This is a genomic window from Pseudomonas sp. NyZ201 (genome assembly GCF_049860765.1).
GTDB classification, from domain to species: Bacteria; Pseudomonadota; Gammaproteobacteria; order Pseudomonadales; family Pseudomonadaceae; genus Aquipseudomonas; species Aquipseudomonas bharatica.
Genome location: NZ_CP187557.1, coordinates 5,692,953 through 5,923,638 on the forward strand (window position 1 = coordinate 5,692,953; position 230,686 = coordinate 5,923,638).

192 protein-coding genes, 2 tRNA genes and 2 riboswitches (2 of these 196 only partly in view) are annotated in these 230,686 nt (G+C 64.3%); of the genes, 89 read left to right on the plus strand and 105 right to left on the minus strand.

Translation table 11 applies throughout. The features are described from left to right. The 4 genes from speA to ACPFMA_RS25650 form a co-directional block, all read right to left on the minus strand. Positions 1–878, minus strand: the 5' end (the start) of a protein-coding gene (speA, locus tag ACPFMA_RS25635; protein ID WP_009398734.1) for an arginine decarboxylase. 1,036 nt of this gene lie to the left of the window's left edge; only the first 878 of its 1,914 coding nucleotides appear in the window; its start codon is at positions 876–878; its stop codon lies off the left edge, out of view. Positions 879–1,014: 136 nt separating this feature from the next. Further along, positions 1,015–1,386 (minus strand): translation initiation factor Sui1, encoded by a 372-nt coding sequence (locus ACPFMA_RS25640; protein ID WP_009398733.1) that lies wholly within the window; start codon positions 1,384–1,386, stop codon positions 1,015–1,017. A 196-nt stretch (positions 1,387–1,582) separates the two neighbouring features. Beyond that, positions 1,583–2,119, minus strand: coding sequence for an NUDIX hydrolase (locus ACPFMA_RS25645; protein WP_064301583.1), 537 nt, complete (start codon positions 2,117–2,119; stop codon positions 1,583–1,585). A gap of 1 nt (position 2,120) precedes the next feature. Then, positions 2,121–3,191, minus strand: a complete 1,071-nt coding sequence (locus ACPFMA_RS25650) for a DUF2333 family protein (protein ID WP_009398731.1) — start codon at positions 3,189–3,191, stop codon at positions 2,121–2,123. Between the two features lie 287 nt (positions 3,192–3,478). Here ACPFMA_RS25650 and ACPFMA_RS25655 point away from each other — a divergent pair, with 287 nt between their 5' ends. The 7 genes from ACPFMA_RS25655 (at position 3,479) to accC (ending at position 13,108) form a co-directional block, all read left to right on the plus strand. Continuing rightward, on the plus strand, positions 3,479–5,095 hold the full coding sequence (locus tag ACPFMA_RS25655; RefSeq protein ID WP_425929054.1) for a diguanylate cyclase: 1,617 nt from the start codon (positions 3,479–3,481) through the stop codon (positions 5,093–5,095). Between the two features lie 681 nt (positions 5,096–5,776). Further along, positions 5,777–7,165: a methyl-accepting chemotaxis protein gene (locus ACPFMA_RS25660; protein ID WP_425930630.1), complete on the plus strand. Its 1,389-nt coding sequence runs from the start codon at positions 5,777–5,779 to the stop codon at positions 7,163–7,165. 148 nt (positions 7,166–7,313) lie between these two features. Then, a protein-coding gene (locus ACPFMA_RS25665; RefSeq protein WP_425929056.1) for an IS3 family transposase occupies positions 7,314–8,680 on the plus strand; the annotation gives its coding sequence in 2 pieces (ribosomal slippage) (positions 7,314–7,779 and positions 7,779–8,680; 1,368 coding nt in all). 121 nt (positions 8,681–8,801) lie between these two features. Further along, positions 8,802–10,574: a protein-disulfide reductase DsbD gene (locus ACPFMA_RS25670; RefSeq protein ID WP_425929058.1), complete on the plus strand. Its 1,773-nt coding sequence runs from the start codon at positions 8,802–8,804 to the stop codon at positions 10,572–10,574. 177 nt (positions 10,575–10,751) lie between these two features. Next, on the plus strand, positions 10,752–11,201 hold the full coding sequence (gene aroQ, locus ACPFMA_RS25675) for a type II 3-dehydroquinate dehydratase (RefSeq protein ID WP_009398724.1): 450 nt from the start codon (positions 10,752–10,754) through the stop codon (positions 11,199–11,201). An 84-nt stretch (positions 11,202–11,285) separates the two neighbouring features. Next, complete coding sequence (gene accB / locus ACPFMA_RS25680; RefSeq protein ID WP_420058200.1) at positions 11,286–11,747, plus strand: acetyl-CoA carboxylase biotin carboxyl carrier protein; 462 nt, start codon at positions 11,286–11,288, stop codon at positions 11,745–11,747. Positions 11,748–11,764: 17 nt separating this feature from the next. After that, complete coding sequence (gene accC, locus ACPFMA_RS25685) at positions 11,765–13,108, plus strand: acetyl-CoA carboxylase biotin carboxylase subunit (protein ID WP_009398719.1); 1,344 nt, start codon at positions 11,765–11,767, stop codon at positions 13,106–13,108. 194 nt (positions 13,109–13,302) lie between these two features. Here accC and ACPFMA_RS25690 read toward each other — a convergent pair whose 3' ends face one another. Then, entirely contained in the window at positions 13,303–17,259 is a 3,957-nt protein-coding gene (locus tag ACPFMA_RS25690; protein WP_425929061.1) for a hypothetical protein, read from the minus strand. Positions 17,260–17,419: 160 nt separating this feature from the next. Between ACPFMA_RS25690 and prmA the strand changes: the two genes are divergently transcribed. The 8 genes from prmA to ACPFMA_RS25730 all read left to right on the plus strand — a co-directional run bounded on the left by prmA (position 17,420) and on the right by ACPFMA_RS25730 (position 27,851). Next, complete coding sequence (prmA, locus tag ACPFMA_RS25695) at positions 17,420–18,298, plus strand: 50S ribosomal protein L11 methyltransferase (RefSeq protein WP_064301578.1); 879 nt, start codon at positions 17,420–17,422, stop codon at positions 18,296–18,298. Between the two features lie 40 nt (positions 18,299–18,338). Further along, positions 18,339–19,616 (plus strand): DUF3426 domain-containing protein, encoded by a 1,278-nt coding sequence (locus ACPFMA_RS25700; protein WP_425929063.1) that lies wholly within the window; start codon positions 18,339–18,341, stop codon positions 19,614–19,616. Positions 19,617–19,791: 175 nt separating this feature from the next. After that, positions 19,792–20,805: a tRNA dihydrouridine synthase DusB gene (gene dusB / locus ACPFMA_RS25705; RefSeq protein ID WP_009398710.1), complete on the plus strand. Its 1,014-nt coding sequence runs from the start codon at positions 19,792–19,794 to the stop codon at positions 20,803–20,805. Next, positions 20,802–21,122: a DNA-binding transcriptional regulator Fis gene (fis, locus tag ACPFMA_RS25710; protein WP_003186237.1), complete on the plus strand. Its 321-nt coding sequence runs from the start codon at positions 20,802–20,804 to the stop codon at positions 21,120–21,122. Before dusB ends, fis begins: the two co-directional genes overlap by 4 nt. Positions 21,123–21,200: 78 nt before the next feature. Continuing rightward, a complete protein-coding gene (gene purH / locus ACPFMA_RS25715) occupies positions 21,201–22,802 on the plus strand; it encodes a bifunctional phosphoribosylaminoimidazolecarboxamide formyltransferase/IMP cyclohydrolase (protein WP_009398706.1) in 1,602 nt (533 codons plus the stop codon). A gap of 205 nt (positions 22,803–23,007) precedes the next feature. Next, the gene (purD, locus tag ACPFMA_RS25720) at positions 23,008–24,303 is read left to right on the plus strand and encodes a phosphoribosylamine--glycine ligase (protein ID WP_009398704.1); all 1,296 of its coding nucleotides are present in this window, start codon (positions 23,008–23,010) and stop codon (positions 24,301–24,303) included. A gap of 135 nt (positions 24,304–24,438) precedes the next feature. Beyond that, positions 24,439–27,216, plus strand: coding sequence for a response regulator (locus ACPFMA_RS25725; RefSeq protein ID WP_425929067.1), 2,778 nt, complete (start codon positions 24,439–24,441; stop codon positions 27,214–27,216). Between the two features lie 38 nt (positions 27,217–27,254). Next, the gene (locus ACPFMA_RS25730; protein WP_064301573.1) at positions 27,255–27,851 is read left to right on the plus strand and encodes a MarC family protein; all 597 of its coding nucleotides are present in this window, start codon (positions 27,255–27,257) and stop codon (positions 27,849–27,851) included. Here ACPFMA_RS25730 and ACPFMA_RS25735 read toward each other — a convergent pair whose 3' ends face one another. From ACPFMA_RS25735 to ACPFMA_RS25750, 4 genes are all read right to left on the minus strand, one after another. After that, the gene (locus ACPFMA_RS25735; RefSeq protein WP_420058195.1) at positions 27,852–28,472 is read right to left on the minus strand and encodes a hypothetical protein; all 621 of its coding nucleotides are present in this window, start codon (positions 28,470–28,472) and stop codon (positions 27,852–27,854) included. A gap of 11 nt (positions 28,473–28,483) precedes the next feature. After that, on the minus strand, positions 28,484–29,125 hold the full coding sequence (locus ACPFMA_RS25740; RefSeq protein ID WP_425929070.1) for a hypothetical protein: 642 nt from the start codon (positions 29,123–29,125) through the stop codon (positions 28,484–28,486). 42 nt (positions 29,126–29,167) lie between these two features. After that, positions 29,168–29,863: a hypothetical protein gene (locus ACPFMA_RS25745; protein WP_064301570.1), complete on the minus strand. Its 696-nt coding sequence runs from the start codon at positions 29,861–29,863 to the stop codon at positions 29,168–29,170. A gap of 109 nt (positions 29,864–29,972) precedes the next feature. Continuing rightward, complete coding sequence (locus ACPFMA_RS25750; RefSeq protein WP_009398693.1) at positions 29,973–30,287, minus strand: helix-turn-helix domain-containing protein; 315 nt, start codon at positions 30,285–30,287, stop codon at positions 29,973–29,975. Positions 30,288–30,661: 374 nt separating this feature from the next. On the opposite strand from ACPFMA_RS25750, the gene ycaC (ACPFMA_RS25755) reads away from it, so the two are divergent. Continuing rightward, positions 30,662–31,288 carry an isochorismate family cysteine hydrolase YcaC gene (gene ycaC, locus ACPFMA_RS25755; protein WP_425929072.1) on the plus strand — a complete coding sequence of 209 codons (627 nt, stop codon included), beginning with the start codon at positions 30,662–30,664 and terminating at the stop codon, positions 31,286–31,288. A 62-nt stretch (positions 31,289–31,350) separates the two neighbouring features. Here the strand turns inward: ycaC (ACPFMA_RS25755) and ACPFMA_RS25760 are convergent, their stop codons facing one another. Genes ACPFMA_RS25760 through ACPFMA_RS25770 form a run of 3 tightly spaced genes read right to left on the minus strand, consistent with a single transcriptional unit; the run spans position 31,351 to position 36,262 of the window. Next, entirely contained in the window at positions 31,351–32,121 is a 771-nt protein-coding gene (locus ACPFMA_RS25760) for a DUF6708 domain-containing protein (RefSeq protein ID WP_425929074.1), read from the minus strand. Beyond that, on the minus strand, positions 32,118–35,318 hold the full coding sequence (locus tag ACPFMA_RS25765; protein ID WP_425929076.1) for a T6SS effector BTH_I2691 family protein: 3,201 nt from the start codon (positions 35,316–35,318) through the stop codon (positions 32,118–32,120). Before ACPFMA_RS25765 ends, ACPFMA_RS25760 begins: the two co-directional genes overlap by 4 nt. Continuing rightward, complete coding sequence (locus ACPFMA_RS25770) at positions 35,315–36,262, minus strand: hypothetical protein (protein WP_425929078.1); 948 nt, start codon at positions 36,260–36,262, stop codon at positions 35,315–35,317. The genes ACPFMA_RS25765 and ACPFMA_RS25770 overlap by 4 nt, the downstream gene beginning before the upstream one ends. Before the next feature lie 264 nt (positions 36,263–36,526). On the opposite strand from ACPFMA_RS25770, the gene ycaC (ACPFMA_RS25775) reads away from it, so the two are divergent. After that, positions 36,527–37,153 (plus strand): isochorismate family cysteine hydrolase YcaC, encoded by a 627-nt coding sequence (gene ycaC / locus ACPFMA_RS25775; RefSeq protein ID WP_425929080.1) that lies wholly within the window; start codon positions 36,527–36,529, stop codon positions 37,151–37,153. A 112-nt stretch (positions 37,154–37,265) separates the two neighbouring features. Here the strand turns inward: ycaC (ACPFMA_RS25775) and cobJ are convergent, their stop codons facing one another. From cobJ to cobG, 4 genes are read right to left on the minus strand one after another with little or no spacing between them, the layout of a single operon-like run. Beyond that, positions 37,266–38,954 (minus strand): precorrin-3B C(17)-methyltransferase, encoded by a 1,689-nt coding sequence (gene cobJ, locus ACPFMA_RS25780; protein WP_425929082.1) that lies wholly within the window; start codon positions 38,952–38,954, stop codon positions 37,266–37,268. Then, positions 38,954–39,685 carry a precorrin-2 C(20)-methyltransferase gene (locus ACPFMA_RS25785; protein WP_064301567.1) on the minus strand — a complete coding sequence of 244 codons (732 nt, stop codon included), beginning with the start codon at positions 39,683–39,685 and terminating at the stop codon, positions 38,954–38,956. The genes cobJ and ACPFMA_RS25785 overlap by 1 nt, the downstream gene beginning before the upstream one ends. Further along, positions 39,685–40,311 (minus strand): precorrin-8X methylmutase, encoded by a 627-nt coding sequence (locus tag ACPFMA_RS25790; protein ID WP_425929084.1) that lies wholly within the window; start codon positions 40,309–40,311, stop codon positions 39,685–39,687. The genes ACPFMA_RS25785 and ACPFMA_RS25790 overlap by 1 nt, the downstream gene beginning before the upstream one ends. Further along, positions 40,304–41,647 (minus strand): precorrin-3B synthase, encoded by a 1,344-nt coding sequence (cobG, locus tag ACPFMA_RS25795; RefSeq protein WP_425929086.1) that lies wholly within the window; start codon positions 41,645–41,647, stop codon positions 40,304–40,306. The genes ACPFMA_RS25790 and cobG overlap by 8 nt, the downstream gene beginning before the upstream one ends. Before the next feature lie 103 nt (positions 41,648–41,750). On the opposite strand from cobG, the gene cbiE reads away from it, so the two are divergent. From cbiE to ACPFMA_RS25880, 17 genes are all read left to right on the plus strand, one after another. Beyond that, positions 41,751–42,956, plus strand: coding sequence for a precorrin-6y C5,15-methyltransferase (decarboxylating) subunit CbiE (gene cbiE / locus ACPFMA_RS25800; protein ID WP_425929088.1), 1,206 nt, complete (start codon positions 41,751–41,753; stop codon positions 42,954–42,956). Continuing rightward, entirely contained in the window at positions 42,949–44,043 is a 1,095-nt protein-coding gene (locus ACPFMA_RS25805; RefSeq protein ID WP_425929090.1) for a cobalt-precorrin-5B (C(1))-methyltransferase, read from the plus strand. The genes cbiE and ACPFMA_RS25805 overlap by 8 nt, the downstream gene beginning before the upstream one ends. Beyond that, positions 44,040–44,771, plus strand: a complete 732-nt coding sequence (locus ACPFMA_RS25810) for a cobalt-precorrin-6A reductase (protein WP_425929092.1) — start codon at positions 44,040–44,042, stop codon at positions 44,769–44,771. The genes ACPFMA_RS25805 and ACPFMA_RS25810 overlap by 4 nt, the downstream gene beginning before the upstream one ends. 73 nt (positions 44,772–44,844) lie before the next feature. Continuing rightward, complete coding sequence (locus ACPFMA_RS25815) at positions 44,845–45,282, plus strand: NfeD family protein (protein WP_064301562.1); 438 nt, start codon at positions 44,845–44,847, stop codon at positions 45,280–45,282. Positions 45,283–45,319: 37 nt separating this feature from the next. Next, on the plus strand, positions 45,320–46,174 hold the full coding sequence (locus ACPFMA_RS25820) for an SPFH domain-containing protein (protein WP_009394300.1): 855 nt from the start codon (positions 45,320–45,322) through the stop codon (positions 46,172–46,174). Positions 46,175–46,383: 209 nt separating this feature from the next. Beyond that, entirely contained in the window at positions 46,384–46,770 is a 387-nt protein-coding gene (locus ACPFMA_RS25825) for a DUF2946 domain-containing protein (protein ID WP_425929094.1), read from the plus strand. Positions 46,771–46,819: 49 nt separating this feature from the next. Next, complete coding sequence (locus ACPFMA_RS25830) at positions 46,820–47,293, plus strand: copper chaperone PCu(A)C (protein WP_425929096.1); 474 nt, start codon at positions 46,820–46,822, stop codon at positions 47,291–47,293. Positions 47,294–47,312: 19 nt separating this feature from the next. Continuing rightward, a complete protein-coding gene (locus ACPFMA_RS25835; protein WP_425929098.1) occupies positions 47,313–47,738 on the plus strand; it encodes a DUF2946 domain-containing protein in 426 nt (141 codons plus the stop codon). Positions 47,739–47,819: 81 nt separating this feature from the next. After that, positions 47,820–49,898 carry a TonB-dependent copper receptor gene (locus ACPFMA_RS25840; RefSeq protein WP_425929100.1) on the plus strand — a complete coding sequence of 693 codons (2,079 nt, stop codon included), beginning with the start codon at positions 47,820–47,822 and terminating at the stop codon, positions 49,896–49,898. A 49-nt stretch (positions 49,899–49,947) separates the two neighbouring features. Beyond that, positions 49,948–51,315: a PepSY-associated TM helix domain-containing protein gene (locus ACPFMA_RS25845; RefSeq protein ID WP_425929101.1), complete on the plus strand. Its 1,368-nt coding sequence runs from the start codon at positions 49,948–49,950 to the stop codon at positions 51,313–51,315. A 297-nt stretch (positions 51,316–51,612) separates the two neighbouring features. Continuing rightward, complete coding sequence (gene cycA, locus ACPFMA_RS25850) at positions 51,613–53,025, plus strand: D-serine/D-alanine/glycine transporter (RefSeq protein ID WP_064301556.1); 1,413 nt, start codon at positions 51,613–51,615, stop codon at positions 53,023–53,025. 213 nt (positions 53,026–53,238) lie between these two features. Continuing rightward, positions 53,239–54,504 (plus strand): urea ABC transporter substrate-binding protein, encoded by a 1,266-nt coding sequence (gene urtA / locus ACPFMA_RS25855; RefSeq protein WP_064301555.1) that lies wholly within the window; start codon positions 53,239–53,241, stop codon positions 54,502–54,504. A 135-nt stretch (positions 54,505–54,639) separates the two neighbouring features. Continuing rightward, on the plus strand, positions 54,640–56,139 hold the full coding sequence (gene urtB / locus ACPFMA_RS25860; RefSeq protein ID WP_279896477.1) for an urea ABC transporter permease subunit UrtB: 1,500 nt from the start codon (positions 54,640–54,642) through the stop codon (positions 56,137–56,139). Beyond that, the gene (gene urtC, locus ACPFMA_RS25865) at positions 56,139–57,218 is read left to right on the plus strand and encodes an urea ABC transporter permease subunit UrtC (protein ID WP_279896479.1); all 1,080 of its coding nucleotides are present in this window, start codon (positions 56,139–56,141) and stop codon (positions 57,216–57,218) included. Before urtB ends, urtC begins: the two co-directional genes overlap by 1 nt. Continuing rightward, positions 57,215–58,066 carry an urea ABC transporter ATP-binding protein UrtD gene (gene urtD / locus ACPFMA_RS25870; protein WP_425929103.1) on the plus strand — a complete coding sequence of 284 codons (852 nt, stop codon included), beginning with the start codon at positions 57,215–57,217 and terminating at the stop codon, positions 58,064–58,066. The genes urtC and urtD overlap by 4 nt, the downstream gene beginning before the upstream one ends. A 109-nt stretch (positions 58,067–58,175) precedes the next feature. Next, a complete protein-coding gene (gene urtE / locus ACPFMA_RS25875) occupies positions 58,176–58,874 on the plus strand; it encodes an urea ABC transporter ATP-binding subunit UrtE (protein WP_009394316.1) in 699 nt (232 codons plus the stop codon). A 34-nt stretch (positions 58,875–58,908) separates the two neighbouring features. After that, a complete protein-coding gene (locus ACPFMA_RS25880) occupies positions 58,909–59,430 on the plus strand; it encodes a GNAT family N-acetyltransferase (RefSeq protein ID WP_425929105.1) in 522 nt (173 codons plus the stop codon). Positions 59,431–59,543: 113 nt separating this feature from the next. Here ACPFMA_RS25880 and ACPFMA_RS25885 read toward each other — a convergent pair whose 3' ends face one another. Then, complete coding sequence (locus tag ACPFMA_RS25885; RefSeq protein ID WP_009394319.1) at positions 59,544–59,846, minus strand: chaperone modulator CbpM; 303 nt, start codon at positions 59,844–59,846, stop codon at positions 59,544–59,546. 2 nt (positions 59,847–59,848) lie between these two features. After that, positions 59,849–60,814: a curved DNA-binding protein gene (gene cbpA, locus ACPFMA_RS25890; RefSeq protein ID WP_425929107.1), complete on the minus strand. Its 966-nt coding sequence runs from the start codon at positions 60,812–60,814 to the stop codon at positions 59,849–59,851. A gap of 160 nt (positions 60,815–60,974) precedes the next feature. Here cbpA and ACPFMA_RS25895 point away from each other — a divergent pair, with 160 nt between their 5' ends. Further along, positions 60,975–62,240: an Hsp70 family protein gene (locus tag ACPFMA_RS25895; RefSeq protein WP_425929109.1), complete on the plus strand. Its 1,266-nt coding sequence runs from the start codon at positions 60,975–60,977 to the stop codon at positions 62,238–62,240. A gap of 120 nt (positions 62,241–62,360) precedes the next feature. On the opposite strand, the gene ACPFMA_RS25900 is transcribed toward ACPFMA_RS25895, so the two are convergent. From ACPFMA_RS25900 to ACPFMA_RS25910, 3 genes are all read right to left on the minus strand, one after another. Further along, complete coding sequence (locus ACPFMA_RS25900; protein WP_009394322.1) at positions 62,361–63,368, minus strand: AI-2E family transporter; 1,008 nt, start codon at positions 63,366–63,368, stop codon at positions 62,361–62,363. A gap of 126 nt (positions 63,369–63,494) precedes the next feature. Continuing rightward, positions 63,495–63,779: a PsiF family protein gene (locus tag ACPFMA_RS25905; RefSeq protein ID WP_009394323.1), complete on the minus strand. Its 285-nt coding sequence runs from the start codon at positions 63,777–63,779 to the stop codon at positions 63,495–63,497. Between the two features lie 78 nt (positions 63,780–63,857). Further along, entirely contained in the window at positions 63,858–64,748 is an 891-nt protein-coding gene (locus ACPFMA_RS25910) for an esterase/lipase family protein (RefSeq protein ID WP_425929112.1), read from the minus strand. A gap of 134 nt (positions 64,749–64,882) precedes the next feature. Between ACPFMA_RS25910 and osmE the strand changes: the two genes are divergently transcribed. Together osmE and ACPFMA_RS25920 are read left to right on the plus strand one after the other, a co-directional pair. Beyond that, positions 64,883–65,221: an osmotically-inducible lipoprotein OsmE gene (gene osmE / locus ACPFMA_RS25915; protein WP_009394326.1), complete on the plus strand. Its 339-nt coding sequence runs from the start codon at positions 64,883–64,885 to the stop codon at positions 65,219–65,221. Positions 65,222–65,312: 91 nt separating this feature from the next. After that, positions 65,313–65,843 (plus strand): ferritin-like domain-containing protein, encoded by a 531-nt coding sequence (locus ACPFMA_RS25920; protein ID WP_009394328.1) that lies wholly within the window; start codon positions 65,313–65,315, stop codon positions 65,841–65,843. Positions 65,844–65,957: 114 nt separating this feature from the next. Here ACPFMA_RS25920 and ACPFMA_RS25925 read toward each other — a convergent pair whose 3' ends face one another. Beyond that, the gene (locus tag ACPFMA_RS25925) at positions 65,958–68,027 is read right to left on the minus strand and encodes an AsmA family protein (protein WP_064301549.1); all 2,070 of its coding nucleotides are present in this window, start codon (positions 68,025–68,027) and stop codon (positions 65,958–65,960) included. 263 nt (positions 68,028–68,290) lie between these two features. On the opposite strand from ACPFMA_RS25925, the gene ACPFMA_RS25930 reads away from it, so the two are divergent. From ACPFMA_RS25930 to ACPFMA_RS25940, 3 genes are all read left to right on the plus strand, one after another. Beyond that, positions 68,291–68,659: a hypothetical protein gene (locus tag ACPFMA_RS25930; protein WP_009395319.1), complete on the plus strand. Its 369-nt coding sequence runs from the start codon at positions 68,291–68,293 to the stop codon at positions 68,657–68,659. A gap of 132 nt (positions 68,660–68,791) precedes the next feature. Next, positions 68,792–69,424 (plus strand): TetR family transcriptional regulator, encoded by a 633-nt coding sequence (locus ACPFMA_RS25935; RefSeq protein ID WP_009395320.1) that lies wholly within the window; start codon positions 68,792–68,794, stop codon positions 69,422–69,424. A gap of 68 nt (positions 69,425–69,492) precedes the next feature. Continuing rightward, positions 69,493–70,590, plus strand: coding sequence for an AGE family epimerase/isomerase (locus ACPFMA_RS25940; protein WP_425929115.1), 1,098 nt, complete (start codon positions 69,493–69,495; stop codon positions 70,588–70,590). A 106-nt stretch (positions 70,591–70,696) separates the two neighbouring features. Here ACPFMA_RS25940 and ACPFMA_RS25945 read toward each other — a convergent pair whose 3' ends face one another. The 7 genes from ACPFMA_RS25945 to ACPFMA_RS25975 all read right to left on the minus strand — a co-directional run bounded on the left by ACPFMA_RS25945 (position 70,697) and on the right by ACPFMA_RS25975 (position 77,640). Beyond that, positions 70,697–71,458, minus strand: a complete 762-nt coding sequence (locus ACPFMA_RS25945) for an SDR family oxidoreductase (RefSeq protein WP_064301547.1) — start codon at positions 71,456–71,458, stop codon at positions 70,697–70,699. 572 nt (positions 71,459–72,030) lie between these two features. Further along, complete coding sequence (locus tag ACPFMA_RS25950; protein ID WP_009395328.1) at positions 72,031–72,360, minus strand: hypothetical protein; 330 nt, start codon at positions 72,358–72,360, stop codon at positions 72,031–72,033. Positions 72,361–72,548: 188 nt separating this feature from the next. After that, a complete protein-coding gene (locus tag ACPFMA_RS25955; protein ID WP_009398629.1) occupies positions 72,549–73,265 on the minus strand; it encodes an ABC transporter ATP-binding protein in 717 nt (238 codons plus the stop codon). Beyond that, on the minus strand, positions 73,262–74,137 hold the full coding sequence (locus ACPFMA_RS25960) for an ABC transporter ATP-binding protein (RefSeq protein ID WP_064301546.1): 876 nt from the start codon (positions 74,135–74,137) through the stop codon (positions 73,262–73,264). Before ACPFMA_RS25960 ends, ACPFMA_RS25955 begins: the two co-directional genes overlap by 4 nt. Continuing rightward, complete coding sequence (gene livM / locus ACPFMA_RS25965; protein WP_009398627.1) at positions 74,134–75,423, minus strand: high-affinity branched-chain amino acid ABC transporter permease LivM; 1,290 nt, start codon at positions 75,421–75,423, stop codon at positions 74,134–74,136. Before livM ends, ACPFMA_RS25960 begins: the two co-directional genes overlap by 4 nt. A gap of 2 nt (positions 75,424–75,425) precedes the next feature. Next, the gene (locus tag ACPFMA_RS25970; protein WP_042120264.1) at positions 75,426–76,340 is read right to left on the minus strand and encodes an ABC transporter permease subunit; all 915 of its coding nucleotides are present in this window, start codon (positions 76,338–76,340) and stop codon (positions 75,426–75,428) included. A 163-nt stretch (positions 76,341–76,503) separates the two neighbouring features. After that, positions 76,504–77,640 carry a branched-chain amino acid ABC transporter substrate-binding protein gene (locus ACPFMA_RS25975; protein ID WP_009398624.1) on the minus strand — a complete coding sequence of 379 codons (1,137 nt, stop codon included), beginning with the start codon at positions 77,638–77,640 and terminating at the stop codon, positions 76,504–76,506. Positions 77,641–78,102: 462 nt separating this feature from the next. On the opposite strand from ACPFMA_RS25975, the gene pncB reads away from it, so the two are divergent. Both pncB and nadE read left to right on the plus strand, forming a co-directional pair. Then, positions 78,103–79,308: a nicotinate phosphoribosyltransferase gene (gene pncB, locus ACPFMA_RS25980; protein ID WP_420058173.1), complete on the plus strand. Its 1,206-nt coding sequence runs from the start codon at positions 78,103–78,105 to the stop codon at positions 79,306–79,308. Between the two features lie 3 nt (positions 79,309–79,311). Further along, complete coding sequence (nadE, locus tag ACPFMA_RS25985; RefSeq protein ID WP_279896508.1) at positions 79,312–80,139, plus strand: ammonia-dependent NAD(+) synthetase; 828 nt, start codon at positions 79,312–79,314, stop codon at positions 80,137–80,139. A 108-nt stretch (positions 80,140–80,247) separates the two neighbouring features. Here the strand turns inward: nadE and azu are convergent, their stop codons facing one another. Continuing rightward, positions 80,248–80,694, minus strand: coding sequence for an azurin (gene azu / locus ACPFMA_RS25990; RefSeq protein WP_064301543.1), 447 nt, complete (start codon positions 80,692–80,694; stop codon positions 80,248–80,250). Between the two features lie 350 nt (positions 80,695–81,044). Here azu and ACPFMA_RS25995 point away from each other — a divergent pair, with 350 nt between their 5' ends. Next, complete coding sequence (locus ACPFMA_RS25995; protein WP_425929121.1) at positions 81,045–81,632, plus strand: TIGR00730 family Rossman fold protein; 588 nt, start codon at positions 81,045–81,047, stop codon at positions 81,630–81,632. Here the strand turns inward: ACPFMA_RS25995 and ACPFMA_RS26000 are convergent. The 10 genes from ACPFMA_RS26000 to rnr form a co-directional block, all read right to left on the minus strand. Continuing rightward, the gene (locus ACPFMA_RS26000; RefSeq protein ID WP_425929123.1) at positions 81,617–82,522 is read right to left on the minus strand and encodes a transglutaminase family protein; all 906 of its coding nucleotides are present in this window, start codon (positions 82,520–82,522) and stop codon (positions 81,617–81,619) included. The two genes, ACPFMA_RS25995 and ACPFMA_RS26000, sit on opposite strands and share 16 nt — an antisense overlap. After that, entirely contained in the window at positions 82,522–84,987 is a 2,466-nt protein-coding gene (locus ACPFMA_RS26005; RefSeq protein WP_425929125.1) for a circularly permuted type 2 ATP-grasp protein, read from the minus strand. The genes ACPFMA_RS26000 and ACPFMA_RS26005 overlap by 1 nt, the downstream gene beginning before the upstream one ends. A 243-nt stretch (positions 84,988–85,230) precedes the next feature. Continuing rightward, positions 85,231–87,534: a YgiQ family radical SAM protein gene (locus tag ACPFMA_RS26010; protein WP_064301540.1), complete on the minus strand. Its 2,304-nt coding sequence runs from the start codon at positions 87,532–87,534 to the stop codon at positions 85,231–85,233. Positions 87,535–87,639: 105 nt separating this feature from the next. Further along, positions 87,640–89,037 carry a replicative DNA helicase gene (gene dnaB / locus ACPFMA_RS26015; protein ID WP_009403885.1) on the minus strand — a complete coding sequence of 466 codons (1,398 nt, stop codon included), beginning with the start codon at positions 89,035–89,037 and terminating at the stop codon, positions 87,640–87,642. A gap of 111 nt (positions 89,038–89,148) precedes the next feature. Then, on the minus strand, positions 89,149–89,595 hold the full coding sequence (rplI, locus tag ACPFMA_RS26020) for a 50S ribosomal protein L9 (protein WP_003249568.1): 447 nt from the start codon (positions 89,593–89,595) through the stop codon (positions 89,149–89,151). Positions 89,596–89,616: 21 nt separating this feature from the next. Beyond that, positions 89,617–90,513: a hypothetical protein gene (locus ACPFMA_RS26025; protein ID WP_009403886.1), complete on the minus strand. Its 897-nt coding sequence runs from the start codon at positions 90,511–90,513 to the stop codon at positions 89,617–89,619. Positions 90,514–90,549: 36 nt separating this feature from the next. After that, entirely contained in the window at positions 90,550–90,780 is a 231-nt protein-coding gene (rpsR, locus tag ACPFMA_RS26030) for a 30S ribosomal protein S18 (protein ID WP_009403887.1), read from the minus strand. 28 nt (positions 90,781–90,808) lie between these two features. Then, on the minus strand, positions 90,809–91,234 hold the full coding sequence (rpsF, locus tag ACPFMA_RS26035) for a 30S ribosomal protein S6 (RefSeq protein WP_009403888.1): 426 nt from the start codon (positions 91,232–91,234) through the stop codon (positions 90,809–90,811). A 246-nt stretch (positions 91,235–91,480) separates the two neighbouring features. Beyond that, on the minus strand, positions 91,481–92,227 hold the full coding sequence (gene rlmB / locus ACPFMA_RS26040) for a 23S rRNA (guanosine(2251)-2'-O)-methyltransferase RlmB (RefSeq protein ID WP_009403891.1): 747 nt from the start codon (positions 92,225–92,227) through the stop codon (positions 91,481–91,483). Then, the gene (rnr, locus tag ACPFMA_RS26045) at positions 92,224–94,848 is read right to left on the minus strand and encodes a ribonuclease R (protein WP_425929130.1); all 2,625 of its coding nucleotides are present in this window, start codon (positions 94,846–94,848) and stop codon (positions 92,224–92,226) included. The genes rlmB and rnr overlap by 4 nt, the downstream gene beginning before the upstream one ends. A gap of 274 nt (positions 94,849–95,122) precedes the next feature. Here rnr and ACPFMA_RS26050 point away from each other — a divergent pair. The 4 genes from ACPFMA_RS26050 (at position 95,123) to ACPFMA_RS26065 (ending at position 98,143) form a co-directional block, all read left to right on the plus strand. Continuing rightward, positions 95,123–95,209, plus strand: a tRNA-Leu gene (locus tag ACPFMA_RS26050). Between the two features lie 83 nt (positions 95,210–95,292). Next, positions 95,293–95,379, plus strand: a tRNA-Leu gene (locus ACPFMA_RS26055). A gap of 185 nt (positions 95,380–95,564) precedes the next feature. After that, a complete protein-coding gene (locus ACPFMA_RS26060; RefSeq protein ID WP_064301523.1) occupies positions 95,565–96,578 on the plus strand; it encodes an extracellular solute-binding protein in 1,014 nt (337 codons plus the stop codon). After that, complete coding sequence (locus tag ACPFMA_RS26065; RefSeq protein ID WP_420058161.1) at positions 96,578–98,143, plus strand: ABC transporter permease; 1,566 nt, start codon at positions 96,578–96,580, stop codon at positions 98,141–98,143. The genes ACPFMA_RS26060 and ACPFMA_RS26065 overlap by 1 nt, the downstream gene beginning before the upstream one ends. Here the strand turns inward: ACPFMA_RS26065 and ACPFMA_RS26070 are convergent, their stop codons facing one another. The 12 genes from ACPFMA_RS26070 to ACPFMA_RS26125 form a co-directional block, all read right to left on the minus strand. Beyond that, positions 98,144–100,078: a methyl-accepting chemotaxis protein gene (locus ACPFMA_RS26070; protein WP_064301521.1), complete on the minus strand. Its 1,935-nt coding sequence runs from the start codon at positions 100,076–100,078 to the stop codon at positions 98,144–98,146. A gap of 141 nt (positions 100,079–100,219) precedes the next feature. Continuing rightward, the gene (locus ACPFMA_RS26075; RefSeq protein WP_009399554.1) at positions 100,220–101,512 is read right to left on the minus strand and encodes an adenylosuccinate synthase; all 1,293 of its coding nucleotides are present in this window, start codon (positions 101,510–101,512) and stop codon (positions 100,220–100,222) included. Between the two features lie 56 nt (positions 101,513–101,568). Beyond that, positions 101,569–102,756: an ATP phosphoribosyltransferase regulatory subunit gene (locus ACPFMA_RS26080; RefSeq protein ID WP_009399553.1), complete on the minus strand. Its 1,188-nt coding sequence runs from the start codon at positions 102,754–102,756 to the stop codon at positions 101,569–101,571. Between the two features lie 278 nt (positions 102,757–103,034). Then, positions 103,035–103,904, minus strand: coding sequence for a protease modulator HflC (gene hflC, locus ACPFMA_RS26085; protein ID WP_009399552.1), 870 nt, complete (start codon positions 103,902–103,904; stop codon positions 103,035–103,037). Next, entirely contained in the window at positions 103,904–105,079 is a 1,176-nt protein-coding gene (gene hflK / locus ACPFMA_RS26090; RefSeq protein ID WP_064301519.1) for an FtsH protease activity modulator HflK, read from the minus strand. Before hflK ends, hflC begins: the two co-directional genes overlap by 1 nt. 97 nt (positions 105,080–105,176) lie before the next feature. Further along, a complete protein-coding gene (hflX, locus tag ACPFMA_RS26095) occupies positions 105,177–106,478 on the minus strand; it encodes a ribosome rescue GTPase HflX (RefSeq protein WP_064301518.1) in 1,302 nt (433 codons plus the stop codon). A gap of 12 nt (positions 106,479–106,490) precedes the next feature. Further along, entirely contained in the window at positions 106,491–106,751 is a 261-nt protein-coding gene (hfq, locus tag ACPFMA_RS26100) for an RNA chaperone Hfq (protein WP_009399549.1), read from the minus strand. A 94-nt stretch (positions 106,752–106,845) separates the two neighbouring features. Next, complete coding sequence (gene miaA, locus ACPFMA_RS26105; RefSeq protein ID WP_064301517.1) at positions 106,846–107,820, minus strand: tRNA (adenosine(37)-N6)-dimethylallyltransferase MiaA; 975 nt, start codon at positions 107,818–107,820, stop codon at positions 106,846–106,848. Positions 107,821–107,824: 4 nt separating this feature from the next. Then, positions 107,825–109,708, minus strand: a complete 1,884-nt coding sequence (gene mutL, locus ACPFMA_RS26110; RefSeq protein ID WP_425929135.1) for a DNA mismatch repair endonuclease MutL — start codon at positions 109,706–109,708, stop codon at positions 107,825–107,827. Continuing rightward, positions 109,705–111,150, minus strand: a complete 1,446-nt coding sequence (locus ACPFMA_RS26115; RefSeq protein ID WP_279896555.1) for an N-acetylmuramoyl-L-alanine amidase — start codon at positions 111,148–111,150, stop codon at positions 109,705–109,707. The genes mutL and ACPFMA_RS26115 overlap by 4 nt, the downstream gene beginning before the upstream one ends. 2 nt (positions 111,151–111,152) lie before the next feature. Further along, positions 111,153–111,623, minus strand: coding sequence for a tRNA (adenosine(37)-N6)-threonylcarbamoyltransferase complex ATPase subunit type 1 TsaE (gene tsaE, locus ACPFMA_RS26120; protein WP_064301515.1), 471 nt, complete (start codon positions 111,621–111,623; stop codon positions 111,153–111,155). Beyond that, positions 111,611–112,471 carry an NAD(P)H-hydrate dehydratase gene (locus tag ACPFMA_RS26125; protein ID WP_425929138.1) on the minus strand — a complete coding sequence of 287 codons (861 nt, stop codon included), beginning with the start codon at positions 112,469–112,471 and terminating at the stop codon, positions 111,611–111,613. The genes tsaE and ACPFMA_RS26125 overlap by 13 nt, the downstream gene beginning before the upstream one ends. Positions 112,472–112,535: 64 nt before the next feature. Here ACPFMA_RS26125 and queG point away from each other — a divergent pair, with 64 nt between their 5' ends. After that, on the plus strand, positions 112,536–113,615 hold the full coding sequence (gene queG, locus ACPFMA_RS26130) for a tRNA epoxyqueuosine(34) reductase QueG (protein ID WP_064301513.1): 1,080 nt from the start codon (positions 112,536–112,538) through the stop codon (positions 113,613–113,615). Here the strand turns inward: queG and ACPFMA_RS26135 are convergent. Continuing rightward, the gene (locus tag ACPFMA_RS26135; protein ID WP_009399542.1) at positions 113,597–114,208 is read right to left on the minus strand and encodes a trimeric intracellular cation channel family protein; all 612 of its coding nucleotides are present in this window, start codon (positions 114,206–114,208) and stop codon (positions 113,597–113,599) included. The two genes, queG and ACPFMA_RS26135, sit on opposite strands and share 19 nt — an antisense overlap. A gap of 196 nt (positions 114,209–114,404) precedes the next feature. Further along, positions 114,405–114,947, minus strand: coding sequence for an oligoribonuclease (gene orn, locus ACPFMA_RS26140; RefSeq protein WP_420058930.1), 543 nt, complete (start codon positions 114,945–114,947; stop codon positions 114,405–114,407). A 96-nt stretch (positions 114,948–115,043) separates the two neighbouring features. On the opposite strand from orn, the gene rsgA reads away from it, so the two are divergent. After that, complete coding sequence (gene rsgA, locus ACPFMA_RS26145; protein WP_420058929.1) at positions 115,044–116,075, plus strand: small ribosomal subunit biogenesis GTPase RsgA; 1,032 nt, start codon at positions 115,044–115,046, stop codon at positions 116,073–116,075. A gap of 139 nt (positions 116,076–116,214) precedes the next feature. After that, on the plus strand, positions 116,215–116,685 hold the full coding sequence (locus ACPFMA_RS26150; protein WP_009399539.1) for a TIR domain-containing protein: 471 nt from the start codon (positions 116,215–116,217) through the stop codon (positions 116,683–116,685). A 280-nt stretch (positions 116,686–116,965) separates the two neighbouring features. On the opposite strand, the gene motB is transcribed toward ACPFMA_RS26150, so the two are convergent. Together motB and motA are read right to left on the minus strand one after the other, a co-directional pair. Continuing rightward, positions 116,966–117,985: a flagellar motor protein MotB gene (gene motB / locus ACPFMA_RS26155; RefSeq protein WP_420058927.1), complete on the minus strand. Its 1,020-nt coding sequence runs from the start codon at positions 117,983–117,985 to the stop codon at positions 116,966–116,968. Positions 117,986–117,988: 3 nt separating this feature from the next. Then, complete coding sequence (gene motA, locus ACPFMA_RS26160) at positions 117,989–118,840, minus strand: flagellar motor stator protein MotA (RefSeq protein ID WP_009399537.1); 852 nt, start codon at positions 118,838–118,840, stop codon at positions 117,989–117,991. Between the two features lie 131 nt (positions 118,841–118,971). On the opposite strand from motA, the gene ACPFMA_RS26165 reads away from it, so the two are divergent. The 3 genes from ACPFMA_RS26165 to asd are packed head-to-tail and all read left to right on the plus strand — an operon-like array spanning position 118,972 to position 122,245. After that, positions 118,972–120,510 carry an HDOD domain-containing protein gene (locus ACPFMA_RS26165; RefSeq protein WP_420058926.1) on the plus strand — a complete coding sequence of 513 codons (1,539 nt, stop codon included), beginning with the start codon at positions 118,972–118,974 and terminating at the stop codon, positions 120,508–120,510. 46 nt (positions 120,511–120,556) lie between these two features. Continuing rightward, complete coding sequence (locus ACPFMA_RS26170; RefSeq protein ID WP_064301509.1) at positions 120,557–121,366, plus strand: rhodanese-like domain-containing protein; 810 nt, start codon at positions 120,557–120,559, stop codon at positions 121,364–121,366. A 3-nt stretch (positions 121,367–121,369) separates the two neighbouring features. Then, on the plus strand, positions 121,370–122,245 hold the full coding sequence (asd, locus tag ACPFMA_RS26175) for an archaetidylserine decarboxylase (RefSeq protein WP_167654024.1): 876 nt from the start codon (positions 121,370–121,372) through the stop codon (positions 122,243–122,245). Between the two features lie 76 nt (positions 122,246–122,321). On the opposite strand, the gene serB is transcribed toward asd, so the two are convergent. After that, entirely contained in the window at positions 122,322–123,533 is a 1,212-nt protein-coding gene (gene serB, locus ACPFMA_RS26180; protein WP_064301507.1) for a phosphoserine phosphatase SerB, read from the minus strand. Positions 123,534–123,668: 135 nt separating this feature from the next. Here serB and ACPFMA_RS26185 point away from each other — a divergent pair, with 135 nt between their 5' ends. After that, a complete protein-coding gene (locus tag ACPFMA_RS26185; protein ID WP_425929144.1) occupies positions 123,669–125,177 on the plus strand; it encodes a histidine kinase in 1,509 nt (502 codons plus the stop codon). Between the two features lie 25 nt (positions 125,178–125,202). Here the strand turns inward: ACPFMA_RS26185 and ACPFMA_RS26190 are convergent, their stop codons facing one another. Further along, positions 125,203–126,543 carry an aryl-sulfate sulfotransferase gene (locus ACPFMA_RS26190; RefSeq protein ID WP_064301505.1) on the minus strand — a complete coding sequence of 447 codons (1,341 nt, stop codon included), beginning with the start codon at positions 126,541–126,543 and terminating at the stop codon, positions 125,203–125,205. A gap of 66 nt (positions 126,544–126,609) precedes the next feature. Then, on the minus strand, positions 126,610–128,982 hold the full coding sequence (locus ACPFMA_RS26195; protein WP_425929146.1) for a TonB-dependent receptor: 2,373 nt from the start codon (positions 128,980–128,982) through the stop codon (positions 126,610–126,612). Positions 128,983–129,136: 154 nt separating this feature from the next. Between ACPFMA_RS26195 and ACPFMA_RS26200 the strand changes: the two genes are divergently transcribed. Both ACPFMA_RS26200 and ACPFMA_RS26205 read left to right on the plus strand, forming a co-directional pair. Beyond that, positions 129,137–130,081, plus strand: a complete 945-nt coding sequence (locus tag ACPFMA_RS26200; protein ID WP_009399529.1) for a LysR family transcriptional regulator — start codon at positions 129,137–129,139, stop codon at positions 130,079–130,081. A 142-nt stretch (positions 130,082–130,223) separates the two neighbouring features. Then, a complete protein-coding gene (locus ACPFMA_RS26205; protein WP_425929149.1) occupies positions 130,224–131,840 on the plus strand; it encodes an alkaline phosphatase family protein in 1,617 nt (538 codons plus the stop codon). Between the two features lie 122 nt (positions 131,841–131,962). On the opposite strand, the gene ACPFMA_RS26210 is transcribed toward ACPFMA_RS26205, so the two are convergent. After that, positions 131,963–132,868, minus strand: a complete 906-nt coding sequence (locus tag ACPFMA_RS26210; RefSeq protein WP_009399527.1) for a TauD/TfdA dioxygenase family protein — start codon at positions 132,866–132,868, stop codon at positions 131,963–131,965. 209 nt (positions 132,869–133,077) lie between these two features. After that, complete coding sequence (locus ACPFMA_RS26215) at positions 133,078–134,100, minus strand: ABC transporter substrate-binding protein (protein ID WP_425929151.1); 1,023 nt, start codon at positions 134,098–134,100, stop codon at positions 133,078–133,080. A gap of 352 nt (positions 134,101–134,452) precedes the next feature. Here ACPFMA_RS26215 and ACPFMA_RS26220 point away from each other — a divergent pair, with 352 nt between their 5' ends. The 3 genes from ACPFMA_RS26220 to ACPFMA_RS26230 are packed head-to-tail and all read left to right on the plus strand — an operon-like array spanning position 134,453 to position 138,485. Then, positions 134,453–136,048, plus strand: coding sequence for an ABC transporter permease (locus ACPFMA_RS26220; protein WP_425929153.1), 1,596 nt, complete (start codon positions 134,453–134,455; stop codon positions 136,046–136,048). Continuing rightward, a complete protein-coding gene (locus tag ACPFMA_RS26225) occupies positions 136,045–136,860 on the plus strand; it encodes an ABC transporter ATP-binding protein (protein WP_279896583.1) in 816 nt (271 codons plus the stop codon). The genes ACPFMA_RS26220 and ACPFMA_RS26225 overlap by 4 nt, the downstream gene beginning before the upstream one ends. A 14-nt stretch (positions 136,861–136,874) precedes the next feature. Then, positions 136,875–138,485, plus strand: coding sequence for an arylsulfatase (locus ACPFMA_RS26230; RefSeq protein ID WP_420058921.1), 1,611 nt, complete (start codon positions 136,875–136,877; stop codon positions 138,483–138,485). A gap of 25 nt (positions 138,486–138,510) precedes the next feature. Here the strand turns inward: ACPFMA_RS26230 and ACPFMA_RS26235 are convergent, their stop codons facing one another. From ACPFMA_RS26235 to ACPFMA_RS26275, 9 genes are all read right to left on the minus strand, one after another. Further along, positions 138,511–139,224: a PqiC family protein gene (locus ACPFMA_RS26235; protein ID WP_425929156.1), complete on the minus strand. Its 714-nt coding sequence runs from the start codon at positions 139,222–139,224 to the stop codon at positions 138,511–138,513. A gap of 171 nt (positions 139,225–139,395) precedes the next feature. Beyond that, a complete protein-coding gene (parC, locus tag ACPFMA_RS26240; protein ID WP_420058919.1) occupies positions 139,396–141,654 on the minus strand; it encodes a DNA topoisomerase IV subunit A in 2,259 nt (752 codons plus the stop codon). 10 nt (positions 141,655–141,664) lie between these two features. Next, positions 141,665–142,183, minus strand: coding sequence for a retropepsin-like aspartic protease family protein (locus tag ACPFMA_RS26245; RefSeq protein WP_425929158.1), 519 nt, complete (start codon positions 142,181–142,183; stop codon positions 141,665–141,667). After that, positions 142,180–143,166: an esterase-like activity of phytase family protein gene (locus tag ACPFMA_RS26250; RefSeq protein WP_425929160.1), complete on the minus strand. Its 987-nt coding sequence runs from the start codon at positions 143,164–143,166 to the stop codon at positions 142,180–142,182. The genes ACPFMA_RS26245 and ACPFMA_RS26250 overlap by 4 nt, the downstream gene beginning before the upstream one ends. Continuing rightward, positions 143,163–145,067, minus strand: coding sequence for a DNA topoisomerase IV subunit B (gene parE / locus ACPFMA_RS26255; RefSeq protein WP_420058917.1), 1,905 nt, complete (start codon positions 145,065–145,067; stop codon positions 143,163–143,165). Before parE ends, ACPFMA_RS26250 begins: the two co-directional genes overlap by 4 nt. Positions 145,068–145,103: 36 nt before the next feature. Beyond that, positions 145,104–145,712 carry a YqiA/YcfP family alpha/beta fold hydrolase gene (locus tag ACPFMA_RS26260; protein WP_425929162.1) on the minus strand — a complete coding sequence of 203 codons (609 nt, stop codon included), beginning with the start codon at positions 145,710–145,712 and terminating at the stop codon, positions 145,104–145,106. Between the two features lie 104 nt (positions 145,713–145,816). Continuing rightward, complete coding sequence (gene cpdA / locus ACPFMA_RS26265) at positions 145,817–146,629, minus strand: 3',5'-cyclic-AMP phosphodiesterase (protein WP_425929164.1); 813 nt, start codon at positions 146,627–146,629, stop codon at positions 145,817–145,819. Positions 146,630–146,713: 84 nt separating this feature from the next. After that, positions 146,714–147,166 carry a DUF1249 domain-containing protein gene (locus ACPFMA_RS26270; RefSeq protein WP_009399515.1) on the minus strand — a complete coding sequence of 151 codons (453 nt, stop codon included), beginning with the start codon at positions 147,164–147,166 and terminating at the stop codon, positions 146,714–146,716. Further along, a complete protein-coding gene (locus tag ACPFMA_RS26275) occupies positions 147,157–147,774 on the minus strand; it encodes an NUDIX domain-containing protein (protein ID WP_064301492.1) in 618 nt (205 codons plus the stop codon). Before ACPFMA_RS26275 ends, ACPFMA_RS26270 begins: the two co-directional genes overlap by 10 nt. 213 nt (positions 147,775–147,987) lie before the next feature. Here ACPFMA_RS26275 and ACPFMA_RS26280 point away from each other — a divergent pair, with 213 nt between their 5' ends. Further along, positions 147,988–148,728, plus strand: a complete 741-nt coding sequence (locus ACPFMA_RS26280; protein WP_279896598.1) for an RsiV family protein — start codon at positions 147,988–147,990, stop codon at positions 148,726–148,728. Here the strand turns inward: ACPFMA_RS26280 and cytX are convergent. Further along, entirely contained in the window at positions 148,697–150,025 is a 1,329-nt protein-coding gene (gene cytX, locus ACPFMA_RS26285; protein WP_420058914.1) for a putative hydroxymethylpyrimidine transporter CytX, read from the minus strand. The two genes, ACPFMA_RS26280 and cytX, sit on opposite strands and share 32 nt — an antisense overlap. A 64-nt stretch (positions 150,026–150,089) precedes the next feature. After that, on the minus strand, positions 150,090–151,979 hold the full coding sequence (gene thiC, locus ACPFMA_RS26290; protein ID WP_064301489.1) for a phosphomethylpyrimidine synthase ThiC: 1,890 nt from the start codon (positions 151,977–151,979) through the stop codon (positions 150,090–150,092). 151 nt (positions 151,980–152,130) lie between these two features. Continuing rightward, a riboswitch (TPP riboswitch) is annotated at positions 152,131–152,235 on the minus strand. A 143-nt stretch (positions 152,236–152,378) separates the two neighbouring features. Here thiC and ACPFMA_RS26295 point away from each other — a divergent pair. Continuing rightward, the gene (locus tag ACPFMA_RS26295) at positions 152,379–153,812 is read left to right on the plus strand and encodes a TolC family outer membrane protein (RefSeq protein WP_009399510.1); all 1,434 of its coding nucleotides are present in this window, start codon (positions 152,379–152,381) and stop codon (positions 153,810–153,812) included. A gap of 92 nt (positions 153,813–153,904) precedes the next feature. On the opposite strand, the gene waaA is transcribed toward ACPFMA_RS26295, so the two are convergent. Continuing rightward, a complete protein-coding gene (gene waaA / locus ACPFMA_RS26300; protein ID WP_425929168.1) occupies positions 153,905–155,176 on the minus strand; it encodes a lipid IV(A) 3-deoxy-D-manno-octulosonic acid transferase in 1,272 nt (423 codons plus the stop codon). A gap of 144 nt (positions 155,177–155,320) precedes the next feature. After that, positions 155,321–156,211 (minus strand): LysR family transcriptional regulator, encoded by an 891-nt coding sequence (locus ACPFMA_RS26305; RefSeq protein WP_420058934.1) that lies wholly within the window; start codon positions 156,209–156,211, stop codon positions 155,321–155,323. Between the two features lie 91 nt (positions 156,212–156,302). On the opposite strand from ACPFMA_RS26305, the gene ACPFMA_RS26310 reads away from it, so the two are divergent. From ACPFMA_RS26310 to ACPFMA_RS26325, 4 genes are all read left to right on the plus strand, one after another. Next, on the plus strand, positions 156,303–156,635 hold the full coding sequence (locus ACPFMA_RS26310) for a DMT family transporter (protein ID WP_009399408.1): 333 nt from the start codon (positions 156,303–156,305) through the stop codon (positions 156,633–156,635). A 62-nt stretch (positions 156,636–156,697) separates the two neighbouring features. Beyond that, a complete protein-coding gene (locus ACPFMA_RS26315) occupies positions 156,698–157,873 on the plus strand; it encodes an NAD(P)/FAD-dependent oxidoreductase (protein WP_425929171.1) in 1,176 nt (391 codons plus the stop codon). Next, positions 157,870–158,682, plus strand: coding sequence for an aldo/keto reductase (locus tag ACPFMA_RS26320; RefSeq protein WP_064301485.1), 813 nt, complete (start codon positions 157,870–157,872; stop codon positions 158,680–158,682). The genes ACPFMA_RS26315 and ACPFMA_RS26320 overlap by 4 nt, the downstream gene beginning before the upstream one ends. Positions 158,683–158,722: 40 nt before the next feature. Next, positions 158,723–159,682, plus strand: a complete 960-nt coding sequence (locus tag ACPFMA_RS26325; protein WP_425929173.1) for a metal ABC transporter ATPase — start codon at positions 158,723–158,725, stop codon at positions 159,680–159,682. 64 nt (positions 159,683–159,746) lie between these two features. Here ACPFMA_RS26325 and hldE read toward each other — a convergent pair whose 3' ends face one another. Next, complete coding sequence (hldE, locus tag ACPFMA_RS26330; RefSeq protein ID WP_064301483.1) at positions 159,747–161,168, minus strand: bifunctional D-glycero-beta-D-manno-heptose-7-phosphate kinase/D-glycero-beta-D-manno-heptose 1-phosphate adenylyltransferase HldE; 1,422 nt, start codon at positions 161,166–161,168, stop codon at positions 159,747–159,749. A 130-nt stretch (positions 161,169–161,298) separates the two neighbouring features. Next, a complete protein-coding gene (gene msbA, locus ACPFMA_RS26335; RefSeq protein WP_009399397.1) occupies positions 161,299–163,104 on the minus strand; it encodes a lipid A export permease/ATP-binding protein MsbA in 1,806 nt (601 codons plus the stop codon). A gap of 155 nt (positions 163,105–163,259) precedes the next feature. On the opposite strand from msbA, the gene ACPFMA_RS26340 reads away from it, so the two are divergent. Continuing rightward, the gene (locus tag ACPFMA_RS26340) at positions 163,260–165,101 is read left to right on the plus strand and encodes an O-antigen ligase family protein (RefSeq protein ID WP_425929176.1); all 1,842 of its coding nucleotides are present in this window, start codon (positions 163,260–163,262) and stop codon (positions 165,099–165,101) included. A 2-nt stretch (positions 165,102–165,103) separates the two neighbouring features. Next, positions 165,104–166,309, plus strand: a complete 1,206-nt coding sequence (locus ACPFMA_RS26345; RefSeq protein WP_064301481.1) for an acyltransferase family protein — start codon at positions 165,104–165,106, stop codon at positions 166,307–166,309. A gap of 5 nt (positions 166,310–166,314) precedes the next feature. Here ACPFMA_RS26345 and ACPFMA_RS26350 read toward each other — a convergent pair whose 3' ends face one another. From ACPFMA_RS26350 to putP, 10 genes are all read right to left on the minus strand, one after another. Beyond that, the gene (locus ACPFMA_RS26350) at positions 166,315–166,929 is read right to left on the minus strand and encodes a CatB-related O-acetyltransferase (RefSeq protein ID WP_425929178.1); all 615 of its coding nucleotides are present in this window, start codon (positions 166,927–166,929) and stop codon (positions 166,315–166,317) included. 6 nt (positions 166,930–166,935) lie between these two features. Beyond that, positions 166,936–167,820 (minus strand): glycosyltransferase, encoded by an 885-nt coding sequence (locus ACPFMA_RS26355; RefSeq protein WP_425929180.1) that lies wholly within the window; start codon positions 167,818–167,820, stop codon positions 166,936–166,938. Then, entirely contained in the window at positions 167,817–168,971 is a 1,155-nt protein-coding gene (locus tag ACPFMA_RS26360; RefSeq protein ID WP_425929182.1) for a glycosyltransferase, read from the minus strand. Before ACPFMA_RS26360 ends, ACPFMA_RS26355 begins: the two co-directional genes overlap by 4 nt. Next, positions 168,968–169,852 (minus strand): DUF6625 family protein, encoded by an 885-nt coding sequence (locus tag ACPFMA_RS26365; protein ID WP_425929184.1) that lies wholly within the window; start codon positions 169,850–169,852, stop codon positions 168,968–168,970. Before ACPFMA_RS26365 ends, ACPFMA_RS26360 begins: the two co-directional genes overlap by 4 nt. A 52-nt stretch (positions 169,853–169,904) precedes the next feature. Continuing rightward, positions 169,905–171,341, minus strand: coding sequence for a PIG-L deacetylase family protein (locus ACPFMA_RS26370; RefSeq protein ID WP_425929186.1), 1,437 nt, complete (start codon positions 171,339–171,341; stop codon positions 169,905–169,907). After that, complete coding sequence (locus ACPFMA_RS26375) at positions 171,308–172,204, minus strand: antimicrobial resistance protein Mig-14 (RefSeq protein WP_425929188.1); 897 nt, start codon at positions 172,202–172,204, stop codon at positions 171,308–171,310. Before ACPFMA_RS26375 ends, ACPFMA_RS26370 begins: the two co-directional genes overlap by 34 nt. After that, positions 172,204–173,334: a glycosyltransferase gene (locus ACPFMA_RS26380; RefSeq protein WP_425929190.1), complete on the minus strand. Its 1,131-nt coding sequence runs from the start codon at positions 173,332–173,334 to the stop codon at positions 172,204–172,206. Before ACPFMA_RS26380 ends, ACPFMA_RS26375 begins: the two co-directional genes overlap by 1 nt. Then, positions 173,318–175,075, minus strand: coding sequence for a carbamoyltransferase family protein (locus ACPFMA_RS26385; protein WP_420058901.1), 1,758 nt, complete (start codon positions 175,073–175,075; stop codon positions 173,318–173,320). The genes ACPFMA_RS26380 and ACPFMA_RS26385 overlap by 17 nt, the downstream gene beginning before the upstream one ends. Before the next feature lie 234 nt (positions 175,076–175,309). After that, positions 175,310–176,146 (minus strand): 23S rRNA (adenine(2030)-N(6))-methyltransferase RlmJ, encoded by an 837-nt coding sequence (locus ACPFMA_RS26390; protein WP_420058900.1) that lies wholly within the window; start codon positions 176,144–176,146, stop codon positions 175,310–175,312. Between the two features lie 124 nt (positions 176,147–176,270). After that, complete coding sequence (putP, locus tag ACPFMA_RS26395) at positions 176,271–177,755, minus strand: sodium/proline symporter PutP (RefSeq protein WP_064301471.1); 1,485 nt, start codon at positions 177,753–177,755, stop codon at positions 176,271–176,273. 354 nt (positions 177,756–178,109) lie between these two features. Here putP and putA point away from each other — a divergent pair, with 354 nt between their 5' ends. The 8 genes from putA (at position 178,110) to yccS (ending at position 193,778) form a co-directional block, all read left to right on the plus strand. Continuing rightward, complete coding sequence (gene putA, locus ACPFMA_RS26400; protein WP_064301470.1) at positions 178,110–182,063, plus strand: trifunctional transcriptional regulator/proline dehydrogenase/L-glutamate gamma-semialdehyde dehydrogenase; 3,954 nt, start codon at positions 178,110–178,112, stop codon at positions 182,061–182,063. Positions 182,064–182,591: 528 nt separating this feature from the next. Continuing rightward, the gene (locus ACPFMA_RS26405; protein WP_425929193.1) at positions 182,592–184,394 is read left to right on the plus strand and encodes an acyl-CoA dehydrogenase; all 1,803 of its coding nucleotides are present in this window, start codon (positions 182,592–182,594) and stop codon (positions 184,392–184,394) included. A 33-nt stretch (positions 184,395–184,427) separates the two neighbouring features. Further along, positions 184,428–185,870: a TldD/PmbA family protein gene (locus ACPFMA_RS26410; RefSeq protein WP_425929195.1), complete on the plus strand. Its 1,443-nt coding sequence runs from the start codon at positions 184,428–184,430 to the stop codon at positions 185,868–185,870. After that, entirely contained in the window at positions 185,870–187,201 is a 1,332-nt protein-coding gene (locus ACPFMA_RS26415) for a TldD/PmbA family protein (RefSeq protein WP_064304408.1), read from the plus strand. The genes ACPFMA_RS26410 and ACPFMA_RS26415 overlap by 1 nt, the downstream gene beginning before the upstream one ends. Positions 187,202–187,322: 121 nt before the next feature. Beyond that, positions 187,323–188,750, plus strand: a complete 1,428-nt coding sequence (gene mdtD / locus ACPFMA_RS26420; protein ID WP_064304407.1) for a multidrug transporter subunit MdtD — start codon at positions 187,323–187,325, stop codon at positions 188,748–188,750. A 105-nt stretch (positions 188,751–188,855) separates the two neighbouring features. Further along, a complete protein-coding gene (gene dbpA, locus ACPFMA_RS26425) occupies positions 188,856–190,193 on the plus strand; it encodes an ATP-dependent RNA helicase DbpA (protein ID WP_240500666.1) in 1,338 nt (445 codons plus the stop codon). Positions 190,194–190,309: 116 nt separating this feature from the next. Beyond that, positions 190,310–191,488, plus strand: a complete 1,179-nt coding sequence (locus tag ACPFMA_RS26430) for an NAD(P)/FAD-dependent oxidoreductase (protein WP_064304406.1) — start codon at positions 190,310–190,312, stop codon at positions 191,486–191,488. A 109-nt stretch (positions 191,489–191,597) separates the two neighbouring features. After that, positions 191,598–193,778, plus strand: coding sequence for a YccS family putative transporter (gene yccS, locus ACPFMA_RS26435; RefSeq protein WP_420058895.1), 2,181 nt, complete (start codon positions 191,598–191,600; stop codon positions 193,776–193,778). Here the strand turns inward: yccS and ACPFMA_RS26440 are convergent. Continuing rightward, positions 193,759–194,505 carry a substrate-binding periplasmic protein gene (locus ACPFMA_RS26440; RefSeq protein ID WP_064304404.1) on the minus strand — a complete coding sequence of 249 codons (747 nt, stop codon included), beginning with the start codon at positions 194,503–194,505 and terminating at the stop codon, positions 193,759–193,761. The two genes, yccS and ACPFMA_RS26440, sit on opposite strands and share 20 nt — an antisense overlap. Positions 194,506–194,711: 206 nt before the next feature. Here ACPFMA_RS26440 and ACPFMA_RS26445 point away from each other — a divergent pair, with 206 nt between their 5' ends. Then, a complete protein-coding gene (locus ACPFMA_RS26445; protein ID WP_009399351.1) occupies positions 194,712–195,164 on the plus strand; it encodes a GNAT family N-acetyltransferase in 453 nt (150 codons plus the stop codon). A 112-nt stretch (positions 195,165–195,276) separates the two neighbouring features. Here ACPFMA_RS26445 and ACPFMA_RS26450 read toward each other — a convergent pair whose 3' ends face one another. The 9 genes from ACPFMA_RS26450 to tkt all read right to left on the minus strand — a co-directional run bounded on the left by ACPFMA_RS26450 (position 195,277) and on the right by tkt (position 204,678). Then, positions 195,277–195,573 (minus strand): winged helix-turn-helix domain-containing protein, encoded by a 297-nt coding sequence (locus ACPFMA_RS26450; protein ID WP_064304402.1) that lies wholly within the window; start codon positions 195,571–195,573, stop codon positions 195,277–195,279. A 17-nt stretch (positions 195,574–195,590) separates the two neighbouring features. Continuing rightward, complete coding sequence (locus ACPFMA_RS26455; protein WP_009399347.1) at positions 195,591–196,091, minus strand: M48 metallopeptidase family protein; 501 nt, start codon at positions 196,089–196,091, stop codon at positions 195,591–195,593. A 41-nt stretch (positions 196,092–196,132) separates the two neighbouring features. Beyond that, positions 196,133–198,253, minus strand: a complete 2,121-nt coding sequence (locus ACPFMA_RS26460; RefSeq protein ID WP_425929200.1) for a putative bifunctional diguanylate cyclase/phosphodiesterase — start codon at positions 198,251–198,253, stop codon at positions 196,133–196,135. 245 nt (positions 198,254–198,498) lie between these two features. Continuing rightward, positions 198,499–199,563, minus strand: a complete 1,065-nt coding sequence (fba, locus tag ACPFMA_RS26465; RefSeq protein ID WP_009399343.1) for a class II fructose-bisphosphate aldolase — start codon at positions 199,561–199,563, stop codon at positions 198,499–198,501. A 104-nt stretch (positions 199,564–199,667) separates the two neighbouring features. Then, positions 199,668–199,985, minus strand: a complete 318-nt coding sequence (locus ACPFMA_RS26470; RefSeq protein ID WP_064304399.1) for an MliC family protein — start codon at positions 199,983–199,985, stop codon at positions 199,668–199,670. A 50-nt stretch (positions 199,986–200,035) separates the two neighbouring features. After that, complete coding sequence (locus ACPFMA_RS26475; RefSeq protein WP_009399340.1) at positions 200,036–200,254, minus strand: hypothetical protein; 219 nt, start codon at positions 200,252–200,254, stop codon at positions 200,036–200,038. 32 nt (positions 200,255–200,286) lie between these two features. Then, positions 200,287–201,450 (minus strand): phosphoglycerate kinase, encoded by a 1,164-nt coding sequence (locus ACPFMA_RS26480; RefSeq protein ID WP_420058891.1) that lies wholly within the window; start codon positions 201,448–201,450, stop codon positions 200,287–200,289. A gap of 12 nt (positions 201,451–201,462) precedes the next feature. Beyond that, a complete protein-coding gene (gene epd / locus ACPFMA_RS26485) occupies positions 201,463–202,533 on the minus strand; it encodes an erythrose-4-phosphate dehydrogenase (protein ID WP_009399337.1) in 1,071 nt (356 codons plus the stop codon). A gap of 147 nt (positions 202,534–202,680) precedes the next feature. After that, positions 202,681–204,678 carry a transketolase gene (gene tkt / locus ACPFMA_RS26490; protein ID WP_064304397.1) on the minus strand — a complete coding sequence of 666 codons (1,998 nt, stop codon included), beginning with the start codon at positions 204,676–204,678 and terminating at the stop codon, positions 202,681–202,683. Between the two features lie 259 nt (positions 204,679–204,937). Between tkt and ACPFMA_RS26495 the strand changes: the two genes are divergently transcribed. From ACPFMA_RS26495 to ACPFMA_RS26510, 4 genes are all read left to right on the plus strand, one after another. Beyond that, on the plus strand, positions 204,938–205,933 hold the full coding sequence (locus ACPFMA_RS26495; protein WP_009399335.1) for an ArsR/SmtB family transcription factor: 996 nt from the start codon (positions 204,938–204,940) through the stop codon (positions 205,931–205,933). An 18-nt stretch (positions 205,934–205,951) separates the two neighbouring features. Then, on the plus strand, positions 205,952–207,142 hold the full coding sequence (gene metK / locus ACPFMA_RS26500; RefSeq protein ID WP_009399333.1) for a methionine adenosyltransferase: 1,191 nt from the start codon (positions 205,952–205,954) through the stop codon (positions 207,140–207,142). A 151-nt stretch (positions 207,143–207,293) separates the two neighbouring features. Then, positions 207,294–208,967 carry an NAD-dependent DNA ligase LigB gene (gene ligB, locus ACPFMA_RS26505; RefSeq protein WP_425929205.1) on the plus strand — a complete coding sequence of 558 codons (1,674 nt, stop codon included), beginning with the start codon at positions 207,294–207,296 and terminating at the stop codon, positions 208,965–208,967. A gap of 56 nt (positions 208,968–209,023) precedes the next feature. After that, positions 209,024–209,419, plus strand: coding sequence for a DUF1090 domain-containing protein (locus tag ACPFMA_RS26510; RefSeq protein ID WP_009399324.1), 396 nt, complete (start codon positions 209,024–209,026; stop codon positions 209,417–209,419). 102 nt (positions 209,420–209,521) lie between these two features. On the opposite strand, the gene ACPFMA_RS26515 is transcribed toward ACPFMA_RS26510, so the two are convergent. After that, positions 209,522–209,971, minus strand: coding sequence for a c-type cytochrome (locus ACPFMA_RS26515; protein ID WP_425929207.1), 450 nt, complete (start codon positions 209,969–209,971; stop codon positions 209,522–209,524). 126 nt (positions 209,972–210,097) lie between these two features. On the opposite strand from ACPFMA_RS26515, the gene mltA reads away from it, so the two are divergent. After that, a complete protein-coding gene (gene mltA / locus ACPFMA_RS26520) occupies positions 210,098–211,255 on the plus strand; it encodes a murein transglycosylase A (protein ID WP_425929209.1) in 1,158 nt (385 codons plus the stop codon). A 107-nt stretch (positions 211,256–211,362) separates the two neighbouring features. Here the strand turns inward: mltA and ACPFMA_RS26525 are convergent, their stop codons facing one another. Further along, a complete protein-coding gene (locus tag ACPFMA_RS26525) occupies positions 211,363–211,746 on the minus strand; it encodes an MAPEG family protein (protein ID WP_425929211.1) in 384 nt (127 codons plus the stop codon). A 35-nt stretch (positions 211,747–211,781) separates the two neighbouring features. Continuing rightward, complete coding sequence (locus ACPFMA_RS26530) at positions 211,782–212,615, minus strand: EamA family transporter (RefSeq protein ID WP_279896660.1); 834 nt, start codon at positions 212,613–212,615, stop codon at positions 211,782–211,784. A gap of 195 nt (positions 212,616–212,810) precedes the next feature. Between ACPFMA_RS26530 and ACPFMA_RS26535 the strand changes: the two genes are divergently transcribed. Further along, positions 212,811–214,052: a cation:proton antiporter gene (locus ACPFMA_RS26535; RefSeq protein WP_425929214.1), complete on the plus strand. Its 1,242-nt coding sequence runs from the start codon at positions 212,811–212,813 to the stop codon at positions 214,050–214,052. 92 nt (positions 214,053–214,144) lie between these two features. Here ACPFMA_RS26535 and ACPFMA_RS26540 read toward each other — a convergent pair whose 3' ends face one another. Next, positions 214,145–214,546, minus strand: a complete 402-nt coding sequence (locus ACPFMA_RS26540; RefSeq protein ID WP_009399312.1) for an acyl-CoA thioesterase — start codon at positions 214,544–214,546, stop codon at positions 214,145–214,147. Positions 214,547–214,765: 219 nt separating this feature from the next. After that, positions 214,766–214,869, plus strand: a riboswitch (S-adenosyl-L-homocysteine riboswitch). A 21-nt stretch (positions 214,870–214,890) separates the two neighbouring features. On the opposite strand from ACPFMA_RS26540, the gene ahcY reads away from it, so the two are divergent. The 4 genes from ahcY (at position 214,891) to ACPFMA_RS26560 (ending at position 220,190) form a co-directional block, all read left to right on the plus strand. Next, positions 214,891–216,300 (plus strand): adenosylhomocysteinase, encoded by a 1,410-nt coding sequence (gene ahcY / locus ACPFMA_RS26545; protein WP_425929216.1) that lies wholly within the window; start codon positions 214,891–214,893, stop codon positions 216,298–216,300. Positions 216,301–216,408: 108 nt separating this feature from the next. Continuing rightward, positions 216,409–217,254 carry a methylenetetrahydrofolate reductase [NAD(P)H] gene (gene metF, locus ACPFMA_RS26550; RefSeq protein ID WP_064302583.1) on the plus strand — a complete coding sequence of 282 codons (846 nt, stop codon included), beginning with the start codon at positions 216,409–216,411 and terminating at the stop codon, positions 217,252–217,254. Positions 217,255–217,324: 70 nt separating this feature from the next. Next, complete coding sequence (locus tag ACPFMA_RS26555; protein WP_420058888.1) at positions 217,325–218,110, plus strand: substrate-binding periplasmic protein; 786 nt, start codon at positions 217,325–217,327, stop codon at positions 218,108–218,110. 187 nt (positions 218,111–218,297) lie between these two features. Further along, positions 218,298–220,190, plus strand: coding sequence for a DEAD/DEAH box helicase (locus ACPFMA_RS26560; protein WP_064302585.1), 1,893 nt, complete (start codon positions 218,298–218,300; stop codon positions 220,188–220,190). 123 nt (positions 220,191–220,313) lie between these two features. Here the strand turns inward: ACPFMA_RS26560 and ACPFMA_RS26565 are convergent, their stop codons facing one another. The 3 genes from ACPFMA_RS26565 to ACPFMA_RS26575 form a co-directional block, all read right to left on the minus strand. Next, positions 220,314–220,892, minus strand: coding sequence for a YceI family protein (locus tag ACPFMA_RS26565; RefSeq protein ID WP_064302586.1), 579 nt, complete (start codon positions 220,890–220,892; stop codon positions 220,314–220,316). 31 nt (positions 220,893–220,923) lie between these two features. Continuing rightward, the gene (locus ACPFMA_RS26570; RefSeq protein ID WP_064302587.1) at positions 220,924–221,475 is read right to left on the minus strand and encodes a cytochrome b; all 552 of its coding nucleotides are present in this window, start codon (positions 221,473–221,475) and stop codon (positions 220,924–220,926) included. 286 nt (positions 221,476–221,761) lie between these two features. Next, a complete protein-coding gene (locus ACPFMA_RS26575) occupies positions 221,762–223,555 on the minus strand; it encodes a flavin monoamine oxidase family protein (RefSeq protein ID WP_420058887.1) in 1,794 nt (597 codons plus the stop codon). A gap of 227 nt (positions 223,556–223,782) precedes the next feature. Between ACPFMA_RS26575 and ACPFMA_RS26580 the strand changes: the two genes are divergently transcribed. The 3 genes from ACPFMA_RS26580 (at position 223,783) to ACPFMA_RS26590 (ending at position 226,737) form a co-directional block, all read left to right on the plus strand. Continuing rightward, positions 223,783–224,307: a hypothetical protein gene (locus tag ACPFMA_RS26580; RefSeq protein ID WP_425929220.1), complete on the plus strand. Its 525-nt coding sequence runs from the start codon at positions 223,783–223,785 to the stop codon at positions 224,305–224,307. A gap of 156 nt (positions 224,308–224,463) precedes the next feature. Continuing rightward, positions 224,464–225,870, plus strand: a complete 1,407-nt coding sequence (locus ACPFMA_RS26585; protein WP_420058885.1) for an adenosylmethionine--8-amino-7-oxononanoate transaminase — start codon at positions 224,464–224,466, stop codon at positions 225,868–225,870. 147 nt (positions 225,871–226,017) lie between these two features. Beyond that, a complete protein-coding gene (locus ACPFMA_RS26590) occupies positions 226,018–226,737 on the plus strand; it encodes a 16S rRNA (uracil(1498)-N(3))-methyltransferase (protein WP_425929222.1) in 720 nt (239 codons plus the stop codon). On the opposite strand, the gene ACPFMA_RS26595 is transcribed toward ACPFMA_RS26590, so the two are convergent. Further along, the gene (locus tag ACPFMA_RS26595; RefSeq protein WP_064302591.1) at positions 226,734–227,192 is read right to left on the minus strand and encodes a chemotaxis protein CheW; all 459 of its coding nucleotides are present in this window, start codon (positions 227,190–227,192) and stop codon (positions 226,734–226,736) included. The two genes, ACPFMA_RS26590 and ACPFMA_RS26595, sit on opposite strands and share 4 nt — an antisense overlap. After that, a protein-coding gene (locus tag ACPFMA_RS26600) for an Hpt domain-containing protein (RefSeq protein ID WP_425929225.1) crosses the window boundary here: on the minus strand, positions 227,185–230,686 show its 3' portion. 1,748 nt of this gene lie beyond the right edge of the window; the window shows 3,502 of its 5,250 coding nt (coding positions 1,749–5,250); its start codon lies off the right edge, out of view; the stop codon is at positions 227,185–227,187. Before ACPFMA_RS26600 ends, ACPFMA_RS26595 begins: the two co-directional genes overlap by 8 nt.

Sequence of the window (230,686 nt, forward strand, 5' to 3'; positions counted from 1 at the left end):
CCGACATCGATGTGGTCCACCGGCAGGCCAAGGGCGCGCAGCTCGCCGTAGTAGCGGATGGCTTCCTTGAAGCCGTGCTGGTAGTCGGCCAGGTTGGCGATCTGCGAGCCCATGTGGAAGTGCAGCAGGCGGATGCCCTGGTCGAGACCGGCATCACGGAAGCGCTGGACCACCGAGATCAGTTGCGCTGCCGACAGGCCGAACTTGGATTTCTCGCCACCGGTATCCGCCCACTTGCTCGATGCCAGCGACGACAGGCGCACGCGCAGGCCAACCTGCGGCTTGACCTTGAGTTCAGCGGCTTCCTCGATCACCAGGGCCACTTCCGACTCTTTCTCGATGACGATGAAGACGTTGTGGCCAAGCTTCTGGCCCATCAGCGCCAGGCGGATGAACTCGCGGTCCTTGTAGCCGTTGCAGACGATGGTGCCGCCTTTCGGCGCCAGCGCCAGCACCGCCAGCAGCTCCGGCTTGGAGCCGGCTTCCAGGCCGATGGAGACGTTCTGCGTGGCGATGATGTTCTCGACCACCGCTTCCTGCTGGTTGACCTTGATCGGGTAGAGGGCGGTGTACTGGTTCTGGTATTCCAGGCGCGCAATGTTGGCATCGAAGGCGCCGGTCAACTGGCGCACGCGGTCCTGCAGGATGTCGGGGAAGCGCACCAGCAGCGGCAGCGACAGGCCGCTCTTGCGCAGTTCGTCGACCTGCTCGTACAGGTCGATCGGCGCGCTGCCCGGACCGTTCGGGCGTACTTCGACACGCCCGGCTTCATTGATCGCGAAATAACCCGCGCCCCAATGGCGAATCCCGTAAACACTGCGGCTGTCGGCCACGGTCCATTGGCTGCCATCGTCTTTGCGTGTGCGTCGTACGGACATCGAAGTCCCCTATAAAGAAAGTCGGATAACACCGGCCATGCGGGATGGCGCAGTGTAGAAAATGAAAATGACGATTTTCCCTGTTCGGGTTTGGACCCTTCCCAAGGCAACGAGTTTAGACGCTGGGTGCAGGCGATCAGCCGCCGGATTTCTTCGCCTTGAAGCCCTGCTTGACCAGTTCGCCGAGCAACAGCTCGACATGGTCGCCCTGGATCTCGATGACGCCGTCTTTCAGCGCGCCGCCGGTACCGCAGCGCCGTTTCAGGGTGCTGGCCAGTTCCTTGAGCTGTTCCAGGGGTAGCGGGACGCCGCTGATGGTGGTCACCGTCTTGCCGCCGCGACCTTTGCTTTCACGGCGCACGCGGGCGATGCCATCACCTTCGGGGATGACCGTCTGCTTGCAGGTGCAGGCATCGATGGGTTGGCTGCAGTCCGGACAGTGCCGACCTGCATCGGTGGAAAACACCAGGCCGCCGAGGGCGGAGAATGACGAGGCTTTCTTGGCCACTTTTGATCCTCACGTTTGAGGACAAAAAACTGGTCGCCGACCCGGGCGGGCCACGACCGCGAAGCCCCACTCTGGCAGGGGCAGCGCACCTGCCGGGAAGGACGTCCCCGGCAGGGTAAAAAGGCCGCGCAGTGTAACGGCAAATGTGCCGCTTGCTAAGTACAGAACTGCGCCAATTTGGACAAATTTCGCGACGTCAGGATTGGCGGTCGAGCGCCCTGGCGAGCGCGGCCAGCGAGTCAGGACAATACGGCAGCCTCAGCGACTCTTCCCAGACCACTTCCGGGTTGACGAAACGGGCTTCGCTGACCTCTTCGGGCTGCAGCTGCAAGGGGCCGTCCCACACCGCCGAGAACACTGCGCACCATAGGCGGTTGCCCGGTACATCGAAGAAGAAACGGTCGTGCGCACGCAGTGCAACGCCGCTGACGCCCAATTCCTCCGCGAGCTCCCGCGCCGCCGATTCGGCGTACTCCTCACCGGCCGCGACCATGCCACCCGCGGCGACGTCCCAGTGGCCGGGATACAGCGCCTTGCTCAGGGTGCGCTTGTGGATGCACAACTGCCCGGCGCTGTTGAACAGGAGGATGAAGGTGCAGCGCCCGATCAGGCCGCGCTCGCGCAGCTCGGCGCGCGGCAAGGCGCCGAGCAGGGTGTCGTCGGCATCGACCCAGGCGACCTGTTCCCGGTCGGAGGCCGCGCGATGCGCCGCCTCCTTCGCGCTGATGGTCATATCAGCCCTGCGACAGCAACTGGCGCAGGTCGATGACCGCCGCGTTGGCCCGGGAGATGTAGTTGGCCATGACCAGCGAGTGGTTGGCCCACATGCCGAAGCCGCTGCCGTTCAGCACCATCGGGCTCCACAGCGGCTCCTGGGAGGCTTCCAGTTCGCGAATGATCTGGCGCACGCTGACGGTGGCGTTCTTTTTCGCCAGCACGTCGGCGAAGTCCACCTCGATGGCGCGCAGCAGGTGCGACAGGGCCCAGGCCTGGCCACGGGCTTCATAGAAGACGTTGTCGATCTGCAGCCATGGGGTTTCCACCAGTTCCTCGTCGACCTGCGGCGCCTGGCCCGGTACCACCACTTCGGTCTTCAGGTTGCTGTTCAGCTTGACCCGGCCAACGCTGGCCGACAGCCGCTGCGACAACGAACCCAGGCGGGTGGCGACGTCGCCCAGCCAGTTGTTCAGGTTGTCGGCACGGGTGTAGAAAATGGCGCCCGAGTCGCCGGCGGCCAGGCGGGTCTGGTAGCGGTTGAGCGACTTGATGCCTTCCTCGAACTCGGATTCGCTCGATGGCAGGATCCAGCTCTTGTTGTCGAAGTTGAAGCGCGGCTCGGCCTTGGCCAGGTCGGCATCCTCGGTGGACTGCGACTGGGAACGGGCGAAGTCCTTGCGCAAGGCGCGGGACAGGTCACGGACCTGGACCAGCACGCCGTATTCCCAGCTCGGCATGTTGTCCATCCACAGGCCCGGCGGGAAACGGTCGTTGGAAATGTAGCCACCCGGCTTGTTGAGCAGGGTACCGGCGACGGTCTTGAGGGTTTCGATAGTGGTGTAGCCGACCACCATCTGCTGGCCGTTGCGCTCGGCCGCGGACTGGGCGTTCTGCTGGACCGGGAACAGGTCCGGCTCCTCGCTCCAGTACCAGCCCAGGGCGATGGTGACCACCAGGTAAAGGCCGACCAGCGCGCCCAGCGAACGGCTGAGCAGGCCACGGAAGTAACTGCCGCTCGCCGATTCGCGCCTGGCGCTGCGTTCCTCGCGCGCCTCGGCGCCACCTTTACGGTTTTTCCAGTCCAGCATGGCGTTGTCCTTATTCAGTCAGGGCATGTGCAGGGTTCGACCGCAGCGGCCGGGCATTGGTGCCAGCGCATCGCGAAACTCGGCGGATGCACTGCTGCCAGGGGCGGTCCGGGTGTCGGCCACTATAAAGCAAGGGCGCAGGATCGCATAAGCGACCATAGGGTCACGAACTGAATGAATCTCCGGCGTCAAAAAATTGATGCAGGGCACTCGATTGCTTCGAAAGTGGTGCTAGCATAGAGCCATCACTCGAACTGCCTCACCTTTTAATAAGAAGTAGTCAGGACATGACCGAGCCAGAAGACCCCAATCGTGAGCGACTGAAGCAACACTTTGCCCAGCGGGTCATCCACCAGGCCCGGCAGATCCTGGAAATCTGGCAACGCCTGCAGCGTAGCGAGTGGTCCACCGGCGACCTGGGCGAACTGTGCGAGGCCAACCTGCGCCTGCAGCGTTACGCCGAGCGCTTCGAGCAACCGGAACACACGCAACTGGCCGAAGCCATCGGCCAGACCCTGGACGCGGTCGAGGCCAACAGCGCGCGCCTGAGCAGCAACCTGATCAGCGAACTCAACCGCTTGATGCAGCGCCTGTCGCGCACCGGCCTGCGTAATGGCGACCGCCTGGAACAGACCACCCTGCCGCCGTTGCGCAAACCGGTCTACATCATGCTCCAGGACCACGACCGCGCCGAACGCCTGGCCAAGCAACTGGAGTTCTTCGGCCTGGGTGTCGAAGCGCTGCACACCGCCGATGCCTTCCGCGCCTCGATGGGCGAGCGCCTGCCGTCGGCCATCGTCATGGACGTGGACTTTGGCGGCCAGGGCCAGGGCCTGCTGCTGGCCGGACAGGCGCAACAGGGCCTGGAGCAACGGGTCCCGCTGCTGTTCTTCAGCCTCCATGAAACCGACACCCCGACCCGCCTGGCCGCCGTGCGCGCCGGCGGTCAGGAATTCCTCACCGGAACCCTGGAAGCCTCGAGCCTGCTGGAAAAGGTCGAACTGCTGACCAGCGTCACCCAGTACGAGCCCTTTCGCGTACTGATCATCGACGACTCCCGGGCCCAGGCACTGCACACCGAGCGCCTGCTGAACAATGCCGGGATCGTCACCCGCACCCTTACCGACCCGATCCAGACCATGGTCGAGCTGGCGGATTTCCAGCCCGACCTGATCATCCTCGACATGTACATGCCGGCTTGCACCGGCACCGAACTGGCCAAGGTGATCCGCCACAACGACCGCTATGTCAGCGTGCCGATCATCTACCTGTCCGCCGAGGACGACCTGAACAAGCAACTGGACGCCATGAGCGAAGGCGGCGACGACTTCCTGACCAAGCCGATCCGCTCGCGCCATCTCATCACCACGGTGCGCAATCGCGCCGCCAGGGCGCGCAACCTCAAGGCACGGATGGTCCGCGACAGCCTGACCGGGCTGTACAACCACACCCATATCCTTCAGTTGCTCGAGGATTGCAGCTTTCGCGCCCGCCGCGAGAACCGGCCGCTGAGCTTCGCCATGCTCGATATCGACCATTTCAAGAAGGTCAACGACAGCCACGGCCACCCCATGGGCGACCGGGTGATCAAGAGCCTGGCGCTGTTTCTCAAGCAGCGCCTGCGCAAGACCGACTTCATCGGGCGCTACGGCGGCGAGGAGTTCGCCATCGTCATGCCCAACACCGATCTGGACGCCGCGCACAAGGTCCTCGACGAGATCCGCAAGCGCTTTGCCGAAATACACTATCCGGCCCAGCCGCAGGACCTGTTCTGCACCTTCAGCGCCGGGGTCGTGGCCCTTAGCGAGGCGCTCGACGCCCTGAGCATGGCCACCGCTGCCGACGAAGCGCTGTACCGCGCAAAAGGTGCCGGACGCAATCGGGTGGTGCGGGTCGAGCTGTGAAGTCAAATGGCCACTTTTTTTTGACCTGACCGACCGCGTCGTCATAACCGCGTCATAAAATCGCAATAACTTCAGTGCCTTGCCTTCCAGCCGTCGGTAGTCAAGCACATGCGCCTGAAGCTGCTCACCAATCTCAATACCCTGTTACTGGTCCTGGTCTGCCTGGCCCTCGGCGCCACCCTCTGGTGGTCGCAACAGGCCCTGGAGCGCCCCTACCTATTGATGGAGCGCTACCTGGGCCTGTCCCAGCAGTTCCAGAACCAGGTGGCACGCAACATCCAGACCTACCTCGGCAGTGGCGATGCCCTGCAGCACGCTACCGCGCTGCAGGCCACCCAGGCTCTTCAGGAAGAGCTCAAGCACATGCCGGAAGACCTGGCCCAGCGCGTACGCCCGAGCCTGGACAGCCTGGTCTCCTTCACCAGCAACGAATTGCTGGCCGCCGGCAAACTGGCGGGCGACCCGCAGGCCCTGCTGCTACAGGCCGAGCGCGAGCTGGGCGCCAACCTGGAGCAATGGCTGCGCTACGCGCAGAACGGCAACAACCCGGAAGGGGCGCGCTACACCACCCCGCTGTTCGAAGCCGGGCTGCACCTGAGCCGGTTGTCCCTGGCCCGCGACAAGCTGGTCAGCAGCGGTCGTGCGGAACTGGCCGAGGAAGTCGAGCGCGAGCTGAACCTCATGGCCGAACAGGCCAGGATCCTCGATGCCCTGCCGTTGCTGGGGGTCAAACAGGCCAGCGCCTCCGGCTCCGATGATTTCGCCGCGATGATGGGCCTGGAAAGCCAAACCAAGAGCGAGGCCGAAGACACCGCCATCGGCCTGCGCCGCGAACTTAACAGCCTGATCGGCCGCTACCCGGCCGAGCTGCAACGCACCCGTGAACTGATCCAGCGTCGCGGCGAACTGGCGGCGACCACCAGTTCGCGCATTGCCGCCGTACAGCAGGCCATCGCCGACCTTGAGCCCGGCGTGCGCAGCCAGCATGGCCAGATCCAGAGCGAGGTGCGCCTGATGCAGGGGGTAATGATTGCCTTGATCCTGCTGATCGCGCTGCTGATCGATCGCCTGCAACGACGTCTGGCGCGGGTCCTTACGGCCCTCGACCCGGCGCTGTCGGCCTGGGCGGGCGGTGACTTCAGCAGCGCGATCGACCTGCCGCCGAGCAACCGCGAAATGCACGATATCCAAAACTCGCTCAACCGCCTGCGCGATTACCTGGTGGAACTGGTCGGGACCATCCGCCACAACGCCGAGCAGGTTGCCGGCAGCAGCCACGCCCTGGCCGGCATGAGCAGTGCCCTGCACGATGGTGCCGAGCGCCAGGCCGGGGATACCGCGCAGATCCGCGATGCCCTTGGCGAACTGGAGGCCACCATCGTCCAGGTCGCCGGCGACGCCAGCCAGGCCGCCGACGCCAGCCGCCAGGCCGGTGAAGCGGTGCAACAAGGCCAGGCGGTGATCGGCCAAAGCCTGACCGGGCTGCGCAAGCTGGTGGACGAGGTACAGGGCAACGCCCAGGTGGTCGAGGAACTGGCCCGGGAGTCGGCGACCATTGGCGGGGTACTGACGGTGATCCGCGCGATTGCCGAGCAGACCAACCTGCTGGCCCTCAACGCGGCGATCGAGGCCGCGCGAGCAGGGGAAATGGGCCGCGGCTTCGCCGTGGTGGCCGAGGAAGTGCGCTCCCTCGCGCAACGCACCACCGGCGCCACGGGCGAGATCCAGACCCTGATCAGCCGCCTGCAACAAGCCGCCCAGGAGTCGGTGGAAGGCATGCGCGCCCAGCTGGAGCACGCCGAAGCCACGGCCAGCCAGGCCCAGGCAGCGGATGGCGCGCTGGATGAAATCGTCATGGCGATCCAGACCATCGCCGACACGGCGGAGCGCATCGCCGATGTCACGGCGCAGCAGAGCGGCGCGGTCAGCGAGATTCGCGACCACAGCGAACGGATTCATGGCCTGGGCGAGGACAACCTGCAGCGCATCGGCGAAGGGCGCGACCAGGGCGAACAGTTGTTGCGCTTGGGTGGGGAACTGAATACAGCGGTTCGGGCTTTCCGTTTGTAATCAGGCGCACCACATACCCTGTGGGAGCGGGTTCACCCGCGATTGCGGTAGTGAATCCACCGACGTCATCGCGGGTGAACCCGCTCCCACAGGGTTCTGAGCTGCGCCCCGGATGTTGGACAAAAAATCCAACATCGGGGTGTTTTGCATGACCAAGTATTCAAAGCAGTTCAAGTTGTCCGCCATCGAAGCCTTCCTCAAGCGAGGCCGAGGTTTCCGTCATGTGGCGAACCAGTTCCAGATAGATCCCACCTTGCTTCGCCGTTGGGTCGTGGCCTATCAGCAACACGGCAGGTCCAGCCTTGAGCATCGCCATCAGCGCCACAGCGCCGAATTCAAGATTACGGTGCTTCACCGCATGCTAAATGACCGTCTTTCTCAGCGCGCCGCCGCAGCGTTGTTCAACCTAGGTAACTCTAGTCAGCTGGGCAGATGGCTGCGCCAGTATTACAGTGACGGGCTCGCAAACCAGCTTTCTGTAGAAAAGAGTTCAACCCGCACCATGCCCAAGCCTTCCGCCAAGTCCTCCAAGCCTGCAGCCGTGCGTAACGAGGACCTCTCGCCCAAAGAGTTACTAGAGAAAGTTCGCATGCTTGAAGCGGAGAACGCCTACCTAAAAAAGCTCGAGGAGTTAGAGGAGGCGAAGCTCAGGCAGACCCGGGCAGTAAGGAAAAAGCCCAGCTGATTACCGCGCTGCGCCGACAGTTCAGGCTGAAATACCTGCTGATCGCTGCTGGTTTGCCTCGTAGCACTTACTACACCTACTTCGGGGACGAGGGCGCCGAGGATAAGTACGCTCCACTGAAACAGGCGATGCGGGGCATTCAGGAGCACCACAGGGGCCGGTATGGTTATCGTCGCATGACCGCTGCGCTGCGCCAGAAAGGGCACGTGATCAACGGCAAGAAAGTGCGCCGCCTCATGGGCGAGTTGGACCTCAAGTGCACGGTACGACCGAAGAAATACAAGTCGTACAGAGTGCTGATGGACGAAGCATCGCCGAACACCATGAACCGGGAGTTCGCTGCTGATCAGCCGAATCAGAAATGGGTGACAGACGTTACCGAGTTCAAGGTGGCTGGAGAAAAGCTTTATCTGTCGCCAGTTCTGGACTTGTACAACGGGGAGATCGTGGCCTATCAAACGGATACTCGGCCGCGTTACACCCTGGTGGGAACGATGCTTGAACGAGCGCTGGAGAAGCTGCCGGCTGACAGTAAGCCGATGCTGCACTCAGATCAGGGATGGCATTATCGCTATCCGGATTACCGCCAGCGCTTGAAAGAAGCGGGCTTGGAACAGAGCATGTCGCGCAAGGGCAACTGCCTGGACAATGCGGCGATGGAAAGCTTTTTCGGCACGCTGAAGTCCGAGTATTTCTACCGCGAGAAATTTGAGAGCATCGAGCAATTACGCGCTGGGATTGATGATTACATCCGCTACTACAACCACGAACGTATCAAGATGAAGCTCGGCGGCCTGAGCCCTGTAGCGTACAGAGCACAAGCCGCATAGCTTTAGACAAAAGTGTCCAACATCCGGGGCGCAGCTCATTCGCGCAATCCAACGGGCTTCTGCGTATCCCCCAAGACTCCGCTATGATGCGGGAATTTCCGCCCCACCCCGCGAGCCCACCATGCGTCGTCTGCTTTGCCTCCTGCTGCTGGCCCTTGCCCTGCCCGCCATGGGCGCCGGCCTGTTCGACAGCCGCCCCAGCGCCACTCTCGGCGCACCGTCCCTGAACAACAGCGCCGATTTCCTGCCGGTGCGCGAAGCCTTCAAGCTCAACCTGATCGACGGCGACAGCAAGACCATCAAGCTGCGCTTCGTCCCCGCCGAAGGCTATTACCTCTACCGCCACCGCTTCCAGTTCCGCACCGAACCGGCCGATATCGCCCTGGGCGCACCGCAGTTGCCGCCCGGCGAAGCCAAGCACGACGAGTTCTTCGGTGATGTCGAGGTGTACCACGGCATCCTCGATATCGACCTGCCACGTACCGACGATCAACGCCCCTTCACCCTGGTGGTGACCTACCAGGGCTGCGCCGACAAGGGCCTTTGCTACCCACCGGAAACCGAACGGCTGAGCATTGCCGGCAGCGAAACCGCAAGCCCGCCGGCAGCGACAACCAAGCAAGCCTGGACCTGGAACAGCCTGCTGCTGTTCTTCCTTGCCGGGGTTGGCCTGACCTTCACGCCCTGCGTGCTGCCGATGCTGCCGATTCTCTCCGGGGTGGTCCTGCGTGGTCAGGTCGGTGGCCTGCGCGGCCTCGCCCTGTCGCTGGCCTACGTGCTGCCGATGGCTGCCTGCTTCGCCCTGCTCGGTGCATTGATGGGCCTGTTCGGCGCCAGCCTCAACCTGCAGGCACGCTTGCAGTCGGCCTGGGTGCTGGTGCCGTTTTCACTGTTCTTCGTGCTGTTCGCCCTGGCCATGTTCGGCCTGTTCGAACTGAAACTGCCGCGCGCCGTTAACGACCGCCTGGACCGCGTTGCCGGTAACACCAAGGGCGGCTCGCTGCTCGGCGCCGCGATCCTCGGCGTGGTGTCCAGCCTGCTGGTTTCGCCTTGCGTGTCCGCGCCGCTGGCCGGGGCCCTGCTGTATATCAGCGCCAGCGGCGATGCCCTGGGCGGCGCGTTGAAGCTGTTCGCCCTGGGCCTGGGCATGGGCGCACCGTTGCTGCTGGTGGCAACGGGCGGCGCAGCCTGGCTGCCGAAAAGCGGGCCATGGCTGGTAACGGTGAAGAACGCCATCGGCGTTTTGCTCCTGGGCCTGGCCATCGGCCTGCTCAGCCGGGTGCTGCCGGGGCAGGTCACCCTGCTGCTGGTCGGCTTGCTGGCCGCCGGGGTGGCGCTGTTCCTCGGCGCCCTGGAATTCGGGTACAAGGCGCCGCGCCAGCGCCTGGCCCAGTTGCTCGGTCTGTTCCTGCTGGTCTACGCCGTGGCCTGCTGGTATGGCGCGCTGAGCGGGCAAAGCGATCCGCTGCGTCCCTTGCCCGCTGCGGGCAATGCCGGGGTCGCCAGCCAGGTGAAGAGCGACACCTGGCAAACCATCGACAGCCCTGCCGACCTCGACCGCGTCCTTGCCGAAGCCAAGGCTGCCGGCCAACCGCTGGTGCTCGACTGGTATGCCGACTGGTGCATCAGTTGCAAGGTGATCGAACGCGAGGTGCTTAATGCACCGAACGTGCTGCCATTGCTCGGGGAATACCGGCTGGTACGCTTCGATATCACCCGCAGCAGCGCCGAACAGCGTGCCCTGCTGGACCGCTACCAGCTGTTCGGCCCGCCGGCGCTGCTGTTCTTTGCCGCGAACGGCAGCGAAAACACTGCCGCGCGCGTGGTAGGCGAGACCAACGCCGGCGAATTCGCCGAACATCTCCAGCGCATCCGTGCCGATCTGCGTCTATAACTTCCCGGGGCCGCGCAAACATGCGGCCGGATGACCGGGATTAACAAAATAGTCACATATTTCGCGCGAATCTCGGTCATCGTGCTGGCTATTGCAGTTAACTGGACAGTGCTCCGCTCTTTGCGGCATAGTCGCCGCGCTTGTATTCATGTCCTACAAAAATCAAAGGATGCGCAGATGGCGACCCTACTGGTGCTGCACGGCCCCAACCTGAACTTGCTCGGCACGCGCGAGCCCGGCGTCTACGGCGCCGTGACCCTGGCGCAGATCAACCAGGACCTGGAGCAGCGTGCCCGCGCCGCCGGCCACCATCTGCAGTACCTGCAAAGCAATGCCGAGTACGAACTGATCGACCGGATCCACGCCGCGCGCAACGAAGGCGTGGACTTCATCCTGATCAATCCGGCGGCTTTCACCCATACCAGCGTCGCATTACGTGACGCATTGCTGGCGGTGAGCATCCCATTCATCGAAGTGCACCTGTCCAACGTGCACAAGCGCGAGCCGTTCCGTCACCACTCCTACTTTTCCGATGTCGCGGTAGGAGTGATCTGCGGCCTGGGCGCCAGCGGTTATCGCCTGGCCCTGGAGTCCGCCCTGGAACACCTGGCCGCCAAATCCGAATAACGCGAGCCCGGCCATCGCCGGGCTTACCGGAACGTTTGAATCACGTTCATACGACCCTGACCAAATATTGGGAGTTGATGATTAATGGATATTCGTAAAGTCAAGAAACTGATCGAACTGCTGGAAGAGTCCGGCATCGACGAGTTGGAGATCAAGGAAGGCGAAGAGTCGGTGCGCATCAGCCGCCACAGCAAGACTCCAGCCCAGCAGTACTACGCGCCGGCCCCGGCGCCGGTTGCCGCCGCCGTCGCTCCAGCTGCCGCACCGGCTCCAGCCGCTGCTCCGGCTGCCGCCGCTGCTCCTGCGCTGAAGGGCACCGTGATCCGTTCGCCAATGGTCGGTACCTTCTACCGCAAGGCTTCGCCAACCTCGCCAGCCTTCGTCGAAGTCGGCCAGGCGGTGAAGAAGGGCGACACCCTGTGCATCGTCGAAGCCATGAAGATGATGAACCACATCGAAGCCGATATCGGCGGCGTCATCGACGCCATCCTGGTGGAAGACGGTCAGCCGGTTGAGTTCGACCAGCCGCTGTTCACCATCGTTTGAACCGCGGAGAGCCTGCGATGTTGGAAAAAGTTCTGATCGCCAACCGCGGCGAAATTGCCCTGCGTATCCTGCGTGCCTGCAAGGAACTGGGTATCAAGACCGTCGCCGTACACTCCACGGCCGACCGCGAGCTGATGCACCTGGGCCTGGCTGACGAGTCCGTGTGCATCGGCCCGGCCTCGTCGAAGGATTCCTACCTGCACATCCCGGCGATCATCGCCGCTGCCGAAGTCACCGGCGCCACGGCCATTCACCCTGGCTACGGCTTCCTCGCGGAAAACGCCGACTTCGCCGAGCAGGTCGAGAAATCCGGCTTCGCCTTCATCGGCCCGAACGCCGACACCATCCGCCTGATGGGCGACAAGGTGTCGGCCAAGGACGCCATGATCAAGGCCGGCGTACCGACCGTACCGGGCTCCGACGGCCCGCTGCCGGAAGACGAGGAAACCGCGCTGGCCATCGCCCGCGAGGTGGGTTACCCGGTGATCATCAAGGCCGCCGGTGGCGGTGGTGGTCGCGGCATGCGCGTGGTGCACAAGGAAGAGGACCTGATTTCCTCGGCCAAGCTGACCCGTACCGAAGCCGGTGCTGCATTCGGCAACCCGATGGTGTACCTGGAGAAGTTCCTGACCAACCCACGCCACGTGGAAGTCCAGGTGCTTTCCGATGGCCAGGGCAACGCCGTGCACCTGGGCGACCGTGACTGCTCGCTGCAGCGCCGTCACCAGAAAGTGCTGGAAGAAGCCCCGGCCCCGGGCATCGATGAGAAGGCCCGCCAGGAAGTCTTCGCCCGTTGCGTCCAGGCGTGCGTGGAAATCGGCTACCGTGGCGCCGGTACCTTCGAGTTCCTTTACGAGAACGGTCGTTTCTACTTCATCGAGATGAACACTCGCGTGCAGGTAGAGCACCCGGTTTCGGAAATGGTCACCGGTATCGACATCGTCAAGGAGATGCTCAGCATCGCCGCTGGCAACAAGCTGTCGTTCACCCAGGACGACGTGGTGATCCGCGGTCACTCCCTGGAATGCCGGATCAACGCCGAGGATCCGAAGAAGTTCATTCCGAGCCCTGGCACGGTCAAGCACTTCCATGCTCCGGGCGGCAACGGCGTTCGCGTCGATTCGCACCTGTACAGCGGCTACGCGGTTCCACCGAACTACGACTCGCTGATCGGCAAGCTGATCACCTACGGCAAGGATCGCGACGAAGCCATGGCACGCATGCGCAATGCCCTGGATGAAATCGTCGTCGACGGGATCAAGACCAACATCCCGCTGCACCGCGAGCTGGTCCGTGACGAAGCCTTCTGCAAGGGCGGCGTCAACATTCACTACCTGGAGCACAAACTGGCCTCGGAGTAATCCGGACGGTTTTGCTTCACGGTGAATGCGAAAAGCCCCGAACCCAGGTTCGGGGCTTTTTATTTTCCGAAACGTGATGGCGCTCTTGCGAACCTCATCGCTGGCAACGCCAGCTTCCACAAGGACCGCATGCACCACCAATCCTGTGGGAGCCGGCGTTGCCGGCGATGAGGCCAGCAGGTTCACTGATGCTGTCAGGCCATGTTCTGGAGGGTGGTCAGTTGCAGAGCCTGCGCCTCGATCTGCTGCGCTGTCGCCGGCCGGCCACCCAGGGTGGTGACCTGCCCGTCACGCCGCTGCACCAGCACCTCCTGGCGGAACCGCTGCATGAAGCGCCGGGCACGCACGGCGATATCGCTGCTGCCGCCCAGCGAAGCCTCCAGCAGGATCGGATCGAGCACCTTCTGCACACTGGACCGGGTCGAGGTGAACACGCTGGTCGCGCCGTCCGCCAGGTCGAACCGCACGCCGTAGATATTGCCCAGGCACGACGAGTACGACCAATGATCCCACTGCGCCTGGATCCCCCGGCGCGCCAGGGCCGAACGCAGCGGTCCGCCGATATCCGCCGCCGTGGACAACCAGTCACCGCCCACCAGCACCGCACTGATCCGCCCTTCTTCCCCGCCACGACGAATGCCGTGCAAGGCGGTATCCAGTGCGTCCTCCACCAGCCGGCCGATATTGTGGTCGACATGGATGAGTGCCCCGCCTCGGGTCGCCGGGTTGTACAGGCAGACCGCGACGCAGGATTCGATATTCAGCGAGTACAGATAATTGTCGCTGCCCGCCGGATTGAACCGCGCGATCAGCCCTTCGCCCTGCAGGACACCACGTTGCGGCAGTGGATTGGTCCGCGCGGCAAAGGCATCCGCCACGTCCCAGACTCGCCCGAGATACTGGCTCGGCGCCCCGCCGAGCAGCCCGACCCGCTCGTTGAACTGCCAGCGGTTGCCCGGCCCGAGGCGGATCGGCACCCGGTACTGGGCCCGCGGGTAGCGGGGATCGAGCAAACGCAAGGTGTCCAGGTCGGGGTCGTGGATCACCTGGAAGTAGCGTCCGCGATCATTGACGTAGAACGCTTCCCGTCCATCTTCGCCGACCCGGCTGTAGACTCCTCGCCAGATGCCGCCCCGCTCCATGCTGCGCAGGTTGTCCGGGACCTTCCTCAAGGCTCGTTGCTCGTCCATGACACTGACCGCCGCCCGTTCGCCCTGGCGGATACCCGGCCGGGCCTGGTCGGTCAACTGGCTCCAGCGGCTAGCCTCGCTGGCCTTGCGCAGCCCCGCCCGCGAGGCATGGGTCAGCGCCCCCCAGGCTCCCGGCAAGGCAATGCCCCACAACGCGATCGCCACACCCAGCCAATGGTTCAGCGCCGCGGAATCGTCATCGGCGACATGACTGGCGATCGCCTTGTAGCTGCCGATGGCGATGAATACGGCATCGAGGGCGAAGCCCAGCGGCGGAAAAGCCAGGCTCAGGGGAAAGGCCGCGTATAGCAGGCCCTTGGTCACCTGTTCGACGATCACCTCGTGGCGACTACGGGTCACCGCCGCGATATCGCTGGCATGACTCTCCAGGAACGCGTCGTACTCGGCCATGAAATCGACGATCCGGTTGCCCTCGCGCAGGGTGTCGCGGGGCCGCTCGCCCTTCGCCAACTGCATCAGCCATTCGGAAACCTTTGGCCGGTCGACGAAGCGCACATGCTGCAGGTACCAGTCGTGCAAAGCGCCGCGGCCGGCACCGACGAAGCCCTGGTACTTGCGCAAGGTCAGGCCGTCGGGTGCCTGCGGCGTATACAGCCAGTCCTGGGCCACGCCACCGACGATACGCCGGAACACATACAGCCCGGTGCTATTGCGCCCGTTAAGCGTGAAGCGGAACAGCCCGCTGCCAGCGATATTGTCCGCCGACTCGCCCTGGGGCTCGCGCACCTCGCCCAGTTTATCGACGACCTCGAGCAACCAGTCACGCTCGCCGTCACTGATCATCCGCTTGCCGTGGGTGGCATGCACATCGCGCCGCAAGGTGGTCTGCGCCAGGGCGAAATGCAGGGCCCGCCTCTTGGCATATTCAGGATCGGCAGGGTCGAGGAACCGCGCGCGAATCGAGTCTGCATACGCCTGGCCGATGTAGGCGCTGCGCACATAGGTCACCAGCTCGGCGGCGCGCACCCTGCCCAGGTCCTGGCCGACGGACGAGCGCACCGGCATCCGCGGATTGTCCAGGCCCCAATTGTCGTCATAGCCATAAATGGCCAGGTCGAGCAGGGTGCGTGTGGTCTTTCCCGAAGAAATGAGCCCCGGGAAGAAATCGAAGAGGATGGTTTCCGGGTCGACCTCGTCGGTTACCCCGCATTCTCGAAGATAATCGGCGATCGCCGCCTTGACCGTGCGCCGGGAAAACGCCAACAGGCTTTCCTGCTCGGAAACCTGGTGCTGCATCGCCAGGTCGAGCAGGCGCAGATTCTCGTTGAGCCCGGCGATTACCCTGCCCTCGTCCAGCGTCAGTTCGGCGAACCAGCGCGGCGCATCGTACCAGGCGACCTGCTCCAGATGGTTGTCCCGCCCCAGCTCGACCAGGTAGCGGCAGCATTGGGCATAGCCATGCTGCGGGCCACGATGGTCGCGCGACAGGTCCCAGGCATCCGGTCGTTCACGCACAGCGGCATAGAACTGCTCGGCCTTGTACTGCCCGCGCACGTTGATCCGGTCCAGCAGGTAGCGGGTTCCGGCCTCGCCTGCCAGCCATTGCCCCAACTCAACGGCCAGGGCACGCAGCGAGGCCAGTTCTATCCATTCCTGGCCATCGGGCTTGCCGGGCGCATACAACACCAGCCCGGACAACAGGCCAGCGTCGTCCTGGTGATAGAACAGCATCAGTTGCGCCAGCGGCTCATCGGGAAACTGGGATACCCCGGTAACCTTGTCGCCGGGCTCGTCCCGCCCCACGCCGTTTCCGGCACGCACCCGCAGCACCCGCGCATAGCTTTCGGCCCCCAGATGGCCCTTGCACCGCGCGATGAAGGCGCTCTGCTGGAGGCGCATATCGTTAAGATCGAGCAGGGCCGAGAACACGTCCGGATTGGCATAACGCTCGGCCAATGCCTGGTGATAACCGGCGCGCGGATCGACATTCAGCAGCAACTCGTCGAGGAAACCGGCTGGCAGTACCTGGTTGAGCGCGCCAGGATCGCGCAGCAGGGTGCGAACCTTGTCCGGGCTGGCGGCGAAGGGACCTTCCGCCACCAGTGCGGCGAGCCGCAGGGTGCGTGCCACCGGGTACCGGGGGTGCTCCACGCGGGTGCGGACCTGCATTTCGTCGGGGTCGATATCCAGGCCGAGGGCAAGCCGGCAGTAGTCGATGATCGCCAGGCGGGCATGGGCTTCCAGGGAGTCGACTCCGTACAGCAACAACCTGAGCTGCTCGCGCAGTAGCCCATGGCGGTGCTGGAAATGCCGCAGCACCTCCAGTTCTTCGCTGTCCAGGGCGCTGAACCAGTCGCCCAGCGCCCCGCGCACCAAGGCGTCGATCTGCTGCCGCTCGGCGTCGGGCAGGCTGCCGGTGCCGTCGAACAGCGAGCGCCAGCGGGCGTCCAGGTCCTGGATGTACTGCAGCAGGCTGTCGCCATCGAAGCGCTTGAGGGTTTCGGCACAGAACAACGTCTTCAGCGCCGAGCAATGCGCTTCCAGTTGCTCCAGGAAACGCTCGCCCACCGCACTGGCGCCGTCCAGTCCGGCGGGGCGCTGCGTCCATTGCCGGCGCAATGCCTGGCAATAATCCTCCAGCACACCGGTCGCCGCACCTTCGATGATCTGCGCCACGGTCTGCTGGCGTTCGTTCCAGCCCTTCTGCGCGTCCTCAGGGTCCGCTTGCGCGAGCCAGCGCAAGGGACCGTGCAGGTCGGCGTCGAAATCCGGCAACTGCCCGTCGATCAGGCGCTGCAACAAGGCATGCAGCAGCGCCTGGGGGAAGCCGGGCGCGACGTCGCCTTCCGGGTAATAAGTGCGCAGGTGAACCATCAGCTGCTCAAGGGCGAAGTCTGCGAAATACGGCCGCCGCTCGAAAAAACCGTCGATCCATAGTTCCCAGCGTGTCAGTTGCAGCAGCGACAGGCGTGCCGCGCCATCCTCCAGCTTCATGCTCATCATCTGACTCCTTGTTGAATGAGGCAGCTCAGGTTGCGCGAGCCTTGGCACGACGGGGTGATAGATAGTTAGCGGGGTTGTTATCCACTTTGCCGTGCGCCTGGCGTAAACTGGCGGGCTTTCGCAGCACTGCGCTGAATCCCCTGGTGGAAGGTACCCCATGCCCTGGTTACAAGTTCGTCTGGCCATCACTCCGGAACAGGCCGAAACCTATGAAGACGCCCTGCTGGAAGTGGGCGCGGTTTCCGTGACCTTCATGGACGCCGAAGACCAGCCGATCTTCGAGCCGGACCTGAACACCACGCCGTTGTGGTCCAATACCCACCTGCTGGCCCTGTTCGAGGCCGATGCCGAGCCCGAGGCGGTGTTCGCCCACCTGCAACTGCTGACCGGCGCCGAGCTGCCCGAGCACCATGCAGAAGTGATCGCCGACCAGGACTGGGAGCGCAGCTGGATGGACAACTTCCAGCCCATGCGCTTCGGCCAGCGCCTGTGGATCGTGCCGAGCTGGCACGCGGCGCCGGAGCCGGACGCCGTCAACCTGCTGCTCGACCCGGGCCTGGCCTTCGGTACCGGCACCCACCCGACCACCGCCCTGTGCCTGGAGTGGCTGGACGGCCAGGACCTGAAGGGCGTCAACCTGCTGGACTTCGGCTGCGGCTCGGGCATCCTCGCCATCGCCGCCCTGCTGCTGGGCGCGCGCCGCGCCACCGGCACCGACATCGATGTCCAGGCCCTCGAAGCCTCACGCGACAACGCCGGACGCAATGGCATCGCCGAGGCTGACTTCGACCTGTACCTGCCGGAGCAGATGCCGGCGATGCAGGCCGACGTGCTGGTCGCCAATATCCTCGCCGGCCCGCTGGTCTCGCTGGCACCGCAACTCAGCGGCCTGGTCCGCCCGGGCGGCCTGCTGGCGCTCTCGGGCATCCTTGCCGAGCAGGGCGAGGAAGTGGCTGCGGCCTACGCGGCGGACTTCGACCTGGACCCGATCGTCGTGCGCGATGGCTGGGTTCGCATCAGTGGTCGCCGCCGTTAACAGCACCTAGACTTCACCTCAGCCCACCCCGGATCGCCGCATGACCGACAGTTTCGTCACCCAGTGCCCGCATTGCCAGACCAGCTTTCGCGTCAGCCACAACCAGTTGAGCGTGGCCCGCGGGGTCGTGCGCTGCGGCAATTGCCTGCAGGTCTTCAATGCCGCCAAGCAATTGCTGGAGCAGAACGCGTCGCTGCAATCGGTGCTGATGCCGCCTGCCGGGGCAGCACCGGCCGCGCCGCCCATCGAGACACCCGCGAGCGATCCCGTCCCCGCTGAAAAAGGCCCGGCCCTGCCGGCCTGGGGCGAGGTCGACCTGGACCAGCTTGACCTGGACAGCGAACTGGCCCGCCTGGAACAGCGCGAGATCCAGCCGAGCCTGTCGTTCAACGCCTCCCCGCGTCGTGACGACAGCCTCAGCGCCAAGCGCGACGAAGCCGACCCCGACGAGCGCCTGGAAGATGGCCTGTCCACCACCGAGGAACACGATCCGCTGGCGCCGACGCTCGACGAACCGCCGCTGGAAGCGGAGGGTGACGATGTCGAGGAGCGGCAGGCCCGCACCGAACCTTCGCTGTCCCTGGACCTGCCGGAGCCCGATGACACCCCGCCGGTGCGCTCGCTGGCGATCGAAGAAGAGCACGACGAGCCTCTCGACAGCGGCGCCGGCCTGTCGGCTCGCGACGACGAGCCGGAAGAGGCAGGCCAGGACAGCAGCGACCGTCGCGAGCCGGAACTGGGCGCCCTGCCCCCGGCTGGCAGTACGCCACGCAAGGAATCCCTGGTCGACCTGGTCGACGACCCGATCCAGCTCGACTGGCAGAAACCGCAGGGCACCCTGGGCCGCAAACTGCTGTGGAGCCTGTTGATCCTGCTGGCTGCCGCAGGCCTGGCAGGCCAGTACATCTGGTATCACTTCGACGAACTGGCCCGCCAGGACCAATACCGTCCGTGGTTCCAGCAGTTGTGCCCGAGCCTCGGATGCGAGGTGCCGTCCAAGGTGGATATCGCCCGGATCAAGAGCAGCAACCTGGTGGTGCGCAGCCATCCAGACTTCAAGGGCGCGCTGGTAGTTGACGCGATCATCTACAATCGTGCGCCGTTCTCCCAGCCTTTCCCGCTGCTGGAACTGCGCTTCGCCGACCTCAACGGCCAGTTGATCGCCAGCCGGCGCTTCAAGCCCGCCGAGTATCTCGGCGGCGAACTGGCGGGCAAGGACGAAATGCCCAGCCAGACGCCGATCCACATCGCCCTGGACATCCTCGATCCGGGCCCGAAAGCGGTCAACTACAGCCTGAGCTTCCGCTCTCCCGAGTGATTCCCGGCCTTCGGCGCCAGTGTTCTGGCGTCGGCGGCGGGTTGCCCGCGTCCCGTCCTCGCGTCGTAACTGTTCAGATTTTATCCAGATTCATCTTTATCCGGTCATCGAGAGCGGGTATCATGCCCACCCTTTTTCGAACTCTAATGATCCGGCCCCACAACAGGGAACTCCTATGTCGGCGGTACGCATCGGCCCTTACGAACTGCAGAACAACCTGATCCTGGCCCCCATGGCCGGCGTCACGGACCAGCCTTTTCGCCAGCTTTGCCGACGAATGGGCGCTGGCCTGGTGGTGTCCGAGATGGTCAGCAGCGACATGAGCCTGTGGAACAGTCGCAAGTCGCGCCTGCGCATGATCCACGCAGGCGATCCCGAGCCACGCTCGGTACAGATCGCCGGCGGCGACGCGCAGATGCTCGCGGCGGCGGCACGTGCCAACGTCGAGCTGGGCGCCCAGATCATCGACATCAACATGGGCTGCCCGGCAAAAAAAGTCTGCAACAAGGCCGCAGGCTCTGCTTTATTGAAAGATGAAGCGCTGGTGAGTGAAATCCTCCACGCGGTGGTCGCCGCGGTGGAGGTGCCGGTGACCCTGAAGATCCGTACCGGCTGGGACCGGGACAACAAGAACGGCCTGACCGTGGCGAAGATCGCCGAGCAGGCCGGGATCCAGGCGCTGGCCGTGCATGGCCGGACCCGCGCTGACCTGTACACCGGCGAAGCCGAGTACGAAACCATCGCGATGATCAAGCAGGCGGTGTCGATCCCGGTGTTCGCCAACGGTGACATCACTTCGCCGCAGAAGGCCCGCCAGGTACTCGACAGCACCGGCGCCGACGGCCTGCTGATCGGTCGGGCCGCCCAGGGGCGACCCTGGATCTTTCGCGAGATCGAGCATTACCTGCGCACCGGCGAAACCTTGCCGGCGCCACAGCTGGGCGAAGTGGAAGGGATTCTGCTGCAACACCTGGCAGCGCTGCATGCCTTCTACGGCGATGTAATGGGCGTGCGAATCGCCCGCAAGCACGTTGGCTGGTACCTGGCAACGTTACCGGGAGCCCGTGAATTCCGTGCCCGGTTCAATCGTTTGGAAGACACGCACGCGCAATGCGCCGACGTTCGCCAGTTCTTCCGCGAACGCGAACAGAGCCTTGAGACAGAGGACGGACAAGGGGTGGCCGCATGACGATGATGACCGAGACTTTAGTGAGTGGAACAACGCCCGTGAGCGACAACGTCAACCTGAAACAGCACCTCAATACCCCGAGCGAAGAGGGCCAGACCCTTCGCGGAAGCGTGGAGAAGGCGCTGCACAACTACTTCGCCCACCTCGAGGGCGCGGCCGTCACGGACGTGTACAACCTGGTGCTCTCGGAAGTCGAGGCGCCCCTGCTCGAAAGCGTGATGAACTACGTCAAGGGCAACCAGACCAAGGCCAGCGAGCTGCTTGGACTGAACCGCGGCACCTTGCGCAAGAAACTCAAGCAGTACGACCTGTTGTAAGCATGAACCCCAACCAGAAAAGGCGACTCCTCGTGAGGTCGCCTTTTTTGCTGACTCCACCGCGTTATGGAATCTGAAATGACCGACCAGACTACCCGCCTGCCGATCCGCCGTGCCTTGATCAGCGTTTCCGACAAGACCGGGATCATCGAATTCGCCCGTGAGCTGCAAGGCCTGGGCGTCGAGATCCTGTCTACCGGCGGCACCTTCAAGCTGCTCCAGGACAACGGCATCGCCGCGGTCGAAGTCGCCGACTACACCGGCTTCGCGGAAATGATGGACGGCCGGGTCAAGACCCTGCACCCGAAAATCCACGGTGGCATCCTCGGCCGTCGCGGCACCGACGACGCCATCATGCAGGAGCACGGGATCAAGCCGATCGACCTGGTCGCCGTCAACCTGTACCCGTTCGAAGCCACCATCTCCAAGCCGGGCTGCGACCTGCCGACCGCCATCGAGAACATCGACATCGGCGGCCCGACCATGGTCCGTTCCGCTGCGAAGAACCACAAGGACGTGGCCATCGTGGTCAACGCCAGCGACTACGCCAGCGTCCTGGAAAACCTCAAGGCCGGTGGCCTGACCTACGCCCAGCGCTTCGACCTGATGCTCAAGGCATTCGAGCACACCGCAGCCTACGACGGCATGATCGCCAACTACATGGGCACCGTGAACCAGGCCGCCGAAACCCTGAGTACCGAAGGCCGCAGCGAATTCCCGCGCACCTTCAACAGCCAGTTCATCAAGGCCCAGGAAATGCGCTACGGCGAAAACCCGCACCAGAGCGCGGCGTTCTATGTCGAGGCCAAGCCGTCGGAAGCCGGCATCGCCACCGCCGTGCAACTGCAAGGCAAGGAACTGTCGTATAACAACGTGGCCGACACCGACGCGGCGCTGGAATGCGTGAAGAGCTTCGTCAAGCCGGCCTGCGTCATCGTCAAGCATGCCAACCCGTGCGGCGTTGCGGTCAGCCCTGAAGGCGGCATCCGCCAGGCTTACGAACTGGCCTACGCCACCGACACCGAATCGGCCTTCGGCGGCATCATCGCCTTCAACCGCGAGCTGGACGGCGAAACCGCCCGCGCCATCGTCGAGCGCCAGTTCGTCGAGGTCATCATCGCTCCGAGCGTGAGCGAGGAAGCCCGTGCCGTGGTCGCGGCCAAGGCCAACGTGCGCCTGCTGGCCTGCGGCGAATGGTCGGCCGAACGTGCCGCTGCCTGGGACTACAAGCGCGTTACCGGCGGCCTGCTGGTACAGAGCCGCGATATCGGCATGATCACCGAGGGCGACCTCAAGGTCGTGACCCGCCGCGCCCCGAGCGAGCAGGAAATCAACGACCTGATCTTCGCCTGGAAAGTGGCCAAGTTCGTCAAGTCCAACGCCATCGTCTACGCCAAGAACCGCCAGACCATCGGCGTCGGCGCCGGCCAGATGAGCCGCGTCAACTCTGCCCGCATCGCCGCGATCAAGGCCGAGCACGCCGGCCTGCAGGTGCAGGGTGCGGTCATGGCCTCGGATGCGTTCTTCCCGTTCCGTGACGGCATCGACAATGCCGCAAAAGTGGGCATTACCGCTGTGATCCAGCCAGGCGGCTCGATGCGCGACGCCGAAGTGATCGCAGCAGCCGACGAAGCCGGCATCGCCATGGTCTTCACCGGAATGCGCCATTTCCGCCATTGATTTCAGCTTTCAAGCTTGACGCGGACCCTGTGGGAGCGGGTTCACCCGCGATTACGGTAGTGAATTCACCGACGTAATCGCGGGTAAACCCGCTCCCACACGGCCCCTGCAAAGCCCAAGAGTCATGTTTTGTTCTGTGGGAACGGGCTTGCCCTCCGGCCTTTCCCATGAAAGCCAACAGCATTAGCGTCATCGAGGTTTGCACATGAACGTTTTGATCATCGGCAGCGGCGGCCGTGAGCACGCCCTGGCCTGGAAAGTCGCCCAGGACCAACGGGTCGAGAAAGTCTTCGTCGCCCCCGGCAACGCCGGCACCGCCACCGAAGCCAAGTGCGAGAACGTCGCTATCGACGTGCTGGCCCTGGAGCAACTGGCCGACTTCGCCGAGAAGAACGTCGCGCTGACCATCGTCGGCCCCGAGGCACCGCTGGTTGCCGGTGTCGTCGACCTGTTCCGCAAGCGTGGCCTGGACTGCTTCGGCCCGACCGCCGGCGCCGCCCAGCTGGAAGGCTCGAAGGCCTTTACCAAGGACTTCCTGGCCCGCCACAGGATTCCGACCGCCGACTACCAGAACTTCACCGAGATCGAGCCGGCCCTGGCCTACCTGCGCGAAAAAGGCGCACCGATCGTGATCAAGGCCGACGGCCTGGCCGCCGGCAAAGGCGTGATCGTCGCCATGACCCTGGCCGAAGCCGAAGACGCCGTGCGCGACATGCTCGCCGGCAATGCCTTCGGTGAAGCCGGCTCGCGCGTGGTCATCGAGGAATTCCTCGACGGCGAGGAAGCCAGCTTCATCGTCATGGTCGACGGCGCCAACGTGCTGCCGATGGCCACCAGCCAGGACCACAAGCGTGTCGGCGACGCCGATACCGGCCCGAACACCGGCGGCATGGGTGCCTACTCCCCTGCGCCAGTGGTCACCGCCGAGGTGCACCAGCGCGTCATGGACCAGGTGATCTACCCGACCGTGCGCGGCATGGCTGCCGAAGGCAACGTCTACACTGGCTTCCTTTATGCAGGCCTGATGATCGACAAGGCCGGCAACCCGAAGGTCATCGAGTTCAACTGCCGCTTCGGCGACCCGGAAACCCAACCGGTGATGCTGCGCCTGGAGTCGAGCCTGGTGCTGCTGGTCGAGGCCGCGCTGGCCAAGGCCCTGGACAAGGTCGAAGCGGTCTGGGATCCGCGTCCGAGCCTGGGCATCGTCCTGGCGGCCGGCGGCTATCCTGGCGATTACGCCAAGGGCGCGCCGATCAAGGGCCTGGGTGCCGCGGCCGCGCTGCAAGGCAAAGTGTTCCATGCCGGTACCGCCCTGAAGGACGGCCAGGTCGTCACCAGCGGCGGCCGCGTGCTCTGCGCTACCGCCCTGGGTGATACCGTCGAGGCCGCCCAGCAACAGGCTTATCGCCTGGCTGCGGAACTCGACTGGGAAGGCGCTTTCTACCGCAAGGACATTGGCTACCGTGCCATTGCCCGCGAGCGGGGCGAGCATCAGGAGTAATCCGTCGGCACGCAGGCGCAGCGCCTCTCTGGCGCGCCTTGCGGCCGGTCGGCAGGGCCCCGCCGGGGGCCTTGCCTTGGACTTGGCACGCCGCGCATAGTTGTGCACCGGCATCACGCTAGGAAGGGATATTTCGTGCGTTGGCTCAGGACTGCCATTGGAATCGTCGTCAGCTTGCTGACCCTGCTCTGCCTGCCACCGGCGTCCGCCGATTCCGGCAGCGGCTGGGCCGTTCTGCTCGATACCCAAGGCAACCTGCAACTTGGCGATATCCGCTCCGAGCGCTACCGCAACCAGTTCAGCCCCATCGAACCCGCCCAGCTCAACGCCGCCGCGCCCAACCAGGCCCTGTGGCTGCACCTGCGCCTGCCCCCCGGGCACCAGGAACAGGTCATTCGTATCTTCGCCCCCGATCTTTCCCGTCTGGATCTCTATGTCCTGGACGGCAACAACCTGCTCCAGCAAAGCCATGACGGCCGGCGCAGCGACAGCGGCCTGCTGACCCTGGGCAGCAGCGACCACCTGCTGTCCCTGCCCGCCAGCCCGGTGGCCCTGGACGTCTACCTGCGGCTGGTTTCCGAACACCAGTTGCGCCCTGGCATCACCCTGCTGCCTGCCGTCGAAGCCGCCGCCGACCAGCGCCGGCCGCTACTGTTCGGCCTGCTGATCGGCTGCCTGGGCATGCTGGTCCTGCACAACCTGGCCCGCTTTGCCTATTCGCGCTCGGCCACCAGCCTGTGGCTGGCCGGCTACCATCTGCTGATGCTGCTCAGCGCCCTGATCCTGCTCAACCTGAGCGGCCCGTGGAGTCTCTGGCACAGCGCGCGGACCCCGGCGGCCTACCTTACGGTGATGCTCGCCACCCTCTGCGGCCTGGCCTTTACCCAGCGCTTCTTCGCCCCGCTGGGGCCATCACCGGTCAATCGCCTGCTGCACGGCCAGATGTTGCTGGTGGTGTTCTGCGGCCTGTTGCTGCTGTTCGTCGATACCCTGCCGCTGAACCTGATGACCTACGTCCTGGTCGCCCTTGGCTGCCTGAGCATGCTGGTCATCGCCGCGTGGCATTGGTACAAGGGCTTTGCCCCGGCACGGCTGTTCGCCCTGGCCATGCTGATCTTCAACCTTGGCTGCCTGGTGGTGCTGCCGGCCCTGCTCGGCCTGACCCGCACACCGACCCAATGGTTGATGTTCATCCTCCTGGGCCTGAACGTGGTCAGCGGCCTGCTGCTCAACCTGTCGGTCAGCGAGCGCCTGCGCAGCATCAACGAGCAACGGGTCAGCGCGAGCCGCGAACAGGCGGCGAGCAACGCCGAGATCAACGCCAAGGCCGAGTTCCTGGCCAAGATCAGCCATGAAATCCGTACCCCGATGAACGGCGTGCTGGGCATGACCGAACTGCTCCTGGGCACGCCGTTGTCGGTCAAGCAGCGCGACTACGTGCAAACCATCCACAGCGCCGGCAACGAGCTGCTGACCTTGATCAACGAGATCCTCGACATCTCCAAGCTGGAGTCCGGGCAGATCGAGCTGGACGACGTGCAGTTCGATCTCAATGCGCTGATCGAGGACTGCCTGGGCATCTTCCGGGCCAAGGCCGAACAGCAGAACATCGAACTGATCAGCTTCACCCAGCCCCAGGTGCCGCGGGTCATCAGCGGCGACCCGACGCGCCTGCGCCAGGCCATGCTCAGCCTGCTGGACAACGCCCTGAAGAAGACCGACCACGGCGAGATCCTTCTGGTGGTGGCCCTCGACCAGCGCGGCGACAGCCCGCGCCTGCGCATTGCCGTACAGGATAACGGCGAAGCCATGCAGGCCGCCGAGCGCGATGCCCTGCTGCAGGCCGAGTTGCACAGCAAGCATTTCCTTTCCAGCAACAAGCTCGGCGGTCACCTCGGCCTGGTCATCGCCAAGCAACTGGTCAACCTGATGCACGGCGAATTCGGCATCAAGACCAGCCACAACCAGGGCAACACCCTGTGGCTGACCCTGCCCCTCGACGCCCAGCGCCTGGAACAGCCGGCCACCGACCTGGACGCCTCGCTGCGTGGCGCGCGGGTGCTGGTAGTGGACGACAACGACACCTGCCGCAAGGTCCTGGTCCAGCAATGCGGCGCCTGGGGCATGAACGTCAGCGCCGTGCCCTCGGGCAAGGAAGCCCTGGCCCTGCTGCGCACCAAGGCGCACCTGCGCGACTACTTCGACGCGGTCCTGCTCGACCAGAACATGCCGGGCATGACCGGCATGCAACTGGCGGCGAAGATCAAGGAAGACCCGAGCCTGAACCACGACATCCTGCTGGTGATGCTCACCGGCATCAGCAACGCGCCGAGCAAGATCATCGCGCGCAATGCCGGGGTCAAGCGGATCCTCGCCAAGCCGGTGGCCGGCTACACCCTCAAGACCACCCTGGCCGAAGAACTGGCCCAGCGCAGCCTGGCCCCGCCGCCAAGCCTGGCGCCGCCGCCCAAGCCAATGCCGATCGAATTGCCGGCGGATTTCCGCATCCTTGTCGCCGAGGACAACAGCATCTCCACCAAGGTCATCCGCGGCATGCTCGGCAAGCTCAGCATCGAACCGGACACCGCCAGCAACGGTGAGGAAGCGCTGAAAGCAATGAAGGCTCGCCAATACGACCTGGTGCTGATGGATTGCGAAATGCCGATACTCGACGGTTTCTCGGCGACCCAGCAACTGCGGGCCTGGGAAGCCGCGAGCGGCCGCCCGCACACGCCGGTGGTAGCCCTGACCGCCCACATCCTTGCCGAACACAAGGAGCGTGCACGCCAGGCGGGAATGGACGGGCACATGTCCAAGCCGGTGGAATTGTCGCAACTGCGCGAGCAGATCGAGTACTGGGTGGCCCGTCGCGAACAGACACACCCACCGGCGGATGCGCCGCTGTCACACTGATACACTTGCCCGCCTCTGCCCTTTCGCGAGCCCCGACCATGCTCCATGAGTTGTTCAGCGTTTATCTGAAGATGCTCGTGCTCTACAGCCCGTTCTTCGTGCTGTCCTGCTTCATCAGCCTGACCCGCGGGTACTCCAGCAAGGAGCGCAAGCACCTGGCCTGGAAAGTGGCGATGGGCGTGCTGATCGCCAGCGTGTTGCTGTACCTGTTCGGGCGGGTGATCTTCGGCGTGTTCGGCATCACCCCGGACGCCTTCCGCATCGGCGCCGGCAGCGTGCTGTTCATTTCGGCGCTGGGCATGGCCCAGGGCAAGTCGGCGGTGCAGACCGACAACGTGCAGCAGGATGTGACCATCGTGCCGCTGACCATTCCCCTGACCGTCGGCCCCGGCACCATCGGGGCCCTGTTGGTGATGGGGGTCGGCCAGCCGCACTGGGATGACAAGGCGCTGGCCATCGTCAGTATCGCCCTGGCCAGTGCCACCGTCGGCCTGGTGCTGTACCTCTCCAACCGCATCGAGAAGATCCTCGGCGACCAGGGCCTGCAGATCGTCAGCCGGCTGATGGGCCTGTTCGTCTGCGCCCTTGCGGCCCAGATCATCTTTACCGGGATCAAGGGTTACCTGTTGTCCTGATCACAACTCGTAGATGTCTTCCAGCAGGGCCTTGAGCAGGCGTTGCCGGACCTTGTCGCCGAACTGTTGCTCGAAGAGCCTGGCATTGAAGCGTACCAGCTCGGCACGTACCCGGCGGCTGGTGCGCTCGCGATAGAGAAAGCCGTTGCCCAGTTCCTCGCGGTCGAGGTCCTCGTGATACAGGACCATGTCGACGTATCCCGGCCGGTTCACCCGGCACGGCAGCAACTGGAACGAGGTCGCCTCCAGCGAGCGTTGCTCGAAGCGAAACAGCGCCGGCTGGACCAGCCCCAGGGTATCGATGGACCAGCGGGTAATGTGCGAGTACTCGGGGCCGGCCGCCGCCCCGATGCGTTCGAGCATGGCCTCGCGTACCGAGCGCCGCTCCAGGTCGGGGTCGAACGGCTCGCGCGGCGAGGTCGCGTCCCAACCCAGGAATTTCAGTTGCTGGCGATAGTAGTCATAGCCATCGCTGACCTGCCCGCTGTCGACCACCTCCCGGGTTGCCCGCTGGGCGAACAGCATGGCGGTCTGCACACGTTCGCGCATGTCTTTGTCGATACCCGGGAAAAAGGACATCAGGGCATTGCCGACCACGGCCGCCCGAAGTTGCTCTGTCATGCTTGGTTTCCTCAATGAAGGGTAAGGCCGGCCGGCAACCGGGCGAAACCGTCGCGCTCGCTATCGCGCATCTCGGGTGCAGGCTCGGCCAGCAGGCTTTGGAAATACAGGTCGCCGCGCAGGGTCGCGCCGGCCAGCGGCGCCTTCAGCCACTGCTGGTCGAGGATGGCGCTGGTCTCCAGGGCGATGCTGCACAGGCTGAGCTGCGAGCCGGGACTCAGCACGCCCAGCTCCAGCACCAGCCGGGTGATGCCGCCACGGGCCTGCAAGGCGCTGCGAGAAAGCTGTGCCAGCCCCGGCGGGTTCAGCAGCAGCGAGTCGATGCCCAGTTCCAGCAACTCGCCCAATTCGCCGTGCTGGCTGCCCAGCCACAGCAACAAGGGTTGGGTCGGCGACAGCAGGGTGCGGCCGCCGGCGGTTTCAACGCTCTGGCAACTGTGCGTAACCCGCCAGCCGCGTCGCCCGAAAGCATTGCGATAGGCGCGGTACCAGCGCCGGTACTGGTCGAAACGCGATGCCATGACTCCGTCGGCAAGGAGTTGCGCGTGATGCAATGAGCCAAGCGCATGATTGCGCTCCAGCTCACTGACCTGCGGGGCGACCAAAACCAGGCTGCCCCCGGTGATCCACATCGTATAGCCGTCGACATCCATGTCCGTTCACTCCATAAAATCGCCGGGGGCAAGCCGGCCAGGTCAGATGTCGTAGTCCATGATCCGCGACACCGCCCGCTCACCCAGGCGCTGCTCCACCAGGTCCCGTGCCTTGGCGTAGATCTGGGTGTTGAACGACAGGGCCGCCGTGCTGCGGTAGGTTGCCGAGGTGTTGCTGTCCCAGTCGAACAGCACGGTATCGAGGTCTTCCTTGCGCACGGTGCGCTGGATCGCACCCAGGGCCATGACTACCTCGCCATCCTTGGTCTCGATGCACGAGGCCACACCGACCATCACGTTGGATTGACGGTACAGGCTGCGCTTGAACAGGGTCAGCGCCTCTTCGTTCTTGTTCAGGCCGCCGATGGCCTTCTCCGCGAAGGCACCCAGCGCCTGGACCAGCGGACCGCCGCTCAGCAGGCTGGAAGCAGCCACCTGCACGGCCTGGACCGCCACGTTGGCAAGTTTCAAGGACTGGGCGGTATCGCTGGCCTTTTCATGGGTGCGCCGGGCTACGGCCCAGCCGCAGTCGGTCATGGCTTCGAGGAAATAATCGAACCAGGCTTCGCTCAGGGTGAGCTGGTTGTGTCGTTTATTGGCGACCAGGGAGGCGAACAGGTAACTGTTCTTCACGTCCTGGCGGTTCTGCGCAGTCATGCCGGCGCCGAAGGCCAGCAGCGAACTCTCCACCACGGCGGCGGAGCTGAGATCGAGGGGTTGGTTGGTGTCTTGGGTCATTGCAAAGTCCTTCTTGGCTGTGCCCTCTAGGTGGAGGGAAGGCCAAGGTACGTTGCAACGGGCGGGGGGTCAGGAACGAAGTTTTTCCCCTAAAGGCCTGGTCGCCGGGTCAATGAGCCAGCTCGTGCGACAGCTCGGGGTGCCTGACGATAAGACGCATCAAGCAAAGCACTCCACCTGGCGGAACATGGCGCCCTTGCTCCCAGTCACGGAGCGTCGCTACCGGCGTAGCGATGCGCTTGGCGAACATAGCCTGCGTCAAGCCAGAACGCTCTCGCGCCTGACGCACCAGCATCTGTTCAGGAGTCGTGACTCGCCCTGCTCCGGCCTTGGCTTCCTGAAGGGCTTGGCGAAGGTCTGGAATGAGCTCGCCAGCATCGGCCTCGATGGCCTTGGCAACCGCCTCGATATCAATGTCACGCATATCACACCACCTTGCCGATTTCAGCGGGGATCTGCTCCGGGAACGACATCACCAGCTAATGGATTCAGTGCTATCCAGTCGATGAATGCCACCCGCTCATCGTCAGACCACAGCTTGGCGGCATTTTTCTGAAACGTGGGTGTTTCTATGACTGTTCGCATCGCTGGAGAGTACGGGAGTCCCGTACTTTGCGGGAGTATGGCTGGCCCGGTCGTTCGCTTCAAGATGCGTCTGACCGGCACTCTTAATTGTCCACCGTAAGCAGACAGTCATACCGTTTCCACGTGATTTATCCCTTTTCGAGAAACCCCTAATCTGGCCACACCTAGCGGCAACCACCCAAAACACACTTCTCGAACAAAAGGATTTCCACCATGGCCAACGCCACCTACAACCGCCTGAACAAAGACGACGCCGTAGTCCTGCTGGTCGATCACCAGACCGGCCTGATTTCCCTGGTGCAGGACTTCTCGCCGAACGAGTTCAAGAACAACGTGCTGGCGCTGGCCGACCTGGCGAAATTCTTCGAGCTGCCGACCATCCTCACCACCAGTTTCGAGCAGGGCCCGAACGGTCCGCTGGTGCCAGAGCTGAAAGAAATGTTCCCGGACGCCCCGTACATCCCGCGCCCAGGCCAGATCAACGCCTGGGACAACGAAGACTTCGTCAAGGCGATCAAGGCCACCGGCCGCAAGCAGCTGATCATCGCCGGCGTGGTAACCGATGTGTGCGTGGCTTTCCCGACCCTGTCGGCGCTGGCCGAAGGCTTCGACGTGTTCGTGGTGACCGACGCTTCCGGCACCTTCAACACCACCGTGCAGCAGGCCGCGTGGAACCGCATGACCCAGGCCGGCGCGCAGATGATGAACTGGTTCTCGGTGGCCTGTGAGCTGCACCGCGACTGGCGCAACGATATCGAAGGGCTGGGCAACCTGCTGTCGCAGCGGATTCCCAACTATCGCAACCTGATGAACAGCTACGCGGCATTGACTGCCAAGTAATAGTTAAATGAAAGAAGCCCGCTCGGTAAGAGCGGGCTTCTTCGTTTTTAGAGCAATTACGGTCAAGGAGCTGTTCTCGATTCCAGATCCATATCGGCAGGCCACTCGACCTTCGGGGCCAGCCGCATGGCGATGTTGCACCACAGCACATCGTTGTGATCCCAAGGCGGGCCGGGGGGCGGCAGCGCCTCGGGACCTTGTTGCATGTAGGTGCAGACGTAGGCCCAGGCATGGGCGTCGGCGCCCATGGCGGTAAGGGGAAAACGGTCGATGACTTCGTTGGTGCCGGGCTTGACGATGGAAAGCTCGACGCCCCATTGGAAGATGATGCCGCCTTGGGCGGTGGCATGACGCCTGCTCCAGCGCTCGGCGCGGACTTGGGACCAATCGTAGGCTACTGGGGTTACTTGCCAGCGTTCGAAGGGATTCCACCAGCGGTATTTGAAGTTGTAGGCGTAGAGGCGTTGGCGGGGGCGGTTGAAGCGAAGAGGCAAGTCACGGGGTGGAGCGACATCAGACTTCCAGAAATACAAGGTTGACCAAGTACCGATGAACAATATTGATACAAACATTACCCATATCTCGGTGCTACGCGCCCGATCAATTGTCAGAAATGGCCACGTGAAAAAGATAAGGGCAACAATGGTGACCGGCACGAACCAGATCACCACTCCCCTAACAAGAGCCGCCGAGCGTGGCAACTCCAGAAAAACCTCATCTTGATGATTCGGGGTATCAAGCCCTAGCGCCGGGGCCAAGACCGGTACGTCGTGAGGGCCGGGCAGATCCTCCTGCCACCCAGGGCATGGAGGGATGAGTCTGGGCTCTGTCATACGAAGCTCCATCCCCGCCATTTGCTGATCTTGTCTTCCTTTACAATCAGTCGAGCAACACCTGCTTCATCACTCTTGTCGGGCCAGTAAGACACCTCAAGCTCAAGAGCATGGATACTGAGAGATCCGAAAAAGCTGATGGAGCCTTTGATTTCTAAGGTTTCCGCTTCCGCATCGTATCGAATGACCGGCGCCGAAGTCTCTGGGTGATAGTCAGGATTCTTCGAAGCCGGAGCCGGCAAGGGCTCACTCACTCCTCCTTCTCGGCCGCGTGCGATGATCTCCCCCGAGTGGGCTCCAATTCGAAACACCTGTAACGTCCACTCATAATTCGACGCATTAGCTTTGTAGCCAGGCAGAACAACCTTGTAATCCAGGAAGATGCCTGCAGAAACCGCATCTCCGACAGGAACTCCGCCAGTCTGCTCTGCATTGATGTTAATCGCCGCATCTGCGGTCATACCCAACAAGGCCGCATTAAGTGCGGCGGTCGCTATGTCCATATCCTCTGGTTTCGCCCAGCGACGTTGTGCCTCTGGAAGCCCCCAGAGGGAACATCGAGCCCACAGTTCTACAGGGTCTGACTCCAATTTTTTCGCCAAGACGGCCAACCCATAAGCAACAAGACCTAACAGCACGGCGAACCCAAGCGGCGCTAACGCCAGTGAAGCCGGAGCCAGGGATCCTCCAATCCCAAGTACGGCTGAAAGTCCTGCTGAAACGGCGGCGCCGCTATAAACCTCACTTGCCTCTTGATCACCAACCTTCCCTGCCCGCCCAGCCGCCAACGCATACTGCACCCCCTCCACCGCACTCGCCATCGCCACCAACGCCCCGCCGTACTGCACGATCCGCGCGCCCATCGCGAGCTGTTCCACCGCCCCTGTCACGCCAATCACCCGGGTGGTCAGGTCAGGCCGCAGGATATGAACCGTTGCCCCGACAACCTCCACCCCGGCCCCCATCACTCCGACCGACGCCGACATCACCGCCGCCGCGGCCTCGGCATCCCCATCGCCCACCGACTTGAGCAGGCCTTCGTAACTTCTGAGCAGGGCATCCTGCTGGAACCACAGGCTGCCCAGGGCCAGGGCCAGATTCATCTTGCCGTTGCCGGTGGCTTTCGCAGCGTTGCGCAGGCTGAGCATCGAATCCCGCGCCAGCAGGCGGGCGACCTCGGCATTGACGGTCAGGTTGCGCGCCAGGTCATCCATCGTTCCCGTGAGCGCGGTGGTGCCAATGCTGACGTGGCGCAGGGCGTCGCCGATGCCATCACCCAGGCCGACCCGCAACGTATCCAGCCGCGATTGCAGCGACTCTGCGCTCTCCAGCGTCCAGACCTTGATATCGATCAGCCTGGAATGGCTGCTCGCCAGCGCTGGCGTGAACTGCCCTTTCAGCAGCATCGCCCGCACCTTGCGCTCGGCCGGCTTGCGGAATTGCCGGTCGAGCTGCGCGATGACACGCTCGGTCCCTTCGTACAACACCTCATTGAGCAAGGTGAGGTATTCGCCCACCTTGAGCGAAATGGTCAATTGCGTGACCTGCACACCGTTGAAACGCAGCAAGGCCTCCCGATGCAAGTGCCCCACCAGTGCCCTGGCCTCCTTCGACAGTTGCTTGCCGAGGGCATAGCTGGCCGTGGCACCGGCCGCGAGCAAGTCGCCGATGGCGTTCTGCACGGGCTCGACCATGAGCTGCCTGCCCTGCGGGGTGTCGATGTAGGTCTTGATGCTGTGGTAGATGCGGGTCCGCTCGTCCTTGAGCAAATCATCGGTCAGTTGCTCGAGCAGCACCGTGTCCTTGGCAAGCAGCGCCTGGTAGTAAAGGCTGTCGCGGTTCTCCAGCTGATTCTTCCACAGGCCCTGGGTGGGGCCGATCCTGCCATCTTCGACCAGATCGGTCGGGCCGCCGACCTGGCACGTGGCCAACATGCGGGTAAAGGCCTTGACCGATTCCTGGGTGGAAATGCTGTAGTCGTTGACCGCAGCCAGTTGGAAGGCGGCGCCATCGTGATGCTCGGCATAGGGCCGGCCGACGTCGTCGATGATTCGTTGCCAGTCCGCCAGGGTCTTTTGGTAGTGGTCCTGGAAATGCTTGCGGGCCGGTTCGTCGTAGCGGTCCCCGAGCCGCTCGCCTGCATCGGTCTGCGCCTCGGCGATCCGGTGTTGCTTTTCCTGCTCGAGATCGAGGGTCGGCAAGGGTGACCTGTAGGACTGGGGCGAGGCGTTGTAGTGGTTACGTGCCTCGACGGCTGCTGTTGCCTCCTCGATGGCCCGCTCTTTAGCCCTTTCAAGCTGTACGTCACGGATCCCGAGCAACGCCTGGGAGGTGAAGAACTCCAGGTTGCGCTGCGGCTCGGCGCGCCACTCCTGCATGGCCTGGCAGCGGGCCAGGCGCTGGGCATTGAGCTCCTGCACCATGCCGACAGGATCGGGCAGGACCAGGGCCAGCACGCCGTTGGGCAGTTTCTCCCGCTGGATCAGCGTACGGATATAGCCCCTGAAGGCCCGCAGCCGTTGGTTGCGTCCGTAAAAGCCGTGCACGCTGCGAAAGTCCCCGGCTATCGACTGGGCGTATTCGAGGATCTTCTCGGTCTGCAGGTTGAGCTCGGTCATGGCGAAACCAACGCTGGCAGGGTCATCCCGTGCGGTCTTGAGGTCGAGCTTGTAGAAGCGCTCGCCGAACTTCCTGCCGCCGGCCGCACCATCGCGCAAGTAGGCATCCAGCACCGTCTCGGGCCAGGGATCGTTGGCGATGGCGAGCCAGGCGGTGGAAAACTTGTCGGTGTCGATATTGATGAAGGCGGCGGGCATATCGTGGTCGGCCCGGATGCAGCGCAACGGAATCGGGGCTGGCTCCTCCCGGGGGATCTCGTACGGAGGGAATTGACGCAGCATGCCCTCCGGGGTGATCTGGTAGGCCTGCCACTCCCGTCGGTCGAGCAGCACATAGAGAAAACCGCGACGCAGGGTACGAGGCTGGCCGATATGCATGCGTACGGCCTTGACCTCGGAACCGCGGGTCAGCGGCAGTGCCTGGGTATGCCAAGGTTCCGGAGCATAGGCCGCACGCAGGGGCAGGATTGGCAGGCCCTGCCGCTCGCAGAGGCGGCAGCCCCCGCTGGACAAGGGATCGGCTTCCCGGGTCGATGCATCGAGATCGAGGCCGAAATTGAATTGAAGATCGAAACTCATGTGTAGTCCTCCGCACGGGGCAGGTCGTAGACGATGCGCCGCCAGGTGGCCTCGCTGTAGCTTGCAAAATGACTTTGCAGGCCCAGGGTCCCGGCTCGCGCCTGGGCGATGTCGCGCTGGATGTCCGGGTGCCCGGGCAGATTCGGGTGGAAGAACACCCGGTGCAGGCTGAGGGAGATGAGATCGCTGCTGGCTTCAAGGCCAAGCCGGCGGGCGTCGCGGATCAGGCGAAAGCCATGAATGGCAGCCTGGGGTGGCAGAAGGGTGGGGCCTTTCCAGAGCCAGGGGGCAAAGCGTGGAGGCTTGCGCAGGGCATGACGCCAGACGGCGAGGAACCTGTTGACCACCGGAGCCAGTTGCTGGCTTTGCCTGGCCGTTGGCGAGAGCTCCGGTTCGCCGTAACAGGCTCTCCCGGCGAGTGGGGTAAAACCACCCCAACTGAGCGGGAGCAGCCAGAATCCCACCGGGCTCAGCAGCTCACCGGCCCGGGTGTTCATGGCCGCAAACAGCAGTTCCAGTCTCAGCGGTTCGAACCAGGATGAGGGGTCTTGATCGTCGCCAGCGGTAGTGTCGCAGCGGGTCGCGATATGGTTCGCGATGACGTCAAGAGGCCGGGGGCTGAGCAGCCAGCCACAGATATAACGCTTGCGGTAAACGAGATCCCACTCGGCATAGTCGGCACTGAGTTCGAGATAGCGTCGTGCCGCCGCCTCACCGGGTTTCGCCAGTTGGACAAGCGCGGGACAGTACTCCGGGCTATGGACCAGGTCGGGACGCAGGACCCGCGTGACAGCGTCGGCACCCAGCGACTCGATCAGGGACGGGACGCTGAGCGGATGATCCAGTGCGCATTCAGCCTGTCCGTCCACCAGCAGGTAAAGGTAGTCGTCCTGGGTACGGTACTGCTCGGCAAAATTGGCGACGAGTTCGATGCCGCTGGCCATGCGGACCTCCTGAGGAAGAAATTCCGTTGGGATCCTGAATGCTGGTCAGCAGTGACGGATATAGGAAAAGTCCCAGGGCAAGGTGTGAAACTGCTGAGCATTTGCTGGTGGGCTTTCCCGCAGAAGCTACGCCTCGAATTGTCTACCTGAGCGAGACAGTCATGCCGTTTTCAACTGATTTATCCCTTTTCGAGAAACCCCTAATCTGGCCACACCTAGCGGCAACAACCCAAACCAAACTTCTCGAACAAAAGGATTTCCACCATGACCAACGCCACCTACAACCGCCTGAACAAAGACGACGCCGTAGTCCTGCTGGTTGACCACCAGACCGGCCTGATTTCCCTGGTGCAGGACTTCTCGCCGAACGAGTTCAAGAACAACGTGCTGGCGCTGGCCGACCTGGCGAAATTCTTCGAGCTGCCGACCATCCTCACCACCAGTTTCGAACAGGGCCCGAATGGCCCGCTGGTGCCAGAGCTGAAAGAGATGTTCCCGGACGCCCCGTACATCCCGCGCCCAGGCCAGATCAACGCCTGGGACAACGAAGACTTCGTCAAGGCGATCAAGGCCACCGGCCGCAAGCAGCTGATCATCGCCGGCGTGGTAACCGATGTGTGCGTGGCCTTCCCGACCCTGTCGGCGCTGGCCGAAGGCTTCGACGTGTTCGTGGTGACCGACGCTTCCGGCACCTTCAACACCACCGTGCAGCAGGCGGCGTGGAACCGCATGACCCAGGCCGGCGCACAGATGATGAACTGGTTCTCGGTGGCCTGTGAGCTGCACCGCGACTGGCGCAACGACATCGAAGGGCTGGGCAACCTGCTGTCGCAGCGGATTCCCAACTACCGCAACCTGATGAACAGCTACGCGGCGTTTACTGCCAAGTAACCAGCAAAACAGATCCACTCGGATCTTGTGGGAGCGGGTTCACCCGCGATTGCAGTAGTGAATCCACCATCGCAATCGCGGGTAAACCCGCTCCCTCAGGGTCCGTGTGATGCTATCGGTACCACCGCGGCGTATACACCCACTCGCCACCGTCAGCCCGGGCAAAAGTCCGGGTCGTCGAAGACCCCACCAGCACCATCGTGCGCATGTCCACCATCTCCGGCTCCAGCTCGCCCAGGGTCAGCACCTTCAGCGACTGCCCCGGCCGGGCGATATCGCGGCCGAGCACCACCGGCGTGGCGGGGTCGCGATGACGACGGACGATATCCAGCGCCTGCCCCAACTGCCACGGACGGGAACGGGAGATCGGGTTGTAGAAGGCCATCGCGAGGTCGGCCTGGGCGGCAAGGTCGAGGCGTTTCTCGATGATCGACCACGGCTTGAGGTTGTCCGACAGCGAGATCACGCAGAAGTCATGCCCCAGCGGCGCTCCGGCCTGGGCTGCGGTCGCCAGCGATGCCGAGATCCCCGGCAGCATTTCCAGCTCAACTCGGTGCCAGGCCGGATCGTCCGACGCTTCCAGCGCTTCCAGCACCGCCGCGGCCATGGCGAACACGCCCGGGTCGCCGGACGACACCACGATCACCGACCGCCCTTGCGCCGCCAGTTCGAAGGCGTGGCGGGCACGCAGCAGTTCTTCGCGGTTGTCGGTGCAGTGCAGCACCTGGTCCTCACGAAACGGCCCGGCCATGCGCACGTAGGTTTCATAGCCCAGCACATGGTTGGCCCGGGCCAGTTCGGCCTTGACCGCCGGCGCCATCAGTTCGGCAGCGCCAGGGCCGAGGCCGATCACCGCCACCCGGCCACGGGCGCGGCCGATATTTGCCGGGTCGATGGGCTCGGCCGCCACGGCAAGCGCCAGGCCGTCACCGATCACCTGCGGCGCGAGCAATTGCGGCAGGGCCCGGGCGGCCAGGTCGCTGGCCGACGCCCCGGCAGCGAAACGCAACGGCACGCCCAGTTCGGCAGCCGCAGCGTGCAACGCCGCGTCGGCCATCTCCTCCTCGTTGGCCAGCAGGCAAGCCAACGACGCTTCGGCGATCTTCGCCTGGTGCAAGGCAGCCCGCACCGCAGCCGCCAGTTCCGGCACCACCGCCGATACTGCGACCAGCACGCAGCGCGGGTGGATCAGCAGTTCATTGGCCGCTGCCTCACGCTCGCCACACCCCACATGGATGGTCAACTGCGCCGCGTCGCTCTGCGGCAGACGGGCCTCGTCCAGCCAAGGTGCGGCGCCTTCGATACGCACGCTTTCCCCGGCCAGCAGGTCGGAGACAAAGCGCTTGCCCAGCTCCAGGTCCGCCAGCGCATAACCGCTCGGTGGATTGAGCAGGCAAGTGCCGAAACGCAGCTCGCCGCTGGTGGTGATCGCCGCGGCGACGCCCAGCCCGGCCGCGATCTCCCGCGCCATCACGTTCACTCCGCCCAGCCCGCCGAGCAGCGGCACCACCGCGCTGCCATCCTCGGCCACGGCCAGCACCGGCGGCTCGGCGCCCTTCTCCAGCAATACGCTGGCGAGGCTGCGGATGACGATGCCAGCAGCGCACAAGGCAATGATCGGCGTGTCCTGTTGGTAGAGCTGGCGCAGGGTCGTGCCGAACTCCTGGTAGCTACGGTCGACTTCCTCGACCCGGCCGGCCAGGCCATGGATCAGGGCGTCGGGATAGAAGCGCTGGATCTTCCGGGCGGTGTCCAGGCTGCCCTTGCCGAGCACGACTATGGCGGGTGCGCGTCGGGTCATCAGCCTTGCCACCTTTCACCGGGAACGATGATCAGCGAGAAGTAAGGCGAAGACTGCGGATCGACTTCATCCAGCGCGACGATCTTCTGGTTGGCCATGGTCGCCCGCTCGACGTACAGCGCGCGCCGGTCCAGCCCCAGCTCGGCAAGCACCGCACGGACCTTGGGGAAATTGCGTCCCAGCTTCATGATCACCGCCGCATCGGCATCGGCCAGGCGCCGCTTGAGTTCGTCGTGCGGCAGCACGCCGGAAAGCACCGACAGGCTCTGGTTGCGATACACCAGCGGCGCGCCGAGCACCGAGGCGCCACCGAGCATCGAGCACACGCCCGGGATCACCTCGGCCTGGTAGCGCTCGGCGAGCCGGTCGTGCAGGTACATGTAGGAGCCGTAGAAGAACGGATCGCCCTCGCAGATCACTGCCACGTCGCGCCCGGCATCCAGGTGCGCGGCCACGGTCACGCTGGCTTCGTCGTAGAAATCGCTGATTACCTGCTCGTAGGACAGCGGCGCCGGCAGGGCTTCGGTCGTCACCGGGTAGACCAGCGGCAGCAGGGTCTGCTGGCTTTGCAGGTGCTGCTCGATGATGCCGAAGGCATTGCCGCGCTTGCCCTTGGCGACGAAGTACGCCACCACCGGCGACTCGCGCAGCAAACGCAAGGCCTTGAGGGTGATGAGTTCGGGATCGCCGGGGCCGACGCCCAGGCCGAGCAAACGTCCGCGGGCCTGCATCATTCCACCTCCGTGGCGAGGGCGTTGACTGCGGCGGCGGCCATGGCGCTGCCCCCCAGACGGCCTTCGACGATCACGAACGGCACGCCGCGGCTGTCCGCCGCAAGCATCGCCTTGGACTCGGCGGCGCCGACGAAGCCCACCGGGAAGCCAAGGATGAGCGCTGGTTTCGGCGCGCCGGCATCGATCATTTCCAGCAGGTAGAACAATGCTGTCGGGGCGTTGCCGATCACCACCACGCTGCCTTCCAGGTGTGGCCGCCACAGTTCGAGGGCCACGGCGGAACGGGTGTTGCCCAGCTCCCGGGCGAGGTCCGGCACGCTTTCGTCGCGCAGGGTGCAGATCACTTCGTTGTTGGCCGGCAGGCGCGCGCGGGTGATGCCTTCGGCGACCATCCGCGCGTCGCAAAGAATCGGTGCGCCCTTGGCCAGGGCTTCGCGTCCGGCCTTGCCGGCGCCTTCGGAGAAACGCAGCGCGTCCACCACCTCGACCATGCCGCAGGCATGGATCACCCGCACCGCGAGCTTTTCCAGGTCGGCCGGAATCCGCTCCAGGCGGGCCTCCTGGCGAATGATGGCGAAGGAGTTGCGATAGATCTCCTGGCCGTCGCGGATGTAATCAATCATCGAGGGTTGCTCCGTGGCGGGCGTCCAGGGTGGCGCCCGCTTCTTCCAATGTCAGGTTGCGCCCGGCAAGGGTGCCGGGGCCCGGCTGGGCCGGGTCGTGAAAATACAGGTCGTAGCGCCCGGGACCGACCGCCAGCAAGGTGCTCGGCGCAGTGTGGGCCATGGCGCAGGAACGTTTGCAGCCGCTCAGGTGGACGCCACCCACCGGGCCGAGCCGATGCAGCGCCAGGGCAAGCTGCACGGCATCCGCCTTGGTATCGGCCAGGCCCTTGGCGCAGCCGGCCGAGCCGGTGCAGGCGACCACCCCGGCCATCGGCGCGGCGGGATCGATGATCAGCCCGAGGCAAGCCAGGCCTGCCAGCACCCGCTCGGCCTGCGCCGCTGCCACATTGGGCAGCAGCACGCTTTGCCAGGGCGTCATGCGCAGGCTGCCATCGCCCAACTCGCGGGCCAGCGCGGCGATCCCACGCAGTTGTGCGGCGTCCAGGCGTCCGAGTGGCGCCAGGGCACCGACGGCAACACGCCCGGGCTGTCGCTGCGGATAAATTCCCAGGTGCAGGGCACGGTCAAGCCCTTGGCGGCGCCAGCTGGTCACGGCGCTATCGCGGCGCAGGTCCAGCGCCAGGCCATCGAGGAATGGCTCCGTGCCCAGGCTCGAAAGCAGCTGGCGCATTCGCGACTGCCCGGCGTCGGCCAGGTCGAGAAAACGCTCCAGCACCGCCCGCACCAGCGCAAGGCCATCGTCCAGGGGCACCGCCGCCAGCGGTGCGTCATGCCCGGGACAGCCAGCGAGGCCGAAGGCCAGCCACAGCTGGTCGTCCAGGAGCAGCGGCGATAGCCAGAGGTCGTGGGGATGCCAGAGCATCGCCAGGTTCTCGCCGCCGTCGAGCTGCACGGCGAACTTGGCCGACAGCTCATGGAAGCGCGGCGTGGTCTGCAGCAGATCGAGGATCCGCGCCCCCAGCGGCCGGGTGTCCAGCAGCATCGCCGGGTCCAGGCCGGCGGCGGGGCTGAGCATCAGGTTGCGCACATCGTCGCCGGCCGCGTCCCGCGGGCCGAGGCCGGCGTCCAGCAAGCGGGCGACCAGGCCCTGATGATCATCACCTACGCCGCGAATCTGCAGGTTGCTGCGGTTGGTCACCTCGATCACCCCACCAGCGAAGCGCTCGGCAGCCGCAGCGACGGCCTCGGCCTGGTCGGCCTCGAGGTGCCCGGCATCGAGCTTGATCCGCGAGATGCCGCCATCGAGCGCCTGGACGATGCGCCACAACCCCGGACAGGCCGAGGGGCGAAGGGCTGGGGTTGGGCTGGATGGGTTCAAGGGGTGGTCCGTCAATCGTGGAAAAGGCGCCGGGTGCCGGAAGGCGCGGTATTATGCCTGCTTTGCCCGGCGGCGGGCCAAGCCTGCCGGTCGGATTGCCCCGCAAACGAGGATCGGCATGGCGCCCTGGTTAACCGTAGTAGGAATTGGCGAAGACGGCTTCGGCGGCCTCGGCAAGCAGGCCCGGCGGGCGCTGCTGGGCGCCGTGAAGGTGTTCGGCAGTGCGCGCCAGCTGGAACTGCTGCCGCACTGCCTGAAAGCCGAGCGCCTGCCGTGGCCCAGCCCGTTTTCCCTGGCGCCGGTCCTGGCCCTGCGCGGCGAGCCGGTGTGCGTACTGGCCAGTGGCGACCCGATGTTCTACGGTGTCGGCGCCAGTCTGGCGCGGCAGGTGCCGGCCGAAGAGCTGGACGTGATCAGCGCGCCCTCCTCCTGTTCCATCGCCGCCGCCCGGCTTGGCTGGCCGTTGCAGGAGGTGGTGATCGTCTCGGTGGTGGCCCGTCCTCTCGCCCGGCTCGCCGCCCATCTCTACAGCGGCCAGCGCCTGCTGGTGCTGTGCAACGATGGCAGCAGCCCCGCCGCCATTGCCGCCTTGCTGCGCGAACGGGGTTTCGGCCCGAGCCGCCTGACGGTGCTGGAACACCTGGGCGGCCCCGCCGAACGCCAGTTGCATGGCAGTGCCAACGACTGGAACCACGGGCCGGCCGCAGACCTCAACCTCCTTGCCATCGAATGCCTGGCCGATGCCAGCGCGCCTCGCCTGTCGCCACTGGCCGGGCTGCCGGACAGCGCCTTCCGCCATGATGGCCAGATTACCAAGCGCGATGTCCGTGCCATCACCCTGGCCCGCCTCGCCCCGCGTCCGGGCGAACTGCTCTGGGATGTCGGTGCCGGCAGCGGCTCCATCGGCATCGAGTGGATGCGCGCCCATCCAGCGTGCCGGGCATTGGCCGTCGAAGCCGACGAGGGCCGCCAGCAACTGATCGAACTCAACCGCGACGCCCTCGGCGTTCCTGGCCTGCAACTGGTCCGCGGCCGCGCGCCGCAGGCGCTGCAGGGGCTGGAACAGCCGGACGCGATCTTCATCGGCGGCGGCGTCACCCTTCCCGGCGTGCTGGAACATTGCTGGGAGCAACTGCGCCCGGGCGGTCGCCTGGTGGCCAACGCCGTGACCCTGCAAAGCGAGGTACGCCTGATGGACTGGCGCGAGCGCCACGGCGGCGAGCTGACCCGCATCCACGTAGCCCAGGCCCAGCCCCTCGGCGCCTTCGATACCTGGCGCCAGGCCCTGCCGATCACCCTGCTCGAAGCCATCAAGGATGCGTGAAGAAAGCGCCGAACAACCGGCACCGCTGCGCAGCGGCCTGACCACCGGCAGCTGCGCAACCGCCACCAGCCTTGCCGCCGCGCGCCTGCTGCTGACCGGACAGGCCCACGATGCCGTGCAGATCACCTTGCCCAAGGGCAAGCAGGTGCAGATGCGCCTGGAGTTCTGCCGCCTGCATGACGATGGCGCCGAAGCGGGAACCTTGAAGGATGCCGGCGACGACCCGGACGTTACCCACGGCGCCCTGCTCTACAGCCGCGTGCGCCTGCTCGACCAGCCTGGCGTGCGCTTCGTCGCCGGCAAGGGCGTCGGCACCGTGACCCGCCCCGGCCTGGTGCTGGCGGTGGGTGAGCCGGCGATCAATCCAGTGCCGCGCAGCATGATGAGCAAGCATCTGCAGCAGCTTGCCGATGAATGTGGCTACGCCGGTGGATTCGAGGTGACGGTGAACGTGCAGGACGGCGAAAGCCTGGCCCTGAAGACCATGAACCCGCGCCTGGGCATTCTCGGCGGGCTATCGATCCTCGGCACCAGCGGCATCGTCCGGCCCTTCTCCTGCTCGGCCTATATCGCCTCGATCCACCAGGGCATCGATGTGGCCAAGACCAACGGCTACGAACACATCGCCGCCTGCACCGGCAACGCCAGCGAAGACACCATGCGCCGGGTCTACAACCTGCCGGAAATCGCCCTGATCGAGATGGGCGACTTCGTCGGTGCGGTGCTCAAGCACCTGCGCAAGGTACCGGTGGCGCGACTCAGCCTGTGCGGCGGCTTCGGCAAGATCAGCAAGCTGGCCGCCGGGCACATGGACCTGCACAGCCGGCATTCCAGCATCGACCTGCCGCAACTGGCCGGATGGGCCGCTGCGGTGGGCGCCGATGACCACCTGCAGGCCGCCATCATCCAGGCCAACACCAGCCAGCAGGCCCTGGCCCTGGCCCATGCCGCCGGAATAGCACTGGGCGATGCGGTCTGCGCCCATGCCCTGGCCTTCGCCCGCAGCGTGGTGCCGGCGCAGGTGCAGGTGGAAGTCTTCGCCATCGACCGCCAGGGCGGCATCGTCGGCAAGGCGGGCGTGCAATGAGCCGGCGCTTGCTGTTGCTGGGCGGGGTGGCCGAGGCGCTGCGGATCGCCCGTCGCCTGGGGCCCCGGCATGTCTACAGCCTCGCCGGGGTCGGCCGGGTGCCGGACGATCTGGCCTGCCAGGTACGGGTGGGTGGTTTTGGTGGAGCCGAGGGATTGGCGGATTACCTGCGCAACGAGGGCATCGATCTGCTGGTCGACGCAACCCATCCCTACGCCGCGCAGATCAGCACCAATGCCGCGCGGGCGGCAACCCTCGCCGGGATTCCCTGCTGGGCCCTGCGCCGCCCGGCCTGGGAGGCGCAGCCGGGCGACGACTGGCGCGAAGTACATGACTGGGCCGGACTGATCGACGCCCTGCGCCCGTTCCAACGGCCGCTGTTCACCCTCGGTCGCGAGCCACTGCAACACCTGGACGAAATCCCGCCGGAGCAGTTCTGGACCCTGCGTGCCCTCGACGCCTGCCCTGGCAACGAACGCTGCGAGGTGATCGGCGCACGCGGGCCGTTCCACCTGGAGGACGAGCGTGCGCTTTTCGAGCGCCGGCGGATCGACGTGCTGATCAGCAAGAACAGCGGCAGCGGCGCTACCGAACCGAAGTTGCAGGTAGCCCGGGAACGCGGGGTCCCGGTGCTGATCCTGGCCCGCCCGGCACTGCCCGTGGTCGACCGGCACTTTTCCGATCCCGCCAGCCTGCTGGCGGCGCTCGGCACAGAACACTTGCTGTAATCGCCCGGCTATTGCCAATACCCGGGCAAGCGTTTCCAATGCGGCATCCCCTCACAACGCAAGGCTGCGGACTATGGAACTGCAATGGTGGATCTGGCTGGTACTGGGCTTCGGCCTGATCCTGCTGGAACTGGTGCTGCCTACCTTCTTCATCATCTGGTTCGGCATCGGCGCGGTGGCCGTCGGGGTGATCGCCGGCCTGGTGCCGGGGCTGTCGCTGGCCAGCGAACTGGTGATCTGGGTGGTGCTCTCGTCGCTGACCGTGGCCCTCTGGTTCAAGGTGTTCAAGCCGCGCCGGGCCGACAGGCGCTGGACCGCCGACGAAGTGCTCGGCGAAGTCGGCCTGCTGACCACAGCGGTATCCGAGTTCCACAAGGGCCGTGTGCGCTTCCAGAAACCGATCCTGGGCAACGAGGAGTGGACATGCGTCGCCAGCAGCGACATCGCTGCCGGCGAGCGGGTGCGCATCGTCGCCATCGAGGGCAATACCGTGCGGGTCGCCAGGGCCTGACAGGGTTCAAGGACATCATCAAGGAGCAAGAATCGACATGACCAGCCTGATCATCACCGCAACCATCGCCCTGTTCGTGCTCGTCACGGTGTTCAAGGGCGTGCGCATCGTGCCACAGGGCGAGGAATGGATCGTCGAGCGCCTGGGGCGCTACCACACCACCCTCAAGCCCGGCCTGAACATCCTCGTTCCGTACATGGACGTGGTCGCCTACCGCCTGCCGACCAAGGACATCATCCTCGACGTGCAGCAGCAGGAAATCATCACCCGCGACAACGCGGTGATCGTCGCCAACGCCCTGTGCTTCGCCAAGGTGGTCGATCCCCAGAAAGCCTCCTACGGCGTGGTGAACTACGCCTATGCCGTGACCAGCCTGACCATGACCTCGCTGCGGGCCATCGTCGGGGCCATGGACCTGGACGAAGCGCTGTCCAGCCGCGAGCAGATCAAGGCGCGGCTGCGCGAAGCGATGTCGGAGCAGACAGAAGACTGGGGCATCACCGTGCGCTCGGTGGAAATCCAGGACATCAAGCCGTCGCCAAGCATGCAGGCAGCGATGGAACGCCAGGCGGCCGCCGAACGTGAACGAAAGGCCGACGTGACCCGTGCCGAAGGTGCCAAGCAGGCGGCGATCCTCGAAGCCCAGGCCCGCCAGGAGTCGGCCAAGCTCGATGCCGCGGCCCAGGTCAACCTGGCGGAGGCTTCGGCCCAGGCCATCACCCTGGTGAAGAATGCCGTCGGCTCGGATGTGACCCCGGCCATGTACCTGCTGGGCGAGCGCTACATCAATGCCATGGAGAACCTGGCGGCAAGCGACAACGCCAAGATGGTGGTGCTGCCGGCGGATCTGCAGGAGGCTGTGCGAGGGATGCTCGGCCGGACCAAATCCTAAGACCGATTGCGGACCCTGTGGGAGCGGGTTCACCCGCGATTGCGTCGGTGACTCCACTACCGCAATCGCGGATGAACCCGCTCCCACAGGGTTATGTGTCAGCCATGCTTTTTGCACAAGACTGCGGCACTTCATCGCACCCCCGTTTTTTACTTCCCCCGGATCTTCTGGCTAAATAGCCATCATCCAAATCCAACCGGATCAACCCCATGCCCGCACACCGGCTTGCCCATGCCTGGATCGCCTGCTTCGCAGTGCTGTTCAATCTGCTGGCCATGCCGTTGTCCGCCTCCGCCGCCAAGGCACCCGCCGAGCAATTGTTGTGGGGCGCCTTCTGTTCCACCGGTGGCACCAAGCTGGTCGCCGTGTCCATCGGCCAGCTCGACCCCAGCCAGAGCAACGATGACCACGCCGCCATGCAGCATTGCTGGTGCTGCTCCGGCGCCGCCCCAGCCCTGGCCCTGCCCGGTACCCCCGCCCAACTGACGCTGCCCGAACATGCCGTGGCCAGCGCCCTCGACTCACGCCCTCCGGCCCAGCCAACGCCCCGCGAACGCTGGCCGTCGCTCAATCCCCGCGCCTCTCCTTCGGTCTGATTCACCTACGCTCTTTACGCGCACAATCTGAATCGACCGGAGATGTCCCATGTTCAAGAACGCCCTGCTGCTGGCCGCCCTGTTGCTGCCCGCAGGTTTTGCCAGCGCCCACGAATACAACGTCGGCAACCTGCATATCGCCCATCCGTGGTCCCTGGCGCTGCCGCCGAACGCGCCCAATGTCGCGGCCTATTTCGTCATCGACAACAAGGGTGCCGAGGCCGACCGCCTGCTCAGCGTCGATACGCCGGTGAGCGACCGTTCCGAACTGCATGAGCACGTGATGAACGGCGATGTGATGCGCATGCAGCAGGTACCGAACGTCGCCGTGCCGGCCCACGGCCAGGTGACCTTCAGCCCCAGCGCCTATCACGTGATGATCATGCAGCCCAAGGATCGCAGCCTGCTGACCGACGGCAAGCGCTTCCCGCTGACCTTGCACTTCGAGAAAGCCGGCGACATCACCGTGGAAGTCGCGGTGCAGAAACAGCCACCGGAAGGGACCTCCGCGCACCGGCACTGATCGCTGATTACCGCTCGCCATGAGCCTCACCCGTAGCGAACAGCACCGGCCACTGCGCCCTGGAAACAGGCGCGCGGGCTGGCTGAGCCTGTTCGCCATGCTGATGATCTTCGTCGGTCCGCTGGTTTCCCAGTCGATGCCGATGCAGCACGGCACGTCCATGCCCATGGAAATGGATATGGGCACGGGCATGCACATGGATGGCGGGCACCACGGCGACAACCACCACGGCGGCGATGCCTCGTTGCATGTGATGTGGGAGAAATGCGGCTATTGCAGCCTGTTCTTCCACTGCCCGGCCCTGCCGCAACAGCTCAGCCTGCTCAACAGCGAACCCCTCGCGACCGGCAATCGCCTGGTCGTCCAGCCGCGCCAGGGCCACCCGCGCCCGGCTTTCTTCCCCGGCGCCCGCAGCCGCGCGCCACCCGCCACATCGATCGCCTGACCACCGACAACAACGTGCTTCGCGGACGGCAGCCTGCCGTGCCCGTGTGCACCTTCATGACCGATCGATGTTGGAAAACCTATGTCCAGCTCCACCCCTGTCTATCGTTTGTCCCTGCGCGGGACCATCGCGCTGCTCTGCGGCAGCCTGCTCGCCCCGGTCGTCCTGGCTGCGGAAACCGGCCATGAGGGCCATGACCACGAGCCGGCCGAACTCGGCCCCACCGTCATCACCGCCGTGGCGCCCAGCTCGCCGCTGACCATCGTCACCAACCCCAAGGACCCGCGCCAGCCGGTACCGGCCAGCGATGGCGCCGATTACCTCAAGACCATCCCCGGCTTCTCGGCGATCCGCTCCGGCGGCACCAACGGCGACCCGGTGCTGCGCGGCATGTTCGGCTCGCGCCTGAACATCCTCACCAACGGCGGCGTGATGCTCGGTGCCTGCCCGAATCGCATGGACGCGCCGACCTCCTATATCTCCCCGGAAACCTACGATCGCCTGACCGTGATCAAGGGGCCGCAAACGGTGCAGTGGGGCCCGGGCGCATCGGCCGGGACCATCCTCTTCGAGCGTGAGCCGGAAAAGTTCGGCGAACTCGGCACCCGGGTCAACGCCAGCCTGCTGGCCGGCTCCAACGGGCGCTTCGACAAGGTGCTGGATGCCGCTGCAGGCGGCCAGCAAGGCTATGTACGCTTCGTTGGCAATCAGTCGCGCTCCGACGACTACGAGGACGGTCACGGCGACACCGTGCCGTCGAAGTGGGACAAGTGGAACGGCGATGTCGCCATCGGCTGGACCCCGGACAGCGACACCCTGCTCGAACTCACCGCCGGGCGCGGCGATGGCGAGGCCCGCTACGCCGGACGCGGCATGGATGGCTCGCAGTTCAAACGGGAGAGCCTCGGCCTGCGCTTCGAGAAGTCGAACATCGGCGAGGTCTTCGACAAGATCGAGGCACAGGTCTACTACAACTACGCCGACCATGTGATGGACAACTACAGCCTGCGCACGCCGTCCGGCACCGGGATGATGGCCGGCCCGATGGCGGCCAACGTCGACCGCCGCACCCTGGGCGCACGGATCAAAGGCACCTGGCGCTGGGAGGACGTGACCCTGGTCAGCGGCATCGACGCGCAGACCAACGAGCACCGCAAGCGCAGCAGCATGGGGGTCAACACCTACGGCAACCTGCCCTGGACCAAGGACGCCGATTTCCACAACTACGGCGTGTTCGGCGAGCTGACCTGGGAGCTGGACAGCCAGGATCGCCTGGTCAGCGGTGCCCGCCTGGACCGCGCCTCGGCGAAGGACTTCCGCCAGCGCACCGGCTCGGGAATGATGAGCATGCCCAACCCGACCGCCGGCGATACCCGCGCCGATACCCTGCCCAGCGGATTCCTGCGCTACGAACATGACCTGGTCGATATTCCCGCCACCACCTATGTCGGCCTGGGGCATGCCCAGCGCTTCCCGGACTACTGGGAGCTGTTCTCGCCGACCTACGGCCCGACGGGTTCGGTCAATGCCTTCGATGCGATCAAGCCGGAGAAAACCACCCAGCTCGACTTCGGCATCCAGTACAAGACCGAGGTCCTCGAAGCCTGGGCCTCAGGCTACATCGGCCAGGTTCGCGACTACATCCTCTACGACTACAGCGGCGGCGCCAATGTCTCGCGTGCCGACAATATCGACGCGCGGATCATGGGCGGCGAGATGGGCGTGGCTTACCAACTGACCTCCAACTGGAAGGCCGACGCCACCCTCGCCTACGCCTGGGGCAAGAACAGCAGCGACGGCTCGGCCCTGCCGCAGATGCCGCCCCTGGAAAGCCGCCTCGGCCTGACCTACAGCGAAAGCGCCTGGAGCGCCGGAGCGCTGTGGCGCCTGGTGTCGGCGCAGAACCGGGTGTCGGAGAACCAGGGCAACATCGTCGGCAAGGACTTCGACAAGTCCGGCGGATTCGGCGTGTTCTCGCTCAACGGTGCCTACCGCGTGAGCAAGAACCTCAAGCTCAGTGCCGGTGTCGACAACCTGTTCGACAAGGCCTATGCCGAGCACCTGAACCTGGCGGGCAACGCCGGCTTCGGCTACTCCGGCACGGAAACGGTGAACGAGCCGGGACGCACCTTCTGGACCAAGGTCGACCTGAGTTTCTGATCCAGCCCGGGCGCGGCCGCGTGCCGCGCCCCTCATTCGGGAGCGTTCCATGAGCAAGCCATCGTTTTCCTTCTACAACCTGGCGTGGCGCTGGCACTTCTATGCCGGCCTGTTCGTTGCGCCGGTGATGATCCTGCTGGCGGTCACCGGGATCATCTACCTGTTCAAGCCACAACTTGATCCGCTGATGTACCGCTCGCTGATGGTGGTCGAGGCCGGCCATCACCGGCATCCGGCCGATCACCTGCTGCAGCAGGTGCAGGCGGCCTACCCGGGCGGCCAGGTCAGCCAGTACCTGCCGGCACCCGCGGCCGACCGCAGCGCGCAGTTCGTGGTCAAGCGCGAAGGGCAGGAACTCAACGTGTTCGTCGATCCGTACAACGGCCGGGTACTTGGCGAGCAGGACGCCAAAAGCAACCTGCAGGCCGTGGCCCGGGCCCTGCACGGCGAACTGATGGTCGGCACCGTCGGCGACCGGGTAGTGGAACTGGCGGCCGGCTGGGGCATCGTCCTGGTGGTGTCCGGCCTTTATCTATGGTGGCCACGCGGCGGACGCTTCGCCGGAGTCTTCTGGCCGCGGATGAATGCCCGCGGGCGGCTGCTGTGGCGCGACCTGCATGCGGTCAGCGGCTTCTGGGGTTCGCTGGTCCTGTTGCTGATGCTGCTCAGCGGCATGACCTGGACCGGGTTCTGGGGCAAGCAGTACGCCGACTTGTGGAACCGCTTTCCGGCAGCGATGTGGAATGACGTGCCGAAGTCCGACCAGGAAGCCCGCACGCTCAATACCGCTGCGCGGCAGACCGTGCCCTGGGCGGTGGAAAACACGCCGATGCCGCAGTCTGGCGGCGCCCATGCCGAACACCAGGGCCATATGCACCTGGACAGCGGGCCGGCGGCGCCCGAGGTCAGCCTGCAGAAGGTCGAGGACATCGCCACTGAACGCGGCGTCGAGCCGGGCTACAGCATCACCTTGCCAAGCACCGGCAGCGGCGTGTTCACCATCGCCGTGTTCGCCGACGACCCGCGCAACGATGCCACCCTGCATATCGACCAGTACACCGGCAAGGTCCTGGTGGATGTGCGCTGGCAGGACTACAGCACCGTCGCCCGGGCCACGGAGCTGGGGGTGATGCTGCATGAAGGGAAGATGTTCGGTTGGCTCAACCAGATGCTGATCCTGCTGATCTGCCTGATGGTCCTGCTCGGCTCGGTAAGCGGATTGGTCATGTGGTGGAAGCGTCGGCCGGAAGGTGGCCTCGGTGTTCCGCCGCTGCGTCATGACCTGCCGCGCTGGAAGGTGGCGACGGTGGTGATGATCGTGCTGGGCGTAGCGTTCCCGCTGGTGGGGCTGTCGATGCTGGTGGTGTGGGGACTGGACCGGGTGTTCGGCAAGCGCCTGCTGGTAGCCAGGGCCTGACTCTCAAGAGCGACGCGGAAACTTGTGGGAGCGGGTTCACCCGCGATTGCGGTAGTGCAGCCACTAACGTAATCGCGGGTGAACCCGCTCCCACAAGGTGCGCGGCGCTTTTCAGAGGATCGCCCTGTCCAGACCTATCCGAGCGAAAACTGAAGCCTCACATGTAGTCCCTTTCGCCTTTCCTTGCAGGCGTCCGCCTAAAGTCGAGTCATCTTGTCGCGGCTGCCCCGCAGGCTAGCGTGTTAGCCTAGCCGCCGCTTCACATACAAGAAGACTGCGATTTATGGAATGCACGCAATGAATCAAGACATTACAAAGGACGCGCAGGAACATCACCTGCAACGCAACCTGACCAATCGACACATCCAGTTGATTGCCATCGGCGGTGCCATCGGGACCGGTCTGTTCATGGGCTCGGGCAAGACCATCAGTCTGGCCGGACCTTCGATCATCTTCGTCTACATGATCATCGGCTTCATGCTGTTCTTCGTCATGCGGGCAATGGGCGAGCTGCTGCTGTCGAACCTCAACTACAAGTCCTTCATCGACTTCTCCGCCGACCTGCTGGGCCCTTGGGCCGGGTATTTCACCGGCTGGACCTACTGGTTCTGCTGGGTCATCACCGGCATCGCCGATGTGATCGCCATCGCCTCCTACTCGCAGTTCTGGTTTCCCGACCTGCCGCAGTGGATACCGGCGATCCTGTGCGTCGGCGTGCTGCTGTCGCTGAACCTGATCACCGTGAAGCTGTTCGGCGAGATCGAGTTCTGGTTCGCGATGATCAAGATCATTGCCATTCTCGGCCTGATCGGCACCGGCCTGTACATGGTGGTCAGCGGCTTCCAGTCGCCCAATGGCGATACCGCCAGCCTGGGCAACCTGTGGAACGACCAGGGCATGTTCCCCCACGGCCTGATGGGCTTCTTCGCCGGCTTCCAGATCGCCGTGTTCGCCTTCGTCGGCATCGAGTTGGTCGGCACCACCGCCGCCGAAGCCAAGGACCCGGAGCGCACCCTGCCCCGGGCGATCAACTCGATCCCGCTGCGCATCATCATGTTCTACGTGTTCGCCCTGATCGCCATCATGGCCGTCACCCCGTGGCGCGACGTGGTGCCGAACAAGAGCCCGTTCGTCGAGCTGTTCGTCCTGGCCGGGCTTCCGGCCGCGGCGGCGGTGATCAACTTCGTGGTGCTGACCTCGGCCGCATCGTCGGCCAACAGCGGCGTGTTCTCCACCAGCCGCATGCTCTTCGGCCTGGCCCAGGAAGGCGATGCGCCGAAGGCCTTCGAGAAGCTGTCGAACCGCGACGTGCCGGCCAACGGCCTGTACTTCTCCTGCACCTGCCTGCTGCTGGGCGCGGCGTTGATGTACCTGATCCCCGACCTGGTCGAAGCCTTTACCCTGGTCACCACCGTGTCGGCGGTGCTGTTCATGTTCGTCTGGTCGCTGATCCTGCTGTCCTGGCTGACCTACCGCAAACAGCGCGCAGCACTGCACGCGGCGTCGAAGTACAAGATGCCCGGCGGCCGCTTCATGTGCTGGGCATGCCTGGTGTTCTTCGCCTTCATCCTGGTGCTGCTGAGCTTCGAGACCGACACCCGCCAGGCGCTGATGGTCACCCCGATCTGGTTCCTGATCCTCACCGTGACCTACCAGTTCGTCCGCAGCCGCCGCCACCCGCGCGGCCAGATCGACGCTCCCCGGGGTTGATCCTTCCCTTGCTGGCTATTGCGCACCATCTGGGCGCAAGAGCCTGCACCGTGCCACCGCCTTGGGCTCCAGGGCGGTGCACCGCCAGCGCACAATCCGCCGAAACCCTTGTTCCAGAGCCTGTACACAATCCGGCATAGCCTTTGCTATCGCTCTATCCGCGCAGTCGCCATTTGCCTTACCGCCAATACGAACTCAACGGAGAGAGCACCCATGAAGCGTCGCAGTCTGATCAAGGCCTTTACCCTCAGCGCATCCATCGCCGCGATGGGCCTGAGCTGGAGCATCCAGGCCGCCGAGACCATCAAGGTCGGCATCCTGCATTCCCTGTCCGGGACCATGGCGATTTCCGAGACCTCGCTCAAGGACATGGCGCTGATGACCATCGAGCAGATCAACGCCAAGGGCGGGGTCAACGGCAAGCTGCTGGAACCGGTGGTGGTGGACCCGGCGTCGAACTGGCCGCTGTTCGCCGAGAAAAGCCGCCAGTTGCTGACCCAGGACAAGGTCGCGGTGGTGTTCGGCTGCTGGACCTCGGTGTCGCGCAAGTCGGTGCTGCCGGTGTTCGAGGAGCTCAACGGCCTGCTGTTCTACCCGGTGCAGTATGAAGGCGAGGAAATGTCGCCGAACGTGTTCTACACCGGTGCGGCGCCGAACCAGCAGGCGATCCCGGCCGTTGAATACCTGATGAGCGAGGAAGGCGGCGCGGCCAAGCGCTACTTCCTGCTCGGTACCGACTACGTCTATCCGCGCACCACCAACAAGATCCTGCGCGCCTTCCTGCATTCCAAGGGCGTGGCCGACAAGGACATCGAAGAGGTCTACACCCCGTTCGGCCACAGCGACTACCAGACCATCGTCGCCAACATCAAGAAATTCTCCGCCGGCGGCAAGACCGCGGTCATCTCCACGGTCAACGGCGACTCCAACGTGCCGTTCTACAAGGAACTGGCCAACCAGGGCCTGAAGGCCACCGACGTACCGGTCGTGGCCTTCTCGGTGGGTGAAGAGGAGCTGCGCGGCATCGATACCAAGCCGCTGGTGGGTCACCTTGCCGCCTGGAACTACTTCGAGTCGGTGGACAACCCGGTCAACACCCAATTCGTTTCCGACTGGAAGGCCTACGCCAAGGCGAAGAACCTGCCGGGCGCCGACAAGGCGGTGACCAACGACCCGATGGAAGCTACCTACGTCGGCATCCACATGTGGGCGCAGGCCGTGGAGAAGGCCGGCAGCACCGATGTCGACAAGGTCCGCGAAGCCCTCGCCGGGCAGACCTTCAAGGCGCCGTCCGGCTTCACCCTGACCATGGACAAGACCAACCACCACCTGCACAAGCCGGTGATGATCGGCGAAATCCAGGATGACGGGCAGTTCAACGTGGTCTGGGAGACCGAGCAGCCACTGCGGGCGCAGCCGTGGAGTCCGTTCATCCAGGGCAATGACAAGCGGCCGGATTATGCCGTGAAGGGCAACTGATCCCCTGAGGTCCAATCGCTGGCAAGCCAGCTCCCACAGGGTCCTGCATGCACCGGACCTGTGGGAGCTGGCTTGCCAGCGATGAGGCCCGGAAGAACACCGCACCTCCCCCTACCAGAAAAGGGACCCCGCTCTATGCCCAAGGCCCTCTACCGACTCCTGCTTTCCCTGTGCCTGCTGCTGCCCTTGGCCGCGCACGCCAGCGAAGCCGAATACTTCGCCGCCGCCAAGCCCAACGACCAGGCCCGCCTGCTCCAGGACTGGGCGGCGCAACCCGATCCTGCCCGGCTGACCCTGCTTACCTCCCTGCAGCAAGGTCGCATCAGCCCCGACGACAACCGCAAGCTGCGCCTGAACAATCGCCTGCGCGGCCTGGTGGACAACGCCCTGGCCAGCCATCAGTTGCTCAGCGGCGACCCGGCTACCCGCCTGCAAGCCGCGCAGCAGCTGCAAAAAACCGCGCAACCGGCCCAGGTCGCCTTCCTCGACCGCCAGTACGCCACGGAAAAGGACGACAGCGTCCACGCCGCCCTCGGCCTGGCCCTGGCCAACCTGCAACTGGCCGCCGCCGAGCCTTCGGTGCGCCTCGCCGCCGTGCGCCTGCTCGGCGAGACCGGCGACCCCATGGCCCGCACCCGCCTCGAAGCCCTGCTCGACCCGGCCGTGGAAAGTGACGCCGGAGTGCGCACCGCCGCGGAAACCAGCCTGGCCCAGGTCAAGCGCAAGCTGCTGGTCGGCGAGATCCTCGGCCAGGCCTTCAGCGGCCTGTCCCTTGGTTCGATCCTGCTCCTCGCGGCCCTTGGCCTGGCGATCACCTTCGGCCTGCTCGGCGTGATCAACATGGCCCACGGCGAGATGCTGATGCTCGGTGCCTACACCACCTATGTGGTGCAGATCATGGTCCAGCGCTATGCCCCCGGCGCGCTGGAGTTCTATCCGCTGCTGGCGCTGCCGGTGGCCTTCGCCGTCAGCGCCGGGGTCGGCATGGCCCTGGAACGCACGGTAATCCGCCATCTGTATGGCCGACCGCTGGAAACCCTGCTCGCTACTTGGGGCATCAGCCTGATCCTGATCCAGGCCATCCGCCTGGTCTTCGGCGCGCAGAACGTGGAAGTCGCCAACCCGGCCTGGCTGTCCGGCGGCATCCAGGTGCTGCCGAACCTGGTCCTGCCGTGGAGCCGCATCGTCATCATCGGCTTCGCCCTGTTCGTGGTGCTGCTGACCTGGCTGCTGCTCAACCGCACGCGCCTGGGCCTCAACGTGCGTGCCGTGACCCAGAACCGCAACATGGCCGCCTGCTGCGGCGTACCGACCGGGCGCGTCGATATGCTCGCCTTCGGCCTCGGCTCGGGCATCGCCGGCCTGGGTGGCGTGGCCCTGAGCCAGATCGGCAACGTCGGCCCTGACCTGGGCCAGAGCTACATCATCGACTCCTTCCTGGTGGTGGTGCTCGGTGGCGTCGGGCAACTGGCCGGCAGCCTTTGGGCCGCGTTCGGCCTGGGCATCGCCAACAAGCTGCTGGAACCGCAGATCGGTGCGGTGCTCGGCAAGATCCTCATCCTTGCGCTGATCATTCTGTTCATCCAGAAGCGTCCGCAAGGCCTGTTCGCCCTCAAGGGACGGGTAATCGACTGATGAACCAGCCTCTGCTTGTCACCGCCACGCAAAAAGCCGGACCGAAGCTGTCCCTGGCCATCGGCGCCGTCGTCCTGCTGGTACTGGTCGCGTTGCCGCTGCTTTCGCTGCTGCCGGACGGCCACACCCTGCAGGTCTCGGCCTACACCTTGACCCTGGTAGGCAAGATCCTCTGCTACGCCATCGTCGCCCTGGCCCTCGACCTGGTCTGGGGCTACGCCGGCCTGCTGTCCCTCGGCCACGGCCTGTTCTTCGCCCTCGGCGGCTATGCCATGGGCATGTACCTGATGCGCGAAGCCGCCGGCGACGGGCTGCCGGCGTTCATGAGTTTCCTGTCGTGGAGCGAGCTGCCCTGGTACTGGGCCGGTACCCAGCACTTCGCCTGGGCCATGTGCCTGGTAGTGCTGGCACCCGGGCTGCTGGCCCTGGTGTTCGGCTATTTCGCCTTCCGCTCGCGGATCAAGGGCGTGTACTTCTCGATCATGACCCAGGCCCTGACCTTCGCCGGGATGCTCCTGTTCTTCCGCAACGAGACCGGCTTCGGCGGCAACAACGGCTTCACCAACTTCCGCACCCTGCTCGGCTTCGATATCACCGCGCAAGGCACCCGGGCGGTGCTGTTCCTGCTCACCGTGGCGCTGCTGGTCGCCAGCCTCTACCTGGGCTGGCGCCTGGCCCGGAGCAAGTTCGGCCGGGTGCTGACCGCCCTGCGCGACGCCGAGAACCGCCTGATGTTCTGCGGCTACGATCCACGCGGCTTCAAGCTGTTCATCTGGGTGCTGAGTGCCGTGCTTTGCGGCCTGGCCGGTGCGTTGTACGTGCCGCAGGTGGGCATCATCAACCCGAGCGAGATGTCGCCGACCAACTCCATCGAAGCGGCCGTGTGGGTCGCGCTCGGCGGACGCGGCACCCTGATCGGCCCGCTGCTCGGCGCCGGCCTGGTCAATGGCATGAAGAGCTGGTTCACCGTGGCGTTTCCGGAATTCTGGCTGTTCTTCCTGGGTGCGCTGTTCATCCTGGTCACCCTGTACCTGCCCAAGGGCGTGGTCGGCCTGCTGAAGAAAAGGGGCGAACAATGAGATTCCCGTCGATCCATCCCGAATTCATGCTGGAGCCGATCATCGACGAGGGCAGCGGCCGCGACGCCATCGGCCTTGGCCAGGTGGTTTCGCCGGGCCTCGATGCCCGCCATGGCACGGTACTGACCCTGGAAGATATCAACGTCAGCTTCGACGGTTTCAAGGCCATCAACGGCCTCAACCTGTACATCGGCGTCGGCGAGCTGCGCTGCATCATCGGCCCCAATGGCGCCGGCAAGACCACCATGATGGACGTGATCACCGGCAAGACCCGCCCTACCAGCGGCAAGGCCTGGTTCGGCGACACCCTCGACCTGACCCGCATGAGCGAAGTGCAGATCGCCCAGGCCGGGATCGGCCGCAAATTCCAGAAGCCCACGGTATTCGAGGCGCTGACGGTGTTCGAGAACCTGGAGCTGGCGCAGAAGACCGACAAGTCGGTATGGACCTGCCTCGGCGCGCGGCTCAGTGGCGAGCAGCGCACGCGGATCGACGAGGTGCTGGCCACCATTCGCCTGGAGCCTTCGCGCAATCGCCCGGCGGGGCTGCTGTCCCACGGGCAGAAGCAGTTCCTCGAGATCGGCATGCTGCTGATGCAGGACCCGCAGTTGCTGCTGCTCGATGAGCCGGTGGCCGGCATGACCGACGCCGAGACCGAGTTCACCGCCGAACTGTTCAAGAGCCTCGCCGGCAAGCACTCGCTGATGGTGGTGGAGCACGACATGGGCTTCGTCGGCAGCATCGCCGACCACGTCACCGTGCTGCACCAGGGCAGTGTGCTGGCGGAAGGGTCGCTGGCACAGGTGCAGGCGGATGATCGGGTGATCGAGGTTTATCTAGGGCGGTGACCCCATCGCTGGCAACGCCAGCTCCCACAAGGTCCGCAGCGACGCCGAACCCTGTGGGAGCTGGCGTTGCCAGCGATTGGCGACAACACGGACTCACAGGACAACACACATGCTGAAAATCGATTCCCTGCACCAGTACTACGGCGGCAGCCATATCCTGCGCGGCCTGTCGTTCGAGGCCAAGGTCGGCGAAGTCACCTGCCTGCTCGGGCGCAACGGCGTGGGCAAGACCACCCTGCTGCGCTGCCTGATGGGCCTGGTGCCGGCGCGCGACGGCAGCGTCAGCTGGGAAGGCCAGGCCATCACCCAGCTCAAGCCGCACCAGCGGGTCCAGGCCGGGATCGCCTACGTGCCCCAGGGCCGCGAGATCTTCCCGCGCCTCACCGTCGAGGAAAACCTGCTGATGGGCCTGTCGCGCTTCGGCGCCAGCGAGGCGAAGAAAGTGCCCGAGTTCATTTACGAGCTGTTCCCGGTGCTGCTGCAAATGAAACACCGGCGCGGCGGCGACCTCTCCGGCGGCCAGCAGCAACAGTTGGCCATCGGCCGGGCGCTGGCCAGTCGTCCGCGGCTGTTGATCCTCGACGAACCCACCGAAGGCATCCAGCCTTCGGTGATCAAGGAAATCGGCGCAGTGATCAGCAAACTGGCGGCCCGCGGCGACATGGCGATCCTGCTGGTGGAGCAGTTCTACGACTTCGCCGCCGAGCTGGCCGACCAGTACCTGGTGATGTCGCGGGGCGAGATCGTCCAGCAGGGCCGTGGCGAAAACATGGAAGCCGAAGGTGTGCGCGGGCTGGTAACCATTTAATCTGGCGCCCTGCCCTACCCTGTGGACAACTGCCATGCCTCACACCTTCCGCGACGCCAGCCCCGCCGATTTGCCGGGTATCCGCGCCATCTACAACGACGCCGTGCTCAACACCACGGCGATCTGGAACGAACAGCCGGTGGACCTGGCGAACCGGAAGGCCTGGTTCGACGGGCGACAGGCGCAGGGATACCCGGTCATCGTCGCCGTGGACGACGCGGGGGACGTCGCTGGCTACGCCTCGTTCGGTGATTGGCGGCCTTTCGAAGGGTTCCGGCATACCGTGGAACATTCGGTGTATATCCGCGCCGACCAGCGTGGGCACGGATTGGGGCCGACGTTGATGGAAGCCCTGATCGAGCGGGCGCGCCAGTGTGGCAAGCATGTGATGGTGGCAGCGATCGAGAGCGGCAATGCCGCATCGATCCGGCTGCATGAGCGGTTGGGATTCCGGGTGACCGGCGAGATGCCGCAGGTGGGGGTGAAGTTCGGGCGGTGGCTGGATTTGACCTTTATGCAACTGGTGTTGAATCCGGGGGCTCAACCGTCCGACTGATCCTACGGCTTGCGCGAACCCTGTGGGAGCGGGTTCACCCGCGATTACGTCAGTGGATTCACCATGGCAATCGCGGGTAAACCCGCTCCCACAGGGTTCGCGGCGTTCTCAAGTTATTGCACGAACCGCCCCAGACGCTGGCGCAACATGACGTTCTCGCTGCGCAGTTGCTGCACTTCCTCCAGCAGCTCCAGCGCCAGCGCAACGCCTTCCCATTCCAGTTCCAGCTCCGCGTGCAACCGCGCGGCGCGCTTGGCCAGAACCGGCGAGCGGTCGTCGAACAGCCATTCCTCAGGCGTTCGCCCCGATGGTTCAACGATGCCGTGTTCGACGATTTGCATCACGCAATCGGCCGTAAGGTCGGCCTCCTGGCAAAAGGTACGCATGTCCAGCTGAACGATCAGGGTGCTACTCATGGTCACTTACTCCATTGAGTTCGCGGGTTGAACCCGGCCTTCTCCGACAGTTTGCTCCACAGTTCACGGGTGGCGGCATCCGATTGCGCCGGCATCACCACCTTGAGTTGCGCGTAAAGGTCGCCGCGCTGGCCCTGCTTGTTGGCCAGGCCCATGCCTTTGATCCGCAGGCGCTGGCCGCTTTGGCTGTCCGGGCGGATGGTGAGGTTGACCTTGCCGGTGAGGGTCGGCATTTCCACCTTGGTGCCCAGCGCCGCTTCCCACGGCGCCAGGGGCACGGTGATGATCAGGTCATGACCTTCGACATCGAACAGCGGGTGAGGTGCGAAGCGGATGACCAGGTACAGGTCGCCATTCGCCCCGCCTCCCACACCCGGCGCGCCCTGGCCCTTGAGGCGGATGCGCTCGCCGTCGGTCACCCCGGCGGGGATCTTGACGTTGAGGGTCTTGGTGGTGTCGCCGGTGCGCTGGCCCATGGCGTTGTACTGGGGCACCTGGAAGCTGATCTTCTTCGATTCGTTGGCCAGGGTTTCCTCAAGGAACACTGCAAGTTCCATTTCCACGTCCTGACCTCGCCGACCGCTGCTGCGCTGCTGTTGACCACGGCCGAACGGATTGCCGTTGCCACGACCGGCCGATCCGAAGATCGAGCTGAAGAAATCCGAGAAATCGCCACCACCGAAGCCACCGCCACCGGCGCCGCCACGGCTTTCCCAGCCGGGCGGGGCCTGGAACGGCCGGCCGTGCTGGCCGCCGTACTTGCGGATCTCGTCGTATTCGGAGCGCTTTTCCGGGCTGCCGAGCACTTCGTAGGCCTCGTTGGCCTCCTTGAACTTCTCTTCGGCGTCACGCTCTTTGCTGACGTCCGGGTGATACTTGCGGGCCAGCTTGCGGTAGGCGGTCTTGATCGCCTTGTCGTCCGCCGTCGGCTCGACGCCCAGTATCTTGTAATAGTCTTTGAAATCCATCGAAGGAATCACCGTCGGTTAAATGCACTGCCTCTGAAGATTGGGGTCAAGCATAGCCTTTCAAGGTGCCCGGGGTGTTGTCGCGCGGCAGATAATCGGTCTTGATTCTGTGCGCAACTGGCATACACTGCGCGGCCGTTTTTCCCCCGGAACCGTTTCCATGAATCACGCATCCCCGGCCCGTGCCTGTGGTATCGACTTCGGCACGTCAAACTCCACCGTCGGCTGGCATCGTCCCGGCGAAGAGACGCTGATCGTTCTCGAGGACGGCAAGATCACCCTGCCTTCGGTGGTGTTCTTCAATATCGAGGAACGCCGCCCGGTCTATGGTCGCCTGGCCCTGCACGAATACCTGGAAGGCTACGAGGGTCGTCTTATGCGATCGCTGAAGAGCCTGCTCGGTTCAAAGCTGATCAAGCATGACACCAGCGTGCTGGGCACTGCCCTGCCGTTCAAGGACCTGCTGGGGATGTTCATCGGCGAGCTGAAAAAGCGCGCCGAAGCCAATGCCGGCCGCGCGTTCGAGCAGGTGGTGCTGGGCCGTCCGGTGCATTTCGTCGACGACGACCAGGCCGCCGACCAGGAGGCCGAGGACACCCTGGCCGAAGTGGCACGCAAGATCGGCTTCAAGAACGTGTCCTTCCAGTACGAGCCCATCGCGGCGGCCTACGACTACGAGTCGGGGATCGAGCGCGAGGAACTGGTGCTGATCGTCGACATCGGCGGTGGTACCTCGGACTTTTCCTTGATTCGCCTGGCCCCAGAGCGTCACATGCTCGACGATCGCCACGACGACATCCTCGCCACCGGCGGCGTGCACATCGGCGGTACCGACTTCGACAAGCAGCTCAGCCTGCAGGGCGTGATGCCGCTGTTCGGCTATGGCAGCCGGATGAAAAGCCAGGCGCTGATGCCCACCAGCTACCACCTCAACCTGGCCACCTGGCACACCATCAACTCGGTGTACTCGCAGAAATCGCAACTGGCCCTGGGCAGCATGCGCTATGACATCGAGGACACCCTGGGCATCGATCGCCTGTTCAAGCTGATCGACCAGCGCGCCGGGCACTGGCTGGCGATGGAAGTGGAAGCGACCAAGATCGAACTGACCCATGCCGACAATCGCCTGGTGGACCTGGGCCGGATCGAGAAGGACCTGCACGTGGACCTGACCCGGGCACTGTTCGAAGCATCGATCGACAACCTGCTGGAGCGCGTACGCGGCAGCGTCGACGAGCTGCTGCTCAAGGCCGGCGTGAGCGTGGGCCAGGTGGACACGGTGTTCTTCACCGGCGGTTCCAGCGGCATCCCCGCACTGCGCCAGAGCGTGGCGGCGATGCTGCCGAACGCACGGCATGTGGAAGGCAACATCTTCGGCAGCATCGGCAGCGGGCTGGCGATCGAGGCGCGCAAGCGCTACGGCTGACCAACATTGATCACGACGCGGCCCCTGTGGGAGCGGGTTTACCCGCGATTGCTATGGTGGATTCACTATCGCAATCGCGGGTAAACCCGCTCCCACAGGGGCCGCGTTACGCCCTCATTCTCAGACCAGCTCCACCCGCTTCAACTCACTCTTCAGGTAGGCATAGTAGATCGGCCCCGCCACCACCCCGGGCAGCCCGAACGCCGCCTCGAACACCAGCATCGCCAGCAGCAGCTCCCACGACTTGGCACTGATCTGCCCGCCGACGATCCGCGCGTTGAGGAAGTACTCGACCTTGTGGATGACGATCAGGTAGCCCAGCGCCGCCACCGCCACCCAGACCGACAGCGACAGGCCGACGATGGTGATCAGGGTGTTGGACATCAGGTTGCCGATCACCGGCAGCAGGCCAAGCAGGAAGGTCAGCACGATCAGGGTCTTGGTCAGCGGCAGATGCACGCCGAACAGTGGCAGCACCACGGCAAGGAACACCCCGGTGAATGCCGTGTTGAGCAAGGAAATCTTGATCTGCGCGAAGACGATGTTGCGAAACGCCTGCACCAGCAGCGCCAGGCGCTCGAACAGCGCCGCCGCCAGCGGTTTGCGCCGGGAGATATCGGGAATCCGCTGCAAGGCGACGATGGCGCCGAGGATCATGCCGATCAGCAGGGTGACGAACATATGCGCCGCCCCCTTGCCCACCAGTTGCAGTTCGCCCAGGTGAGTCTTGAGCCAGTCGCCGATGGCGACCTTGAACTCCGCGGCGCTCGCCGGCAGGTAGGCGTCGATGAACGGCGGCAACTGGCCGCGAGCCTGGTCTACCAGGAGCATGAAGCGGTCCAGTGATGCCCCGGGGTTTTCCGCCTCGTGCAAAAGGAAGCTGATGGCCCCGGCGAAGATCAGCGTAAGGGTGCTGACTACCAAGGTGCCAAGCAGGGCCACCGCCAGCCAGCGCGCACGCGGCCCGGCGATCACGTGCTGGAGCTTGGGCGTGAGCATGTTGACCAGCTCGAACACCAGCAATCCGGCCAGCAGGCTCGGCAATAACTTGAGTGGCAATACCAGCAGCAAGCCGGTGAATATGATGATCCAACTGGCCAGCACGACCTGACGCTGGGTAAAAGTCATACAACCTCAGACAGCCGAAGACGACAAAGGCGGCAGTCTGCCAGCCTTCTGTGGACAGGCATAGGGGGTGGGCGACGGCGAGCAGCGCGCCATTGCTCCAGAGCAATGGCGCGCGGGCGGGTCAGGTCATTTCTTTTTCAGGCAGTCGCTCATGTAGGTCTTGCGCTCATCGCCCTTGAGTGCCTTGGCGGTGGCGTCAGCGTTGCAGGTCTTCATCTTTTCCTGCTGGGTCGCAGGAGCCTTGGCCTTGAGGCAGTCGCTCATGAACGCCTTGCGTTCATCGCCCTTGAGCGCCTTGGCGGTCGCGTCGGCGTTGCAGGTCTTCATCTTTTCCTGCTGGGCGGTAGCGGCGAAACCCTGCGACGCCATGAGCAGGCCCAGCAACAGCAACGGCACACGCAACATCTTCATGGTGACTCTCCTGATCGCCGCGATGGAGGCGCGGCCGTCAGTGGAGTTTAGACAAGATTTTTTCATCTCTCGCCAGGCCTAGCAGCCCGCCGCCTTGAGCCGTGCGGCGTGCTCAAGGAACAGCTTCACCGGCTGTGCGCCCTTGCCCACCGCACCGAGGGACTGGTTGACGATGTCCAGGTGGTCGAGGGGATAGTCGTCGCCGATCACCTGCCCCAGATGTGAACTGAAGCGCCCCACCATGCCGTCGCACTGCCCTCGCTCACGTACGAACGTGCGCGAGAACAGGCGGCAGAAACGGTTGCTGCCATCCAGGCGGTTCAGCCCGCGATCGGTGATGCCTGGCTTGAGTACCCCGGACCAGGAGTAATAACGCACGCCATTGACCTCGGCCGCGCCTTCGCCGCCCCAGGTCTGCGGCAAGCCCTGTGGATAAAGCTGGTTGAAACGGGCCACGCCGCTGGACGTCAGGGACAGGTGCGAGGCATGCACGTCGATGGGCAACCTGGGGCCCTTCCAGCCGGTTTCCAATACGCCCATCAAGCAGGCCAGGCCATGCAGCACGGCCTTGAGTATGCGTCCTCGCGGCGAATCGCCCGGGTACTCGCGCTCGATATGGTCGGCCAGTTCCGAGCCATGGTTGGGCCCGGCGATGGAGGTCACCGAGGCCACCCACTCCGGGCGTTTCGCCGCGACATAGCGAGCAGTCAGGGCGCCCTGGCTGTGGCCGAGCAGATTGACCTTGTCGACCCCGGTACGCTGGCGCAGGTCCTCGATGATCCGCAGCAACTGCTCGCCGCGCACCTCGGTGCTGTGCAGCGGCGACACCTGGACCGGGTAAACCTGCGCCCCGCCGCGGCGCAAGGCCCTGACGATGCCGAACCAGTACGGATACAGCAGCAGGCGAACGAAGCCGAGCATGCCCGGCACCAGCACCAGGGGATAACGCGTGGCGAGCGCTTGCGACATGACGGCTCCCGGTTCGTGAAGTGATCGGCCAACCCTACAGGCGAAACGATGGCAATCGCAATCGAACTCCCGTCGCCGCTTGCGGTTCCAAACCGATATCGGCCCACGACGGCCCACCACGAGGATGCACGACCATGTACAAGCACGCCCTGGCAGCACTTCTGGCAAGCGCCACCCTGATCGGTTGCAGCAGCAATCCGGAAAATCCGGTGGATCACGTCACCTACCGTGACCAGCCGCTGGTCAAGCAAGTGGAAAACGGCATGACCATGCAGAAGGTCATCGCTATCGGCGGTAGCCCGTCCACGGTCATCGACCTGCCCAACGGCGGTACCTGCAATAACTACATCCTCAACAAGGAAGGTCATCAGCAGCCCTACTACGTGCGCTTCGACGCCACCGGGCATGTCGACGACAAGGGTTTCAAAACCTGCGAACAACGCGAACAAGACCGACGCGAAGGCCGCGGCTGATAAAACTTTTGCCGCTTCGCCGTACTCGTACCTGATGTAGCGACCGCGCCCCCAGAGCGCGGCGCGCCCGTTTTCCAGCCTGGAGAAAATCATGAGCACCGTAGAACTGACCGATGTCCAAACCCTTCGCGAACGCGCCCGCCAGCATGTGGAACAAGGCGCCGTGACCGAGGGCTACACCGCCGACCGCCAGACCATCCTGCGCCTGCTGAACGAAGCGCTGGCCACCGAGTGGGTTTGCACCCTGCGCTACAAGCGCCACTACTACATGGCCAGCGGGATCAAGGCGAGCGTCGCGGCGGCGGAGTTCCTGGAGCATGCCAACCAGGAGCAGGAGCACGCCGACAAGCTGGCCGAGCGCATCGTGCAACTGGGCGGCGAGCCGGACCTGAACCCGGACAACCTGAGCAAGAATTCCCATGCCCAGTACGTGGCGGGAACCACCCTGAAGGAAATGGTGCTGGAGGACCTGGTGGCCGAGCGGATCGCCATCGACAGCTACCGCGAGATCGTGCGCTTCATTGGCGACAGCGATCCGACTACCCGGCGCATTTTCGAGGACATCCTGGCTCAGGAAGAAGAGCATGCGGATGACATGGCGGACCTGCTGCAAGGCCTCTGATTTTTCGTTGTTCTTGAGGGCCCTATCGCGGGTAAACCCGCTCCCACAGGATCGCACCAGCCTCAGGCCTGATGCGATCCCTGTGGGAGCGGGTTTACCCGCGATGAGGCCCTACTATTTCACCGTCTTGGGCGCTTTCCCGGCCCGCATCTGCTCCAGCAACGGCGTGCAACGGTTCGGCTCATCGCCACTGCTCGGAGCGATCAGCGCCAGCAACCCGGCCGCTGGCCCCGCGGCCACGCCCAGCGCCACCATCCCTGCCCCGCGCAAGGCCAGCGGCACCGCCTGCACGCCGGCCGATGGATTGGCGAACGAACCGCGTACGTACAGCGGCGAACGCAGCGAAAACAGGCGCAGCCCCTTGGATTCCGGGTTGATCTTCAGGTCCAGTTGCTCGGTGGCGAAGTTGGCCGTGCCAGTGACGTAGATCACCGCGTTCTCGGTGTCGAACACGAACAGCCGGGTAGTCGCCAGGCCGTTCTTGATCCCTACATCGGTCGCGGCGCAGTTGATCTTGACTTCGTTATCACCGAACAACTTGCCAACCACGTAGTTGCCAACGTTAAGGCCGGCAATCTCCATCAGGCTGCGGCTCACCGCACCGTCGTTGATCAGCAGTTTCAGATCGCCGTTTGCGGTACCCAGCAGGGCCGCCACCGAATTGCCGCGACCACTGATATCGGCATCGCCATTCAGTGCACCGAAGCTGGTCTTCATGGGTTCGAAGGTCGGGAACAGTTGCTTGAGCTTGAGATCCCGCGCGGTCAATTTCGCCCGGCCCTGCATGGGCGTCGTGCGTCCGTCGAGGCGCACCTGCATCGCCAGCTTGCCACCGGCAACACCGAACGACAGCGGCTCCAGGCGCAACAGGCCGTCGTCGAGGATTACATGGGTGTCGAGGTCGGTGAACGGCAGTTCCTCGGTCTGCACGATGCGCTTGCCGGTGAAGGCCACGTCGGCATCCATCGTCCGCCAGCGCTCGGTGCGGAATTCCTCGACCGGCAGCACCTTGTCACCCGGCTGCTTCGCCGCGCCGCCACGGGCTTTCTGCTGGGCGTTGGAATCGGCACCGATCAACGGCGCGAGATCCTTGAACAGCAGTTGATTCGACACCAGCTTGCCACTGAGCTTGGGCCGCGGCTGGCTGGAAACGAAGGCCAGATCACCATGGATGTCGCTGTCGCCGATCTTGCCGTTGAAGCCTTCATAGCGGAACAGCGCCCCGCCCGGCTCGTGCAGCTTGGCGATCAGGTGCCCGTCGGTCTGGTACGGCGGTGTGTCCGGCAGGGTCACGCCGGTCAGCGGATAGAGATTGGCGAGGCTGGCGCCGGAGAGCTTCAGGCGCAGGTCGAGCGCCCCGAGATTGCGCGGATCGGTAAGGGTACCGGCAACGATGGCGCGGGTTTTGGCGATGCTGACGTCCACCTGCACCGGAAACGGCTGGGTCGCATCCTGCAGGGCCAGCAGGCCGCCGATCTTGCCTTCGCCGGTCAGCGCCTCGCCCTTGTAGGTGCCCTTGGCCTTGAAACCGAAGGCATAGTCCTGGGCATTGCCGTGCTCCTTGGCGGTCTTCTCGGCGGCACTTTTGCCGACGATGTCGCCGAACGGGATCGGCTTGCCCAAGGGATCGACCTGCACCTGGACATTGGTCTTCAAGGTGGCGTCATCGAAGGCCACCTGGCCCTTGTCGAAACCGATGGCGCCGATATCCAGCACCCAACTGGATGGCTCGGCGTTTTCATCCTTGGGCCCGAAATCGAAGGTCCAGTTGGCCCGGCCATCGGCCAGGCGCTTGAGGCTGGCGGTGGGCAGCTTGAGGTCGATGCGCGGAATGACGATGCGCTGCGCCAGCAGCGGCAGCGGCGAGAGACGGAAATCCACCTGCTGCAGGCCGACCATCTGCGGCTCCTTGAGCCACTCCGGGTTGCCCAGGGTCAGGTCCTGGGCAGTGAATTGCGGCCACGGTACCCAGGCCCGCCAGCCGCCCTCCTCGGGCTGGCGGCGCCAGTGCACGGAGAGATCGCCATTGATAGCGAAGGGCCTGTGCAAGGCCTCCGAGACCTTTTCGTTGAGAAACGGCTTGACCCGGTTCCAGTCGAAAGTGGCGATGAAGATCACCAACAGCACCAGGATCAGCGCAAGGCTGGCCAGGGTCCAGGTGGCGATTTTGGCGGGGCGCGTCATTGCACGGTTCTCCTGTGACTGCAAGGCAGGGTGCGTGAACCACGCACTTGTACTTGGGACTGACGAAACGGCGAGGGGTTTCGCCTGAATGGCTTGGTCAATTCCTACTAACACACTCGGGAAAGGCGCGAGCTAGAGCGCCCGGGGGAATATATCAATGCCGTTGATTGTTACCATTATCTTTATGAACTTTTCTATCCAATTTCCAAGAGTAGCATTGGCCCCGTACCCACTTAGTTGCCCTCCCCAAGGAGATCCGAACCATGAAACGCCAATTGCTGCTCAGCCTTGCTCTCTCTGTCCTGGCCACCAGTGCCTTCGCCGTACCGGCCGCCGATCAACACCTGTCCGCCGAAGCCCGTTCCAGCTCTGCCACTGTTTCCCAGCCGTTGAACACCTTGGCTGAAGGCGGTTCGGACCGTGTGATCGAACGTGCCAACCGGGTTGCCGAAGGCGGGTCCGACCGTGCCATCGAACGTGCCAACCGGGTTGCCGAAGGTGGTGGTGACCGTGTGATCGACCGCGCCAACCGTGTTGCCGAAGGTGGTTCCGACCGTGCCATCGAACGTGCCAACCGCGTCGCCGAAGGCGGTTCCGACCGAGTGATCGAACGCAACAACCGGGTGAGCTGATGCCTATGCGCGAAAACAACAGCTACCCGCGCGCAGTCCTCTCCCCTCCGAGGCCCGGTCAACTGACCGGGCTTTGTTTTTCCGGCCCCGGCCTTTAGAGTGCAGGGCCCGTTTCACACGAACGAACCCGCCATGCTGCCGCGCGCCGAACAGAAGCAACAGACCCGCCATGCACTGCTGGACGCAGCCCGCCAGTTGATGGAGAGCGGCCGTGGTTTCGGCAGCCTCAGCCTGCGCGAAGTGGCCCGCACCGCCGGCATCGTGCCCACCGGCTTCTACCGGCACTTCGAGGATATGGACCAACTGGGCCTGGCACTGGTCCGCGAGGTCAACGAAACCTTCCGCCAGACCATCCGCCGGGTTCGCTACAACGAAATCGAACTGGGCGGCATCACCGATGCCTCGGTGCGCATCTTTCTCGACGTGGTCGCGGCCAACCGGGCGCAATTCCTGTTTCTCGCCCGTGAGCAGTACGGCGGTTCGCAGCCCGTACGCCAGGCCATTGCCCGCCTGCGCGAAGGCATCGCCTCCGACCTCGCCGCCGACCTCGGCAGCATGCAGCGCTGGCAGCACCTGGATGCGCCGGCCCTGGCCGTCATGGCTGACCTGGTGGTGAAAACCGTGTTCGCCACCCTGCCGGAGCTGATCGATCCACCTGCGGTCCTGGATGAGGGCCAGCTCAGCGCAGAGGCCAAGATCGTCCAGCAATTGCGCTTCATCTTCGTTGGCGCACGGCACTGGCAAGGCCTGGGCAACCCGGCCTGACCCCGGCGCCACGGGGAAATTTCCTGCTACCATGCGCGCCAACGCAATGACGGCGACGAGCCTTTTCCATGTCCGAACTTTCCCCCGCCCTGTCTTCCCTGCTCGCTGAAGCCCAGCAACACTTCGACCGGCACATCGTGCCGCTTTGGGAAGGCCCGGGCTGGAACCCGGACATGGCCCTGCCCTTCGAGGCGCTCGACCCCGCACACCGGCCGATGCCGGTGCAGCGCTATCGGGCCATGGCCTGCGCCCGCCAGCTGTACCTGTTCAGCAGCCGTATCGACCAGCCCGGCGCCAGTGAACGCGCTGCGGCGCTGTTCCGTTCGCTGAACCGGCATTTCCACGACGCCGAGCATGGCGGTTGGTTCTATAGCGTCGATGCCCAGGGCAAGCCGCTGGACCGGCGCAAGGACCTGTACACCCACGCGTTCATCGTCTTCGCCTGTGCCCACTACTGGGACAAAAGCCGTGACAGCCTGGCGGAATCGACCCTGAACGCCGCCCTCAGTGTCGTGACCGAGCGCTTCGCCAATAACGACGGGTTGTATGAGGCAAGCCTCGGCGAAGACTGGTCTGGCCTGGGCAGCGGCCCGTTGCAGAACCCGTTGATGCATCTGGCCGAGGCGTTCCTTGCCACCCTGGCCGTGCGTGAGGATGCGCAAGTGCAGGCCGCGCTGCTGGCCCTGACCGACGGCATGCAGGCGCAGTTCATCGACCCGCCGCACGGGGTGATGCTGGAAAAACCGCGCGGGGCTGTGGATAACTGGTTCGAACCGGGGCATCAGTTCGAGTGGTACTGGTTGCTGGAAACTTCACCTTTGCTCAAGGGCACGGCGCTGCATGCGTCGCTGGAGCGGGCGTTTGCCTTTGCCGAGGAGCGTGGAGTGAAGGATGGTGCAGTGCTGGCGATGCTCGATGCGCAGGGCGAGGTGCGCGATGCCACCCAGCGCATCTGGGCCCAGGCTGAATATCTGCGGGCGCTGACCCTACGGGGCGACGCAGAGAAGCTGGTGGCCCAACTGGAGGTACTGCGCCAGCGGTTCCTGCATGAGGGGGGGTGGTATGAGTGTCGGGATGCTCAGGGCGTAGTGAGTAGAAGCGATATGCCTTCGACTACGCCCTATCACCTGGTGACCTGTCTGCAAGGCTTGCAGCGCCTGACTTGAAGCTGACGCGGCCCCCTGTAGGAGCGGGTTCACCCGCGATTGCGGCAGTGAACCCACCACCGCAATCGCGGGTGAACCCGCTCCCACAGGGTCCGTGTCGTGCTGTTTACTCCGAACGGGTAATCGAGAACCCGGCCCAGTCCTGGCTCACTGGCATCAGCTCGAGGTTGTTGATGTTGATATGCGCCGGCTGGTTGAGAATCCAGAAGATGGTTTCGGCAATGTCCTGCGGCTGGATCGCTTCGGCGCCGGCGTAGGTGGCGTCGTAACGGCTCTGGTCGCCACCGAAGCGCACCAGCGAGAATTCGCTCTCGCACAGTCCCGGCTCGATATTGGTCACTCGCACCCCGGTGCCGCGCAGGTCGCAGCGCAGGCTCAACGAGAACTGCCCGACGAAGGCCTTGGTCCCGCCATACACATGGCTGCCCGGATACGGGTAATTGCCCGCCACCGAACCGACGTTGAGGATGGTCGCGCCACGGCCATGGGCGATCAGCCGCGGCAGCAGCAGGCGGGTGCTGTACATCAGGCCCTTGATGTTGGTGTCGACCATGGTTTCCCAGTCGTCCAGGTTGCACTGCGGCGCAGGGTCGGCGCCGAGGGCCAGGCCGGCGTTGTTGATAAGTCCGCGCAGCTTGGCGAAGGCCGGAGGCAGGCCGGCAATCGCCTCTTCCATGGCCTTGCGGTCACGCACATCCACGACCAGGCCATGCACCTGGGTCTTTTTCGAGAGCTCTGCGCACAGCGCGTCGAGACGCTCCTGGCGGCGACCGGTCAGCACCAGCGACCAGCCGGCCTCGGCGAAACGGCGGGCGCAGGCTTCGCCGAAGCCGGAAGTGGCACCGGTGATGAATACGGTGGAAGTCATGGGTATCTCCTTGGATCACGGCAAGAGGACGGCAGGCCATGCAGCATGCCCGGCCAATGGCCATGGAGCAAGTGATCCTGCCACTGCTCAAAAACTGAACAACGCCCGCAAAACCTTATGCCAGAAGGGTCCGGCGCGGCTATGCGCACCTTATCCACAGGGCCTTCCACACAGATTGGGGGCAACTGTGCAGCACTGCATCATCAGCGCGCATGGGAAACGCTGCTGCTGTGGGCAAAACCCTTCAGCGCTGGGACCCGGATGGGTCTTTCCAAGGCTTGTTCACAGAGTTATCCACAGGCTTTGGATAATAGCGAAATGCTCCTTCAATCTTCTGAAAACGCCTTGACAAAAGCCTGTTCAAGGTCTTGTCGCGCAACTGTACAAAAAACGAGCAATGCCGTACAGGCCTCGTTTTACAAGGCCTCCAGCCGATCATCACCAAGTTACCCACAAGCACTTCCACACGAATCGTGGACAACTTCAATTGCAGTGAAAACAAGGGTTTGCCGCGCAGTTATGGCGTATCGCCACCCTCTGTCAGAGGGACTTTTCCACATTCCGTGGAAACCCTATTGCACCTTGCGGTTGGTGTCTTCCAGGCGCCGTTGCAGCTCGCCGATCTGCCGGGTCTGCTCGTCCACGGTGCGGCGCAGGTCCTGCAGGTCACTGGCGTTCTGGTTGAGGGTGTCGCGCATCTTCTTCAGGTCGGCCACGCTGACCCCGGAGTCGTGCAGTGAATGGGTCATGCCGGATTCGCGGTGGATCGCGGCGAGGTTGTCGGAAGACGAAGCGGAAGAATCGATCTGGACCTTGGCCGCTTCCTCGGCCTGCGCCGCCAGGCTGCCGAACAGCAGGCCGCAGGCGAGGATCGCGGGGAAAATCGGGGAACGGTGGGACATCGCATGGGTTCCTTGTGCAGCGTCGAAACGGTACACGGGGTACGACTGTCCGGGTTTGCCTTGAGTTCCTTGCATAACCTGAAGGCCTCATCGCCGGCAACGCCGGCTCCCACGAGGTTTGCGGTGCAATCCAACCTGAGGGAGCCGGCGTTGCCGGCGATGAGGCCATCAAGAACGACACAGCACTATCAGTGCCCGCCGAGATAAGCGTTCCTCACCTCCTCGTTGACCAGCAATTCCTGCCCCGTACCACTCAGGCGAATCTGCCCGTTGACCATCACATAGGCCCGGTCCGACAGCTTCAGCGCATGGTTGGCGTTCTGCTCGACGAGGAAGATGGTCATGCCGCTCTTCGCCAGCTCGCGCAGGGTCGAGAAGATCTGCTTGACCACGATCGGCGCCAGCCCCAGCGACGGCTCGTCCAGCAACAAGAGCTTCGGCCGGCTCATCAGCGCCCGGGCGATGGCGAGCATCTGCTGCTCGCCGCCGGACATGGTCATGGCCCTCTGGTTGCGCCGCTCCTTGAGCCGCGGGAACAGTTCGTACATGCGCTGCATGTCTTCGTCGGCATGCTTGTCGCCGATGGGGATGGTGCCCATCATCAGGTTCTCCTCGACGGTCATGTCGGGGAACACCCGCCGTCCTTCCGGCGACTGGGCGATGCCATTGGACGCGATGTAGTGCGAAGACTTGTGGGTGATGTCTGTACCGCGATAGAGGATCTTGCCGGCCGCCGCCCGCGGCTGGCCGAAGATCGACATCAGCAGGGTCGATTTGCCGGCGCCGTTGGAACCGATCAGGCTGACCGTCTCGCCTTCGTCGATGTGCAGCGAGACCTTTTTCAGCGCCTGGATCGGCCCGTAGAACACGTCCAGGTCCTGCAGTTCGAGAATGGGTGCACTCATACCAGCTCCTCTTCGTCAGCACCCAGGTAGGCGGCGATCACGGTCGGGTTGTTGCGAATGTCCTGCGGCTTGCCTTCGGCGATGACGTTGCCGTGGTCGAGCACGACGATATGGTCGGAAATGCTCATGACCATGCCCATGTCGTGTTCGATCAGCACCACGGTGATGTCATGTTCGTCGCGCAACACCCGGATCATCCGGCTCAGGGCCTCGGTTTCCTGCGGGTTGAGGCCGGCAGCCGGCTCGTCCAGGCAGATGATCTTCGGCCGCGTGCACATGGCCCGGGCGATTTCCAGGCGGCGCTGCTGGCCGTAGGACAGTTCGCCGGCGAGCCGGTTGGCGCAATCCACCAGGTCCACCACTTCCAGCCAGTAGAAGGCATGGTCGAGGGCGTCGCTTTCCGCCTTGCGATAGGCCTTGGTGTTGAGCACACCGGCCAGCAGGTTGCGGTTGACCCACATGTGCTGCGCCACCAGCAGGTTTTCCACCACCGACATTTCCCGGAACAGGCGAATGTTCTGGAAGGTCCGTGCCAAGCCGGCGCGGTTGACCAGGTGGGTGCCGCCGAACATCTTGTAGCGCAGCCGGGTGAGGAAGCGGCTCGGCGAGACGAAGTCGCCCAACTGGAAACGCTCGCCAAGCAACTGGATCACGTTGGTGTGCGAGCCGCGCACGTTCAGTTCGATGCTGCCGCCACTGGCCTTGTAGAACCCGGTCAGGCAGTTGAACACGGTGGTCTTGCCCGCGCCGTTGGGGCCGATCAGGGCGAAGATATCGTTGCGCTTGACCTTCAGGCTGACATCGCTCAGCGCCTTGATCCCGCCAAACTGCATCATCAGGTTATCGACCGAAAGAATCACGTCGTCGCTCATGGCGCCACTCCTTTACGCGGGACCACACCGGTGCGGCTGATGCGGATCAGTCCGCGCGGTCGCCAGATCATCATCAGCACCATCAGTACGCCGAACAGCAGCACCCGGTATTCGGAGAAACTGCGCAGCAGTTCCGGGGCTACGGTCAGGACGAAGGCGGCGATCACCACGCCGACCGTCGAGCCCATGCCGCCGAGCACCACGATCGCGAGGATCAGCGCCGACTCGAAGAAGGTGAACGAGGACGGGTTGACGAAGCCCTGGTAACTGGCGAAGAACACCCCGGCCAGCCCGGCGGTGGAGGCGCCGAGGGTGAAGGCCGAGAGCTTGACCAGCACATGGTTCAGGCCCATGGAACGGCAGGCGATTTCGTCTTCGCGCAGGGCTTCCCAGGCGCGGCCGACCGGCATGCGGGTCAGGCGGTGCTTGATGTACAGCACGGCCAGCACGACCATGAACAGCACGGCATAGATGAAGATGAACTTGAGGTTGGCGTTGTATTCGATACCGAGGAACTCATGGATCGGTACCCCGCCATCCTTGGCCCGGCGCCCGAACTCCAGGCCGAGGAAGGTCGGCGAAGGCACCGGCATGCCGTTCGGGCCGCCGGTGAAGGACAGCCAGTTGTTCAGCACCAACCGGATGATCTCGCCGAAGCCCAGGGTCACGATCGCCAGGTAGTCACCATGCATCCGTAGCACCGGGAAGCCCAATATGCAGCCCGCCAGCGCCGCGGCAATGGCCGCCAGCGGCAGCACGCTCCAGAAGCCCAGGCCGAGGTATTGATAGCCAAGGGCCAGGCCGTAGGCGCCGATGGCATAGAACGCCACGTAACCCAGGTCGAGCAGGCCGGCGAGGCCTACCACGATGTTCAACCCGAGCCCCAGCAGCACGTAGATCAGGCCGAGGATGACCACGGTCAGCAGGTACTTGTTGGCGAAGATCGGGAAGACAATGGCGATGACGATCAGCGCCGGGATGATGTAGCGCAGGCGCGACTTGTAGTCCGGCGCCAGCACATGCACCCCCGAGCCACCGCTTTCGAAGCCATGGGCCATGCGCTTGCCGGCGTCGGTCTGGAGGAACAGGCTGATCAGCAGGCGACCAGCCATCACTCCACCTACCAGCCAGGCCACGCGGCTCGGCTCGGCGTTGAAGCTGTAGCCATCGAGGACCACGCCCACCACCGGACCGAAGACGATCAGGGCAAGCAGGCCGGCAACGATGGTGTCGATCAAGGTGCGTTTGATATCGAAACCGGAAGAAGCAGTCTTGGCAGTGGACATGTTCACACCTTAGCCACGAGCGGGCGACCCAGCAGGCCCTGGGGACGGAAGATCAGGATCAGCACCAGCAGGGAGAAGCTGAACACGTCCTTGTAGTCGGAGTTGACCAGGCCGGCGAACAGCGATTCCGAGATGCCCAGCACGATGCCGCCGAGCATGGCGCCTGGCAGCGAGCCGATACCGCCGAGTACCGCGGCGGTGAACGCCTTGATGCCGATGATGAAGCCGGCATAGAAGTCGAAGGTGCCGTAGTTCATGGTGATCAGCACCCCGGCCAGGGCAGCCATCACCGCACCGATGACGAATACGTAGGAAATCACCCGGTCGGTGTTGATCCCCAGGATCGAGGCCATCTTGCGATCCTGCTGGGTGGCACGGCACATGCGGCCGAGCTTGGTGTACTTGATCACATAGGTGAGCAGGGCCATGCCGGCGAACGCGGCGATGAGAATGAAGATCTTGGTGTAGGTCAGTTGCACGAAGCCGGTACCGACCTCGAAACGCCAGGCACCTTCGAGCAGGGTCGGCACGCCTTGCTGGCGGGCGCCCTGGCTGATCTGCGCGTAGTTCTGCAGGATCAGCGAGATACCGATGGCGCTGATCAGCGGCGCCAGCCGGGTGGAGTTGCGCAGGGGTTTGTAGGCGATGCGTTCGATGGTGAAGCCGTAGACCCCGGTGACGACGATGGTGAACAACAGCGTTCCCAGCATCAGCAGCGGGAAGGACTCGATACCGAAATAGGCCAGCAATGCCAGGCTGATCGCCGCCAGGTAGGCGGAAATCATATACACCTCGCCGTGCGCGAAGTTGATCATGCCGATGATGCCATAGACCATTGTGTAGCCGATGGCGATCAGACCATAGACGGACCCGAGGGTCAGTCCATTGATCAGTTGCTGCAGGAAAATTCCATCCATAACGCAATCTCACGTATTTGAGATTGCACAAGCGCCGACTACGGCGGGCCCCGGGCGAAGCGGCCCTCGCAGCGCAGGTTTGTGCAGATCTACGAGAAAAGACAGGTACGGCGCTGAACCGGGCAGCGGCCCGGGCAGGAGGCGCCCGGGCCGGTTGCCATTGTTATTTTTGTTTTTCCAGCTGGTGGTATTTGCCGTTGGCGTCCCACTGGTAGACCACGTAGTCGGAGACGGTCAGGTCGCCCTTGCTGTCCCACTTCTTCTCGCCCATCACGGTTTTCACCGGGTTGGCCTTGAGCCATTTGGCGGCGTCTTCGCCCTTGTTCGACTTGGCGCCCTCGAAGCCGGCGGCCAGGGCCTGGATCGAGGCATAGGCGTACAGCGTGTAGCCTTCCGGCTCGGTGCCACCCTTGCGGAACTGCTCCACCACTTCCTTGCTGTCGGGCAGCAGGCGCGGGTCGGCGCCGAAGGTCATGTACACGCCGTTGGTGTATTGCGCGCCGCCGGCGGTGGCGACCAGTTCGTCGGTGACGATGCCGTCGTCGGACATGAACGCCACGTCTTTCAGACCCTGCTCACGCAGTTGGCGGACCAGCGGACCGGCTTCAGGGTGCAGGCCGCCGAAGTAGACGACATCGGCACCGGCGGCGCGGATCTTGGTGACCACGGCGCTGAAGTCTTTTTCGCCACGGGTCAGGCCTTCGTACAGCACGGGCTTGACGCCGCGTTTCTCCAGCTGTGCCTTGGTGGCATCGGCGAGGCCCTGGCCGTAGGTGTCCTTGTCGTGCAGGACCACGACTTTCTTGCCCTTGAGCACATCGATGATGTAGTCACCAGCAACGATACCCTGCTGGTCGTCACGGCCGCACATGCGGAACATGGCACCCAGGCCGCGCTCGGTGACCTGCGGGTTGGTGGAGCCCGGGGTGATGGCGATCACGCCCGCTTCGTCGTAGACCTCCGAGGCCGGGATGGTCGAGGACGAGCAGAAGTGACCCACTACGCCGGCTACCTTGTCCTGGTCTACCAGACGGTTGGCCACGGCCACGGCCTGCTTGGGTTCGCAAGCATCGTCGCCCTTGACCAGGACGATCTTCTCGCCGTTGACGCCGCCCTTGGCATTGATTGCATCGGCCGCAGCCTGGGCACCTTTCATGTACTGCTCGCCGAAGGCTGCGTTGGCACCGGTCATGGGACCTGCGACACCAATCTTCAGATCGGCCTGGACATACGAAGAAACGCCCAGCGCCGCGGCCACGGCGAGGGCAAGAAAGCCTTTCTTGTAAAACGTCTGCGACATGTGGTGGTGCTCCTGATGTTTTTTGGATTGGCACTACTACTTCAGCAACTTGTTTCAGCAATTTGCGTAGAGCAAGGGCCGTGCCATCGGTTTTTTATTCGAATAAAACGCGCAGTGCGGTTTTCCGGCTCGCGATCGCGTGCCTTCTTTCCGGGTCGTGCAACCGCTTGCCAGACACAAAGAGCTACCTTCCGGACAGGTAAGGCGCAACCACCTGATGCCATCATTGCAACCCCTGTGCGTGTTTACGTGCAACCGCCCTGTAACAGCCTGCGTAACGGAACTGCACATTCGTGGTGCGCAACTGCTACAGCAAGCACCATAAGAGGCTAGACCGCCCCGGGAAAAACGCTGCTATAGGTAGTGTGCTACCGAACGACCCGCGAATCCGCAGCCACGCCCGACGCGATTCACTGGCACAATGGACAGCCTTGATGGCACCTGCCGGAACTGGAGCAAACCATGAGCGATAGCGCTTTCGCCGACCGTATCGTGCAAAGCCTGCTGGACACCGACTTCTACAAGCTGACCATGATGCAGGCAGTGCTGCACAACTACCCCAACGTCGACGTGGAATGGGAGTTCCGCTGCCGCAACGGCGAGGACCTGCGCCCTTATCTGGGGCAGATACGCGAACAGGTCGAGCGCCTCAGTGACCTGAGCATCAGCGACGCGCAGCTCGGCTTTCTCGAACAGATCAGCTTCATGAAGCCGGATTTCCTGCGTTTCCTCGGGCTGTTCCGCTTCAACCTGCGCTACCTGAAGATGGGCGTCGAAAACGACCAGTTCTTCCTGCGCCTCAAGGGCCCATGGCTGCATGTGATCCTCTTCGAGGTGCCGCTGCTGGCGATCATCAGCGAGGTGCGCAACCGCAACCGTTATCCACAGGTCCGGCTGGGCGAGGCCCGCGAGCAGTTGCTGCGCAAGTTCGACTGGCTGCGGGCCAATGCCGACGAGGACGAACTGGCCGAACTGCAGGTTGCCGACTTCGGCACCCGGCGGCGCTTCTCCTTCGGCGTGCAGGAGGAAGTGGTCAAGGTGCTCAAGGAAGCGTTTCCGGCACGCTTCGTCGGTACCAGCAACGTTCACCTGGCATGGAAACTGGATATCAAGCCGCTGGGCACCATGGCCCATGAATGGATCATGGCCCACCAGCAACTCGGCCCGCGCCTGATCGACAGCCAGATCGCCGCCCTCGACTGCTGGGTCCGCGAGTACCGTGGCCTGCTCGGCATCGCGCTGACCGACTGCATCACCATGGATGCCTTCCTGCGCGATTTCGACCTGTACTTCGCCAAGCTGTTCGACGGCCTGCGCCACGACTCCGGCGACCCGGTGCTCTGGGCGGAAAAGGCCATCGCCCACTATCGCAAGCTCGGGATCGATCCGATGACCAAGACCCTGGTGTTTTCCGATGGTCTGAACCTGCCGCGCTCCCTGGAAATCTTCCGGGCGTTGCGTGGACGAATAAATGTCAGCTTCGGCATAGGCACCAACCTGACCTGCGATATCCCCGGCGTCGCACCGATGAGCATCGTGCTGAAGATGACCGACTGCAACGGCCAGCCCGTCGCGAAGATTTCCGACGAAGCCGCCAAGACCCAGTGCCGCGACGCCAATTTCGTTTCCTACCTGCGTCACGTTTTCCAAGTTCCCAGCGAGGAGTAACCCATGCAAGCCGTCCAGCGAGAGATCGCGCAGCAGCTCAAGGTCCAGCCACCATTCGCCGATCGCGCCGCACTCGACGCCGAAGTCGCCCGGCGCGTCGCCTTCATCCAGCAATGCCTGAAGAACGCCGGGCTGAAAGTCCTGGTGCTGGGGATCAGCGGTGGCGTCGATTCGCTCACTGCCGCCCTGCTCGCCCAGCGTGCGGTCAATGAACTGCGCGAACAGACCGGCGACACGGCCTACCGCTTCATCGCCGTGCGCCTGCCATACCATGTGCAGCACGACGAGCACGACGCCCAAGCCTGCCTCGACTTCATCAAGCCCGACGAACTGCACACGGTGGATATCGCCCCGGCGGTGCGTGCCCTGGCGGCGGAGGTGAAGGCGCTGGAAGGTGGCAAGCCGGCCATGGTGGACTTCGTGGTGGGCAATACCAAGGCGCGGATGCGCATGGTCGCCCAGTACACCATCGCCGGTGCCCGTGGCGGCCTGGTGATCGGTACCGACCATGCCGCCGAGGCGGTGATGGGCTTCTTTACCAAGTTCGGCGATGGCTCCTGCGACCTGGCGCCGCTCAGCGGCCTGGTGAAGAACCAGGTGCGCTCGATCGCGCGCAGCTTTGGCGCGCCGGAGTCACTGGTGGAGAAGGTCCCGACCGCGGACCTGGAAGACCTCGAGCCGGGCAAGCCGGACGAGGCTGCACACGGCGTCACCTATGCGCAGATCGACGCCTTCCTGCACGGCGAGCCGGTAAGCGAGGAAGCGTTCGAAATCATCAAGCGGACGTACGAGAAGACGCAGCACAAGCGGGAAATGCCGTTCGCCCCCTGAGGAGCGACGCGGTCAATGTGGGAGCGGGTTCACCCGCGATTACGTCAGTGAATTCACCGACCTCATCGCGGGTGAACCCGCTCCCACAGGGTTCAGCGGTGTCTGTTGTTACTTCAGTACAACAGCGCCTTTCATCATGCTGATATGGCCTGGGAAGGTGCAGAAGAACTGATAGTCCTGGCCCGCTTCCAGCTTGGACACATCGAAGGTCACGGAGCTGGTTTCACCGGCGCCGATCAGCTTGGTGTGGGCAACGATGCGCGCATCGCTTTCATCCAGGTAACCGCCGTCCAGGCCCTTGCCCATGCTGGCAGTGGCGATGGCCTGGGCATCGGCAGTCTTGCTGATTACCAGGTTGTGGCCCATGACGTTCTTCGGCAGGTTGCCGGAGTGGGTCAGCTCGACGGTGAACTGCTTGCAGCTCTTGTCGATGGTGATTTCCTTGGTGTTGTAGGACATCTGGTCGGTGGAATCGACGGTGACCTTGCAATCAGCGGCCATTACCTGGGCACTGGCGAGGGTCAGCAGGGATACCGCAACGAACTTGGCAAACATCGTGAATCTCCATGGCAGGTTTTTTATTGAAATCAGACTGCCCCATCCAGCGCAACGGACCGGTGACATGGGTCAAGGGTTAAGACCCTGAATCGGCAGTGAAATTCTCTATGGTGTCCATCAAGACAATCAACGTGCGCCATCATGCCCCTATGACCGAGGATGGGACAACCTCTCATTTAGGAGTAGTCCGCCATGTCCCTCGGCAATTTCATGCAAAGTCTTCTGGCCGCCTATGCCTGCGGCGCTGCCGGCACCGCCTGCGAATTCTCCCGTCCGGAGTAGCTGCAAGGCTTGGAACCGCCGCTGCATGACCGTACCCTGTGGCCGTTTTCGACCCGGAGAAAGTCATGTCCCTACGTTCCGTTTGTGTTTTCTGTGGCGCCAGCACCGGGGCCAGCCCGGTCTATCGTGAAGCCGCCATCGCCCTCGGCCAGGCGATCGCCGGGCGCGGCCTGACGCTGGTCTACGGTGGTGGTGCGGTGGGCCTGATGGGGATCGTTGCCGATGCCGCCATGGCCGCCGGAGGCGAGGTGATCGGGATCATCCCGGTGAGCCTGCAACGCGCCGAAATCGCCCACCCTGGCCTCACGCGCCTGGAGGTGGTCGACGGCATGCACGCGCGCAAGGCGCGCATGGCCGAGCTGAGCGACGCCTTCATCGCCCTACCTGGCGGGCTCGGCACCTTCGAGGAGCTGTTCGAAGTCTGGACCTGGGGCCAGCTCGGCTACCACGGCAAACCGTTGGGCCTGCTCGAAGTCAACGGGTTCTACGAGAAGCTCAGCGGCTTCCTCGATTATGTCGTCGAACAGGGCTTCGTGCGCCCGCAGCACCGCTCGATGCTGCAGATGAACGAGGCACCGGACGCCCTGCTCGATGCCCTGGACGCCTGGGAGCCGGTGGTTCAGCCGAAGTGGGTCGATCAGCCGCCGAGCTGATCCTCCACGGGCAGCACCGTCACCCGGACCTCGGGATCATGGCTGCCGCCGCCGAGAATCACCCCGCGCAGCGGCGAGACATCGGCGAAGTCCCGGCCCCAGCCGAGGGTGATGTGCTCCAGCGCCGGCAGCAGGTTGTTGGTGGGATCGAAATCCACCCAGCCATGGGTCGGGCAGTACACCGAAACCCAGGCATGGGAAGCGTCGGCACCGATCAGCCGCGCCTGCCCGGGCGGCGGCCGGGTCAGCAGGTAACCACTGACGTAGCGCGCCGCCAGCCCCCGCGAGCGCAGGCAGGCAAGCATCAGGTGGGCGAAGTCCTGGCAGACCCCACGACGCCGCGCCAGCACCTCCACCAACGGCGTGGCGACCTGGGTTGCGCCGGCATCGAAGGTGAACTCCCGGTGGATCTTTTCCATCAGCGCCCGTACCGCTTCCAGCAGCGGTACGCCGGCGCCGAAGCAGGGTTCGGAGAATTCCACGAAGCGCCTTTTCAGGCGCACGAACGGTGACTCGAAGCGATAGCGGCTGGCCTCGAGAAACGCCGGCGGCAGCGCCCTGCGCGAATAGGCCAGGGCATCCCGGGCCTGCTCCCAGGCGGGTGAAGCGCACAGCGATGGCAGCTTGCGCGGTAGCACTTCGATGCGCACGCGCGTACTGACCTGCAACTCGTCATGCTGGTACTCCAGGCCGAGTCGGGTCAGCGGATTGCCGAACACATCCAGCTCGTCGCGGCGCCGTGTCGGCACCGGGGTCACCTCCAGAACACGCTCCTGGCAACGTTGCCAGGCACAGTCCCTCGGCCAGAGGTGCACCAATTGCTGGGCCAGGGAGACCGGGCTGGCATAGCGGTAATGGGTATCGTGAAGAATCTGGTAATGCGCACTCATCAGGCGGACACCGTCTGCTGGCTGACATCGACATGGGCGAAATGGCGCAGGGCCAGGCGCTCGGCAGCCGCTTCGGCGCCTGCCGCGATCCGTTCGAGCATTGCCGCCAGCCCTTCCAGCACTGCGGTCAGGCTGGCTTCTCCGAACAACGACGCCTCCAGGCTGCGCAGGTCGAAACGCTTCAGGCGCTCGGCCAGCTCGCCCAATTCGGCCTCTGCCGGGCTGCGCAGGCGTTCCAGCGACCGCAGCAGCGAACGCAACTGGAACAGCACGCCATGGGGGTTCTGCTCGTCCAGCAGAAGCAGGTCCAGCGCCGGAACCAGCTGCGCCACCGCCAGATAGCGCGAACGGTAAGTGATGCTGCTGTTGGCCAGCTCCAGCAACCACTCCAGACCTGCCTGGTCGCTGGGCGCCGGTCCGCGCAGGAAGCCTGCAAGGCTGCTGCTCAACGCGTGCAGGCGCTCGATGCGGCGCCCGGTAAGCAGGAAGCGCCAGCCTTCGTCGCGGGTCATGTCGTCCATGGCGAAGCCGGACAGGGCCGCCATCGACAGGATCAGGCGGTTGAGAAAGTCCAGCAGTTCGGTGAAATCGGCCGAGAGATCGTCAAGGCGCTGCGCCTCTCGTTGCAGTTCGCTCAGCGCCTGCCAGTTTTCCCGCGACAGCGTGCCGCGCACCTGCCCGGCCGCCCATTGCAGGCGCTGTAGATTGGCCCGCAGGCTGAAGCCCCAGTTCGGGTCCAGCAGTGCAGTGCGCAGACGGGTGTCGAGGGTGCCCTGTCTCGGCAGCAGCTCCAGCTCTTCGGCCAGTTGCACCGCCGCTTCCAGCGCTTGCGGCGAGTCGCCATCCAGGTAACGCCCCAGCAGGATCCGCAGCAGGCGCGCGCTGGTATCGCAACGCTCGCAATAACGGCCGAACCAGAACAGGTTTTCCACCACCCGCGATGGCAGGTAGGGGTCGGCGCGGACCAGGTCGGCGACGCCCAGGCTGCGGCTGACCTGCCATTGTTCACCTCGGGCCGGGCGCTCGCCCAGGACCCAGGTGTCCTTGCTGGCACCGCCGCGCTGCATCGACACCACCTCTGCATCGGCCTGCGCCGCTACCCGTGTCAGCCCGCCCGGCAGGACCCGCCAGCCGTCGGCGTCGGCCACGGCGTAGACGCGCATGCCCACGGGCCGGTCTTCCAGCCTTGCACCCTGCCAGACCGGAGCCTGGGACAGCTGCGCCAGTTCCTGGGCGACATAGGCATAGGGCCGCGCGCGCAGGCGCTTGGCCAACGCCTGGCGCTGGGCATCGTCGAGGTCGCGCCCCAGCAAGGGCTGGAAGCTTTGCGAGGGAAAGGCGGGCTTGAACAGCAGGTCGGGCATCTTTTCCAGCGCCTGCTCCAGGGCGGCTGGCTCGCCGCACCACCAGCTGGCGATGGACGGCAGGATCAATGGCTCACCCAGCAGCCGCTCACTGATCGCCGGCAGGAAGCCCGGCAGACCGGGAGATTCCAGCACGCCGCTGCCCAGGGCGTTGGCTACCAGGACCCGTCCCTGGCGCACGGCGTCCAGCAGGCCGGGGACGCCCAGCGCCGAGTCGGTGCGCAATTCCAGGGGGTCGCAGAAATCGTCGTCGAGCCGACGCAGGATCGCGTGGACCCGGCGCAGGCCGCTCAAGGTCTTCAGGTAGACCGTGCCGTCGCGCACGGTCAGGTCGCTGCCCTCCACCAGCGGGTAGTCCAGCTGGCGGGCAAGGAACAGGTGTTCGAACCAGCTTTCGTTGAAGCGCCCGGGGGTCAGCAGCACCACCAGTGGCGTTTCCCGACCGCTGGGCGCCAGGCGTGCCAGGCTCTGCTGGAGGGTACGGAAGAAGCCGGCCAGGTGTTGCACGTGGAGATCGCGATACAGCTCGGGGAAGGCGCGGGAGACCACGGTGCGGTTCTCCAGGGCGTATCCCGCGCCGGAGGGAGCCTGGGTGCGGTCGGCAGTCACCCACCAGCGGCCGTCCGGGCCGCGTGCCAGATCGGCGGCGTAGACATGCAGCCAGGTCTGCTGCGGCACTTCGATGCCTTGGCAAGGCCATAGGAAGTTGTTGTGGCCGAAGACCAGCTCGGCCGGCAGCAGCCCCTCGGCGATCAGTTGCTGCGGCCCGTAGATATCCGCCAGCACGCCATTGAGCACCTGCGCCCGCTGGGCAATGCCGCGGGCCAGCACGTCCCATTCGGCGGCGGGGATGACCTGGGGCAGCAGGTCCAGTTCCCAGGGACGATCGGCACCGTCGGGGTCGGCGTAGATGTTGTAGGTGACGCCGTTTTCCCGCAATTGTCGGTTAAGCAGGGCCTGGCGCTGGGTCAGTTGCTGCGGACCACTGCGTTGCAGGTGGGCCAGCAGTTCCTGCCAGTGCGGACGCACGCTGCCGTCGACGGCGAGCATTTCATGCCAGGTCGCGGGGCTTGGGGTCAGGGCATCCAGCAGGTCGGGCATCGGGGCGCTCACAGGGGAGTTGTGGGCGGGATGCGGCAAGAGTTATGCCAGTGGCTTCAGCGCGGAATTGACAACATCCGAAAGCAAGACTCTCACCCTGTGGGAGCGGGTTCACCCGCGATTGCGGTAGTGGATTCACCATAGCAATCGCGGGTGAACCCGCTCCCACAGGGTACGCGCATGAGTGCACCCATGTGGTGCCTGGATGGGCTTCATGACGGGGCGCAAGCCCCGTCATGGGGCTTAGCGCGGCAGGACCGGCTGGCGCTTGGTCTTGCCCTTGCCCTTGCCGCCCTTGGCTGCGTCCTTGCGCGCCTTAGCTGCCTCCTGGTTGCGGGCGAACGCGGCGGCCTTGGCCTCTTCGCGCTTGTCCCAGGGCTTGGCACCATTGCTGGCGCGCGGCGGCAGGCCGGTGTGCTGGGTGAGGAGCTTCTGTTCCTTGGCCACCTTGTGGCTGCCCGCAGGGGTGGAGTTCTTGCGCCGGGCGCTCTGGTAGCTGTCGGTCGCCGGCTGGTGCGCCGGAATCAGCTGATGCTTGCCCGGGCCGATCAGGTCGGCACGGCCCATGCGCTCAAGGGCCTCGCGAAGCATCGGCCAGCCCTTCGGATCGTGGTAGCGCAGGAAAGCCTTGTGCAGGCGGCGCTGCTCCTCGCTCTTGACGATGGTCACCCCTTCGCTCTTGTAGGTGACCTTGCGCAGCGGGTTCTTGCCCGAGTGGTACATGGCGGTGGCCGAGGCCATCGGCGACGGATAGAACGCCTGCACCTGGTCGGCGCGGAAGCCGTTGCCCTTGAGCCACAGGGCCAGGTTCATCATGTCTTCGTCGGTGGTGCCCGGGTGAGCGGCGATGAAGTACGGAATCAGGTACTGCTCCTTGCCCGCTTCCTTCGAATATTTCTCGAACATGCGCTTGAAGCGGTCGTAGGTGCCGATACCAGGCTTCATCATCTGGTTAAGCGGGCCTTCCTCGGTGTGCTCCGGGGCGATCTTCAGGTAGCCGCCAACGTGGTGGGTCACCAGCTCGCGCACGTACTCGGGCGACTCCACGGCAAGGTCGTAGCGCAGGCCGGAAGCGATCAGGATCTTCTTCACCCCCGGCAGGGCCCGGGCGCTGCGGTACAGCTTGATCAGCGACGAGTGGTCGGTGTTCAGGTTCGGGCAGATCCCCGGGAACACGCAGGACGGCTTGCGGCAGTGGGTCTCGATCTCGGTGCTCTTGCAGGCGATCCGGTACATGTTCGCGGTCGGGCCGCCGAGGTCGGAAATAACGCCGGTGAAGCCGGGGACCTTGTCACGGATCTCCTCGATCTCGCGAATGATCGACTCGTGGGAACGGTTCTGGATGATCCGCCCTTCATGCTCGGTGATGGAGCAGAAGGTGCAGCCACCAAAGCAGCCGCGCATGATGTTCACCGAGAAACGGATCATTTCGTACGCAGGGATGCGCTCCTTGCCGTAGGCCGGATGCGGGATCCGCGCGTAGGGCATGCCGAATACGTAGTCCATTTCCTCGGTGGTCATCGGAATGGGCGGCGGGTTGAACCAGACATCGACTTCACCGTGCTTCTGCACCATGGCCCGGGCGTTACCCGGGTTGGTTTCCAGGTGCAGCACGCGGTTGGCGTGGGCGTAGAGCACCGCGTCATTGCGCACCTTCTCGAACGACGGCAGGCGGATCACGGTCTTTTCCCGGGTCATCCGCGGGCTGTCGAGCAGTTGCACCACCTTCGGCTCGTTCGGGTCCTCCACCTCGCCCTTCTGCTGCTCGATGGCGCAGGCCTGGGTGTCCTGGGTATTGACGTAGGGGTTGATGATCTTGTCGACCTTGCCCGGACGGTCGATGCGGGTCGAGTCGATCTCGTACCAGCCCTGCGGGGTATCGCGACGGACGAAGGCGGTACCGCGGATATCGGTGATGTCCTCGATGCGTTCGCCCGCGGCAAGACGCTGGGCGATGTCGACCACGGCACGTTCGGCGTTGCCGTACAGGAGGATGTCGGCGCAGGCGTCGATCAGGATCGAGTGACGGACCTTGTCCTGCCAGTAGTCGTAGTGCGCGATGCGGCGCAGCGACGCCTCGATGCCGCCGAGAACGATCGGCACGTGCTTGTAGGCTTCCTTGCAGCGCTGGCTGTAGACCAGGCTCGCACGGTCCGGGCGCTTGCCGGCCAGGCCACCCGGGGTATAGGCGTCATCGGAGCGGATCTTCTTGTCGGCGGTGTAGCGGTTGATCATCGAGTCCATGTTGCCGGCGGCGACGCCGAAGAACAGGTTGGGCTCGCCGAGCTTCATGAAGTCGTCCTTCGACTGCCAGTTCGGCTGGGCGATGATCCCGACGCGGAAGCCCTGGGCCTCCAGCAGGCGGCCGATGATGGCCATGCCGAACGACGGATGGTCGACGTAGGCGTCGCCGGTCACGATGATGATGTCGCAGGAATCCCAGCCGAGCTGATCCATCTCCTCCCTGCTCATCGGCAGGAACGGCGCTGGTCCGAAGCATTCGGCCCAGTACTTGGGATAGTCGAAGAGTGGTTTGGCTGCTTGCATGTCAGTGACCGGTTTTTTTGAGTGCAGGAAAATCGCGGGCGCGGAATATAGCACAAAATTTAACCAATTCCGACGGCGAAGGTCGGAATTGGTCGGGCGCGGGCATTACTCGTCGTCGTCGAAGTTGTAGCTGCCCGGGGCAAGGTTCTCGAAGCGCGTGTACTTGCCGATGAAGGCCAGGCGGATAAAGCCGATCGGGCCGTTCCGCTGCTTGCCGATGATGATCTCGGCAATGCCCTTGTGCTCGGTCTCGGGGTGATACACCTCGTCGCGGTAGACGAACATGATCACGTCGGCGTCCTGCTCGATCGCTCCCGATTCCCGCAAGTCGGAGTTCACCGGACGCTTGTTCGGACGCTGCTCCAGGGAGCGGTTGAGCTGCGACAGGGCGATGACCGGGCAGTTGAATTCCTTGGCCAGGGCCTTGAGGGACCGGGAGATCTCGGAGATCTCGTTGGTCCGGTTGTCGCCGCTGGAACCGGGGATCTGCATCAGCTGCAGGTAGTCGATCATGATCATGGCGATATCGCCATGCTCGCGGACCAGGCGACGGGTCCGTGCACGCATTTCCGACGGGCTGATGCCGGCGGTATCGTCGATGAACAGCTTGCGGTCGTTGAGCAGGTTGACCGCCGAGGTCAGGCGCGGCCAGTCATCGTCGTCCAGCTGGCCGGAGCGCACCTTGGTCTGGTCGATGCGGCCGAGGGACGAGAGCATACGCATGATCAGCGATTCGCCTGGCATCTCGAGGGAGTACACCAGCACCGCCTTGTCGCTGCGCAACACGGCGTTTTCCACCAGGTTCATGGCGAAGGTGGTCTTGCCCATGGATGGACGGCCGGCGACGATGATCAGGTCGGCCGGCTGCAGGCCGCTGGTCTTCTCGTCGAGGTCGGTATAGCCGGTGGACAGGCCGGTGATCTCGCTGTCGGAGTTGAACAGCGTGTCGATGCGGTCGATGGCCTTGGTCAGCAGTTCATTGACGCCTACCGGGCCGCCGGTCTTAGGGCGGGCCTCGGCGATCTGGAAGATCTGCCGCTCGGCTTCGTCGAGGATCTCCTCGGCATTGCGGCCCTGCGGGTTGAAGGCGCTGTCGGCGATGTCGTTGCTGATGCTGATCAGCTGGCGCAAGGTCGCGCGCTCGCGAATGATCTGCGCATAGGCCTTGATGTTGGCCACCGACGGGGTGTTCTTCGCCAGCTCGCCGAGGTAGCCGAGGCCGCCGATCTGCGAGCTCAGGCCTTCCTTGTCCAGCTGTTCGTGCAGGGTGACCACGTCGAACGGGATGTTCAGGTCAACCAGCTTGTGGATGGCGCGGAAGATCAGGCGGTGGTCATGCCGGTAGAAGTCGCCGTCGGAGACTTGATCGAGCACGCGCTCCCAGGCGTTGTTGTCCAGCATCAGGCCACCGAGCACGGCCTGTTCGGCCTCGATGGAATGTGGCGGCACCTTCAGCGCGGCAGTTTGCAGATCATATTGCTCGGGGGCGGTTATCTCGTTCATGGCCACCTGGGAAATCTGGAGGGTGAAAAAGACAAAGGGCACGACCTGCGATGCAGGATCGTGCCCGATGTTAACCGGCTGTTTCCAAAGGAACCAGCCGATCGATACAGCTTAGGCTGCTACGACGACCACGCGTACGGTGGCTTCGACGTCGCTGTGCAGGTGCACGGCTACGTCGTATTCGCCAACCTGACGGATGGTGCCGTTCGGCAGACGAACTTCAGCCTTGGCAACTTCAACGCCGGAGGCGGTCAGTGCGTCAGCGATGTCGTGGGTGCCGATCGAACCGAACAGTTTGCCTTCATCACCAGCGGTAGCGGTGATGGTGACTTCCAGTTCAGCCAGTTGGGCAGCGCGGCTTTCAGCCGAAGCTTTCTTGTCGGCAGCAGCTTTTTCCAGCTCGGCACGACGCTCTTCGAACGCAGCCAGGTTGGCGGCGTTGGCAACGGTGGCCTTGCCGAATGGCAGCAGGAAGTTACGACCGTAACCAGCCTTGACTTTAACTTTGTCGCCCAGGTTGCCCAGGTTGGCGACTTTTTCCAGCAGGATCAGTTCCATTTGGTATAAACCTCTTAACTTTTAACCTTCACCGTTCGCAGAGCCGTTACCGGCGTCCTTGGACGCCCCGCGTCCGCGAAAATCAATCAGGCTGTCGACAATGGCCAGGACCACGAGCAACGGATAAATCAGCTGCATGAACAGCAGCAGCGTTACGTACAACCCGACCAGCCAGAACTTCGCCAGTCGCTTCTGCGCCACCAGGCCATGGATCACGGCCAGTCCGGCGAAGACCAGCGGCACGGTGCACAGCGGTGTCAGCATGCCCAGCTCGGTACCGAAATTCGGACCCACCAGCATCAACACCAGCAGCACCAGCGCCGCCGCCAACGGCAGTCTTACGGCACGAAACTCGTTGCCGAAGCCTCCCGGGTTATACAAGGCTGCCTGCCAGTAGCGCCCCAACATCAGGGACAACACACTGACCGCCTGCAGCAAGGCCGCAATCAGGCCGGTAAGCACCGGTGAGATCAGCCCTTCCAGCCGGCCCCGCTCTTCTACCGACAATTGTTGGTAGATCCCGTCGAGCATCTGCGGAAGGATCTTGGCGATCTCTTGCGCGAGGGTGTCGATCGGTTCGCGGAACACCGAACCCAGAACGGCGCCATACACCAGGCCCAGGGCGATGCTGGACAACAGCACCCGGTTCCAGGACTGCCCGGCGCGCAACAGCGCTGCCAGACCCAGCGTCCCCAACAACACCATCAAGGTGCGCGGCTCGCCGAAGTACCACCAGGCCAACGCCGGCAGTACAGCCCAGGCAAGAACGCCGGAGGCGTCCTTGAAACCGCGCCGCAGGAACACCAGGCTCCCGGCGGCGGCACTCAACCAGAACAGCAGCGGCAATGCCGCACAACCCACCACTACCAGAGTGGCCTGCACGCGACCGCGCATGATGAAATCAGCCAGGGCCCGCATGCATTTTATCCTTTGCTACTTGTCGACGACCCGGTCTCAGCGGCCGTGGCTGTCGGTGTAGGGCAGCAGGGCCAGGAAGCGGGCGCGCTTGATAGCGGTAGCCAGCTGACGCTGATAACGAGCTTTGGTACCAGTGATACGGCTTGGAACGATCTTGCCGGTTTCGGATACGTAAGCTTTCAGGGTGTTGAGATCTTTGTAATCGATCTCTTTCACGTCTTCAGCAGTGAAGCGGCAGAATTTACGACGACGGAAGAAACGTGCCATGTAATAGGCTCCTCAAAAGATCCGTGGATTACTCGTCAGCGTTATCGCTGTTGTCGCTGTCATTGCTGTCGTCGCCTTCGGCGCTGTCAGCATGCTCAGGACGGTCACGACGCTCACGGCGCTCGCTGCGGTTTTCTTCAGCCTTGAGCATCTCGGACTGGCCGGTGACGGCTTCGTCGCGACGGATGACCAGGTTACGGATCACGGCATCGTTGTAACGGAAGTTGTCTTCCAGCTCGGCCAGGGCCTTGCCGGTGCACTCAACGTTCAGCATCACGTAGTGAGCCTTGTGAACATTGTTGATTGCGTAGGCCAGTTGACGACGGCCCCAGTCTTCCAGACGGTGGATCTTGCCGCCGTCTTCTTCGATCAGCTTGGTGTAACGCTCAACCATGCCGCCGACTTGCTCGCTCTGGTCCGGGTGAACCAGGAAGATGATTTCGTAATGACGCATGAATGCTCCTTACGGGTTGTAGTCTGCCGGCAATGCGGTCAGACAAGGAGTGAATGACTCTTGTATGTCTTGTCCTGGATCGGGCACGCATGCCCGGGACAAGGCGCGCAATTGTAGAGAAGCGCGGTGGGACAAGCAAGGTAATTGGTGAAATATTGAGCAGTGCCCCTAAAAGCATCGCTGGCAAGCCAGCCCCCACAGGGTCAGCGGTGTGGGAGCTGGCTTGCCAGCGATTGGGTCCACCATTTACTTGCTGACGGAACGCTGCCGCACCACCTCGAACAGGCAAACGCCGGTTGCCACCGAGACGTTCAGGCTGCTGACGCTCCCCGCCATCGGCAATTTCACCAGGAAATCGCAGTGTTCGCGGGTCAGGCGGCGCATGCCCTTGCCTTCGGCGCCCATCACCAGCACTGTCGGCCCGGTCATGTCCTGCTGGTACAGCTCCTGCTCGGCTTCGCCGGCCGTGCCGACCACCCACAGGCCACGCTGCTGCAGCTTTTCCAGGGTCCGCGCCAGGTTGGTCACGGCCACCAGCGGAATCACCTCGGCAGCACCGCAGGCCACCTTGCGCACCGCAGCAGTGAGGGTCGCCGACTTGTCCTTGGGCACGATCACCGCCAGCGCACCGGCAGCATCGGCAGTACGCAGGCAGGCCCCGAGGTTGTGCGGGTCGGTGACGCCATCGAGAACCAGCAGCAGCGGAACCTTCTCGGTCCGCTCCAGCAGTTCCTCGAGCATTGCCTCGCCCCAGACCTGGCTCGGGCTGACCTCGGCGACCACGCCCTGGTGCACGCCTTCGACCCAGGCGTCCATTTCGCGGCGCTCGGCCTGGCCGACGCTGACCCGGTATTCCGCGGCCAGCGCCAACAGCGCCTGGACCCGCGGCTCGCTACGACCTTCCGACAGCCAGATCTGCTTCACCCGCTTGGGGTGAAAGCGCAACAGGGCTTCCACGGCATGCACGCCGTAGATCTTTTCCAACTGACTCATGACTTGCCTTTCGGTTTACGCGAAGTGGAACCGGACTTTGGCGGCCCCTTGCGGTGTTTGCTCGGTTTCTCCGATTTGCCCGCGGACTTGCCCGCCGGCTTGCCACTGGCATGGGCGTGCCGCGCCTCGGAAAGCAGGGCCTTCTTCATTTCCCGGCTCTTGCGCACTTCGGCGTTGTTCGTTGCGGCATGGGAGGAGAAATAGGCTTCGGAGGTTTCGTCCTTCTTGCTGCGACGGGCAGGACGCTCTGCCTTGGCCGGAGCAGGTGCAGGATCTGCCGCCTTGCCTTTGGCATTCAGGCCTACGCCGATCTTCGCGCCGGTCGCCGCTGCCGGCTCGGCCGAACGCTGTTTGCGCCCGATCGGCGCCTTCAGGGCGTTCTCCGACATTTCGAAGTCGATCTTGCGCTGCTCCAGGTCGACGCGCATCACCCGCACTTCGACGGTGTCGCCGAGACGGAAGCTGCGGCCGGTGCGCTCGCCGGTCAGGCGGTGGTGCACCGGGTCGAAGTGGTAATAGTCGCCCGGCAGCGCACTGACGTGGACCATGCCCTCGACATAGATGTCGGTCAGCTCGACGAACAGGCCGAAGCCGGTCACCGCGGTGATCACACCCGGGAAGGATTCGCCGACGCGGTCCTTCATGTATTCGCACTTGAGCCAGTTGACCACGTCGCGGGTCGCCTCGTCGGCGCGCCGTTCGCTCATCGAGCACTGTTCGCCCAGTTGCTCCAGGGTGTTCTCGTCGTACGGGTAGATCCGTGCCTTGGGAATGCTCATCGCCCCGGCGCGCTTGACGTGCGGGGTTTCCACGCGGGAACGGATCACGCTACGGATGGCGCGGTGTACCAGCAGGTCCGGATAACGACGGATCGGCGAAGTGAAGTGGGTGTAGGCCTCGTAGTTCAGGCCGAAGTGGCCGTTGTTCTCGGCGCTGTACACCGCCTGGCTCAGGGAGCGCAGCATCACGGTCTGGATCAGGTGGAAGTCCGGGCGCCCGGCGATGCTTGCCAGCAGGGCCTGGTAGTCCTTCGGCGACGGGTCCTTGCCTTTATGCAGCGACAGGCCCAGCTCGCCGAGGAAGGCGCGCAGCTTTTCCAGGCGCTCCGGCGGCGGACCGTCGTGAACCCGGTACAGGGCCGGAACCTCATGCTTCTTGAGGAATTCGGCGGTGGCCACGTTGGCCGCCAGCATGCATTCCTCGATCAGCTTGTGCGCGTCGTTGCGCACGGTCGGACGGATCTCCGCGATCTTGCGCTCGGCGCCGAAGATGATGCGGGTTTCCTGGGTCTCGAAGTCGATCGCGCCGCGGGTGTGGCGGGCATCGAGCAGCACCTTGTACAGCGCATAGAGCTGCTTGAGGTGCGGCAGTACTTCGCTGTATTCCTCGCGCAGGGCACGGCCTTCGCGGGTGCGGGCATGCTCCAGCATGCTGCTGACCTTGTTGTAGGTCAGGCGCGCGTGGGAGTGGATCACCGCTTCATAGAACTGGTAATCGACCATCTGCCCGGACTTGTTGATGGTCATTTCACAGACCATGGCCAGGCGATCGACGTGCGGGTTCAGCGAGCACAGGCCGTTGGACAGTTCCTCCGGCAGCATCGGGATCACCCGCTCGGGGAAGTACACCGAGTTGCCGCGGACCTGGGCTTCGGCGTCGAGCGCCGAACCAAGACGGACGTAGCTGGATACGTCGGCGATCGCCACGTACAGGCGCCAGCCACCGGAGAACAGGCGCAGCTTGCCAAGGCTCTCGCAATACACGGCATCGTCGAAGTCGCGGGCGTCTTCGCCGTCGATGGTGACGAACGGCAGGTGGCGCAGGTCGATGCGCTTTTCCTTGTCCTTTTCTTCCACGTCCGGCTTGAGCTTACGGGCTTCCTTGATGACAGCTTCGGGCCATACATGCGGAATGTCGTAGCTGCGCAGGGCCACGTCGATTTCCATGCCCGGCGCCATGTAGTTGCCGATCACTTCGATTACATCGCCCTGCGGCTGGAAGCGCGGGGTTGGCCAGTGGGTGATCTTCACCTCGACGAACTGGCCGATCTTGGCCCCTGCGTTGCGGCCAGGCGTGACCAGCACTTCCTGCTGGATCTTCGGGTTGTCGGCGGTGACGAAGCCGATGCCGCCTTCCTCGAAGTAGCGGCCGACGATGCTCTCGTGGGCGCGGGAAATGATCTCTACCAGCACGCCTTCCCGGCGGCCACGGCGGTCGACGCCGGAAACCCGGGCCAGGGCGCGGTCGCCATCGAACACCAGGCGCATCTGCGACGGGCTGAGGAACAGGTCTTCCGTACCATCGTCGGGGATCAGGAAGCCGAAACCGTCGCGGTGGCCCGAGACACGGCCGAGGATGAGGTCCAGCTTGTCTACCGGGGCATAGGTGCCGCGCCGGGTGTAGATCAGCTGACCATCGCGCTCCATTGCCCGCAGGCGACGGCGCAGGGCCTCGATCTGATCCTCGGTGTGCAAACCGAACTCCTCAACCAGTTGCTCGCGCGCAGCCGGCGAGCCTCGTTCGGCGAGGTGCTGGAGGATCAGCTCACGGCTAGGGATGGGGTTTTCGTATTTTTCCGCTTCACGAGCGGCCTCGGGATCGAGGGACTGCCAATCGGCCATTAGGAGGGGTTCACCTTGTCTATATAAGGGTTAGTTTGGCATAGCCGTATTGAAACCGGAAATTTCAACCTTGGACAGCCCCACCCGGGACGGCCTGTAAACGGGTTCTGGGCTTCGGTCGATCAACGGCTTGAATTTTTTAAGATTTTTTTCGAACGGGGGTTTACAGCCCCGGGGGCCATCCGTATAGTGCGCACCACAGCGACGGACACCGTCGTTATAGTTGAGAAGCTGCACGATGTAAAACACTACGTCGAAGCGCAATCAGCGAAATGCCCAGATGGTGAAATTGGTAGACACGCCAGCTTCAGGTGCTGGTGACCTTACGGTCGTGGAAGTTCGAGTCTTCTTCTGGGCACCAATTTCAAATTTCAGCCAACGAGTCACAAGGCTGGAATTTACGCGACACGCTACAACGAATTTGTTACAAATGCTTCAACCTTTGCCCAGATGGTGAAATTGGTAGACACGCCAGCTTCAGGTGCTGGTGACCTTACGGTCGTGGAAGTTCGAGTCTTCTTCTGGGCACCATATTTCTAAAGAAACCCGCGAAAGCGGGTTTTTTTATGCCCGTTATTCACACCCTCCCCGCTACGACTCGATATATCGCCCCGCCACCCTCACAACTCATGAAATTCCCGCCATACGGCCACATGAGAAACGATTTCGTTTACCATTGTTTCCAAATATGTAGCCGCAAGCGAGGATTCACCCGCATGACGATTCGCAGTAACCCGATTTTGCGCGGCCTGGCCGTTTCCCTTCTTGGCCTGGTGCTTGCCGCACCTGCCGCGATGGCCGCCGATCCGGTGACCCTGACGCTCTACAACGGCCAGCACAAGGAAATCGGCGAAGCCATCGCCAAGGCCTACGAGGCCAAGACCGGCATCCATATCAACATCCGCAAGGGCAGCAGCAACCAGCTGGCCAGCCAGATCATCGAGGAAGGCGAGCGTTCTCCCGCCGATGTGATCTACACCGAGGAATCCCCGCCGCTGAACAACCTCGGCGAACTGGGCCTGCTGGCGACCATCGATCAATCGACCCTGGACGTCCTGCCCAAGGAATTCGTCGCCGCCAACGGTACCTGGATGGGCGTGACCGCACGCACCCGGGTCGTGGCCTTCAATCCCAAGGAAATCGACGAAAAGGACCTGCCGCAATCGGTGATGGACTTCGCCGGTCCGGAGTGGGACGGCAAGATCGGCTTCGTGCCGACCAGCGGTGCCTTCCAGGAGCAGGCCGTGGCCATCCTGAAAATGCACGGCCGCGAAGCCGCCGAGGAATGGCTGACCGGCCTCAAGGCCTTCGGCAAGACCTACACCAACAACATGGTCGCCCTGAAGGCCGTGGAAAACGGCGAAGTGGCTGCGGTGCTGGTCAACAACTACTACTGGTATGCGCTGAAGAAGGAGCGCGGCCAGCTGGATTCCAAACTGTATTACCTGGCGGACGGCGACGTCGGCGGCCTGATGACCATTTCCGGCGCCGCTGCGGTCAAGGCCAGCAAGCATCCGAAGGAAGCCCAGGCCCTGCTCGCCTGGATGGCCAGCGAAGAAGGACAGCGCGTCATCACCCAGACCACCGCCGAGTACCCGCTGCACAAGGGCATGGTCTCCGACCAGGGCCTGAAGCCGTTCGAAGACCTGCGTCCGCCGAAGATCACCCCGGCCGACCTGGGTAATGCCGAGGAAGCGCTGGAACTCGAACGCGAAGTCGGCCTGCTCTGATGAGCGCCGCGCTTCCCGTGGAGCTGAAAAGCGGCTTCGTGCCGCGGCGCAAGCGCCCGTCGGTGTGGGTGGTGCTGCCGGTCCTGCTGCTGGTGGGGCTGAGCCTGCTGCCGCTGCTGTACGTAGCGATGAAGACCTGGGAAGCCGGCTGGCACGAGGCTCTGCGCCTGATCTGGCGGCCCTTCGTCTGGGGCCTGATGCGCAATACCTTGCTGCTGATGGTCGGGGTCACCGTCACCTGTGCGGTGGTCGGCCTGTCCCTGGCCTGGCTGCTGGAACGCAGCGACCTGCCCGGGCGGCGCCTGTGGGGCGTGGTGTTGTGCCTGCCGTTCGCCGTGCCGTCCTTCGTCAGTGGCTTCACCTGGGTGTCCCTGAGCCCGAAATTCGAAGGGCTGTGGGGCGCGATCCTGGTGATGAGCCTGTCCAAGTATCCGCTGGTGTTCCTGCCGGTGGCAGCGACCCTGCGCAACCTCGATACCTCGTTGGAAGAGTCGGCACGAACCATGGGCTGCAACCGCCGGGCGGTGTTCCGCCGGGTCACCCTGCCGCTGCTGTGGCCGTCGATCCTTGGTGGCTGCCTGCTGATCGCCCTGCACATGCTGGTGGAGTTCGGCGCCCTGTCGATCCTCAACCTGCAGACCTTCACCACGGCGATCTACCAGCAATTCGAGCTGGAGTTCAGCAATGCCAACGCGGCGATGCTGTCCGCCGTGCTGCTGCTGATGTGCCTGCTGATGTTGTGGTTGGAACTGCGGGTGCGCGGCAAGGCGCGGCATGTGCGGATTGGCCAGGGCGTGGCCCGGCGCGGCGCGCCGATCCGCCTGCGCGGTTGGATGCCGCTGGGCCAGGCGTATTGCCTGGGCCTGGCGATCCTCGGCAGCGGCATTCCGCTGGGGATGCTGGCGTACTGGTTGAGCGTGGGTTCGTCGGCGGCCTTCCCGGTGGCGGACATCAGCCGGGCGCTGCTGTCGTCGCTGTCGATCTCCTTGGGTGGTGCCGGCGTGAGCCTGCTGCTGGCCCTGCCGGTCAGCTTCCTGGTGGTGCGCTACAAAGGCCGGCTGGCGATCTGGGCCGAGCGCCTGCCGTACCTGTTGCATGCCCTGCCGGGGCTGGTGATTGCCCTGACCCTGGTGTATTTCGCCCTGCACTATGTGCCGGCGCTGTACCAGACCACCGGGCTGTTGCTGCTGGCCTATGCCTTGCTGTTCCTGCCGCTGGCCCAGGCGCCGGTGCGCACGGCCTTGACCAAGGCCGCGCCACAGCTGGAAGAGGCGGCACGCACACTCGGCGCGACGCCGTTCATGGCGTTTTGCCGGATCACCCTGCCGATCATCTTCCCGGCCCTGGCCGCCGCCTTCGCCCTGGTGTTCCTCGACGCCATGAAGGAACTCACCGCGACCCTGCTGCTCAGCCCCACCGGCATGACCACCCTGGCCACCGAGGTCTGGGCGCATACCGCCAACGTCGAGTTCGCTGCGGCGGCGCCCTACGCGGCGCTGCTGATCCTGGTGTCCGGGTTGCCGGTGTACCTGCTGACCACCCGGATGTACCTGAACCGCGCCTGATCAGGCGCGGAACTGGCCCAGGCTGGCCTTGAGCTGGGCCGCCAGTTCATCGAGCACCTTGCTGCTGGCGGTGGTCTGCATGACCACCTGGGCCGCGCGTTCGGCCTGGGCATGGATGTTTTCCACCCTTCCCCTTACCGCCTGCGCGCCCTGGGCCTGTTGCTCGGCAGCGCGGGTGGCCAGGCCGATGGCCGCGTGCACCTGCTCTACCGAGGCCTGCACCGACTGTTGCAGACGGGCGTTGTCGCGCAGCACCAGCAAACCTTCGCTGGCCTGGCGCCCGGCCTGGCTGATCGCCGCCACGGCTTCCTTGGCGCCTTGCTGCAGCGCGCCGATATGGGCCTGGATGTCGCCCGTCGAGCTTTGCGTCTTGCTCGCCAGTGCCCGCACTTCGTCGGCTACCACGGCAAAGCCGCGCCCGGTCTCCCCGGCCCGCGCCGCCTCGATCGCCGCGTTGAGCGCCAGCAGGTTGGTCTGCTCGGCGATGCCATGGATCACGGTCAGCACCACTTCGATCTGCTCGCTCTGCTCGGCCAGGCGCTCGATCACCTTGGAGCCGGTATCCACCTGGCCGGCCAGCGCCTCGATCAACGTGGCGACCTGGGCCGAGCTGCGGCTGTTCTCGTCGGTGGCCTGGCGGATATCCACTACCTGCTGCAAGGCCTCCTGCATGGCACGGCTTTCCGCCTGCGCCTCATCGGCCATGCTCGACAGGGCGCGCAGGCTTTCCGCCACCTCGTCACGCTGCAATGCGGCAGCAGAGTCGGCGCCGGCGCTGCGCTGGGCCATGCTGCTGATCTCCACACCGGTGCGCTGCGCCACTTCGCCGGCCTCGCGGACAATGGGTTGCAACTTGTCGACGAAGCGGTTGACCGCCGCAGCCATGTCGCCGATCTCGTCGCGGCTGTCGATGGCTACGCGCTTGGTCAGATCGCCGTCGCCGGCGGCCAGGTCATCGAGCGCGGCGATCAGCAGGCGCAGCTTGTTGACCACGCGCCGACCCAGAACGATCGCTACCACCAGCAGCACACCGCAACCGACCAGCGCCAGGCCCGCACCGATGCGCCAGCGCAGGGTGGTTGCGGCATCCTGCACGCTTTGCGAGGTGTTGGCCTTCATTTGCAAGGCGCTGCCCTGGGCGGTCTGCAGGCGGCTTTGCAGGGCCTTGGTACTGTCGGCAGCGGCGCTGGTCAGGCTGTCGGCCACCAGTTGGTCGCCGCTGGCGATCAGGGCGGAGAAGCGCTTGTCCAGGGCTTGCAGTTCGGCGTCCACCGAGGCGGTGGAGATCCCCATCAAGACTTTGCCGATCTCGGCGCCATTGGGGTTGATCGAGGCCTCGACGAAGTACACCGCCGGGTCGTTGCGCGCGGCATCCAGCACCTTGTCGAGGGCGCGCTCGCCCTTGCCCTTGTCGAGCAGGGCCTGGTTGATCGGGTTCTGGCGGTTCAGGTAGCGCGTAAGGTGCTCGCCCTGGGCGTCGTCATAGACGACGAAAAGCACGTTGGGATTGCGCTGGGCACGACGGGCGAATTCCGACAGGGTCGGCACGTCCACGTCCCAGATGGCCCGGGGTGCCACCGAGGCGAGCAGTTCGGCCATGTCGTTGGCCGAGTCGCGCAGGTTCTTCTCCAGGGTGGCGCGCAGTTGCGCCTGCTCTTCTTCCAGGCGCGACGATAAACCGGCGGTAAGACGCTGGCGGGTACTTTCGGAAAGGCTGCTCAGCCCCGAGCTGACTTCCTTGGCCGCCTGGTCGAGTTCGGTTGCCAGTTTCTGGCTGTCGGCGCCCAGGCGATCGCCCAGATCGGCCTCCAAAGCGGTAACCGTGCTGCGGGTCAACACCACAGCGACGACCACCTGCACCAAAAGAGCGATACCAAGCGCCACAAAGACAGGCCGCAAGAGGCGGCTTCGTAACAATGAGATAACGGCAGACACAATGAATCCCTCTGCTATTTGGAGCCATTACAGTGATGGCAATCCTGAAGGCAATTTCACAGCAAGGCTTGTGCCGCAGCAGAGGGTCAAAAACGCCAAAGGCCCCTAAAAAGGGGCCTTTGGCTTTATCGCTTGGCTAAATCAGGCGAAAGGATGACGCAGGACAATAGTCTCGTTGCGGTCAGGACCGGTCGAGATGATGTCGATCGGCGCACCGACCAGCTCTTCCACGCGCTTGATGTAGGCACGGGCGTTGGCCGGCAACTCGTCCAGGGTCTTGGCGCCCACGGTCGATTCGCTCCAGCCCGGCATTTCTTCGTACACCGGCTCCAGGCCGATGTAGCTGTCGGCGTCGGTCGGAGCGTCGATGACGGCACCGTTTTCGTTCTTGTAGCCCACGCAGATGCGGATGGTTTCCAGGCCGTCCAGCACGTCCAGCTTGGTCAGGCACAGGCCCGAGATGCTGTTGACGTCGATGGCGCGACGCAGGATGACGGCGTCGAACCAGCCGCAACGACGGGCCCGGCCGGTGGTGGCACCGAACTCATGGCCGCGCTTGGCCAGGTAGGCACCGACGTCATCGAACAGTTCGGTCGGGAACGGGCCGGAACCGACGCGGGTGGTGTAGGCCTTGGTGATGCCGAGGATGTAGTCGATGTACATCGGGCCAACGCCGGAACCGGTGGCGATACCGCCAGCGGTGGTGTTGGAGCTGGTGACGTACGGGTAGGTGCCGTGGTCGATGTCCAGCAGCGAGCCCTGGGCGCCCTCGAACATGATGTCCTTGCCGGCGCGGCGCAGGGCGTGCAGTTCGGCGGTGACGTCGAGCATCATCGGTTTCAGTTGCTCGGCGTAGGCCATGCACTGGTCCAGGGTTTCCTGGAAGTCGATGGCCGGCTCCTTGTAGTAGTTGACCAGCTGGAAGTTGTGGTAGTCCAGCAGCTCGCCCAGCTTGGCGGCGAAACGCTCGCGGTGGAACAGGTCGCCGACACGCAGGCCACGACGAGCGACCTTGTCTTCGTAGGCCGGGCCGATGCCGCGACCGGTGGTGCCGATCTTCTGCTCGCCACGGGCCTTCTCGCGTGCCTGGTCGAGGGCCACATGGTAGGACAGGATCAGCGGGCAGGCCGGGCTGATACGCAGGCGATCGCGAACCGGGACGCCTTTTTCTTCCAGCTTGGTGATTTCACGCAGCAGGGCGTCGGGAGCGACGACCACGCCGTTGCCGATCAGGCACTGCACGCCTTCGCGCAGGACGCCCGAAGGAATCAGGTGCAGCACGGTTTTCTCGCCGTCGATCACCAGGGTGTGACCTGCGTTGTGGCCACCTTGGTAGCGCACTACGGCGGCGGCATGTTCGGTCAGCAGATCGACGATCTTGCCTTTGCCCTCATCACCCCATTGGGTGCCCAGGACTACGACATTCTTACCCATAACACTTGTCCTCATTCGCGCAAACTTGGCGCCGGCGAGAGGGCCGGCGGCTAATCTCAGATGGCCAGTGGCAGAACCTGCCAGAGCCCGTTTTGCAGAATCAATTGCCGGTCGCAGTCCGCCTCGATGGCGGCAGCCAGCGGCTGGCCAGGCAATGCCTGCACAACCCGCTGACCGTCACTGCGCAACTGGCAGACCAACTGCCACAGAGCCGCATCCACACTGTCGGGCATCCAGATCCCGCCAGTGGGCAACACGACCTCTGCCCGCCCCAGTGTTACCAGGGTCTTCAAATCCGTGGAGAAACCGGTGGCCGGACGTGCCCGGCCGAAGTCAGCTCCGATATCGTCGTAGCGACCGCCCTGGGCGATCGATTGGCCGACACCCGGGACGAACGCGGCGAACACCACACCGGTGTGGTAGTGGTAGCCACGCAGCTCGCCCAGGTCGAAATACAACGGCAGGTCCGGATAACGCGCGGTCAGCCGGTCGGCGATGCTCATCAGGTCATCCAGCGCTGCCAGCACTGCGGCCGGGGCACGGCCCAGGCGCACGCGGGCGGCTTCCAGCACTTCGCGGCCGCCGCACAGCTCGGCCAGAGCGCGGAGCATGCCGGCCAGGTCTGCCGGCAGGTTGGCGGTCAGGGCGATGACTTCGTCGATGGCCTTGCGCTGCAGGGCATCGAACAGCTGTTGCTCGACCGCACCGGACAGCCCGGCGGCACGGGCCAGGCCGCGGTAGATACCGACATGGCCGAGGTCCATGTGCACATCCGGCACGTCGGCCAGTTGCAGCATGGCCAGCATCAGGCTGATCACTTCCACGTCGCTGACCGGGCTGGCGTCGCCGTACAGCTCGGCACCGAGCTGGATCGGGCTGCGCGAGGTCGACAGGGCCCGTGGCTGAGCGTGCAGGACGCTGCCGGCGTAGCACAGGCGGCTCGGGCCTTCGCGGCGCAGGGTATGCGCATCGATGCGCGCGACCTGCGGCGTGATGTCGGCACGGAAGCCCATCTGCCGGCCGGATTGTGGATCGACCACCTTGAAGGTCCGCAGGTCCAGGTCCTGACCGGCACCGGTGAGCAGCGATTCCAGGTACTCGATATGGGGAGTCACGACGAACTCGTAACCCCAGCTCTGGAACAGATCCAACACCTGACGACGCGCGATCTCGATGCGCGTCGCTTCAGGTGGCAGTACTTCTTCGATGCCATCTGGCAGCAGCCAGCGGTCTACCGTTGCCATTACGCCATTTCCCCTGTGGTCCGGGCGGCCAGCCCGCGGGCGCGGCCGTGAGTGAAGCAGGTTCCGGCAAATCACGCGCGCAGCGCCGATTCCAGCGTTGCCGCAGTGCCGAGACCCTCGTGAATCATTGGTCGCGCCCCGGATCGCGGGCCTGTTCCGGCATTCGATCTCGCAGACGCAAAAAAGCCGGGAATTTCCCGGCTGCCGCATCATACACCCGTTGTCTTGCAGAAATCACCCCGCCCGACGCATTAGCCGCCCAGCGGGGTGATTCGACTTCAAGGTTTCGCTTTGTTCATGAAGCGGAAGAACTCGCTGCTCGGGTCGAGGACCAGAACATCGTCCTTGCTGCTGAAGCTCTCGCGGTAGGCATTCAGGCTACGGTAGAACGCGTAGAACTCCTGGTCCTGGCCGTAGGCCTTGGCGTAGATCGCCGCCGCCTGGGCATCACCGTCACCGCGGGTCTCTTCCGACTCGCGATAGGCTTCCGCCAGCAGTACCCGGCGCTGACGATCGGCGTCGGCACGGATGCCTTCGGCCAGCTCGTTACCCTTGGCGCGGTGCTCGCGGGCTTCACGCTCACGCTCGGTGCTCATCCGCTCGAACACGCTGCGGTTCACTTCCTTCGGCAGGTCGATGGCCTTGACGCGAACGTCCACCACCTCGATGCCCAGCTCCTTCTCCGCCATGCGGTTCAGGGAAGCGGTGATATCGGCCATCAGCGCATCGCGCTCACCGGAAACCACTTCATGCAGGGTGCGCTTGCCGAACTGGTCGCGCAGGCCGCTTTCCAGACGACGGGACAGGCGCTCGTCGGCGATCTGCTTCATGCCGGAGGTCGCGGTGTAGAAGCGCTCGGCGTCCTTGACCCGCCATTTGGCGTAGGCATCGACCATCACCGCTTTCTTCTCCAGGGTCAGGAACCGCTGGGTCGGAGCGTCGAGGGTCATCAGGCGGGCGTCGAACTTGCGCACCTGGTTGACGTACGGGATCTTCAGTTGCAGGCCGGGCTGGACATCCGCCTGGACCACCTTGCCGAAGCGCAGGAGCACCGCGCGTTCGGTCTGGGCCACGATGTAGAAGCTGTTCCAGGCCACGATGGCCAGGACCACGCCGACAATCAGGGCGATCAGCGATTTATTGCTCATCAGCGGCTCTCCCTGGTGCGCACTTGCTGTTGCTGTTGCAGGTCCACGGCACGGGCGGCGTCGTTGACCGAAGTCGCAGGCGCGCTGTTTACCGGTGCACTGGCACTGCGGCTACCACCGACCATCTTGTCCAGCGGCAGGTAGAGCAGGTTGTTCTGCCCGTCCTTGCCGGTGACGAGCACCTTGCTGGTGTTGCTGTAGACCTCTTGCATGGTCTCCAGGTACAGACGCTCGCGGGTGACCTCCGGTGCCTTGCGGTACTCGGCGACCAGCTTGGTGAAGCGGTCGGCCTCACCCTTGGCACGGGAGATGACTTCATCGCGGTAGCCGTTGGCATCCTCGATGATGCGCTGTGCCTGACCACGGGCTTCCGGCACCACGCCGTTGGCGTAGGATTCGGCCTGGTTGCGGGCACGCTGCTCGTCTTCACGGGCACGGATCACGTCGTCGAAGGCTTCCTGTACTTCACGCGGTGCTGCCGCGCTCTGCACGTTGACCTGGGTGACGGTGATGCCGGTACGGTAGGTGTCGAGGAAGCGTTGCAGACGCTCCTTGATCTCCACGGCCATCTGCTCGCGGCCTTCGGTCAGCACCTTGTCCATCGCGGTCGAGCCGACCACGTGGCGCAGGGCGCTGTCGGTCGCGTGCTGCAGGCTGACTTCAGGCTGGTCGACGTTCAGGACGAAGTCCTGCAGGTTGCTGATCTTGTACTGCACGGTCAGCGGCACCTCGACGATGTTCTCGTCCTCGGTCAGCATCTGGCCCTGCTTGGTGTACGCACGCTCGCGCGTGACGTTTTCCATGTACTTGCGGTCCATCGGCGGGAAGTAGATGTTCAGGCCCGGCCCTACGGTCTCGTAGTACTTGCCGAAGCGCAGCACCACGGCCTGCTCCTGCTCGTCCACGACGTAGACCGCGCTGTACAGCCAGATGGCCGCCAGTACGGCAAGGCCGACGCCGAGCAGGCCGAAGCCGCCACCTTTGGGAAGGCTGTCGCCACCACCACGTTTCTTGCCGCTGCCAAACATGCCGTTCAGGCTGTCCTGCAGCTTGCGGAAGGCCTCGTCGAGATCCGGAGGGCCTTTCTTGTCGCCGCCGCCGCCACCACTACCGCCGCGACGCCCACCCCAGGGATCCTGATTGTTCGAGTTGCCACCCGGCTCATTCCAAGCCATAGCGCTCTCCATCTGATAAAGCAAAGACGCGCCAAACGGCGCGCCGTCCAATGCTACAGAATGCCTGTGACGGCTGCCTGACCGCGTCGCCAGGCATTTATTGCAAAGTATGTTGTTCGATGAACTCGACCGGCTCCAGCCCTTCGCGCGCCACCAGGCGGTTGAAGTCGGCCCGCGGCAAACGCACGGCCAACAGGCTGCTGCCCTCCTCGTCGTGTTCTTCGTTCTGCACGGCCCCCGCCGCAAAGAATTGCGCACGCAAACGCGCGTAGCGCTGTTCCAGGCGAAGGGTGCCGATGAACAGGTCATCCCCCAGCAATTCGGCAATCGCCTGCCCCACCAACTCCAGACCGCGACCCTCGCGGGCCGAGACCCACACCCTTTCAGGCTTGCCGTCGGCATTGCGCTGGATATGTGGCTCAATGCCTTCAAGCAGGTCGAGTTTGTTATACACCTCGAGGATCGGCAAGCCTTCGGCACCGATCTCGCCGAGCACCGCCATCACCTGCTCGATCTGCGCCATGCGTTCGGGCTCGTGGGCATCGATCACATGCAGCAGCAGGTCGGAGTTGCTCGACTCTTCGAGCGTAGCCCGAAAAGCCTCGACCAGCTTGTGCGGCAGGTGACGAATGAAGCCCACGGTGTCCGCCAGCACGATCGGCCCGATGTCGCCCAGTTCGAGACGGCGCAAGGTCGGGTCGAGGGTGGCGAAGAGCTGGTCGGCGGCGTAGACCTCGGACGAGGTCAGGGCATTGAACAGGGTCGATTTGCCGGCGTTGGTATAGCCCACCAGTGAAACCGAAGGTACGTCGGCCCGCTTGCGCCCGCGCCGCGCCTGTTCACGCTGGCTGCGCACCTTCTCCAGGCGCGCCTTGATCTGGCGCAGGCGCACCCGCAGCAGGCGGCGGTCGGTTTCCAGCTGGGTTTCACCCGGACCGCGCAGACCGATACCGCCTTTCTGCCGTTCAAGGTGGGTCCAGCCGCGAACCAGGCGCGTGCTCATGTGTTCGAGCTGCGCCAGCTCGACCTGCAGCTTGCCTTCGTGGGTACGGGCGCGCTGGGCGAAGATGTCGAGGATCAGCCCGGTACGGTCCAGCACGCGACACTCGAAGACACGCTCGAGGTTACGTTCCTGGCTGGGCGTAAGGGTGTGGTTGAAGATGACCAGGTCGGCCTCTTCGGCCTTGACCAGGTCGCGCAGTTCCTCGACCTTGCCGCTGCCGATCAGGAACTTGGCAGTTGGCTGGTGTCGCGCCACATTGGCAAGCGCAACGATATCGGCGCCGGCCGACAAGGCCAGCTCCTGGAACTCCTGCGGGTCTTCGCGCGCCTCAGGGCTCTGACCTTCCAGATGAACGAGAACGGCCCGTTCACCACCACCGTGGCGCTCAAAGAACAAAGCAGGCTCCTATCAGGCGTTACCTGGCTCAGCGTCGCCGTGATCGGCATCAGCTGCGCTAGGCAGACGAATCGGACGGACCGGAACGACGGTCGAGATTGCGTGTTTGTACACCATCTGGCTGACGGTGTTCTTCAGCAGGATAACGAATTGGTCGAAGGACTCGATGGTGCCTTGCAGCTTGATGCCGTTGACCAGATAGATCGAAACCCCGACTTTTTCCTTTCTCAAAGTATTCAAGTAAGGGTCTTGTAGCGAATGCCCTTTTGACATATGCCGCACTCCTGTAAGGATCAATAGTAAAAAAACAAGAAAACTGATGGCTCAAGCCGCCCCACCCCCAAGGATAGACGGCAATTTGCGGGATTCAGCCCAATATGGAGGCGCTCCCGAGGTATTTCAAGGTGCGAGACAGATTGTCGCAAGCCAGGCTGTCCAACCAATGAAGGCCGGCCCAACTGCGCAACCAGGTAAATTGCCGCTTCGCCAACTGGCGGGTGGCAATGATGCCGCGCTCCTGCATTTCAACTGAAGTCAGCTTGCCATCAAGGTGATCCCAGACCTGGCGATAACCAACTGCCCGTATAGACGGCAGTCCCGCGTGCAAGTCACTTCTCGCACGCAGCAATCGGACCTCGTCAATGAAGCCCTGTTCCAGCATTTGCGTGAATCTTGCTGCAATTCGCTCATGCAGAACCTGTCGGTCCTGCGGGGCGATGGCCAGGCTGGCGACAGTATAGGGCAATTGCCCCTGCCCAGAAGGGTCAGTGCTATTACTTTGCTCAGCTTGACGCAAACGATGTGACGTCATCGTTGAACCGCTCACCCGATACACTTCGAGCGCACGGATCAGGCGCTGCGGATCATTCGGATGGATACGCGCCGCCGAGACCGGATCGACCGCTGCGAGTTCGTCATGCAGTGCCTGCCAGCCCTGCCGCTGCGCCTGGGCTTCCAGGTCGGCGCGCACCTGCGGGTCGGCCGCCGGCATATCCGCCAGGCCTTCCAGCAGGGCCTTGTAATAAAGCATGGTGCCGCCCACCAGCAACGGAATCTTGCCCCTCGCGGTGATATCGGCCATGGCGTCGAGGGCATCGCGGCGGAAATCCGCAGCGGAATAGCTTTCTGCCGGGTCGAGGATGTCGATCAGACGATGGGGATGGGCCGCGAGGATGTCCTTCGACGGCTTGGCCGTGCCGATATCCATGCCGCGATAGATCAACGCCGAGTCGACGCTGATCAGCTCGCAGGGCAGCACCTTGGTCAGTTCGATGGCCAGGTCGGTCTTGCCCGCCGCGGTCGGGCCCATCAGGAATATCGCAGGAGGTTTCGACAACGCCATTCTTTCAACGACCGCGCAGGAACAGTTTGTCGAGGTCGTCCAGGCCCATCTGGGTCCAGGTCGGGCGACCATGGTTGCATTGGCCGCTGCGCTCGGTGTTTTCCATGTCGCGCAACAGGCCATTCATTTCCGGGATGGCCAGGCGCCGGTTGGCCCGCACCGCGCCGTGGCAGGCCATGGTGCCAAGCAACTCGTTCAGGTGCGCCTGGATCCGGTCGCTGGTGCCATATTCCATCAGGTCGGCGAGAACGTCCTGCACCAGGCGATTGGCCTCGGCCTGCTTGAGCAGCGCCGGAATCTGCCGGATCGCCAGGCTTTCCGGGCCCAGGCGCTGCAATTCGAAGCCCAGGCGCTGGAACCACTGGGCATGCTCTTCCGCGCAATCCGCCTCGCGCTGGCTCAGGGCCAGGGACTCCGGCACCAGCAGCGGCTGGCCGCTCAGGCCTTCGCTGGCCATGGCGATCTTCAGGCGCTCGTACATGATCCGCTCATGGGCCGCGTGCATGTCCACCAGCACCAGGCCATGGGCGTTCTCGGCCAGGATATAGATGCCTTTCAGTTGCGCCAGGGCGTAGCCCAGCGGGGGAATGTCGCGCTCGCTCTCCGGCAGCGGCGCCGGCTGCGCATTGGCCAACGGCGAATAGAACTCGCGATAGACCTCGCGCGCCTCCTCGACCGGCACGCTGGCAGTCGGTCGCGGCGTGTAGTTGTATTGGTAACCGCTGCCGGCAGGGCTCGCCGAGGGCGCCGCGAGCGGCTGCTCCAGCACGGCAGCGGAAAGCCGCATCTCGCCCTGCGGCCCGAACTCCCCGGCCTGCAAGCCGGTAGCCCGGATGATTTCCTCGGTCGCCGCCGGTGCGGCCACCTGGTCGTCCGGCCGCACATCGGCCAGTGCCCGGTGCAGCGTGCCGTAGAGGAAGTCATGGACCATGCGCCCATCGCGGAAGCGCACCTCATGCTTGGTCGGATGAACGTTGACATCGACGCCGGTCGGATCGAGTTCGAGGAACAGCACGAAGGTCGGGTGCCGACCATTGAACAGCACATCGCGGTACGCCTGGCGCACTGCGTGGGCGACCAGCTTGTCGCGTACCGCGCGGCCGTTCACGAAGAAATATTGCAGGTCCGCCTGGCTGCGCGAAAAGGTCGGCAACCCGACCCAGCCCCACAGGCGCAGGCCATTGCGTTCGATTTCGATCGGCAGCGCCTGCTCAAGAAAACCCGGCCCGCAGATCGCCCCGACACGCCGCGCCCGGGACAGCTCGTCCGGCGCCTCGTGCAGGCTGAGAATGCTCTTGCCGTTATGACGCAGGTGGAACCCGACATCGAAACGCGCCAGCGCCAGGCGTCGGATCACTTCCTGGAGATGGTCGAATTCGGTCTTCTCGGTCTTGAGGAACTTGCGTCGCGCCGGTGTATTGAAGAACAGGTCACGCACTTCCACCGACGTGCCTACCGGATGGGCCGCAGGCTGCACCCGGGGCGCCATGTCGCAGCCTTCGGTTTCCACCTGCCAGGCCTGCTGGGCGTCGCGGGTGCGCGACGTCAGGGTCAGGCGCGCCACGGAACTGATCGACGCCAGGGCCTCGCCACGGAAGCCAAGGCTCATTACCCGCTCCAGGTCCTCGAGATCACGGATCTTGCTGGTGGCGTGACGCGCCAGTGCCAGCGGCAGGTCGTCGGAGGCGATACCGCTGCCGTCGTCGCGTACCTTGAGCAGCTTGACGCCGCCCTGCTCCACCTCGACATCGATGCGCCGGGCGCCGGAGTCGAGGCTGTTTTCCAGCAGTTCCTTGATCACCGAAGCCGGCCGCTCGACCACCTCGCCTGCGGCGATCTGGTTGGCAAGGCGCGGGCTGAGCAGTTCTATTCGCGAAGCGGAACTCATGGCTGGCCCGCCAGGGTAGTGGCGGGAATGTCGAGGTTCTGGCCGACCTTCAGCTCATCGCTCTTGAGGCTGTTGCTGCTGCGCAGGCTGGCGACGCTGACCTGGTAGCGCACGGCGATCATCGCCAGGGTCTCGCCCGGACGTACCGTGTGCTCGCGCGGGCCCTGGGCGATCTTGCCGTTGTCACGCAACCAGGCGATGTAGGTGCCTGGCGGCGGGTTCTGCTGGAAGAACTGCTTCACACCGCTGTGGATCGAGCGCGCCAGCGACTGCTGGTGGCTCGGCGTGGCCAGCTTGGCTGCTTCGGCGGCGTTGGAAATGAAGCCGGTTTCCACCAGGATCGACGGGATATCCGGCGACTTCAGCACCATGAATCCGGCCTGCTCGACCCGGCGCTTGTGCAGCGAGGTCACCCGGCCGATATTGCCCAGCACCTTCTGCCCCACGTTCAGGCTGGAGCTGAGGGACGCGGTCATCGACAGGTCGAGAAGCACGCCTGCGAGCATACGGTCCTTGTCGTCAAGGCTGACGTTGCCGGCACCACCGATCAGGTCGGAGCGGTTCTCGCTGTCCGCCAGCCAGCGCGCGGTCTCGGACGTTGCGCCGCGATCGGACAGGGCGAATACCGACGCACCGAAGGCGGCCTTGGACGGTGCCGCATCGGCATGGATCGAGATGAACAGGTCGGCGCCCTTCTTGCGGGCGATCTCGGTGCGCTTGCGCAACGGGATGAAGTAGTCGCCGGTGCGGGTCAGTTCGGCGCGGAAGCCCTTTTCGGTATTGATCTGGCGCTGCAGTTCCTTGGCGATCTGCAGCACGATGTCTTTTTCGTGCTGGCCGCGGGAGCCCGAGGCACCCGGGTCTTCACCACCGTGACCGGCGTCGATGGCGATGACGATATCGCGCTTGCCGTTCGGCACGGGCGGCAGCTTGATCGCAGGCTGCGCCGGGGTGACCGGCACCGCAGGCGGCGTGGCGGCCGTGGCCGCCGGGGTCGGCGGCGTTGCCGGCGCCGACGCGGCGATGGCGTCGGCTTCCTGGTCGTACAGGTCGACCACCAGGCGGTTGCCATACTGCGCATTGGGAGCGAGCGTGAAGCTTTTCGGGGTGACCGCCTTGTTCAGGTCGATGACCACGCGCAGGTCGGTAGGCGTGCGCTGGGCCGAACGAACGGAGGTGATCGGGGTATTGGAAGTGGATGCGGTCAGCGGCGCGGCCAGGGTGGCGCCATTGATATCGATGACCAGGCGATCCGGCGCGGTCAGGGTGAAGACGCTGTGTTCCACCGGACCGGACAGGTCGAAGACCAGCCGGGTGTTATCCGGCGCCCGCCACAGACGCATGCTCTTGACCTGCGAGGCCGCGAACGCCTCGGCGGTCACTGCCGTAAGCAGCAGTCCTACGACGGCAACCAGTGCGCGAAAGCGCATACCTTTCCCCATTTCTATTTGAATTCCACGGCCAGAGCGGCACACCAGGCTTCACCGCGAGCACCTTGCGGCGACAGGCTCAAGCACCGGCCGCCCGCCTGGGGGCTTATGGTAATGGTCAGGTCCGGCTTTGGCAAAATGCCCTCACCCTTGCCAGGCCACTCGAACAGGCACAGCGCGTCGCCCTCGAAATAGTCGCGAATCCCCATGAATTCCAGCTCTTCCGGATCGACCAGACGATAAAGGTCGAAGTGAAAAGCTCGGACTTCGCCAATCTCGTAGGGTTCCACAACTGTAAATGTAGGACTTTTCACCGCGCCGGTATGTCCGAGGCCGCGAATGATGCCCCGGGACAGCGTGGTCTTGCCTGCGCCGAGGTCCCCTTCGAGAAAGATCACGCCATGACCTTGGGTCACCTGGGCGATACGCGCGCCGAAGTCGACCATGGCCTGCTCATCGGCCAGAAAAAGGGTTATGCCTGACACGCTGAATGCTCCTCCAACAACTGACGAATAGATGGCACCAGGTCGTGGGCCGCCAGCCCGCGCCCCTGGTCGCCAAGGCGCTCCCCGGCGCAAGCGTGCAACCAGACACCGAGGCAGGCGGCATCCCAGGCGCTCATGTCCTGGGCCAGCAGGGCACCGAGCACACCGCTCAGCACATCGCCCAGCCCCGCCCCTGCCATTGCCGGATGCCCGCGCTTGCACACGGCCAATTGGCCGTGTGGCTCGGCGATCAGGGTGCCGGCGCCCTTGAGCACGCACACCGCCGCATATTTGCGCGCCAGCTTGCGCGCCGCGCCGGGGCGGTCGGCCTGCACCGCCTCGGTGGAAATGCCCAGCAGGCGCGCGGCCTCGCCGGGATGCGGCGTGATGATGCTTCCGCGGACCAGGGCCATCGGCGACGAGGCCAACAGGTTCAGGGCATCGGCATCCCAGATCTGCGGCAGGCGCGAACTGGCTGCTGCCGACAGCAGGCTCCGCCCCCAGGCCGCCTGGCCGAGCCCGGGGCCGACCACCAGTACCGAAGCGCGCTCGATCGGTGCCATCAGTTGGTTCGCGGAATGCACGCCCAGGCTCATGACTTCGGGCAAACGGGCCAGGGCTGCCGGCACGTGTTCAGGACGGCTGGCCACGGAAACCAGCCCGGCACCGCAGCGCAACGCCGCTTCGGCGCCCAGCAGCACGGCGCCACCGGTGCCACGATCACCGCCAATCAGCAGGACATGGCCGAACTGCCCCTTGTGGGCATTGAAAGGGCGCGCAGGCAGGCTCGCCAGGACGTCTCGCGTCAGTACAAGCGGCTCGTGCGGGGGGTGTTTGGTCTGAGGCATGCGTCGTAGGGCTCCGATGTCTGGCAGAATTATACGCACCTGTCCTTTTATTGCCCTATTTCGCATGTCTGTCTCTTCCCTCGACCTCCCCGCCCTCGCCCGTTCGATCAAGGATTGGGGGCGTGAACTGGGCTTCGCCCACGTCGGCATCGCCGGCGTGGACCTGGCCGAGCACGAACAGCACCTCGAGCGCTGGCTGGCGGCCGGTTATCACGGCGAAATGGACTACATGGGCGCACACGGCAGCAAGCGCTCCCATCCCGACGAACTGGTACCCGGCACCGTGCGGGTAGTCTCGCTACGCATGGACTACCTGCCCGGCGACACGCAGATGGCCCAGCGCCTGGCCCAGCCGGAACGGGCCTACATTTCCCGCTACGCCCTGGGCCGCGACTACCACAAGCTCGTGCGCAAGCGCGTGCAGCAACTGGCCGAGCGCATCCAGACGGCCATCGGCCCGTTCGGTTTCCGTGCCTTCGTCGACAGCGCGCCGGTACTGGAAAAGGCCATCGCCGAGCAGGCCGGCCTGGGCTGGATCGGCAAGAACACCCTGCTGCTCAACCGCAAGGCAGGCAGTTACTTCTTCCTCGCCGAGCTGTTCGTCGACCTCCCGCTGCCGGTGGACGAAGCCCAGGCCACCGAGCATTGCGGACGCTGCAGCGCCTGCCTGGACATCTGCCCGACCAACGCCTTCGTCGGCCCCTACGTGCTGGACGCGCGGCGCTGCATTTCCTACCTGACCATCGAGCTGAAAAACGCCATCCCCGAAGAACTGCGGTCGATGATCGGCAACCGTGTATTCGGTTGCGATGACTGCCAGATCGTCTGCCCCTGGAACCGCTTCGCCAAGGACACCGTGGAAAACGACTTCAAGCCGCGCCACGGCCTGGACAACGCCGGCCTGGCCGAGCTGTTCATGTGGGATGAGGAACGCTTCCTCGCCAGTACCGAGGGCTCGCCGCTCAGGCGCGCCGGCTACGAGCGCTGGCTACGCAACCTGGCGGTGGGCCTGGGCAATGCACCCTCGACCATACCGGTGCTGGAAGCCCTGAATGCACGCCGCGAGCATCCCTCGGAGCTGGTCCGCGAGCACGTGGAATGGGCGCTCAGGCAGCATGCCGAGCGTCAATGCTCGTCGTTGTAGTGGAACTTGGGCATTTCCCAGTGGAAGCGGATCGCCAGCAGGCGCAGGAGGAAGCCGCCGAAAAGGGTAATCAGGATCGATTGTTCGGCGGGCAGTTTCAGCCAGATGCAGCCCATGTAGCACCAGGCGGCAGCGAAGGAAACGCTGGCGTATAGCTCACGGCGGAACACCAGAGGGATGTCGTTGCAGAAAATGTCGCGCAGGATGCCGCCGAATACCCCGGTAACCACGCCACTGATGGACGCCACCAGCATGCCGTGCCCCAGTTCCAGGGCGGTCATGCAACCGATCAGGGTGAACGCCACCAGGCCCAGGGCGTCGAGTACCAGGAACAGCGAACGCAGATGGCGCATCAGCGGCGCGATGAAGATGGTCAGCAACGCGGCGACGCTGGTCAGCACCAGGTATTCCGGGTGCTTGACCCACGTCAACGGGTAGTGGCCCAGCAACACATCGCGAACCGAACCACCGCCCAGCGCGGTAACGCAGGCAATCAGCACCACCCCGAACCAGTCCATACCGCGGCGGCCGGCGGACAGCGCGCCGGTCATGGCTTCGGCGGTGATCGCAATGAGGTAGAGCATCAGCAGCATGGTGCGGGTCCTGGCAGAAAGGCGCGCAGTCTAACCAGTTGCTGCTGGCACCAAAAGGGGGCACAACTTTCGAAAGAGCCGCGATCCCTGTGGGAGCGGGCTCACCCGCGATTGCGGTGGTGAATTCAGCATCGCAATCGCGGGTGAACCCGCTCCCACAACGGATTGATGTTGCCCTGACAATTTGGGCAATTCCTCAGAACTTGATGAAGTGCTTGCGGTAGTGCTGCAGTTCCGCAATCGACTCGCGAATATCATCCAGCGCCAGGTGGGTGCTGCCCTTCTTGAAGCCGTCCTTCACTTCCGGCGCCCAGCGGCCAGCCAGTTCCTTCAGGGTCGAGACATCCAGGTTGCGGTAGTGGAAGTAGTTTTCCAGCGCGCGCATATGGCGATACAGGAAGCGCCGGTCCTGGCAGATGCTGTTGCCGCAGATCGGCGACTTGCCCTTCGGCACCCATTGTTCGAGGAAGGCGATGGTCCGGGCCTCGGCCTCGGCCATGTCGATCGTGCTTTCGCGCACGCGCTGGGTCAGGCCGGAAGCGCCGTGGGTCCGGGTGTTCCAGTCGTCCATGCGGGCCAGGACTTCGTCGCTGTGGTGAATGGCGATCACCGGGCCTTCGGCCAGGGTGTTGAGATCGCTGTCGGTGACAATGGTCGCCATCTCGATGATGACGTCATGATCAGGATCAAGACCGGTCATTTCCAGGTCGATCCAGATCAGGTTCTGTGGGTTTTGCATAAGTCGGGCTCCTCGGTAGCTGCGCAGTTTAGCCTAGTGGAGCGTGCTAAACTCGACGCCGTTTCAACATCCCCGCTTTAAATCGACGAGACCTTCATGGCCAAACGCCAGCTCAACCGTCGCCAGAATTGGCGCATCGAAAAAATCCAGGAAGAACGTGCCGCCCGCGCGGCCAAACGTGAGGAGCGCGCCCTGGAGGTGCTCGAAGGCGGGGATCTGGGGCCTGAACAGACGGGGCTGGTGATCGCCCACTTCGGTGTGCAGGTGGAGGTCGAGGCCGCCGACGGCGCGGAGGCCGGCCAGGTCTTTCGCTGCCATCTGCGCGCCAACCTGCCAGCGCTGGTGACCGGCGACCGCGTGGTCTGGCGCGCCGGCAACCAGGGTATCGGGGTGATCGTCGCGCAACTGCCGCGCAGCACCGAGCTGTGCCGCCCCGATAGCCGCGGCCAGCTCAAGCCGGTGGCGGCCAACGTCGATCTGATCGTTATCGTCTTCGCTCCGGCGCCGGAACCCCACGCCAACCTGATCGACCGCTACCTGGTCGCCGCCGAGCATGCCGGCATCAGGCCCCTGTTGCTGCTCAACAAGGCCGACCTGATCGATGAGCAGAATGCGCCGGCGCTCAACGCCCTGCTGGCCGTGTATCGCCAGTTGGGCTATCCGCTGCTGGAGGTTTCGGCCCATCACGGCAACGGCATGCAGCAGTTGCAGGCGATGCTCGATGGCCATATCAGCGTGTTCGTCGGCCAGTCAGGGGTCGGCAAGTCGTCCCTGGTCAACAGCTTGCTGCCGGACGTGCAGACCCGCGTGGGCGCGCTCTCGGAGTGGTCGGGCCAGGGCCAGCACACCACCACCACCGCGCGCCTGTACCACTTCCCCGGCGGTGGCGAGTTGATCGACTCCCCCGGCATCCGTGAATTCGGCCTGGTGCACGTCAGCCGTGACGATGTCGAAGCAGGCTTCATCGAGTTCGCCGACCTGCTTGGCACCTGCCGCTTCCGCGACTGCAAGCACGACCGCGAACCCGGCTGCGCCCTGCTCAAGGCCCTGGAAGACGGGCGCATCCAGCAGCAGCGAATGAACAGTTACCGCTCGATCATCGCCAGCCTGCCCCAGGACACGTACTGATCGAACAAACGGCTTGTAGGCTTGATCCGTAGGACCGTTCATACGGAAACGTAGGACGGTTCTTTGTTTCAAGCCGTCTATTGCCGGGCTGAATGAATTCACTGATCGTCGCCGCTTTCACCAGAAAGGACGCCTCGTGATGCCTGTATTCATCAGCTACCGCCACCCGGATCGCCTCGACGCGTTCGTGATCAACGAACGGCTCAAGCTCGAAGGCATCAACACCTGCCTTGAATTGTTCGACCCACAAGCCCGGCAGACCACCGATGACATCTGCACCCTGTTCAACACCAACATCAATGCCTGCACCCATATGATCACGGTCCTCGGCCAGGGCGGTACGGATGAGTGGTGGATCCCGTTCAGCCTCGGCAGCGCCACCCAGTTGAACCGGCGGCTGGCCTTCTACCAATGCGAAGGCAGCCTGCCCGGCTACCTGGAACGCTGGCCGATCCTGACGCGGCGCGAGCATATCGACCTATTCGTCAGCGCCTACCACGACGAGCAGACGTTCCGCCGGGCCATCAGCAAGGATGCGGCCGAGACCAATCGCAACAATGCCGAGTTTTTCCATACCGACCTCAAGGCCCGCCTGCGCCGCGGTTTCTAAGGCAAACCGTGGCCGCTGCAAGAATTGGGCAACGATGGTGTATGGCACGCGGAACCTGTGGAGCCGGCGTTGCCGGCGATGAGGCCGGCACAGGCGATGACGTTGCCTGGACGGACCAATCGCTGGCAACGCCAGCTCCCACAAGGTCAGTGTCCAACACAAAATCTGCGGCTGGCTCGGAACCTGTGGGAGCTGGCTTGCCAGCGATGAGGCCATCAGCCACTGCACCATGGAAAAGCCCGCCGGGATCGCTCCGGGCGGGCTTTTCTTTACGGCGCGCTTACTGCTGCTTGCCGGGCTCATCCATCTTCAAGGTACCGTCCTCGAAAATGTTCAGCTTCTGCCGCAATTCCTGTGGCTGCATCGGTTCCGGTTCAGCTGGCGCAGCAGCGCCCGGCGCCGCCGGCGTACCGTCCGGATTGGTCGCGGGGGCCTGCTGGCCGTCGGGCGCCGACTGCTCGCCCTCGATGGCGCGCTGGGCCTTCTTGGTCAGCACGACAATATCGATACGGCGGTTCACCGGGTTCAGCGGATGCTCGCGGTCGAACAGCGAGGACGAGGCATACCCCACCACCCGCGCCACCTGGCCGTCCGGGTAACCACCGGCGACCAGTGCGCGGCGGGCGGCATTGGCGCGGTTGGCCGAGAGTTCCCAGTTGCCGAACTCGCCGCTGCCGGAATAGGGCTTGGCATCGGTGTGGCCGCTGACACTGATCTTGTTCGGCACTGTCTTGATGGTGTCGGCCATGGCCAGCAGGATGTCCTCGAAATACGGTTTCAGCCGCGCACTGCCCAGGTCGAACATCGGCCGGTTCTCGGCATCGACGATCTGGATGCGCAAGCCGTCCTGGGTAATCTCGAAGAGAATCTGGTCCTTGAACTTCTGCAGCTCCGGGCTTTGCTCGACCTTGTTCTGCAGCTCCTGCAGGACCAGTTCGAGACGCTCGCGCTCCACCTGCTCGGCGAGGGTCTCGGCCTGTTCGGGGCTGACGATGCTGCTTTCAGGCGTCGTCTCGGCCTTTTGTTCCGGGTTGATGGTCTTTTCCGGGGCCAGCTCGGGCGAGCCGCCCAGGTCGATGATGTACGGCGTACCGCTCTCGGAGAACCCGATCGGATCCTTGAAGTAGCCGGCGATGGCTATCTTCTGTTCCGGCGTGGCCGTGGACAGCAGCCAGAGCACCAGGAAGAACGCCATCATCGCCGTGGCGAAGTCGGCGAAGGCGATCTTCCACGCACCGCCGTGATGGCCGCCGCCGAAGCGCTTGACGCGCTTGATGATAATCGGCTGATTATTTTCCATGGATCAACGACCGCGGACCGCTTGTTCCAGCTCGACGAAGCTCGGGCGGTGCTTCGGATAGAGCACCTTGCGTCCGAACTCCACCGCCAGCGAAGGCGGCATGCCCGAGGCCGAAGCCACCAGGGAAGCCTTGATCGCTTCGTAGGTGTTCAACTCTTCCTTGGCATCGTGGGCCAGGGAGTTGGCCAGCGGGCCGAAGAAGCCGTAGGCCGCGAGAATACCGAAGAAGGTACCGACCAGCGCCGCACCTACGTGCAGGCCGATGGATTTCTGGTCGCCGTCACCAAGGGACGCCATGGTCACCACGATACCCAGTACCGCCGCCACGATACCGAAGCCGGGCATGCCGTCGGCGATGCCGGTCACGGCATGGGACGGGTGCTCCAGTTCTTCCTTCAGGCTCAGCAGTTCCATGTCGAACAGGCCTTCCAGCTCATGGGGTGCCATGTTGCCGGTGGACATGATGCGCAGGTAATCGCAGATGAACGCGGTCATGCGTTCGTCCTTCAGCACCGCCGGGTACTTGGCGAAGATCGGGCTGGCCGCGGCGTCCTCGATGTCGCCCTCGATCGCCATCATGCCTTCGCGACGGCTCTTGTTGAGGATCTCGTAGACCAGGCCGAGCACTTCTATATAGAAGGCGTGGGAAAAGCGGCTGCTGAACATGCTCAGCGACTTTTTCACCACGTGCATGGTCATATAGCCAGGGTTGGCCTGCAGGAACGCACCGAAAGCAGCACCGCCGATGATCAGCACCTCGAAGGGCTGGATCAGGGCTGCGATCTTGCCGTGGGAGAGCACATATCCGCCTAGCACGCTCGCGAATACGACAATGATGCCGATAATTTTAGCCATAGATAGAAAGCACTTACTGTCGGGGTCTTGGGTGAGGACGGAAGTTAGTAAATCTCTTCTTCTACTTATCGGCAGTTCTGCGCCAGACTATAGCCAGTCAAGGCGAAAAGCCAGCTTGGCCCACTTCCAGCATGCTTAGTGAAACCATCGTGCCAACTACGAATCCGAAGACCCTCGACGCCTGGATCAAACTACTGGACGGTACCCATCTACCGGTCCCTTTCCACAGCCATGACCGGGTGAAGAACGCCGTAGCGGACAGCCGCCGTTCGCTGCGCGATATTGCCGAAGTCATGCAGGATAGCCCGGCCCTGGTCCTTGGGGTGATGCGCGAAGCCAACCGGCACACCCACGCCACCATCGCCGAGCCGGCGGAGAACCTCGAGGTGGCCCTCAACCGCCTGGGCCTGGCCCGGGTCGATGCGTTGATGCAGCGCCTGACCGTCGCTCCCGTCGAGGAGATTCCCCTGGCCCTGCGCCAATTGCAGATGATCAGCCAGCACGCCAGCCAGCAGGCCAGCGGCCTGTTCGCCAGCCGTCTGGCGCGGCTCTGGCAGGACATCCACTGGGGCAGCCTGCTGTTTCTCTCGCCGTTGTGGCCACTGGCCCTGACCCACCCGCAGTTGCTGGAAGAATGGGAGGTGCGGGTGGTCCATCGCGGCGAGTCGGCGCCGAAAGTCGAACGCGAGCTGTTCGGCGTGCGCCTGCTCGGCCTGTGCCAGGCACTCGCCGAATTCTGGCGCCTGCCCACCTGGGTCACCCAGGGCTATCGCCTGTTGCAGCAAGAGCGCCGCTCGCTGGCCAGGGTCATGCACATCGCCCGGGATCATAAAAGCCCGCTGCGCCAGCAACAGAAACTGGACGCCGACCCGGAGCTGCGCCGCTGGCTGAACCATCCGGCCAATACGGTGATGCTGGCCAACGGCGTGGCACTGGCAGCCCAGCACGCCTGGACCGGCGTACATATCCAGCGCTGGCAGCAGTTGATCAGCCTGTACCTGCAAGCACCCGTGGAGGATGTCCAGGCGCAGAACCACCAGCAGGCCGCCGCCAGCGCGCGCAAGCACGCCCTGGAAGGGGTGTTCCATCCCGCGCAGATGCTGCTTTGGCCGGCCAATGTCCGCTACATACCCCGTGGCATGCAGCAGGCAGCGACCCCGGACACCAAGGCCCTCGGCGACTGGCGCAAATACTGCGCCGAGCTTTTGACCGAACCGAGCCCGTTTTCCAACGCCATGCACCTGACCGGCTACGCCCGCGAAGCCCTGCAGGCCTGCGGGATGAAGCGGGTGCTGCTGTTGATGAGCGACAAGACGCAAAGCTACCTGCGCGTCCATCAACTGGCCGGGCTGCCACAACAGGCGGCCAACCTGACCGTGGCGGTGGAACAGAGCAAATTGCTGCAACGCTTGCTGACCCGCTCGGCACAGTTGCGCCTGACGCCGCAGAACCATGCGCAATTCTCCGCGCTGCTTCCGGGCAGCCTGCGCGCGCTGTTCCGCGGCGAACACCTGTTGCTGCGTTCGCTGTCGAACAACGGCAGGGTCATCATGGTGCTGATAGCCGACCAGGGCGGCGGCCCGTTCTCGGAAGTCAGCGTCGAGGCCTTCGCCAAAACCGCGCAATGCCTGGAGCGCGCCCTCGCCACCTTCAGCAACCGCAGCGCCTGACCCTGCGCTACAATCGCCACCCTCTGTTCCGCTCTGGAGTTCCTGGATGACTGACTTTTCCGGCTTGCCCCTGGTGATCGAACCGGCAGACCTGCAGCCGCGCCTCGCTTCGCCGGAGTTGATCCTGGTCGACCTGACCAGCGCCAACCGCTACGGCAGCGGCCATCTTCCCGGTGCCCGTTTCGTCGATCCCAAGCGCACGCAATTGGGTCAGCCACCGGCACCCGGCCTGGCTCCGGCCAAGGCCGAGCTGGAAAAGCTCTTTGCCGAACTGGGCCATCGCGCCGACGCTACCTACGTGGTCTACGACGATGAAGGCGGCGGCTGGGCCGGGCGCTTCATCTGGCTGCTGGATGTGATCGGCCACAAGCGCTACCACTACCTCAATGGTGGCGTGCAGGCCTGGCCGGCCAATCTGCTCAGCACCGATGTTCCGGCCGCCGGCACCGCGCCCGTCAGCCTGGAACTGCACGACGAGCCCACCGCCACCCGCGAATACCTGCAAAGCCGACTGGGCGCCGCCGACCTGGCGATCTGGGACGCACGCAGCCCCGGCGAATACCGCGGCGAAAAAGTCCTCGCCGCCAAGGGCGGGCACATCCCCGGCGCGGTCAACTTCGAGTGGACCGCCGGCATGGACCTGAACGACGCCCTGCGCATCCGCAAGGACATGCCGCAGATCCTCGAACAGCTGGGTATCAGCAAGGACAAGGAAGTGGTCACCCACTGCCAGACTCACCACCGCTCGGGCTTCACCTACCTGGTGGCCAAGCACCTGGGCTACCCGAGGGTCAAGGCCTATGCCGGATCCTGGGGCGAATGGGGCAATCACCCGGACACGCCCGTCGAAGTTTAAGGAATCCCAATGAAATCCCGTTTGTTCATCATCAGCCAGTACCTGCTGCCCCACCACCTGCTCTCGCGCCTGGCCGGCTGCGTCGCCGAGTGCCGCGTGCGCTGGTTCAAGAACGCCTTCACCGCCTGGTTCGCCAAGCGCTACCAGGTGGACATGTCCCAGGCCCTGGTGGAAGACCTCACCGCCTACGAGCACTTCAATGACTTCTTCACCCGCGCCCTGAAGCCAGGCGCGCGCCCGCTGGACCAGACCCCGGGGGCGATCCTCTGCCCGGCCGACGGCGCCATCAGCCAACTGGGCCCGATCGAGCACGGCCGCATCTTCCAGGCCAAGGGCCACAGCTACAGCGCCCAGGAACTGCTCGGCGGCGACCCGGCCAATGCCGCGCCGTTCATGGGTGGCGAGTTCGCCACCGTGTACCTGTCGCCGAAGGACTATCACCGCGTGCACATGCCGCTGGCCGGCACCCTGCGCGAGATGATCTACGTACCCGGCCGCCTGTTCTCGGTGAACCAGACCACGGCGGAAAACGTCCCGGAACTGTTCGCCCGCAACGAGCGCGTGGTCTGTCTGTTCGATACCGAGCGCGGTCCGATGGCCGTGGTATTGGTGGGTGCGATGATCGTCGCCTCGATCGAGACGGTCTGGGCCGGCCTGGTCACCCCGCCGAAGCGCGAGCTGAAGACCTTCCGCTACGACGAGGCCTCGCGTGCCCCGATCCACCTGGAGAAAGGTGCCGAACTGGGCCGCTTCAAGCTGGGTTCGACCGCCATCGTGCTGTTCGGCCCCGATCAGGTGAAGTGGGCCGAGGGCCTTGGCGCCGGCTCGCCGGTGAGCATGGGCCAGGGCCTGGCCCTGCCGGCGGCTTCGCAAGCCTGAGACGCGTAACGCAAACCGCCCCCGATCAAGGGGGCGGTTGCTTTTAGGCTCTGTACGAAAAACCTTGAGACGAAGGTCAGGCGCCTTCGCGGTCGCGCATGCCCAGCAGGTAGAGCACGCCGTCGAGGCCAAGGGTGGAGATCGCCTGCCTGGCCGACTGGCGCACCAGCGGCTTGGCCCGGAACGCAACGCCCAGGCCGGCGATCGCCAGCATCGGCAGGTCGTTGGCGCCGTCGCCGACCGCGATGGTCTGTTCCATCTGCAGGCCTTCCTTGCGCGCCAGCTCGACCAGCAGATCGGCCTTGCGCTGGGCATCGACGATCGGCTCGATGGCAACGCCGGTCACTTTGCCGTCGACCACTTCCAGCTCGTTGGCGAACACGTAGTCGATGCCCAGCTTGGCCTGCAGTTGCTTGGCGAAATAGGTGAAGCCGCCGGAGAGGATGGCGGTCTTGTAGCCGAGGCGCTTGAGTTCGGCAAACAGGGTTTCGGCACCCTCGGTCAGGCGCAGCGAGGCGCCGATGTCGTCGAGGACCTTGACGTCCAGGCCCTTGAGCAACGCCAGGCGCTCCTTGAAGCTGGCGCGGAAGTCCAGTTCGCCGCGCATGGCGCGCTCGGTGATCTCCGAGACCTGCTCGCCTACGCCGGCCGCCTTGGCCAGTTCGTCGATCACCTCGGCCTCGATCAGCGTCGAGTCCATGTCGAACACCGCCAGGCGGCGGTTGCGGCGGAACAGCGAATCCTGCTGGAAGGCGATATCGACGTTGAGTTCCTGGGCCACGCTGAGGAACTCGGCACGCAGCGCCTGCGGATCGGCCGGCTCGCCACGCACGGAAAACTCGATGCAGCCCTTGCCCTGCTCCGCTGGCGTATCCAGCGCCACCCGGCCGGACAGGCGATCGATATGGTCGATGTTCAGGCCGTACCTGGCGGTGATCGAGCTGACACGCTGCAACTGCTCGGCGGTGACCTTGCGCGTCAGCAGGGTCACGATGTGCCGAGGCTTGCCCTGGTTGGCCACCCAATTGCGGTAGTCGTCCTCCGACACCGGGGTGAAGCGCACCTGCTGGTTCAGCTCGTAACCGGTGAACAGCAGGTCCTTGAGCACCGAGGAAGCCTGCCCGGTGCCGGGAATCTCGACGAGAATGCCGAACGACAGGGTGTCGTGGATCACCGCCTGGCCAATATCGAGGATGTTCACACCGCCACGGGCCAGAACGCCGGTAATGGCTGCGGTCAGGCCCGGACGGTCCTCACCGGTGATGTTGATCAAGACGATTTCGCGCAAGACGGGCTCCAGGACATGCAAAAAATGCGCATTCTACCGCCTTTTGCGGACCATCGGGCGCAGTCGATGCTTTGCCGTCTCAAGGCCGCTCGCTATACTGCGCAGCAATTTCTCCGTCATAAAGAGCCGCGCTCAGTGAACCGGCCCACGCCCGTCAAAACCGACAATTTCTTCCTGCTGATCTTCCGTGCCTTGCGTCAGCGTCGCGTGCCACTGGCATTGCGCATCGCCTGCCACAACATTTTCCTGGTTGCCCTGGCGCTGGTGATCTACGCCTGCGTGATGGGTTTGCAGTTCAAGGAAGCCATGCACGAGCAGGCCGATGCCCTGGGGCAGAGCCTGACCACCCAGACCGCGACCTCGGCCACCGAGCTGCTGGTGTCCAACGACATCCTCAGCCTCAACGTGCTGCTCGGCAACCTGGTGAAGAACCCGCTGGTGGCCCACGCCGCCATCTACAGCGTGGACAACCGCATCCTCGCCGAAGCCGGCCAGCGACCGAAGAACAGCCTGCTGGGCGAGGCCGAAGGCCTGTACCAGACCAAGATCACATTCCAGGACGTCACTGCCGGGCAGTTGCGCATCAGCCTGGACATGAGCCAGTTCCAGCAGCCGATGACCATCAGCATGCAGAGCATGGGCATCCTTGCCGGTATCCTGCTGGCCCTGGCATTGACCATGAGCCTGCGCCTGGGCCGCTTCATTTCCACGCCTCTGCTGCAACTGCGGGTATGGCTGCGGGACCTGGACGAATACACGCCGGCCACCGAGCGACAGGACGAGATCGGCGACCTTGCCCGCCAGTTGCATTCACGTTTCGCCCCGCCGCCGAAGCCGGTCGAGCCGGAGCCTGAAATCGAGGACGATTTCGAAGAGGAAGCCGAGCCGTTCGAGGTACGCGACCTGCGTGATCCGGACTTCGACGAAGCGCCCGCCGTGGTGCGCACGCCCAAGCGCGTGGTGGAAGCCGAAGAAGACGAGGACGACGACGCCTTTGCCGACCTGCGTGACGATGTCGCCCCGTCTGCCGGCCCGCTCGCCAGCAAGCCCGCCGCCGCGCGCGAACCCGGCAAGAGCGCCGTGCTCGCCGTGCAGCTGGGCTCGCAGGAGCAACTCCGCCGCCTGCCCCGCGCACGCCTGACCGAGCTGCTGGAGCGCTACCGCGACTGCCTGGACCAGGCCGCCTCGCTGTACGAAGGCGAGGTGCAGACCCTCAACGATGGCAGCACCCTGCTGCTGTTCCACAGCCAGGACAGCGGCGACGACTACCTGACCAATGCCATCTGCTGCGGCGAGCTGCTGCGGGCCCTGGGCCATGCCTTGCAGGTGGAGGTGGCCGACAGCGGCATCACCCTGCAACTGCAACTGGGCCTCGCCCTGGGCGAAGACCTGCATGGCCTGAGCCAGATCGACCTGCTGCTGACCGAAAAGGCCCAGGATGCCCTGGCCCTTTCGCAGCACAGCCGCAACCTGCTGCTGGTGGAACGCAGGATCAGCGATGACGCGCTGATTCGCCAGCGTGCGCGGATTCGTCCGATTGCCAGTCCCGAGGGCGCCTGCTGCGTAGAGCGCTTGATGGAGCCTTATCCATCGATGCTGGAACGGCAACTGGCGCGCATGCATGAGCGCCAGGTGAAGAACTGATAGCTGCAATGCGGCCAGTGCGGGATCAAATCCCCGTACTGGCCTGTTGCAGCCCCGACTCCGGCACGCTCACCGCGGTTTCCGACCGCGGCGTACCTTCGGGCACCCAGTCGTAGTTCACCGGCAAGGCGCGGTACACCCAGTTGCTGATGGCCTCGCTGCCCGGTGCCTTGCCCAGGTAAGGGCTGACGTATTCCCAGACGATTTCGCCGCTGGCAGTGACCTGGAAGAAGCGCCCGTTCATGCCCTCGTCGATCAGCGTGTTGCCGTTGGGCAAACGCCGGGCGCTGCTGATGAACGAGCTGTAGAAGGCCCAGCCCGGCTGCCGGGAATTGGCGGCGCTGTATTGCCAGACGATTTCATTCTTGATCGGGTCGATCTCCAGCACCCGGGAACCGGCGATCAGCCCCAGGGGCACCGAGGGGTACCCGGCGCTGCCCTGGTTGTCGAACACCAGCAGGTGGCCGGCCCCTGGCAAGCCGGCGGGAATGATGTGGGCGTCATGCTGGCCGACGAACTGGTCCACCGGGCGCGGCACCTTGGCTGCGGTCCTGGGGTTGATCGGCGCCAGGTTCGGCCCAAGGCGCCAGACCACCTTGCCGCTGTGCTTGTCGAGGATGGCGATGAAATTGGCGTTGCGCGAATCGATCAGCAGGTTGTCCGGGGCGAAGCGTTTGTCACCGCCGTCGAACCAGCGGTTGGGCCCCACTACGCTGAGGTTGTTGATGTGCAGGTAGTCCGGGTTGTCGGTGCCGTACACCAGCTTCAGTTGCGCCGGGGTAAAGCCGAACTCCCCGAGGTGCTCGGAGGCCAGCCACTGCCATTTGACCTGGCCGTCGGGGCTCACTTCATAGATTGCATCATCGATCACCTGGGGCACCTTGAATCCCGCCACCTTGTGCACCTTGTTGGCCAGTACCAGGGTGTTGCCGTTGCTCAGGCGACGCTGGTCGTGGTGCTGCTGGGCAGCGCCACCCGGGGCCTGGTCGCCCCACTGCCAGAGCACCTTGCCGTTCCAGTCCAGCTCGCCGACGCTCTGGTTGCCCAGGCCGTTGCCGGCCGAGCCCAGGGGCCCGGGCTCCTTGTCCTTGAGTTGCAGCAGCACCCGGCCGCGCTCGCCGCCCACCAGTTGCGGATCGATGATCGCCGAGGGGAAACCGGCTTGCGGCCACTGCTTCACCTCGTTGCCGTTCATGTCGATCAGGTGGGTCTTTTTATCGGCGCCGCTGAAGATCACGTACTGGTTATAGGCCTTGGCCGGATCGTAGCGGGTCACGCCGGTGGGATAGACGCTGGGAGCGGCCTGCACCGCCGAAGCCAGCAAGGTGGCGGTGATCAGCAAGGGCAAAGCGGATTTGACGCGCATGACGAGTACTCCTGTTCAGGTCGAAAGGCGCCGGCAGACCCGGCGCGAGGGGCGTGAAGCCGGGTTTCAGAAGTCGTAGCGGCCCGTTACGCCAAGCGTGCGCGGGGTGCCCGGCAGGCCTTCGTAACCGCCGTTGCCGGCGGTCCAGAGGGTGGTGTAGTAGGTCTTGTCGAAGGCGTTCTTCAGCCACAGCGAGACATCCCACTGGCCCTGTTCGTAGTTGCCGCGCAGGCCGGTGGAAAGGTTGACCACGGCATAGCTGGGGATCTGCCCGTAGGCGGAATCTTCAACGGTACCCACGGCCTTGGAACGGAAGGCGTAGCTGGCGGTGACGTACTCTTCCAGGCCGTTGTCCAGGTTCCATTTGTATTCGCCGTTGGCGTTGCCGATCCATTTCGAGGCGCCGACCACCTGGTGGCCGCTGAGGTCGCAGGAGGCCGGTGCCCCCGGACGCAGGCTGACTTCCGGCGGGCACGGCGCATCCTTGTAGGACAGGTAGCGCACGTCGTTATACGAGCCGTTGATGTTCAGGGTCAGGCCACGGATCGGCAGCAGGGTGCTTTCCACTTCCACTCCGCGCGAGCGCACCGAACCGGCGTTGGTCAGGTACTGCACGCGGTTGGCGTTGTCGTAGGCATTGGTCTGGTAGCCGTTGACCTGGGTCCAGAACAGGTTGGCGTTGAGTTGCAGGCGGCGATCCCAGAGGGTGTTCTTGAACCCCAGCTCGGCGTTGTTGGCGCGCTCGGTGCCGATCAGCAGCGAGTCGGCGCCGGCGGTCGGCGCCGAGCCCACGACCAGGTTGACCCCGCCGGACTTCTCGCCGTGGGACAGGGTGGCGTAGCCCAGCAGGTCATCGGTGAAGCGGTAGCTGAGGTTGAGCAGGCCCGAAGGGCTGGTGCTGTACTGGTTGAGGTCGCCGGAATCATAGGCCCCGGCGCGACCGCGACGGGCGTTGGCGGCGGCACCGGCCACCGCCGCGCCCCCCAGCGGCGCGTTGCGGCTGACCCAGGCGCTTTTTTCCTCGTAGGTGCCGCGCAGCCCGGCGGTGAAATCCAGGCGCTCGGTCAGGTGCCAGGTGCCCTGGCCGAACAGGGCGAAGCTGTTGGTCTGGATATGCCCGTTGCCGATGCTGGTGACGTTGCTCAGGGCACCGGCCGGGGTGCCGTTCCAGATATCCGCCTGGGGCCCGTAATAGGCGAAGGACTTATTGTCCAGGTCGGAGCCGAAGTAGTAGGCCCCGAGCACGTAGTCGAAGGCGCCGCCAGTGGGCGAAGCCAGGCGGAATTCCTGCGACCACTGCTTGTCTTCCACCGAAACCCCGGCGTTGTAGGTAGCCGGCACATTGAGGCCGTCGTCGTTGCGCGGGGTGAAGTTCCACCAGCGGTAGGAACTGACCGAGGTCAGGGTGAAATCGCTGGGCAGGGTCCAGTTGGCCTCCAGGGACGTGCCGCCCTGGAACACCGTGACATGCTGGTCGTTGTCCAGGTTGACCTTGCGGTGCGAGCCGTTGACCAGTGTCGCACCGGCCGCCGCCGCGCGGGACTCGTAGACGTTGGTGCCGTTGATGGTCGGCCCGGTGCTGTACAGCACCCGGGTGCCGGCACTGGAGTCCTCTTCGTTGTAGTCACCGATCCAGCGCAGGTTGAAGCTTTCATTGGGCTTGTACAGCAGTTGCCCGCGAAAGCCCTGGCGCGATCCGCCATTCAGGTCGTGGCCGTCGAACTCGTTCTTGATGTCGCCGTCACTGCGGGTGCGGTAGGCGGAAATACGCCCGGCCAGCTCATCACTCAGCGGCCCGGAAAGGGTGCCCTTGGTCTGGAAGTAGCCGTCCTCGCCGAGGGAGGCCTCGATGCTGCGTTCCGGGGTGAAGCTCGGCGCGCGGGTGCTGATATTGATCACACCGGCGGTGGTGTTCTTGCCGAACAGGGTGCCCTGGGGGCCGCGCAGCACTTCCAGTTGCTCGATGTCCATCAGGTCGAACACCGCCATGCCCGGCCGCCCCAGGTAGACGTTGTCGAGGTACAGCCCGACGCTGCCTTCCAGGCCATCGCTGGCCGGGTTGTTGCCCAGGCCGCGGATCGACACGCTGGACTGGCGCGCATGCATGTAGGCGACGTTGACGCTGGGCACCAACTGCTGCAGATCCTGAATGCGATACACCCGCTGGCTTTCCAGTGCCTGGCCGCCCACCACGCTCATGGGCGTAGGCACGTTCTGCGAGCTTTCCTCGCGGCGCCGCGCGGTCACGGTCACGGTCTGCAACTGGCCATCGTCGGCCTTGGCCTTGCTGGCGCTGCTCTTGACCGACGCGTTATCCGGCGCCTGGGCGTCTTCGGCCCAGGTCGGCGTCCAGCTTGCGCTGCCGGCCAACAACAGCGCCAGGGGCAGGCGTTTGAGCCGCCGGGGCGAGAGAGGTGAAGCGAGTGACAACGGGCTCATGAGCGGCTCCTGGCGGGAAAATATACGGCCTCGCATATTCCCTAAAGTTATTTATTTATGTTTTTACAAATATTTACTGCATAAGAGATTGCCTTTATAAGGAGTCGACCTAATGCATAGCCAATGCATTTCCCCGATATTTTTTTTGTGAAAAATGCATATCGACCTTCGCCAGCTCCGACACTTCATCGCCATCGCCGAACAGCGCAGCTTTGTTGCGGCTGCAGCGGCGGTAAACCTTTCGCAATCGGCCTTCAGCCGCAGCATCCAGGCCCTGGAACACAGCGTCGGTTGCCAGTTGGTGGATCGCGGACGCAAGGACCTGGCGCCGACCAAGCAGGGCCAGTTGCTGCTGGAGCACGCGCGCCGGCTGGTCAGCGGCGCCCAGCAGATGGCCAACGAGATCAGCCAGTTCAATGGCCTGGAGGCGGGGGAATTGCGTTTCGGCTGCGGCCCGGCGCCGGCCTCGGGATTGATCCCCCGGGCCATCGGCAGCTTTATCGGGCGCTACCCCAAGGCCCGGGTGCAGTTCCAGGTGGATGACTGGCAAAGCCTGAGCAAGCGCCTGCTCAGTGAAGAGTTCGAGTTCTTCGTTGCCGACACCCGCCACTTCGAGGCCGACCCGGACTACCTGACCCAGCGCCTGCGCCCGCGCAAATGGCATTTCTGCTGCCGCGCCGGGCATCCGCTGGCCCAGCGCGACAGCGTCAGCGCCAGCGAACTGATGAGCTACCCGCTGGCGGTGACCATCCGCCCGCCGAACCTGCGCAAAGTCATCGTCGACCTGAGCGGCAAGCCGGACTTCACGCCCAATGTGGAGTGCGAGAACAGCTACAGCTTGCTGGGAGTGGTACTGCGCTCGGACGCCATCGGCATCGCCGGTTCCTACAGCGACGCGTTGCACAACGCCAAGGGCGAACTGGTGTGCCTGAAGGTCGATGGCCTGGCCGACGACCTGGAAGAGCTCTACACCCGCTATGGCATCGTCAGCCGCGCCGGCTACCGGCTGTCGCCCCTGGCAGCGGCAATGATCGACGAGATCAAGCGCACCGACGAGCAGGACGAGGAAGTACGCAGCCTGGACAACCTCGCGGTCTGAGCCGGCCTGCCAGCGCCGGCAGGCGCCGTGGAGCCACGGCCACGCATTGCATGAAACGCATCATGGCTATTCGGCAAATGCGCTTGCCGGAAGCCCCCGCCGAAGGCGAAAAACCTCGCCTGTCTTTCCTTCGGTGAATCTCATGTCCAATAGCCTTCCACCCGTGCGCAACGTGCTCTACATCATGTGCGACCAACTGCGTCGGGATTACCTCTCGTGCTACGGCCACCCGCACCTGCACACCCCGAACATCGATCGCCTGGCCGCGGCCGGGGTGCGCTTCAGCCGCGCCTATACCCAGGGCACCATCTGCGGCCCGTCGCGCATGTCGGCCTACACCGGGCGTTACGTCAGCAGCCATCAGGTGGCCTGGAACGCCGTGCCCCTGCCCCTGGAAGAACTAACCCTGGGCGATTACCTGCGGCCCCACGGCATCCGCACCGCGCTGGTGGGCAAGACCCACGCCACACCCAACCTCGACGCCCTGCAACGCCTGGCCATCGATCCCGACAGCGCCCAGGCCGAGGCGCTCAACGAGGTCGGCTTCGAACCCTACCTGCGTCACGACGGCATCTACCCCGACGACCCGATCTTCGACGACAAGCGCGATGCCGCGCCCTACACCCATTACCTGCGCAGCCTCGGCTACGACGGGGTCAACCCCTGGCACGACTGGGCCAACGCCGGGGCCGGCGAGCAGGGGCAGATCCTCAGCGGCTGGAAGATGCGCAACGCCCACCTGCCGGCCCGGGTCGCCGAAGAACACTCGGAAACCGTCTACACCACCGACCGCGCCATCGCCTTCATCAACGAGCAGGGCGAGCAACCCTGGTGCCTGCACCTGTCCTACATCAAGCCGCACTGGCCCTACATCGCGCCAGCGCCCTACCACGCCCTGTATGGCCCCGACCAGGTCATCCCGGCGGTGCGCGCCGCACCCGGGCAGCTTAGCGACCACCCGGTCTACCACGCCTTCCGCCAGCATGAAGAGAGCCTGAATTTTTCCCGGGATGAAGTGCGCCTGAACGTAGTGCCGACCTACATGGGCCTGATCAAGCAAGTGGACGATCAACTGGGCCGGCTGCTGGATTTACTGCAGAGCAACGGCCGTTGGGACGACACCCTGATCGTCTTCACCAGCGACCACGGCGACTTCCTCGGCGACCACTACCTGGGAGAGAAGGAGTTCCTGCTGGAGCCGGCGGTGGGCGTGCCACTGATCGTCCGCGACCCGCGGGCGGCAGCGGACAACAGCCGTGGCAGCGTGGACGAGCGCTTGGTGGAAACCATCGACGCCCTGCCGACGTTCCTCGATGCCCTGGGCCTGCCGGGCGCCGACCACCGTCTGGAGGGCCGCTCGCTGATCCCGCTGCTGCACGGCGCGACACCGGACTGGCGCCGCTACGCCATCAGCGAATACGACTATGCCTTCCAGGCCCCGGCCCGGGAGCGCCTGGGCCAGCCCATCGACCGTTGCCGCATGACCATGGTGCGCAGCGAGCGCTGGAAGTACCTGGCCTATGACGGCTTGCGCCCACAGCTGTTCGACCTGCACAACGATCCCCATGAGCTGAATGACCTGGGAGCCGATCCGGCCTATGCCGCCGTGCGTGAAGAGCACCTGGGGTATCTGCTGGAGTGGCTGCGCGGCCTGAAGCGCCGCACCACCATCAGCCATGAAGAGATCGACCTGCGCGGCCAGCGTTTCCGCTACGGCGAACCGGAAAGCGAAAAGCTGGTGCAGATCGGCGTGTGGTAAGCCAATCCACCCTGTGGGAGCGGGTTCACCCGCGATTGCGGTGGTGAATCCACCATAGCAATCGCGGCGGTTCGGCGTTCCGATGAACCCGCTTCCACAAGGTCCTCGCAGGGGCTTCCGGGTCAAAGGCCCTTGATGGTCTGGCTGCGCTGGCCATGGACACCCACCGGGACGTCGCCCTTGAGGGTCACGCGGCGCACGATACGGTCCTGGGTGCCATAGTCGTCGACGGCGTAGTGCTGGGTCGAACGGTTGTCCCAGATCGCCACGTCACCGGCGCTCCAGCGCCAGCGCACAGTGTTTTCCAAGCGGGTCACATGGCTTTGCAGCAGGTTGAACAGGTGCGCCGAATCGGCCTGGGAATAGCCCTTGATGCGCTTGACGAAATGCCCCAGCACCAGGCTCTTTTCACCACTCTCCGGGTGCACCCGGACGATCGGGTGCTCGGTCTCGTACACCGTGGAGGTGAAGACCTTGCGGTAGCGCTCCAGCTTCTGCGCCGAAACGTCGGGCTTGGCCCCGGCGTAGTCGTACTCGTTGCTGTGCACTGCCCAGAGTCGATCCGCCAGCTCGCGCAGTTCTGCCGGGAGTTCGTTGTACGCCGTGGCGGTGTTGGCCCACACGGTGTCGCCACCGGAGGCCGGGGCCACCACCGAACGCAGGATCGAGGCTTTCGGGTAGGCATCGACGAAGGTCACGTCGGTGTGCCAGGAGTTGGCCCGCTGACCTTCGGCACCGTCCAGCTCCAGCAGGTAGCGGGTGCCGTCACGCACCGGCACGGTGGGGTGGGCCACCGGCTCGCCCAGCAGTTGCGAGAAGGCTTCCTGGCTCTGGTCGTCGAGATGACCCTGGCCACGGAAGAAGATCACCTTGTATTGCACCAGCGCCTGCTGGATGGCGTCCACGGTGGCGGCGTCCAGTTCGCCGGACAGTTGCACGCCACGGATCTCGGCGCCGATGCGACCGGCCACCGGGTGGATATCAAGGGCATGGACAGCGGGTTCAACGGCTAGGACGGCATTGCTCATCAGATACACCCTCATCGACTGCTTACGGTTGGAACCGCCGCGAAACAACGCTCTATCCATATTCACTTTGCGTCTAATGGAAAGTTCGATGCTTCGCCTGCGGAATAAGAGGTTTCCATTTAAGGCTTCAGCCCTGACTCGCCGCAAATACCTTCGGACTATTTTTCAGATGCCAGGAAAGCATGTCGAAACAGGCGTTCGGCCGGTGCTCAAAGACCGGCAGCCGCCAACTGCGGCGCCACCCAGGCATCGACCTTGAACGGCTTGCGGATCAAGCGCTCCTTGGCTGCCAGGTCCACCGAGTCCTGCAATTTGCCGAGGAACACCGGGTCGAGGGTCGAGGGGAAGACCTCGCTCAGGCGCTGGTCCTTGAGGTCTTCCTGCAGGATCACCGGCGGGAAGCTGGCCAGGCCCGACACCAGCTGGATATAGGCTTCCTTGTTGCTGTCCTGGGTCAGCCACGCTACGGCCTGCTGCTGGGCCTTGAGCAGTTTCGCCACGGCTTCGGGGTGCTCGTCGACAAACTTGCCGGCGCCCACCAGCACGCTCTGCACGCTGCCGGCACCGCCCAGGTCCTTGGTGCTCAGGGGCAGTTCGGCCAGCCCCTTGCTGCGCAGGGCCGAGAGTCCGGTGCTGCCCCAGGAGGCGTCGATCTGCCTGGCCGCCAGGGCCGCAATCGCCGCGTTGAAGTCGAGGTTGACCACTTTCAGGTCCTTCTCGCTGAGGCCGCGGCTGGCCAGGGCCGCGTCGAACGACAGTTGCGTAGCGGTACCACGGAACACCGCCACGCGCTTGCCCTTGAGGTCTTCCAGGGTCTTGATCCCGGAGCCCGGCACCACGCCCAGGTAATGCTTGATTCCACGGGCCGAGGCGCTGAGCAAGCGCGTATCCAGGCCATTGGACTTGCCAATGATGGCCGCCAGGTCGCCGAGATAGGCCAGGTCCACCTGGCCGTTGGCGAAGGCCTCGTTGATCACCGGGCCTGCGCCCTTGAAGAAATTCCACTGGATCTTGATGCCCTGGTCGGCGAAGGCCTTTTCGTAGATCTGTTGTTGGCGCAGCACATCCACCACCCCGCCACCGCTGTGCTGGGTCCCGGCGCTGAGGTCGGGCACGGCGATGCGGATTTCCTTGAGTTCGGCAGCCTGGGCCAGCAGCGGCAGGCAACCCAGGAGCCCAGCCAGGGCCGGTGCGGCGAACAGGCTGATTACGCGTTTGAAGGGAAGGTTCATGGGTGCGGCTCCTGAAGACCAAGGCTGTGAGGAGCAGAAGGTAGGCACGAAATCGACAAAGATTTAAATACTATAAGCTCACATTTTAATAACCAAATTGAATAAGCCAGCTATCACGGACGCCTCCGGGGATATGCAGGAGACACATGAAAAATATTCTTCAAATGCATTGGATGCGTGTCGGTAAAGAAGCCTTAAATGGCTTTTCTTATCTCTTAATAGTATCGATAAGAACTTTGGTAGAAGCATAACGAATAAAGCGTAGGCGCCGCCCTGCCGGCCAAAAGGCCCGCAAGCCCAGCGCCTACGCCCTCGTTCCATGCCATGCAGAACCCGACGACGGAGGTCATCCATGGCCCGTGTTTCCCTGCTCAGCCTGCCCTTGGCGGCACCGTCCAACGGGCGCCCGGGCTGGCCAGCCATCCATCAGCGCCTGCTGCCCTGGCTGCTGCCCCTGAGCCTGTTCGTTTTGTGGTGGCTGGCCAGCCGCAACCTGTGGATGAGCGAGCAGATCCTGCCGGCCCCGGCGCTGGTCTGGAGCAGCGCCCTGGAGCTGGGCCGGGGCGAGCTGTGGGGCCATTTGGCGATCAGCCTGCAGCGCCTGGCCTGGGGCGTCCTGGCCGGCATTGCCGCCGGCGCCCTGCTGGGTGGGGCGCTGGGCTTCAGCCGGCGCCTGGAGCGGCTGGTTTACCCCACCTTCGCCGCCCTGGCGCAGATTCCGACCCTGGCCTGGATTCCGCTGTTCATGGTGTTTTTCGGCATCGACGAAATGCTCAAGCTGGTCGTGCTGGTCAAAGCCGTGGTGGTTCCCGTGACCGTGCACACCCTGGTGGGCGTGCGCGACGCCCAGCCCAGGCTGCGGGAAGCTGCCGCAGTGCTGCGCCTGCCTCCCGCGCTGCTGATCCGGCGCCTGGTGTTGCCCGCCGCGCTGCCGGCGTTCATGGCCGGCGTGCGCCTGGCCCTGGCCACCGGCTGGACCTCGCTGCTGGCGGTGGAACTGCTCGCCTCCAGCGAAGGCATCGGCTATCTGATGGTCTGGGCGCGCCAACTGTTCATGCTGGACATCGTGTTCGTGTGCATCCTGGTGATCGGCGTGCTCGGCGTATGCATGGACCGCGGTATCGGCTGGCTCGACCGCACACTGGTGCACTGGCCGCACCCGGCCACCGCCGCCCTGGGCCGTGGTCCGCGCTATCAGGGCTGGCAGCGCCTGCAACCCTGGCTGCTGCCCCTGGCCTTGCTGGCCCTGTGGCAGCTGGCAAGCGCAGGGCAGTGGGTGGACGCCAATATTCTGGTGAGCCCGCTGCTGGTGCTGAGCACTACTGTCGACGGCCTGCGCGACGGCAGCCTGCTTGGGGGCATGGGGCTGAGCCTGGGGCGCGCCCTTGGCGGCCTGGCCCTCGGCGGCGGGCTGGGCCTGGCCTTGGGCTTGCTGCTGGGAATGTCGCACCTCGCTGAACGGCTGTTGGGACCGACCCTGGCCGCCCTCCGCCAGATCGCCATTTTCGCCTGGGTACCGCTGCTCACCGCCTGGTTCGGGCTGGGGGAACTGGCCAAGTGGGTGTTCGTCGCCCTGGCCGCGTTCTTCCCGCTGTTCATCGCCACCCAGCGCAGCGTCGCCCAGCTCTCGCCGCAACTGGCCGAAGCCGCCCAGGTATTGCGCCTGAACCTCTGGCAACGGCTACGCCGGCTGGTGTTGCCCGGTGCGGCGCCGGGCATCTTCGCCGGTCTGCGCATCAGCCTGATCTACGCCTGGATGGGCACCATCGGCGCGGAATACTTCATGCCCTCCAATGGCGGCATCGGCAGTCAGATGATCAGCGCCCAGCAACTGCTGCGCATGGACCTGATCATGGCCGGCATGCTCTTGGTGGGCTTGACCGGGGCCCTGCTCAATCGCCTGGGCCTACAACTCGAAACCCGCGCCACCCGCTGGAGACACGCATGAACGCACCCCTGGTCAGTTTCAATCACGTGGGCAAGACCTTCGCCGTCGCCGGTGGCGAGGTGGAGGCGATCCGCGAATTCAACCTGGACATCGCCGAGGGCGAGTTCGTCGCCATTGTCGGTTCCAGCGGCTGCGGCAAGTCCACCCTGCTGCGCCTGCTGATCGGCCTGGACACCGAGTTCCGCGGCGAAATCCGGGTCGATGGCCAGCGGGTCAGCGGCATCGGCAGTGAACGCGGCATCGTGTTCCAGGAGCATCGCCTGTTCCCCTGGCTGACCGTGGCCGAGAACATCGGCCTGGGCCTGGTCAACGAGCCATTGAGCGCCGCCGAACGCCAGCGGCGGATCGGCGATTTCATCGAGCTGGTGGGGCTCAAGGACTTTGCCCGGGCCTATCCCCATCAGCTTTCCGGCGGCATGGCGCAGCGGGTGGCGATTGCCCGCGGGCTGGTGGCCAGCCCGCGCATCCTGCTGCTGGACGAGCCCTTCGGCGCCCTCGACGCCCTGACCCGCCAGCAGATGCAGGACGAACTGCTGGCGATTCGCGAGCGGGCCAGAATCACCACGGTGCTGGTGACCCACGATGTCGAGGAAGCGATTTTCCTGGCCGATCGGGTGGTGGTGATGGAGCCGCGCCCGGGCCGGATCAAGCGCGTGGTTCAGGTGACCCTGCCGCACCCGCGCCAGCGCAGCGGTTTCGACTTTCACCAACTGCGCGAAGAACTGCTCCACGAACTGACCAGCGACGATCACTACCAGGCCCCGCCGCCGGTGCAGATCCGCGACCTGCCCTTGACCTTCATTGCCTGCTGAACAGGAGTGCCGCGATGCCGCAACGCCCCAACTTTCTGGTGATCCTGGCCGACGACCTGGGTTTCTCCGACCTCGGCGCCTTCGGTGGCGAGATCGCCACGCCGAACCTCGATGCCCTGGCCTTCAATGGCCTGCGCCTGACCGATTTCCACACCGCCCCGACCTGCTCGCCGACCCGCTCCATGCTGCTCACCGGCACCGACCACCACATCGCAGGGATCGGCACCATGGCCGAAGCCCTGACCCCGGAACTGATCGGCAAGCCGGGCTACGAGGGCTACCTCAACGACCGCGTGGTGGCCCTGCCGGAGCTGCTGCGCGAAGCCGGCTACCAGACCCTGATGAGCGGCAAATGGCACCTGGGCCTGACCGCCGAGCGCGCGCCCCATGCCCGGGGTTTCGAGCGTTCGTTCTCGCTGCTGCCAGGAGCGGCCAACCACTATGGTTTCGAGCCGACCTACGACGAACACACGCCCGGGCTGCTGAAATCGACGCCGGCGCTGTACATCGAGGACGACCGTTTCATCGATGAACTGCCGGCGGACTTCTATTCCTCCGATGCGTTCGGCGACAAGCTCCTGCAGTACCTGAAAGAGCGCGACCAGAGCCGGCCGTTTTTCGCCTACCTGCCGTTCTCGGCACCGCACTGGCCGCTGCAGGCACCCGAGGAGATCGTCGCCAAATACCGCGGCCGCTATGACGCCGGCCCCGAGGTGCTGCGCCGCGAGCGCCTGGAAAAGCTCAAGGCCCTGGGCCTGATCGATAGCGAGGTCGAGCCCCATCCGCTGCTCAACCTCAACATCGAGTGGGATGCTCTCAGCGATGAGCAACGGCAGCTGTCGGCGCGGGCCATGGAGGTGTATGCGGCGATGGTCGAGCGCATGGACTGGAACATCGGCCGGGTGGTGGACTACCTGCGCCAGCAGGGCCAGCTGGACAACACCCTGATCCTGTTCATGTCAGACAACGGCGCCGAGGGCGCGCTGCTGGAAGCCTTCCCCAAGTTCGGCCCGGAGCTTCTGACCTACCTCAACCAGCACTACGACAACCGCCTGGAAAACATCGGCCGGGCCAACTCCTACGTCTGGTACGGCCCGGCCTGGGCCCAGGCGGCCACCGCGCCGTCGCGGCTGTTCAAGGCGTTCACTACCCAGGGCGGGATTCGCGTGCCGGCGTTGCTGCATTACCCGCAACTGCCGCTCAAGGGGCAGATCAGCCATGGCTTCGGCACGGTGATGGACATCACCCCGACCCTGCTCGACCTGGCCGGCGTGCGACACCCGGGCAAGCGCTGGCACGGGCGCGATGTCGCACCGCTGCGGGGCAAGTCCTGGCTGGGCTTTCTCTCGGGCGAAACCGCCCAGGTGCATGATCAGCACACCGTGACGGGCTGGGAGCTGTTCGGCCGCCGGGCGATTCGCCAGGGCCAATGGAAGGCGGTGTACATCCCGGGGCCGGTGGGCCCGGCAACCTGGCAGTTGTACGACCTGGGCCGGGACCCGGGAGAGATTCACGACCTCGCCCGGGAGCAGCCGGACAAGCTGCGCACCCTGCTGCAAGAGTGGCAGCGCTATGTGGATGAAACCGGAGTGATCCTCAGCGAATCGCCGTTCCAGCCAGACTGAGCCGGCGAACGCTGATCGCCGTGGCTCAGAAGCGGAACACTTCCATATCGGTACGAATCGGCGAAGCCATGGGAATCTTTGGCTTCTCCGGCTCCTTGCGTACCTGAACAGGTGCCGCCGGTTTCTTCGACGGCGCCTCTTCCGCCAGCGCCGGCTGGTTGGCCAATGGCTTTAGCGCAGTACTCAGTTGCTCGGCCAGCTTCTGCAGCAACTGGCCCTGGGCCTGGACCTGCGCCGCCGAACTGCCCGCGTGCGGCTGTTCGAGGTGCACGATGCGGTTGTCCCGCACCTGGCCACGACGGTCCAGCAAGCGCCATTGCGCATCGAGGACCGCCGGTTGGTTCGCCCCGGAATCCAGGCGGGTGATCGACAGCAATACCTGTACATCCGGGTTGAAGCCGGTGCTGGCCGGGGCCAGGACCACACGCTGGCTGTCCAGGCGCCAGGCCAGCTGGCGAACCAGCAACTGATCGATATCCGCCGACAGGCTGCCCGCCCAGCGACCGTCCGTCGCCGCAGTCAGGCTGCCGTCGCTCTGACGCTGCAGCAGGGTCTCGCGTTGCAGGTAATCGGCGACCGATACCGGCCCCAGCACCACCGACATGCCGGCCGCCTGCTTAGGCTGGCCTGGCTCGCCGCTGTCGAGCTGATACAGCGCAACCGGCTGGTGCATGCTGCACCCTGCCAGGCCGAGCACGCCGGTCAGCAGAAGAACAAATGGAAGGCGCAGAAAAGTCATCATCCCATCCAGGCGGCCACCACACGGCACCGCAGTGATACTCATGATTTCAGTCGGGCACCCGGCCACGCCGGCGCCACAGGGGGGCTATCATCCGCGAAAACACGCTCTGACTCCAGTATTTACGCCCGGAACGTGTAGGAAATTACCGTATCCGGGCGTGTATTCGTACTACTCGGGAGTCTCGACCAGCAACGCATCGACCCGCTGGAAGCCGCGCGGCAGCTTGTTGCCCCGACGACCGCGTTCACCCTTGTAGTGCTCCAGGTCCTCGCCCTTGAGTGACAGGGTACGCTTGCCGGCCTGCAATACAAGGGTCGCCCCGTCGGAGAGTACCGCCATGTCGGTGACATATTCTTCACGACTGGCCACCCGATCACCGGGTATGCCGATGATCTTGTTGCCCTTGCCCTTGCCCAGTTGCGGCAGGTCGCTGATCTTGAACACCAGCAGGCGGCCTTCGGTGGTCACCGCGGCCAGCCAGTTCTGCTCGCGGTCGGAAACCGGCCGCGGCGCCAGCACCCTGGCGCCGTTGGGCAGGCTGAGCAGGGCTTTGCCGGCCGTGACCTTGGCCTGCAGATCCTCGCCCTTGACCACGAAACCGTAGCCTGCGTCGGAAGCGACCACGTACAGCGCCTCGTCGTCCGGCATCAGCACGCATTCAAAGACCGCGCCAGGTGGCGGTTTCAGATGACCGGTCAGTGGCTCGCCGTGGCCCCGTGCCCCTGGCAGCTTGTGAGCAGGAAGCGAATAGCTGCGCCCGGTGGAGTCTATGAACACGGCGAACTGATTGGATCGCCCTGCCGCTGCCACTTTGAAGCCATCACCCGCCTTGTAGGCCAGGCCGGTGGCATCGATATCGTGACCCTTGGCACAGCGCACCCAGCCTTTTTCCGACAGAACGACAGTGACCGGCTCGGTCGGCATCAGCTCGTTTTCCGACAGGGCCTTGGCCTCGGCACGGGCGACGATCGGCGAACGACGGTCATCGCCGTAGGTTTCCGCATCCTTGATCAGCTCGCTACGCACCAGCTTGCGTAGCTTGCTGTCGCTGCCCAGCAGGGCCAGCAGCCTGGCCTGCTCTTTGAGCAGTTCTTCCTGCTCGCTGCGGATCTTCATCTCTTCCAGTCGCGCCAACTGGCGCAGACGGGTTTCGAGGATGTAGTCGGCCTGGATCTCGGTCAGTTCGAAGCGAGCGATCAGCGCCTGCTTGGGCTGGTCCTCGGTGCGGATGATGTGGATCACTTCGTCAAGGTTGAGGAAGGCGACCAGCAAACCGTCCAACAGGTGCAGGCGGCGCTCGACCTTGTCGAGACGGAACTTCAGCCTCCGACGAACGGTAGCGATGCGGAACTCCAGCCACTCCAGCAGCAGTGCGCGCAGGTTCTTCAATTGCGGCCGGCCATCGAGGCCGATGATGTTGACGTTGACCCGGTAGCTCGACTCCAGGTCGGTGGTGGCGAACAGGTGCTGCATCAGTTCGTCCAGATCGACCCGGTTGGAGCGGGCGATGATGACGATGCGGCACGGGTTCTCGTGGTCGGACTCGTCACGCAGGTCGGCGACCATCGGCAGTTTCTTGGCCTGCATCTGTGCGGCGATCTGCTCCAGCACCTTGGCCCCGGAGACCTGGTGCGGCAGCGCGGTAACGACGATATCGCCGTCCTCGATGCGATAGACGGCACGCATGCGGATCGAGCCGCGACCGCTTTCGTAGATCTTCAGCAGTTCGGCGCGCGGGGTGATGATTTCCGCTTCGGTCGGGTAGTCCGGGCCCTGGATGTGCTCGCACAGTTGCTCGATGGTGGCTTTCGGCTCGTCGAGCAGGCGCACGCAGGCGCTGGCGACTTCCCGCAGGTTATGCGGCGGTACGTCGGTGGCCATGCCCACGGCGATACCGGTGGTGCCATTGAGGAGGATATTCGGCAAACGTGCGGGCAACACGGCAGGTTCTTCGAGGGTACCGTCGAAGTTCGGCACCCAGTCAGCCGTGCCCTGGCCCAGCTCGCTGAGCAGCACTTCGGAATAGCGCGACAGGCGCGCCTCGGTGTAGCGCATGGCCGCGAAGGACTTCGGGTCGTCCGGCGCACCCCAGTTACCCTGGCCATCGACCAGGGTGTAGCGATAGCTGAAGGGCTGTGCCATCAGCACCATGGCTTCGTAGCAGGCCGAGTCGCCGTGGGGGTGGAATTTACCGAGCACGTCACCGACGGTCCGCGCCGACTTCTTGTGCTTGGAGTCGGCATCCAGGCCCAGTTCGCTCATGGCATAGACGATGCGCCGCTGCACCGGCTTCAGGCCGTCGCCGATATGCGGCAGGGCCCGGTCCATGATCACGTACATGGAATAGTTGAGGTAGGCCTGTTCGGTGAAGTCGGCCAGTGACCGGCGCTCTACGCCATCGAGGCTCAGATCAAGGGAGTCGCTCATGCGGGCCTCATCAGTTCAAGGTCTGGCGCAGCAGCAAGGTGCCGCCGCGCTGGGTGAATTCAAGTTGTTTCAGGGCACTCATGCCCAGCAATACCTGGCTGTCATCGAGGCCGGGGACCACCAGGGCGCGGACATCGCGCAGCAGGATATCGCCCAGTTGCACGCTGTCCAGCCGCGTGCGGTAGCCCTCGGTGCGGCCATTGGCGGTGCTCAGGGTCACCGATGCTCCGCGCTGCAGGCCGAAGTCCCGCGCCAGGGCCTCGGGAATCGCGACATCGGTGGCCCCGGTATCCAGCAGGAAATGCACGGCCTGACCGTTGATCAGGCCGTCGGCGACGAAATGCCCCTGGCCATTGCTGGCCAGGCGCACTTCGACGAAACCGTCACCCTGTTGCGAGGTGATCTGGCTGTTGGGGTTGACCTGCCGGTCTTCCCACGCGCCGAAAAAGCGCGTGGCAAGGAACAGGCCAGCCGCCCAGGCCAGAACCATGAACACCCGCCCGATACGCTGGCCCGGGGTCTGGCTCATTTCTTCGCGCTCCAGCCGCCTTTCGGCGCGGCGAAACGCCAGACGATCGGGCGGTCCTCGCCATCGGCGCGGGTGCCGTTGTTGTTGTCGATACCGATCCAGGCGCCTTCGGCGTCGATCACCAGGGCCTCGGCCAGGCCGTAGGGCTGGCTGTATTGCCGCTGTTCGGTCAAGGCTTCGCCGGCAAACGACCAGCAGCGCTCCACCTGCCCGCCCTGGGCATCACGACGGCAGATGCGGTAGGCGTTGCGTTCCAGGGTGAACAGCTTGCCCTCGAACAGCGCCAGGTCGGAAAAGTCCCGCGACACCTCGCGGGCCTTGGGAAACTGGTCAGGCTGCATCTCGGTGCCGGCCTCGCTGAGCAGGACGCAAGCATCGCCGCAGGCCCAGGTGCTCTGCTTGCGGTTGACCAGCAGCAGGCCGCGGCGCTCGCGCTCGGCGGCCAGCCACAGGCGGTCGCCGGCCGGGCTGACGGCAAGGCCTTCGAACAAGGCGTTGAAATGCAGGAGCATCCCGCTGGCCCGGGCCTGGCGGATCATTGCCGGATCGATCTTCAGCCAGTTCGGCTCGCCCTGCACCGGCACTTCCAGCACCGCAGCGTAGGCTTCGCTGACGATGTAGCGGTTGCCGGCCGCATCACAGCTGATGCCTTCGAAGTCCAGATCGCCGCCACGCACCAGCGAAGCCGCCCATTGCCGTGAGCGCAACCCCAGCGGGAAGCCGGGATCCGGCACGGCTGGCGCCGCCAGCGGCTCGCCAAGGGCCTGCCATACATGGCTGGTGGTATCGAGCCTGTAGACCAGGTCGTCATCGCGGTCGGAAATGGTCCACAAGGTCCCGTTGCACTGCGCCAGCCCCGAGAGGTTGCCGCCGCGCATGCCTTCGACCGGATGCTCGCCGAGCAGGGTCAGCTCCGGCCACGGGTCGGCCATGGCCGGCACTGCGGACAGGGCCAGCAGCGCCACGAGCAAGCCACGGATCAAGCCATGACCTCGGCCAGGTTGCCGTTGCTTTCCAGCCAGGACTTGCGATCGCCCGCGCGCTTCTTGGCCAGGAGCATGTCCATGATTTCACGGGTCTGCTCGAAGTCGTCGAGGGTCAGCTGGACCAGGCGCCGGGTGTTCGGGTCCATGGTGGTTTCGCGCAGTTGCGGCGGGTTCATCTCGCCGAGGCCCTTGAATCGGGTGACCTGCGGCTTGCCGCGCTTCTTCTCGGCCACCAGGCGGTCGAGGATGCCGTCACGCTCGGCTTCATCCAGGGCGTAGTAGATTTCCTTGCCCAGGTCGATGCGGTACAGCGGCGGCATCGCCACATAGACGTGGCCGGCCTCGACCAGCGGACGGAAATGCTGGACGAACAGGGCGCAGAGCAAGGTGGCGATGTGCAAGCCGTCGGAGTCGGCGTCGGCGAGGATGCAGATCTTGCCGTAGCGCAGCTGGCTCAGGTCGGTGGCACCCGGGTCGACGCCGATGGCCACGGCGATGTTGTGCACTTCCTGGCTGGCGAGGACTTCGCCGCCATCCACTTCCCAGGTGTTGAGGATCTTGCCGCGCAGCGGCAGGATCGCCTGGTATTCCTTGTCCCGCGCCTGCTTGGCCGAACCACCGGCCGAGTCGCCCTCGACCAGGAACAGCTCGGCGCGCATCGGGTCCTGGCCCGCGCAATCCGCCAGCTTGCCTGGCAGCGCCGGGCCCTGGGTGACGCGCTTGCGCTCGACCTTCTTGCTTGCCTTGAGGCGACGGCCGGCGTTGCTGATGGCCAGCTCGGCCAGTTGCATGCCCAGCTCGGGATGGGCGTTGAGCCACAGGCTGAACGCGTCTTTCACCACACCGGAGACGAAGGCGGCGGCTTCGCGGGAGGACAGGCGTTCCTTGGTCTGCCCGGAGAATTGCGGCTCCTGCATCTTCATCGAAAGGACGAAGGTGATGCGCTCCCAGACGTCTTCCGGCGCCAGCTTGACGCCACGGGGCAACAGGTTGCGGAACTCGCAGAACTCGCGCATCGCGTCCAGCAGGCCCTGGCGCAGGCCGTTGACGTGGGTACCGCCCTGGGCGGTAGGAATCAGGTTGACGTAGCTTTCCTGGATGCTGTCGCCACCCTCGGGCAGCCACAGCAGGGCCCAGTCCACGGCCTCCTTGTTACCGGCCAGGCTGCCGCAGAACGGTTCGTCCGGCAGGCGCTGGAATTCGCTGACCGAGTCGACCAGGTAGGAGCGCAGGCCGTCTTCGTAATGCCATTCGACTTTCTCGCCGGTGCTCTTGTCCTCGAAGGTGACCGACAGGCCCGGGCACAGTACGGCCTTGGCCTTGAGCACGTGCTTGAGGCGGCTGACGGAGAACTTCGCGGAATCGAAGTACTTCGGATCCGGGGAGAAATACACGCTGGTCCCGGTGTTGCGCTTGCCGACGCTGCCGATGACTTCCAGTTCGCTGGCCTTGAAGCCGTCGGCGAAGGTCATCTGGTACTCGTTGCCATCACGCTTGACCCGCACCCGGACCTGGGTCGACAGGGCGTTGACCACCGAGATGCCAACACCATGCAGACCGCCGGAGAACTGGTAGTTCTTGTTGGAGAACTTGCCGCCGGCGTGCAGCTTGGTGAGGATCAGCTCGACCCCGGACACGCCCTCTTCGGGGTGGATATCCACCGGCATGCCGCGCCCGTCGTCGCAGACTTCAAGGGAATGGTCGGCGTGAAGGATCACCTGGACCGAACGGGCATGGCCGGCCAAGGCTTCGTCGACACTGTTGTCGATGACTTCCTGGGCCAGGTGGTTGGGGCGGCTGGTGTCGGTGTACATGCCCGGACGCTTGCGTACCGGGTCAAGCCCCGAGAGGACTTCGATGGCGTCTGCGTTATAGGCGCTAGCGCTGGGATTGGCCATGGGTTCTCGTCGTCGTTCGTGGGTGAAAATAAGCAATCAAAATACAGAAAAATCCAGGTCCTGATACGCCTTCGCGTCAATGCCTGCGTAGGACAACAGCGCTGGCAGATGCAGGGCGAAGCGCTGGAAGCTGTGGTCTCCACCGGCTTCGATACGCAGGGCACAGGCCCGGTAGAAACGTTCGGCGCGGCGATAATCAAGGGTTTCGTCGCCGGTCTGCAGCCATACCTGGTAACGCGCGGCATCCAGCGGCGGCGGCACTTCCAGCGCCGCCAGGGCCTCGACGTGACCGTGGGTCAGTTCCCAGGTCTCGCCGGTGTAGTGGTTGGTCTGGGTGCCCAGGTAGCCGTCGAACAACTGGTGCGGATTGACCGCCGGGTTGATCAGCAGCGCCTTCAATCCATGCCGTTCGGCCAGGTGAGTCGCATAGTAGCCGCCGAGGGAACTACCGACCAGCAATGGCCGGCCCAGTTCGGCAATGTCGGCTTCGAGCTGGGCGATGGCCTGGCGCGGATGGTGATGCAGCGCCGGGATCCGCAGTTGCCCGGCAAGCCCCATGCGCTGCATGACCGCCAGCAACTGGCTGGCCTTCATCGAGCCAGGCGAGCTGTTCAAACCATGGATATAAAGGATCGAGCCCGACATTCCGCCCCCGGATTTCCTGAAATGCCCGCGAGTGACGGGCACAAAGACGCGCAGTTTAGCCTGATAAGAGGGAAATGATTCAGCTTTAGAGATTACGCGGTGCTTCAGTAGCCGTTGCCGTAGTCCACATCGAAGGCAAAATCACCAAGGCGCGAGACGCCGGTTTCCAGGCGGCCATCGTCATGCAGGGCCAGCCAGCGGTAGCCGGGCGTACGCTGTTCATCGACCTTGAAGTCCTCGCTGCGCGGCTCGAACTGGATGCAGGTGGACGGCGAGGCCAATAGCCGGCGTCCGTCGAGATGCTGGTCCCACTCCTGGTGAATGTGCCCCCAAAGCAGCGCCCGCACCTGTGGATAAGGTGCAATGGCGGCGAACAGTGCCTCGGGATTGCGCAAGCCGATGGGCGCCATCCAGGCGCAGTCGATGGAGATGGGCTGATGATGCAGGCACACCAGGCAGTGACGGCCGTCGGCGCTGCCCAAGGCCTGGTCGAGCAGTTGCAGTTGATCGGCTTCCAGACACCCCGGCACGCTGCCCGGAATCGACGAGTCGAGCATGATCACGCGCCACTTGCCGATATCGGTGACGGCCTCCAGCAGATCGGTGCCTGCCGCCACCCGCTCCATCGGCAGTGGCTCATCATGGTTGCCGGCTAGCCAACGGGTCGGCGCACCGAGCACCGCGGTCATCTCGCGAAACTGCCGGTAGGACGCCTCGCTGCCATCCTGGGACAGATCACCGGTGGCCAGCACCAGGTCGATCCGCGGCTGCTCGGCGAGCACCTGGTCGATGACCCGTTGCAGGCTGTCACGGGTATTCATGCCCAGCAGGGAACCCTCGCCATCGGCGAACAGATGACTGTCAGAAAGCTGCACCAGCCGGACCGGGGCACTGGATGAGGGGGTTGCGTGCGGCAAGGGGCCGTCTCCTTGGGGGAATCTGCACGATTATGGTGGGGAAGGATCGGAGGATCAAACCGCCACCAAGACCCCCGTCACATTTCAGCGAACCGCTTCGAGTTCGTGACCGCAGGCCAGGCAGTGGCTCAACCACTCGCCGAGGAACAGGTTGAGCTGGGCCTTTTCGTCCGGCTGGTGCATCGCCGCATTGGGGTAGGGATAGACGCTGCGGAACCGTCGGGCGTGCTCGGCACTGACCACCTCGGCCATGCGCGCGTCGTGATAGACCTGCACTTCCAGTTGCGGTACCGGCAGCCACGGCAGGCTGTGCTCCTGGCGCACACGCAGCGTGGTTGTATAGGGACAGGCCTGCAGCACTTCCAGGGTCAGCACGCCAAGCATCTGGTCGCCCTGGGTCATGCCGATGCGCCGTGACTCCAGGGAGGTGCGCATCGCCGGGAGCAAACGCATCAGGCGTGCATAGTTCGCCTCGCAGGCAGCCTGCAAGCCAACCAGATCGACCCGATAGCGTTCACGCACAAGATTCACGACCACATCCCCCTGACTTCATCGCGGTTCAACGCCAGCCACTGCAAGGCGATGATCGACGCCGCATTGGCAATCAGCCCGTCGCGCACGGCTTGCAGGGCATCCTCGAATGCCCAGACCCGCACGCGGATATCCTCGCCCTCTTCTTCCAGGCCATGCAGCCCGCCAGCCCCCTCGCTGCTGCAACGACCGAGGTACAAATGGACCAACTCGTCGCTGCCACCGGGTGACGGGAAATACCGGGTCATCGGCCACAGCGCGGAGAAGGTCAGCCCAGCTTCCTCCTGCGCCTCGCGGTGCGCAACCTGTTCCGGCTGTTCGTCCTTGTCGATCAGACCGGCGACCAGCTCCACCAGCCAGGGATTGGCGGTCTTGCCCAGGGCGCCGACGCGGAACTGCTCGATCAGCACCACTTCGTCGCGCTGCGGATCATAGGGCAGGACGCACACCGCATCGTGGCGCACGAACAGCTCCCGGCTGATCTCGCGGCCCATGCCGCCGGCAAACAGCTCATGCCGCAGGCGTACCCGGTCGAGGCGATAGAAGCCCTGGAAACAGGTGTCGCGCTGGACGATCTCGACGGCGGCTGGAACGGTGCTGGAGTTGTCTGTCATGGAAATCCTCGATGCCTCTATCTACAACGTCACATTCGACTTCGGGCTTGTGGCTTCGCGCCATCCTACCCCGCGTACCCTCGGCTTTCACCCTCTTTCAAGTCAACCCAAGGACTGCGAGGATAGGCACCGTCTGTCTAATCAAGGTTAGCGGCGAACCGACTGCCATGCCGGCGGTCCAAGGCCGATTACCGTCGTTCCAGAAGGATCATCATGACGCTTGCGAAACTGACTACCGTGGCCGTACTGGCCCTGGCCCTGGGGGCCTGCCAGAGCGTTTTCCAGCCCAACATGCGCAAGCCGCTGGAGGTCAAGCGCGAAGCCTGGGAGCACATCAAGCCCGGTTGCAGCGCCAGCGATTGCCCGCTGGTGAACATCGACACCCTGCACTTCCCGGCCCAGCCGCAACTGGACGCGGTGATCGAGCGTCGCCTGCTGCAGTTCGCCGCCGCCGGCGGGCCGCTGCCGACCTCGCTCAAGGCCTATGAAGAGAGTTTCCTGCGTTCGGCGCAGAGCCGTAACAGCAGCTATCTGCAAGCCAAGGTACGCGAGCAGCATGACGGACTGGTGATCATCGAGCTGTCCAGCTACCTGGATACCGGCGGCGCCCACGGCAACCCCGGCCGCGCCTTCATCAACTGGTCGCGCCAGCAGGAAAAGGTCCTGACCCTGCAGGACATGCTGGTTCCGGGCCAGGAAGAGACGTTCTGGAAAACCGCGCAAGAGGCCCATCGCGGCTGGCTGATCTCGACCAAGATGGACCAGGACCCGGAATTCGTGAAGAACTGGCCGTTCCAGAAAACCCCGAACATCGCCCTGACCTACGGCGCAGTGGTGCTCAAGTACGACGTGTACGCCATTGCGCCCTACGCCATGGGCCACGTCGAACTGAAGATCCCCTACCCGCGCCTCAATGGTGTGATCAAGCCGGAACTGTTCCCCGGCCGCGGCTGAAGCTGAACAGCCCGTGCAGCACCCCTGCCAGCAGCAAGGCCGGCAGGGTCGCACCAACCTCGGGCATATGGTTCGCCAGCAAATGGTAGGTTGCCACGCCGCCGGCCCATGCCAGCACGGCGCCGAAGTGCAGCGAACCGACCTGCGCCGGCAGGCGCCGCCGGCGCAGCACGAAGTGATCCACCAGCACCACGCCGAACAGCGGCGCGAACACCGAGCCGATCAGCAGCAGGAAGTTCTGGTACTGCGCCAGCGGCGCGAAGCAGGCGATCAGGGTGCAGACCACGCCGATCGCCAGCGCCAGGTGCTCCACCTTCAGGCGTAGCAGCAGGCCGCTGGACACCGCCGCCGAATGGATATCGGCAAAAGCGTTTTCCGACTCGTCGAGCAGGATCAGCAGCAGCGGAATACCCAGGCCCGCCCCTGCCAACGCCAGCAGCAAGGCGTTCACTTCACCGCTCGGGGCGAACGCCAGGGTGTACGCCACGCCCAGGCTCATCAACCAGAAGTTACCGATGAAGAAGCCCAGTGCAGTGCCGCCGAAAACCCGGCTGGCACGCTTGCCGAAGCGCGAGTAGTCGGCTATCAGCGGGAGCCACGACAGCGGCATGGCAATGGCGATGTCGAAGCCCACCGCCAGCGACAGGGTGCCGTCACCCGCCTTCGTCCACAGAGCGGCCAGGTCGGCCTTGGCGAACAGGTTCCAGGTCAGCCACAGGCAGGCGCCAAGCAGCAGCCAGATCCCCCATTTGCGCAGGATGCGGCGCACGAAGGTCAGCGGACCGCTGACCGCCAGCAAGGTGGCGAGACCGCCGAAGAATAGGGTCCACAGCAGCGGGCTGTTCCAGGCGCTGCTGTCGCCGAATGACTGCGCGCCGAGCAGGCTGGCGGCGTCGCGCATGACGATGATTTCGAAGGAGCCCCAGCCGATCAGTTGCAGCAGGTTGAGCACTGCCGGCAGCGCCGCGCCGTGCCGGCCCAGGCTCAGGCGCAGGGCGGCCATGGCCGAAAGGCCGGTGTCGCTGCCGATCACCCCAACCGCGGCCAGCAGCAGAACGCCGACCAGGGTGCCCAGGGCGATGGCCAGGATCGACCCGGCCAGACCCAGGCCCGGCGCCAGCAACGCGCCGGTCTGCAGGACCATCAGGCCGATGCCGAGGGAGAACCACAGGGAGAACAGGTCACGGGCGCCGAAGATGCGCTGGTGGCCGGGGACGGGGGAATCGGGGGAGTAGTTGCTGGGTAGGGACACGATAGGGTCTCGGCGGGCGTTTTTTGTTGGTTTCGAGGGCCTCATCGCTGGCAAGCCAGCTCCCACGGAGAACCCTGTGGGAGCTGGCTTGCCAGCGATCGGGGCCGCCTCAGACTTTCTTGTACAACTGGCTGCCTTCCTGGCGGAACCGCTCGGCCTGCTCGCGCATGCCGTCCTCGACCGCCACGTCCACCGCGTCGATGCGCTGGTTGGCGGCGTATTCGCGCACTTCCTGGGTGATCTTCATCGAGCAGAACTTCGGCCCGCACATGGAGCAGAAGTGCGCGACCTTGGCCGAGTCCTTCGGCAGGGTCTCGTCGTGGAACGAGCGCGCGGTGTCCGGATCCAGGCCCAGGTTGAACTGGTCTTCCCAGCGGAATTCGAAACGTGCCTTGCTCAACGCGTTGTCACGGATCTGCGCGCCCGGATGCCCTTTCGCCAGGTCCGCCGCATGGGCGGCGATCTTGTAGGTGATGATCCCGGTCTTGACGTCATCCTTGTTCGGCAGGCCGAGGTGTTCCTTCGGCGTGACATAGCAGAGCATGGCGCAGCCGAACCAGCCGATCATCGCGGCACCGATACCGGAGGTGATGTGGTCGTAGCCGGGCGCGATGTCGGTGGTCAGCGGGCCGAGGGTGTAGAACGGCGCCTCGTCGCAGCATTCCAGCTGCTTGTCCATGTTTTCCTTGATCAGTTGCATCGGCACGTGGCCGGGCCCTTCGATCATGCACTGCACGTCATGCTTCCAGGCGATCTTGGTCAGCTCGCCAAGGGTTTCCAGCTCGCCGAACTGCGCTTCGTCGTTGGCATCGGCAATCGAACCAGGACGCAGGCCGTCGCCCAGCGAGAAGCTGACGTCGTAGGCCTTCATGATTTCGCAGATTTCTTCGAAGTGGGTATAGAGGAAGTTCTCCTTGTGATGCGCCAGGCACCACTTGGCCATGATCGAACCGCCGCGGCTGACGATGCCGGTTACCCGCTTGGCCGTCAGTGGCACGTAGCGCAGCAGCACGCCGGCGTGGATGGTGAAGTAGTCCACGCCTTGCTCGGCCTGTTCGATCAGGGTGTCGCGGAACAATTCCCAGGTCAGGTCCTCGGCCACGCCATTGACTTTTTCCAGGGCCTGGTAGATCGGTACGGTGCCGATCGGCACCGGCGAGTTGCGGATGATCCACTCGCGGGTTTCATGGATGTGCTTGCCGGTGGACAGGTCCATGACCGTGTCCGAGCCCCAGCGGATGCCCCAGGTCAGCTTGGCCACTTCTTCCTCGATGGAAGAGCCCAGGGCGCTGTTGCCGATGTTGCCGTTGATCTTCACCAGGAAGTTGCGGCCGATGATCATCGGCTCCAGTTCCACGTGGTTGATGTTGGCCGGAATGATCGCGCGACCGCGGGCGATTTCCTCGCGGACGAACTCGGGAGTGATTTCCTTGGGGATGCTCGCGCCGAAGCTGTGCCCGGCGTGCTGCTGATCGAGCAGGCCGGCTGCACGGGCTTCCTGCAGCTTCATGTTTTCGCGCAGCGCGACGTATTCCATCTCGGCGGTGATGATGCCCTTGCGCGCATAGTGCATCTGGCTGACGTTGGCCCCGGCCTTGGCCCGGCGCGGGTTGCGCACGTGGGCGAAGCGCAGCTTGGTCAGCTCGGGGTCGTTCAGGCGCTGCTGGCCGAAGTCGGAGGACAGGCCGTCGAGCCGTTCGGTGTCGCCGCGGTCGTCGATCCAGGCCGAACGTACGTCGCCCAGGCCCTTGCGCACGTCGATCACCACATTGGGGTCGGTGTACGGGCCGGAGGTGTCGTACACCAGCACCGGGGCGTTGGGCTCGCCGCCGAAGTCGGTGGGGGTATCGTCAAGGCTGATTTCCCGCATCGGCACGCGGATGTCCGGACGCGAGCCCTCGACATACACCTTGCGCGAACGGGTGAAGGGTTGCACGGACTGCTGATCGACCTGGGCGGACTCGCTCAGGTTGGACGGGTATTTTTCTTGTTTGCTCATCACAGGCTCTCCAGACGGGTTGGATGTCGGAGTGAACCTGATGGGGGCACGGAGAATGCACCTGGGGCGGTGCTGTGCAGAATGCGGGGGTGTCTGGCGGCCTGCTGCGGCTGACTCGACATTCCCGGACCCGGCACAAGAGGGCTCGCGGGAAGCGAGCAATCTTGTTCCCTACGCAGGCGCTAACCTGATCAGGTTCAACGGGATCCGGAATTTCCGATCTCAGCCTCAACGCAAGGCACCCCGACAAGAACTCGCGCAGTCTAGACCGGCGCGAGCACAAACGCCAACACTCCGGACACCAGCGTGACAAATGGCGCAATTGCCAGATTGTTGCAAACTGCCAGCGCAACTACACTCGCAAGTTCAGAATTACCTTCTTCGTTCAAGGACCGCCCTATGCTGCGCAAACTTTCACTGGCGCTTGCCGTGTCTTGTGCTTCCAACGGATTGGCCTGGGCAGCAGACTTGCCGCTGTCGAGCAAAACCGACCTGGTCAGCGTTTACAACGAGGCCGTCAGCAACAACGCCGACCTCGCCGCCGCCCGTGCCGACTATGGCGCCCGTCGCGAAGTGGTGCCCCAGGCCCGTGCCGGCCTGCTGCCGAACCTGTCTGCCGGCGCCGAGATGATGAATACCCGGACCAGCATCGATCAGCCATCGATCACTGCCAGCCGCAGCGGCAACACCTGGAGCGCGACCCTGGCCCAGCCGATCTTCCGCGCCGACCGCTGGTTCCAGTTGCAGGCAGCCGAAGCAGTCAACGAGCAGGCGGCCCTGGAGCTGTCGGCCACCGAGCAGAACCTTATCCTGCAAAGCGCCGAGAATTACTTTGCGGTGCTGCGCGCCCAGGACAACCTGGCCTCGACCAAGGCCGAGGAAGCAGCCTTCAAGCGCCAGCTCGACCAGTCCAACGAGCGCTTCGACGTGGGCCTGTCGGACAAGACCGACGTACTGCAATCCCAGGCCAGCTACGATACCGCGCGGGCCAACCGGATCATCGCCGAGCGCCGCGTGGCCGACGCCTTCGAAGCCCTGGTGACCCTGACCAACCGCGACTACAACTCGATCCAGGGCATTGTCCATACACTTCCGGTGCAGGTGCCGATCCCCAACGATGCCAAGGCCTGGGTCGACACCGCGACCCAGCAGAACCTCAACCTGCAAGCGACCAACCACGCCGTGCAGGCCGCCGAGGAAACCCTGCGCCAGCGCAAGGCCGGGCATGCCCCGACCGTCGATGCGGTAGCGCGCTACGAGAAGGGTGACAACGACAGCCTCGGCTTCAGCAACCCGAACTACACCGGGCAGCGCTATGGCGGCGACGTGGAGCAGACCAGCATCGGCCTGCAGTTGAATATCCCGATCTACAGCGGCGGCCTGACCAGCTCGCAGGTGCGCGAGGCCTACCAGCGCTTGAGCCAGACCGAGCAGCAGCGTGAAAGCCTGCGCCGCCAGGTGGTGGAGAACACCCGCAACCTGCACCGCGCGGTAAACACCGATGTGGAACAGGTTCAGGCGCGCAAGCAGTCGATCATTTCCAACCAGAGCGCGCTGGAAGCCACGGAAATCGGTTACCAGGTGGGCACGCGCAACATCGTCGACGTACTCGACGCACAGCGCCAGCTGTACACCTCGGTGCGCGACTACAACAACACCCGCTACGACTACATCCTCGACAACCTGCGCCTTAAGCAGGCCGCCGGAACCTTGAGCCCGCAGGACCTGCAGGATCTCGGGCGCTACCTGAAGCCGGACTACAACCCGGACAAGGACTTCCTGCCGCCTGACCTGGCGGCGGCGGCCAAGGCCAATTTCGACAGCCGTCCGTAGGGGCCTCATCGCTGGCAAGCCAGCTCCCACAGAACCCTGTGGGAGCTGGCTTGTCGGATCGCCGCACCGCAGCGATTGCGGTGGAACAGTCTCTACTTGATCAAAGCCCCCAAACCATCGAGCAAACGCTGCAAGGCCCCTTGATTGGCCCGCATCACCGCCACGCCCGCCTCGCCCATCCTCCTTGCATCCCGCGGCAACTCGATCAGCCTTCTCACCTCGGTCGCCAGGCCCTCGGCATCATCGACCTGCTCCAACGCTCCCGCCTCGCGCAACATCGCGCTGATTTCCAGGAAGTTGAACACATGGGGCCCCATGATCACCGGCAAGGCCAGCGCCGCCGGCTCCAGCGGGTTGTGCCCGCCGGTCGGCACCAGGCTGCCGCCGACGAAGGCGATATCGGCCAGGGCATACAGGAACAGCAATTCGCCCATGGTGTCGCCAAGCAGCACCCGGGTCTGCCCGTCCACCGCCGCGCCGGTGGAACGACGCACCGTGGCGAAGTGTTCGGCACACAATTGATGAACCGCGTTGAAACGCTCCGGATGCCGTGGCACCAGGATCAACAGCGCGTCGGCATGGGCGTCCAGCAATTGCTTGTGCGCAGCCAGGATCAGCGCGTCCTCGCCGTCGTGGGTACTGGCGGCAATCCACACGGGACGCTGGGTCGCTCCCCACTGCTCGCGCAGTTCACGGGCGCGCGGCAGCAGGTGCTCGTCGATCTTCAGATCGAACTTGATCGAGCCGGTCACCTGCACCGTCGCCGGACGCGCGCCCAACTGGCGGAAGCGCTCGGCCTCGGCCTCGGTCTGCACGGCGAGCAGGCTCATCTCCTCCAGCATCGGCCGGGTCAGCCCGGCAAAACGCGCATAGCCCCGGGCCGAACGCTCGGATAGCCGGGCGTTGGCCAGGGCTACCGGAATCCCGCGCTTGGCGCATTGGTAGATATGGTTGGGCCACAACTCGGTTTCCATGATGATGCCCAACTGCGGTCGCGCCCTGTCGAGGAAGCGCGCCGCCGCCCAGGGCAGGTCATAGGGCAGGTAGCAGTGCTGGATGCGCGGCTCGCCGGCGAACATCGCGCGGATCCGTTCCGAGCCGGTAGGGGTCATGCAGGTTACCGTGATCGGCAACTGTGGATAACGTTCCAGCAGCCCACGGATCATCGGCGCCGCGGCGATGCTTTCGCCCACCGACACGGCGTGGACCCAGATACCGCCGGGCTTGAGCGGCGGCAGGCCGATGGCGAAACGCTCGCCAATGCGCTGGCGATAAGCCGGCGCCTTGCGCCCACGCAGGAACAGGCGCAGCGCAACCAGCGGCAGGCCCAGGTGAAACAGCAGGGTATAGAGAGTTCTGTTCATGGCGCGGGAGTTTACAAGGAAGCCATCGGCAATGCTTCCATGCTGACTTCGAGGGCCTCATCGCCGGCAACGCCGGCTCCCACAAGGTCTAGCGCCGCTCACATACTGTGGGAGCCGGCGTTGCCGGCGATGAGGCCGTAAACTTCAACCCATTTCCCGCAGATGCACAGCAAACCTTTCCGCCAACCACTGCGCCGCCGGCCCCAGCGGCTCGTCCCGGCGCCAGGCCAGTTCCACCACCAGCGCCGGCGGACGCCATTCGCAATCCAGCTCGACCATCTGTTGTTGATAAGCCGGGTACTGCACTACATGCCTCGGCAACCAGGCCCACCCCAAGCCGCGCTGCAACAGTTCGGCCATCACATAGAAACTGTCCGCGCGCCAGACCAGCGGGCTGGCCGGCTCGCCCCCGGCGTAGCCGCTGTCCCGCGGGTTGACCAGCAACTGCCGGTGCCGCGCCAGATGCTCGCAACTGACCCGTCCCACCGTCGCCAACGGATGCCCCACGGGACACACCGTGACCATCTCGATGCTGCCCAGCACACGACGCTCCAGCGCATCGGGCACCCGCTCGTGATGGAACATCAAGCCCAGGTCCGCGCGCCGTTCGACCAGTTGCCGCGCCACATCGCCCTGGGCGCTGCTGGCCAGTTGCACTTCCAGCAGCGGGAACTGCAGCGACAACTCGTCCAGGCTCTCGATCACCGGCGGATAGGGCATCGCCTCATCCTGTGCCAGGCGCAGGCGCGGTTCCTGCCCGCGCATCAGCGCCGAGGCCCGGCCTTCAAGGCGCTCGCACTGGCGCAGCAACTCCTTGGCATCCTCCAGCAGCGCCGCTCCCGCCTCGGTCAACTGTGGCTGACGACCGCTGCTGCGCTCGAACAGGGTCAGCCCGAGGTCGGTCTCGAGCAGTGCGATGGCATTGCTCACCGCCGACTGCGCCCGCCCCGCCGCCCGCGCCACGGCGGAAAACGAACGCCGCTCAGCCACTTCGACGAACAGGCGGACCTGCTCCAGACTCCATTGCGCTTGAATCATGCAACCTATCTCCCAGACAGATAGGAAATGACTTTACCGCATCTGGCCAGGTTCTAGAATGCGCGAGCCATCAGAGGAGTGCCCAGTCATGAATGCCTACACCTATCTCGCCATCGCCATCTGCGCCGAAGTCATCGCCACCGCTTCGATGAAAGCGGTCAAGGGCCTGAGCACCCCGTTGCCATTGCTGCTGATGGTGTGCGGTTACGGCGTGGCGTTCTGGATGCTGACCCTGGTGGTGCGCAGCATTCCGGTAGGCATCGCCTACGCCATCTGGTCGGGCCTGGGCATCGTTCTGATCAGCATCGTCGCCTTGGTGATATACGGCCAGAAACTGGACCTGCCGGCCGTGCTGGGCATGGGCCTGATCGTCAGCGGCGTGGTGGTGATCCAGCTGTTCTCGAAAACCGCCGGGCATTGATGCCGGAAAAGTGCCCAACAGGCTTATACTTCCCCGCCTGTCCAGCTTGTTGAGGTAACTGCATGTCATCGGTCATTTCCACCGACGTCCTGATCGTCGGCGCGGGGGTTGCGGGTCTTTGGCTCAACGCCCGGCTGCGGCGCCTGGGCTACTCGACAGTGCTGGTGGAGCGCGCCAGCGTCGGTGGCGGGCAGACCCTCAAGTCCCAGGGCATCATCCATGGCGGCGCCAAGTACGCCTTGCATGGCGCCCTGACCGGCGCCTCGGAAGCCATCGCCGACATGCCGCGGCGCTGGCGCGAGGCGTTGGCCGGCAATGGCGAGCTGGACCTGTCCGGTGTGCGCCTGCTGTCGGACGCCCATTACCTGTGGTCCCCAGGCACCCTGGCCGGCAACCTCACCAGCTTTTTCGCCAGCAAGGCGGTACGTGGCCGGGTCGATCAGGTCAAGGGCGACCAGTTGCCGCCAGCCCTGCAGGATCGCGGCTTCAAGGGCAAGGTCTATCGCCTGGCGGAACTGGTGGTGGACGTGCCAAGCCTGCTGCAGCGCCTGGCCGACCTAGGCGGCGACAGCCTGCTCGCCGGCGAGCGCATCGAGCCCCTGCGCGAAGGCAACGAACTGGTCGGCCTGCGCGTCGATGAGCGGGAAATCCGCGCCAGGCGCATCGTCCTCAGTGCCGGCGCCGGCACTGCCGAATTGCTCGCCGACCTCGGCCTGAGCCAGCCGGCCATGCAGCGCAGGCCGCTGCATATGGTGATTGCCAAGGGGCCGAGCCTTAAGCCGCTGTACGCCCACTGCCTGGGCGGTGGCCCCAAGCCGCGCATTACCGTCACCACCCATCCGGCAGCCGACGGCCAGTGGGTCTGGTACCTCGGCGGCGACCTCGCCGAAGCCGATGGCGTGGCCCGCGAGCCGGAGGCGCAGATCGCCGCAGCAAGGAAGGAAGTCGCCAGCCTGCTGCCGTGGGTGGACCTGAGCCAGGTCCGCTGGGCCACCCTGCGGGTCGATCGGGCCGAGCCGGCGCAATCCGGCCTGGTCCGTCCGGACAACGCCTTCCTCGCCGACCAGCACAATCTGCTGGTCGGCTGGCCGACCAAGCTGGCCCTCGCCCCGGATTTCGCCGACCGCGTGCTGCAGGCCCTCGACCGCGACGGCATCAAGCCAGGCGGCTTCCCCGCCCTGCCCGACCTGCCCAGGCCACCCCTGGCCCTACCTGAATGGGATCGCCTGCTGCCATGACCCTGCCCACGCTGCATGACCTGCATCGCCCGCTGGGCAGTACCGGCCTTTCGGTTTCACCGCTGGGCCTGGGCACCGTCAAGCTGGGTCGCGACCAAGGGGTCAAGTACCCCAACGGTTTCACCATCCCTGACGATGAAAGCGCCCGCATGCTGCTCGCCCAGGCCCGCGACCTGGGCATCAACCTGATCGACACGGCGCCGGCCTACGGTCGCAGTGAAGAGCGTCTCGGCCCCCTGCTGCGCGGCCAGCGCGATCAATGGGTGATCGTCAGCAAGGTGGGTGAAGAGTTCGAGGACGGCCAGTCCCGCTTCGATTTCAGCGCGGACCACACCCGCCGCTCCATCGAGCGCAGCCTGAAACGCCTTGAAACAGACTCCATCGACCTGGTGCTGGTCCACTCCAACGGCGACGACCTGCGCATCCTCGAACAGGAGGAGGTCTACCAGACCCTTGCCCTGCTCAAGCAGGAAGGCAAGATCCGCGGCTTCGGCTTTTCCGGCAAAACCGTGGAAGGCGGGCTGAAAGCCCTGGAGCAGGGCGATTGCGCGATGGTCACCTACAATCTCAACGAGCAGGCCGAGCGCCCGGTGCTCGACTATGCCGCGGCCCATGGCAAGGCGATCCTGGTGAAGAAGGCCCTGGCCAGCGGGCATGTCTGCCTGAGTCCGGGAGTCGATCCGGTGCGTGCCAGCTTCGAACTGCTGTTTGCCCACCCAGGCGTCGGCAGTGCTATTGTCGGAACCATCAATCCCGTGCACCTGGCCCACAACGTGGCGACCGTCGCCCAGGTGCTGCGCCAGCACTGAGCCGCCGCCGCGGCCGACCCCAACGCAAGAAGGAGCCGACATGCCGCGAACGTTGATCCGCAAGAATCCCAGCAACTTCAAGACCCTGCCGCTGCACGTCGAAGCCGGCGCGGACGGGCTGAGCTACCAGAGCATCGGCCGGCCGCTCAACTTTGCCCAGACCCTGCAACGACGCAAGGCGATCCAGTTGCCGGATCACGAACGCTTCGCCGTCGAACTGGCCAACCTCGGCGTCTCGGTACGCCTGACCCTGTGCTGGCAGCACCGCGACTACTGGGTGCTGGTGCGCCAGCGCCGGCAGGACCGCGGCGATGTGGTGCTCAAGCTGATCTCGGGCTATGTCCCGGCGCAGGAGCTCAACCTGCCGCTGCATACCGCCGTCCAGGAAGTTGCCGAGGAATGCTTGCTGGAAACCCCGGAAGGCTGGCTCGGCGGACGCTTCAACGACACCTGGCTGCCGGCGCCCTACGCCGCCGCCCTGCATTATTGCGAGGCACTGTCGTTCAACCTCTCCCCGCACACCGGCGCGGCGCGGCCGGTACGCTGCGGTAGCCAGCAACTGATCGAACGGCCGCGGGCCTACGTGCATCTGCCGACGGCATCGCTGCAACTGATCTACGACCTACGCCTGCAGGTGCCGAAGGAAGCCAAGTCGCTGAGTCTGTTCCATGTCGACGAGCGCCTGGAGGGCGACCAGCTTGTCGCCCGCCTGGATCGCGCGCGCCCCGACCTGTACCTGATGCCGCTGGAAGACGGCAAGCCATTGCCCGAGTTGTACACCCTGAAAAAGGACAGGCTGGTACCGGCCAGCACCCGCGGTCTTTACCTGGCCGAAAGTTTTGCCCAGCAGGAAGGCTGGGTGGTGAAGGACGAGCGGATTCGCTGGAAGGACTGGCTGCGCCAGCAAGGGCTGGCGCCGAACAGGCCCAGCGGCTTGCAGCGGATTACCGGAAAGGCGAAGGCGTTGTTGCAGATGGCGCGGGGCGGGTTGAGCAAATAGACGACACAGCTCCCACAGGCTCCGCGTAAACCAGAAGGGCCTGCAATGCAGGCCCTTTTTCATTTCAGTTCTTGCGGATCTTCTCGACGATCGCCGTGGTCGAGCTGTTTTCCACCAGGCCCAGCACCTTCACCGTGCCGCCGTAGGCCTTGACGATATCCGCGCCGACCACCTGGTCGATGCCATAGTCACCACCCTTGACCAGCACGTCCGGCTTGACCTGGCTCAGCAGGTTCTCGGGCGTGCCTTCGGCAAAGCTGATCACCCAGTCGACCGCACCCAGCCCCGCCAGCACCGCCATGCGCCGATCGACGCTGTTGATCGGACGCCCCGGCCCTTTCAACCGGCTCACCGACGCGTCGTCGTTGACCGCGACGATCAATCGGTCACCCTGGGCCCGCGCCTGCTCCAGGTAGGTCACGTGACCGGCATGGAGAATGTCGAAGCAGCCATTGGTGAAGACGATCTTCTCGTTGTGCGCACGGGCATCGTCGATGGCCAGCAGCAGTTGCTCCAGGCCCAGCACGCCGCGCTCGGAGCCTTCCTCGCGCTGGATCGCCCGACGCAGCTCCGGCGCGCTGATCGCCGCAGTACCCAGCTTGCCGACCACGATACCGGCAGCCAGGTTGGCCAGGCCCACGGCGTTGGGCAGGTCTTCGCCTGCGGCGATTGCCGCGGCCAGGGTGGAGATCACCGTGTCGCCGGCACCGGTGACATCGAAGACTTCACGGGCCCGGGCCGGCAGGTGCAGAGCCGGATGATCCGGACGCAGCAAGGTCATGCCGTGTTCGCCGCGGGTGACCAGCAAGGCCCCCAGCTCCAGCTCGCGCATCAGCTCGCCACCCTTGGCCACCAGCTCGGCCTCGTCGGCACAGCGACCGACGATGGTTTCGAATTCGCTGAGATTCGGGGTGATCAGGCTGGCGCCACGGTAGATGGAGAAGTCCTTGCCCTTGGGGTCGGCCAGTACCGGGATGCCGCGCTCGCGGGCCGCCTGGATCAGGCTCTGGTGGTTTTTCAGTGCGCCCTTGCCGTAGTCGGACAGCACCAGCACCCTGACCCCTTCCAGCAAGGCCTCGACCTCGGAGCCCAAGGACAGCGGGTCGGTGGCGAAGGGTTCCTCGAAATCGATACGCAGCAGTTGCTGGTGCCGGCTCATGACCCGCAGCTTGACGATGGTCGGTTGGTGGGCGATGCGCTGGAACACCGAACGCACGCCAGCCGCCTGCAGGCTGTTGGCCAGGCTGTCGGCCGCCTCGTCCTGGCCGGTGACGCCAACCAGTGCGGCAGGTGCGCCCAGTGCTGCGATGTTCAAGGCGACGTTGGCCGCGCCGCCGGGACGATCCTCGATCTGCTCGACCTTGACCACCGGCACCGGCGCTTCAGGCGAGATCCTCGAAGTACCGCCATGCCAGTAGCGGTCGAGCATGACATCGCCGACCACCAGAACCGGGGCTTGATCGAAACGCGGCATGGACAACTTCATGGATAACCCATCAGACAGAATGAACAGGGGCGGGATATTAGCACAGGGTTGGCGACAGCTCGCCTGTGCCCGCTAGCGGGCGCCCCGTTAACGCCAAGGCGCCCGGCCTGGATGGCCCGGCGCACTTGTTTCAGGTGATGTCGACCTTGCCCGGCTCGTCGAGGCCCATGGCATGCAGGCGGGCATAGTAGCCGTTGGCAGCGAGCAGTTGCTCATGGGTACCGCGCTCGACGATCCGGCCTTGGTCCATGACCAGGATCAGGTCGGCCTTCTCGATGGTCGACAGCCGGTGGGCAATGACCAGGGTGGTACGCCCTTCCATGACATGGTCCAGAGCCGCCTGGATATGCCGCTCGGATTCGGTATCCAGGGCCGAGGTCGCCTCGTCGAGGATCAGCAGCGGCGCGTTCTTCAGCAACGCCCGGGCGATCGCCAGGCGCTGGCGCTGGCCACCGGACAGCAGCACGCCGTTCTCGCCGACCTGGGTATCGAAGCCCTGCGGCAACTGATCGACGAAGTCCTTGGCATAGGCCGCAGCTGCCGCCGCCTCGACATCGGCGCGTGGTGCACCGGCCAGATCACCGTAGGCGATGTTGTTGGCCACGGTATCGCTGAACAGGGTCACGTGCTGGGTCACCTGGGCAATGTGCCGGCGCAGGTTGAGCAGGCGGTAGTCCTCGACCTCGATGCCGTCGAGCAGGATCTCGCCATGGCTGTGGTGGTAGAAGCGCGGGATCAGGCTGGCCAGGGTCGACTTGCCGCTGCCCGAGCGCCCCACCAGGGCGATCATCTGGCCCGGCTCGGCCGAGAAGCTGATGTCGTCCAGCACCAGGCGATCGGTGCCGGGGTAGGTGAAGCTGAGGTTGCGCACGTCGAGACGACCGCTGACGCTCTCGCGCTCGACGGTGCCCTTGTCCAGCTCCGGCTCGACATCCAGCTGCTCGAAGATGCTTTCCGCGCCGGCGACGCCCTTCTGGATGGTCGAGCTGACTTCCGACAACTGCCGAATGGGCTTGGGCAGCAGGCCGGCCAGGGTGATGTAGGCGACCATGTCACCGGCCGAGGCGTCACCGCGCAGGTACAGCACCAGGAACATCAGGATGGCCATGGCGGTATAGATGACCAGCTGCAGCAATGGGGTGTAGATCGCACCGGTGCGGGTCATGCGCAGTTGCTTGTCGGTATTGCTCTGGCTGGCGTCGAGGAAACGCTTCTGCTCGTAGACCTCGCCACCGAAGCTGCGCACCACGCGATAACCCTGGATGGTTTCCGAGGCCACATGGGTGACATCGCCCATCGCGACCTGGATCTTCTTGCTCTGCTTGCGGAATTTCTTGCTGGCCCGGCTGACCATGAAGGCGATCAGCGGCAGGATGGCAATCATCACCAGGGTCAGCCGCCAGTTCATCAGCAGCAGCGAGCCGAACAGGAAGATCACGGTCATGCCTTCGCGGATCACCACCTTGATCGCATCGGTGGCGGCACCGGTGACCATGGTCACGTTGAAGGTGATGCGCGAGATCAGGTGTCCGGAGTTGTGCTTGTCGAAATAGCGGTTGGGCAGGGTCAGCAGGTTGTTGAACAACTGGACGCGCAGGTCATGCACCAGGCCCAGGGAAACCTTTGCCAGGAAATAGTTGCCGAGGTAGGAGCCAAGGCCCTGCCAGGCCGCGATCAGGATGATCAGCAGCGGCACCGCCTGCAGCAATTGCAGGTCGCGCAGATAGGGAACACTGGGGAAGAGCACGGCTTCGGGGTTGGACAGGCCATCGACGAAGTACTTGAGGATGTAGCCCAGCATCGGTTGGGTCGAGGCAAAGATCAGGAAGCCGACGATGCTCAGCAGGAACAGCCCGATATAGGGCCGGACGTAGCCAAGCAGGCGAAAGTAGATCTTTATGCTCGAGGGGCTGGCGGAGCCACTGGAATCGGTCATATCACGGAGGGAAGTGGAAATTGGGAGGCCGACTTTAACACAGCTTCATGACAGGGTAATTCGGGGCCCTCAGGCCAATCGCTACGTTTCGCAGCGCTCTGGCCATGGCTGGGTTAAGATTGCGTCCTTTCTCACTACGACAACCCGCCCAACGTATGTACCCAAGCATCCAGAACAGCGCTAATCGTGTTTTTGACGCCATAACCCTGTGGCTGTTGCCAGTCGGTTATTTCCTTTTGCTGAGTGCGTTGTTCTTCCTGCCGGATCGCAGCCTCCACCACAAGCTGTACTACGCCCTGTTCAGCATCCCGACGCTGATCGCCCTGTGCCTGCGGCCGGCCATCCTGAAGGAACTGATGCGCGAGCCGATCGTGCAGTTCTTCACCCTGTTCGCCCTGTTCGCCCTGCTGAGCATCCTGTGGACTGCCTCCGACGCGGGAACCAGCGGACTCATCAAGCGCCCGCTGCACATTTTCATGCTGTTCGCCGGTACCTGCCTGCTGGTACAACATCGTCCCGAGATGCTCAAGCCGACCTTCTTCGGCGCAGCATTGCTGGCGGCGGCTGGTTCGATCGAGGATATCCTGGCCTTCGCGCCCTACTTCGCCAAAGGCGAACGTCTCGTGGGGTCGGGAGCCATGGATAACCCGTTGCTCAGCTCTCATTTGTTTGGATTCTTCTGTACTTATTGGCTATGGGCTTCCCTCAACAGCACAAGCCTGCGAACACGGGCTATCTGTGTAGTCGGCCTCGTCGTCATGCTCGTAGCAGTACTGGCCACCGGGTCGAGAACTCCACTGGTCGCCTTGGCCATGGTAGTTACTTGGATGACCCTGCTGAGCACCGGGCGGCGCGCGCTTCTGCTACTGCTTGTTATCCCGGTGGGCGGCATCATCCTGTTCACCTTCGCGCCGGATATGATGATAGGCCGAGGAGATTCATATCGCTTCGAAATCTGGCATTTCGCCCTGAGTCAGATCCTTCAGCATCCATGGACAGGCCAAGGCTATGATGCACCATTCAGTATTCATCTCATTGGCTACAACCTAAGCGAAACGCACAATTTTGCCTTGGGCGTCCTGTACGATCTAGGCGTCATCGGTTTCCTTCCGTGGGCAAGCATGATCGCTGCCGGCCTATATACCGGCTGGCGCCATCGTAGCCAGCAGCTTTTCGTCCTGGCCTCGACACTTTTGGTATTCGGCATAGGTGCAGGCCTGACAGAGGGCGGCGGCATCATGTCCCGGCCGAAGGAGCATTGGTTCCTTCTGTGGATCCCGCTGGCACTGCTTGCCGCCCTGAGTATCGCGCAGCGCGCCGGGCGCCTGCCATCTGTAGAAATGCGCAGGCTATCCCGGGAAGACAGCGAGCGACTTGCTACCGGTGCCGTAGTCATTGAAGAAGATGGTCTGGGACCAAAGGTCCTGCGCGTGCAGGATGGCAGCTTCCTAAAGCTGTTCCGCCGCCGACGCTGGTTTACCTCAGGCGGGCTGATCCCTTACTCGCAGCGCTTCGTTAGCAACAGCCAGCGCCTAGCTGCGCTGGGCTTCGTCACACCGCAGATCCTCGACCTGCATATGACTGCGGACGGTAATCAAGGCGTGCGCTACCAACCACTGCCGGGCCAGACCCTGCGCCAGGTGTTCGAGAAAGCTGCATCGGCGGAAGAGCGCACGCGCCTGAGCCATCACCTCGGGGCCTTTGTCGCACGATTACACCAGAAAGGGGTGTATTTCCGTTCTCTGCATCTGGGCAACGTGTTGTTGCTGCAGGAAGGTGGCTTTGGCCTTATCGATTTGGCCGACCTGCGCATCCTGCCCTCACCACTGTCGCAGGAACTCCGCCAGCGCAACCTGCGCCACATGCAACGCTACGACGAGGACCGCAACTGGCTGTTCAAAGAACATGTCGAAGCGCTCCTGAATGGCTATGCCGAGGTCGCATCCAGTCGCAACGTAGAACTGGTACGCAAACAACTTCAGCCAACAGACCAATAACCATGATGGCCGCCCCCTTGCTGTCGCTTGCAGTGTATCTCCTCGCCCTGGGGAGCGCGGCGCTGTTGATCCGGATCCGGGCGCTGGCCAGTAATCTGCCGCAGGCTGCCGGCCGCTCCTCGACCCTGGACGGCTTGCGTGGCTACTTGGCGCTCGGCGTCTTCATTCACCACGCGGCTATCGCCTGGCATTACCACCAGAGCGGCCAGATCGGCATGCCACCTGAGCGTTTTTTTGCCCAGATAGGCCTGGTCGGAGTTGCCCTCTTCTTCATGATCACCGGCTTCCTGTTCTGGGACCGGCTGCTCAAGCAAAGGCGTCAGCACGACTGGGCCACTTTCGCGATATCGCGGATCTTCCGTCTTTACCCGCTCTATCTGCCCTTGCTGGCGGCACTCGTAGCAACAGTGTTCTACCTCAATGACTGGCGCCTACAGGAGAGCCCGGCACAACTGCTCAAGCACCTGTCGCTTTGGCTGATCTTCGATCGACCGGACATCAACCTGGTCACGGGCACAGGCAACCTGATCTCCAACGTAACTTGGACCCTGAGCTACGAGCTGTATTTCTACCTGGCCCTGCCGTTGCTCGGGATGATCTTCCTGTACCGCGGCGCACACCTGAAAACCATCGCCTGCCTGGTCGGTCTGTACCTGCTGGCGCAGGTCGTCGGCTGGGAGCACTCGCTGAAGAAAAAGTATCTGCTGAGCTTCGCCGGCGGCATTGCCGCAGCTTACTGGGTGCGTCGTCCAGCCTTGGTGGCCTGGGGTCGCAGCCGCCTGGCGGCGATCGTCGCAGTCGTGCTGTTGATCGTAGTGATGACCCTGCTGCGCAAGACCTTTGCGGTGTTCCCGCTGCTGTTGCTGAGCGTGGTGTTCTTCGTGGTGGTATCGGGCAACGATCTGTTCGGCGCTCTACGCCTGCCCAGTGCACGCTGGCTTGGCGAAATCAGCTACAGCACCTATCTGCTGCACGGGTTCCTGCTGTGGTGGCTGGCTTACCGCATTTACCCGCAGACGGGATTCGCCTTGTACGAGCCCCTACCGTTCATCGTCCTCATAGCCCTATGCACCCCACTACTGGTGCTGATCAGCAGCCTGACCTTCCTGCTCTTCGAAAAACCGGGTATCAACCAAGGCAAGGCCCTGGCACGCTGGCTGAAGAATAAGCAGAAATCGCGACAAGCCAACGCTGCCAAACAAGCCTGAGCGGATCAGCGCTGCCTGACGTAATCGAGAAACGCCTGGATATCATCGCTGCACAGTTTTTCCATGGTTTGGCGAATCTCCGCCTCCGGCCAGTCCCACCAGGCCGCCCGCAGCAACTCGGCACGCACGTCTTCGGGAAAGCGCCAGTTGATCACTTTCGCCGGGTTGCCACCGACGATCGCATAAGGGAGCACGTCGCGGGTTACCAGGGCGCCAGCGGCAACGATTGCGCCGTGACCGACCGTCACGCCCGAGAGGATGCTGCTGTTGGAACACAGCCAGACATCGTTGCCGATGACCACATCGCCACGAGTACCGTTGTAATCCTTGATATGCGCCGCTTCGTCGAACATCGCCGGGAAGGGATAGGTCGTCACCCAATCGGCCCGGTGGTGCCCGCCCAGGAAGATCTCCACGCCCTCGGCAATCGAACAGTAGGCGCCGATCCTGAGCGTCGAGCCCTCCTGCCAGTCATGCACCTCGGGCAGCCCGTAGCTGCCGATACCGAACTCGTACTGCGGGTAACGCGCCTTGAAACGCGCCCGGCCGCGCTCGCTGCGGGGCAGCTTGCGGATCTCGCGCTTGGCGCGCTTTTCCAGAAACCGTGCGATCCAGCCCATCGACGGTCAGCTCCGTTCCAGTGGTGAAAAGAACAAGCGCCCCAGGCCACGCCAGGTCTTGCGGGTAAACGCCCGCAGCGGAATCTGCGCCAACAGCTCGCGGGCCAGCTTGCGATCACGGTTCGCCACCTTGAGGAACATCGAGTTCAAAGCCTTGAACTTGACCTCCTCATAAGCCGGATGATCGCTGAAATGCGCATAGATGCGCAGGATGCTCTCGATCATGAAGCGGTGATTCTTGTACGAGTTGGTCGCGTGCTTGCGGTACTGCGCCATGACCACGGGCAGGCCGTCGATGACATAGCCGGCATGGGTGATCTTCAGCTCGATATAGAGGTCTTCGAGGCGAATGCTCGGATCGAAGCCACCGACCTTTTCCAGCGCCTCGCGGCGGAACAGCAAGGTGGGCGCCGGCGGATAGGGTTTGCGCTCAAGGAACATGTCCTCGAAATCGGAGCGCCTGAACGGGGTATCACGGCGCTGGCGCTTCTCGGGAAAGAGGTCGCCATTGGAGTCGATCAGCTCGATATTGCCCGCACAAATACCCACTTCGGGCTTGTCGGCCATATGCGCGACCTGAATGGCGATGCGGTCCGGCATCATGATGTCGTCCGAACCGAAGGTGGCGATCAGCTCACCATGGGAACGTGCGATACCGTCGTTCAGCGTACGGGTCAGCCCCTGGTTCTGCTGGACCTTGAAATCAAAACCATGCACGGCCTGCAGGCGCTGGATGCGCTCGACGCTGTCGTCGGTGGAACCATCGTCGATCACCAGCAGTTCGATGTGCGGGTAGGTCTGGTCGAGCACGCTCTGGATGCTCTTTTCGATGTAAGGTCCGTGGTTGTAAGAAGCGATGATGACGCTTACCAGGGGTTGCTTGTCGGTCATGCCGGTTCCTTGTTCGCCTGGGCCAGGCCGGACTCGATCAGGTCCAGGTACTGCTGGCGGAAGACATCGATGTCATGGTTGCCCTGCAGGTACTGGTAGGTCTGCTCGCCCTTGGCGCGCAGGGCCTGCTCGTCCAGGGCCAGGTAGCTGTCCAGCGCTGCGGTCAGTTGCGCTACGTTGCCCGGCTCCACGGCCAGCCCGCCGGCGCCCTGGATCAGCGGCAGCATGGCCGGCACGCTGGAGGCGATCACCGGCAGCCGTCCGCTCATGCCTTCGAGCAGGGCCAGGCCCAGGCCTTCGGCCATCGACGGCATGGCCCAGATATCGAAGGCGCGTACATATTGCAGGGCGTTTTCCTTGAAACCCAGCAGGTGGGCGCGGCCACCCAGGCCCAGTTGCTCGATCTCTGCCTGAAGGTTCTGCTGTTCACGTCCAGCGCCGATGATCGCCAGTTGCGCCTCTGGATACTTGTCCTTGAGGGCCGCGAACGCCTTGAGCAGGTGGGTGTGCCCCTTGACCCGCACCAGGCGGCCCAGCGCGCCGACCAGCCGCGCATCCGCCGACAGCCCCAGCAGCTCGCGGGCTTTCTCGCGGGAATGCTGCAGCGCTTCGGCCTGGGGGATATCGATGGCGTTGGTGATGGCGTGGGTGTTCTGCTCGGTAAAGCCGCACTTGCAATCGACCAGGTACTGCTTCACCGCAGGCGACACCCCGACGAACTGCCAGTGACGGTCCACCAGGCGCTGGGTCTGGCGACGCCGGTAGAAACGGTCGTATTCGCCGAAGCCATGGGAGATGCCGATGCACAGCGGGATCTTCAGCCAGCGGTTGAGCTGCAGCATCATGTTGACCGGCTTGAAGCGGTTGCAGATCACCACGTCGAAGCCTTCCTTGCGGCAAAAGCGATAGAGCTTCCACAAGGCAAGCAAGCGCATGCCCTTGAGGGCCTTGTCGCTGAAGTCAAAATACACCGAATGATCGGAACGGCTCACCGGCTCGCCCGGCCCCGGCTTGCCCTTGAGGAAGGCCATGGTGGTTTCGAAACGCTCGGGCGGCAGCGCCTTGACGATCTGCTCGGCGAGATCGGCGAAATCATGACGCTTGATGTTGTAGTCAGGCTGCAATTGCAGAACCTTGAAACGTCGCTTCATAAGGCTCCCTGGTGAAAACCGTTCTGGTCGATCACCCAGCTTGGCGAGGCCGCCAACCGGGCAGTTTCCGCCGGCTCGGGCCTGGGCAGTTTCGACCACTCGTTACGCTTCCAGCAGACGAAATGGAAATAGGGAAAGGTGCGCTGTCCATCACGGTCATTACTCAGGCATCCCTCCCGCCAGTACCAACGACGTGGAAAATCAGTGCTCCCGTCGTGCCACTTGATAACTCCACCGGGTGTGCTGAACGCCTCGGTGAATTCGCTTCGGCGGCGCAACGGATTGAACTTGCCGACCAGACTGAAGATCGGCTTGGGGAAGTTCTTGCGCCACAGGAACAGTCGACTGAACGCCCCTTCGTCGATGGCATGGTGCTCATCGTCGGTAAAGCGTTCACGCCAGTTCTTGATCCGCTTGAACAACCCGCGCTGCTCGGATGTGTTGCGCATCACGCACAGATGCCCTGCAACCCGGCGCTCGTGAGTGGAGAAAAGGTCGTTGCGCGCCAGCCTCTCGGCAGTGAAATAGGCACGCAGGTCTCCGTAGACAAGGTCGATATCACCGAATGCCCAGAAGTCGTAACCCAGCAGACGATCTTCATGGATATGACCCAAGGCAGGCTTGATATCGCACAGCTTATAGGCATGGGCCGGGGAAAAATCGATCTCCAGGCGGTCCGATACCAGTTGGCAATAGGCTGAATAGCTTATCGATTCGACACTGACATTGGCCGGGAGGTTTTCGGGCACGCCGCAGTCGCTGAACAGCAGCCAGTCGATATCCGGATTGCGCCGGCAGCTTTCCAGGTAGAACGGCATCCAGAACGGCCATTGCCCGAAGTAGGGAATGACGAACAGTATCCGTGGCTTGGACTTGATCACTTACAGCTCTCTTGGTTGATCCAGGGTACCGGTACTTTAGGTCCCCATTTCTTTATTTTCGTTTCACGACCCAGAGGAGCTCGTGACGCCGCACCGCCTTGCGGAAAAATTCGTTCTCGCCGAACGGCGACGCCTTGCGTCCCGCCAGCAGCCGCTGAATCAGCCGGCGCATGCGGCGCTTGAAAGGCGGGCGTGGTTGCAGGTCGTGCATCATACCCAGCGCCATGGCCTTGTCGCACTGACGCCGGGCATCCAGGCCCAGGCTGCAGGGCAGCCACTGCTCGTCGCCTTCGGTGACCGGTGGCAGGGCTACGCCAGTCCCGGTGTCACCCATGGGCCAACGGTCGTTGTCGTGCAGGTGGTTGGCGTAGCCAAGCAGGGTCCCGGGCTGCCAGTCGAGACCTTGCAAAGCCTGTACCAGTGCCTGATGGGCGCACAGATGGTCGGGATGCGGGTCGAGCACCGGGTGCGGCAGCACGATCACTTCCGGGCGGGCGGTCTCGATCAGTGCGCGCAGGTCGGCGAGCAGGTTGTTCCAGTTCGGCACTCCGTCGTCCCCGGGCAAGGCCAGGCTGTTGAGCCGACGGAACGGTCGGGTATCGGCGGTATCGGCTTCACGGGAGCCAAGGGGCTCGCCAGGCGAAGCCTGCATCGCCGGCAATTGCAGGCAGAAGTAGCCCAACTGCACGCAGTGTGCCTCGGGGACACCTGCCCAGCGCGGTACCGCGATACTGTCCCAGGCCCGCAGCCGCCCCTTGAGCCGGGCCGCCTCGACAGGGTTCAGCCCCATGCGCTGATAATGATCGGCCTCGATTTCACCGGTCGTCAGGGTGACGATCCACGCCTCCTTGGCCTGGCTGTACAGGCCGTAGGCGGCCAGTTCGGCATCGTCGGCATGTGGCGCGATGACCATGACGCGCTGCTGGCGGTAGTCCGGATGGCGGATAACCCACAGCTTCGGTTGCCCGAGCAGCCGGCAGAACTGCCCGCGCAAGGCCAGCCGGCCTTGTGCAAGTGCGCTGCCCATCCCGCCAAGATTGAGGTAGCGCAGCCCCTTGGCACCCCGCTCGAAACCCTGCACGTCCTGTTCCCCGTCGCCAGCGATGATCACGCCGGGATCGAGGAAACGGCCCAGCCAGCCGCTTTTCAGTTGCACCTGGAGAATCAGGGTTTCATGACCATCGAGGGCCAAGGGCTGCTCGGGTTGCAGGCGGCCGTCACGCAGTTGCACCGGGTGTTCGCACTCATCCGGGAAGCGATAGCGATAATCCTGCGCCGGCGAATAGAACAGGTGATCGGCGAACCACGCCTCATGGGCCACCCAGCCAAGCACTGCCAGCATCAGCGGCAGCCACCAGGCCACAAGCACGCCGACAACCACCAGCAACAGCAGGCCAAGGAGCAGCGCCACGCGCTTGTTACGGCGATGGCGCTTGAGCAATTGCTGCTTGCGGTTCAAACCTGGAATACCGGCACGGGGTTGCACCATCGGTCCTTGTACTCGCGATCGGAACGCCCGAAGGAGAAGCGCAGCGCCTTGTTGCGGGCGCGGGCATCTTCCCAGGCGCTCTGGGTGTTGAGGAAGCTGAGCACACTGCCGGGGCTGAATTCGCGGGTCTGCGGGTCGACGCCACCGTTGACGTACTCGACGCTGATCCACGCCGGCGCCTCGACCCGGTACACCAGCTGGATGGCAATGGCAGCGTCATTGAGGAACACCACCGAGCCGATCAGCAGCGAACGCAGGCGCTCGACGGCCTCGACCATGCATTCGGCGCCGGTGGCCGGAAAACCCCAGCGACGCTGAAAAAGATCGCAGTACATCGCCGCGATCTCTGCACTGTCGAAGTCCTGAATCGGCTTTACCACCCCGCCCGCCTCTTCCAGCAGGCGCAGTTCGCGACGCTGGTTGTAGCGGAACTTCTTCGATAGATCTTCCGGCTCGCGGGCCATCGCCAGCGACTCGGCCTGCGGCTTGAGCAGGCTGAAACGGCCCTGGTTCAGTGCGGACAGGTAGCGCGCAGCATGGCGCAGCGGAGCCTGCGCCCCGGCGGCGGCGGGCAGGATGATTTCGGCATTGCCCAGGTCGAACAGGCCTTTTTTGCCCTGGCGCTTGAGCACGTCCTTGGACAGGGCCAGGTAACGCCCCCAGGTGGGGATCGCCGCCTGGATTTCACCTGCCTGCTCCCAGCCCAGGTAGCGCACCGGGATGTCGGCCATTTCGGCAAGCTGCGCGACCACCAACGGATGGGTGGCGACGCTGCCGCCGAAGCGGTTCCAGGCCTGTGCATACGTCTCGGCGTCAACGACGCGCCAGCCGCGCTCGCGCCAGCCTTGCAGTCGATTGAGCATCAGGCCTCCGCAGTCAGGGCGACGACAGTCGGAAGCTGCCAGAACACCTGGCGTACCGCCTCGTCGGAGAAGCGCGCGCGCAGGCGTTCCAGCATGCGCTGGCGGCATTCCTCGAGCTGCGCCTGGTCCATTCCGGCCAGTACCTGCAGGGACCTGGCCAGCGCGGCGGCGTCGCCCAGCGGGAACAGCACGCCAACCCCTTCCACCACTTCGGTGGCACCGCCACAAGCGCTGGCCGCTACCGGCACCCCGGCGACCATGGCTTCCAGCAGGACCATGCCGAATGGTTCATGGTCGGAACTGAGGGCGAAGGCGTCGAACGCCGTGAAGTAGCGCCTGGCATCGGCAACCTGGCCGACAAAATCCACCTGGGCGGTAATGCCCAGTTCGGCGGCAAGCGCCTTGAGCGATGCCTCCAACCGGCCCTTGCCGAGGATCGCCAGGCGCGCACCGGCTGGCAGCGTCGGCAAGGCCTGGGCGAAACCGCGCAGCAGGGTGGCCTGGTCCTTGTCCGGGTGCAGGCGACCGACGTTGCCGACGATCCAGGCCCCGGCGTCCAGCTTAAGCGCGGCACGAGCTTCGCCAGCCGGCACCAGGCGCGCCTGCAACGCCTCGATATCGACCCGGTTGTAGAGGGTCTGGATACGCTCGGCAGGCCAGCGCTTCAGGCTCCGGCGCATATCGTCGCGTACCGCATCGGACACCCCGAGCAGGCTTAGGCGCTTGCTGAAGAAATTGGCGAAGAACTGGCGACTGCCGCGCTTGTAGTCGCCGAAGGCGTGATGCACGCCGATTACCGGCAGACGCGTAGCCAGCAAAGTGATGTAGATGGGCTTGAAGCGATGGGCGATGCAGAAGCTGAAATCCCGCGCTGCGGCAATCTTGCGCAACGCCCGGATCGCCCCCAGCTTCAGGCCACGAATGGCGCTGGAGCTGAATTCGAGGAACAGCACCTCGTCGCTGGCGCAACCTTCGGCCACACGAGGATCGGCCTTGCCGGTGAGAAATACCGTGGTGACCTTGTAGCCGCTGCCGACGAACAAGCTGGCGTACTGACGGGCGCAGTCGAGGAAAGGCCCGTCATAGCCATGGCAGAACTGCAGGACGCGCTTGTCAGTCGAGCGTGTCATAGGCTTTCGCGCCGTCCTTCACTACCAGGATGTCTTCCATGATCAGGTATTGAAGATCGGAGCCGAAGAACATGTTCAGCGCGTCGGTCGGCGAGCAGATCATCGGCTCGCCACGGCGGTTGAGCGAGGTGTTCAGCGACACACCGTTGCCGGTCAGGTTTTCCAGGGCCTTCATCATGTCGTAGTAGCGCGGGTTGTATTCGCGCTTGAGCACCTGGGCGCGGGAAGTCCCGTCCTCGTGGACCACTTCCGGCACGCGGGTCTTCCATTCTTCGGCGACTTCGAAGGTGAAGGTCATGAACGGCGCCGGGTGATCCACCTTGATCATCTGCGGGCCGACAGTGTCCAGCATGGACGGGCAGAACGGCCTCCAGCGCTCGCGGAACTTGATCTGCTCGTTGATCCGGTTGGCCACGCCCGGCACGCTCGGGCAGCCGATGATCGAGCGACCGCCAAGGGCACGCGGGCCGAACTCCATGCGGCCCTGGAACCAGGCCACCGGGTTGCCGTCGACCATGATCCGGGCAATGCGCTCGGGCATGTCGTCGATCCTGCGCCACTTCGGCGCGCTCGGGTGACGGGCACAGGCGGCGATCACGTCCTCGTTGGAGTACGCGGGGCCGAGGTAGACGTGTTCCATCTTCTCGACCGGCACGCCGCGGGCATGGGAAACATAAGCCGCGGCGCCGACTGCGGTACCGGCGTCGCCGGAGGCGGGCTGCACGAACAATTCGGTCACGTCCGGACGGGCGATGATCTTCTGGTTCAGCTTGACGTTCAGCGCGCAGCCGCCGGCGAAGGCCAGCTTGCCGGTTTCCTTGAGGATGTCGCCCAGGTAGTGGTCGATCATCTGCAGGGCCAGCTTCTCGAACAGCGCCTGCATGCTGGCGGCGTAGTGGATGTACGGCTCGTCGGCGATGTCGCCTTCGCGCTTCGGACCCAGCCACTCGATCAGCTTCGGCGAGAAGTAGAAGCCCTTGCCCTTCTCTTTATAGCGGCGCAGGCCGATGACGTTGGCGTACTCGGTGTTGATCACCAGTTCGCCGTTTTCGAAGCTGGCCAGGCGCGAGAAGTCGTACTTGCTGGCGTCGCCGTAGGGCGCCATGCCCATGACCTTGAACTCGCCATCGAGCATCTCGAAGCCGAGGAACTCGGTGATCGCACCGTACAGGCCGCCCAGGGAGTCCGGATCGAAGAACTCCTTGATCTTGTGGATCTTGCCGTTCTCGCCATAGCCGAAGAAGGTCGTGGCGTATTCGCCCTTGCCGTCGATGCCGAGGATCGCGGTCTTTTCCTTGAAACCGGAGCAGTGATAGGCGCTGGAGGCGTGGGCCAGGTGGTGCTCGACCGGTTCGATCTTGATTTTCTTCGGATCGAAGCCCAGTTGCTCCAGGCACCAGACGATCTTCTTGCGGTAGCGCTTGTAGCGGCGGTTGCCCATCAGGATCGCGTCAAGGGCGCGGTCCGGGGCGTACCAGTAGCGCTTGGCATAGTGCCAGCGAGCCTCGCCGAACAGGCTGATCGGGGCGAACGGAATCGCCACCACGTCGACGTCGGACGGCTTGATGCCGGCCTGTTCCAGGCAAAACTTCGCCGACTCGTAGGGCATGCGGTTCTTTGCATGTTTATCGCGCACGAAGCGCTCTTCTTCGGCGGCGGCGATCAGCTTGCCGTCGATGTACAGGGCCGCGGAAGGATCATGGCTAAGGGCGCCGGACAGGCCAAGAATCGTCAATGCCAAGGGTCTAGCCTCTTCATTCGGTAAAAATGCGCCCCGGCCTCGTGGGCGGGCGGCGGCGAAAGGGCGGGATTATAACGCAAAGCGGGTGGGCAATAGGAGGGGCGGTACGGTGACCGATCTTGAGGCCCCATCGCCGGCAACGCCGGCTCCCACAAGGGTCGTGGCGCACGCAGTACCTGTGGGAGCCGGCGTTGCCGGCGATGAGGCCATCAAGGACGACGGATAAACCCGGCTTTACTCAGCGATCAACCAATCCATCCGCCAGCTCCCGCCGGTCTGCCCCAGGCACTCGGCCAGCCAGGGCAGGAACTCGCGCAGCTCTTCCTCCAGCCCCCACGGCGGGTTGGCAATCGCCAGGCCGGAGCCATTCAGGCTCTGCGGCGTGTCCTGCGGATGCACATACAGCTCCACCCGCAACAGCTTCGGCGCGCCGGTACTGGTCAGGTCCTGGTAGAAGCGCACCAGTTGCTTCTGCTCCTTGATCGGGTACCAGATCGCCGCGACGGTCTGGCGCATGCGACCGATCGCCTCCTTCATCGCGGTGGAGCAGCGCTTGAGCTCGTCCGGCTGTTCGAACGGCGGGTCGATCAGCATCACCGCGCGCTTCTCCTGCACCGGCAGCAGCGCACGCGGCACATGCCAGCCCTCGCCGAGGTGCACGGCGACACGCGGGTCCTTCTTCATGTTGTCCTTGAGCAGGCGCCCGTCCTCCGGGTGCTTCTCGTTGAGCAGCACGCGGTCCTGCTGGCGCGCCATGCGCCGCGCCAGCTCCGGCGAACCGGGGTAGTAGCGCAGTTCGCCATCGGCATTCAGGCGCTTGACGATGCGCAGGTAGTCCGCGGTGATCGCTGGCAAGTCCTCACGCCCCCAGAGCCGGCCAATGCCCTCGATCCATTCGCCGGTACGGGTCGCCTGGTCGCCCTGCAGGTCGTACAGGCCAAGGCCGGCGTGGGTATCGATATAGGCGAACGGCTGCTCCTTGCGCGACATCAAGGCGATGAGGCGGGTGAGCACGATGTGCTTGAAGACGTCGGCGTGGTTGCCGGCGTGGAAGGCGTGACGATAGTTCATGGCGACTCCTGAGGGACCGGGAAGTTTACCCTGTCAGGCCGCCGTCGTCAGGTCGGGCCCGCCGAAACGACAGCGGCCCGCCTCTCTCGAAGAGGCGGGCCGCCGGCTCAAGCGCGATCAGCGATCACTTGTTGGCGTGATAGTCCGCGTCGGCCTTCTCGAAGCGCGCCACCATGGTGGACGACGCCCGGCCCATGCTGCTCACCAGCACGATGGCGAGGGTGGCGAAGATGAAGCCCGGGATGATCTCGTACAGGCTGGTGCCCGAGTAGTTCTTCCACAGGATCACGGTCAGCGCGCCAACCACGATACCGGCCAGTGCGCCATTGCGGGTCATGCCTTTCCACAGCACGGAAAGCAGCACTACCGGACCGAAGGCGGCGCCGAAACCGGCCCAGGCGTAGGCCACCAGTCCCAGCACGCGGTTGTCCGGATTGGCAGCCAGGGCGATGGCGATCAGCGCAACGGCCAGGACCATCAGGCGACCGACCCAGACCAGCTCAGGCTGCGAAGCGTTCTTGCGCAGGAAGGTCTTGTAGAAGTCCTCGGTCAGGGCACTGGAGCACACCAGCAACTGGCAGCTCAGGGTGCTCATCACCGCCGCCAGGATGGCCGACAGCAGGACACCGGCAATCCACGGGTTGAACAGGATCTTGGCCAGTTCGATGAACACGCGCTCGTGGTTCTCGGTGACAGGGCCGGCCACTTCCGGATGCGCCGAGAAATAGGCGATACCGAAGAAGCCCACGGCACAGGTACCGGCCAGGCACAGGATCATCCAGGTCATGGAGATGCGACGGGCATTGGCGATCGACTTCACCGAATCGGCAGCCATGAAGCGCGCGAGGATGTGCGGCTGGCCGAAGTAGCCCAGGCCCCAGCCCATCAGCGAGATGATGCCGATGAAGCTGGCATTGCGGAACATGTCGAAGTTGGCCGGATTCTGCGCCTCGATGGCGAGGAAGGTGGTGTCTACGCCGCCGGTGGCGAGCAGCACGAAGATCGGCGTCAGCAGCAGGGCGAAGATCATCAGGCCGGCCTGCACGGTATCCGTCCAGCTGACCGCAAGGAAGCCGCCGACGAAGGTGTAGGCGATGGTCGCTGCGGCACCGGCCCACAGGGCGGTTTCGTAGGACATGCCGAAGGTGCTTTCGAACAGGCGGGCACCGGCGACGATGCCGGACGCGCAGTAGATGGTGAAGAACACCAGGATCACCACTGCGGAGATGATCCGCAGCAGGCCGCTCTGGTCTTCGAAACGACTGGCGAAATAGTCCGGCAGGGTCAGCGCATCGCCGTTGTGCTCGGTCTGCACGCGCAGGCGGCCGGCGACAAACAGCCAGTTCAGGTAGGCACCCACGGTCAGGCCGATGGCGATCCAGGCTTCCGAAAGGCCCGACATGTAGATGGCACCCGGCAGGCCCATCAGCAGCCAGCCGCTCATGTCCGAGGCGCCGGCGGAAAGTGCGGTCACCACGCTGCCGAGGCTGCGGCCGCCGAGAATGTAGTCGGAAAGGTTCTTGGTGGAGCGATAGGCCATGAAGCCGATCAGCACCATTGCCGCGATGTAGATCACGAAGGTAATCGTGATGGGATTGCTTGCTGTCATGTATTGCGCCCTGGCGTTTGTTTTTATGTAGCAACAACCCTCGTGGGGTTGCACCCAGGCGGCGAACCCTATGCCACAACGTAAATTCGGTGCAACCTTTTTTACAAAGCTAGTTGCACCCTGTATGAAATTTCCCACTAAAGCGCCTTCTTGCTCCTTTTCGGCGCAAAAAACACCTTTTTCATAAGCAAACGCACCACTAAAAGCCGTTTCTGTCGTGGGGTTTTCGGCGGCCGGATGAGTTGCACCGCCGTCCGCAAAAAATTGGGTTGCACTAGGTTGCACCCGGAAACGTGCCCGGCTAATCTTGGCGCCAGCTTAGCCACGGCCCAGTGGCAATAACGAGGATAAGAAATGGCGACGACCACCCTTGGGGTCAAACTCGACGACCCTACCCGTGAGCGACTGAAGGCCGCTGCGCAGTCCATCGACCGCACGCCACACTGGCTCATCAAGCAAGCGATCTTCAACTACCTGGAGAAGCTGGAGGGTGGCGCCACCCTGACCGAGCTCAACGGTCAGGCCGGACCTATCGGTGACGACGCGGGCGACGTACAGCCCGACCACAGCCACCAGTGCTTCCTCGAATTCGCCGAAAGCATCCTGCCGCAATCGGTGCTGCGCGCGGCCATTACCGCCGCCTACCGCCGCCCAGAGCAGGAAGTGGTGCCGATGTTGCTGGAGCAGGCACGCCTGCCGGCCGCCCAGGCCGAAGCCACCAACAAGCTGGCTGCCGGCATCGCGGAAAAATTGCGCAACCAGAAGAGTGCAGGCGGTCGTGCCGGTATCGTCCAGGGCCTGCTGCAGGAATTCTCCCTGTCGTCCCAGGAAGGCGTGGCCCTGATGTGCCTGGCCGAGGCCCTGCTGCGCATCCCCGACAAAGGCACCCGCGACGCCCTGATCCGCGACAAGATCAGCACCGGCAACTGGCAGCCGCACCTGGGCAACAGCCCGTCGCTGTTCGTCAACGCCGCTACCTGGGGCCTGCTGCTGACCGGCAAGCTGGTCAGCACCCACAACGAGTCCGGCCTCACCTCGTCCCTCAGCCGTATCATCGGCAAGAGCGGCGAACCGATGATCCGCAAGGGCGTCGATATGGCCATGCGCCTGATGGGCGAGCAGTTCGTCACCGGCGAGACCATCGCCGAGGCCCTGGCCAATGCGAGCAAGTTCGAATCCAAGGGCTTCCGCTATTCCTACGACATGCTCGGCGAAGCCGCATTGACCGAGCACGACGCGCAGAAGTACCTGGCTTCCTACGAGCAGGCCATCCACTCCATCGGCAAGGCCTCCCACGGTCGCGGCATCTATGAAGGCCCGGGCATCTCGATCAAGCTCTCGGCACTGCACCCGCGCTACAGCCGCGCCCAGTACGAGCGGGTGATGGAAGAGCTGTATCCGCGCCTGCTGTCCCTGACCCTGCTGGCCAAGCAATACGACATCGGCCTGAACATCGACGCCGAGGAAGCCGACCGTCTGGAGCTGTCGCTGGACCTGCTCGAACGCCTGTGCTTCGAACCGCAACTCACCGGCTGGAACGGCATCGGCTTCGTCATCCAGGCCTACCAGAAGCGCTGCCCGTATGTGATCGACTACGTCATCGACCTGGCCCGCCGCAGCCGCCATCGCCTGATGATCCGCCTGGTGAAGGGCGCCTACTGGGACAGCGAGATCAAGCGCGCCCAGATCGAGGGCCTGGAAGGCTATCCGGTCTACACCCGCAAGGTGTACACCGACGTGTCCTACATCGCCTGTGCGCGCAAGCTGCTGTCGGTGCCGGAAGCCATCTACCCGCAGTTCGCGACCCACAACGCCCATACCCTGTCGGCCATCTACCATATCGCCGGTCAGAACTACTACCCGGGCCAGTACGAATTCCAGTGCCTGCACGGCATGGGCGAGCCGCTGTACGAACAGGTCGTAGGCAAGGTCGCCGATGGCAAGCTGAACCGTCCGTGCCGGGTGTATGCCCCGGTCGGGACCCATGAAACGCTGCTGGCCTACCTGGTCCGCCGCCTTCTGGAAAACGGTGCCAACACGTCCTTCGTCAACCGTATCGCCGACCACTCGATTTCCATCCAGGAACTGGTCGCCGACCCGGTCGCCACCATCGAACGCATGGCCACCCAGGAAGGCAACGTCGGCCTGCCCCACCCGCGCATTCCGCTGCCCCGTGACCTGTACGGCAGCGAGCGGGCCAACTCGGCCGGTATCGACATGGCCAACGAGCATCGCCTGGCCTCGCTGTCCTGCGCGCTTCTCGCCACTGCGCACTCGCCATGGAAAGCAGAACCGCTGCTGGGCTGCGCGGCCAGCCAGGAAGCTGCGGTACCGGTGCTCAATCCGGCGGACCATCGCGATGTGGTCGGCCATGTCCAGGAAGCCACGGTCGCCGACGTCGATAACGCCATCCAGTGCGCGCTGAATGCCGCACCGATCTGGCAGGCCACGCCACCGGCCGAGCGCGCCGCGATCCTCGAACGCGCCGCCGACCTGATGGAAGCCGAGATCCAGCCGCTGATGGGCCTGCTGGTCCGTGAAGCGGGCAAGACCTACGCCAACGCCATTGCCGAAGTCCGCGAAGCGGTCGACTTCCTGCGCTACTACGCGGTGCAGGCACGCAACGACTTCAGCAACGACGCCCACCGCCCATTGGGCCCGGTGGTGTGCATCAGCCCGTGGAACTTCCCGCTGGCGATCTTCAGCGGCCAGGTGGCTGCCGCACTCGCGGCCGGCAACCCGGTACTGGCCAAGCCCGCCGAACAGACCCCGCTGGTAGCGGCCCAGGCCGTGCGCCTGCTGCTCGAAGCCGGTATTCCGGAAGGCGTCGTGCAACTGCTTCCGGGCCGCGGCGAAACCGTCGGTGCCCGCCTGGTCGGCGACGATCGAGTGAAAGGCGTGATGTTCACCGGCTCCACCGAAGTCGCCCGCCTGCTGCAACGCAATATCGCCGGGCGCCTGGATAACCAGGGGCGCCCGATCCCGCTGATCGCCGAGACCGGCGGCCAGAACGCCATGATCGTCGACTCCTCGGCGCTGACCGAGCAGGTGGTGATCGACGTGGTCTCCTCGGCCTTCGACAGCGCCGGCCAGCGTTGCTCGGCCCTGCGCGTGCTGTGCCTGCAGGAAGATTCCGCCGACCGCGTGATCGAAATGCTCAAGGGCGCCATGGCCGAAAGCCGCCTGGGCAACCCGGAGCGCCTGTCGGTGGACATCGGCCCGGTAATCGACGCCGAAGCCAAGGCCGGCATCGAGAAGCACATCCAGGGCATGCGCGAGAAAGGCCGTCCGGTGTATCAGGTGGCCATCGCCGACAGCGCCGAATGCAAGCGCGGCACCTTCGTCATGCCGACCCTGATCGAGCTGGAAAACCTCGACGATCTCAAGCGCGAGATCTTCGGCCCGGTGCTGCACGTACTGCGCTACAACCGCAAGGACCTGGACCAGTTGATCGAGCAGATCAACGCCACCGGCTACGGCCTGACCCTCGGCGTGCACACCCGCATCGACGAGACCATCGCCAAGGTCATCGACAACGTCCATGCCGGTAACGTCTACGTCAACCGCAACATCGTCGGTGCCGTGGTCGGTGTACAGCCGTTCGGCGGCGAGGGCTTGTCCGGTACCGGTCCGAAGGCCGGCGGCCCGTTGTACCTGTACCGCCTGCTGTCGACCCGTCCGGCGGATGCCATCGAGCAGTCGTTCCAGCGTGGCGACGCCGGCAACAAACCGGACAGCCAACTGCGCGACGTCCTGCTGAAGCCGTTCGAAGCCTTCAAGGCCTGGGCCTCCAGCGCCCAGCACAGCGACCTGGTGCAAACCTGCGAGCAATTCGCCCGCCAGTCCCAGAGCGGCATCACCCGCCTGCTGGCCGGCCCGACCGGCGAACGCAACAGCTACAGCATCCTGCCGCGCGAGCACGTACTGTGCCTGGCCGACAACGAAGCCGACCTGCTGACCCAACTGGCGGCGGTGCTGGCGGTGGGCAGTTCGGCCGTGGTGCTGGATGGCGAGCCGGGCAAGTCGGTGCGTTCGCGCCTGCCGAAGGAAGTCCAGGCGCGGATCAAGCTGGTCAGCGACTGGAACAAGGAAGACGTGCACTTCGACGCCGTCCTGCACCACGGCGACTCCGACCAGTTGCGCGGCATCTGCGAGCAGATCGCCAAGCGTCCGGGCGCGATCGTTGGGGTGCATGGCCTGTCGTCGGGTGAGACTGCGGTAGCGCTGGAGCGCCTGGTGATCGAGCGGGCACTGAGCGTGAACACCGCTGCAGCGGGGGGTAACGCGAGCCTGATGACTATCGGCTGATAGTCGAAGGGAAAAAAGCGGGGCGGGTTTCGTGGACTTCTGAAGGAGGTTCGCGAAGCCCGCCCCGTTTTTTGTCGCCCAGAAAGCGCTCGCCTTTAGCCCTGCGGCGCCCCTGAGATCGAGCGCCGCCCGCGCGGCGCATCGCGGGTGAACCCGCTCCCACATTTGTTGCAACGTACCTATGTCTGTCAGGCCATAGTTGACCGCCTTGTTTGTCCGACTCGATATAGCGCCGAGCTCAACAGCTTCCCCGCGGTAGATCGCCGAACATCCAAGGGCTGGCAACGGAGATCTCACAGGCCATGGTACGTTGCAACAAATGTGGGAGCCGGCGTTGCCGGCGATGCGCCGCGCGGGCGGCGCTCGATCTCAAGTACGCTGAAGATCTACCGACATGCACCTACCAGCCACAACACCCTAGCCAGACAAGCCCCCCTTCTACCCCACCATCACCCAAACCTATTTCCCTGTGCAGCCCCCGCCCCGGCCTCCTAGACTCGCCCCACCCCCGACTCAAGGACCGCCGCCATGACCGAGACCCTGCTCAGCGCCCGCAACCTGGCGTTCGAACTCTATGAAGTGCTGGATGCCGAGGCCCTGACCCGCCGCGAGCGCTTTGCCGAGCACAGCCGCGAGACCTTCGACGCCGCGCTGACCACGGCACGCACCATCGCCGAGAAGTACTTCGCCCCGCATAACCGCAAGGGCGACGAGAACGAGCCGCGCTACGAGAACGGCGAGGCGGTGCTGATCCCGGAGGTGAAACCGGCGGTGGATGCCTTCCTCGAAGCCGGCTTCCTGAATGCCAACCGCGACTTCGAGGCGGGTGGCATGCAGTTGCCGACCCTGCTGTCCCAGGCCTGCTTTGCCCATTTTCAGGCCGCCAACGCCGGAACCACGGCCTACCCCTTCCTGACCATGGGCGCCGCCAACCTGATCGAGAGCTTTGGCACCGAGGAACAGAAGCGCCTGTTCCTCCAGCCGATGATCGACGGGCGCTTCTTCGGCACCATGGCCCTGACCGAACCTCACGCCGGCTCGTCCCTGGCGGACATTCGCACCCGCGCCGAGCCTGCCGCCGACGGCAGCTACCGCCTGCGCGGGAACAAGATCTTCATTTCCGGCGGCGACCATCCGCTGTCGGAAAACATCGTGCATATGGTCCTGGCCAAGCTGCCGGATGCGCCGCCTGGCGTGAAGGGCATTTCCCTGTTCATCGTGCCCAAGTTCCTGGTCAACGCCGACGGCAGCCTCGGCCCGCGCAACGATGTGACGCTGGCCGGACTGTTCCACAAGATGGGCTGGCGCGGTACCACCTCGACTGCGCTGAACTTCGGCGATAATGGCCAGTGCGTCGGCTATCTGGTGGGCAAGCCGCACCAGGGCCTGGCCTGCATGTTCCAGATGATGAACGAGGCACGCATCGGTGTCGGCATGGGCGCGGTGATGCTGGGTTACGCCGGCTACCTGTACTCGCTCGACTACGCGCGCCAGCGGCCGCAGGGCCGCCCGCTCGATAACAAGGACCCGTCCACCCCCGCAGTGCCGATCATTGCCCACGCGGATGTGAAGCGCATGCTCCTGGCGCAGAAAGCCTATGTGGAAGGCGCCTTCGACCTGGGCCTGTACGCCGCACGGCTGTTCGACGACACGCAAACCGCCGCGACGCCCGAGGCCCGCCAGCAGGCCCACGAACTGCTCGACCTGCTGACGCCCATCGTCAAGTCCTGGCCTTCGGAGTTCTGCCTGAAGGCCAACGAACTGGCGATCCAGATCCTCGGCGGCCATGGCTATACCCGTGAATATCCGGTGGAGCAGTACTACCGCGACAACCGCCTGAACCCGATCCATGAAGGTACCCACGGTATCCAGTCGCTCGACCTGCTCGGGCGCAAGCTGGCGCAGAACGGCGGCGCCGGCCTGAAGCAACTGGTGCGTCTGATTGCCGGGACCTGCGAACGCGCCCACCAGCACCCGCAACTGGACGCCCTGCGCCAGCCGCTGGAGCAACTGCTGAACCGGCTGCAAGGCGTGACCCTGGGCCTGCTCGGCGATATGGCGACGGGCAAGGTCAACCTGGCCCTGGCCAACTCGGCGCTGTACATGAAAGCCTTCGGGCATTGCGTGATCGGCTGGCGCTGGCTGGAACAGGCGATCCGCGCCGAACAGGGCCTGGCCACGGCCAGCGAGGCGGACCTCGACTTCTATAAAGGCAAGTTGCAGGCAGCGCGATTCTTCCTCACCTGGGAAGTACCTCCCTGCCATAATGACCTTGCTTTGCTCGAAGCACGTGACGACACCTGCCCGGGCATGCAGGAAGGGTGGTTCTGAAGGAGAGCCGCCTGCACTTCAGGAGCTCTGCGCATGTTCGATTCCACCACGCTGTTGCGTCAGCGCTTCGCCGCGCTGCGCAGCGGCGGCGAGTTTTTCTCCCTGCGCCATGTGCGCCAGTCCAACCAGCATCTGTCGGTGCGCAAGAATGTCGCCGAACCGCCCAGCCTGGGGCGTGACGAGGGCGCCATGCTCACGGTGCGGGTCAGTGGCGTGGAAGCCTACGCGGCCACCGCCGACCTGTCGCAAAGCGGCCTGCAACAGGCGCTGGACCGCGCCGAAGCATTGGCCCGGCAAATCGCCGCCCACGCCCTGCTGGACCTGCGCGACCAGCCCGTCGCCACGGCCCGCGCCGATTACCTCTCGCCGGACATGGACAGCGCCTTCCCGTCCCTTGCCGAGTGCTTCGAGCTGCTCAACCAGGAATCGGCGTCGGTGCCGGCGGACGAACGCCTGGTGAACTGGCAGGTCAGCCTCGGCCTGAGCACGGTCGAGCAGATCTACCTCAACAGCGCGGGCGCCGAATTGCGCCGCGCCCAGCGCCTGGTCTTCCCGGGTTTCGGGGTTACCGCCTTCGACGGTAGCGACAGCCAGACCCGCACCCTGGGCCGGGACAACTTCGGCCAGCAGGGCGGCTTCGACGTGATCCAGCGTTACGGCTTGCCGGGGGCCGGCAAACGCATCGCCGACGAGGCCCTGCAACTGCTGCTGGCACCCAATACCCCGAGCGGCCAGCGCGACCTGCTGCTGATGCCCGACCAGATGATGCTGCAGATCCACGAATCCATCGGTCACCCGCTGGAACTGGACCGCATCCTCGGCGATGAGCGCAACTACGCCGGCACCAGCTTCGTCAAGGCCAGCGACTTCGGCCACCTGCAATACGGCTCGAAGCTGCTCAACGTGACCTTCGACCCGGAGATCAGCGAAGAACTGGCCAGCTACAGCCATGACGACGACGGCACCCCGGCGACCAGGCAGTTCCTGATCCGCGATGGCCAGCTGGTACGGCCCTTGGGCGGCGCACTGTCGCAGTTCCGCTCGGGCCTCGACGGCGTCGCCAACAGCCGTGCGTGCAGCTGGAATCGGGCGCCCATCGACCGCATGGCCAACCTCAATGTCGAGCCCGGGGACAAGTCCCTGGAACAACTGATTGGCGGGATCGAGAAAGGCATCCTGATGCGAACCAACCGCTCCTGGTCCATCGACGATGCGCGCAACAAGTTCCAGTTCGGCTGCGAATGGGGCCAGTTGATCGAGAACGGCGAGCTCAAGGGCGTAGTGAAGAACCCCAACTACCGTGGCATTTCCTCGAACTTCTGGCGCAACCTCAGTGCGGTCGGCGACGCCGGCACCTTCCAGGTCCTCGGTACGCCGAACTGCGGCAAGGGCGAGCCGAACCAGGTGGTGCGGGTCGGCCATGCCTCGCCGGCCTGCGTGTTCAGCCAGATCGACGTATTCGGAGGAGACGCCTGATGGCTGACCATTTCCTGGACGGTTTCAACAGCCTGGTCGACTGGCTGCGCGCCAACGTGCGGCCCCCCGAGCAGTTCACCCTGAGCTATGCCGGCGAGCGTTCGCAGTTCATTCGCCTCAACCACGCCAAGGTCCGGCAGGCGGGCGACGTCCAGCAGTCCTCGGCGAGCCTGAAACTGATCGCCGAGGGCCGCCAGGCCGATCTGCGCCTGACCCTCAGCGGCGACCACGAGATCGACCGCCAGCGCCTGGCAGAAGCCCTGGAGCAACTGCGCCAGACGCTGCCGCTGATCCCGCAGGATCCCTACCTGCAACTCAATGAACAGGCCTGGGACAGCCGGCACCAACAACAGGCGCCGCTGCCGGACAACGCCGAGGTACTGGCCCGGATCGAGGCCGGCGCCGGCGATCTGGATCTGGTCGGGATCCTCGCCGCCGGGCCGATCTGCCGGGGGTTCGCCAGTTCCCATGGGGCATTCGGCTGGCACCAGGCCAATAGCTTCAACTTCGACTGGAGCCTGTTCCACGCCAATGGCCAGGCGGTTAAGGCCAACTACGCGGGCCAGGTCTGGGACCCGCAGGAACTGGACCGGCGCCTGGCCCGCGCCCGCGAGCAACTGGAATACCTGGGGCGGCCGCTGAAGACCCTGGCCCCCGGCCAATACCGCGCCTATTTCGCCCCGTCGGCCATGGAAGAGATCGTCGACCTGCTCGGTTGGGGCGGTTTTTCGGCGCAGGCGGTGGCCAACAAGAACTGCCCGCTGCAGCGTCTCTATGCCGACGAAGCGACCCTCAGCCCGCTGGTCAGCATTGCCGAGCAGGTCAGCGGCTCGATCAGCCCGGCGTTTTCCGGTGAGGGTTATCCGCGCAGCGACCTGCGCCTGATCGACCAGGGCCGGGCGCTGGAGCAACTGACCAGCGCCCGCAGCGCCGCCGAATTCCAGCGGCAGGCCAATGGCGCCGAGGCCTGGGAATCGCCCAGCGCACTGAGCATGGCAGCGGGTGACCTGGCCCAGGCTGATGTACTGAAGGCGCTGGGCACCGGGCTGTACATCAACAACCTCTGGTACCTGAACTACTCCGACCAGCCGGCGGCACGCATGACCGGGCTGACCCGCTTCGCCTGCTTCTGGGTGGAGAACGGCGAGATCCAGGCACCGGTCAGCACCATGCGCTTCGATGACAGCGTCTACAGTCTCCTGGGCTCGCAACTGGAAGCGTTGACCCGGGAACGGGAGATGCTGCTGTCGGCCAGCACCTACGGGCAGCGGCAGACCGGATCGAGTCATTTGCCGGGGGCGCTGGTCAAACGGCTTACCCTCACATTGTGATTGACGCACCATGAACCTGTGGGAGCGGGTTCACCCGCGATTGCAATGCTGGATTCACCGACGCAATCGCGGGTAAACCCGCTCCCACAGGGTTCGGCGACAGCTGTTGAAAGGATTTCCCATGCCAGACCGTATCGCCCTCGACCCGACCACCGCCCGCTGGATCCCCTGGGTCGTGGCCATCGCCTTCTTCATGCAGTCACTCGACGGCACCATCCTCAACACCGCGCTGCCGGCCATGGCCCGGGACCTGGCGGAGGACCCGCTGCGCATGCAGTCGGTGATCATCGCCTACATGCTCACCGTGGCCCTGCTGATTCCCGCCTCGGGCTGGATCGCCGACCGCTTCGGCACCAAGCACATCTTCTTTGGCGCCATCCTGCTGTTCAGCATCGGCTCCTTGCTCTGCGCCGCAGCCAATACCCTGGGCATGCTGGTCGCCGCGCGGATCGTCCAGGGCCTTGGCGGTGCACTGATGCTGCCGGTGGGCCGGCTGGTGGTGCTGCGCGCCTACCCGCGCTCGGAACTGGTACGGATCATGAGCTTCATCACCATTCCCGGCCTGCTCGGCCCGTTGATCGGCCCGACCATGGGCGGCTGGCTGGTGGAGATTCTCAGCTGGCACTGGATCTTCCTGCTCAACCTGCCGGTAGGTGTGCTCGGCTGCTATGCGGTATGGAAGTACATCCCGGACCTGCGCGGCTCTTCGCGCACGCGCTTCGACGGCATCGGCTTCGTCCTGTTCGGCGCGGCGATGGTGCTGATCACCATCGCCATGGAAGGCCTGGGCGAACTGCACCTGCCACACCTGCGGGTGATGTTGCTGCTGTTCGCCGGCATGGCCTGCCTGGCCGCCTACTGGCTGCGCGCCGGAAGCATCGAGGCGCCACTGTTCTCGCCCAGCCTGTTCCGCGTGCGCACCTTCTCGGTGGGTATCCTCGGCAACCTGTTCGCCCGCCTTGGCAGCGGCGCCTTGCCCTTCCTCGTGCCGCTGCTGTTGCAGGTGGCCCTGGGGTACTCGCCGGCCGAGGCCGGGATGAGCATGATTCCCCTGGCCGCCGCCGCGATGCTCGCCAAGTCCATCGCCCGGCCGCTGATCGAGCGCTTTGGCTACCGCACCATTCTCACCGGCAATACCCTGCTGCTGGGGATCATGCTCGCCAGCCTGGGCCTGGTGAACGAGAACACCCCGCACGCGGTGCTGCTGGTGCAATTGGGGATTCTCGGGGCGATCAACTCGATGCAGTTCACCGCGATGAACACCGTGACCCTGATCGACCTCGACGACGCCAGCGCCAGCAGCGGCAACAGCCTGTTGTCGGTGGTCGCGCAGCTGTCCCTGAGCCTTGGCGTGGCCTGTGCCGGCGCCCTGCTCGGCGGTTTCACCGCAGCGGGCAGCGCCGAAGGCGTGGAAACCACCCTCGGCGCGTTCCAGCTGACCTTCGTCACCATCGGCCTGATGGCCATGCTCGCGGCGGCGATCTTCCTGCAGCTGGCGAAGACCGATGGAAGGCGTGCACCTCGTCAGGAGGCCGACATCGAGCCTTAGGGCGAATGGCCATGAGGCTGGTACACTGCGCGACATTTTGTTTTGCAGGCCCGCCTCGTGACCACCAACGCCACCGCTTTCGCCACCTTGCCGCTGTCCGCCGCCATGCTGGCCAACCTGGACGCCCTCGGCTACGCCCAGATGACCCCGATCCAGGCCCAGAGCCTGCCGGTCATCCTCAAGGGCCAGGACCTGATCGCCCAGGCCAAGACCGGCAGCGGCAAGACCGCCGCCTTCGGCATCGGCCTGCTCAACCCGATCAACCCGCGCTACTTCGGTTGCCAGGCGCTGGTGCTGTGCCCGACCCGCGAGCTGGCCGACCAGGTCGCCAAGGAACTGCGCCGCCTGGCCCGCGCCGAGGACAACATCAAGATCCTCACCCTGTGCGGTGGCGTGTCCCTCGGCCCGCAGATCGCGTCGCTGGAGCACGGTGCACATATCATCGTCGGCACCCCGGGCCGGGTGCAGCAGCATTTGAGCAAGGGCACCCTGGTGCTGGACGGGCTCAATACCCTGGTGCTCGATGAAGCCGACCGCATGCTCGACATGGGCTTTATCGATGCCATCAGCGATATCGTCGGGCAGACCCCGAAGCGCCGGCAGACCCTGCTGTTCTCCGCCACCTACCCGGCCGGCATCAAGCAACTGGCCTCGTCGATCATGCGCGATCCGCAGCAGGTAAAGGTCGAGGCGCTGCATGACGACAGCCAGATCGAGCAGCACTTCTACGAGATCGCCCCCGAAGAGCGCCTCAGCGCCGTGACCCGCGTGCTCGGCCATTTCCGCCCGCAGTCCTGCGTGGCCTTCTGCTTCACCAAGCAGCAATGCCAGGAACTGGTGGACCACCTGAAAGCCAAGGGCATCGCCGCCGAGGCGCTGCATGGCGACCTGGAACAGCGTGATCGCGACCAGGTCCTGACCGTGTTCGCCAACCGCAGCCTGTCCGTGCTGGTCGCCACCGATGTGGCCGCCCGCGGCCTGGATATCGATGCCCTGGACATGGTGATCAACGTCGAGCTGGCGCGGGATGCCGAGATCCATGTACACCGCGTCGGGCGTACCGGCCGGGCTGGCGAGAAAGGCCTGGCGGTGAGCCTGGTGGCCCCGGCCGAAGGCCATCGCGCCAAGGCCATCGAAGACCTGCAGAAGAAACCGCTGCGCTGGGAACAGCTGGACAGCCTGAAGAGCAAGGCCGGCGAACCGCTGGTGCCGGTGATGTCGACGCTGTGCATCGCGGCCGGACGCAAGGACAAGCTGCGCCCCGGGGATATCCTCGGCGCACTGACCGGCGATGCCGGGATCGATGGCAAGAAGGTCGGCAAGATCGCCATCTTCGACTTCCAGGCCTTCGTCGCCGTGGAGCGGGCCCTGGCCAGGCAGGCCATGCAACGGCTCAACAGCGGCAAGATCAAGGGGCGCTCGCTCAAGGTCCGGATCATCTGAGCCTTTGAGGGCCTCATCGCCGGCAACGCCGGCTCCCACAAGGCCTGCGGTGCACGCGATACCTGTGGGAGCCGGCGTTGCCGGCGATGAGGGCCTAACTATCCAGAGAAAAATTCATGCACTCCACCGATGTGATCATCATCGGCGCCGGCGCCGCCGGCCTGATGTGCGCCCTGACCGCCGCGAACCGTGGTCGCCGGGTCGTGCTGCTGGACCACGCCAACAAACCGGGCAAGAAGATCCTCATGTCCGGCGGCGGACGCTGCAACTTCACCAACATGTACACCGAGCCGGGCAATTTCCTCTCGCAGAATCCGCATTTCTGCAAATCCGCCCTGGCCCGCTATACCCAGTGGGATTTCATCGAGATGGTCGCCAGGCACGGCGTGCCCTATCACGAGAAGAAGCTTGGCCAGCTGTTTTGCGATAACAAGTCCAGCGACATCCTGCAGATGCTCCTCGACGAGTGCGCCACTGCCGGCGCCGACCTGCGCATGGACACCCGCATCGAGCAGATCGAAAAAACCGACTACGGCTACCAGCTGGCTACCAGCGCCGGCCCGTTCCAGTGCCAGTCGCTGGTGATCGCCACCGGCGGCCTGTCGATCCCGACCCTCGGCGCCACCGGTTTCGGCTACCAGGTCGCCCGCCAGTTCGGCCACAGCGTACTTGCCACCCGCGCCGGCCTGGTGCCCTTCACCATCACCGACCAGCTCAAGGCCCTGTGCACCGAGCTGTCCGGCACCTCGGTGGACTGCATCGCCAGCTGCAACGGCACCCGTTTCCGCGAGAACCTGCTGTTCACCCACCGCGGCCTGAGCGGCCCGGCGATCCTGCAGATTTCCTCGTTCTGGGAGGCCGGCGACACCGTTGAAATCAACCTGCTGCCGGACCACGACGCCCTGGCCTGGCTGCAACAGCAACAGGCCGAACGCCCCAACAGCGAACTGAAGACCCTGCTGGGCGAGATCTTCACCAAGAAGATGGCCAACCTGCTGGCGGAAACCTGGTTCGTGTCCAAGCCGATGAAGCAGTACACCCCGGCCGAACTGGGCCAGGTCGCCGACAAGCTGGGCAACTGGCAGTTGGTACCGGCCGGTACCGAAGGCTATCGCACCGCCGAAGTGACCCTGGGCGGGGTCGATACCCGCGAGGTGTCCTCCAAGACCATGGAGTCGCTGAAAAGCCCGGGCCTGTACTTCATCGGCGAGGTGCTGGACGTCAGCGGGCACCTGGGCGGCTTCAATTTCCAGTGGGCCTGGGCCTCTGCTTACGCGGCGGCGCAGTTCGTCTAGAATCAGCGGCTATCACGGAACGCATTTTGCTGTACGTGACCTGCGCGACAACTTTGCGTCGCGCTGACCGCTCAATCCAGAACCCCGCCCGGCAGGCCCGTCGTCGATCATGTCTTCCTCTTCGTTGCGTCAATCGTTGCGTCGTTTGTGGGCGCTGGACAAGTTCAGCTACAGCATCCGGGTATTGATCGCCCTGACCGGCAGCATGGCGCTGTGCTGGTACCAGGACCAGATGAACCTGCTGATCCCGCTGTTCCTCGGCATCATCGCCAGCGCCCTGGCGGAAACCGACGATAGCTGGCAGGGCCGCCTCAATGCCCTGGCGGTGACCCTGGTGTGCTTTACCGTCGCCGCGCTGTCGGTGGAACTGCTGTTCCCCTACCCGTGGATCTTCGTGATCTCCATGGCCCTGGCAGCCTTCAGCCTGACCATGCTCGGCGCCCTGGGCGAGCGCTACGGGGCGATTGCCCAGGCCACGCTGATCCTCTCGGTCTACACCATGATCGGCGTCGACCAGCGCGGTGGCGAAGTCGCCGACTTCTGGCACGAACCGCTGCTGCTGGTGGCCGGCGCAGCCTGGTACGGGCTGCTCTCGGTGCTGTGGCAAGCCCTGTTCTCCAACCAGCCGGTACAGCAGAGCCTGGCGCGGCTGTTCCGTGAACTGGGCACCTACCTGAAGCTCAAGGCCACCCTGTTCGAGCCGATCCGCGGCCTGGACGTCGAGGCCCGCCGCCTGGAACTGGCGCAGCAAAATGGCAAGGTGGTGGCGGCGCTGAACAGCGCCAAGGAAATCATCCTGCACCGGGTCGGCAATGGCCGGCCCAGCTCGAAGGTCAGCCGCTACCTGAAGCTGTACTTCCTCGCCCAGGACATCCACGAGCGGGCCAGTTCGTCGCACTACCCGTACAACGCCCTGACCGAAGCCTTCTTCCACAGCGACGTGCTGTTCCGCTGCCAGCGCCTGCTGCGCCAGCAGGGCAGCGCCTGCCAGCAGTTGTCGACATCGATCCAGTTGCGCCAGCCCTTCGTGTTCAACAGCAACTTCGCCGAAGCCCTGGAAGACCTGCATGCCTCGCTGGAACACCTGCGCATCCAGAGCAACCCGGCCTGGCGCGGCCTGCTCCGCTCGCTGCGGGCATTGGCGGCCAACCTGGCGACACTGGACCGCCTGCTCAGCGATGCCAGCAATCCGGACAACCTGGCCGACAACACCGACTCCAGCCTGCTCGACCGCTCGCCACGCAACCTCAAGGACGTCTGGACCCGCCTGCGCCTGCAACTGACGCCCACCTCGCTGATCTTCCGCCATGCCCTGCGCCTGCCCCTGGCGCTATCGATCGGCTACGGCATGGTGCACCTGATCCACCCGACGCAGGGCTACTGGATCATCCTTACCACCCTGTTCGTTTGCCAGCCCAACTACGGGGCGACACGGCGCAAACTGGTGCAGAGGATCATCGGTACGGCCATCGGCCTGACGGTAGGCTGGGCGCTGTTCGACCTGTTCCCCAGCGCGGTGATCCAGTCGCTGTTCGCGGTGGCGGCAGGGGTGGTGTTCTTCGTCAACCGGACCACCCGCTATACCCTCGCGACAGCGGCGATCACCCTGATGGTGCTGTTCTGTTTCAACCAGATCGGCGACGGCTACGGCCTGTTCCTGCCGCGCCTGTTCGATACCCTGGTGGGCAGCCTGATCGCGATCCTGGCGGTATTCCTGTTCCTCCCGGACTGGCAGGGCCGGCGCCTGAACAAGGTGCTGGCCAATACCCTGACCTGCAACAGCCTGTACCTGCGCCAGATCATGCAGCAATACGCCCGGGGCAAGCAGGACGACCTCGCCTACCGCCTGGCCCGGCGCAACGCGCACAACGCCGATGCGGCACTATCGACCACGCTGTCGAACATGCTCATGGAGCCCGGCCACTTCAGGAAAGAGGCCGATACCGGCTTCCGCTTCCTGGTGCTCTCCCATACCCTGCTCAGCTACCTCTCCGCCCTTGGCGCACACCGCGAAAGCACCCTGCCTGCCGAGGCCCACGCGCAATTGATCGATGGCGCAGCGGCGAAGCTGGCGGCGAGCCTCGACGAGATCGCCACGGGCCTGGCCGGCAAGCAACCCGTGGCGATCCATAGCGATGCCGAGGAAGCCCTGGCCGCCGAGCTGGAACAGATGCCCGAGGAAATGGACGAAAACCTGCGTACGGTCCAGACCCAACTGGCACTCATCGCCCGTCACCTCGGCCCCCTGCGCACCCTGGCCGCTCACCTGATCAAGGGGACTCCGGCCTGAAGGCAAAGTGCTCGAGGATCTTCGCGTAGCTGCCATCGGCCTTCATCGCGGCGATGGCCTTGTCGAACCCGGCAACGATCTGCTCGTGCCGCGGATGCTTGAGGCTGACCAGGATATGCAGGCTGTTCTCGCTGACCGGCTTGCCGAAGAACTCCACCAGGTCCTTGGCGTTGCTGCGCTCCTGCTGCAGGAACCAGCTGGCGACATATTCGTCCTCAACCGCCAGCGACACCCGTCCTGCCGCCAGCATGCCGATGGCCACCGGGAAACTGCGCACCGGGACCTTCTGCAAACGCAGGTCGTTATCGAAATCGCTGGAATAGGCGTAGTCGCGGACCACGGCGATGGAATGCGGGTAGAGGTCGGACAGATGCTCGTAGTGAATCGCGTCGGTCTTGCGCTTGAGCAGGCGGATGCGGTTGGCCAGGTAGCCGTCGGAAAACTGGCCGATGCGCGTTCGCGAGTCGTTGTACCAGGCGTTGATCAGCACGTCGTAGCGTCCGTCGCCAATCCCCACCAGGGCCCGTGCCCAGGGCACCTGCTCGAAGTCGCTGGCATAGCCGGCGCGTTCCAGCGCCGCCTTGACCAGCGCCGTGGCCAGCCCGCCCTGCTCCATGCTGGCATCGGTGAAGGGTGGCCAGGCGTCGGCGACGAGGCGGAGTTTTTCGGCGTGAACCGGGGTAACTGACAACATTCCAAGCAAACACAAGACTCGGAGCAAGGGCATGCTCAAATCCTATAGCGGAGGGCTCCGCGTTGTGGTTTGACCGCTGGGAAGTGCAATGTCGCTAACTTACACAAACATCCATCCGGGTGGGAGAAGCAAATAATAGCCATGTGCCTCTATTCCTGCCGGTCTTGCGCACACTTTTACCTTCGACCGGATAGCGCAACGGGCTATCCTCGGACGCGTACCCACTGAGAGATGCCTACATGTCCATCGACTGGCTTTGCAAACATCACACCGACCTGGGCAAGGAACAGCTCTACGCCGTGCTTCGGTTGCGCAACGAAGTGTTCGTGCTGGAACAGAAATGCCCGTACCAGGACCTGGACGGGCAGGATCTGTCCGGAGACACCTGCCATTTGATGGCATGGCAGGATGATCAGCTGGTAGCGTATTTGCGCCTGCTCGACCCGACGTCCCAGGGTGGCGACGTGGTGATCGGCCGTGTGGTGATCGCCGAAGCAGGGCGTGGCCAGGGGCTGGGGCATGAGCTGATGGTACGGGCGCTGAAGGAAGCCCAGGAAAACTGGCCGGACGTACCGGTCTACCTCTCGGCCCAGGCGCATCTGCAGGGGTATTACCGCAAGCACGGGTTCGAGGTGGTGGGGGAGGCCTATCTGGAAGACGGGATTCCGCACATCGGTATGCGCAGGACCTGAAGCGGATCGTGGTCAATGTGGGAGCGGGTTCACCCGCGATTGCTGTAGTGAATCCAACATCGCAATCGCGGGTGAACCCGCTCCCACAAGGGATCTGTGCAGGCCTGGAAGATCAGGGATACCCCAACACCTCCCGAATCACCCGCAGGTTCTGGATGATCCAGCCCTTGTCGATCGCCCCCCAATCGCGGATCCGGTAATTCCCGGCGTGATTGCGCGCCCCTACCTCCTGCTCGAATTCGCAGACGATGTCCAGGTCCGCCAGCGCCGCGATGGTGTCCTGTGCGGTGCGCCGGGGCATGCCGGTAGCGGCCATCAGCGCGGGGACGCTGGCGGCGGTCTGGCTGTCGATCAGCCAGGCGACGTACAGCCGACGGTAGAAACTGCTCTTGGTCTTGCTCACTTCCATGCAAAGGCTTCCTTGACTCACTGATTGCCCGGCAGGTCGCGCCAGGTCAGGTAGACACGCAGGTCGAACTCCAGTTGATGGTAGCCGGGCTGCATGTATTCGCAGAGCTGGTAGAAGGCCTTGTTGTGCTCGGCCTCCTTGAGGTGCGCCAGTTCGTGCACCACGATCATCCGCAGGAATTCCGGCGCCGCGTCGCGAAACAGCGAGGCGATGCGGATTTCCTTCTTTGCCTTGAGCTTGCCACCCTGCACCCGCGACACCGCGGTGTGCAGGCCAAGGGCGCGGTGGGTCAGATCGAGGCGGTTGTCGAACAGCACCTTGTCCAGGTTCGGCGCATTGCGCAGGTGCTCCTGCTTGAGTGCCTGGGCATAGCCGTACAGCGCCTTGTCGCTCTGCACCTCATGCCGGCCGGGGTAGCGCTTTTGCAGGTAATCGCCCAGCTGATCGCGGGCGATCAACTGGCGCACCTGGTCTTGCAGGGCGGGCGGGTAGGCTTGCAGGTACTTGAGGACGGTCATGGCTGCGGCGAACGACGGAACGAAGGCGGCAGTGTACCCAACTACAACGACTGCCAGTCAAAAAACACCGGGAAGCGCCCCGCTTCCTCGGCGGTGACCGGGCGGGCCACAAGGAACCCCTGCACATACTGGCAGCCGTGCTCACGCAGCCAGTGCGCCTGCTCCAGGGTTTCCACGCCTTCGGCGATCACGCCGATGTTGTATTGCCGGCAAAGCTCGATGACGCAGCGCACCAGCGCCATGTTGGCTTCGGATTCGGGCAACAGCGCCACCAGGTGGCGATCGAGCTTGAGCGTGTCGATGGGCAGGTCGCGCAACAGGCGCAGCGAGCAGTTGCCGGCACCGAAGTCATCCAGCGCGACACGTACGCCCAGCTCACGCAATCGATGCAACTGGCGCAGGGCCAGGTCGATATCGTCGGTCAGCGAGGTTTCGGCGATTTCCACTTCAAGCTGACGGGGCGCCAGGCCCACGGCGGCGATGACCTGAGCCAGCTCCTCGACCAGGTTGGGCATGCCGAACTGCACCTTGCTGAGGCTGATGCCCAGGGTCAGTTCGTCGGGGAAATGCCCGCACCACGAGCGCCGCTGTTCGGCGCCCTGGCAGTAGATCCAGCTGGACAGGCGGTTGATCAGGCGCGCTTCTTCGAGCAGCGGCAGGAACAACCCCGGCGGCACGTCGCCGACACTCGGGTGGCGCCAGCGCAGCAGCGCCTCGAAGCCACGCAGGCGACCATCGGCAAACGCGACCTGGGGCTGGAACACCAAGGTGAAATCCTGGTTGTCGACAGCCGCGCGCACGCTGTCTTCGAGCATCAGCCGCGAGCGCGCGCGGCCGTTGAGGTCATCGTCGTAATAGCGGTATTGCTGGCGGCCGGCCTGCTTCGCCGCGTACATCGCCGTGTCGGCGGCACGCAACAGGTTGTCCAGGTTGGCGCCGCAATCGGGGTAGACGGCGATGCCGATGCTGACCCCGAGGATCACCTCCAGCCCGTCGATGTGCTGGCGGATGGACATGCGCTCGATGCACTTCTCGGCAAAGCGTGCCGCCTGCTCCGGGTAGTCGAGGTCGTCGAGCAGCGCGGTGAACTCGTCGCCGCCCATGCGCGCCAATATGCCGTGACCGCCCAGGCAGTCCTTCAGTTGCTCGGCGACCCAGTGCAGCACCTGGTCGCCGGTTTCATGACCGAGGGAATCGTTGACCCGTTTGAAGCCATCGAGGTCCAGATACATCAGCGCATGATGCTTTTCCGAATGTTCGCTGCGCACCAGCGCGCTTTCCGCCGCCTGGTAGAAGCCGCGGCGGTTGAGCAGACCGGTCAGCGGATCGGTGACCGCCTGCTGTTCGAGCTGCTGGTGCAGGCTGCGTACCACCGACATGTCCAGGACGGTGACCACCATGGCCCGCTGTTCCCCCGGCAACGCCGCGCACGACAGCGCCACCGACACGGCCTGGCCATTGCTGGTGCGCAGTACCGCGTCATGCAGTCGATAGATATCGCGCTCCAGGTAGGCTAGGTAGAAGGCCGAGTCCCGCCATTGGTTCGCCGTCGGCGAAAGCACGAAATCCAGCAGGCACGCTCCCTCCAGTTGGTCAACGGAAGCCATCAGCAGGCGGGAAATGGCCGGGTTGGCAAAGCGGATGGTGCCGTTCTCGGCCACCACGAGAATGCCTTCGGCAGCGTTTTCCAGGACCGAGGCATTGAAGGCACGGGCCACTTCCAGATCGCGGGTCAGGCGCTGCAAGGCGCGGCGGTTGCGCTGCTGTTCAAGCAGGGCCTGCACCTTGGGCTTGAGAATCTGCGGATCGAAGGGCTTGAACAGATAATCCACGGCACCGCTGGCGTAGCCCTTGAGCACCGCAGCCTGGCTCTGTTCGTTGGCCGTGAGGAAGATGATCGGCGTCAGGCGGGTACGCTGGCTGCCGCGCATCAGGCGCGCGACCTCGAAGCCGTCCATGCCCGGCATCTGCACATCGAGCAAGACCAGATCGACTTCATGTTCGAGCAAGGTACTCAGCGCCTCGATGCCCGAGCACGCCGTCAATACTTGCCAATCCTGACGGGCCAGCAAGGCACGCATGCTGGTCAGGTTTTCCGGGTAGTCATCAACCACCAACAGTGTTGACGCTTCCTCTTGTGCAGGGGTTTGAGCGCATTCCATGCTGCTTCTCTATGTGGCAACGAGCGTCAGTCTTTCAATTGAAATTCTGCCGCTTTCCACTCTAGACCCGAGTGTTACAAATCTAAAGCTGGCACAAAGCCAATAGATCGTTCGCCGACTAACGGTCTGTCCAGAAGTAATATGACTGCCGCCTCGATCCCTGTGGGAGCTGCGGTTCTGAGCGTTTTCGCAGGCGATAAAAAAGGGACTGCACAGGCAGTCCCTTTTCATCACGCAAGCCGAACTCAGTTGACCTTGGCGGCCAGTTCGCCCTTGGCGTAGCGCAGGTACATTTCGTCCAGCGAGACCGGTTTGATCTTCGAAGCGTTGCCCGCGGTGCCGAAGGCCTCATAACGCGCGATGCAGATGTCACGCATGGCTTCGACGGTCTTGGCGAAGTATTTACGCGGGTCGAACTCGGACTTGTTCTGCTCCAGGAAGCGACGGATCGCACCCGTGGAGGCCAGGCGCAGGTCGGTGTCGATGTTGACCTTGCGCACGCCGTGCTTGATGCCTTCGACGATTTCCTCGACCGGTACGCCGTAGGTTTCCTTGATGTCGCCACCGAACTCGTTGATGATCGCCAGCCAGTCCTGTGGCACCGAGGACGAGCCGTGCATGACCAGGTGGGTGTTCGGGATGCGCTGGTGGATCGCCTTGATGCGATCGATCGCCAGGATGTCGCCGGTCGGCGGCTTGGTGAACTTGTAGGCACCGTGGCTGGTGCCGATGGCGATGGCCAGGGCGTCGACCTGGGTTTTCTTGACGAAGTCGGCAGCCTCTTCAGGGTCGGTCAGCATCTGGCTGTGATCCAGGATGCCTTCGGCGCCGACGCCGTCTTCTTCACCGGCCTGGCCGGTTTCCAGGCTGCCCAGGCAACCCAGCTCACCTTCCACGGAAACGCCGCAGGCGTGGGCGAAAGCCACGGTCTGCTGGGTTACGCGGACGTTGTATTCGTAGTCGGACGGGGTCTTGCCGTCTTCACGCAGCGAGCCGTCCATCATCACCGAGCTGAAGCCCAGCTGGATCGAACGCTGGCACACGTCAGGGCTGGTGCCGTGGTCCTGGTGCATGCACACCGGGATGTGCGGGAATTCTTCGATGGCGGCCAGGATCAGGTGGCGCAGGAACGGCGCGCCGGCGTATTTGCGGGCACCGGCCGAAGCCTGGACGATCACCGGGGAGTCGGTCTTGTCGGCCGCTTCCATGATGGCGCGCATCTGCTCGAGGTTGTTGACGTTGAAAGCCGGAACGCCGTAACCGAATTCGGCGGCGTGGTCCAGCATCTGGCGCATGCTAATGAGTGCCATTGTGTATCTCTCTCCCGACAAGCGTCGTTATTTCGTGCAAGCCTGCCGCAGCGGCGGTTGCTGTTCAAGTAGTGTGGGCCGGCACGCAAGGCCGGCCCGGCCAGTCACGGTGCCTTGCAGCCCCGCCCTATCAAATCGTCGGTTGCGACCCAGTACACCAGGCCCTCGTCGCCCTTGGTGTGGAAGGCCAGCACGCCGTCGCTGTACAGCGCCCCGGAAGCCGCCGGCTCGGGCTTGAGCCGGTAGACCTGGTCGCCGCCGCCAAGGCGTACGTCCATATCGTCGCCCACTGCACGCCAAAGCACCTGGGCCTTGCTGTCGCAGATCCAGGTGGTCCAGTTGTCGGCCACCGGGGGATCGGACCTGAAGCTTGCGCATCCCGCGAGTACCGCCAAGGCCATCACGGCCAGAACGCCTTTCATTCCCTTCCTCCAGCAGACCACAAAGCAGGCGACAGGTTGACCTCAGCCGATCAAGGGCAACCCTTGGCCTGGCGCTGATGTTCTTCGTCGTATTTTTCCAGGCCGTCCGGACCGACGCGCTTGCTGATCACCGGTACGGTTTCGGCCTGCCATTCGGACTGGTAGCAGCCGCCCTTGACGGCGGCCGGCTTGTCGGAAGCGGACTCGGGCGCGCTGGAGCAGGCGCCCAGCGCGGCGGTCATGACCATCAGGGACAGTCGCTTGATCATCGGTTCGCTCCCTTTGCCAGTACCCCGGCGACTCAGGCCTTGGCCCGCTGTTCCAGCACTTCCACGGCCGGCAGGACCTTGCCCTCGACGAATTCGAGGAACGCGCCGCCACCGGTAGAAATGTAGGAGATATCAGCGGCCACGCCATATTTGTCGATGGCTGCCAGGGTGTCGCCACCGCCGGCGATGGAAAACGCGGCGCTGTCGGCGATGGCCTTGGCCAGGGTCTTGGTACCGTTGCCGAACTGGTCGAATTCGAACACGCCGACCGGGCCGTTCCACAGGATGGTCTTCGACGACTTCAGCAGCTCGGCGAACTGCGCGGCAGTCTGCGGGCCGATGTCGAGGATCATGTCATCGTCGGCCACGTCGGCAACCGCTTTGACGGTGGCTTCGGCGTCTTCGGCGAAGGCCTTGGCGACTACCACGTCAACCGGCAGCGGCACGTTGACCTTGGCGGCGATGGCCTTGGCGGTCTCGACCAGGTCGGCTTCGTACAGCGACTTGCCGACCTTGTGGCCAGCAGCGGCGAGGAAGGTGTTGGCGATGCCGCCACCGACGATCAGCAGGTCGCAGACCTGGCTCAGGCTGTTCAGCACGTCCAGCTTGGTGGAAACCTTGGAACCGGCAACGATGGCGGCCATCGGCTTGGCCGGGGCCTTCAGGGCCTTGCCCAGGGCGTCCAGCTCGGCCGCCAGCAGCGGGCCGGCAGCAGCGACCTTGGCGAATTTCGCCACGCCATGGGTGGAACCCTCGGCGCGGTGCGCGGTGCCGAAGGCGTCCATGACGAATACGTCGCACAGTGCGGCGTATTTCTGCGCCAGTTCGTCGGCGTTCTTCTTCTCGCCCTTGTTGAAGCGCACGTTCTCGAACAGCACGACGTCGCCGGCCTTGACCTCGACGCCGTCCAGGTAGTCGGCAACCAGCGGCACTTCACGGCCCAGGGCCTTGCTCAGGTAGTCGGCGACCGGCTTCAGGCTGTTCTCGGCGGAGAATTCACCCTCGGTCGGACGGCCCAGGTGCGAGCAGATCATCACCGCCGCGCCCTTCTCCAGGGCCAGCCTGATGGTCGGCAGCGAAGCGAGGATGCGCGCGTCGCTGGCAACCACACCGTCCTTAACAGGGACGTTGAGGTCTTCGCGGATCAGTACGCGCTTACCTTGCAGGTCGAGGTCGGTCATCTTCAAAACGGTCATGAATGCAGTCCTTCAGGGCTGTTTGCTGGTGGTGCGTTGGCGGTTGTCCACGACGCGCAGAAAATGATCGGCAACGTCGAGCATACGGTTGGCGAACCCCCATTCGTTGTCGAACCAGGCCAGCAGGTTCACCAGACGGGGGCCGGAAACACGGGTCTGACTGGCATCGACGATGGCCGAATGCGGGTCATGGTTGAAATCGCAACTGGCGTGGGGCAGCTCGGTGTAGGCCAGGAGCCCCCGCAGCGGCCCGTCCAGGGCGGCTTCGCGAAGCGCCTGGTTGACCTCGGCAGCCGTGGTATCGCGCCTGGTCTGCAGGGTGATGTCCAGGCATGACACGTTCACCGTCGGTACACGCACGGCTTTGGCCTGAATTCGCCCGACAAGTTCCGGAAGCAGGCGCTCGATGCCGCGGGCAAGACCGGTGGACACCGGAATCACCGACTGGAAGGCCGAACGGGTGCGGCGCAGGTCCTCGTGGTGATAGGCGTCGATCACCGGTTGGTCGTTCATCGCCGAGTGGATGGTGGTGATCGACACGTAGTCGATGCCGAACGCCTGGTCCAGCACCCGCAGCAGCGGCACGCCGCAGTTGGTGGTGCAGGACGCGTTGGAAACCAGGGTCTCGCTGCCATCCAGGCAATCCTGGTTGATGCCGTAGACCACCGTGGCGTCGACATCGGCTTCGCTGGCCATGGGTTGCGAGAACAGTACCCGCGGCGCGCCGGCGTCTAGGAAGCGCTGGCCATCGGCACGGGTGTTGTAGGCCCCGGAGCATTCCAGCACCAGGTCGACGTCGAGCGCCGCCCAGTCGATGCCCTCGGGAGTGGCACTGCGCAGGACCTTCACGCAGTCGCCATTGATATGCAGACAGTCGCCATCGACCCTCACCTCGCCGGGGAAGCGGCCATGGGTGGAGTCGAAGCGCGTCAGGTATTCGAGGCTGGCCTGGTCGGCCAGATCGTTCAGCGCGACGATCTCGAAGCCCGCCTTCGCCCCGCGCTCGACGAGTGCGCGCAAGACGCAACGGCCGATACGGCCATAACCATTGAGTGCAACTCTGTAGGGACGCGGTTGGGGCATTGGGGGCTCACGGAACGGATTAGCGGCGCAAGCCGCAGGACTGGCGTCGCCTCAATCGCGGGCAAGCCCGCTCCCACAGGGTTTGCGGCCACTGCGGGAGCGGGCTTGCCCGCGATTGCGAGCGACAGCGCCCGCGGATGTATTACATCAGTCTTCCAGCAGCTCTTCGGCAGTGCCCAGGATGTTTTCCAGGGTGAAGCCGAACTCCTCGAACAGTGCGCCGGCCGGAGCCGATTCACCGTAGGTGGTCATGCCGATGATGCGACCTTCCAGGCCGACGTACTTGTACCAGAAGTCGGCATGGGCGGCCTCGATGGCGATACGCGCACCCACCTGCACCGGCAGAACCGATTGCTTGTAGGCGGCGTCCTGGGCATCGAACACGCTGGTGCTCGGCATCGACACGACGCGGACCTTGCGGCCCTGCTCGCTCAGCTTGTCGAACGCCTGGACGGCCAGGCCCACTTCGGAACCGGTGGCGATCAGGATCAGCTCGGGCTCGCCGGCGCAGTCCTTGAGGACGTAGCCACCACGGGCGATATCGGCGATCTGCTGGGCGTCGCGGTCCTGGTGCTGCAGGTTCTGACGCGAGAAGACCAGCGCCGAAGGACCGTCCTTGCGCTCCAGGGCATGCTTCCAGGACACCGCCGATTCGACGGCGTCGGCCGGACGCCAGGTGTCCAGGTTCGGCGTGCCGCGCAGGCTGCTCAGCTGCTCGACCGGCTGGTGGGTCGGACCGTCCTCGCCAAGGCCAATGGAGTCGTGGGTGTAGACATGAATGACGCGCTGCTTCATCAGGGCCGACATGCGTACCGCATTACGGGCGTATTCCATGAACATCAGGAAGGTCGCGCCGTACGGAACCAGGCCGCCGTGCAGGGCGACGCCGTTCATGATCGCGGTCATGCCGAACTCGCGCACGCCGTAGAACATGTAGTTGCCGTTGGCGTCCTCGGCGCTGACGCCCTTGCAGCCTTTCCACAGGGTCAGGTTGGAACCGGCCAGGTCGGCGGAGCCGCCCAGCAGTTCAGGCAGCAGCGGGCCGAAGGCGTTCAGGGTGTTCTGGCTGGCCTTGCGGCTGGCGATGGTCTCGCCCTTGGCCGCGACTTCGGCGATGTAGGCAGCGGCCTTCTCGGCGAAGTCGGCAGGCAGGTCGCCGTTCAGGCGACGCTTGAGCTCGCTGGCCAGCTCAGGGAAGGCCGCGGCGTAGGCGTCGAAACGCTGGTTCCACTCGGCTTCGGCCTTGGCACCAGCTTCGCGGGCGTTCCATTCGGCGTAGATGTCGGCCGGGATTTCGAATGGACCGTAGTTCCAGTTCAGTTCCTTGCGGGCCAGGGCGATTTCGTCGTTGCCCAGCGGTGCGCCGTGGCAGTCTTCCTTGCCCTGCTTGTTCGGCGAGCCGAAGCCGATGATGGTCTTGCAGCAGATCAGGGTCGGCTGCTCGCTCTTGCGGGCGGTCTCGATGGCGGTCTTGATCTCGTCGGCATCATGGCCGTTGACGTTGCGGATCACCTGCCAGTTGTAGGCTTCGAAACGCTTCGGCGTGTCATCGGTGAACCAGCCTTCGACTTCGCCGTCGATGGAGATGCCGTTGTCGTCGTAGAAGGCAATCAGCTTGCCCAGGCCCAGGGTACCGGCCAGGGAAGCGACTTCATGGGAAATGCCTTCCATCATGCAACCATCGCCGAGGAACACATAGGTGTTGTGGTCGACGACCTTGTGGCCTTCACGGTTGAACTGGGCACCCAGGACCTTTTCCGCGATGGCGAAGCCGACGGCGTTGGCCAGGCCCTGGCCCAGCGGGCCGGTGGTGGTCTCGACGCCCGGGGTGTAACCGAACTCCGGGTGCCCCGGGGTGCGGCTGTGCAACTGGCGGAAGCCTTTCAGATCGTCGATCGACAGGTCGTAGCCGGTCAGGTGCAACAGCGAATAGATCAGCATCGAGCCGTGGCCGTTGGACAGGACGAAACGGTCGCGGTCGGCGAAGGACGGGTTGGCCGGGTTGTGCTTCAGAAAATCACGCCACAGCACCTCGGCGATATCCGCCATGCCCATGGGGGCACCGGGGTGGCCGCTGTTGGCTTTTTGCACGGCATCCATGCTCAGTGCACGAATGGCGTTGGCACGCTCACGACGGCTCGGCATCGCTTGTCTCCTGGAACTTGAAAAGGAACTGACGGAAAAAAGGCGGCTATTTTCGCCCAGGCATACCTTCCGGGGCAATCACGGATGGTCGAAGTGGAACGATTTTCCTGCGATCGACGGCCGATTCCCTGGTTTGACCGACGAAACAGCCGAAAACAGCGGCCCGGCCGGGGCTTTTCCCTCCGCTCATCGCGCAATATCAAAACTTTTTGATATTGAACTTGCGACGCCCGCTGGCCCTGACTAGACTGCCGCCCCTATGAATAGCCCCGTAACCGTTCCCGATCAGCAGCAAAGCGAACGCCTGGCCGCCCTGTGCAAGGCCGGCGGCGACTCCCTGCGCCTGAACGTGTTGCGCGCCCTGGCCAACGATTCCTTCGGCGTGCTGGAGCTGGCACAGATCTTCGCCATCGGCCAGTCAGGCATGAGCCACCATTTGAAGGTGCTGGCCCAGGCCGAACTGGTGGCGACTCGCCGCGAAGGCAACGCGATCTTCTACCGCCGCGCCCTGCCCGACAGCCTCGGCCTCGGCGGCAAGCTGCACGCCGCGCTGCTCGAGGAAGTCGACGGCCTGCCGCTGTCCGGCGAGATGCAGGCGCGGATCCACCAGGTCCAGCAGCGCCGCGCGGCCACCCGCCAGGACTTCTTCCTGCGCGTCGAAGAGAAATTCCGCGCCCAGCAGGACCTGATCGCCGGCCTGGCCCAGTACCGGGAAAGCCTCCTGGCCCTGCTCGATAAACTGAGCTTCGAACCTGGCGCCACGGCCCTGGAAGTCGGCCCGGGCGACGGCGAATTCCTGCCCGAGCTGGCCCGGCGCTTCGCCCGGGTCACCGCGCTGGACAACAGCCCGACCATGCTCGAACTGGCGCGCCAGGTGTGCCAGCGCGAGCGCCTGGCTAATGTAAACCTGCAATTGGCCGATGCCCTTGGCAATACCGAAGGCCAGGCCGATTGCGTCGTGCTGAACATGGTCCTGCACCACTTCAGCGATCCGGCCGCCGCCCTCGGGCAACTGGCCGAACGCGTCAAACCAGGCGGCAGCCTGTTGCTTACCGAGTTGTGCAGCCACGACCAGGGGTGGGCCCGCGAAGCCTGCGGCGACCTCTGGCTGGGCTTTGAACAGGACGACCTGCTTCGTTGGGCGTGCGCTGCGGGACTGGTTCCCGGAGACAGCCTCTATGTAGGCCTACGTAATGGTTTCCAGCTCCAGGTCCGCCATTTCCAGCGACCGGCTGGCAACACTCACCATCAGTAAATTCAGGAACCCGTCGAGATGAGCGAATACTCCCTTTTCACCTCCGAGTCCGTATCTGAAGGGCATCCGGACAAAATCGCCGACCAGATTTCGGACGCGGTGCTGGACGCCATCATCGCGCAAGACAAATACGCCCGCGTAGCCTGCGAAACCCTGGTGAAGACCGGTGTCGCAATCATCGCCGGCGAAGTCACCACCTCGGCATGGGTCGATCTGGAAGACATCGTCCGCAACGTCATCACCGACATCGGCTACAACAGCTCCGACGTCGGCTTCGACGGCGCCACCTGCGCAGTCATGAACATCATCGGCAAGCAGTCCGTGGACATCGCCCAGGGCGTCGACCGCAGCAAGCCGGAAGACCAGGGCGCCGGCGACCAGGGCCTGATGTTCGGCTACGCCAGCAACGAAACCGACGTGCTGATGCCGGCGCCGATCTGCTTCTCCCACCGCCTGGTCGAGCGCCAGGCCGAAGCGCGCAAGTCCGGCCTGCTGCCGTGGCTGCGTCCGGATGCCAAGTCCCAGGTCACCTGCCGCTACGAAGGCGGCAAGGTCGTGGGCATCGACGCGGTGGTGCTGTCCACCCAGCACAATCCCGAAGTCTCGCAGAAAGACCTGCAGGAAGCGGTGATGGAGCTGATCGTCAAGCACACCCTGCCGGCAGAACTGCTGCACAAGGGCACCCAGTTCCACATCAACCCGACCGGCCAGTTCATCATCGGCGGCCCGGTGGGCGACTGCGGCCTGACCGGGCGCAAGATCATCGTCGACAGCTACGGCGGCATGGCCCGTCACGGTGGCGGCGCATTCTCCGGCAAGGACCCGTCCAAGGTTGACCGTTCGGCGGCCTACGCCGGTCGCTACGTTGCCAAGAACATCGTCGCCGCCGGCCTGGCCGAGCGTTGCGAAATCCAGGTCTCCTACGCCATCGGCGTGGCCCAGCCGACCTCGATCTCGCTGAACACCTTCGGCACCGGCAAGATCTCCGACGAGAAGATCGTCCAGCTGGTGCGCGAGTGCTTCGACCTGCGTCCTTACGCCATCACCACCATGCTCGACCTGCTCCACCCGATGTACCAGGAAACCGCGGCCTACGGTCACTTCGGCCGCACTCCGCAGCAGAAGACCGTCGGCGACGACACCTTCACCACCTTCACCTGGGAACGTACCGACCGCGTTGACGCGCTGCGCGCCGCCGCCGGCCTGTAATACCCGGTAATCGCTTCAGGAAAGCCCCGGCCAGTGCTCTGGCCGGGGCTTTTTGCTTTCTGCGAAACAAGGGCTGACAAAACCGGGCGGGCCATCTAGCACCGGGCTTCCTAGGCTGGCGTGACCTTTCCGAAGAGCAAGGACGCTCCGCATGTCAAGAATCACTGCCCTGCTGCTGTTGTGCTTCAGCCCTTTCGTATTCGCCGGCCACTGTCCCGACTGGTCGGAGAGCATCGCCGCCTCGCGTATCGACCAGTTGCAGGCGCGCATCAGCGAATGGGATGCCGCCTACCATGGCGCTGGCGAATCGAAGGTCAGCGACGAAATCTACGATCAATACGCGGCGCGCCTGCAACGCCTGCGCGCATGTTTCCCGGGAAGCGGGGTGACGCCGGGCAACCCGCTGGCCTCCGCTACCGGGCCGCTGCGTCACCCGGTGCCGCACACCGGGCTCGACAAGCTCGCCGATGAACAGGCGGTCAGCGCCTGGCTCAAAGGCCGTGAAGACCTGTGGATCCAGCCCAAGGTGGATGGTGTAGCGGTCACCCTGGTCTATCGTCGGGGCCGGCTGCTGCAGATCATCAGCCGCGGCGACGGCATCCACGGGCATGACTGGAGCCGGCATATCCCGGCGCTGCCCGCCGGCCTGCGCGAACTGGCCAGCCCACGCGACCTGACGCTGCAAGGCGAACTGTTCTGGCGCGTGGACGGACATATCCAGGCCCGGGCCGGCAGCCTCAACCTACGCAGCCGGGTCGCCGGGCTGATGGCCCGGCAGCACATCAGCAGCGAAGACGCTGCCGGGCTCGACCTGTTCATCTGGGCCTGGCCCAACGGCCCGCAGGATCCGCGCCAACGCTTCGCCCTGCTCGCCAGCTTCGGCCTGCCCAACAGCGAGCGCTTCAGCCAGCCGGTAAAAGACCTCGACGAAGCCGCACGCTGGCGCCAGCACTGGTATCGCTCGCCGCTGCCCTTCGCCAGTGACGGTGTGGTCCTGCAGCAGCGCCGGCAGCCGCCGGGTGCACGCTGGCAAGCGGGCTCGTCGCACTGGAGCGCAGCGTGGAAATACCCTTTCGCCCAGGCACTGGCCGAGGTTCGCGCGGTGGAGTTCCGCATAGGAAGGACCGGGCGTATCACGCCGGTGCTCCAACTGGAACCGGTGCGCCTGGATGATCGCCTGGTCCGCCAGGTCAGTACCGGTTCGCTGCAGCGCTGGAAAGAGCTGGATATCCAGGCGGGAGACCAGATCGTCCTGAGCCTGGCAGGGCTGACGATTCCGCAGGTCGATCACGTCGCACAACGCGGCCCGCGCCTCGCCCCGGCGCAACCACCGAAGGACGGCGAGCACCATGCCCTGAGCTGCTGGCAGCCAACGACGGGGTGTGAAGAGCAGTTCCTCGAACGCCTGCAATGGCTGGCCGGCAAGCGTGGCCTGAACCTGGCAGGCGTCGGTCCCGGGACCTGGCGCAAACTGATGGAAGCCGGGCAATTGAACAGCCTGGCGGACTGGATCACGCTGCAGCCGGAAGACCTGCGCCGTATCGACGGCATCGCCGGGCGCCGCAGCGAGCAGTTGCATCGCACCTTCCAGCAAGGTCGCGAGAGGCCCTTCCAGCAGTGGATACGCGCCTTGGGCGTACCCGCGCCCCGCGCGCTGGACCTGGGTGAGTCATGGGCGCAACTGACCGCGCGGGATGCGCTGCAATGGCAACGGGAAGCAGGCGTGGGGCCGAATCGGGCCGCGCAACTGGTGGCGTTTTTCCAGCATCCGCAGGTCAGGCATCTGGCAGCCAATCTGGGCGATGAAGCGATCCAGGGTTTCTAAATCCCGTCGATCAGGGCAGCATCTCACTTTCTGCTTGCCCGACCACGGAGCTATTAATGAAACCGATTTCCCCACTGGCCCTCTTCACCCTGTGTGCCGTGCTGGCCGCGCCGGCCCTGGCGATCGAGGAACAGCCGGGCCTGACCGGCTGCGCCGCCAAACAGCAGAACATCAGCACCCAGATCGAACAGGCCCGCCTGCACGGCAATACCGAACAGCAGGCTGGCTTGGAACGCGCCTTGAGCGAAGTGCAGGCCAACTGCACCGACGCCGGGCTGCGCAAGGAGCGCGAGCAGAAAGTGCTGGACGCCCGCCATGAAGTCGCGCAGCGCAAGAAGGACCTGGACAAGGCCATGAAGAAAGGCGACGCGGAGAAGATCAACAAGCGCAAGGACAAGCTGGCCGAGGCGAACAAGGAGCTGCAGGCGGCGGTGGAAGAATTGGAGAAATAGGTTGGCCTGAAGGGCCTCATCGCCGGCAACGCCGGCTCCCACAGGGTTCACTTGTGGAGCCGGCGTTGCCGGCGAAAGGACCGCAAAGCGGTCCCAAGAACATCAATGGTTACGAAATTCCGTATGACAGGCTTTGCAAGCCGCCTCCACCTTGTCCATTGGCCCTTGCACCGCCGCAGCCTGCAGAGGCTGGGCCCTGGTCGCTTCGACCAACTCCCCCGTTGTTTCTTCCAACTGCCGGGCCAGCGCCTGGAAGCGCGCCTGTTTCTCCCAGACATCTGCCCGAGCGCTGGTATCATCCGCCTCCTTGAGCTGTGGGAAATGTCTCCAAGGCTCGTGGGATAACGCATCGAGCTTGACTGCCCCGTCCGCGAACTTCTGCCCGTCGAACGCCAGGCGCCCGCGCAGCATGCCCCCCATGTCCTCACTGGTCTTGAGCATCTGTTTGAAAATGGCCTTGCGCTGGCCCAGCGGCGAGTCCGGATCGACGCCGCCACAGGCGGTCAGGGTGAGACAGGCCAGCAGTACGACGGAACAACGTTTGAGCATCATGGTCATCGGCTCACGGGAAAAAAGGCGGCCAGTATCCTCGCCTGACCGGCAAAGACCAATACCCCTAACAAAACCATGGTTGTTCGCAAACCGCCATCAGCGCGGCAACCACCAAGGAAATACTGCATGAAACTGCCCTTGCGCCGCCTCGGCTGGACCCTCTCCCTTTGCGCCCTGCTCGCCGGCTGCAACGGCGGCGCCCCGGAAAAGTCCAGGCCGCATCCAATCGCCACCTATACCCATGCCACCTGGAAAGACCTGCCGACCGTCAGCGACAGCGACCTGGTGGCCGGCTTCGAGGCCTGGCGCAGCGCCTGCGAGCGTCTCAAGCGCGATGCGGTCTGGGCCGAGACCTGCGGCGCCGCTGCGAGCGTACCGGCCGATGCCCGGCTGATCGGCGAATTCCTCGGCGCACGGCTTGAGGTCTACAGCCTGCGCAACGCCGAAAACAACGCGACCGGCCTGATCACCGGTTACTACGAACCTGTCTATCCGGGCAGCACCAGCCGGACCGAGCAGGCCCATGTGCCGGTCTACGGCATCCCCGAGGACCTGGTGGTAGTGGATCTGGACAGCGTCTACCCGGAACTGAAAGGCAAGCGCCTGCGCGGCCGCCTCGAAGGACGCGTACTCAAGCCCTACGACACCGCCGAAGTGATCCAGCGCCAGGGCGCCAAGGCACCGGTGGTGGCCTGGTTGACCGACCCGATGGACCTGCAATTCCTGCAGATCCAGGGCTCGGGCCGGGTTCAACTGGAGGATGGCCGTCAACTGCGCCTTGGCTACGCCGACCAGAACGGACATCCGTACCGGCCAATCGGGCGCTGGCTGGTGGAACAAGGCCAATTGAAAAAGGAAGAAGTCACCATGGGCGCCATCCATGCCTGGGCCCAGGCCAATCCGGCGCGGGTTCCGGAACTGCTGGCGAGCAATCCGAGCTATGTATTCTTCGGCACCCGCCCGGACAGCAACGAAGGGCCGCGTGGTTCGCTCAACGTGCCGCTGACTGCGGGCTACAGCGTGGCGATCGATCGCAAGGTGATTCCCTTGGGCAGCCTGCTATGGCTGTCCACCACCCGTCCGGATGGCAGCCCGGTGGTGCGCCCCGTAGCGGCGCAGGATACCGGCGGAGCGATTACCGGGGAGGTCCGGGCGGACCTGTTCTGGGGTACGGGTGAAGCGGCGGGCAAGCTGGCCGGGGATATGAAACAGGCGGGGCAGATCTGGTTGCTGTGGCCGAAGGGTGCGGCGTTGCCTGCTGTTCCTCAGACCGAAGCCAAGTAAGAAGTTGTTCTTAAGGCCCTCATCGCCGGCAACGCCGGCTCCCACAGGTATCGCGTACACCGCGGGACCTTGTGGAAGCCGGCGTTGCCGGCGATGAGGCCCTCAAGTCAGACCGAAGCGATAAAGACCCCCGCAATCAGGCCAATCCCCACGAACCACACCAGCGAGCGCAGCGCCGCCCAGTCCGCCAGATAGCAAATGATGTAGAGCAACCGGCTGGTGATGAACAACACCGCCAGCACGTCCTGGGTCACCTGTTCGGCATTGCCGACGATATCGGCGATCAGCACTGCGGCGATGAACGCCGGCAGCACCTCGAAACTGTTCATCTGCGCCGCGTTGGCGCGTGCGGGCAGCCCTTCCAGCCCGGAGAGGAAAGTCCGTGGATCATGGTTGTGGCGCAGATTGAAGCCACTGCTGAACTTGGCGATGCTGGTACAGACGTAAGGCAGCATCAGGGCGATCAGTACGCACCAGAAAGCGACGGTCATGGTTCAGGTCCTTGTCAGAATCGAAAAAAGTGCGCTCAGAGCTTCATCACCAGCATGCCGACCAGCACCAGCGCACAGGCTAAGAGCCTGGGCCCGCCAAAAGGTTCTTTGAGGTAGCGCATGCCCATCAGCACCACGAGGATCACGCTGATCTCGCGCAATGCCGCCGCCTCCGCCACCGAGCCCAGATGCATGGCCCACAGCACCAGAGCGTAGCTGAGCAATACGCAGACCCCGACCGCCAGCCCCAGCTTCCATTGAGTGCGCCAGAACTGCACGAACGGCGCGCGCCGGGCGACGCCGGCAATCAGCGGGAACGGCAGGGAAGAGGCCAGCGTCAACCACACCAGGTAATCCAGTGGCTGCGCCCAGCGGCGGATGGCCTGGCCGTCGAGCCAGGTGTAGCTGCCGATGCACAGGCCGATCAGTGCCACCACCGGCAACATGCTCCATGGCAGGCGCTCGCCGCCGCCTCCGCGCCAGAGCAGGCAGGCCATGCCACAGGGAATCAGGAGGATGCCGATGACCTGCCGGTTGCTGAGGTCTTCGCCGCCGAAGAGCAGGGTCAAGGCCAGCACCACCAGGGGCGACAGCCCGCGCATCAAGGGGTAGACCAAACCGAGATCACCCACCCGGTAGGCCTGGATCAGCAGAAAGCGATAGATCAGTTCGCACAACGCCGAGGCCAGCAACCACGGCCAGATGTCCAGCGGCGGTGGCTGGACGAAACCCACCATGAGCAGGGCAAACACCAGTGCCACGCTGTCCATGCTGGCGATCACCAGCAGACGCTCGCCACTGAACTTGACCAGGGTATTCCAGGTTGCATGCAGCAGTGCCGCGACGAGCACCAGGGAAGTCGCTACCACGTCTCGATTCCTTCGCCTTTCACGGACCGGGTCCATTCATCGGACTGCGGAGTTTCAACCAGCCGCAACAAAACAGCCAGCACGTTGTCAATCGCGGCATTGAAAAAAACTGTGTCTTGAGGCGATCAAAAAGCCATCAAACCTTGTGCCCGATGCAAACGGGCACCGATATCGGAAGCTGTTACAGGAATCAGGATGCTCGAATTAGTTGCCGCGTTTATCTGCCTCACCACCCTCCTTACCTATGTGAACTACCGCTTCATCGGCCTGCCGCCGGCCATCGGCGTGATGGTCACCGCCCTGCTGTTCTCCCTGATCCTCCAGGGCCTGAGCCTGATCGGCTTCCCCGGCCTGGAAGAGCGGGTCGAAGGCCTGATGAACCAGATCGATTTCAATGACCTGCTGATGCACTGGATGCTGTCGTTCCTGCTGTTCGCCGGCGCCCTGCACGTCAACCTCGCCGACCTGCGCAGCTACCGCTGGCCGATCGGCTTGCTGGCCACCCTCGGCGTGCTGATCGCCACCGTGGTGATCGGCTACCTGGCCCACTGGGTCTTCGCAATGTTCGGCTGGAACGTCAGCCTGATCTACTGCCTGCTGTTCGGCGCGCTGATTTCGCCGACCGACCCGATCGCGGTGCTCGGTGCGCTGCGTACCGCCAATGCCTCGAAACCCTTGAAAACCACCATCGTCGGCGAGTCGCTGTTCAACGACGGCACGGCGGTGGTGGTGTTCACCGTATTGCTGGGCATCATCCAGCTCGGCGAAACCCCGAGCGTCTCCGACACCGCCGTCCTGTTCGCCCGCGAGGCGGTCGGCGGGGTGATCTTCGGCGCAGTCATCGGCTACGCCACCTACCGCATGATCAAGAGCATCGAGCAGTACCAGGTGGAAGTGATGCTGACCCTGGCCCTGGTCATCGGTGGCTCGGCGATGTGCTACGAGCTGCACGTGTCGGCGCCGATCGCCATGGTCGTGGCCGGCCTGATCATCGGCAACCTGGGGCGCAACCTGGCGATGAACGACATGACCCGTCGCTACATGGACGGTTTCTGGGAGCTGATCGACGACATGCTCAACGCCCTGCTGTTCGCCCTGATCGGCCTGGAGCTGTTGCTCCTGCCGTTCAACTGGCTGCACCTGGCGGCGGGCGGCGTGCTGGCCGTGGCGGTACTGGCTTCGCGTTTGCTGACCGTCGCGCCGGCCATCGTCCTGCTGCGGCGCTGGCGCAGCGTGCCGAAAGGCACCATCCGCGTCCTGACCTGGGGCGGCCTGCGCGGAGGCGTGTCGGTGGCCCTGGCCCTGTCGCTGCCGGTGGGCGAGGAACGGGACCTGTTGCTGTCGATCACCTATATCGTGGTGCTGTCGTCGATCCTGGTGCAGGGGTTGACGGTGGGCCGGGTCGTGAAGGGTGTCAGCGAGCAGCCTGCATCCTGAATAGACCGCTATCGCTGGTCAGCCCCACAGGGTTCAGCGGCGCCGCGGACCCTGTGGGAGCTGGCTTGCCAGCGATGAGGCCCTCACGTCGGTCACTCGACGGCGCTGTCCGGAAACTGGTCCTGGATGTACTTGATCTCGGTCCGCCCATGGGGCGCTGGCAAGCCGTCCTCGCCCAGGTTGACGAAAACCATCTTGTCCACGGTCAGGATCGCCTTGCGGGTGATCTTGTTGCGCACCTCGCACTTCAAGGTGATGGAAGTGCGCCCGAACTCGGTGGCGGTGATGCCCAGCTCGATGATGTCACCCTGGCGCGAGGCACTGACGAAATTGATCTCGGATATGTACTTGGTCACCACGCGCTGGTTACCCAGCTGGACGATCGCGTAGATCGCCGCCTCTTCGTCGATCCAGCGCAGCAGGCTGCCGCCGAACAGGGTGCCGTTGGGGTTGAGGTCTTCGGGTTTTACCCACTTGCGGGTGTGGAAATTCATGCGTGCTCCTAAAACGGCCTGGCATGTCAAGAATGGGCCTTGGCGGCCCCTCCCCTACATCCTAGACCCATTTGCCTGCCGCTTGGCCATGACCTTTGTAGGCCAATTGTCCGTCACCGGTCGCACGCGCCGCTTTTGTCCTTGGGCCGACACGAAACCCCGGCTATAATCCCCGCGTTTTATCCGGTGGCGATCCTCTGCGGTCGTCGCTCCCGCCACCCGACCGAGGGGCGCTGCAGCAGGTTCGCTCCTGTCAGGCTCGGTCGGGGCGTTGTCCGCAGGCAGCCTTGCGGACTCTCAACGCACAACGGCGCCCATTCGCACACTACGAATGGAGGCTCTCGATGAGCGCTGTAAACACGCCTGCAGGTTTTAACGATTACAAGGTCGCCGACATTTCCCTGGCGGCCTGGGGCCGTCGCGAAGTCATCATCGCCGAATCGGAAATGCCCGCGCTGATGGGCCTGCGCCGCAAGTACCAGGAAGAGCAACCGCTCAAGGGCGCGAAAATCCTCGGCTGCATCCACATGACCATCCAGACCGCCGTGCTGATCGAAACCCTGGTTGCCCTGGGTGCCGAAGTGCGCTGGTCGTCCTGCAACATCTTCTCCACCCAGGACCAGGCCGCTGCCGCCATCGCCGCCGCCGGTATCCCGGTATTCGCCTGGAAAGGTGAAACCGAGCAGGAGTACGAGTGGTGCATCGAGCAGACCATCCTCAAGGACGGTCAGCCATGGGACGCCAACATGATCCTCGACGACGGCGGCGACCTGACCGAGATCCTGCACAAGAAATACCCGGTGATGCTGGACCGGATCCACGGCATCACCGAAGAGACCACCACCGGCGTGCACCGCCTGCTGGACATGCTGGCCAAGGGCGAGCTGAAGGTCCCGGCGATCAACGTCAACGACTCGGTCACCAAGAGCAAGAACGACAACAAGTACGGCTGCCGTCATAGCCTGAACGACGCCATCAAGCGCGGCACCGACCACTTGCTGTCCGGCAAGCAGGCCCTGGTGATCGGCTACGGCGACGTGGGCAAGGGCTCGGCCCAGTCGCTGCGTCAGGAAGGCATGATCGTCAAGGTCACCGAAGTCGACCCGATCTGCGCCATGCAGGCCTGCATGGACGGTTTCGAAGTGGTCTCGCCGTTCAAGAACGGTATCAACGACGGCACCGAAGCCAGCATCGACGCCGCCCTGCTGGGCAAGATCGACCTGATCGTGACCACCACCGGCAACGTCAACGTCTGCGATGCCAACATGCTCAAGGCGCTGAAGAAGCGCGCCGTGGTCTGCAACATCGGTCACTTCGACAACGAGATCGACACTGCCTTCATGCGCAAGAACTGGGCATGGGAAGAGGTCAAGCCGCAGGTCCACAAGATCCACCGTACCGGTCACGGTGACTTCGATCCGCAGAACGACGACTACCTGATCCTGCTGGCTGAAGGCCGCCTGGTGAACCTGGGCAACGCCACCGGTCACCCGAGCCGGATCATGGACGGTTCCTTCGCCAACCAGGTGCTGGCACAGATCTTCCTGTTCGCGCAGAAGTTCGCCGACCTGAGCGCAGAGAAGAAAGCCGAGCGCCTGACCGTCGAAGTACTGCCGAAGAAACTCGACGAAGAAGTGGCCCTGGAAATGGTGCGCGGCTTCGGCGGCGTGATCACCCAGCTGACCCCGAAACAGGCCGAGTACATCGGCGTGGCCGTCGAAGGTCCGTTCAAGCCTCACGCCTACCGCTACTAACAGCAGCTGCAAGCGGCAGGCAGCAAGGTCAGGCAGAAGCGGTTCGCGCCGCTCCTGCCTTGTTCTTGCCGCCTGCCGCTTGAGGCTTGCGGCTGAAAGGAACCTCAAATGACTCAGGAACGCCGTTACAGCTTCGAGTTCTTCCCGACCAAGACCGACGCTGGACATGAAAAACTGCTCGCCACCGCTCGTACGCTGGCCAGCTACAACCCGGACTTCTTCTCCTGCACCTATGGGGCCGGCGGTTCGACCCGCGACCGCACCCTGAACACCGTGCTGCAACTGGAAAGCGAAGTGAAGGTCCCTGCCGCCCCGCACCTGTCCTGCGTCGGCGACAGCAAGGCAGAACTGCGCGCCCTGCTGGCCCAGTACAAGGCAGCCGGGATCAAGCGCATCGTCGCCCTGCGTGGCGACCTGCCGTCCGGCATGGGCATGGCCAGCGGTGAATTGCGCTACGCCAACGAGCTGGTGGAGTTCATCCGCGAGGAAACCGCCGACCAGTTCCATATCGAAATTGCTGCCTATCCGGAAATGCACCCGCAGGCCCGCAACTTCGAGGACGATCTGGCGAACTTCGTGCGCAAGGCCAAGGCCGGTGCCGACAGCGCCATCACCCAGTACTTCTTCAACGCCGAGAGCTACTTCTACTTCGTCGAGCGCGTGCAGAAGCTGGGAGTGAAGATTCCCGTGGTACCGGGCATCATGCCGATCACCAACTACAGCAAGCTGGCGCGCTTCTCCGACGCCTGCGGCGCCGAGATCCCGCGCTGGATCCGCAAGCAACTGGAAGCCTACGGCGACGACGTCAAAAGCATCCAGGCCTTCGGCGAAGAGGTCATCACCCAGATGTGCGAGCAACTGCTGCAAGGCGGCGCACCGGGCCTGCACTTCTACACCCTGAACCAGGCCGAACCGAGCCTGGCGATCTGGAACAACCTCAAGCTGCCGCGTTGATCCAGATGGCGATGGTGCCCCTGCGTTATGGCACCATCGCCTTCTTTTCGCCCCACCGATCCGCCCACCTATGCCCAGATTCGTCCGCCTGCTGACCGCCCTGCTGTTGAGCTGCATGAGCCTGCTGGCCCGTGCCGAGCAGTTGCGCATCGTCACCGACCCCTGGGCGCCCTACGTCTACGAGGAAAACGGCGAGACCAAGGGCATCGACTACGAAGTTACCGCCGAGGTATTCCGGCGCCTGGGCGTGGATGTGCGCTGGGAGTTCATGCCATGGAAGCGCTGCATGCTGATGGTCGACCAGGGCCTGGCCGACGGCGTGATCGACATTTTCCAGAATGAACTGCGCCGCAGCCAGTTGTACTATCCCAGCGAGCCGCTGTCGGTCGTCGAGTTCGTGCTGTTCCAGGCCAATGACCGGCCACACGCCGTCACCTCGCTGGACGATCTCCAGGACCTGACCGTCGGCACCTCCGCCGGCTACGACTATGGCGCCGAATTCCTGCAGTCGCCGCTGTTTCGCCGCGAAGCGGCACCGACCCAGGAAGCCAACTTCGGCAAGCTGCTGCGCGGCCGCATCGACCTGCTGATCACCGACCGCCGTGTCGGGCGCTACATGCTCGCGCAACTGGGCCTGCAGGACCGGATCAGCGAGCTGCCGCTGGTAGTCAGCCGGCAGAAACAGTACCTGGCGGTGCGTCGCAACGCCGGCATGGACCTACTGGCCCAGCGCTTCGCCGCCGAGTTGCGGCGCTTCAAGCAAGAACCGGCCTATGCCGAACTGCAGGCGCGCTATGGTCATGTAATAACCGCAAATACAGAAACCGTTGAGCAGCAGGAACGCAGCACTCCCTGATTGCTCTGTTATACTCGGGCCTTTCCGCCAGGCTTACGCCCGGACGCCGGCCCTGTAGAACGCATCCCGACCCCCGGATGCACAGGCAGACCAGCAGGACCGGACGCGACAGCATCGCCCTCGATGCCCTTCGCGCCAGGCAAGATTTCTCCATCAGGGCACAGCCCCCACTAGAACAGGATTTCTCATGTCCTTTGCATCCCTCGGTCTCTCCGAGGCTCTAGTCCGCGCTATCGAGGCGGCGGGCTACACCCAGCCTACTCCGGTGCAACAGCGGGCCATTCCCGCCGTGTTGCAAGGTCGCGACCTGATGGTCGCGGCACAGACAGGTACTGGTAAAACCGGCGGCTTCGCCCTGCCGATCCTGGAGCGCCTGTTCCCCGGTGGTCATCCGGACAAGTCCCAGCGCCATGGCCCGCGCCAGCCACGGGTACTGGTCCTGACGCCAACCCGCGAACTCGCCGCCCAGGTCCACGACAGCTTCAAGATCTACGCCCGCGACCTGAAATTCGTCAGCGCCTGCATCTTCGGTGGCGTCGGCATGAATCCGCAGGTGCAAGCCATGGCTCGCGGCGTCGATGTCCTCGTCGCCTGCCCGGGTCGCCTGCTCGACCTGGCCGGCCAGGGCAGCGTCGATCTCAGCCATGTCGAGATCCTGGTCCTGGACGAAGCCGACCGCATGCTCGACATGGGTTTCATCCACGATGTGAAGAAGGTCCTCGCCCGCCTCCCGGCCAAGCGCCAGAACCTGCTGTTCTCGGCGACCTTCTCCAAGGACATCACCGACCTTGCCGACAAGCTGCTGCATAACCCGGAACGCATCGAAGTCACGCCGCCGAACACCACGGTCGAGCGTATCGAACAGCGCGTGTTCCGCCTGCCGGCCAGCCACAAGCGCGCCCTGCTGGCGCACCTGATCACCGCCGGCGCGTGGGAACAGGTGCTGGTCTTCACCCGCACCAAGCACGGCGCCAACCGCCTGGCCGAATACCTGGAAAAGCACGGCCTGACCGCTGCCGCGATCCACGGCAACAAGAGCCAGAACGCTCGCACCAAGGCCCTGGCCGACTTCAAGTCGGGCGCCGTGCGGATCATGGTCGCCACCGATATCGCCGCCCGCGGCCTGGATATCGACCAGTTGCCTCACGTGGTCAACTTCGAACTGCCCAACGTCGAGGAAGACTACGTCCACCGTATCGGCCGTACCGGTCGTGCGGGCCGCTCCGGCGAGGCCATCTCGCTGGTTGCGCCGGACGAGGAGAAACTGCTCAAGAGCATCGAACGTGTCACTCGCCAGAAGATCCCGGATGGCGACCTGATGGGCTTCGACTTCGCCGCGGTCGAGGCCGAGAAGCCGGAAGTGCGCGAACCGCGTCCGCAGAACAACCCGCGCCGTGGCCAGCGTGCCGACGGCAGCAATGCCGGTGGCCGCAAGGACAAGGGCAAGGACAAGGGCAAAGAGAAAGACAGCAACAAGGACGCCCGGCAGTCCGCAGACAAACCTGCGGAGAAGGCTGCCGGTGGCCGCCAGGAACCGCGCAAGCAACGGGACCGCAAGCCGCGCCAGCAGCAGAACGCCGCGCAAGGCGCGCCGGTCGTTCCAGCCGATCGTGATCCGGAAGAGTTCCTGGACGACGACGTGGACAACTTCGGCAACCGCGCCGACTACGTCAGCCCGTACCAGAACAAGGGCGGCCAGGGCCGCAATCGTCGTCCGGGCGGTCAGGGCGGTGCCGGCAACGGTGGCGGCCAGGCTCGTGGTGGTCAGCCGCGCAGCAATGGCGGTGGCGGTGCCAATGGCGAGAAGCGTGGTGGTTCGCGCAATGGTGGCGGTGCCGGCGGTCGTGATGGCCAGGCGCGTCGCGATGGCGGCAGCAACAACCGCAACCGCCGCCCGGCCCGCGACGACCGGCAGGAGCCGGCAGTGCGCAGCCCGCGTGAGGGCCAGCCGCAGCAGAACCAGCCGAAGATCATGCACAAGGAATCGAAGATCGATCGCTTCCCGTCCATGGAACAGCTGGAGCAACTGCCAAGCCGTCCTCGGGGTGAAAAACCGGCGCTGCTGACCCGCAATCGCTGAGTTTTTTATTGCCTGTCCTGGCCTCATCGCTGGCAAGCCAGCGATGAGGCCCTCAGGAACACAGCAGAACCCCAAACAAAAACGCCGCCCCTGAGGGCGGCGTTTTTGTTGGCGAGGCAGAAATTACTTCTGCTTGACGCCTTCCAGCGAGATATCCAGGTCCAGGGTCTGGGAAGTCGGGCCTGGGCCCTTGATGCCGAAATCGTTCAGGTTCAGGGTGGTGGTGGCATTGAAGCCGGCACGCTCGCCGCCCCATGGATCCTTGCCTTCACCGTTGAAGGTGGCCTTGAAGGTGACCGGCTTGGTCACGCCGTGCAGGGTCAGGTCGCCGGTGACGTCAGCGGTTTTCTCGCCGGTGGATTTCACCGCGGTGGAAACGAACTTGGCGTCCGGGTATTTCTTCACGTCGAGGAAGTCGGCGCTGGCGATGTGCTTGTCACGCTCGGCGTGGTTGGACCACACGCTGGCGGTCTTCAGGTCGACGCTGATCTTGCTCGCTTCAGGCTTGGCGGCATCCCAGGAGAAGGAGCCGTCGAAGTCCTTGAAGGTACCGTGGATGAAGCTGTAGCCCAGGTGGCTGATCTTCCAGTCGACGAAAGCGTGCTGGCCTTCCTTGTCGATCTTGTAGTCGGCGGCCATGGCCTGACCAGCCGAGAGCAGAGCGGTACCCAGTGCCAGAGCGGCAAAAGTCTTTTTCAACATACTTTCGATTCCTTTGAGTTGAGGTTGAACATCAAGCCTTGCGGCCCAGCATGCGCGTCAGGGTCGCATCACGGTCGATAACATGGTGTTTGACAGCGGCCAGCCCGTGCAGGACGGCGAATACCACCAGTCCCCAGGCCAGATAGAGGTGAACCACGCCAGCGATATCGGCCTGATCGGGCAGGCCGGAAACCAGTGCTGGCACCTCGAACAGGCCGAATACCGGAATCCCCGCGCCATCGGCGGTGGAGATCAGGTAACCGGCGATCAAGACAGCGAACAACCCGACATACAGCAGCAGATGCCCGGCCTTGGCGGCGACGCGGGTCAGCGCGCCGTGGCTGGCCGGAGCCGGTGGCGGCGGGCTGACGAAGCGCCAGAGCACCCGCAGCAGCATCAGCGCCAGCACGGTCAGGCCGATGCCCTTGTGCAGCTCCGGCGCGGTGTGGCGCCAGCTGCTGTAGTAATCCAGGCCGACCATCCAGAGCCCCAGGCCGAACAGCCCGAACACCGCCAGCGCAATGCCCCAATGCAGGAACATGCTGACCAGACCATAGCGAGAAGATGAATTGCGAAGCTGCATTTGCCGGAATCCCCGTAAGAATTGCTGCCAAGACTAACCGGTTATTTATCGATATGAAGCGGAAAATTTCGCTGTTAACTATCGGAAAAATAGATGCTTAGTCTGGGCAAAGGGCGTTAAGGAAACATTAAGGCCGGGGGGAAGACTGTAGACGGGGTTTGGGGGGAATGCGACAGCTGAAACATACGCGGACCCTGTGGGAGCGGGTTCACCCGCGATTGCGGTAGTGGGCTCACCATCGCAATCGCGGGTGAACCCGCTCCCACAGGGTCCGCGTCGTGTTTCTTTAACTCGCCTTGGCCTGGCTGTCAGCCACCGGTTTCTTGGCCGGCGCTGCTTTCGCTTCAGTCTTTTTGGCCGGCGCATGAGTGGCAGCGGGTTTCTTCGCCGGAGCCGGCTTGCTCTCGGCCTTCTTCACCGGAGCAGCCTTGGCCGGTGCCGGTTTGGCAGCCGGAGCGACCTTGGCCGGTTCTTCCTTCACCACCGGAGCCGGAGCGACTGGAGCAGCCGGGGCAGGTGCTGCCGGAGCAGGAGCGGGAGCTACGGTCGTCTCGGCGGCCTTGGCCGTTTCAGCCGCTGGCTTCTCGTCCCCGCCACCAAATAGCCGCGAGAAGAAACCGCCCTTCTCTTCCTTGCCCTTGCTTGCCGCAGCCACGCCAGCGCCCGCCGCAGCGGCAGCCACTACCGGCTTGGCATCGAACGACTTGCCTGCCGCCAGGTCCTGCACCTGGCCCGCCGCGCGCTGGCCGCTGCGCAGCGCGCCTTCCAGGGTGCCCGGGTACAGGGCGTCGGTGTGCTCGCCGGCAAAGGCGATGCGCTGCACCGGTTTCTCCCACAGGCGCCAGTATTTGCTGATCTGCCCTGGCCCGAAGGCGAGGTAGGAGCCACCCGTCCCGGCATCGGTGCTGTAGCGACGGATCTCATAGCCGCTGAACGCCCCGCGCGCCTGTGGATAGAAGGCGTGCAGGCGGATCAGCACTTGGTCGACCATCTGCTTGTCACCGAACGCCTGCATCACCCGGGCGTTGTCGCCGGACAGGTTGACCACCACGTTGGCCCCGCCTTTCAGCGCCGGTTCGATCCACAGCATGCCAAGGCCGGCGTTGCTGTAGATCTCGCCGGACATGCGCGCGCGGCTTTCCCAGACCGGCGTCTTGAATTTCAGCATCAACTGGTCGCGCCAGCCGTAGTTGGTGCCCTTGAGCGCCGCCAGGTGCTGGTTGTCCAGGCCCGGGGTCAGCTGGATCTTGGCCAGCGCGCGCAGCGGCACCGCCAGCACGAGATAGTCGGCCTGATAACCGACGGCGCCGACCTTGACCGTAACGCCATCCTTGTCCTGGCTGATGGCGGTGACCGGCGAACTGGTCTTGATGGTCTTCAGTTGCTTGACGAACGCCTGGGCCAGGACCGGGCTGCCGCCTGGCAGACGGGCGGCACGCAGGTCGCGGTCGTTGACGCCGCGGTAGACGCGGCTCTGCTGGGCGAAATACAGCAGCGACAACCGCGAAGGCTCGTCGTAGCGGGTACGGATCTGCTGGTTGACCAGTTGTCGCGCGGTCGCGGGCAGTTGCAGCTTGTCCAGCCAGGCGGAGACGTTCATCTGGTCGAGGGCGAACAGGGTGCTGTTGGCCGCCGGGTTTTCCGGGTCGCTGATGGATGCGGCCAGGTCGTCGAGGGTCTTCTCGTAGCGTTTCAGCGCCTCGGCGGTGGCCGGCTGCTTGGTCGCCAGGTCGGCGGCGCTGAAGTACTCGCCGTCGATCAGGTAGCTCGGGGTCCGCACGAATTCCGGCGCCGGCAGGGTGGTGAGCTTGAAGCTATCCAGATAGTGGTTGAGCACCGGCTGGGCCTTGGTATTGCCGATCCACTCGCTGGTCGCCAGGCCCGAGCGCCCGCCGATGCCCGGCTTGGCTTCCAGCAAGGTCACCTGCCAGCCCTTGTTCTGCAGCTCATAGGCCGCGGTAAGCCCCGCCAGTCCACCGCCGACCACGATGGCCGTCGGGGCCTTGGCCGCCGCCATCGCCCCCGCGCTGAACAACCCGATAAACACCAGCGCGCAGCCGCGCAGCCAACCAGCAGACATTCGTCGAACTCCGGATCAAAGGCAGGAAACGGGGAAATTATCCCCGGAAAAGAGTGGCTCGAAGAATACGTCAGGGCCAGCGGGGCCGCCAGCGTGGGCGGATGAAACAGGGGAGGACCTGACATTTTTGTCAGTAGACGGGTTGCGGAGCTGGCGAGAACATATTCACGCAACACATGCATGCATACGGAAAGTTAAGTACCACTGATAACTTCAGGAGAAGGATCATGCACTTAGTCGGCCAGGTTCACGTAGAAAATTTCGAGAACGCCGTACCCAAGCTGTTCAACATTAATGAAATCTACAACGATCCGTCGTGCGGTTTGATCGTGACGCTGGTTTCCCGTCCGAATACCGCCGGAACATTGCCAAGCGGACTGGTCAGAACCAACAACGATACGGCGCTGGTCATTGGCGACCACTCCGAGGTACGTATCCAGTTCAAGGACCAGAGCGGCAAGGCGACCCGGGTTAACAATCTTTCCTTCTACTGGGCAACGCATCCTGAATACACCGCAGCCGACGCAGAACAGGACAGGATCGACAAAGCGGCCAATCGAATTACCTTCGACGAGCCGATTCGAATGGAACTGCGACGTGAAAACAAAGCCTATGCATTCAACACCTTCTCCCCACCTGTTAATTCATTGGCGATGGTGGAACTCAAAGATATTGTTCTCGACGAGATTCTGTTCACGACCTCGCGCCGTGGAAAAGTGTCTTTCGACCATTTCAACTGGTCGATAGCGTGAGTTCATCTCCACTGAGCTACCAAGACGCATCCGGCGGAGAGCCGCATGCGTCTCCTCTTATCAACGGCTCGAAATGAGCAAGACGTTGTTCTGAACCAAGGCTTTGCTTAGGCTTGTCCGGGTTTTCCCAACCCGCGTTGCCAGGAGTACAAGCCGATGGGCCTCAACCAACAGTGGATGGACCGCGACCTCAAGGTCCTGTGGCATCCCTGCACCCAGATGAAAGACCACGAGCAGTTGCCGCTGATCCCGATCAAGCGCGGCGAGGGCGTGTGGCTGGAGGACTTCGAGGGCAAGCGCTACCTGGACGCGGTGAGTTCCTGGTGGGTGAATGTGTTCGGCCACGCCAATCCGCGCATCAACCAGCGCATCAAGGACCAGGTAGACCAGCTGGAGCACGTGATCCTCGCCGGTTTCAGCCACCAGCCGGTGATCGAGCTGTCCGAGCGCCTGGTGAAGATCACCCCGGACGGCCTGAACCGGGTGTTCTACGCCGATAACGGCTCGTCGTGCATCGAAGTGGCGCTGAAGATGAGTTTCCACTACTGGCTGAACAAGGGCCGGCCGGAGAAGAAGCGCTTCGTCACCCTGAGCAACAGCTACCACGGCGAGACCATCGCGGCGATGTCGGTGGGCGATGTGCCGCTGTTCACCGAAACCTACAAGGCCCTGCTGCTGGACACCTTCAAGGTGCCAAGCCCGGACTGCTACCTGCGCCCCGAAGGCGTGAGCTGGGAAGAGCACTCGCGGACGATGTTCGCGGCCATGGAACAGACCCTGGCCGAACACCACGACAGCATCGCCGCCGTCATCGTCGAGCCGCTGATCCAGGGCGCCGGCGGCATGCGCATGTACCACCCGGTGTACCTCAAGCTGCTGCGCGAGGCCTGCGACCGCTACGAAGTGCACCTGATCCACGACGAGATCGCCGTCGGCTTCGGCCGCACCGGGACGATGTTCGCCTGCGAGCAGGCCGGGATCCGGCCGGACTTCCTGTGCCTGTCCAAGGCCCTGACCGGCGGCTACCTGCCGCTGGCCGCCTGCCTGACCACCGACGAGGTGTATGGCGCGTTCTACGACGACTACCCGACCCTGCGCGCCTTCCTGCATTCCCACAGCTACACCGGTAACCCACTGGCCTGTGCCGCGGCGCTGGCGACCCTGGATATCTTCGAGCAGGACAAGGTGATCGAGGCCAACCAGGCCCTGAGCCAGCGCATGGCAACGGCGACGGCCCATCTGGTGGACCATCCGCACGTCGCCGAGGTGCGCCAGACCGGCATGGCCCTGGCCATCGAGATGGTCCAGGACAAGGCGAGCAAGACCGCTTACCCGTGGCAGGAGCGTCGCGGCCTGAAGGTCTTCGAGCATGCCCTGACCCGTGGCGCGCTGTTGCGTCCGCTGGGCAGCGTGGTGTATTTCCTGCCGCCTTATGTGATTACCCCCGAGCAGATCGATTTCCTCGCGCAAGTGGCCAGCGAAGGGATCGATATCGCGACCCGGGACAAGGTCAGTGTGGCGGTACCGGCGGATTTCCATCCGGATTTCCGGGATCCTGGCTAAGCCCCGTTGGGGCCGCTTTGCGGCCCTTCGCGGGCAAGCCACGCTCCTACAAGGGCAATGCGGTCTCCTGTAGGAGCGTGGCTTGCCCGCGAAGGCCTGCAAAGCAGGCCCAAAACCTGACACCTCAAATTTCATGTCGAGCCCCCAATGAGACTCTCCCGCTTTTTCATCGACGCCCCGCTGGGCCTCGGCGAGCACGATCTGCCTGAAGCCCAGGCCCATTACATTGGCCGTGTCCTGCGCATGAGCGTCGGCGACGCGGTGCAATTGTTCGACGGCAGCGGCCAGGAATACCTCGGCCAGTTGCTCGAAGTCGGCAAGAAAACCGTGCGCGTCAGCCTGGCCGAGGCACTGCCCGGCCAGGCCGAATCGCCGCTGCACATTCACCTCGGCCAGGGCCTGTCCCGTGGCGAGCGCATGGATTGGGCAATCCAGAAAGCCACCGAGCTGGGCGTGAACGTGATTACGCCGATCGTCAGCGACCGCTGCGAAGTGCGGCTGAAGGACGAGCGCGCCGACAAGCGCCTGGCCCACTGGCGCCAGGTGGCAATCAGCGCCTGTGAACAATGCGGCCGCTCGACGGTTCCACGGATCAACCCTCCGCTGACCCTGGCCGAATGGCTGGCCGCCAGCGACGAAGCGCTGAAACTGGTCCTGCACCCGGTGGCCGAGCCGCTGGTCAGCCACGCCCGTCCGGCCAGCCTGGCGTTCCTGATCGGCCCGGAAGGCGGACTGTCGGACGCCGAAGTGGAACAGGCCAGGGCCAGTGGCTTCCAGTCCGCCCGCCTCGGCCCGCGGGTGCTGCGTACGGAAACCGCGCCGGTGGTGGCGCTGGCGGTGGCCCAGCAGTTATGGGGTGATTTCTAACCTTCGGGCAGCAGCTTCTCCAGTGCCACCAGGTCCGGCACCCGGGCCACCTGCTCGCCCACCTGCACCGCCGCCAGTTCCAGGTCGGCCAGCGGCACATCGACGTAGTTGAGCTGGCTGTCGAGCTTGCAGGAACGCGGAATGCCCTGCACCAGCAGGGCAAAAAAGCTCCGCGAAGTACCGCCCAGGGCGTTGAGCACAACGATCCGTGCCCGCTCGCCCACCTGGGTCTGCCCGCCGCATGCGGCCTCGAAGCTCAGCAGCGGCAGGCGCTGGCTGCGCCAGTCGATCCAGCCCAACAACCAGGCAGGCTGGTCGGGCGCGGGGGTACAGGCCTGGTAACCGATCAGTTCGGCCACCGCCACGTTGGGCAGCACCAGGCTGCGGTCACTCAGCGGCAGCAGGAGCCCGGTAAGGCTGCTGCGACGTCCGCTGCGGGTTCCTTGCTCAAGCATTGACATGACTCCAGCGGGCGATGCTCTGCAACAGCACCGACTCTTGATAGGGCTTGCCCAGATAGTCGTTGACCCCAATGGCCATGGCGCGGTCGCGGTGCTTCTGCCCGGTACGCGAGGTAATCATGATGATCGGCAGGTCCTTCAGCCGCGGATCCTGGCGCACCCGGGTCGCCACCTCGAAGCCGTCCATGCGCGGCATTTCGATATCCAGCAGCAACACGTCAGGCCGGTGCCCGGCCAGCACGGCCATGGCATCGACCCCGTCCTTGGCGGTCAGCACGTTCATGCCGTGGCGTTCCAGCAGACGACCGGTGACCTTGCGCACCGTGACGGAATCGTCCACCACCAGCACCAGCAAAGGCCGCGCGGGACCGCCAGGCGGGCTTGCCGCGATCTCCCGCGATGCACGCCCGGCCTGTTGCGCCAGGCGCAGATGCAAGCCGCGCAACTGCGCCAGCAGGTCGAGAATCAGCACCACCCGACCGTCGCCCAACAGGGTCGCCCCGGCCAGCCCCTGCACGGCGGCGAACTGCGGCCCCAGGCTCTTGACCACGATTTCCCGGCTGGCCGAGAGGCTGTCCACCTGCACCGCGAACTGCTGATCGTGGGCATGCACCAGCACCACCGGCAACGGCAGGCTCTGGCCCAGCAGCCGCGGCTGGCGCTCGCCCTGCAACAACTCGCCGAGATAGCGCAGCTCATAACCGCGCCCGGCATATTCGTAGCGCGGCGGATCGAGGCGATAGCAGGCCTCCAGTTCCGCCGGCGGCACCCGTACCACGCCGTCGATTGCATTGAGCGGCACGGCGTACTGTTCCTCGCCGCAATGCACCATCAAGGCACGGTTGACCGACACGGTGAACGGCAGGCGAATCAGGAAGCGCGCGCCCTTGCCCTGCACCGAACTGATCACCATCGAGCCGCCCAGTTGCTTGACCTCTTCATGCACCACGTCCATCCCCAGCCCGCGCCCGGAAATCTGGGTGATCTTCTCGGCGGTGGAAAAGCCCGGCTGGAGAATGAACTGCATGACCTCGTGATCGCTCAGCTCGCTGCGCGGGTCAAGCAGCCCGCGCTTGATCGCCTTGCTGCGCACCGCCTCCAGCGGCACACCGGCGCCGTCGTCGAACATCTCGATAACGATGTCGGCGCCTTCGTGCAGCAGGTTCAGGGCGATCATGCCCTGCTCCGGCTTGCCCGCCGCCAGGCGCACCTCGCGGCTTTCCAGGCCATGGTCGACGGCATTGCGCAGCATGTGCTCCAGCGGCGCCACCATGCGCTCCAGCACGCTACGGTCCATTTCGCCTTCGGCGTTGCCCACCACCAGTTCGACCTGCTTGCCCAACTCGCTGGCGGTCTGCCGCACCACGCGCTGCAAACGCGGCACCAGGCGCTCGAACGGCACCATGCGGGTGCGCATCAAGCCTTCCTGCAAGTCGCTGTTGACCCGCGCCTGCTGCGACAGCAGGCCCTGGGCCATCTGGGTACGGGCGGCCAGGGTTTCCTTGAGGTCGAGCAGGTCGGAAGCCGATTCGCTCAGCGCCCGGGACAGCTGCTGCAACTGGGAATGGCGGTCCATCTCCAGCGGGTCGAAGTCCTCGTAGGCATCGGCGTCGGCCTGCAAGCGGCTGAGGCCGCCCTGGGTCTCGGTATCGAGGCGCCGCAACTGGTCGCGCATGCGCTCGAGGGTGGTTTCCATCTCGTTGAGGGCCACCTGCGCATCGTTGATCTGCTGCTCCAGGCGCCCGCGCAGGATCGAGGTTTCCGCTGCCTGGTTGCCGAGGTCATCGAGCAGCTCGGCATTGACCTTGACCATATCCAGCGCCGCGCGCTCCGGGGCCGGCGCCGGGGTTTCCGGCGGTACTTCGGCGGGCACGGCAGCAGCGCTGTCGCTGAGGGCGGCGCTGCTGAAATTGCGGATGTAGTCGATCAGCGCCGTGGCCGCGTGCAGCGGCTGTTGCAGGCGCACGGCATCGAGCATGTGGGCGAGGCGGTCATGGCAGTTCTGCAGCAGGCTGAAAAGCGCCGGGCTGGCCTGCAACTGGCCGGCGGCGAGGTGCTCGTAGAGGAATTCCAGCTCGTGGGCCAGGTCGCCGATCGGGGCGATTTCCACCATGCGCGCACCGCCCTTGAGGGTGTGCAGGTCGCGCAGCAGGTTTTCCACCTCCACCGTATTGCGCGGTTCGGCCTGCCAGCGAGTGAGCGCCGCAGCAGCGCTTTCGACGATGTCCACGCCCTCTTCGAGGAAGATTTCCAGCAGCTCCTTGTCGCCTTCCTGGGCCGGATGCTCGGCCCTGGCCGGGCTACCCGGCGGCTGGGCGTGGTGGCGAAACTCCCGCAGCGAGGCAAGGTTCTCCACCACCGATTCCAGCGCCTGGCCCTGGCTCAGTTGCGCCAGCAACCTGGCCAGCAAGGCATGGCTGGCGCGCAACAGGCTGGCCAGTTCCGGCGACGGGCTGTAGCGGCGGTCCACCAGCCCTTCGTAAAGCAGCTCCAGCTCATGGGCGAGTACATCCAGCGCACCGATCCCGGCCATCCGCGCGCCGCCCTTGAGGGTATGCAGGTCGCGCTGCAACGAGGACAGCGTCGAGACGTTGTCGGGATCGTCGAGCCAGCGCCCGAGCGCCTGGTCGGCGCTGTCCAGCACATCGATGGCTTCTTCGAGGAAGATCGCCACCATTTCCTCGTCCGCTTCCTGCCCGGCGAGTTCCCGGGTGACGTCGTCCAGTTCGGCAATGCTCGAGGTGCCGTCGCCCTGGCGGCGCACCAGGCCCATGGCGCCCGGGTCGAGCCCCTGTTCGAGCAGCCCGCGCAGGGCCAGCAAGCGCTCCGGACAGGGTTCGACATCCTGCCCTGCGGCAATCTGGTCGAGCATGTTGATCAAGGCTTCATGGGCCTGCTGCGCTTCGTCGAAGAACCGCGCATCGGCAGCCAGGCTGCTTTCCTCCACGGCGCCGTAAAGATCGAGGAGTGCCTCGCACAGCTCATCCACCTGCCACAGGTTGGCGAGGTGAGCGCTCTGGCCCAGGGTGGTCAGCTCATCGAGCAGCGAATTCAGCTCGTGGCGCTCGCCCGGGTGCTCCTGCCAGCGCAGCAGCAGGGATTCGGCATCGAGCAGGATGTCCATGCCCTGTTCGAGGAAGCTGGCGATCAGTTGCGGATCGCGCTTGATGCGCGGGCTCTGGTCCGGGGAATCGAGAAGCGCCTGCAGGCGCGCGGCGACCACCTGGTCGACCTGCTCGATCAGGATGTCCGCCCCCTTGATCGGCGCCAGCGGCGTAGTGCCGAGCTGGTCAAGGCCACGGCGCAGCAAGGGTTCGGCGGTTTGCAGCAGATAGATTTCATCAAGGTCGAAGCCCACCTGGTGGGCCTTGAACTCGCGGGCCAGCAGGTCCAGGGCCGTGGCCAGCTCGGCGATGGGTGTCACCCCGGCCATGGCCGCGCTGCCCTTGAGCGTGTGCAGGGCGCGTTGCAGGTCATCGCTGACCGGC

Bases quoted from the DNA above. Each gene is read 5' to 3' on its own strand.
- ACPFMA_RS25645 (WP_064301583.1), bottom strand. From the start codon at position 2,119: ATGACCATCAGCGCGAAGGAGGCGGCGCATCGCGCGGCCTCCGACCGG.
- ACPFMA_RS25650 (WP_009398731.1), bottom strand. From the start codon at position 3,191: ATGCTGGACTGGAAAAACCGTAAAGGTGGCGCCGAGGCGCGCGAGGAA.
- ACPFMA_RS25655 (WP_425929054.1), top strand. From the start codon at position 3,479: ATGACCGAGCCAGAAGACCCCAATCGTGAGCGACTGAAGCAACACTTT.
- ACPFMA_RS25660 (WP_425930630.1), top strand. From the start codon at position 5,777: ATGGCCGAACAGGCCAGGATCCTCGATGCCCTGCCGTTGCTGGGGGTC.
- ACPFMA_RS25670 (WP_425929058.1), top strand. From the start codon at position 8,802: ATGCGTCGTCTGCTTTGCCTCCTGCTGCTGGCCCTTGCCCTGCCCGCC.
- aroQ (WP_009398724.1), top strand. From the start codon at position 10,752: ATGGCGACCCTACTGGTGCTGCACGGCCCCAACCTGAACTTGCTCGGC.
- accB (WP_420058200.1), top strand. From the start codon at position 11,286: ATGGATATTCGTAAAGTCAAGAAACTGATCGAACTGCTGGAAGAGTCC.
- accC (WP_009398719.1), top strand. From the start codon at position 11,765: ATGTTGGAAAAAGTTCTGATCGCCAACCGCGGCGAAATTGCCCTGCGT.
- ACPFMA_RS25690 (WP_425929061.1), bottom strand. From the start codon at position 17,259: ATGAGCATGAAGCTGGAGGATGGCGCGGCACGCCTGTCGCTGCTGCAA.
- prmA (WP_064301578.1), top strand. From the start codon at position 17,420: ATGCCCTGGTTACAAGTTCGTCTGGCCATCACTCCGGAACAGGCCGAA.
- ACPFMA_RS25700 (WP_425929063.1), top strand. From the start codon at position 18,339: ATGACCGACAGTTTCGTCACCCAGTGCCCGCATTGCCAGACCAGCTTT.
- dusB (WP_009398710.1), top strand. From the start codon at position 19,792: ATGTCGGCGGTACGCATCGGCCCTTACGAACTGCAGAACAACCTGATC.
- fis (WP_003186237.1), top strand. From the start codon at position 20,802: ATGACGATGATGACCGAGACTTTAGTGAGTGGAACAACGCCCGTGAGC.
- purH (WP_009398706.1), top strand. From the start codon at position 21,201: ATGACCGACCAGACTACCCGCCTGCCGATCCGCCGTGCCTTGATCAGC.
- purD (WP_009398704.1), top strand. From the start codon at position 23,008: ATGAACGTTTTGATCATCGGCAGCGGCGGCCGTGAGCACGCCCTGGCC.
- ACPFMA_RS25730 (WP_064301573.1), top strand. From the start codon at position 27,255: ATGCTCCATGAGTTGTTCAGCGTTTATCTGAAGATGCTCGTGCTCTAC.
- ACPFMA_RS25735 (WP_420058195.1), bottom strand. From the start codon at position 28,472: ATGACAGAGCAACTTCGGGCGGCCGTGGTCGGCAATGCCCTGATGTCC.
- ACPFMA_RS25740 (WP_425929070.1), bottom strand. From the start codon at position 29,125: ATGGATGTCGACGGCTATACGATGTGGATCACCGGGGGCAGCCTGGTT.
- ACPFMA_RS25745 (WP_064301570.1), bottom strand. From the start codon at position 29,863: ATGACCCAAGACACCAACCAACCCCTCGATCTCAGCTCCGCCGCCGTG.
- ACPFMA_RS25750 (WP_009398693.1), bottom strand. From the start codon at position 30,287: ATGCGTGACATTGATATCGAGGCGGTTGCCAAGGCCATCGAGGCCGAT.
- ycaC (WP_425929072.1), top strand. From the start codon at position 30,662: ATGGCCAACGCCACCTACAACCGCCTGAACAAAGACGACGCCGTAGTC.
- ACPFMA_RS25760 (WP_425929074.1), bottom strand. From the start codon at position 32,121: ATGACAGAGCCCAGACTCATCCCTCCATGCCCTGGGTGGCAGGAGGAT.
- ACPFMA_RS25765 (WP_425929076.1), bottom strand. From the start codon at position 35,318: ATGAGTTTCGATCTTCAATTCAATTTCGGCCTCGATCTCGATGCATCG.
- ACPFMA_RS25770 (WP_425929078.1), bottom strand. From the start codon at position 36,262: ATGGCCAGCGGCATCGAACTCGTCGCCAATTTTGCCGAGCAGTACCGT.
- ycaC (WP_425929080.1), top strand. From the start codon at position 36,527: ATGACCAACGCCACCTACAACCGCCTGAACAAAGACGACGCCGTAGTC.
- cobJ (WP_425929082.1), bottom strand. From the start codon at position 38,954: ATGACCCGACGCGCACCCGCCATAGTCGTGCTCGGCAAGGGCAGCCTG.
- ACPFMA_RS25785 (WP_064301567.1), bottom strand. From the start codon at position 39,685: ATGCAGGCCCGCGGACGTTTGCTCGGCCTGGGCGTCGGCCCCGGCGAT.
- ACPFMA_RS25790 (WP_425929084.1), bottom strand. From the start codon at position 40,311: ATGATTGATTACATCCGCGACGGCCAGGAGATCTATCGCAACTCCTTC.
- cbiE (WP_425929088.1), top strand. From the start codon at position 41,751: ATGGCGCCCTGGTTAACCGTAGTAGGAATTGGCGAAGACGGCTTCGGC.
- ACPFMA_RS25805 (WP_425929090.1), top strand. From the start codon at position 42,949: ATGCGTGAAGAAAGCGCCGAACAACCGGCACCGCTGCGCAGCGGCCTG.
- ACPFMA_RS25810 (WP_425929092.1), top strand. From the start codon at position 44,040: ATGAGCCGGCGCTTGCTGTTGCTGGGCGGGGTGGCCGAGGCGCTGCGG.
- ACPFMA_RS25815 (WP_064301562.1), top strand. From the start codon at position 44,845: ATGGAACTGCAATGGTGGATCTGGCTGGTACTGGGCTTCGGCCTGATC.
- ACPFMA_RS25820 (WP_009394300.1), top strand. From the start codon at position 45,320: ATGACCAGCCTGATCATCACCGCAACCATCGCCCTGTTCGTGCTCGTC.
- ACPFMA_RS25825 (WP_425929094.1), top strand. From the start codon at position 46,384: ATGCCCGCACACCGGCTTGCCCATGCCTGGATCGCCTGCTTCGCAGTG.
- ACPFMA_RS25830 (WP_425929096.1), top strand. From the start codon at position 46,820: ATGTTCAAGAACGCCCTGCTGCTGGCCGCCCTGTTGCTGCCCGCAGGT.
- ACPFMA_RS25835 (WP_425929098.1), top strand. From the start codon at position 47,313: ATGAGCCTCACCCGTAGCGAACAGCACCGGCCACTGCGCCCTGGAAAC.
- ACPFMA_RS25840 (WP_425929100.1), top strand. From the start codon at position 47,820: ATGTCCAGCTCCACCCCTGTCTATCGTTTGTCCCTGCGCGGGACCATC.
- ACPFMA_RS25845 (WP_425929101.1), top strand. From the start codon at position 49,948: ATGAGCAAGCCATCGTTTTCCTTCTACAACCTGGCGTGGCGCTGGCAC.
- cycA (WP_064301556.1), top strand. From the start codon at position 51,613: ATGAATCAAGACATTACAAAGGACGCGCAGGAACATCACCTGCAACGC.
- urtA (WP_064301555.1), top strand. From the start codon at position 53,239: ATGAAGCGTCGCAGTCTGATCAAGGCCTTTACCCTCAGCGCATCCATC.
- urtB (WP_279896477.1), top strand. From the start codon at position 54,640: ATGCCCAAGGCCCTCTACCGACTCCTGCTTTCCCTGTGCCTGCTGCTG.
- urtC (WP_279896479.1), top strand. From the start codon at position 56,139: ATGAACCAGCCTCTGCTTGTCACCGCCACGCAAAAAGCCGGACCGAAG.
- urtD (WP_425929103.1), top strand. From the start codon at position 57,215: ATGAGATTCCCGTCGATCCATCCCGAATTCATGCTGGAGCCGATCATC.
- urtE (WP_009394316.1), top strand. From the start codon at position 58,176: ATGCTGAAAATCGATTCCCTGCACCAGTACTACGGCGGCAGCCATATC.
- ACPFMA_RS25880 (WP_425929105.1), top strand. From the start codon at position 58,909: ATGCCTCACACCTTCCGCGACGCCAGCCCCGCCGATTTGCCGGGTATC.
- ACPFMA_RS25885 (WP_009394319.1), bottom strand. From the start codon at position 59,846: ATGAGTAGCACCCTGATCGTTCAGCTGGACATGCGTACCTTTTGCCAG.
- cbpA (WP_425929107.1), bottom strand. From the start codon at position 60,814: ATGGATTTCAAAGACTATTACAAGATACTGGGCGTCGAGCCGACGGCG.
- ACPFMA_RS25895 (WP_425929109.1), top strand. From the start codon at position 60,975: ATGAATCACGCATCCCCGGCCCGTGCCTGTGGTATCGACTTCGGCACG.
- ACPFMA_RS25900 (WP_009394322.1), bottom strand. From the start codon at position 63,368: ATGACTTTTACCCAGCGTCAGGTCGTGCTGGCCAGTTGGATCATCATA.
- ACPFMA_RS25905 (WP_009394323.1), bottom strand. From the start codon at position 63,779: ATGAAGATGTTGCGTGTGCCGTTGCTGTTGCTGGGCCTGCTCATGGCG.
- ACPFMA_RS25910 (WP_425929112.1), bottom strand. From the start codon at position 64,748: ATGTCGCAAGCGCTCGCCACGCGTTATCCCCTGGTGCTGGTGCCGGGC.
- osmE (WP_009394326.1), top strand. From the start codon at position 64,883: ATGTACAAGCACGCCCTGGCAGCACTTCTGGCAAGCGCCACCCTGATC.
- ACPFMA_RS25920 (WP_009394328.1), top strand. From the start codon at position 65,313: ATGAGCACCGTAGAACTGACCGATGTCCAAACCCTTCGCGAACGCGCC.
- ACPFMA_RS25925 (WP_064301549.1), bottom strand. From the start codon at position 68,027: ATGACGCGCCCCGCCAAAATCGCCACCTGGACCCTGGCCAGCCTTGCG.
- ACPFMA_RS25930 (WP_009395319.1), top strand. From the start codon at position 68,291: ATGAAACGCCAATTGCTGCTCAGCCTTGCTCTCTCTGTCCTGGCCACC.
- ACPFMA_RS25935 (WP_009395320.1), top strand. From the start codon at position 68,792: ATGCTGCCGCGCGCCGAACAGAAGCAACAGACCCGCCATGCACTGCTG.
- ACPFMA_RS25940 (WP_425929115.1), top strand. From the start codon at position 69,493: ATGTCCGAACTTTCCCCCGCCCTGTCTTCCCTGCTCGCTGAAGCCCAG.
- ACPFMA_RS25945 (WP_064301547.1), bottom strand. From the start codon at position 71,458: ATGACTTCCACCGTATTCATCACCGGTGCCACTTCCGGCTTCGGCGAA.
- ACPFMA_RS25950 (WP_009395328.1), bottom strand. From the start codon at position 72,360: ATGTCCCACCGTTCCCCGATTTTCCCCGCGATCCTCGCCTGCGGCCTG.
- ACPFMA_RS25955 (WP_009398629.1), bottom strand. From the start codon at position 73,265: ATGAGTGCACCCATTCTCGAACTGCAGGACCTGGACGTGTTCTACGGG.
- ACPFMA_RS25960 (WP_064301546.1), bottom strand. From the start codon at position 74,137: ATGAGCGACGACGTGATTCTTTCGGTCGATAACCTGATGATGCAGTTT.
- livM (WP_009398627.1), bottom strand. From the start codon at position 75,423: ATGTCCACTGCCAAGACTGCTTCTTCCGGTTTCGATATCAAACGCACC.
- ACPFMA_RS25970 (WP_042120264.1), bottom strand. From the start codon at position 76,340: ATGGATGGAATTTTCCTGCAGCAACTGATCAATGGACTGACCCTCGGG.
- ACPFMA_RS25975 (WP_009398624.1), bottom strand. From the start codon at position 77,640: ATGTCGCAGACGTTTTACAAGAAAGGCTTTCTTGCCCTCGCCGTGGCC.
- pncB (WP_420058173.1), top strand. From the start codon at position 78,103: ATGAGCGATAGCGCTTTCGCCGACCGTATCGTGCAAAGCCTGCTGGAC.
- nadE (WP_279896508.1), top strand. From the start codon at position 79,312: ATGCAAGCCGTCCAGCGAGAGATCGCGCAGCAGCTCAAGGTCCAGCCA.
- azu (WP_064301543.1), bottom strand. From the start codon at position 80,694: ATGTTTGCCAAGTTCGTTGCGGTATCCCTGCTGACCCTCGCCAGTGCC.
- ACPFMA_RS25995 (WP_425929121.1), top strand. From the start codon at position 81,045: ATGTCCCTACGTTCCGTTTGTGTTTTCTGTGGCGCCAGCACCGGGGCC.
- ACPFMA_RS26000 (WP_425929123.1), bottom strand. From the start codon at position 82,522: ATGAGTGCGCATTACCAGATTCTTCACGATACCCATTACCGCTATGCC.
- ACPFMA_RS26005 (WP_425929125.1), bottom strand. From the start codon at position 84,987: ATGCCCGACCTGCTGGATGCCCTGACCCCAAGCCCCGCGACCTGGCAT.
- ACPFMA_RS26010 (WP_064301540.1), bottom strand. From the start codon at position 87,534: ATGCAAGCAGCCAAACCACTCTTCGACTATCCCAAGTACTGGGCCGAA.
- dnaB (WP_009403885.1), bottom strand. From the start codon at position 89,037: ATGAACGAGATAACCGCCCCCGAGCAATATGATCTGCAAACTGCCGCG.
- rplI (WP_003249568.1), bottom strand. From the start codon at position 89,595: ATGGAACTGATCCTGCTGGAAAAAGTCGCCAACCTGGGCAACCTGGGC.
- ACPFMA_RS26025 (WP_009403886.1), bottom strand. From the start codon at position 90,513: ATGCGGGCCCTGGCTGATTTCATCATGCGCGGTCGCGTGCAGGCCACT.
- rpsR (WP_009403887.1), bottom strand. From the start codon at position 90,780: ATGGCACGTTTCTTCCGTCGTCGTAAATTCTGCCGCTTCACTGCTGAA.
- rpsF (WP_009403888.1), bottom strand. From the start codon at position 91,234: ATGCGTCATTACGAAATCATCTTCCTGGTTCACCCGGACCAGAGCGAG.
- rlmB (WP_009403891.1), bottom strand. From the start codon at position 92,227: ATGAGTCAGTTGGAAAAGATCTACGGCGTGCATGCCGTGGAAGCCCTG.
- rnr (WP_425929130.1), bottom strand. From the start codon at position 94,848: ATGGCCGATTGGCAGTCCCTCGATCCCGAGGCCGCTCGTGAAGCGGAA.
- ACPFMA_RS26060 (WP_064301523.1), top strand. From the start codon at position 95,565: ATGACGATTCGCAGTAACCCGATTTTGCGCGGCCTGGCCGTTTCCCTT.
- ACPFMA_RS26065 (WP_420058161.1), top strand. From the start codon at position 96,578: ATGAGCGCCGCGCTTCCCGTGGAGCTGAAAAGCGGCTTCGTGCCGCGG.
- ACPFMA_RS26075 (WP_009399554.1), bottom strand. From the start codon at position 101,512: ATGGGTAAGAATGTCGTAGTCCTGGGCACCCAATGGGGTGATGAGGGC.
- ACPFMA_RS26080 (WP_009399553.1), bottom strand. From the start codon at position 102,756: ATGGCAACGGTAGACCGCTGGCTGCTGCCAGATGGCATCGAAGAAGTA.
- hflC (WP_009399552.1), bottom strand. From the start codon at position 103,904: ATGAGCAATAAATCGCTGATCGCCCTGATTGTCGGCGTGGTCCTGGCC.
- hflK (WP_064301519.1), bottom strand. From the start codon at position 105,079: ATGGCTTGGAATGAGCCGGGTGGCAACTCGAACAATCAGGATCCCTGG.
- hfq (WP_009399549.1), bottom strand. From the start codon at position 106,751: ATGTCAAAAGGGCATTCGCTACAAGACCCTTACTTGAATACTTTGAGA.
- miaA (WP_064301517.1), bottom strand. From the start codon at position 107,820: ATGGCGTTGTCGAAACCTCCTGCGATATTCCTGATGGGCCCGACCGCG.
- mutL (WP_425929135.1), bottom strand. From the start codon at position 109,708: ATGAGTTCCGCTTCGCGAATAGAACTGCTCAGCCCGCGCCTTGCCAAC.
- ACPFMA_RS26115 (WP_279896555.1), bottom strand. From the start codon at position 111,150: ATGGGGAAAGGTATGCGCTTTCGCGCACTGGTTGCCGTCGTAGGACTG.
- ACPFMA_RS26125 (WP_425929138.1), bottom strand. From the start codon at position 112,471: ATGCCTCAGACCAAACACCCCCCGCACGAGCCGCTTGTACTGACGCGA.
- queG (WP_064301513.1), top strand. From the start codon at position 112,536: ATGTCTGTCTCTTCCCTCGACCTCCCCGCCCTCGCCCGTTCGATCAAG.
- ACPFMA_RS26135 (WP_009399542.1), bottom strand. From the start codon at position 114,208: ATGCTGCTGATGCTCTACCTCATTGCGATCACCGCCGAAGCCATGACC.
- orn (WP_420058930.1), bottom strand. From the start codon at position 114,947: ATGCAAAACCCACAGAACCTGATCTGGATCGACCTGGAAATGACCGGT.
- rsgA (WP_420058929.1), top strand. From the start codon at position 115,044: ATGGCCAAACGCCAGCTCAACCGTCGCCAGAATTGGCGCATCGAAAAA.
- ACPFMA_RS26150 (WP_009399539.1), top strand. From the start codon at position 116,215: ATGCCTGTATTCATCAGCTACCGCCACCCGGATCGCCTCGACGCGTTC.
- motB (WP_420058927.1), bottom strand. From the start codon at position 117,985: ATGGAAAATAATCAGCCGATTATCATCAAGCGCGTCAAGCGCTTCGGC.
- motA (WP_009399537.1), bottom strand. From the start codon at position 118,840: ATGGCTAAAATTATCGGCATCATTGTCGTATTCGCGAGCGTGCTAGGC.
- ACPFMA_RS26165 (WP_420058926.1), top strand. From the start codon at position 118,972: ATGCTTAGTGAAACCATCGTGCCAACTACGAATCCGAAGACCCTCGAC.
- ACPFMA_RS26170 (WP_064301509.1), top strand. From the start codon at position 120,557: ATGACTGACTTTTCCGGCTTGCCCCTGGTGATCGAACCGGCAGACCTG.
- ACPFMA_RS26190 (WP_064301505.1), bottom strand. From the start codon at position 126,543: ATGCGCGTCAAATCCGCTTTGCCCTTGCTGATCACCGCCACCTTGCTG.
- ACPFMA_RS26195 (WP_425929146.1), bottom strand. From the start codon at position 128,982: ATGAGCCCGTTGTCACTCGCTTCACCTCTCTCGCCCCGGCGGCTCAAA.
- ACPFMA_RS26200 (WP_009399529.1), top strand. From the start codon at position 129,137: ATGCATATCGACCTTCGCCAGCTCCGACACTTCATCGCCATCGCCGAA.
- ACPFMA_RS26205 (WP_425929149.1), top strand. From the start codon at position 130,224: ATGTCCAATAGCCTTCCACCCGTGCGCAACGTGCTCTACATCATGTGC.
- ACPFMA_RS26210 (WP_009399527.1), bottom strand. From the start codon at position 132,868: ATGAGCAATGCCGTCCTAGCCGTTGAACCCGCTGTCCATGCCCTTGAT.
- ACPFMA_RS26215 (WP_425929151.1), bottom strand. From the start codon at position 134,100: ATGAACCTTCCCTTCAAACGCGTAATCAGCCTGTTCGCCGCACCGGCC.
- ACPFMA_RS26220 (WP_425929153.1), top strand. From the start codon at position 134,453: ATGGCCCGTGTTTCCCTGCTCAGCCTGCCCTTGGCGGCACCGTCCAAC.
- ACPFMA_RS26225 (WP_279896583.1), top strand. From the start codon at position 136,045: ATGAACGCACCCCTGGTCAGTTTCAATCACGTGGGCAAGACCTTCGCC.
- ACPFMA_RS26230 (WP_420058921.1), top strand. From the start codon at position 136,875: ATGCCGCAACGCCCCAACTTTCTGGTGATCCTGGCCGACGACCTGGGT.
- ACPFMA_RS26235 (WP_425929156.1), bottom strand. From the start codon at position 139,224: ATGACTTTTCTGCGCCTTCCATTTGTTCTTCTGCTGACCGGCGTGCTC.
- parC (WP_420058919.1), bottom strand. From the start codon at position 141,654: ATGAGCGACTCCCTTGATCTGAGCCTCGATGGCGTAGAGCGCCGGTCA.
- ACPFMA_RS26245 (WP_425929158.1), bottom strand. From the start codon at position 142,183: ATGAGCCAGACCCCGGGCCAGCGTATCGGGCGGGTGTTCATGGTTCTG.
- parE (WP_420058917.1), bottom strand. From the start codon at position 145,067: ATGGCCAATCCCAGCGCTAGCGCCTATAACGCAGACGCCATCGAAGTC.
- ACPFMA_RS26260 (WP_425929162.1), bottom strand. From the start codon at position 145,712: ATGTCGGGCTCGATCCTTTATATCCATGGTTTGAACAGCTCGCCTGGC.
- ACPFMA_RS26275 (WP_064301492.1), bottom strand. From the start codon at position 147,774: ATGACAGACAACTCCAGCACCGTTCCAGCCGCCGTCGAGATCGTCCAG.
- ACPFMA_RS26280 (WP_279896598.1), top strand. From the start codon at position 147,988: ATGACGCTTGCGAAACTGACTACCGTGGCCGTACTGGCCCTGGCCCTG.
- cytX (WP_420058914.1), bottom strand. From the start codon at position 150,025: ATGAGGCCCTCGAAACCAACAAAAAACGCCCGCCGAGACCCTATCGTG.
- thiC (WP_064301489.1), bottom strand. From the start codon at position 151,979: ATGAGCAAACAAGAAAAATACCCGTCCAACCTGAGCGAGTCCGCCCAG.
- ACPFMA_RS26295 (WP_009399510.1), top strand. From the start codon at position 152,379: ATGCTGCGCAAACTTTCACTGGCGCTTGCCGTGTCTTGTGCTTCCAAC.
- waaA (WP_425929168.1), bottom strand. From the start codon at position 155,176: ATGAACAGAACTCTCTATACCCTGCTGTTTCACCTGGGCCTGCCGCTG.
- ACPFMA_RS26310 (WP_009399408.1), top strand. From the start codon at position 156,303: ATGAATGCCTACACCTATCTCGCCATCGCCATCTGCGCCGAAGTCATC.
- ACPFMA_RS26315 (WP_425929171.1), top strand. From the start codon at position 156,698: ATGTCATCGGTCATTTCCACCGACGTCCTGATCGTCGGCGCGGGGGTT.
- ACPFMA_RS26320 (WP_064301485.1), top strand. From the start codon at position 157,870: ATGACCCTGCCCACGCTGCATGACCTGCATCGCCCGCTGGGCAGTACC.
- ACPFMA_RS26325 (WP_425929173.1), top strand. From the start codon at position 158,723: ATGCCGCGAACGTTGATCCGCAAGAATCCCAGCAACTTCAAGACCCTG.
- hldE (WP_064301483.1), bottom strand. From the start codon at position 161,168: ATGAAGTTGTCCATGCCGCGTTTCGATCAAGCCCCGGTTCTGGTGGTC.
- msbA (WP_009399397.1), bottom strand. From the start codon at position 163,104: ATGACCGATTCCAGTGGCTCCGCCAGCCCCTCGAGCATAAAGATCTAC.
- ACPFMA_RS26340 (WP_425929176.1), top strand. From the start codon at position 163,260: ATGTACCCAAGCATCCAGAACAGCGCTAATCGTGTTTTTGACGCCATA.
- ACPFMA_RS26345 (WP_064301481.1), top strand. From the start codon at position 165,104: ATGATGGCCGCCCCCTTGCTGTCGCTTGCAGTGTATCTCCTCGCCCTG.
- ACPFMA_RS26350 (WP_425929178.1), bottom strand. From the start codon at position 166,929: ATGGGCTGGATCGCACGGTTTCTGGAAAAGCGCGCCAAGCGCGAGATC.
- ACPFMA_RS26355 (WP_425929180.1), bottom strand. From the start codon at position 167,820: ATGACCGACAAGCAACCCCTGGTAAGCGTCATCATCGCTTCTTACAAC.
- ACPFMA_RS26360 (WP_425929182.1), bottom strand. From the start codon at position 168,971: ATGAAGCGACGTTTCAAGGTTCTGCAATTGCAGCCTGACTACAACATC.
- ACPFMA_RS26370 (WP_425929186.1), bottom strand. From the start codon at position 171,341: ATGGTGCAACCCCGTGCCGGTATTCCAGGTTTGAACCGCAAGCAGCAA.
- ACPFMA_RS26375 (WP_425929188.1), bottom strand. From the start codon at position 172,204: ATGCTCAATCGACTGCAAGGCTGGCGCGAGCGCGGCTGGCGCGTCGTT.
- ACPFMA_RS26380 (WP_425929190.1), bottom strand. From the start codon at position 173,334: ATGACACGCTCGACTGACAAGCGCGTCCTGCAGTTCTGCCATGGCTAT.
- ACPFMA_RS26390 (WP_420058900.1), bottom strand. From the start codon at position 176,146: ATGAACTATCGTCACGCCTTCCACGCCGGCAACCACGCCGACGTCTTC.
- putP (WP_064301471.1), bottom strand. From the start codon at position 177,755: ATGACAGCAAGCAATCCCATCACGATTACCTTCGTGATCTACATCGCG.
- putA (WP_064301470.1), top strand. From the start codon at position 178,110: ATGGCGACGACCACCCTTGGGGTCAAACTCGACGACCCTACCCGTGAG.
- ACPFMA_RS26405 (WP_425929193.1), top strand. From the start codon at position 182,592: ATGACCGAGACCCTGCTCAGCGCCCGCAACCTGGCGTTCGAACTCTAT.
- ACPFMA_RS26410 (WP_425929195.1), top strand. From the start codon at position 184,428: ATGTTCGATTCCACCACGCTGTTGCGTCAGCGCTTCGCCGCGCTGCGC.
- ACPFMA_RS26415 (WP_064304408.1), top strand. From the start codon at position 185,870: ATGGCTGACCATTTCCTGGACGGTTTCAACAGCCTGGTCGACTGGCTG.
- mdtD (WP_064304407.1), top strand. From the start codon at position 187,323: ATGCCAGACCGTATCGCCCTCGACCCGACCACCGCCCGCTGGATCCCC.
- dbpA (WP_240500666.1), top strand. From the start codon at position 188,856: ATGCTGGCCAACCTGGACGCCCTCGGCTACGCCCAGATGACCCCGATC.
- ACPFMA_RS26430 (WP_064304406.1), top strand. From the start codon at position 190,310: ATGCACTCCACCGATGTGATCATCATCGGCGCCGGCGCCGCCGGCCTG.
- yccS (WP_420058895.1), top strand. From the start codon at position 191,598: ATGTCTTCCTCTTCGTTGCGTCAATCGTTGCGTCGTTTGTGGGCGCTG.
- ACPFMA_RS26440 (WP_064304404.1), bottom strand. From the start codon at position 194,505: ATGCCCTTGCTCCGAGTCTTGTGTTTGCTTGGAATGTTGTCAGTTACC.
- ACPFMA_RS26445 (WP_009399351.1), top strand. From the start codon at position 194,712: ATGTCCATCGACTGGCTTTGCAAACATCACACCGACCTGGGCAAGGAA.
- ACPFMA_RS26450 (WP_064304402.1), bottom strand. From the start codon at position 195,573: ATGGAAGTGAGCAAGACCAAGAGCAGTTTCTACCGTCGGCTGTACGTC.
- ACPFMA_RS26455 (WP_009399347.1), bottom strand. From the start codon at position 196,091: ATGACCGTCCTCAAGTACCTGCAAGCCTACCCGCCCGCCCTGCAAGAC.
- ACPFMA_RS26460 (WP_425929200.1), bottom strand. From the start codon at position 198,253: ATGGAATGCGCTCAAACCCCTGCACAAGAGGAAGCGTCAACACTGTTG.
- fba (WP_009399343.1), bottom strand. From the start codon at position 199,563: ATGGCACTCATTAGCATGCGCCAGATGCTGGACCACGCCGCCGAATTC.
- ACPFMA_RS26470 (WP_064304399.1), bottom strand. From the start codon at position 199,985: ATGAAAGGCGTTCTGGCCGTGATGGCCTTGGCGGTACTCGCGGGATGC.
- ACPFMA_RS26475 (WP_009399340.1), bottom strand. From the start codon at position 200,254: ATGATCAAGCGACTGTCCCTGATGGTCATGACCGCCGCGCTGGGCGCC.
- ACPFMA_RS26480 (WP_420058891.1), bottom strand. From the start codon at position 201,450: ATGACCGTTTTGAAGATGACCGACCTCGACCTGCAAGGTAAGCGCGTA.
- epd (WP_009399337.1), bottom strand. From the start codon at position 202,533: ATGCCCCAACCGCGTCCCTACAGAGTTGCACTCAATGGTTATGGCCGT.
- tkt (WP_064304397.1), bottom strand. From the start codon at position 204,678: ATGCCGAGCCGTCGTGAGCGTGCCAACGCCATTCGTGCACTGAGCATG.
- ACPFMA_RS26495 (WP_009399335.1), top strand. From the start codon at position 204,938: ATGAATAGCCCCGTAACCGTTCCCGATCAGCAGCAAAGCGAACGCCTG.
- metK (WP_009399333.1), top strand. From the start codon at position 205,952: ATGAGCGAATACTCCCTTTTCACCTCCGAGTCCGTATCTGAAGGGCAT.
- ligB (WP_425929205.1), top strand. From the start codon at position 207,294: ATGTCAAGAATCACTGCCCTGCTGCTGTTGTGCTTCAGCCCTTTCGTA.
- ACPFMA_RS26510 (WP_009399324.1), top strand. From the start codon at position 209,024: ATGAAACCGATTTCCCCACTGGCCCTCTTCACCCTGTGTGCCGTGCTG.
- ACPFMA_RS26515 (WP_425929207.1), bottom strand. From the start codon at position 209,971: ATGATGCTCAAACGTTGTTCCGTCGTACTGCTGGCCTGTCTCACCCTG.
- mltA (WP_425929209.1), top strand. From the start codon at position 210,098: ATGAAACTGCCCTTGCGCCGCCTCGGCTGGACCCTCTCCCTTTGCGCC.
- ACPFMA_RS26525 (WP_425929211.1), bottom strand. From the start codon at position 211,746: ATGACCGTCGCTTTCTGGTGCGTACTGATCGCCCTGATGCTGCCTTAC.
- ACPFMA_RS26535 (WP_425929214.1), top strand. From the start codon at position 212,811: ATGCTCGAATTAGTTGCCGCGTTTATCTGCCTCACCACCCTCCTTACC.
- ACPFMA_RS26540 (WP_009399312.1), bottom strand. From the start codon at position 214,546: ATGAATTTCCACACCCGCAAGTGGGTAAAACCCGAAGACCTCAACCCC.
- ahcY (WP_425929216.1), top strand. From the start codon at position 214,891: ATGAGCGCTGTAAACACGCCTGCAGGTTTTAACGATTACAAGGTCGCC.
- metF (WP_064302583.1), top strand. From the start codon at position 216,409: ATGACTCAGGAACGCCGTTACAGCTTCGAGTTCTTCCCGACCAAGACC.
- ACPFMA_RS26555 (WP_420058888.1), top strand. From the start codon at position 217,325: ATGCCCAGATTCGTCCGCCTGCTGACCGCCCTGCTGTTGAGCTGCATG.
- ACPFMA_RS26560 (WP_064302585.1), top strand. From the start codon at position 218,298: ATGTCCTTTGCATCCCTCGGTCTCTCCGAGGCTCTAGTCCGCGCTATC.
- ACPFMA_RS26565 (WP_064302586.1), bottom strand. From the start codon at position 220,892: ATGTTGAAAAAGACTTTTGCCGCTCTGGCACTGGGTACCGCTCTGCTC.
- ACPFMA_RS26570 (WP_064302587.1), bottom strand. From the start codon at position 221,475: ATGCAGCTTCGCAATTCATCTTCTCGCTATGGTCTGGTCAGCATGTTC.
- ACPFMA_RS26575 (WP_420058887.1), bottom strand. From the start codon at position 223,555: ATGTCTGCTGGTTGGCTGCGCGGCTGCGCGCTGGTGTTTATCGGGTTG.
- ACPFMA_RS26580 (WP_425929220.1), top strand. From the start codon at position 223,783: ATGCACTTAGTCGGCCAGGTTCACGTAGAAAATTTCGAGAACGCCGTA.
- ACPFMA_RS26585 (WP_420058885.1), top strand. From the start codon at position 224,464: ATGGGCCTCAACCAACAGTGGATGGACCGCGACCTCAAGGTCCTGTGG.
- ACPFMA_RS26590 (WP_425929222.1), top strand. From the start codon at position 226,018: ATGAGACTCTCCCGCTTTTTCATCGACGCCCCGCTGGGCCTCGGCGAG.
- ACPFMA_RS26595 (WP_064302591.1), bottom strand. From the start codon at position 227,192: ATGCTTGAGCAAGGAACCCGCAGCGGACGTCGCAGCAGCCTTACCGGG.